Raw genomic sequence first — 230,686 nt, forward strand, 5'->3', positions numbered from 1 at the left:
GCACTCGCTTTAGGGCGAACAGGATTTTAAGTCCTGCGTGTCTACCAGTTCCACCACCTAGGCAGGTGAGCGAAAAACGAGATTCGAACTCGCGACCCCAACCTTGGCAAGGTTGTGCTCTACCAACTGAGCTATTTTCGCATTGGAATTCTTTATGTTTTCAATGAGCAGGAACTTCGCGTTCTGCTTATCTAGGTGGTGCCAGCTGGATTCGAACCAGCGACACAAGGATTTTCAGTCCTTTGCTCTACCAACTGAGCTATGGCACCTCAATGTTAGCCCTTTGCCTTATTGATGCTGCAAATATAGACGCTTTGAACCGAATTATGAAAAGCACACAGTCTTTTTTTTGTGTTTAATCGGCAATTGATTGATTCCTAATAGGAAAAAATAAAGGGCTATTCACGTCGAATAGCCCTTGGAAATAGTCTTCGTGATAATTATTAAGATAATTTACCGACTTCAAGTACCAAATCAACGATTTTGTTTGAATAACCCCACTCGTTGTCGTACCAAGATACTACTTTGACGAAGTTGTCATTCAACGAAATTCCAGCTTTAGCGTCGAAGATCGATGTACGGGAATCACCTAAGAAGTCCGTCGACACGACTTCGTCTTCAGTATATCCTAGAATGCCTTTCAATTCCCCTTCAGAAGCTTCCTTCATCGCAGCTTTGATTTCTTCGTAAGAAGCACCTTTATTTAAGCGAACAGTCAAGTCAACAACAGAAACGTCTGCAGTAGGAACACGTAAAGACATACCTGTTAATTTACCTTTGAGCTCAGGAAGAACCAAGCCTACGGCTTTCGCTGCACCGGTAGAAGAAGGGATGATGTTCTGATAAGCACCACGGCCACCTCTCCAGTCTTTTACTGAAGGTCCATCCACCGTTTTTTGGGTAGCTGTTACCGCATGTACTGTCGTCATTAAGCCTTCAACGATACCAAACTTGTCGTTCAAGACTTTGGCAATAGGAGCTAAACAGTTTGTTGTACAAGACGCATTTGAAACGATATGTTGATCAGCTTTCAGTTCTTTGTGGTTTACACCCATAACAAATGTCGGTGTATCATCTTTTGCAGGTGCCGACATAACCACTTTTTTTGCACCGGCATCGATGTGTTTTTGTGCTAATTCTTGTGTTAAGAAGAAACCTGTAGACTCAATGATAACCTCAGCGCCCACTTCATTCCATTTCAAGTTAGCGGGATCTTTCTCGGCAGTAACACGGATAGTCTTGCCGTTGACAACCAGGTGACCATCTTTTACCTCTACAGTACCATCAAATTTGCCATGTGTTGAATCGTATTTCAACATATATGCCATATAATCAGGCTCAACTAAGTCATTGATACCAACAATTTCAATTTCTGGGCGATTGATAGCAGCTCTGAATGCTAAACGACCAATGCGGCCAAATCCGTTAATTCCAATTTTCATATTCTTAATTTTTATTGATATAATATTTAATTAAATTGTGTATCGGCTCTTTTACTACAGTGCCAATACCGATATTAAACTCCTCTGTGGCAACCTCCCGCAGTATGTGCTCATAGTTAAACGCTACAGAACCTGTAAAGTTTACATCACTGTCCGGATACTCTTTCATTAAAGGTTTGATATACGTTTTCATAAATGTGCGCAATCCATTTTTTATCAGCTGATTGATAAAAAGATGATCTTTATTCGCAAGGACAAAATCCGTAAATGAATTCAAAAAATTAGTAGGCTGCGGAGCGATGTATACCTTTTCCAGTACCATCTTTTTGTCGAGTGTAAATTCCTTCTCTAATTTTTCTTTCAGATCCAACGGAAGCGTATCCGTCATATAATGTTTTAGCAGCTGCTGACTATTCCAGTTGGTTGCCCCTTCGTCGGCAAGGATATACCCCAAGCCATAGTTATTTTCGATTATTTTTTTTCCGGTGTAATAAGCCGCGTTTGAACCGCTGCCGATAATACCGATAATGCCTTTTTCATCACCAAAAGTTGAAATTGCCGAAGCAATCACATCATGCTCTACCTTAACTTTGGCATTGACAAAAAAACGCTCGAAAACATTTTTGACCTTATCTTTCCGTTCCTTTGATGAGGAACCAGCTCCGAAAAAATAAATCCGTTTTATTTTTTCGGCATTGTTGATCAAATTGGTATTTCTATTTAAATGCTGTAGTATGGACCGCTCATCCTGAAGGTAGGGGTTGATGCCGTTCATCCGGAATCCAGTGGTTATCCTGCCTTTGTCGGCCAGTCGCCAGTCCGAAAATCGAGAACCACTATATACTACTGCTATCATAACTGCTTTAATTGTGTATTATAAAATCTCAGCCATTTCCAACAGATCAGGGCTAAGCTTAATTTCCTTATTGCTGATTGCTTCTTCGATTGGAGTAGTCTTGATTTCATTGCCACGGAGGCCAACAGTAACCCGAGTATTGCCTGCCAGAATTTCATTGACTGCAGCAAAGCCCAATCGACTAGCTAGCACGCGGTCAAAGCTTGTTGGCGCTCCACCACGTTGCAGATGCCCTAATATACTAACTTTCGTGTCGTAATGATTAAATTTTTCTTTTACTTTTTTTGCGACATAATAGGCCCCGCCATTCTGATCACCTTCAGCAACAATTACAATTGATGAAGATTTCTTTTTGATGGCCCCATCTTCAAGGTGATGAATCAGATCATCGATGGCTGTTTCTTTCTCCGGAAGTAGAATGGCCTCAGCCCCCCCCGCAATTCCGGCGTTCAGTGCAATGCAGCCCGAATCTCTTCCCATGACTTCTACAAAGAAAAGGCGCTCGTGGGATGCCGCAGTATCTCTGATTTTGTCGATGGCTTCAATCACCGTATTATTGGCCGTGTCGTAGCCAATCGTATAATCCGATCCATATAAGTCGTTGTCAATCGTACCGGGGATACCTACAATAGGTACCTCAAACTCTTTGGAAAAGAAGTTGGCCCCAGTAAATGTTCCATCCCCTCCGATAACGATTAAAGCATCAATTCCGGCAGTCTTTAAATTGTCATACGCCTGTTTGCGTCCTTCAACTGTCTTAAACTCCAGACAGCGTGCGGTTTTTAATATTGTGCCTCCCCGTTGAATAATATTGCTAACAGAACGGGTGTCCATTTCCTTAAAGTTTGCATCGATAAGACCTTGATAACCATGATAAATACCGGTTACCTGAAGCCCTTTGTGAAGAGCAGTGCGGACAACTGCACGAATGCAGGCATTCATGCCGGGTGCGTCACCGCCAGATGTCAATACGCCTATTTTTTTTATTTCTTTTATCACACTCTATATTTTAGGTTTTACGAATATAGGATTTTTATAGTGTATATTCTACACTGTGAATAAATTTTTCATTATTTTTTTGCGCATCACGTTTAGGAAGCGTATAATTGTTACAGGTAACCCGATGATTAGTAGCCGATAAATTTAGCTCAAATAGTGCACATAAATAAATTTAGAAGTTTTGTATAGTAATTTTACAGTAGACTGCGTCATATTAGGCTTTCATGAAGGAGAACTCAAAGTTCTACTTACAGAAAGAAATGAATATCCTTTTAAGGATTGGTGGGCATTGCCAGGCTTTTTCGTTGACAATGATGAAGAGATGGAAGATGCTGTGAAGCGAATTTTGTATGAAAATACAGGTCTGAAGGATGTGTTTATGGACCAGCTGCATTCTTTTGCTGGATTGAAAAGACATCCGAAGGGTCGTATTCTGACCGTTGCATACTATGCCTTGATCCAACTGGACAATACGAAGCTGAAAACCAAGCCCGTTACAAACTATATGAAACAGGCCAAATGGTTTCCTGTGCGCAATGTGCCTGAGCTAGCCTTTGACCACAAGCAGATTTTGGATCTATGTCTGGAAAGATTGCAGCGTCGCCTGGCTTATAAACCAATTGCTTTTGAATTGCTTCCCGAGAAATTTACACTCACGCAATTGCAACTAGTTTATGAGAGTATCTTAAACAAAACTTTGGACAAACGTAATTTTAGGAAGAAAATGCAAAACTACGGGTTCTTAAAAGAATTGGACGAGGTGCAAACAGGAGTTGCCTACCGTGCGGCAAGGCTTTACAAACTGGATAAGCGGAAGTTCTTAAAACATTTTCAGAACAATGTAGCGTTTTAGCAGAATCCAAGTTTAATAGAATAAAGGCAAGCTTTTGAAGTTTGCCTTTTTTGTTGTCAGCTAAACATCAAATTAATAGGGATTTCAAAATATATTTTGCACTGGAGACTACTTTTTATATTTTTGAACAATTTCTGATAAAAGTCAGAAAGTAGAAAGGAGTTTTTTGTAGAATGGAAGATAGAAAAGATCAGATCATTGAGGCCGCGATACGACGCTTTATGCACTACGGTTTTAGTAAGACAACCATGAATGAGATTGCGGAGGACATAAAAATTACGAAAGCCAACTTGTATTATTATTACTCAGAGAAGAATGCGCTGATACGGGATGTTCTGATTCGCTTAACCGATGAATACCGTCAGGAGGAAGAGCAGATGGTGAGTGTACATGAGGGGTCGACCTATGAGTTGATCATGAAGATATTGGAATTGAGGGATGCATTTGTGCGCAAATACTATATGTTGCATATGAATGAGAATCTTGAATGGATCAAAGGTCTGTCGATGCAGGATTTCTTTCAGTGTCTGCATAATAGAGATGTGAAGGCACTTTACGAAATTTTTCAGGCTGGAGTAGAAAAGGGGGAACTCAATGACGAACATCTGTATGAGACAGCAGAGATTTATGTAGAGCTGATGAAAAGCCTTTCCTTGATGTGCAATATTTCGGATATCATTTCGGGGATTCCCAATCAAGATCGTTTTGATGAAGTATTACAGAAACAAAAGTTGGCTACAAAGCTGTTTTTTAATGGTATAAATAAAAAGTAGATATAAAATTAGGATAAATAATTTAGGAATGAAAACAATCAGAATACTAGCCAGCCTGTTATTGGGTACGATGGTTTTCCAGAGCCATGCACAGCAGCAGTTAAGCTTAAGTGATGCGATCAAGTTTGCGTTGCAAAACAAGGCGGACGCTAAGAAAGCAAGCCTCGATGTAGCCAACGCGGAACATAAGATTGCTGAGGTCAAATCAGGTGCGTTGCCACAGGTAAATTTCAATGGTGGAATAACGTATAATCCGTTGATCCAAAAAGTAGCGCTTCCCGGAGAACTCATCGGTCAGCCGGGTACAACCGTTATGGCTGCGTTTGGTCAGAAATGGCAATCGACCAATTCCATTAGTCTCAATCAGCAACTGTTTAATCAAACAGTTTTCACCGGACTAAAAGCGGCAAAGACCACCAGGGAATTTTATATTATTAATAAGGCCCTGACTGATGAACAGCTGATCGAAAAAGTTGCAAATAGTTATTACGATGTTTATCAATCCAAGCTGCAGCTTAAGACGGTTGAAAATAATCTTGAAAGCACTACCAAAACGAGGGATGTTATAGAGGGATTGTACAACAATGGCCTGGCCAAGAAGATCGATTTGGATCGTACGAATGTTGCCGTTACTAATCTAAAAGCATCTCGGCAACAGCTGATTAATGCGGTTGAACTAAAGGAGAATGCGCTCAAATTTGTGATTGGGATGCCAATGTCCGAGCAATTTGTTATGCCTAGTTCGACTTTCGAGACTGTAGCACTTAATGCAGTATATGATCCTATAGATGTTAATAACCGGACAGAAATACAGGTGCTAAGTAAGCAGAACGAGCTATTAGAACTAAATAAGAAAGCTGAAATTTCCAAATATTATCCAACGCTTTCATTCACTGCGAACTATGGACGTCAAGGGCTGGGTCCGGTTTTTCCATTGTTCTCAAAAGCAGAAGGCGTCAACTGGTCTAGTTTCTCGGGCATCGGTCTGAATTTAACAGTTCCAATTTTCAATGGCTTCCAGACCAGGTCGAAGGTTCGTCAGGCTCAGATTGATATCGACAAATTACAGGTTGATATTGCCGATACTAAATTGGCACTTAACCTCGCGGCTGAAAATTCGAGGGTTCAGATCAAAAATAGCTTATTGACTATCGAGTCAAATCGCAAAAATGTGGAGCTTGCTAAATCCGTATTGGAAGACACCAATAACAATTATAAAAATGGTTTGGCAACGTTGACTGATCTGTTGGATGCCGAAAAAGCTTATGCGGATGCGCAAAACAACCTGAATACCTCTTTGCTCGATTATAAAATTGCGGAAGTGCAGCTGATCAAAGCAAACGGAAATCTTAAATCTCTAATTAACGAATAATTGACTAATACAATATGAAACGCGGAATTATTACCCTACTTATTATTGCTGCCGGCTTGGCAGGAATATTTTTTGTGTTAAATAAGAATAAAAAGAAAAATGAAGCCGAGACAGCAGAAGTGGCTAAAACCAACGCAGCAATTGCGGTACGGATCGATACGGCAAAATTAAGTTCGATGGATTTGCGTTACACTGCAAATGGGACTTTTGCACCCAAACAGGAGGTGACAGTTTCTGCTGAGACGGCGGGTAGAGTTGTGAAGGTATTAGTTGATGAGGGGTCACATGTGAGCGCGGGTCAGACACTGGCGATCATTGAGGGAGACAAGTTAAATGTGAATGTTGCAAACGCACAGGCTGCTTTTACCAATGCGCAGGCGGATTTACAGCGCTTTGAAAGCGCCTATTCAACAGGTGGCGTTACCAAACAGCAGCTGGACCAGGTCAAATTACAGTATGAGAATGCAAAAAACAACTTAAGGGCATCCAAGTTGAACGCGGGCGACGTGACCATAAAGACCTCAGTTTCGGGCGTTGTAAATGCGCGTAAAATTGAGCCCGGTACCTATTTAAATGTCGGCGCGGCTGCTTTTGATATCGTCAATGTTGGCACGCTTAAGTTACGTGTAAATGTCGATGAGAAAAATGTGGCAACACTTAAAGTTGGTCAGTCTGTTGATGTCACAGCCAGCGTTTATCCTGATCAGCGATTTACCGGTAAGATTACATTTATTGCACCGAAATCTGATGGTAGTCTGAATTTTCCCGTTGAAATTGAAGTGAATAATTCCTCCAATCAGTTGCGGGCGGGGATGTATGGAACGGCAATATTCGGTGAAGGAGTTGCCAGCAATACCTTGATTGTGCCTCGTACGGCATTTGTGGGTAGTGTTAGCGACAACAAGATATTTGTGCTCAAAAATGGAAAGGCTGTAGAAACGAATGTGAAATCCGGAAGAAACTTTGGAGATTATATTGAGATCTTAGGCGGACTGCAAGACGGCGACCAGGTGATTATTTCTGGTCAGATCAATTTGTTTGATCAGAGCCCTGTTGAGATTATCAAGTAATGCCAGCTATATCATCGTATCAATGAATTTGTGGTTTCATTGCCATTAAAAACGAATAATTCTAATGAAAATTACCGAAATATCGATAAAACGTCCCAGTATAATCATCGTATTATTTATAATACTTACATTAGGTGGGTTGTTTTCTTATACCCAGCTGGGGTACGAGTTGGTCCCTAAGTTTGAGATCAACGTAATCACGGTGCAGACGGTCTATCCGGGGGCGTCTCCGGCGGAGGTTGAGAGTTCTGTTACCAAAAAAATTGAGGACGCCATCTCCTCTCTTGAAAGTATCAAAAAGGTTGAGTCCACATCGCTAGAGGGAGTGTCCATCGTTATGATTACCCTCAATAACGGTGCGGATGTCAATTTCTTGCTTACCGACGCCCAGCGAAAGATCAATGCGGTCATCAACGATCTTCCGGATGACGTAGAAACGCCTTCGCTGTCCAAATTCTCTTTGGATGATGTGGCCATCATGAGTTTGGCAGTAACGTCAAACTTGTCGGAAAAAGAGCTGTATGACCTATTGGACAACAAAATTCAGCCTGTATTTGCGCGTATCAATGGTGTTGCCAAAGTGGATATGGTGGGTGGTGAGGAACGGGAGATCCAGATTTCTGTTGATCCCAAGAAAATTGAGGGCTACGGTCTCTCCATTGCGCAGGTGCAACAGACTGTTGCAGCCTCCAACCTGGACTTTCCAACGGGAAATGTCAGTACACGCGACAATAGAACAACCATCCGCCTTGCAGGTAAGGTGACTTCTATTGAGGAATTACGTAACCTGCCGATCATGACACCTGCAGGTGTGCAGATCTATCTGCGCGATATTGCAGACGTTCAGGATGGTATCAAGGAGATTGAAAAGGTAGCGCGTTTAGACCGTCAGAACACCATCCTGTTACAGGTTTTCAAACAATCTGATGCAAATGCAGTGGCAGTGTCGGAAGCAGTCAAGAAAACGATCACGCAAGTAGAAAAGGACTATACCAACAATAATATCAAGATCTTGGTCGCGAATGATTCGACGGACTTTACGTTGAATGCTGCGGATAATGTAATCCACGACTTAATGATCGCTATTGCATTGGTTGGTTTCATTATGCTGTTTTTCTTGCAGAGTCTGCGTAATGCGGCGATCACGATGGTGGCGATCCCATTATCATTAATCGCAACGTTTATCGGCTTGTTGCTGATGGGGTATACTTTAAATCTGATGTCCTTATTGGGGCTATCACTCGTGGTCGGTATTTTAGTGGATGATGCGATCGTTGTGATCGAAAACATCCACCGCCATATGGAGATGGGCAAAAATAAAGTGCGGGCCGCTTATGACGGCGCATCGGAAATTGGGTTTACCGTAACGGCCATCACTCTGGTTATCGTCGTTGTATTTTTGCCGATAGCGATGTCCACAGGGCTTGTTGCAAACATCCTTGCCCAGTTCTGCGTCACGGTGATTATTTCCACGATGCTATCTCTATTGGTATCTTTTACAGTGGTTCCTTGGTTGTACTCGCGTTTTGGAAAACTGGAGCACTTAAGCAAATCTTCGCTCTTTGGCCGCATTATCCATGGTTTTGAAAGTGGTCTAACCAGTTTTACCCACTGGGTGGGTGGCCTGTTGGTCTGGGCACTAAAAACCCGTATGACCAAGCTGGCGACTCTGGGTATAGCGGTAGGCTTGCTTGTGGCGTCCTTTATGCTGATTGCCAAAGGCTATATCGGTTCGGATTTCTTCCCGGGGATAGACCGTAAAGAGTTCTTTATCCAGCTTGAACTGGAAAAAGATGCTTCGTTGGAAAAGACGAACTTGCTGACGCAGAAAGCAGAAGCATATATCAAGTCCAAGCCCGAAGTTAAAGAAATCATCACTACAGTAGGTCAGTCCTCGGATGGTATGGCTTCGACCACGGGATCGCGGTACAAATCCGAAATTCATGTCATCATGGATAAGGAAAACTTTGAAGGCAATTCGCAGGTCTACTCCGCAACTTTAAAGCGTGAGCTTGAAAATAAACTGATAGGAGCTAAAATCAAAACTGTCAATGTCGGTATTATGGGTGCGGAGCAAGCGCCTCTTAAATTGACTATTATCGGAGCATCGGTAGAAGATGCACAGGAGTTTGCAGAGAAAGCGGCAGATCAGCTCCGCAAGATTCCTGGAGCCGCAGGTGTGAAGCTGACTTCTGAATCCGGCAACCCTGAGATCAATGTGAAGATCGACCGGGATAAAATGACTTCCCTTGGGCTCAATGTCTCAACAGTCGGGATGACCATGCAGACGGCCTTTTCCGGAAATACAGATAATAAGTTCCGGGCCGGTGACAATGAATATGACATTAATATTCGATATAGCGAAAACGGGCGTGCCAATATTGATAATGTGCGCGATCTGAAATTTATTAATAATCAGGGGGCATCGATTTCTCTTGAGCAGTTTGCGGCAATAACGTACGGTTCAGGGCCGACCTTATTAGAACGGCGTGACAAGTCTCCGGCGGTATCTATACAGGGGCAGGTGATTGGTAGACCGATGGGAACGGTCGCGCAGGAATGGCAGGCACAGTTTGAAAAGCTTCCTCGCAAACCGGGAATCGTGTTTATCTGGGGTGGTAATATGGAAAACCAAACCGAAGGTTTCGGTACGCTGGGTATCGCCCTGTTGGCGTCCATCATCCTTGTTTACCTGGTGATGGTTGCATTATACGATAGTTTTATCACACCTTTTGTCGTATTGTTTTCCATCCCGTTGTCCTTTATTGGAGCATTGTTATTCCTTGCGCTGGGCAATCAGACACTTAACATCTTCACGATATTAGGTATTATCATGTTGATCGGTCTAGTGGCCAAAAACGCTATCATGCTAGTGGATTTTGCCAACCATCGGAAGGAAGCAGGTGACAATACGCACGATGCGCTCGTCGCCGCAAACCACGCACGTCTACGTCCGATTCTGATGACGACGATTGCCATGGTATTCGGTATGATTCCGATCGCAATTGCGACAGGGGACGGTGCGGATATGAACAGAGGACTGGCCATTGTGATCATTGGTGGTCTGCTCTCATCCCTGTTCCTGACATTGGTTGTAGTGCCTGTGGTGTATTCTATTTTTGATAGTTTGCAACGCCGTTTCGGTAAGAAGGAAAAGACTGATTATGAAGCGCTGATGGTGGAAGATTACGACCACGTTGATGTCGCCGAACATTAGACAAAGCATACCTGCATAAAAAAATTGGGGGAACAGCTCAGCTGTTCCCCCAATTTTTTTATGTTAATTTTGGGTTAAACAATCGATTGCGTGATTTTTTTTTATTAGATTGCGCCCGCATTAACAAAATATATACTTTAAAATTGAGACAAGCATGTGTGGAATTGTAGGATACACAGGTTACCGTCAGGCGTATGGTATCGTCATTGATGGATTAAAGAAATTAGAATACCGCGGTTACGATAGTGCCGGAGTTGCTCTGCACAAAGGTGAACAGATTGATGTTTACAAGAAAACAGGAAAAGTAGCGAATTTAGAGGAATTCGTATATGGTCAGGATCTCCAGTCCACGACCGGTATAGGCCATACCCGATGGGCTACACATGGAGAGCCATCGGACCGAAACGCTCACCCACATTATTCTAACAGCGGCCGCATTGCGATGATCCATAATGGCATTATCGAGAACTACGCGTCGTTAAAGGCTGAGCTCATCAACAAAGGTTATCATTTTAAGAGCGATACCGATACCGAAGTTCTGGTGAATTTTATTGAGGAAATCCAGTTACAGAACAACTGTACATTGGAGGAGGCCATCCGCATAGCTCTTAAAAGAGTAGTAGGTGCATATGTTATTCTTGTTCTTGAAGCGGGCTACCCGGACCGTATCATTGCAGCGAGAAAGGGGAGTCCATTGGTGATCGGAATAGGTAAAAATGAGCATTTTCTCGGTTCTGACGCTTCGCCGATGCTGGCTTATACCAAGGAGGTTGTTTATATTAATGACTACGAACTTGCGATTATTACACCGGATGAGTTAATTCTCAAAAATCTGGGAAATGAGCGGATTACACCTTATATCCAGAAGTTGGACATGGAACTGTCTGCAATCGAAAAGGGTGGTTACGATCACTTTATGCTCAAGGAAATTTTCGAACAGCCTCATACAATATATGATTCCATGCGCGGCCGTCTGGATTTGCAGTCCAATCAGATTATTTTGAGTGGCATAGAGAAGTATGCACAAGAGATAAGCAGTACCAACCGTATTGTCATTGTTGCTTGCGGCACGAGCTGGCATGCCGGACTTATTGCTGAATACATTATTGAAGAATTATGTCGTATCAATGTTGAAGTGGAGTATGCTTCGGAGTTCCGCTACCGGAATCCTGTGATTCATCCGGGAGATGTCATTTTGGCCATCTCACAGAGTGGTGAGACTGCTGATACATTGGTTGCTCTGGAAAATGCGAAAAAACAGGGGGCCATTATTCTTGGTGTTGTCAATGTGGTCGGATCTTCGATTGCAAGGTTGTCTGATGCTGGCGCTTATACCCATGCTGGACCAGAAATAGGAGTGGCCAGCACCAAAGCATTTACGGCGCAGCTGACCGTTCTGAATTTAATCGCATTAAAGATTGCAGCGTTAAAAGGCACGATTGATGAAAACCGTTTCAAGGAATTGTCTCAGGAACTGCATGATGTGCCACAAAAGGTAGAGTGGATATTGGATACGCAGATCGATAAAATTCAGCAAATAGCAAAAAAATACAAAAACGCTCGTGACTTTTTATTTCTCGGTAGAGGGTACAATTTCCCTGTTGCGTTGGAAGGAGCGCTTAAATTAAAAGAAATCTCCTATATTCATGCCGAAGGTTATCCCGCGGCTGAAATGAAACATGGTCCAATTGCTTTGGTAGATGAAAACCTGCCGGTGGTGTTTGTCGCCACCAAGGATGCCTACCATGAAAAGATCGTTTCCAATATACAGGAGATTAAGGCACGGAAAGGAAAGATTATTTCTGTTGTGACGAAAGGTGATGCTGTTTCTGAAAATTTATCGGACGATTTCATGGAGATCCCTGAGGCCGATGAGATCATTGCTCCATTAATCTCGGTAGTGCCATTGCAATTGCTTTCTTACTATATCGGGGTTGAGTTGGGACTAGACGTAGACAAACCACGAAATCTCGCTAAATCAGTAACCGTAGAGTAGGAGGCGCATGAGTGTATTAAAAAAGAGACCTTTGGAACAACTGGGATATGGGTTTATCCCAAGTGAGTTTCTTCGTGAGGGGCAGGACGAGTATACGTTGCGTTTTCAGCAAAATCCGCGCAGTGATTACAGAGATCTCACTGCAACAGAAATCGAGCAGCTTGTAGCCAATGGCAATTGGGCGAGCGACTGGTCTAAAATTAAAGTGTCAGCAATTTTTAACCCCAATCAAATTCAGAACTGTAAATTTTACGGCCTGGTGCGTATTGGCAACCTCAGTCCAAGTTATTTGGAATACCGTAACTTACAGCTTCCTATAGGGCTGTATCACTCGACCATTATTAGTTCGGACTTCGGTGATGACGTCGCTGTTCACCATGTAGGTTACCTGTCTTACTTCATTATCGGTAATGAAGTATTACTAAGCCAGATCAAGGAGATGGAAACTGGTAGTACTGCCAAGTTTGGAAACGGAATTTTGCGTGACGGTGAAGAACCCGAAAAACGGATACAGCTGGAGCTTTGCAATGAAAACGGAGCTCGGTCTGTTTACCCATTTGACGGGATGCAGGCAGCTGATGTTTATTTATGGACCCGCAATCGGCATGATGTTATACTGCAGAAACGATTTGAGAAACTGACCGATCAGAAATTTGGTACCCAGCGTGGTTATTACAGTCAGATCGGCGACCGCTGCGTGATCAAGAACACATTTACCATCAAAAACGTTAAGATCGGAACTGATGCATATATCAAAGGGGTCAATAAATTAAAAAATGTTACGGTCAACTCTTCGCAGGAATCCTATACACAGATCGGAGAAGGATGTGAGCTGGTCAACGGTATCATCGGTTACGGCTGCCGTATTTTTTATGGGGTCAAAGCGGTGCGTTTTATCCTGGCTTCCTATTCGCAGCTCAAGTACGGCGCCCGTTTGATTAATTCTTATCTGGGTGACAATTCGACCATCTCGTGCTGTGAGGTTTTAAATTCACTGATTTTTCCTGCGCATGAGCAGCATCACAATAACTCATTTTTGTGCGCTGCGCTGGTCATGGGGCAAAGCAATATGGCTGCTGGCGCAACAGTGGGATCCAATCACAATTCAAGGGCCGCAGATGGGGAGATTATAGCAGGTAGGGGCTTTTGGCCCGGGCTCTGTGTCAGTCTTAAGCATAATTCGCGATTTGCATCGTATTGTCTTATTGTAAAAGGGGATTTTCTATACGAACTTGATATTCAGTTGCCGTTTACATTAGTTAGCAACGATGTGCAGCATGATAGGCTGGTGTTGATCCCCGGTTATTGGTTTATGTACAATATGTACGCCTTGGTACGTAATGCGAATAAATATGAGGCGCGTGACAACAGGCATTTCAAAAATCAGTATTTCGAATATGATATGCTGGCTCCAGATACCGTCAATGAAATGTTTGCCGGACTCGATATCTTAGCTCTTGCCGTGGCCGATACCCTGAACCCGGGAGTACAGGGCACCCGGGCTGAACGGATTGAAGCAGGGCGTAAACTGCTCGCTAAACCGGCTGATCTAAAAGATAAAACGATTATTTGGACCGATGCTGAGAACTCCCGGCGGCCTACTGTCATTCAAAAAGTGGGGGAAGCGTACCAGCTCTACTGTTCTTTTATCAAGTACTATGGCACATTGCACCTGATGGATGCGCTGGAAGAGGGTCATTCGCTTAGTGCTATTCTAAAGGATCTTGCGGACGGCAAGCGTACAGAGTGGGAAAACATCGGTGGTCAGCTTATCGAAAGCGGCGCGCTGCAGCAGCTGCTTGAAGATATCAGATCCGAAAAGATGAGTACATGGGATGATATCCATGAATTGTACCACGAAAAAAGTAAAGAATATCCGTCTGATAAACGCAGACATGCACTCCTGTCTTTGGTTGAGATATTGACTCTTGAAGGTCTTGAATTATCTGAAGATAAAATCGTACATTTGTTGAATCAGGCTTTGGAACATCGTATTTGGATAGGCGAGCAGATTTATAAATCGCGGGCTAAGGATTATAAAAATCCGTTCAAAAATATGGTATATGCCAATGACGAGGAACGCGATATCGTCGTTGGAAAGCTGGAAGAGAATTCTTTTATCAAACAGCAGCAAAAGGAACTGGAGATATTTAAGATAAGGGTTGCTAATTTGAAAGGGCAATTTTAAAGAGAAAGGCTTCCTCCCGGAAGCCTTTTCTGTTTTTTGACGTTTGCCCGCTCGAATATCTTTCAGAATTCCGGATGGCTGTCCGAGCGAGCAGCTTAGTTATCCTGGGCCGTTGATTTTGTCCAGTGGTTTGCGTTTATTTTCCTTTATATGTTTAAAATGGCTTGGCGTCAGGCCGGTCACTTTTTTAAACTGATTGCTCAGGTACGCAACACTCGAGTAGTTGAGCTGATAAGCAATTTCACTCAGTGTGAGCTCATCGTATACGAGCAACTCTTTTACATACTCTATTTTTTGGCCAATAAAATACTTTTCAATTGTTAAGCCTTCCACTTCTGAAAATAAATTCGAAATATAATTGTAATCATGGTAGACCTGTTTGCTGATGATCTCCGACAAGTTCATGTTGGTATTATTATGCTGTTTTCTTACTAGATCCAGAACAAGGTGTTTTACCTGCTCGATCAGTACCATACGTCTGTCATCAATGAGTTCAAAGCCTAGGGCAGAAAAGCTGCCTGCCAGCTGATCGGTTTGATCCTTATTAAGTGTTTCTTCAATTTCAACTTGTCCTAAAGATATATGTTTAATATGGAGGCCCATTTTGGTAAGCTCATTTTCAACAACCATAATGCATCTATTGCAGACCATGTTCTTTATAGCAAGTTTCATCTGTTTTTTATTACAAGTTACAAATCTAAGTCCAAAAATCACAAATTAATCCCACATCGCTTTGTAAGATTTAAGGTATATGTTGTAGTATTTTGGATGTCGTATACTTCGCCTCTTCGTGGAGATATGACCGCTATTAGAGGTAGCTCAGTGTATATTGAATACGTGATTGACTCGGACTCACCACGGACTCATCATGGACTCACTTCGGATTCACTATGACGGAGTCTCGGCCGAATGTCGGGGGATTGCACATCCATTACTGAAGCGATCAGCAAATCAATCCACCTTTAATTTTTAAGCTTTTGATTTGCGAAAGATAAAATAGAGACCCACCAAAATAAAGGGTACACTCAAGAGCTGACCCATATTTAAAAACATGCTTTGCTCCCAAGGTTCCTGATCGATTTTAAAGTGCTCAAGCACCATGCGTGCACCAAACAACAAGACCATGAATACTCCGAACAGCCAGCCTTTTTTACGGTTGGCGTTTGACTTAAACAATGAGGTGATGATAAGAAATATAATGATATAGGCGACAGCCTCATAAAGCTGTCCGGGATGTCGTGGAATGTTGTCATGGCGTTCGAAAACGATTGCCCAGGGAAGATCTGAAGGAGTGCCTACCATTTCGGAATTGAAAAAGTTCCCAATACGTATTAAAGCGCCCGCAATCGGGACTACGACTACCAGTCGGTCTGCCAGCCATAAAAAATCTGTTTTGGTCTTACGGCAGAATAGATAAAGGGCCACAAGGATACCGATGGCGCCACCGTGGGATGCGAGTCCCGCAAATCCGGTCACGTGGAAACCTGTTTTATCCCATTTAAAGGGAAGGAAGATCTCTAAGATATGGTCTTTATAATAATCAAAATCATAAAACAGGCAATGTCCAAGGCGGGCGCCGATTAAAGTGCCCAGGAAGATATAGATAGAAAGCTGGTCCAGCTGTTCCTGCGTACGTCCTTCTTTTTTGAAAATGCGCAGCATAATTACATAGGAAATAAAGAACGCCAGGAGCCAGCATAAGGCATAATAACGCAGGGCGAATGCCCCGAAGTTGAACATCTCGGGATCAATATTCCAGTGTATGGCACTTGGTATAAAATTCATATGATATAAGTCTATTTAAAATTATCAGGGTAAAGATAAGGTTTAATCTTATTTTTCAATAAAATCAAATTGAATTGTCGGGATAATATTCTAAAAAACATTTTTACTTTTGCATTTCATCGAAATTTTCATATTTTGACGAAAGTAAACAGAAAGGAAAGATGGCTGAAAAGAATAAGAAAAAAGAACCCAAAACGGCTGCTGTCGTAACAAAAGATTCGCTTTTATTTTTCGAAAAATATATAAACAATGCTTCGCCCACAGGATTTGAGTGGGATGGACAGCGTGTGTGGCTGGATTATCTAAAGCCATATGTCGACGAGACGTTTGTAGACAATTATGGCACTGCTGTCGGTATAATCAATCCGAAAGCTGCTTATAAAGTGGTCATTGAGGCGCATGCGGATGAGATTTCTTGGTTTGTGAACTACATTACCAAAGACGGTTTGATTTACGTGGTGCGTAACGGAGGCTCAGATCATCAGATTGCACCGTCCAAGCGTGTCAACATCCATACTGATAGGGGTATTGTGAAGGCTGTGTTTGGCTGGCCTGCCATTCACACACGTGCTGGCGAGAAAGAAGAAAACCCTTCTTTGAAAAATATATTTTTGGACTGTGGCTGCAGCTCAAAGGAAGAAGTGGAGGCACTCGGGGTTCATGTGGGCTGTGTCATTACTTACGAGGACACATTCTCTATTCTGAATGATCGTTATTATGTCGGTCGGGCACTGGACAACCGCGCTGGCGGTTTTATGATCGCGGAGGTAGCCCGCCTGCTGAAAGAAAATAAAAAGAAATTGCCGTTTGGATTATATATCGTAAATTCGGTGCAGGAAGAGATCGGATTGCGGGGAGCTGAGATGATTGCCGACCGTATCAAACCTAATGTGGCTATTGTGACGGATGTAACGCACGATACGCAGACACCGATGATTAATAAAATCACACAGGGAGATTTATCTTCCGGAAAGGGGCCTGTATTGTCGTATGCGCCAGCGGTACAGGTTAATTTAAACAAATTGCTGGTCCAGGTGGCTGAGCAAAATAATATTCCTTTCCAGCGTCAGGCCTGTTCGCGGTATACGGGTACAGACACGGATGCCTTTGCATACAGCAACGGGGGGGTGCCTTCGGCGTTGATTTCGCTACCTCTACGATATATGCATACAACGGTAGAAATGGTGCATAAAGAGGATGTTGACAATGTGATCCGTCTGATTTATCAAACTTTACTGCATATCGAAGATGGACAGGACTTTAGAACTTTTACAAAATAAAAAATAGGATTATATTAACTTATCATTTAGAATTATTATGGAAAATAACCAAAATCAAAACGAATTGAGCATTGAACTGACAGAAGAAGTAGCGGAAGGAATCTACTCAAATCTTGCGATTATCACTCACTCTAATACTGAATTTGTGGTTGACTTTATCCGTGTGATGCCAGGAGTGCCAAAAGCAAAAGTGAAATCAAGAATCGTTTTGACTCCAGAGCACGCAAAACGTCTTTTGGGTGCATTGGTTGACAACGTGAACCGTTTTGAAGCATTGAACGGTCCAATCAAACTAGATGCAGGTGTTGCCGAGCAGCCACAGCAAGGTGGTGATCCTACGGTAGCATTTCCTTTCGGAACTCCTCAAGGTCAAGCATAATCAACAGAAAAAAATACGGATATTTTAGGCGGCGATGAAACATTCGGCGCCTTTTTTTGTCTCTGTATGTGGTTGTGAAACTACAGCTACGCTTGGTCTTGGGCCCAGCTTTTGCTAACTTTATGAAAAACTAAATACAAAAGGAGATTTATATGGATATTCAAGTGCGCAACTTGACGAAGAAAGATTATGTCGATCTGAAAAAATCAATGGAGAAAGCTTACGATGGTGTCGGGGATACTTGGTCAAAAGAGAATATTCAGGATCTTATCGACTTGTTCCCTGAGGGACAGTTTTGTGTGGAGATCGATGGGCATGTGGTCGCGTGTGCGCTGTCCATTATTCTTAACTCCAAGAAAAATAATATTTATGACAGTTACTATGAAATCATTGACGACGGTAAGTTCAGTAAACATAGCGATGATGGCGATACACTCTACGGTATTGAGGTATTCGTACATCCGGATCATCGGGCACTGAGGCTAGGGCGGCGGTTGTATGACGCCCGCAAGGAACTTTGTGAGCAGATGAATCTGAAATGTATTATTGCTGGTGGCAGGATTCCCAATTATCATAATTATGCGGACAAAATGAGCCCGAGGTTATATATTGAAAAAGTGAAGCGGAAGGAAATTTATGATCCTACGCTGACGTTTCAGCTTTCCAATGATTTCCATGTCAAAAAAATCTTGAAGCATTATCTGCCAGAGGATGCTGAGTCCATGGAATTTGCCACTCTTCTGGAATGGAATAATATCTATTATGAAGCAGATACCCGATCCATTTCGACCACAAAGCAGACGATTAGACTGGGACTTGTGCAGTGGCAGATGCGCCTTTTCGATAATATTGACGCTTTCTATGATCAGATTGAATTTTTCGTGGACACGGTCAGCGATTACGGGACGGATTTTATTATGTTCCCTGAGTTTTTTAATACACCGTTGATGAGCCCTTATAATGATCTTCCCGAGCGACTGGCAATGGAGCGGCTCGCGCAGCATACCGCCGAAATTATCGACCGGATCCAGCAGTTTGCTGTATCTTACAACGTGAATATTATAGCGGGGTCCATGCCGTTGGTGGAAAATAAAAAGCTTTATAATGTATCTTACCTTTGCCACCGTAATGGTAAACTTGATCAGTTCAAAAAAATCCATATTACGCCAAACGAATTTAAGTATTATGGTATGGTGGGGGGAAGCGAGGTAAAAGTGTTTGACACGGATTGCGGAAAGGTAGGATTGCTAATTTGTTATGACGTGGAGTTTCCGGAGTTGAGCCGCATTTTAGCTGATCAGGGGATGCAGATTCTTTTTGTGCCTTTTATGACTGATACACAGAATGGTTATATTCGGGTGCGAACTTGTGCACAGGCGCGCGCAATAGAAAATGAGTGTTATGTCGCCATTGCGGGTTCGGTGGGCAATCTGCCGCGTGTCAATAATATGGACATTCAGTATTCTCAGTCGGCAGTATTTACGCCCTCTGATTTTGCATTTCCAAACAACGCTATAAAGGCAGAAGCTACACCCAATGCAGAAATGGTGCTGATTGCAGACGTTGATCTGTATGCACTGCGTGATCTTCACGAATATGGTACGGTCAAAGTGAAGAAAGACAGAAGAAAAGACCTGTATGAAGTAAAACTTTTGAAATAAAAGAACCGTGTTTTTGGGAGGTTCTAAAATATGCTTAGCTTTAACTATATTCTTTAATCTAATAAAGTATGATACAAAAAATCAAATGGGGGACGCTTTCTCTGCTCTCAGTGATGATGTCGTGTCAGTCCCGCACGAGCAAAGAAAGCTCACAGGAGACCAGGACCAGCTTTTTTGATGTATCTGGCATGGATACAACGGTAAGCCCCGGCGATAATTTTTTCCAGTACGCAAATGGTAACTGGATGAAAAATACACAGATTCCAGCTTCTGAAACGGGCTGGGGCTCGTTTTATATTCTTGCAGATGAGAATTTGCAGAAGTTGAGGACTGTCCTGGAGAATGCGGCACAATCAAACAGCCAAGAGGGATCTGATCAGCAGAAAGCAGGAGATTTCTATACGAGTGGCATGGACACTATAACGATTGACAAACTTGGTGCTAAGCCGATAGAAGCTGCTATACAAAAGATTAACAATCTGAAGAGCACGGATGAACTGATCGCTTATGCAGCAGATGGTTTTAAAAACGGTGAAGGTGACCTTTTCACTTTCTATGTTGGCGCTGATGACCGAATCAGCAATAAGAATGCACTGCAGTTCTTCCAAGGCGGACTGAATCTGCCTGAGGCGAGTTATTATCTGGATCAAGATGATAAAGCAAAGAGAATCCGGCAGGCCTATGTTGTTTATCTGACTAAGTTGTTTGGCTTAATCGGAGAAGGAGCCAACGCCCAGAAGGCTGCTGAAGAAGTGCTGCGTCTTGAGACGGAAATTGCTAAATCACACCTCACTCCGGTTGAGTTGCGTGATCCGATCAAAAATTATAATAAGTTTGCCGTTGCCGAGTTCCAGAAACAGACACCAGATCTGAACTGGAAAGATATATTGGAACGTCTTCAGATCAAGACTGACACCATTTTGGTACAGCAACCAAAGTTTTATGTAGCTCTTAACCACTTGTTGAAATCAGCGTCTCTGGATGCATGGAAGACAAAGCTAAAAGCGGATCTGGCGAATGCATCAGCGAGTGCGCTCAGCAAAGAGTTCCGGGATGCCAAGTTCGATTTGTTTGGTAAGACCCTCAATGGACAAAAACAGCAAAAGGAGCGTTGGAAACTAATCGTGAGCGCTGCCGACGAGCATCTGGGAGAAATAGTCGGTAAATTGTACGTTGACGATTATTTTAAACCCGAAGCGAAACGTCGCATGCTTGAGCTGGTCGATAATCTACAAAAAGTGTATAAAAGCCGGATCGAAAAACTGGATTGGATGACTCCAGAAACAAAGAAAAAGGCTATCGAAAAATTAGAAGCTTTTGCCAAGAAAATCGGCTATCCCGAAAAGTGGAAAGATTACAGTGATGTGCAGATCGCTAAGGATACTTATTATGCCAATTTGCAGTCGGCCGCAAAGCACGCTTACAAAGAAATGGTTGGTAAGATCAGCAAGCCGGTGGACAAATCAGAATGGTTGATGACAACACCTACTGTAAATGCGTATTACAATCCTCCATACAATGAGATTGTATTCCCGGCAGGGATATTACAATTTCCGTTCTTTGACGCCAATGCGGACGACGCCATCAATTACGGTGCAATTGGTGCTGTGATCGGTCATGAAATGACGCATGGTTTTGATGATCAGGGAAGGCAATATGATAAGGCTGGTAATCTGAACGACTGGTGGACTGCGGTGGATGCCAAACAGTTTACTGAACGGGCAAATCAGGTCGCGAAATTGTACGGAAGTTTCACGCTATTGGATAATCAGCATGTGAATGGAGAACTTACTTTAGGAGAGAATCTAGCTGATATCGGGGGGCTAAATATTGCGTACGATGCGTTCAAGCTGACGAAGCAGGGGCAAAGCAGTGACAAAATTGACGGCTTCACGCCAGACCAACGGTTCTTTCTGAGCTTTGCACAAGTATGGCGGGTCAAAAACAGTGATGAACGTATGCGTTTGCGTCTCAAAGTAGATCCACATAGCCCAGAGCAATTCCGTGTCAACGGACCAGTGTACAATATGGAAGCATTCTATAAGGCTTTTGATGTACAGCCAACGTCAAAAATGTATGTTGCCCCGGAGAAGAGGATTCTGGTCTGGTAAGCGTTTATTGTTCGGTTTCCTGTTATTGGGACAAGGCAATACTTTTGTTAAAATGAAGGAAAAAGGTATATTTGTTTTGAATTGTGATAAAAACTCGTTACTTTTGCCCTTCATTTAATAACAATTTAATTAATTAACAATGTACGCAATAGTAAATATAGCAGGACAGCAATTTAAGGTTGCAAAAGACCAGTTCCTTTTTGTACACCGTTTACAAGGAGATGAAGGCGCTAGTATTGAATTTGACAATGTATTGTTAGCAGAAGACGGTGGTAAATTTACCATTGGTACACCTAGCGTTGCTGGTGCAAAAGTTTCAGCTAAAATTTTGTCTCATTTAAAAGGCGATAAAGTTATCGTTTTCAAGAAAAAACGTCGTAAAGGCTACAAAAAGAAAAACGGTCACCGTCAACAATTTTCTAAAATCCAGATCACTGGTATTACGTTATAATTGAATTTTTAATCAGACAATAGTCTTAAATTAAGATAAAGAAATGGCACACAAAAAAGGTGCGGGTAGTTCTAAGAACGGCCGTGAGTCACATAGCAAGCGTTTAGGTATCAAAATCTTCGGTGGTCAGCAAGCAATCGCAGGTAACATCATTGTTCGCCAACGCGGTACGCAGCACAATCCTGATGTTAACGTCGGTATTGGTAAAGATCACACATTGTTCGCTTTAGTAGACGGTAAAGTAGTTTTCCGTAAGAAAGCGAACAATAAATCTTATGTTTCTGTAATTCCTACAGAGCAAGCATAAGGTTTGTAACAATATTGGGAAAGGCATCAAGCAATTGATGCCTTTTTTTGTGCACAATCCGTAAAGCTGACATCTTATGTGTTATTTTCTGTTAAATGTAACTGCTTTGGTACAATTTTTATAAAGGATATGTGTTTTAAGATAAATACCGATTTATGAATTACAAGAAGTTTGGATATGTGCTGTGGGGCGGACTGTTTGCCGTTTCATGCTATTCATGCAGTTCGATGTACATGCCCAATGTTCCCTCGGCGCCGATGTTTACAGGCGCAGGTGAGGTCTACGTTTCCGGCAACATCAATACAAAGGCGAACGCGTCCGCAAATCTGGGGGTTGCTATTACGGACCACGTTGCCGTTATCGCCAACGGATCCTATATGGATAACCGGTCTAACACCAAGGATCATGCGCAGAAAATGGCTGAGGCGGGTCTTGGATATTTTACGCGTTTTGGACGGAAAAATAATCGGGTATTTGAAGTGTATGGTGGGTACGGCCTTGGTAATACGCACATCGTTGACAAACGGTCTTCCACCATTGGTCAGGCGGTCGTTGAGACGCGCGACATGGATTTTGACAAGGTGTTTGTGCAGGTCAACTTCTCTTCTGAAAAGAAGGATGCACTAAAATTGTTCGGCAACAGACATGATATCGACTACGGCACGATTATCAGGCTCAGCAATATGCGGATGAAAAATTTCGCTATTGATGGTATACCTGCGTCAAAGGAAGATAATATGCTTGTAGAACCGGTTTTTTATACCCGAATGGGCTTGGGTAAGGGGTGGAAATTGCAGTATACAAACGGTATGGTTTTTGGCTTCAAAAGTAACGAGTATTTAAAAGCAGGCTACCCGTTGTTTACACTGGGAGTTTTGTATAAATTTGGAGGAAAATAGAGCTTATGAGCAAGAAAATTTTATTTGGGTACCTGCTGTTATTGAGTTTGTTTGTTTCCGCATGCGGCGTCAACCGACAAAAGGCACAGATTGAAAACCTGGCGAAATGCAAATTTGATGTAGAGTCTGTGGATAGCATCCGCCTGGCGGGAACCTCCTTGGACCGGCTGATCAAAAACAATGAAATAGACCTTGGGGCGGCACCCGGTCTAGCATTGGCCTATTTACGGAAGGATATTCCGTTGGATGCTGTCATCCGGTTGAAAATTGATAACCCGACATTAAAAAAAGCATCTATCAACAAGTTTCAGTATATAATCCTCTACGGTAAGCAACAGCTTGTCGAGGGTATTGTCAATCAACCACTGCAGATTGACCCCGGGGCATCAACTGTCGCAAATGTCCGAATTGCGACTAACATATATGATCTGCTGATGAACTCAGACTTAAAGGATTTTTTAATGTCCAGTGATCAGAATAAAAAAGGAATTTTTACGTTAAAAATTAAACCTTCAATCAATATTGCCGGTCAATCGATATTTTATCCGGGGTATATCACGATAGATAAGACCGTGAGCCGAAAAATCCTTCTGTAAGGAAGTGGCATTGCGATAAAAAGGTTTTCCATCGGCTGGGAAACCTTTTTTGTTGGTGGTATACTTCGGGAATAGAACCATGCTTATAGTTCACACTCATGTTGCATAATACGATAGCACAGGTTTGTGTTAGTGAAGGATTGGCTGTTTTTAAACTGGTTGCTAAACCGTTATAAAAATAATTTATTTTATTAAAATAAAACTGTAATAAAAAAGTTATACTGCCTGAGTGTAAAGTGTACACCATATTTTATATTTTAGTCTTTAAATAGAAACCTAAATATGTTTAAAAAATTCATTATACCTGTTTTTCTGTTTGCTGGTGTGCAAGCCTTTGCCCAGACAAAATTTGATCATTATGAGCAGGCTATCGAGGGGACAAGTCTTTCCTTCAAAATGATGGCCATCCCCGGTGGAAGCTTCATGATGGGAACGGAGTCTGGAGGTAAGGACGATGAAAAACCTGCGCATCAGGTAAAACTGGATCCGTTCTGGATGGGGCAGTACGAGGTAACCTGGGATTTGTTCGAACCTTTCTTATACAAGGATTATGAAATTGCAAAAAGCAAAGATGGCAAAGTTTCGCCAGAAGTTGATGCTGTAACCAGACCGACCAAACCCTATTTAGATATGACTTTTGGTTTTGGCAAAGAGGGGCATCCTGCTTTGGCGATGACCAATTACAATGCGATCCAGTTCTGCAAATGGTTATACGTTCGTACAGGCGTTTTTTATCGCCTTCCAACGGAGGCGGAGTGGGAGTATGCTGCTCGTGCGGGATCAAAAACCGCTTATTTTTTCGGTGATGATGCCTCGAAGTTGAACGATTATGCCTGGTATCAGGAAAATGGGGAGCAGAAGACACATGCTGTGGGCCAAAAGAAGCCTAATCCTTGGGGTCTGTATGATATTTATGGAAATGTAGCGGAATGGACTTATGACCAATATAAAGCGGATGCTTATGGGGAAGGCAAAGGTAAGGTGCTGAACAATCCAGTTGTTGTGCCAACGAACCTATATCCACATGTAGTCCGTGGTGGAGCATTTGACAGTCAGGCGGCGGACCTTCGTTCGGCAGCCCGTGGCGCTTCGGATCCTGTCTGGAAACAGCTGGACCCTCAGGTTCCTAAAAGCAACTGGTGGTTTCCGGAAGCTCCTTTCGTTGGAATGCGCCTGGTGAGACCATTAAATCCACCTAGCCATGAGGAGATTATGGCGTACTATGATAAAAAACCAATCAAAGATTTTTAAAAATAAAATAATCAATATAAAACTGTTATGAAAAATCTAGAAAGAAGAGATTTTATTAAAACTTCCGCTGTGGTTGCAGGTGGTGCGATGCTAAGTTCACTCCCCTTGTCGGGAGCATATGCTGCCGGATCCGATGTGATAAAAGTTGCGTTAATAGGCTGTGGAGGCCGAGGTACCGGAGCGACGTTTGATGCGCTAAGTACAGGAGCAAATATAAAGGTGGTGGCGCTCGCTGATGCATTTAAAGACAATTTAGATGCCACATATAATACCCTTAAAGAGAAATGGCAGGATAAGATTGACGTGAGCGACAACCATAAATTTATCGGATTTGATGCGTACAAAGACGCAATCAAATTGGCCGATGTCGTTATCTTGGCGACGCCTCCGGGCTTCAGGCCTGCTCATTTCGAAGAGGCCGTGCGTCAGGGGAAACATGTCTTTATGGAAAAACCCGTCGCAGTGGATATCCCTGGAGTACAGCAGGTGATCCGTGCGGCAGCAGAAGCCAAACGAAAAAAATTGAATGTGGTTGTCGGGCTCCAACGTCGTTACCAGACCAACTATAGGGAGGCCATCAAGCGCATTCATGATGGCGCTATAGGTGATGTCACTTCAGGACAAGTGTATTGGAATTCGGGGGGTGTCTGGGTGCGTCCGCGTAAACCCGGGCAGACAGAAATGGAATATCAAATGCGCAATTGGTACTATTTCAACTGGCTTTGTGGTGACCATATTGTTGAACAGCACGTGCACAACATTGATATTGCCAACTGGGTGAAAGGTTCGTATCCGGTTTCCATACAGGGTACTGGAAGTAGGGCGCATCGAACTGGCAAGGAGTATGGTGAGATCTACGATAACTTTGCTCTGGAGCTCACCTATGCTGATAACAGCGTAGTATACAGCCAGTGCCGTCATTTTGAAGGAATACAGAACCGTGTCGACGAACAATTTCAGGCCACCAAAGGACGCGTATACCTATCGGCGGGAGGCCAGGCCATACTATATGACTGGAAGGGAAAAGAAATCTACCGTCATGATGCGAAAGGTAATCCAAACCCTTATCAACAGGAGCATAAGGAACTCTTTGATGCTATTGCAAAGGGCGAATATAAATTTGAAAATGCTGAGTATGGCGCTTACAGTACACTGACAGGCATCATTGGCCGCATTGCCTGCTATACGGGTAAGGTTATCAAATGGGATGAAGCGCTGAAATCAACCATCAAATTGGGGCCTGAGGTGCTTGCCTGGGATGCAAATCCGAAATTATTGCCAGATGCAAATGGTTTCTATGCTGTTGCAAATCCGGGTCAAAATACAAACCTGTATATATAAGCATAGCAAGGCAAGGTGATGGGGCTTAATAGCAAGTTTTGTTTAATTTTCTGTTTTTTGATGTGTGGACCTGGACTGAAGGCCCAGACAGTTTTGAGAGAATCGAACAGGATCCGCTTGGAAGGCCCCGCGCAGGGCACGCAGTTTCATATCACTTACTTCGCTGCTGATAGTGTTGTCAAACGAGCAGAAATAGACAGTATCCTGCAGGTGATTGACTTCTCCATGTCTATTTACAGGAAAGATTCAAACATTTCCATATTTAACAGGGACACTGTCAGGCATATTGAGATGGACCCACATATGGCGAAGGTCATTGCAGCCTCGTTCAGATACAATAAGCTATCCAAAGGCCAGTTTGATATTACCATAGCCCCATTGGTCGATCTCTGGGGCTTTGGTGTGAAAAAGCGCGTAGCGATACCGGATACAGCCGAAGTGCTTCAGACTAAACAATTGGTCGGCATGCGGCATGTAAAGGTTGTGGGTAAGCAGCTGATCAAAAAGAAACCGGGGATTAAAATCGACGTTAATGGAATTGCGCAGGGGTATACTGTCGATCTGCTTGCGGATTATCTGGAGCAGCGCGGAGTTACCAATTATATGGTCGAAGTTGGCGGTGAGATTAGAACACTGGGATCCCCGCCGGGACAGCAGGGATTTTCCATCGGCATTGTCCAACCGGACGAAAGTAAGGAAGCGGATATCATGACGGCAGTAGTGCAACTTAATAAAGGAGCGTTGACAACGGCAGGCAGTTTCGAAAAATACATTAGATATAAGGATAGAAAACTTGGGCACCACATTAATCCGCTGACCGGTTTTCCTTATACAACATGTGTGTTAAGCGTGACCGTGCATGCCAATACCGCCATGGATGCGGATGCGCTCGACAACTACCTGATGGGCATGGAACCGAAGGCAATCATCGCTGCCGTTCAGAAGATGAAAGATGTGGCTGTATTTGTCATCTATAAAGATAAAAATGAATCTATCTGTACCGTTTATTCGGATGGATTTACTAAATTGTTGAAGAAATAATCAATTATAAATAAAACATGAAGCGATCTGATTTTATTAAGAGTAGCCTTTTAGCCGCTGGCGCGGGGCTATCGGGGCATACCTTTGCGTCAGCCAGCCAAAATACAAGTAAAACCATGGACAAGGGAAAGACATTCAACCTCAATTATGCACCCCATCAGGGGATGTTTAAGCATCATGCCGGTGACAATTTTCTAGATGAAATACGCTATATGTATGATCTGGGGTTTCGGGGTATTGAAGACAACGGCTATCTGGGACGTACACTCGATGAGCAAAAGAAAATAGGTGAGTTATTGACCAAGTTGGGCATGACTATGGGTGTTTTTGTCGTGGATGGCGGACAAAACTGGATGCCGTCATTGGCTACGGGTAAGCAGGAATTCGTGGATAAATTTATCGAGACCTGTCACCGGTCTGTAGAGGCCGCAAAACGCTGTAATGCGAAATGGCTGACTGTGGTTCCTGGATTTTATGAACGTCGACTCCCTTGGGGAAATCAATTCAGCAATATTCTTGCCGCATTGCGCAAAGGCGCGGAGATCTTTGAACCGCACGGTCTTGTCATGGTATTGGAGACCTTGAGTGATACACCGGACTTGTTTTTGCAACAGACCCATGAGACCTACGCCATGTGCAAGGCTGTCAACAGCCCTTCTTGTAAAATTCTGTACGACATTTATCACATGCAACGTACAGAAGGTGACCTGATCGCTAATATGAACCGTTGCTGGGACGAGATTGCTTATATCCAGATCGGCGATAATCCAGGCCGCAAGGAGCCCACAACAGGGGAGATCAACTATAAAAATGTGTTCAAACATATCTACGACAAAGGGTATAAAGGTGTGATGGGAATGGAACATGGAAATTCCAGACCGGGGAAAGAAGGAGAGGACAGATTGGTGGCTGCTTACCGCGAGGTCGATAGCTTTTTGTAATATTTTAATAGTGTACTATTGACAATTAGATTTAATTTCTTAAATTGAGCTGGTAAAACCAATTAGTAGTATTGTAAAACACCATTTTTTTATGATTTCATCAACAATAAAATTTAAACTATCCTTCATGATGTTCCTCGAGTTTTTTATTTGGGGAGGATGGTTTGTCACATTAGGCACTTTTTTAAGCAAGAATCTTCAAGCGACGGATTTTGAGATGGCTAATGTCTTTTCGACCCAATCCCTGGGGGCAATTATCGCTCCTTTCATTGTGGGTATGATTGCGGATCGTTATTTTAATGCCGAGCGTATATTGGGTGTTTTGCACTTGGTCGGGGCGGTGTTGATGTATCAAATGTATTCCGCGGCTGATATGTCTACCTTTTATCCCTATGTACTGGCTTATATGATTTTATATATGCCAACATTGGCTTTGGCGAGTTCAGTATCTTTCCGGCAGCTGACGAACCCTGAAAAGCAGTTTTCCGCAATACGTATCTGGGGCACAATTGGTTGGATTGTTGCTGGTCTAGCAATTAGTTACATCTTCAGATGGGACGCTGCCGCGTCTGAGGGGGCGTTGAAAAACACCTTTTTGATGTCGGGTGTTGCTTCATTGGTCCTGGGTGTATTTTCATTTGTTTTGCCCAAAACGCCACCGGTCAAATTGGATGCCGGTGAAAAACCTTCCTTTGCCTCGATTATCGGACTGGATGCAATCAAATTGTTAAAGGACAAGAATTTCCTGATTTTTTTCATTTCGTCAGTATTGATCTGTATTCCTTTGGCCTTCTATTATTCCAACGCTAATTTATTTCTAACGGAGATCGGACTAGAAAATCCGACGGGTAAAATGACGATTGGTCAAGCATCTGAGGTGTTGTTTTTATTGGCACTTCCGATTTTCTTCACAAAATTTGGTTTTAAAAAGACCATCTTGGTAGGTATGTTGGCCTGGGTAATCCGTTATCTGCTGTTTGCATACGGTAATGCGGGTGAACTTTCCTTTATGCTACTGATCGGCATTGCGTTACACGGTATCTGTTACGACTTCTTTTTCGTTTCCGGACAGATTTATACCGATAGCAAAGCAGGTATAAAGTATAAATCCGCGGCGCAAGGACTGATTACTTTAGCGACCTATGGTGTCGGGCAGTTGATCGGATTTTGGGTAGCAAGTTACGTAGGCGACAAGTATAAAGAATTAAAAGCAACAGATTTAGCAGGTTTTTGGAATCATACATGGGTCGTTCCTGCAATCATCGCGGCAGTTGTATTTTTCATCTTTTTGGCCCTTTTCAAAGATGAAAAGGTGGAAAGTAGTCAAACTGCACATTAACGAGAAAAAATAACTATTTAAAAAACAAATAATTAGAAGAGAGATGGCAACAAATACTTATGACGCGATTGTAATCGGTTCTGGGATAAGTGGTGGATGGGCAGCGAAAGAGCTGACTGAAAAGGGTCTAAAGACAATTATGTTAGAGCGTGGTCGTAATATCGAACATATTAAGGATTATACTGCTCCAAACAAAAATCCCTGGGAATGGCCACATGCTGGCGGACGTACGCAGAAGATGATCGAAGATTATCCTGTACTGCGCAGAGATTATCCATTGAATGAAAAGAACCTGGATTTTTGGGTAAACGAGAAGGAGAGCCCATACACAGAGGTGAAACGTTTTGACTGGTACCGAGGATACCATGTTGGAGGCCGTTCCCTGATGTGGGGCCGACAGTCTTACCGCCTGGGGGATCTCGACTTTGAAGCAAACTTAAAAGATGGACATGGGGTCGACTGGCCTATCCGTTATAAAGATATTGCTCCTTGGTACAGCTATGCAGAAAAATTTGCCGGCATCTCCGGTAATAGAGACGGTGTGCCATCGCTTCCTGATGGTGATTACATGCCGCCAATGCCAATGAACATTGTTGAAAAAGATCTGGCGGAGCGGTTGAAGAAACAATACGGAGGTAAACGTCATTTCATCATGGGGCGTACAGCTAATATCACTGTGCCGCATGAGGGCCGCGTGAATTGTCAATATCAGAATCAATGTTGGTTAGGTTGTAATTTTGGTGCTTATTTTAGTACGCAATCTGCAACGCTGCCAGCGGCAACCAAAACTGGAAATCTGACATTACGTCCGTTTTCTATTGTAACAAAGATTATTTACGATAAAAACACCAAAAAAGCGAAGGGAGTTGAAATCATTGATGCCGAAACCAATAAGACATATGAATTTTTCGCTAAAGTGATCTTTGTCTGTGCATCGGCGTTGAATTCTACTTGGGTGTTGATGAACTCAGCCACGGATGTATGGGAAGGCGGTTTAGGCAGCAGCAGCGGCGAGCTTGGTCACAATCTAATGGATCATCATTTCCGTTGTGGCGCTGGAGGCCGTGTAGAGGGCTATTTGGACAGCTATGTATTTGGACGCCGGCCTACAGGTTTATATGTGCCTCGTTTTGTGAACGTTGAGGGTGATACCAAGAAACGCGATTACGTTCGTGGGTTTGGATATCAAGGGGCGGCAAGCCGTGGCCGCTGGTCGGGTGCCGTTGCCGAAATGGAAGTCGGCGGAGCATGGAAAGATGCCATCTGTGAGCCCGGTGACTGGAGTGTAGGCTTTACTGCTTTCGGAGAAACATTGCCTTATCATGAAAATAAAATTACCCTTGACAAAAACAAAAAAGATAAATGGGGGTTACCTGTACTCTCTTTTGATGCTGAAATTAAGGACAATGAATTGAAGATGCGTTCGGACATGCAGAACGAAATGAAGGAAATGCTGGAGAGCATCGGAGTGAAAGATACGTATACGTATGATAATGTCTATGGCTTTGGCCAAGGTATTCACGAGATGGGAACAGCTCGGATGGGGCGTGATCCAAAAACATCGGTGCTGAACGGTAATAATCAAGTTTGGGATGCATTGAATGTATTTGTAACAGATGGCGCATGTATGACTTCCGCCGGCTGTGTGAACCCATCGCTTACCTATATGGCACTTACTGCGCGTGCAGTCGATTTTGCGGTTAGTGAATTGAAAAAAGGTAATATCTAATTAGCTAAAGATTGATAACAATGGAAAATAACTCAAATAAGCCGAGCAGACGAGATTTTATAAAGACGGCAGCCACAGCGGCGGCAGCTTTTATGATCGTTCCGCGCCACGTATTAGGCGGGAACGGTTTTACAGCTCCTAGTGACAAATTACAAATTGCAGGTATAGGTGTTGGTGGTAAGGGATTCAGTGATATTAACGCCTTCCATGATTCGGGCAAAGCAGATTTGGCCTTTTTGTGTGATGTGGATGACAGACGTGCTGCCGGTGCTCTAAAACGGTATCCTAAGGCGAAATACTATAAAGATTATCGTGAAATGCTGGATAAGGAACATAAACGCATCGAAGCCGTTTCTGTTTCTACTCCAGACCATCAGCATGCCATTCAGGCCCTAGCAGCCATGCAATTGGGCAAGCACGTGTATGTTCAAAAACCATTGACACATGATGTTTGGGAAGCGAGAGCCCTGACACATGCTGCCAAAAAGTATAAGGTGGTTACACAAATGGGTAACCAGGGCGCTTCAAATGATGGCCCTCGTTTTGTCCGCGAATGGTACGAAGCTGGTCTAATCGGTGATGTACATACTGTATACTGCTGGACGGATCGTCCTGTATGGCCTTCAGGTATTCCATGGCCTACAGGCAAAGCAGAAATTCCTAAAGAGTTGGACTGGGACCTTTGGTTGGGTACAGCTCCTTATAAAGAGTACGTAGACAAATTGGTGCCTTTCAACTGGCGGGGCTGGTGGGACTATGGTACCGGCGCTTTGGGTGATATGGGCTGTCACTTGCTGGAAGTTCCTTTTAGCACCTTGGGGTTAACCTATGTACAGGACGTGCAGGCAACCGTTGGCTCAGTCTATGTGGATGAATTCAAACGTGGATATTTCCCTGAGAGCTGTCCGCCATCGAGCCATGCGACATTGACATTCCCTAAGACGCCACGTACAAATGGACCTGTGACTCTACACTGGATGGACGGCGGTATTCAGCCTGCACGTCCGGATGAGCTAGGACCGAATGAAATCTTTGGTGATGGCGGTAACGGTATTCTATTGGTTGGTACAAAAGGAAAGATTCTGGCAGATACTTATGGTCAGAATGCACGCCTATTGCCTACCTCCCGAAAAGACCAGGTTGCCCAGAAATATGCGCGTGTACCGGGACAGGAAAGCGGGCATTATGCACAATGGGTTGAGGCATGTCAAGCTGGTTACGGCAAAAAAGAGGTGAGTTCCCCGTTCGAGATTGCTGGACCGTTGACAGAAGCTTTGCTGATGGCAAATCTGGCTATCCGTGGTGCTGATTTGCGTATAGACGGAAAATATCCGGGGCGCAATCTAAAGCTGTTGTGGGATAACGACAATATGCGTGTGACCAATTTTGATCATGTTAATCAATTTGTAAAACGCAATTACAGACAGGGCTGGGAAGTGAAGTATAATTTCTAAAATTAAGATATTTTATAGTAGCATGAATAGAAGAGAAGCATTACAACGCGTTGCCTTGATTTTAGGAGGTACCGTTATTGGCGCCAATTTATTTCTGGAGGGCTGTACACGCTCTGCAACAAAAGACGTACAAGCTTTATTCGAAGCAAAAACGACTGACTTACTGGGTGATCTAGCGGAGGCTATTTTACCGAAGACAGCCACTCCGGGCGCCAAAGAAGCTGGGGTTGGAAGTTTTATTCCGGTCATGGTACGCGACTGTTATACAGAGAAGCAGCAGAAAGCATTTTTGGATGGCTTGGCTACTTTGGATGATAAAGCGAAAGAAGTTAAAGGAAAAGCGTTCCTCGAGCTTTCGCCTGAAGATAGGACAGCAGTTGCCGCTGCGCTCGATAAAGAAGCGAATGAGTTCAATAAAAAACAGGCTGAAGAGCAAAAGGATATTATCGAGAAGAATCGGGAGAAGCAAAATCAGTTGTACAATTATGTGGAAAACGATCCACCTCATTGGTTTACCATGTTCAAGCAGCTGACGTTGACAGGTTTCTTCAATTCTGAGCTCGGCTGTACGAAAGCGCTGCGCTTTGTGAAAATCCCCGGAAAATACGATGGCAATTTACCTTACAAGAAAGGTGACAAAGCGTTTGCATAGGGTATGCGAAATGCAGAAAAAAGGAGGCTATAGCCTCCTTTTTTTGTTGCCGGGGTCTATCTGTTCATCGGGTTTCTACTTCGAGGGCGAAATGGATGCGCTGCCGCTTTGTGACAGTCATAAAATAACCTGTATTTGTAGACTCACCATTAATTTCTACGGCATCGTTGTGCCGCAATTCCCGAAGATAATTCATTTCCAATGATTTGATCTGGTTGGTCAAAACGAGTTCAATGGGGAGCCGATCCATGCACCAGTCCAGATATTTGACGTTGTTCGCATGGTTCACTATGTCCAGATCGGATAGCTTAACGATATACTGATCCATATTTTTGACGCTCTGCGAGATATCCAGTTTGGAGAACGGTCTTTGGGTTGCGCGACGGTCGGGATAGGTGGTAAATTCTGCTGCTGAAATTGCTAAAGTCTCCGAGCTTCTTTTGACCGTGTTGATCACAGCCCAATAGCTCGTTGCCGTGGCATACAGCTGTCCGTTGACTGTAAGTTCGAAATTGCGTGTAGAGCGAGCACCCTCCAGCTCCTGTACCCAAGTTTTGACCTGAACGATATCCATCCATTTGGGCAATCTGTTGATTTCTATACGTATCCGGCTTAATACCCAAGTCTGGTTATGTTTAGCCATTTCGGTGAAGCCAAATCCAGCAAGCGTGGCGTGATCTCCAGCAGTCAGCTGAAGGATATTTGATAAGTCGGAGAAACGGATGCGGCCATTAGAGTAACACTGTGTAAAATTAATTTCCCAGGCTTTCTCAAAAACAGATTTTTCCATGTGCAGTTTATTTTACTCCAAAATTAGCAATATAGCTGGCTTATTGTCTACGTTCGAGATGGAAAATGACAGAACAGGGAAAAAAGTGCATATGATTTTTTGAGGTGAGGTTGTGCTGTATAGGATCGGCGACGAGTGGGCCCAGATCGTTTTTTTATTGTAAAATAAATGATAGTTTTCAGTTATTTAATTGATTCTTATCGAAGGATTAGGTAGATTTAAATAAGCCAATGGCACAAAATGATAAAATAAGATTGGCTTTGGCGCGTTATAGCTAGGTAGTGCGCTACATTTTGAATTTACACATTAAATGCTAAGTATTATGGTTGGAGAATTAATAGCTAAAGAGGATATTCCTCAATTTAAATTTATCCCTGCGAGTGAAGATAAGTCGGCGGTATTTATGGATAAATTGAAAGGTGCTGTGCGTCTGGGGAATGAGTTTAAATCCAAGACTGAAATAGCCTTTCAAACCGATTCTGGACCAAAGCGCATTGAGACCACTGTGTGGTCATTGACTGATCGATATATCCAGATCAAAAGCGGTGTTCTGATTCCTCTCAAGTCGATCATTGCAATTGATTATTAATAAAATGGCTCCTGTGCAAACAGGAGCCATTTTTATGAAGTAATGTTTAAGGATGATAGGCAGATCAATAGGTTTCCCCTGTTAATTCCTTCAGCCGTATCTCTGACAGTTTGGCTTCGTATTGGGCCGTGTAACTTCGGGTCATCGCATTGATATAATTGACCTGTGCCGTTCTGACCTCCAGTGTGGTGATTGTCCCGATCCGAAATTTGTCCATCGTAATGTTCAGGTTTTCTTTGGCAAGTTCTTCATTCTTTTTTTCCACATTTGCCAATTGCATGTTGGTGACATAGGTTTGGAAAAGTGTTCTGACTTGAGCCTGTATATCCTGTTTTTGCTGTTGGATCAAGAGTTCGCTGCTCTGTAGCTGAAATTTGGCTATACGTTCATTTCTGTTTTGTAGAAATCCGTTAAAGATATTGACTGAGGCACTGACGCCATAGGTGAGGCCCCGATTTTTGTTTTCCGTCGAGAAGCCGAGAGAAGAATGCGATTCATTCCAATTGTAACCTGTGTTGAGGCCTATTTTAGGATACCGTTCGGCTTTCACGGACTTTAGATTCAGTTCAGCGATTCGCTTATTGATAATTGCCAGTTGAATTTGCGGATTCTGTTGGTCCGCAAGTGTAAGCAAATCGCCAAGCTTGAGGTTCTGATCCAGCTCCATTTCATCTTCTACCCCGAAATCCAAGTCTAGGTCACGGGTCATCAGCTGGTTCAGGTAGGTCTTGGTGTTTTTGAAACTTTCCTGCTGCCGGAGCAAGTTGGTCTGATCAGTGTTCAAGTCTACTTTTGCATTTAATAGATCCAGCTTTGAACCTTTTCCGATTTCGAGCCTATTTTCGGCTAACGCTACCCGGTATTGGGAGAGGGTGATTGTTGTATCCAATGCATCCAACAGCCGTTTTTGTTGGACGAGATTATAGTAGGTTGCGATTACTTCGCTGAGCTGGCTGATGACTTCAAATTTGATTTCGGCTTCGCCCTGGCGCTGTATTTCCTTAAATCTATCCCGTCGTGCAAACATGCCGAAGCCATCAAATATCGTCCAGTTGAGATTGACTCCATAGGACATGTTGTCATTTTTTGCGTTGGAGACCTGTTGTATCTGGCCGTCAGCACGGACCTGTCGGGAATTTTGGACAGAGTTACTCCGGTTGAAGTTCCCTGTGACTGCTGGAAGCATGCCTGCACTCCCCAGGCTTGTGTTTTCCATATCGATCTTGCTGTCGTTTCTCGCCAGAAGAATATTGAAATTGTTGGCAAGGGTAGTGGTCAGCGCTTCTTCCAACGTCAGCGTCTGCTGGGCATGTGCCTGGAATAGTATAGTGCAAAACAGCAGCATGATGATGGTATATCTCTTCATATCTTATCTCTATTCGTAACTAGTAATTTGATCAAATTCGGGCCTATGCTTTTTTTGTCTGGACCACATGTAATAAATAGCAGGTATAATAAACAAAGTCAATATAAGGGAGAATATTGTACCGCCCACGATGACAACACCCATCCCAATGCGGCTGGTAGACGCTGCTCCCAAGGACATGGCAATAGGGAGAGCACCGAGGGCGATCGCTAAACTGGTCATCAAGATGGGTCTAAGGCGGGATTCAGCAGCATGCATGATGGCCTCGAATTTCTCCATGCCTTCTTCCCGCATCTGGTTGGCGAACTCGACGATCAGGATACCATTTTTGGTTACCAGTCCGATCAGCATGATCGTTCCGATCTGGCTAAATATATTCCAGGTCTGATCAAATAACCAGAGACTGATCAATGCGCCGGCCACAGCCATAGGCACGGTAAGAATGATAATAAATGGATCTAGAAAGCTTTCAAACTGAGCCGCTAAGATCAGATATATCAGTAGGAGTGCCAGTCCAAAGGCAAAAAGCGTATTGGAGCTACTTTCCACGAAATCGCGGGATTCGCCGCTAAGATCTGTTGTGAAGCTATGGTCGAGGACTTTCTCTTTTATACGATCCATTGCAGCAATCCCGTCACTCATACTCATGCCGGGAGCCAGGCCTGCAGAGACTGTAGCAGACATATAACGATTATTGTGATATAACTGCGGCGGACTGCTTTCCTCCCGCACGTTGACCAGGTTGTCCAGCTGGATGAGCTGTCCCATATTGTTCCGTACATAAATCGATGTCAGATCGGTGGGAGTGGCTCGCCTGTCGTTTTCCACCTGTCCAATGACCTGATATTGTTTGCCGTCGCGCATAAAATAAGCAAAACGCTGTCCGCTCAATAGCAGCTGAAGTGACTGGGAGACATCTAGTACAGATACACCCAGACTGAGTGCTTTCAGGCGGTCTATCTCTACGTGGAGTTCAGGCTTGTTGAATTTTAGATTGATATCCGTTGTTGAAAAAGTGGGATCGTTGTTGACCTCATTCATAAATTCAGGTATTTTTTCCTGAAGTTTTTCAAAGTTCTGCGCCTGGATAATATACTGAATAGGTAGCCCGCCGCGCCGGTTCATCGATATGGTTGGCGTCTGAGAAACATTGACACGGACACCGTCATATTTTTTCGTCCAGTTGGTCAGTTCTTTTGCGACATCGTCCTGAGATTTTGTACGTTCATCGGGATCTACGAGTGTCATGCGTATGCGCCCTGAATTGACCGAACTTGCACCAAACCCCGGGGATGTAATGTTGAGGCTGATTTTATTTTCAGGAATGGAATCGTAGACAAGCTTATCCAGCTCCTGCATATAGCGGTCCATATATTCGTAGGTGGCACCCTCGGGGCCAGTGACACTGACTAGAATGCTGCTCCGGTCGTCGTAGGGGGCTGTTTCTTTCTTTATGGTTGAGAAGATTATACCAATGATGGCAAAACAGACCAGCAAGATCGGAAAGCTGATCCATTTGAATTTCATAAATGTACTCAATGCGCCGGCGTAACCTGTGTTCATTTTCTCAAACATCGGTTCAGTCCATTCATAGAATTTCGTTTTTTTATGGCCGCCACCTTTGATCAGATAGGCGTTGAGCATCGGTGTGAGCGTGAGCGATACAAAGGCCGATACCAGCACCGCAGAAGCGATGACCACGCCGAATTCTCGAAACAGGCGTCCCACAAAGCCCTCTAAAAATATGACAGGCAAGAACACCGCGGCCAACGTAATGGAGATCGAGATGACAGCAAAGAAAATCTCCTTGGAGCCTTTGAGTGCCGCCTCAATCGGGGACATGCCTTCTTCCACTTTCTTGAAAATATTTTCCGTCACCACAATTCCATCATCGACCACCAGTCCTGTGGCCAATACGATCGCGAGTAAAGTCAGAACATTAATCGAAAAGCCGAATACGTACATGATGAAAAAGGTCGCGATGAGTGAAACGGGAATATCCAGTAATGGACGTAATGCGATTCCCCAGTCGCGGAAGAAGAAGTAGATGATCAGCGTTACCAGCACAATGGAAATGACAAGTGTTTCGGCCACTTCGACTACAGATTTTTTGATGAATTTGGTATTGTCAGATGCGATATTGATCATGATATCCTGCGGGATATCCTCTTTCATCTGATCCAGCATCTCATAAAAATTGTTGGCGATGTCGAGATAGTTAGTCCCCGGTTGCGGGATTATGGCCACTCCGACCAGCTGTTTGCCATTGCTGACCATCTTTGTTTCCAGGTTCTCAGCGTCGATTTCCGCTCTTCCAATATCGATAAGTCTGACCAAACGCGTACTATCGGCCTTCAGAACAATATTGTTGAATTGCTCGGGCGTGGACAGATTACCCACTGTTTTTACCGTTAGTTCGGTTGTCTTTCCAACGATCTTGCCAGATGGTAATTCAATGTTCTGGTTGTTCAAGGCAGTCCGTATATCCGAAGCTGTAATGCCATAGGCCGCCATCCGGTCAGGGTCTAGCCAAAGCCGCATGGCATAGCGTTTCTGTCCATAAATTTGTGTGCTACTGACGCCGGGTATCGTTTGTAACCGTTCGGAAATTACATTTTCTGCGTAGTCGCTCAAAGAAAGCTTATCCCTGCTTTCACTCTGTAACGTTAAGATAATGATGGGATCGGAGTCGGCATCCGCTTTTGAGACGACGGGAGGGGCGTCAATGTCCTGCGGTAAACTTCTTACCGCCTGAGAAACTTTATCCCGTACGTCATTGGCGGCCTCTTCCAGGTTTTTCTTTAAATCAAATTCGATGGTAATATTACTGGATCCCTGATTGCTGGAAGAAGATATATTCCTTATGCCGTCAATGGAATTGATGGCTTTTTCCAGGGGTTCGGTAATTTGCGATTCAATAATATCCGGATTGGCGCCGGCATAGTTGGTGCGTACCGACACGATCGCCGGGTCTATGGAAGGATATTCGCGGACCCCGAGAAAACTGAAACCAATATAGCCAAATAAAATGATCGTTATATTGACGACAATGGTTAAAACAGGGCGTTTAATGAAAATAGCAGACAAATTCATGTACAATTAGTTAACTAGTGATACCTTAACCTTTGCACCATCTTTCAGCGCAAGGACTCCCGTGGTCAGTACCGTATCTCCAGCACTTATGCCCGACAGAATGACAATTTCTTTATCTGTACGGGCGCCGGTTTCTACTTTCGCCTCTTTTGCCAGACCATTTTGGACTATAAACACCTTTTTGCCGTCCTGTATAGGCACGATCGCTTCTGTTGGTATGGCAATCGCGTCATTTTCTGTTTCTATGGGGACGATTACATTGACAAATGAGCCGGCTCTCAGTCTTCCCTGATCGTTAGATGCCCTTGCGCGAACGCTGAGTGTTCTTGTGTCAAGTGACACTTCAGGTTCTATGGCATAAACATTTGCTTTCATTACTGTTGGGTCATTGGCAACGGTAAATTCAATTGCCGAATTCAACTTGATTACATTGCTATATTTCTCTGGGATGGCAAAGGTGATCTTGACTGAATTGTCTTTTACCAGATTAGCGATAAGGGTGCTTGGGGAGACGATAGCACCGACAGAGATATTTCGCAGACCAATCACACCACTGAAGGGAGCGCGAACAGCAGTTTTTGATATTTGTGCCTGGATCAGTTGTATCTGTGCCAGTGATGTCTTTAGAGCAGCACTGGCCATATCAAATTCTTCCTGACTTATGGCGCCTTTTTGAAGCAGAAGCTTTGCACGACGCTCGTTTTCGGCATTCAGCTGATTAGTCGTCTGCGCTTGTTTGAGCTGCGCCTGCAGCTCGATATCGTCGATTTTGATCAACGGTTGCCCCTGCTGGACCCGTTGGCCTTCTGAAAAGTAGATTTTTGTAATTCGGCCACTTACCTCACTTCTGACTTCCACTTTTTCTTCAGCATCCAGACTGCCAGACAAATTGATGGAACGGTCCGCTACTGAAGACTTGGCTATGATAGCCTGTGCAGGTATGGGCATATCCTTTTTCGCCGATGGTTTGACACTATCTTTTTTATCTTTTTTGGAGTGTAGAATAAAATATCCTCCCCCAATGGCGGCGCAAGCTAAAAGTATATAAATGCTTGTTTTTTTGTTCATGCGGTGTAGTCCTTATTGTGGTTTTTGATTTGACGGATAAAGATAGGTTTATTCTGTAGATGAAACCGGTTGTCAAAAGGATTTTACAAATCGGTGTAGTGATAGGGGGGCGGTGAAAAACCGTTAGATCCTCGCCTTAGAAGAGGACAGTTCAGCATATATAAAAAAAGCTAGAACATGGTCTAGCTTATGTCTACTATTTTTTTGCTTTCGTTTTTTGCTCAGTCACCTCAGAGGCTTCATTGCTAACCTTTGGTTTAAGCGATGACTTAGATAAATGTGGCCTTCGTTTTCCAAAAGAACCGTTTGATATTTTTCCTCTTCTGGTTTTGATATCACCTTTTCCCATAGTGTAAAATATTTTGGTTTAAACAATCTTTTTGATAAACCTAAATATAGCACATTCTTTTGGTATTTACAATTTCTGCACGTTAAATGATGGGGAAGATCCTCTTTTGGGTTTCAATTCTGAAGTTTTGTTCGAGGGTTTCAAAAAATAGCGTATTGGCCGGTTTATTTTCCGCTACAAGGTAAGGGATTTCCAGGATATGGCTTTTCACCTTAATCCGATAATACCCATAAAGTAAACCTTTGGTTGTCTGTATGGATTCGATCTTTTGTATGGCCTGTATATCCTGAAAGATATTAAAGGTATAGTTTTCTCCTTTAATCTGTTCGACGAAAACATCATTCGTCGTCGGATTATGCCAGATCTGCTGGCTTTTTAACTTGCTAAAATGGTTGTTGAACAGAAATACGTAACCGACTAAAAAGAAAGCCGGCAACAACAAAAATAGCAGTATTTTAATTTTGACAAACAGTAATACGGTAACTAGTATCAAAAGAATCCCTGTCAGGCTAGCGGAGATTGTCTTTTTCAACGTCGATTGTATAATCGTCGATGGGGCATCGATAAGCTGAAATCCGAGTTGCAGCTGTCTGGAGTGATTATCTGATGATCCGCTGATATTAAATTTCTTCCGGATCATCAGGTAGGCTATCAGCAGTAGCAGTCCTATAATTAACAATTTCATCAGTTGCTGAGCTTAATACTGTTCGTCTGCATTGGGGTACTGTATGGATTTTACTTCGGCGATGTAGTTGCTCACAGCGGCAGTAATCTGTTCATGCAGGTTGGCAAAATGACGCATAAATTTGGGTTTAAAGTCCGCATTCATACCTAGCATATCATTGATAACGAGTACCTGACCATCACAGTCCGCACCTGCGCCTATGCCGATGGTTGGGATGAACAATTTTTCGGTTACGATTTTTGCCAATGCTGCGGGTATTTTTTCCAGTACGATGGCGAAGCATCCAGCCTCCTGCAGTGCCAATGCGTCCGCGACAAGTTTAGCTGCTTCCTGTTCCTCTTTTGCACGTACGCCAAAGTTTCCGAATTTATTAATCGATTGTGGAGTCAAGCCCAGGTGGCCGCAGACCGGGATTCCGCCGGCGATAATCTTTTTGATATTTTCGATAATTTCTACTCCGCCTTCCAATTTCAGGGCATGTGCTCCAGATTCTTTCATCATGCGGACAGCAGCATTAAAGGCGTCGTTTGGCGATCCTTGGTAGGTGCCGAAAGGTAGGTCGGCCAATACCATGGCCCGTTCGGTACCCCGGGCAACAGCGGCGGCGTGATAGATCATGTTGTCAAGCGTGATCGGTAGCGTGGTCTCGTAGCCCGCGAATACATTGGCGGCAGAATCCCCGATCAAAATGACATCGATACCAGCACTGTCGACGATTTTGGCCATGGAGTAATCATAGCTTGTCAGCATGGATATCTTCTCTTTGCGCGCTTTCATCGCTTGCAGCATCGCTGTGCTTACTCTTTTTATTTCTTTGTTTATAGACATCTTAACTTATATTGTAAGGTCAAAAGTAAGCTTTTTATCATACATAGACCAATATTCTGCTAAGCGTTTTGTATTTTTGTAGAATGATACAAAATGAGACCCGTCTATTTAAATTTCCCAAATTTTCAGAATTAATAATCCACGAGGATGAAAATTTGATCGTTATAAATAAACCACCTTTTGTCGCTTCCCTGGACGAAAGGGAGGGTGGGGAAGTCAATATCCTCCGTCTGGCGAAGAAATACCATGCAGATGCGCAGATCTGTCACCGTCTGGATAAGGAGACGTCCGGCATCTTGCTGATTGCAAAAAATCCGGAGACATATCGTTCTGTGTCGATTGCCTTTGAAAAAAGAAAAGTGCATAAGATTTATCATGCTATCATTGGTGGCACGCATACTTTTCAGGATCTGCTAGTCGACCTTCCTATTTTAAATCAGGGCAATAAGAATGTATCTATTGACCGTGCCAATGGAAAACCCGCAGAGACGGTTTTTAACTCGCTTAAATATTATAAAAACTATACACTTGTGGAGTGTAAGCCGATTACGGGCCGCATGCACCAGATTCGTATTCACCTGGCGACACAACACGCCGCAATTGTAGGAGATAGCATGTATCGTGGCAAACCGGTTTACCTTTCTCAGATCAAGAAACGAGGGTTTACCCTGTCAAAAGATGAGGAAGAACAACCTATCATGAAACGTTTTGCCTTGCATGCGAAACACATTGAGTTTGAACTCAATGGTGTTCAAATGGTTTTCGACGCACCTTATCCGAAAGATTTCGCTACGTTGTTGAAATTGTTGGATAAATTTGATGCTTAAGCGTTGTAATCTTTTCATTTTATGAATCCAAAGATAAAGAAGCTGGTAGGAAACTTCATATTTGTAGCGCTTATTGCTCTATTGCTCTGGCCGACAAGCCGAACGTATTTTCAGCAGCAGCTGATGAACATAGGTCTGTTCAGACCCAAACTAGAAGTTCCACCAAAAACAGACAGGGGCGGTACAGGAACCGCGGATCCGGCGGACCATGTTACATTTATCCGCCATTCGGGCGAGACCGTTCGTGTGACAGAGCTTAGAGGTAAGGTCGTTTTTATTAATTTTTGGGCGACCTGGTGCGGGCCGTGCAGAGCGGAAATGCCTTCCATCAACGTGCTTTATGACAAATTTAAGGATAATCCCCAAGTGGAGTTTCTGGTAGTGGAAATTGAAGGTGAGAAAGAAAAAGCCTCTGCTTTTATGAAAAAACAGAAATTAACACTTCCGGTCAGCTATCCCAACAGTGAAATTCCACAAGAGTGGCTTTCTGGATCAATTCCAAGCACCGTCATTCTAGATAAATCCGGCAATTTAGTGACGAGGCATGAAGGAATGGCAGACTATTCCGCGCCTGAGGTGACGGCATTTATCCAGGAGTTAATCGATAAATAAAATAATTCTTACGATTCATATATACGATTCATAATATTCGCATGACCAGAGCAGAACTTATTCGCCAGATCAAAGAGAAGCGTTCATTCTTATGTGTCGGCCTAGACACCGATCTTACAAAAATCCCCCAACATTTGTTGGATGACGAGGATCCCATTTACAGTTTTAATAAAGCTATTATTGAGGCTACTGCAGATTTGTGTGTCGCCTATAAGCCCAATATTGCTTTTTATGAGTGTTATGGGGTAAAAGGATGGGAGTCTTTGCAGAAGACCTGGGCGGCATTGCCAAAAGATTGTTTTAGTATTGCCGATGCCAAGCGTGGCGACATCGGAAATACCTCGGGTCGTTATGCTAAGGCATTCTTTGATGAGCAGGCATCGGGGCTGGGCTTTGACAGTATTACGATCGCACCTTATATGGGGAAGGACTCGGTCACACCATTTTTGGAATTTGGAGACAAATGGGCTATTGTGCTGGCATTGACATCCAATGCTGGAAGCTTGGATTTCCAGAATTTTGAAAATAATGCGGGTTTACAGCTTTTTGAACAGGTAATCGATAAAGTAAATACTTGGGGAACGCCTGATAATTTGATGTATGTTGTCGGGGCGACCAGGGGTGAGGCGTTCCTTAAAATCAGAGAACATGCTCCAGATCATTTTCTACTGGTACCGGGTGTAGGAGCCCAGGGGGGATCGCTCGAAGATGTCTGCCGTTACGGTATGAACAAAGACTGTGGTTTATTGGTCAATAGTACTCGGGCGATTATATATGCTTCCCAAGGACGCGATTTTGCGGAGCGTGCGCGTGCGGAGGCGCTGTCATTACAAAAGGAAATGGAAAAGGAACTATTGAAAGCGGGCATTATTTCCTGAAATGACATTTAATAATTCGTTCGTAATACTTACCTTTGCAGCATGCCAGAAAAAATTATCATTCTAGACTTCGGGTCTCAGTACACGCAATTAATAGCGAGACGTGTCAGAGAGCTAAATGTGTATTGTGAAATACACCCGTTTAATAAATTGCCAGATTTTGACGAATCTGTAAAAGGCGTTATATTCTCCGGAAGCCCTTATTCGGTACGGCAGGAGGACGCTCCGCAGATTGATTTTGTCAGCATTCAAGAACGTTTTCCGCTTTTGGGTGTTTGTTATGGAGCGCAGTACATTGCTCAAAAGTCGGGCGGTGAGGTGTTGCCATCCGAAATCCGTGAATATGGTCGCGCGAATCTGCAATTTGTCAATAGTGAAAATGAATTATTGGCAGGGGTACCGGTACAGTCGCAGGTGTGGATGTCTCACGGAGATACCATCAAAGAAGTGCCTGCGGATTTTGAGATCATAGCCAGTACCGATAAGGTGCGTGTCGCAGCTTATCAGGTAAGAGGTACACGTACTTACGGTATTCAGTTTCATCCCGAAGTTACCCATAGCACCGATGGTGCAATCTTACTGAAAAACTTTGTGGTAGGAATCTGCGGCTGCTCGCAGGATTGGACTCCGGACGCCTTTGTCGAGACCACTGTGGCTTCTTTAAAGGAGCAACTGGGGGATGATCATGTTATTATGGCCCTGTCAGGAGGCGTTGATTCTACGGTGGCGGCGGTACTGTTGCATCAGGCTATTGGACAAAATCTACACTGTATTTTCGTGGACCACGGTCTGCTCCGGAAGGATGAATATGAGCAGGTACTTGATTCGTACAAAAATATGGGGTTGAATATAAAAGGGATCAATGCGAAGGATCTATTCTATGGTAGATTGTCAGGAGTTTCTGAACCCGAGGAGAAGCGTAAGATCATTGGCAATTCCTTTATCGACGTTTTTGACGAGGCTGCAAAAGAAATTCAGAAAGAGCTTCCAGAAGGTGTTGAAGCAAAATGGCTTGGACAAGGCACGATCTATCCTGATATTATTGAGTCTGTTTCCGTAAAAGGACCGTCAGCGACAATCAAATCGCATCATAACGTGGGTGGTTTGCCCGACTTTATGAAACTTCAGGTAGTGGAACCTCTTAAAACTTTGTTTAAGGATGAAGTGAGGAGAGTCGGTAAGGCACTGGAAGTGGATCAAGCGATCTTGGGACGACATCCCTTTCCTGGACCTGGGCTAGCAATCCGTATTCTGGGCGATATTACTCCGGACAAAGTGAGAATCGTCCAGGAAGCGGATGCCATTTTTATCAGTAACTTAAAGGAATCGGGCTGGTATGATAAAGTCTGGCAAGCGGGTACCATCTTTTTACCGGTACGCTCAGTAGGTGTGATGGGCGATGAACGTACTTACGAGCACGTTGTCAGCTTGCGCGCCGTCGGTTCCTTGGATGGAATGACCGCCGATTGGATACATCTGCCGTATGACCTGTTAGCCAAAATTTCAAATGAAATTATCAACCATGTGAAAGGAATAAACAGAGTTGTATATGATATCAGTTCAAAACCGCCCGCTACGATTGAGTGGGAATAAAATATGGGTTACGGCACTTGCAGCATTATGCCTTGCAAGCTGCACAACCAAAAAAAGTACGGTATTGCGTTCGCCTTCCAGTCAGGGCGAACAGCATACCGCTGTAACCAAACCAGCTATAGAAAAAGAAAAGCCTGCAATCAAAGCCGGTGATGTGCAAAATGTAAATGGCCATATGGTCAAGAACAATAAAATTGCCCTATTGCTGCCCTTCGAATTAAATAGTATTGCCAACAGAGTGACGACGGAAGATGTCGAGCGTTCAGCTTTGGCGCTGGATTTTTACCAAGGTTTTCAGCTGGGACTGGACAAAATCGCCAAAGAGGGTGGTCTTTTCGATTTACAGGTCATAGACTCACGTGATAATGTTGCATATAACGCGAGCTTGGGAACAGCCGCCGATGTGAAAGATGCAGTAATTGTTGTCGGGCCCGTTTATCCAAGGGAAATCAAGAGCTTTGCGCAGACTTTTGCAAACAAAAATGTACTTCAGGTATCACCTTTGGCGGCGACCATGGCCTCAGAGTTTAGTGTTCCAAATCTGGTATCCATGACTCCGTCGATTCGTACGCACGCTGAAACGCTTGCCAAATACATCGCAGAGCAATTCTACACCGGAGACCAAATCTTGATTTACGATGCCGGCGATGACGATAGTAAGCAGTTTTTGGTGAATTTTGCTAATGAAATTACAAAAGTAAATCCTCAGGCAAAGGTAAAAACTGTACTTAGTATCAACGAGCTCAACAACAATATGGTTTTAACTGGGACAAATCATATCGTATCTGGTACTTCCAATAAGAATCTGGTGAAAGGTTTACTGGATGCGATGGACAGTAAATTTCTAAATCCGGGCAATCAATTTAAGCTGTATGGACATCCGAATTTTTCAAAACTTTCCTTCGAGAATTTTGAGAACATGGATTTTTACAATCTGATCATTACTTCTTCCAGCTTGGCTGATGAGTCAGATAGCGACACAAAGAAATTTATATCAAATTATAAATCGGCCTTTAAAGTAGATCCTTCGGAATTTTCGTATAAGGGCTACGATGCGGCGGTTTATTTTGGCCGCTTGATCCATAAATACGGCGTTGATTATGTAAGCCATGTGACACAGGAAAAATTTTCGGGACTCAATAGTGATTATAGGTTTGAATTTTTTCCGAAGTGGGGATATGCCAATAGGGCATTAGGCATCATGGTCTATCACAATAAGAAATTTGAGAAAAAATAAACCCTGAATGGCTGAATTGAATGCAAAGCGTATCCATCAACAGATACGTAATTTTGAGCGTGCAATGGACGATTTTGAATCGGATCAGCCATTTTCACGTTATTTAACCTCGTTTTTTAAACTGAATAAACAGATGGGGTCTTCGGACCGTAGATGGGCCTCCCGCCTCTGTTATAACTATTTCCGTCTGGGAGCCGCTGCTTTACAGCTGTCCCAGCAACGCCGCTTGGTGTTAGCTGAGTTTTTATGTGAATCCGAAAGTGCACTCGTGAGCTTGCTGGATCCCAGCCTGGCAGAAAAAATGACTCTGCCTTTAGGTGATAAACTTAGCTTTCTAGAAGCTGACGGGCTACTTAGTAGACAGGATCTGTTTCCTTTTACAGCCGCGCTGTCGCCTGAAATAGAGGCGAATGCTTTTTTGGAGAGCCAATTGATACAGCCACACCTATACATCCGTGTCAGACGTGGAAAGGACAAGCTTGTACGTGCGATCTTAGAAGAAAATAATATATCCTATGATCAGGTGGGGGAACAGTGCATCGCTATGCCCAATGGAACCTCATTGCAACGGCTTCCGGCTTTGGATGGTCTCGTCGAAGTTCAGGACCTTTCTTCGCAGCGTACACTTGATTGGATGAAACCAGAGCAGGGAGAGTCCTGGTGGGATGCGTGTGCTGCCTCTGGAGGCAAATCCCTTTTGCTATTGGACGCATGTCCAAGCATTGAATTGCTGGTATCTGATGTGCGTATGAGCATTTTGAGGAATCTTGATGAGCGATTTGACCGTGCGGGCATAAAGCATTACCGGAAGAAAGTCCTGGATCTAACCAAAGACCCCGAGATGATTTTAGGTAACGAGCAGTTCGACGGCATTGTTCTGGACGCGCCATGTTCGGGTTCGGGTACCTGGGGGCGTACCCCCGAAATGATAAGGCAGTTTAAGTTAGCTAAGATAAACGAGTACAGCAGGTTGCAGCAGACGATTGCAAGCCGTGTCGTTGAACATGTGAAAGTGGGCAAGCCACTGGTTTATATCACCTGTTCTGTATTTAAAGCAGAAAACGAAGATGTGGCTCAGTACATTATCGACCATCATGGATTTGAACTGGAAAGTATGGACTATCTGAAGGGATATCATGCAAGAGCAGACAGCATGTTTGTCGCCAGGTTGATCAAGAAGTGATTTTTGTAATAAATTGTTTGTACAGGAGCGCCTTTCATTTATCGAGTAGAAGGCGCTCTTTTGCGTTATTCTCAAGAATCCGATTATTGATCACATTTGCCGGGTACAACCAGGACGGGGCATGTGGCTTTACGGATGACAGATTCCGAAACCGAACCGGATATAAAGTGGTCGAATCCTGTCCTTCCATTGGACCCCATAATAATAAGATCTGCTGACCATTCCTGTGCAGCAGCGAGAATTTCCTCTTTAATCGAACCAATCCGGTTGAAAAGATATACTTCATTCGAATCTTTAAATTCCCGGCTTATTTTTTCCAGGTACTTCTGTGCATTTTCCTGTTCCATTTCAGATACCTCGGGTACGATGACCGGCTGCTGGCCGAGAAGGGGATCTGCACCAAAGTTAGTGGGTGAAGTTGGGGGGATTACCGTGACGAGAGCAACCGAAGCATGGAACGCATCAGCCATTTCTTTCGCATATAGAATGGCTTTCTCAGAACATGGAGCATCATCGACTGCAACGAGTATTCTTTTAAATTTTAAATTAGTATTCTCCATATCTATTATATTTAATTTATCTTCGTTTGTTTAATATATAATCAGCGTTTAGACAATTTTGTTTTTGTTTGCCCAATGAAATATGGTATTTGTACACTAGCCTTGGTTCCCTTGCGATCTGAACAGGCCCATCGGAGTGAAATGGTTTCCCAAGTATTGTTTGGTGAGCTATTCGAAATTTTGGATGAGCAATCCGACTGGAGCTCCATTCGGCTGCTGGATACGGGCTATACAGGCTGGATTCAGAATGGACAGTTTACTGAAATCAGTAATGTGGAATTAGCACGTTATACTGGTGGAGATGCACGTATGGTGGGAAGAGAGGGAGGTATCCTGACAGAAGGGAGCAGAAAACTTTACCTCTGTCATGGTACAAAATTATATTTCGACGAGCAGGGGGGCTTTGATCTAGAAGGTAACCGATGGCACTATCAAGGCACAATGAATACGCTGTCAAGAACAGATTTTAGTGCTAGTATCGCCGCCTTGGCACGCAGTTATCAGGACGCTCCTTATCTCTGGGGCGGACGTTCGCAGTGGGGAATCGATTGCTCGGGATTTTCGCAGCTGATCTACAGCTGTTTTGGTATTCAGCTGCCCAGAGATGCCTATCAGCAGGCAGAAATAGGGCAAACTGTAGACTTTGTTGCTGAGATCAAAGTGGGGGATCTTGCATTTTTTGACAATGAAGCCGGAAGGATTACACATGTGGGCATCATGCTGGATACAGATACTATTATCCATGCTTCGGCCAGAGTCCGTGTGGACCGCATGGATAATGAAGGCATATATAATCGGGAGCTGAACAAGTATTCGCATAAGCTGCGGATTGTGAAGCGGTACCTGTAAACGTATAAAAAAACGGCTATAAGTTACTTATAGCCGTTTTTTTCGTTTTGTGCCCCATTAAAAATGGAACTGTACACCTAGTGTTGGCGCTAATGAGTTCGCATCTAAGCCAAATGTATTTGTGGATATATCAGCCGTTTTATTTTTGTTATAGTTGTAATATAAACCTCTTACTTTCAATTCGATACCAATTTTGTTAGTTGGAAAGTATGCTAAACCAGGAGCTAGCTCCACACCGTAGTTTTCAAATTTTGATTCACTTTCCACATTAGCTTTTTCAACCGTGTTTTTACCCCATGACATAGGTACTGATAATTGAGCAAAGAATCTCAATGGGCCATTGGCAGAATATTTTCTAACAAAAGGCGCGACTTGGAAAGCATCTACCTTAACGCTATTCTCTTTATCAGATTCGTTTTTGCTCCAGTTGTAGCCAATTCCTGTACCTACTGCCCAGTTGTCACTTACAAAGTAACCCACAGTTGGGTTAATGGAGAATGAGTTGTTTTTATAATCAGTATCTTTGACTTTTGAAGTTTCGAAGCCAACTTGACCACCAACCATAATTTTTCCTTTTTCAGTCTGAGCGTTAGCTGCAATTGTTAAACCTGCAACGGCAGTTAATGTAAGTAAAACTTTTTTCATGTCTTTTTAATTTAATAGTTGTTTCTATTCGTCAGCAATTACTTTCTGACTTTTTAAATTTGATAGTCAAATATCCATAAATTTCTTTATTTTATTGTCACTATTTTGTCTGGATATTTTATGAAAATCGTAAAATAAAGTGTTTCAGTTGATTATTTTTTACGTATTTTGTCAAGCAGTATACATTATTTTTTCAATGTCATTTTAATGTTGACTTTTCGTAATAAATTGTCAGTTTATTGTGAATAAATAAAAAAAAAGCCATTTATCAAATAATGATAAATGGCTTTTGCGAATCCTACTATGTAAGTTATTCGAAATATTCCTTTATTCTTTCAAAGAATGATTTCTCACTTTTGCCGGGCTGGGGTTTAAAGTTCGGCGATTCTTTCAGCTTATTCAACAATTCCTTTTCTTCGGATGAAACTGCTTTTGGTGTCCAGATGTTAACATATACCAGTTCATCACCTTTATGATAGGAATTGACTTCGGGAATACCTTTCCCCTTTAAACGGAGTATTTTACCTCCTTGTGTACCGGGTTCAATTTTTATTTTAGCTTTTCCGTCAATAGTAGGTACTTCGACACTGGTACCGAGTGTTGCATCGACGAAATTGATGTATAAATCATAGATGACATTTAATCCATCGCGTTTTAAGGTTTCGTGCGGAACTTCTTCTATAAGGATGATCAGGTCTCCCGGTATGCCGCCACGCGGAGCTGCATTCCCCTTACCGCTCATGGACAGTTGCATACCTTCACTCACGCCAGCAGGAATATTTATGGAAATGGTTTCTTCACCCCGCTCTAATCCCTCACCTCTACAGGTTGTACATCTAGCGGTAATCTCGACGCCTTCGCCATTACAGGTAGGACAGGTGCTTGTCGTCTGCATTTGACCTAATATGGTGTTGGTCACTCTGCGTACCGATCCTGATCCGCCACATGTTTTACAGGTATGGACAGAAGATTTGTCTTTTGCACCGGTACCGTCACAGGTATGGCAGACTACCTGTTTGTTCACCTTTACTTTCTTTTCAACTCCCTTGGCAATTTCTTCGAGTGTCAGCTTTACTTTAATACGTAAGTTGCTTCCACGCGCTACTCTGCGGCCGCCGCGCTGGCTGCCTCCACCACCAAAGAAGCTTTCGAAGGGATGCCCTCCGCCAAAGATATCGCCAAACTGGCTGAATATATCCTCCATATTCATGCCTCCGCCACCAAATCCGCCACTGGCTGAGTTTCCAGCGTGGCCAAATTGATCATAGCGTTGGCGCTTCTGTGGATTGCTCAAGATATCGTAGGCCTCTGCAGCTTCCTTAAACTTTTCCTCAGCCTGATGATCACCGGGATTTTTGTCAGGGTGATATTTGATCGCCAGTTTGCGATAAGCTGATTTGATCTCCTTCTCGTCTGCGGACCGCGAGACCCCAAGTATATCGTAATAATCTCTTTTTGACATTGCCTTATTATTATTGACCTATAACTACTTTGGCATGACGTATGACTTTGTCACCCAGATAGTATCCTTTTTCGATTACGTCTACTACTTTATTCTTTAAATCTTCGGTAGGTGCTGGAATCGTTGTAATTGCTTCCTGTAATTCTGGATCAAAAGCCTGGCCGACGGCGTCCATTTCTTTTAATCCCAGTTGTGATAAAGTCTGTCTTAATTTATTGTTGACAATTTCCATTCCCGTTTTTACAGCTTCCACATCACTAGCTGTCAGCATTGCCTGCAGCGCACGGTCAAAATCATCCAACGTAGGTAATAATTTGGCAATTACATCCTTTCCGGCTGATTGAATCAATTCAACACGTTCTTTGCTTGTACGTTTTCTATAGTTGTCAAATTCAGCAGAAAGACGAATGTACTTATCCTTCGCCTCTGCCAATTCTGCAGTCAATTTCTCTTCGATCGTTAATTCTTCTGGGGAATCAGCTGTTTGTTCCTGCTGGTCAGAAGGGTTATTCTCTACTTGATTTTGACTCTCCTCATTATAATTATCTTGCTCATTCATATCTTCAATGCTAAATAGATTCAAAAATTACTATATTCTGGTTGGTCAAACTTTTTGCCAAACAGTAAAATTCCGACAGCTTGTCAGATATTCTTTAAAAAGCCTAACAATTTGTCGGAATCCAGGGGCTTACTGCTAAGTCCTGTCAGTTTTTCGTTTAGATGCTGACATTATCCTGTAGTACTCCATCGCCAGTCTTGATAATACGGGATGGCATATTGCGAATTATTGTGTAATCGTGTGTGGCCATCAGAATGGCTGTTCCTGAATTGGCGATGTCCCGCAGCAGCAGTACAATCTCCTCGGAAGTGGCTGGATCGAGATTACCTGTAGGTTCATCGGCCAGAATAATTTCCGGATTGTTCAATAAGGCACGCGCAATAACGATCCGCTGCTGCTCCCCACCAGAAAGTTCGTGTGGCATCTTCTTTAACTTGGAACGAAGTCCGACTTTTTCCAGCACATCCAATATCCGTCCGTCGATCATCTTCTTATCTTTCCATCCGGTCGCCTTGAGCGCAAATTCAAGATTTTTTTCTATCGTTCTATCCGATAGTAAATGGAAGTCCTGAAATACAATTCCTAATTTCCGACGTAGGAAGGGGACGTCATTTTCGTGGAGTTTTTTTAAGTCGAAGCCAGCGACCATTCCTTCGCCGCTACCGATATATAGATCGCCGTAAATGATTTTCAATAAACTACTTTTTCCGCTGCCGGACTGTCCGATTAAGTAGATAAATTCACCTTTGCCAATGCTTAAATTTACATTGGATAATACGAGGTGCTTCTGTTGGAAGATGTCGACGTTTTTTAATGTAATTACTTTATTTTCAATCATGAGAGCTCCAATTCTAATTTTTTAATCTGCCCAAAAGGCATTTCTCTGACCAGCTGCATGATATATTCAGCCTTTTCCCCCAATCCGATTTTATCGAGAGATTTGTCTGGCCGGTCCACTCTGAAATATGCCAGCAAGGTGAATGCATCGTCCCGCAGCTGCACATAGTCAGGGATTTTGGCTACGCCTTTTACTTTTATGATATACATGATTTCAAAGTTAGTATTTTTAATGCAATTTCTTGAATCCGATTTTAAGAGACTGTTTACTGATTTTCAAAAAGAAAATCCAGCGTATTTACGCCATCCGCGTAGTCGCTTAGGGCGGGGCACTGGCTTTCGCCGAAGCCGAAGACAGGCGACTCAAGGGACAGTGGGATTGCCGAGACCACACATTGGATCGCCTGTTGCTGCGTATTTAATTCGTTTTCGAGTTCAGATAGGCTGTTGTATTCCTCGTAATATAGCACGGCGAGGGGCGATGCTGTACGCGTGTCTTCCTTTAGCAATAAAAATCCATTGTCATAGTGTTTGTCGCCGTTGATCAGATAAATAGATTTGTTATAATCGTAATTATTGTTGTACTTAAAATGTTCGCTGATCGTTTTAAAATCAGCTATCCCTTCAAATAGCTGGGATACAGCATAATCTTTTGGGATGAAAATTTTAGATACGGAGCGACAACCTAGGCCAAAGTAATCAAAAATATCGTGCCCCAGATCACGTAATTGTTCAGGTGTTTCCTGACCAGTAATCACTCCGATGCTGTTCCTATTGCGGCGAATAATATGTGGTTTGGAACCGAAATAATAGTCAAAATACCTTGAGGTATTATCAGAGCCGGTGGCAATGACCAGATCAAAATCTTTAAGTTTGTCCACGATCTCGAATCGCGCGCGTACCTCTGGCTCAATGTCTGCCAGCAAAGCGAGCACACAAGTCGTTAAGCCTGCGTCGTCTGAGGAAACTTTTATTTTCGCTTTGAAGCCGCTGATCAATACGCAGAGAATATCATGAAATCCGACTAGCGGAATATTTCCGGCCAGAATGAGACCTACTGTTTTTTCGGACTGCATATCGGGATAATCGGATAGCCAGTGCTGTAATTTTTCATTAGTTAAGTTGGCGGCAATGGCTTGTATAGCCTTTTTGACGTAGCCAACCGTATACCATGGATTTTTATACTGTGCCTGTTCAATCACCTGTACAAGATCCTGGGGGTAGTTTTGCAGTAGCTGGCCGAGTTTTACAAATGCATTTATTCGTTGTTGCTTTGTCAAAATATTAAATTTTTAAAAGATGAATACACAAATTTGTATTATATTTGTGCTGTTAACATTAATCAACGTGAATCAACTAGCCTTATTGTAAAATCAGACTTTGTTTTCATATTGATAATGCAAAAATAGTTTATTTATCATAATTGTGAGGTTATAAATGGCGATTAAAATTACAGACGAATGCATTAACTGCGGTGCTTGCGAACCGGAGTGCCCAAATAATGCAATATACGATGCTGGTGTAACTTGGAAATTTTCGGATGGGACGGCTCTGAACGGAATTATCGATTTTGGCGACGGTGTTACGCTTGATGCCAACGAACCACAGGAGGCGATCTCAAATGAAGTCTATTATATTGTTTCAGATAAATGTACAGAGTGTGTGGGCTTCCATGACGAGCCGCAGTGCGCCGCAGTTTGTCCGGTTGACTGTTGTGTGGATGACGAGGATGTACGCGAGTCGAACGATGAGTTATTGGCGAAAAAGGCTTGGTTGCACGCGGAATAAAAACGCGTATTCCGTTAAGATATAGAGCAGGATAAGTTTATCCTGCTTTTTTTTTGCTTTATTTTCATTTCGCCGGAGCGACTGGCACTTCTCTCGCCTGTATTCCTGTTGCCCGCCGCGTTGCGGAGGCAATGTCCGTCCTGTTGAAGAGCTTGCTTGCGTTGTATTTCATTTTACGAAATCGGTATTTTGTTGCGGAACTAGGCCCTTTAGAATAATAATATTTGCGAAAGCACAGGATTTTTTTATTTTTGTTCTTTTGACCATTAAAATCTTTTAGATGTTAAAAACCAAAATAGGGTTGATTACCCTCATCACAGTCACATTAGCTTGTATCATTGCAGTATTATATGAATTTGATATTGTAGGCTTTTCACACACGTTTCTAATGGCTGTTCGTTGGATAGTGGCCGCCGTTTTGGTGGTGAATGCGCTGTATAAGAAAAATCTAACTACCTGGATCCTGACCTGCATGATTATGGGGATATTTGTGGGGCTGGATTTTCCAAATCTTGCGATTTCACTGCAACCATTAAGTAAAGGTTTTATAAAGTTGGTAAAGACCATAGTCGGTCCCATTCTTTTTGCGACGCTCGTGTACGGAATTGCAGGACATTCAGATCTTAAACAGGTAGGCCGCATGGCCTGGAAGTCTATGTTGTACTTTTTCTGCGCGACGACCTGTGCCATTTTTATTGGTCTGGCAGCGATCAACCTGACCCGCGCCGGAGTGGGGGTGGATGTGGCCCATATGCCACATGAAGAATTGCCTGCGCCTAAAGAGAGCCTCGATGAACATGTGCTAAAATCCCTGCCCGACCACGTTCATCCGGTGTATAAATTTACCTCATTTATCAGAGACCTCTTTCCCGAGAATATCGTAAAATCTGTGGCCGACAATCAGGTACTGCAGATCGTTGTCTTTTCCGTACTTTTTGGAATAGGATTGGCGATGGTGGACGAAAAAAAACGCAAACCGCTTGTTGACTTTACGGAAAGTATGTCCGAAACCATGTTCAAGTTTACCAACATCATCATGTATTTTGCTCCAATCGGGGTCGGGGCAGCAATGGCCTATACCGTCGGTCACCTAGGGGTAGATATTTTAAAAAACTTGTTCATGTTGCTGGCAACCCTGTATTTTGCGCTAATCTGTTTTCTGACGTTGGTGCTATTACCGGTCGCACTTTATCTCAAAGTACCGGTCAGGCGCTTTATCAATGCGATTAAGGAGCCGGTATCCATAGCTTTTGCTACGACGAGCTCAGATGCAGCATTGCCTAAAGCCATGAGCGCGATGGAAAAATTTGGTGTACCTCGCAAAATCGTTTCTTTTGTTATCCCGACCGGATACAGTTTCAACCTTGACGGCACATCCCTTTATTTGTCTTTAGCGGCAATTTTTGTTGCTCAGGCAGCGGGAATCCACTTATCTTTTGGTCATCAGCTGATGATCGCATTCACGCTGATGATCACGTCCAAAGGCGTGGCTGCTGTACCACGCGCTTCGCTGATTATTCTGATTGCTACTGCAGATCAATTTGGTCTGCCGACCTTTGTCATTGCCGCTATCCTGGGAATAGACGAGTTAATGGATATGGCGCGGACTTCTGTGAACGTCATTGGGAATTGCCTCGCCACAGTGGTGGTCGCCAAATGGGAAGGGGAGTTTGATGAGGAGGCACCTTACCGTGAATCTACGGAAGAGCTGTTGTAATCTTACACTGTCTGCCATAAGACCGAGCTCCATAAAAAAAGTCGGGCCTAACATCACAAAGTTAAGCCCGACTTTTTTATTTGTCACAAGCACTAGTGCCCGTCAACATAATACCACAATTCTCCCTGTTTCTTGAATGTTGATTTTTCATGGTGCACCTGTACCTCCATATTTGCGTCTAGGTAGTGTGCTTCAAATTCAACGGTGTGAATAGTTGATTTAAGAATAACCAGCTGCATCCACTTGTTTTCCATGGCCCACTGTTGAATGGAATTTTTATTTTGAAATCTCCTCGTGGTAGGGTGATATGTGTTGTATAGGAAGTCTATGTCCGCAGTCGCAAAAGCACTGTAGCGTGCGCGCATGAGAGCTTCGGCCGTCTGCGCTTTGGCTGGGGAAAGATGTATCAGCTGACAGCATTCACTAAATGCACTGCCAGAGCAGCAGGGGCATGCATCGTTTGCTTTTATCATGAATCGAGCCTTTTTACCAGCCTTTGATGGCACCGTTCTTAAACACTTTTTTCGCTGTGGCCTCAACTTCGGGAGACTGGTACGCCTGAATAAATTGCTGAACTTTCTCATCGTTTTTGTTGTCAGAACGTGCGACAATTAAATTGACATAAGGGGATTCTTTGTCTTCCGTAAATAAGCCCACTTTGTCGGGATCCAGTCCTGCCTGAGCGGCAAAACTATTGTTAATGATGGCAATTGTGACTTGCGGATCGTCGAGTACTCTTGGAAGCTGCGGTGCTTCCATTTCAATAATTTTGATCTGTTTGGGATTAGTGACAATATCTGTTACTTTAGGCTGTATACCCACATTTTCCTTTAGTCCAATAATTCCTTCCCGCTGCAGCAGCAATAGCGCCCGCCCCCCATTGGTCGGGTCATTGGGAATCGCTACTGTTGCTCCCGGCTGAAGCTCCGTGATTGTCCTGATTTTTTTTGAATAAGCTACGATAGGAAAAACAAATGTATTGCCCACGATTGTCAGCTTGGTAAATCCGCGCTGCCGTGATTGCTCCTGTAAATAAGGCTGATGCTGAAAGACATTGACGTCGATATCTCCTTGATTTAGTGCTTCGTTTGGGACAACGTAATCATTGAATGATACAAGTTCCACATTAAGATTGAACTTTTCTTTTGCGACTTTCTTAGCTGTTTCCGCAAGTTCCTTTTCGGGTCCTGTTACAACACCAACTCGCAGGGTATTTTCCTTCTTCTCCCGGTTATTGCAAGCTACTATAGTGATCAGACTAAAGGCTAAGACTGCAAATGCTAAGTTCAATTTTTTCATATGACACATTTAATGTTAACGATGGTTTACTTTTTTTGCTATATAATCACCTGTATACTGTAACAGGAATACAATTAAAATTAATAAAATAAGGACAGCGTTCATAATAAAGGTGTCGTATCCCACATACCCATATTGATAGCCGATCTGTCCCAATCCTCCGGCGCCTACCGCGCCCCCCATTGCTGAATAGCCTACCAGCGTGATCAGGGTTATGGTGGCATTGTTTATCAATGAGGGTAGTGCTTCCGGAAGCAATACCTTAACTATGACTTGTCTGCTGCTTGCTCCCATAGCTCTGGCGGCTTCGATGAGGCCACCTGGAATTTCCAGTAGACTGTTTTCTACTAATCTCGCAATGAAAGGGGCTGCGCCAATACTCAAAGGGACCAATGCTGCTGACATACCTATTGATGTTCCTACAATCTGACGCGTAAACGGAATCATCCATACAATAAGGATAATGAATGGAATAGACCGAAACACGTTGACTATGAGCGAAACAATCTGATGCATGCTTTTGTTTTCCAGCAACTGATGTTCACGGGTTAAAAATAGGTATATCCCGAGCGGAAGCCCGATCAGAAAGCCAAAAAATCCGGATAGGAACGTCATTAATAATGTTTCGCAGGTTCCTGCAAGGAGTAAATCAAATACCTGGTCAGACATAACCCAATACTTTAGTTTGTGGATGTTTATCGATTAAATAAGAAAGACTTTTGCCGATACCGTCGCCATGGCCCGAGAGTTCGACCAGCATAACGCCGAACTTCATGTTGCCGACATAATCTATCTGTGCCGTGATAATATTTGTCCTGACCTGAAAGTGTTGTTCGAGGTGCCGGATAAAAGCAATGGATTCGTCGTTAGACGTTACATAGATTTCGACGAGAGGATTTCCGTCGGATTTTAACCGTTCCTGGAAATTTAAAGGTATATCCACCTGTAAAGAAGAATGGATGAAATCCTGTGTGATTTTTTTCTGCGGATTTGCGAAAATAGTTTCAACGGTACCACTTTCAATCAATTGGCCCCTGTCGAGTACCGCTACCCTGTCACAGATGTTTTTAATGACCTCCATTTCATGGGTGATCAACAAAATGGTAAGACCAAATTGTTTGTTGATTTTTTTTAACAGCGCAAGGATGGATTTTGTTGTTGCGGGGTCAAGCGCGCTGGTTGCCTCATCACAGAGAAGGATAGCGGGATCATTGGCTAAGGCCCTGGCGATAGCAACACGTTGCTTTTGCCCGCCTGATAAATTTGCGGGATAGCTCTCTGCCTTATCTTCGAGTCCTACCAAACGTAATAATTCAGAAACCTTTTGGCGGATAATGGCCTTAGGTTTTCCCTCAAGTTGCAGGGGAAACGCGATGTTGTCAAAAACGGTTCGCGATGAGAGCAGGTTAAAGTGCTGGAAAATCATTCCGATTTTTCGGCGTTTCATCATCAAGTCACTGGATGACATGGACATCAGGTCTTCATTCTCAATTATTACCTGGCCTGTGTCGGGTCGCTCCAGAAGATTTACACATCGGATCAGCGTACTTTTTCCGGCGCCTGAAGCCCCTATGACGCCAAATATCTCACCTTTGCCGATTGACAAGGACAGCTCCTTTAACGCTTCGATCCGTTTGGATTTTACTTTGAATGATTTGGATATGTTGTTTAGTTGAATCATTGACCCTTCAGGGATTTACTTAGTTTATCTGATGATAGCGGATGCTGCTATAAATGTACATAAATGTACTTGATAAAATAAAATGAAATGACGAAAAACAGTACTTCGGGCGATCTTTCAGAACTGACGCTAAGTTCTGAAAGATTGCAAGACCGTCCTATAGCTGTCAGGATTGGGGGTAAGCCACAACTTTCTGGCGACCAGACCCTAAACCTTCGATACCATACTCGATAACATCGCCGTCGCGGAGAAACCGCTGCGGTGATTTGCCCATACCGGAGCCAGCCGGAGAGCCTGTAGAGATGATATCACCGGGAAGCAAAGACATAAACTGACTTAAATAGGATACCAGTTTGGGAACGCGGTAGATAAAATCTTTGGTGTTGCCATCCTGCATGATTTCGCCATTCAGCTTAAGCCATATCCTCAGATTGTTCACGTCTGTAATCTCATCTTTTGTAGCGATGAAAGGCCCCACGGGAGCAAATGTGTCACAGCCTTTTCCTTTATCCCAGGTGCCACCTCTTTCGATCTGGAATTCACGTTCCGTCACATCGTTGTGCAGTACGTAACCAAATACGTGGTCAAGGGCCTTGTCTTCGCTGACATACGAGGCTTTCTTGCCAATCACGATAGCAAGTTCGGTTTCCCAATCTGATTTTACCGAATTTTTTGGTAAAGTGATGCCGTCAAAGGGGCCATTGAAGGCAGACACCGATTTCATAAATACAATGGGTTCGGCAGCCTGCTGCAAGTTGGTTTCTTTTACATGATCATCAAAATTGAGGCCTACACACAGAATTTTGGAAGGTGTTTCCAACGGTGTGCCGATACGTTCATCTGGAGAAATCTCTTTCAGTGTTGTACTATTGTCGTTTACATACCGCTGAAGCCGTTCCAGACTTGCCGGATTAGCAAAGAAATCACGGTTATATTGAAAGTTTCCTGCTGAAACATCATATTTCTTTTCGTTTAAAATGACTCCCGCTTTTTCGGAGCCCTTTGCGCCATATCTAAAAATCTTCATAAGCCGCAAATATACGGATTTTGTCCAGAATGGAGGGGATGGTACCTTCTTTACAGTTAACCAATGTGTAAATTGTCTAAACAATTATTGTCCAATACGGGGTATTTAAAAGGAAATTTTTCGTTCAGTATTTTTCTGTTGCTTACCCAGGTGCTGTTGAGTACCATTTCCTGTCCTTTTTTTCCCAATAGTAATTTGATCAGCAGGGATGGGACGGGTAGGGGCAGGTAAAACAAACCGTATTTATGACGTGCTATACGTCTAGTAAATTCCCGCAACGGCAGTGGCTCTGAAGCACAGGCATTATATACACCAGCCATTGCGCTCTGCTGCAGCGAAAATAGCATCATGCGGGCGAGGTCTTCCATATGGATCCAGCTCAGCATTTGCTTTCCCGAACCGAGGATCGGATTGATACGGAATTGTAGCAGCCTGTTCATTTCTTTGAGTAGCCCTTGTTCTTTACTGATAACGACTCCAAAACGTAAAATAACAAGCCTTTTGTCTAGAGCTTCAATGGGTTTAATACTCCCTTCCCAAAGATTGCACACCCAGGATAGAAAGTCGCCTCCCTGCGGATCACCCTCTTCAAAGGGTTTTCTCTGATAACTGTCATCAGCACCATACCAACCAATGGCGGAGGCAGATATCACAGCCTTTACCTGATTAGGAATCTGTTTTAATGCCTGCGCGATGAGCTGCCCGCTTTCTACCCGGCTCGAAATAATCTCCTGCTGATAAGTTTTGGTCCATCGTGATGCATTCAGATTGGCTCCGGCAAGGTTAATTATATAATCCGCCTCCTGAACCGAATTGGTATCGATAATCTGTTGTCGGGGATCCCAATGTACATAACGGATATTAGGCTGAGGCGAATAGGCTTTTGGATTTCGTGTAAAAATAATGACCTCATAGAAGTTTGTGACCAACAATTGGGTCAAATGAAGGCCAATAGCACCTGTTCCACCGGTGATGATTACTTTTTCCATGAATTTGATCTTCTGTTGTATTCACGTCCTGAAGGCAGTTCTAATATACTACTTTGGTTTCATAAACGAGCTTTTATTTTTTAGGTTTGTCAATCGAGTCATCTTTTATTGTAACTGGCTCCCGGTTTCTTTGCTGTATCCCGGAAGCCAGTCATTTTTTAGTGTGTCTTAATACGTGTCGTATAGCGTTTTTGGTCAAACGCCAGTTTCCTTTGAAGATTCTCAGAATAAGTTGGACAGAAAACCGGGTTTCTTCCATGTGTTTTTATATTCATCGGCTAGAGGGGAGTGGTCTGCGTAGGCAAGCACCTCATTGAGTAAATGATGCGCTTTTTTCAGGTCGCCATTTTTATAATGGGCCAGTGCTTCAGCAAGTTTGACCGATTCCGAATCGTCGTCGTAACTCCAGTTATACTCCGTATATAAATTGTTAAATAGTGCGACGTACTTATGAAATTCCTGTAGGTTTCCCACTTCTGCGTTCAGCAGGATACCGAACTTTATCCAAAGCACATAATCATTAGGCTCCATGACCGTGGCTATCCAGCTATCGTATTGGCTGAATAGTTGCGCCCCCAGCTTAAATTCGCCCAGGCAGTAGTGGCTTTTAAGTATAAGGTATAGCGTTTTCGCCTTATCGAAATCATTAATGATGAACTGTCTTTTGTTTTTGAGGTAGTCTGTTCCGGCTGCAATAACGGATTTGTAATCCGATTTTTCATTGTGCAGTTGCATCAGTACAAAATAGGGTTGCGCTTCATGCGGATATCTTTTTGCCATACCCTCATAGTAATGGATGCGAGATTCCCTGTCGTCCGATTCGAGGATTTGATAGATAATATTTTCCACCTGATTTTTGGAAGCTTCGTAATCGCGGTAATGATAATCATTTATTTTCGGGTTGTTGCAGTAGAACTGGTAGAGATTCTCCAGAAGATATTGCGCTTGTTGTGCGATATCCTGTGATTGTCCGAGGTGATAATCTGCGATAAGACCGTGTACAAACATCAGGTAGGGCAGAGGAAATGTGGGCTCTCCATCTTCCATGGACTCTTCCTCATCCTCTTGTTTTACTGAAAGTTCTTCCAGATGTACTGAGTAAATATCAAAGTACTGTAGAGTAGCTTCCTTTAACCGGTCATAATCTCCAAGTTGTGACAAGACGCCGGCACGTGTCATGTGGAGTTCCTGGAAGTCCGAATAGGACAAACCTTCAGTCGCTATACGGTAACTTTCTTCAAGGCTGCCAACATTTTTTAGTGCGAGCGCTAGGTTGTTGCAATTCATTGCACGATTGTGCAGGCCGCCGAAATAGTCACTTTGATATTTTCCCTCTTCGAAATACAGGGCGAAGGCGTCATATGTTTGGCGGTACATTGCTACACAAAGTTGTCGCAAATCCAGCTCATCCTCCGGTTGTAAGGCATCCAGATTATCCACAAAATTGGTCAGGCAGACAGCCTCGTTATAGAGTTCGCGTGGCAGATCATCGAAATGTGGGATACTGTCGTGAATTTCGCCAGTAGACAAAAAAGTACATTCAACAAGACGTCGCCATGCTGTTGCGTTCCAACGCCTGTCGCCACATTGCTGAAGGTAAGGAATGGCTGCAGCATACTGGCCGTCATCATACAAATATGCCGCCGCGAAATGATAGCCTGAGGATACATTTGGGTGCTGGTCAATTACCTTTAACGCGTGTAAATAATAATAGTCGAACGGAATGCCGATTTCTTCAGAATAGTTACGTTCAATAATCAGCTGATAGTAGAATACATCCGGATTGTCATAGCCATCAGCAATTAGCTGCTCAAAACGGCTGTGCCATTTGACAAGCTCTTGATGGATGTGAGCAGCGGAATTCTCTCCTTTAATCAGTTTTAGCAATATCTTCAGAGCAAGATCTATGTTGTTATTTTCGTAGGCAATTTCAGCAAGATCGACAAAGTTCATTTCACTTCGGCTCACAAATCGGTCAACCTGCTCTGCGATCAATTTGGTCAACGCGTCTCCAGAAAGCTTTTTGTTGTGATCCAAAAGATAGATTTTCTTCATCCAGGAAATGGAAATGTTATGATCTGCGGTCTCACGCTCACCTTTAAAAGCTTCTTGAAAATAATTAATGCTTTCATCCAAGACGGCCAAGAGCGACTCCTCGTCCCTGAGCCCCTCGTATATGCTGGTCAGAAAACCGTAACCGTAGGGAGTCATAGCAGGCATGCTGATTAATTGCCGTGCATAAGCAATAAACTCCTGCTTGTTGGCCTCGTCGATATGCTTTTTGGGGCGGTTGATCTGCTCCAATACCGTCTGGTTGCTCAAGACATAATCCAGCATATGGTACAAAGCAGTCTCGTTGTCCGGTTCTATCGCCAGCGCTTTTCGGAAATAGGGGATCATCTTTTCCTCGATGATATCGAATACCGCTTCGTGGCCGTCATAGAATACCTGATCATGATAGGCTATGGCTAAGTGTGTCCATAGGGCAGCATCCCGACTGTCCTGTTTTAGCTGATTTTCACCTTCTATAATAAAAAGATCGAGTTGTCCGTTGTAGAACAGGTCGTATATATTTCTCTCTTCCATTCCTTGATTTTAATTTTTTTTTCTTTATTATTTTAGGCTGCGGCTTTTATTCTGATAAGGGTGTCTTTGTGAACTTGTAGCCGTCCCATTTAAATGCCTCCAGTCTTCTGGATACCTTATAGTTTCCGGTTTCTTCGTCTAGCACCTCGCCGTCCTCAATGTACTTATAAATGATGTTTTTGTTCTTTCTATGTTCGGAGGGGAACTGAATTTTTTCATCGTGGTAAAATACACCGGCATCGCCCACTGAGTACCTGTGCGGAAGGCAGATAAAATGCTGACCCGTCCAGGCAACATAATAATAGTCGCTGGGTACGCCACAGGCTTCCGACAAGAATTCCATGCGGAAGATGTGTTGGACATTTTCGAGTCCCATGCCAGATAACAATTTGCCTTGTGCGATAAGCTGGCCGGCAAATGGAAAGCAATACGAGTAGCTCGATACCAAACTTCTATCCGGGGCCAGCCGTTTAATAGATGTTAAAAAATGGTCCTGTTCCTCTATTGCTTTGGTCTGTACAAAGTGGTCAAAGCCAAATAGATATTGAAACCCCTGGCTATCCGTCTTTTTGTCGAGCGCCAGTAGCCCCAGCCAGATGAAGCCATGTTTTTTTTGGTGGTCATTTATGTATGTTATTTCGTACCAGGGTGCATAAAAATGACGGATATTTGCGCCTTTGTGTGGAGCACTTACAATAGTCACCTCCGTACCTGCCCGCAGGGAATCCGTAACTGCTGATGTGAGACTGGGACCGGATCGTATGTAAGCATTCTCGGCAAAGACAGTAGCCTGTTGACCGAGCTGTATATTCCAAAGGTTAACCTCATCGTCAAAAGTTACGTTCTGCGCTTTTAATACTACGGGAAGCGCGCTCACAAGGATTGCGGTATACCTAACTGCTTTCATATGCTGTTGAGCTTTTCTGCAAAAATAGACGAATTTCTGTTAACGCGAATCACTGGTTTCAGGTATTTTCTATAGACAATGCTGCATGATACAATTTTGCCGTGAAGTCTATTTTTGAATACGCGCTGGATGCCGCTACTGTGCTGTCGGGTAAATTATATTAATTCTTGTCCTATGTAAAGTTCCAGGCAAATTTAAGGTGTTAAATTTAATGAGCAATAAAACCGTCGTACTGATATGAGAAAAATAATTGCAGCATTCAATATGACACTTGATGGGATTTGTGATCATACAGCAGGTATTCCCGACCAGGAAATACATAGCCACTATACGGATCTGCTTAATCAGGCGGATGCTATTTTGTACGGTAGGATAACCTTTCATCTTATGGAATATTGGTTACCCTATGTCAGAAATCCTTCGGGTGAAAAATCGATGGATGACTTTGCGCGCGCAATTGATAAAATACCCAAGATTGTCTTTTCACACAGTCTGAAAGATATCGCCTGGAAGAGTGCGACGTTAGCAGTTGGAGAGTTGGGCAAGGAGGTTCAAAAATTAAAACAGCAACCCGGTAGAGATATTATTGTCGGCAGCCGGAGTCTCATTGTACAATTAATGAATCTTCAACTGATTGACGAATATCAGTTATGTGTCTACCCTGTCGTCGCCGGAAGAGGTCTGTCGTTATTTGAAAATATAAGCAATAGGATTATTCTTAAATTAACGGGAGTGAAGACCTTTAGTGGGGGAGCGGTTATTCTATACTATAAGACGGCAGCGACTGACTAAATACAGACCAACGCCGTTGTTGAAAAGGGTATAATTCTTTACCTATGTCGCTGTCAAAATATTCAATTGACCAGGTGAAATTTGCTTCCCCGTACCATGAGGTCTTTAACTATGGGAACAAATAACTATTGGGACAAAAAAAAACGCTATCCCTTGTAAGATGGGATAGCGTTGCTGTCGTGGCGGAGAGAGCGGGATTCGAACCCGCGGTACCGTTTCCAGTACGACAGTTTAGCAAACTGTTCCTTTCGGCCTCTCAGGCACCTCTCCGTGTTTTGACATTGCAAACATAAGGCAATTATTTGATTCTGCAAAGCCTGTATAGCAAAAAAGTATCAAAAAAAATGTAATGTCACAATAAGGGTTTGAAATTCAATTTGTTGTTTGGCGATTAAAATTATAATGTTTTTTTACTTAAATCATAATCGACACGCACGTGATAGATACTTTTCAGCATTGACTTGAAAATAACGGCGGATTCTGTAATATCTTTCAGTGTAATGTTACTATTGTTGAACTGTCCGCGCATTAATTTATGTTCGATGATTTTATCAACGAGGTTATTGATGGAGTCTTCTGAGGGTTCTTTCAATGCCCTGGAGGCGGCTTCTACCGAATCGGCCATCATCAGAACGGCAGTCTCTTTGGAGAAGGGGATAGGTCCTGGATAAGTAAAGAGTGACTCGTCAACCAGTTTGTCAGGGTTGTTTTTGACAAAAAGGTTATAAAAATAATCGACGCGTGTTGTACCATGGTGAGTGCGGATAAAATCAAGGATGACGTCAGGAAGTTGATGTTTCTTAGCAATATCCACGCCTTTGATCACATGAGAAATAATAATCTGAGCACTCTGTTCTGGGGACAGTTCGTCGTGTGGATTTTTTTCTGTTTTTTGATTTTCAATAAAGAACTGCGGATTAGTTAGTTTACCGATATCGTGGTAAAGTGCTCCTGCGCGTACCAGTAATGGATTGCCACCAATTTTATAGATCGCAGCTTCTGCAAGATTGGCCACCTGCAACGAATGCTGAAAGGTGCCCGGTGCTTTAAAAGAAAGTTCCCTTAACAATTTGGAATTGCTGTTGGTCAGCTCCATTAACGTTAAATCAGATACAATGCCAAACAGTTTCTCGAACGCATAAATCATCGGATAAGCCAGGAGAGTTATCATTACGCTAACCAGAAACGGAAGCAGATCAGACCAGTAAATGGTATCTATCGAACCATTGCGGGTGACCACCAGACCTATATACGCAATCCAGTAGGTGCCTAAAATAATTGCAGAAGAAATAAATAGCTGCTCTCGTTTGACCAGGGTCTTGATACTGTAGATAGCTACGATCCCCGCCATGAACTGCAAGAAAACGAACTCGAAGCTATTGGGGACGAATAGACCTGCCAGAAGGACCATAAGCAGGTGGATGTTGAGCGCTACCCTGGTATCAAATAAAATGCGGATAATAATCGGTACAGCACAAAACGGAATATAATATAAATTAGGGATTTTGATTTTTATTGCCCACGAGAGCACGGATAGCATCCCTATAATGACGATCATAATGATCATCAATAGCCGGTTGTTGAAATAAATGTCTTTACGGAAAAGGAAAAGAAATACCATCAATATGGAGAGGGCAAGCGAGATAATGAGAAACTGACCGAGGGCAACATAGCTTTGATTGCCACTTATTTTGCCTTCATCTTCGTATACTTTACGCAAAGATTCCAGTTTTTGATACGTTTCATTGGAGATGATTTTGTCTTTCTCCGCGATTAATTCGCCCTTTTGAACAACACCACGTGTAGCCGAAATACTGGCAATGGCATTTTGTTCGAGGGCTTCCGTTTGCTGATCATTATATATATAGTTAATGGTAATGTAGTTTTTAAGTGTCTCTTCTAGCCAGGCTTTTTGTTTAATCTTGGTTAGCTTTGGCATTAAATCTTTCATGTAGGCATAAGAGCTTTCGATCGTGTAGCAATCGGCTGTGTTTTTTTGCGTAGCCACCTTATCCTGAATAAGGGTGAAATTGTAATGTCTCGACGCCGGCGATCTGTCGTTGTTGCGGTTCTGAAAACGGTTATTCAGTGAGAGGATGCCTTTTCCATAAAGGTGATTCAATATAGCGTTACCCGCACTTCTGTAATCATTGATATTCTCATGTGTGGTATCAAGCTTACTACTTTGCCATTTCTCTGAAAGGTCCGTATTGAACTGGTCGATCTGCTCTTTGCTAGTTGTGGTATTGGCGTTATAGATCGGCTGGATTGTATTTAAAATACTTTTTTTGTCGGCATTCAGTTCCTCCTGTGTTTTTAAGATTGCAAAATTATAAGGAGATATCAGGTTCTCGTGGTTCCAAACTTTTCCCTTTTGGAATTCATAACGAAAACGCGGTTGTTTGGGAAGAAAAATACAAATCAATATGATCGTAATGACTATCAGTCCAATTTTTCGGATGAGGTTCTCGGTTGTATTTAGTTCTCTTTTGTACTTTATTTTTAATCTACCCACTGCAAACAATGTTTTTATGTAAAGTTAATATACAAATGTAGTTATAAATTTATTTTTTGTGACCTCTGTTACTTCGTCTTTGCACGAAAGTTTAACCGGCGGAATGCTGTGTCGAACAAAAAATACTTGCTATCTTTGCAGAAAAAATACAACATGTCAACAAAATCACATCTAATTGCACCTTCCGTTCTTGCCGCAGACTTTGCAAATTTACTGCATGATATTACCATGGTAAACAATAGTGAAGCGGATTGGTTTCATATCGATATTATGGACGGCGTTTTTGTGCCCAATATTTCCTTTGGTTTTCCGGTGATGCAAGCCATAGCCAAACATGCAAAAAAACCGTTAGATGTACATTTAATGATTGTTGACCCAGATAGATATCTTCAGGTATGTAAGGATTCGGGAGCAGAGATCATTACTGTTCATTATGAGGCCTGTACACATTTACATCGCACATTGGCTGCGATCAAAGAATTGGGCTGCAAAGCAGGCGTGGCATTAAATCCGCATACGTCCGTTGCACTTTTGAAAGATGTGATAGCGGACCTGGACTTAGTGTGTCTAATGTCAGTTAATCCCGGATTTGGTGGACAGAAGTTTATACCTAATACGTACGCGAAGGTTCAGGAGCTGAAAGCGATGGCTAAAGGGGTAAACGATGCACTGTTGATTGAAATTGACGGTGGGGTTACGACCGGCAATGCTGCACAGTTACTGAAGGCCGGCGCGAATGTACTGGTTGCGGGATCTTTTGTTTTTAATGCAGCAGACCCGTTGGAGACAATAAAATCGTTGAAAGATATCGATATAAGTGTTCATAGCATATAAAAATGAAGAGGTGGTTTTAATTGAATGAACCGCCTCTTTTTTTTATGGATGGATTAGGACAAAACGGCGTTGAAAAAAATATGGCAGGAATGCGCAAGTGTTTGTTTAGAACCATTCCAAATTGCTTGAAAAGAATGGAATGCGTGCGTTTAAAATTTGATTTTCACTATTTTTGTGTTTAGTCCTAATAGTTGATTTACGGTAAATAAATTGACGGAGTAAACGAGCTATAAAGAGCTAATGAAAGATTCAGGTGATTGCGCTATTATCCTATATTAGCTTAAATTTTCACAGACAACGCAGTGGGAGGATAGCGATGCTATTTTCCAGGCTGCCCTTAAAATAGAAAGACAGATATCTATGAGTATTTACAACGATTACGTACAAGAGGTTGTAGAACGAGCTGGCCAGGGATTACATCCCAAGCCAATTGACGGAGCAGAATTACTAAGTGAAGTAATTGCTCAGATTAAAGATTTAAACAATGAAAATAGAGAGGAATCTTTAAGATTGTTTATTTACAACACATTGCCGGGAACAACTCCTGCGGCGGGTGTTAAAGCAGAATTTTTGAAGGAAATTATTTTGGGGCAATCGGTTGTTGCCGAAATTACACCTGAGTTTGCTTTTGAATTACTGTCTCACATGAAGGGTGGCCCTTCTATTCGTGTGTTGCTGGATCTTGCTTTAGGTACAGATGTAGGGATAGCAACACAGGCTGCAGAAGTTCTTAAAACACAAGTTTTCTTATATGATGCTGATACAGCTCGTTTAAAAGCGGCTTTTGAACAAGGTAACGCAGTGGCTAAAGATATTTTAGAAAGTTATGCCAGAGCTGAATTCTTTACAAAGCTTCCCGAAGTGGCAGAGGAGATTCAGGTGGTTACGTTCATTGCGGGCGAGGGGGATATTTCAACAGATTTATTATCTCCGGGAAATCAGGCGCACTCGCGTTCTGACCGTGAATTGCACGGGAAATGTATGATCACACCGGAGGCTCAGCAGGAGATTCGCGCGTTGCAGACTCAGTATCCGGACAGAAGTGTGATGCTGATCGCCGAAAAAGGAACTATGGGAGTGGGATCATCGCGGATGTCGGGGGTGAACAATGTCGCTCTATGGACAGGTAAGCAAGCGAGTCCATACGTGCCATTTGTGAATATTGCTCCCATTGTAGGTGGTACAAACGGTATTTCTCCGATTTTCCTGACGACAGTAGACGTCACCGGTGGTATCGGTATTGATCTTAAAAACTGGGTCAAAAAAGTTGATGAAGATGGAAATGTTGTCCGCAATGAAAAAGGTGAGCCGGTTTTGGAAGAGGTGTACTCCGTGACGACAGGTACCTTGTTGACTATCAATACGAAGACAAAAAAATTATACCATGGAGATAGGGAGCTCATTGACATTTCAAAAGCACTGACACCTCAAAAGATGGAATTCATTCGAGCCGGTGGTTCTTATGCTATTGTATTCGGTAAGAAAATTCAGACCTTTGCGGCAGCGACTTTAGGTATTCAAGCGCCTGTTGTATTTGCTCCATCTAAGGAGATTACGATAGCGGGCCAGGGGTTGACTGCAGTCGAGAAGATATTCAACAAAAATGCTGTTGGCGTGGCACCGGGAAAAGTATTGCATGCAGGTTCTGATGTGCGTGTGAAAGTAAATATCGTTGGTTCACAGGATACTACTGGGTTAATGACTGCTCAGGAGCTTGAAGCCATGGCAGCTACGGTGATCGCGCCTACTGTTGACGGTGCTTACCAGTCTGGCTGTCACACCGCGTCGGTATGGGATAAGAAAGCGCAGGCGAATATTCCCAAACTCATGAAGTTTATGAATGATTTTGGATTGATCACCGCACGCGATCCGAAAGGCGTATATCATTCGATGACTGACGTAATCCACAAGGTATTGAACGATATCACTGTGGATGAATGGGCCATCATTATTGGCGGGGATTCCCATACACGTATGTCGAAAGGTGTGGCGTTCGGAGCTGACTCCGGCACTGTTGCTCTGGCTTTGGCGACAGGTGAGGCTTCTATGCCTATTCCCGAATCGGTAAAGGTGACTTTCAAAGGCAGCATGAAGCAGCATATGGATTTCCGTGATGTCGTACATGCGACCCAGGCGCAGATGTTGCAACAGTTTGGCGGTGAAAATGTATTTCAGGGGCGTATCATTGAAGTTCATATCGGTACATTACTTGCCGATCAGGCGTTTACCTTTACAGACTGGACTGCGGAGATGAAGGCAAAAGCCTCCATTTGTATCTCGCAGGACGATACGTTGATCGAATCATTGGAAATTGCCAAGAAACGTATCCAGATCATGATTGACAAAGGAATGGAAAACAGTAACAATGTCCTTCATGGTTTGATCGAAAAAGCAAATAGGCGTATCGAAGAGATTAAATCGGGTGTAAAACCAGCATTAAAACCAGATGATAATGCGAAATACTATGCAGAGGTTGTCATCGATCTGGATATCATTGAGGAGCCGATGATTGCGGACCCTGATGTCAACAACGAGGATGTATCCAAACGTTATACACACGATACGATAAGAGATCTTTCGTACTATGGTGGAAACAAAAAGGTAGATCTAGGTTTTGTGGGATCTTGTATGGTGCACAAAGATGATTTGAAGATCGTTTCAAAAATGCTCAAAAACATCGAACAACAGAAAGGTTATGTTAAGTTCGAAGCGCCATTGGTTGTTGCTGCTCCGACTTACAATATTATTGACGAGCTGAAGGAAGAGGGAGATTGGGAATTTTTGCAAAAATATTCCGGATTTGAGTTTAGTGATGCATTGCCGAAGAGTACTGCCCGCACGGAGTATGAAAATATTATGTACTTAGAGCGTCCCGGTTGTAACCTTTGTATGGGCAACCAGGAGAAAGCTGCCAAAGGCGATACCGTAATGGCTACTTCGACCCGTCTGTTTCAGGGCCGTGTTGTAGAAGATCGTGAGGGCAAGAAGGGTGAGTCTTTACTGGCTTCGACTCCGGTTGTTGTTCTCTCCGCTATCTTAGGTAGAATTCCTAATATTGACGAATATAAAGCGGCTGTGGAAGGCATTAACCTAACGAAGTTTGCCCCTATTCCGACAAAGTAGAAATAAGGATAGAGAATTTAGTAACTTGATTAAACAACATAAATTAGAGAGATATGGCATTTGATATAGACATGATAAAAAAGGTCTATAGCCGTTATGATGAACGCATAGCTGCGGCTCGTCAGGTGGTGAATAAACCTTTGACTTTATCCGAGAAAATTTTATATGCGCACCTTTGGGATGGTCTTGCGACCGAAGAATACAAACGTGGGGTTTCTTACGTTGATTTTGCTCCTGACCGTGTAGCGATGCAAGATGCTACGGCGCAGATGGCTTTGCTACAATTCATGCAGGCGGGGCGTCCAAAAGTCGCTGTTCCTTCCACTGTTCACTGCGATCACCTGATTCAGGCCAGGGAGGGAGCAGATAAAGATCTAGCTCGTGCCAAAAACGAGAGTTCAGAAGTGTTTAACTTTTTGAGTTCGGTATCCAATAAGTATGGTATTGGTTTCTGGAAGCCGGGCGCAGGTATTATCCATCAGGTAGTTCTGGAAAACTATGCGTTTCCGGGGGGAATGATGATCGGTACGGATTCGCATACTGTCAATGCTGGTGGTTTGGGGATGGTTGCTATTGGTGTTGGGGGAGCTGATGCCTGTGATGTGATGGCTGGTCTGCCATGGGAACTGAAATTTCCAAAATTGATTGGTGTTAAGTTGACCGGTAAACTGAGTGGATGGGCAGCTCCAAAAGATGTCATTCTGAAAGTCGCGGGTATCCTGACTGTAAAAGGTGGGACAGGTGCGATCGTTGAATATTTTGGCGAGGGAGCGGAATCCTTATCCTGTACCGGAAAAGGAACGATCTGTAATATGGGGGCTGAAATCGGAGCGACTACATCCACATTCGGATACGATGAGTCTATGGAACGGTATTTACGCGCCACTGGCCGTGCCGAGGTCGCAGACGCCGCGAATGCGATCAAACAGCACTTAACGGCTGATGCGGAGGTTTATGCCAACCCAGAGCATTATTTCGATCAGTTGATTGAGATCAATCTATCTGAACTCGAGCCTTCATTAAACGGCCCGTTTACACCAGATTTATATACACCTGTTTCACGCATGCGTGAAGAAGCTACAAAAAATGGCTGGCCTTTAAAAGTGGAGTGGGGACTGATCGGTTCATGTACCAACTCTTCGTACGAGGATCTTTCACGTGCGGCGTCCATTGCACGGCAGGCAGTTGACAAAGGTCTGATTACCAAAGCTGAATTTGGTATCAATCCGGGCTCCGAGCAGGTTCGTTTTACAGCTGATCGTGACGGATTATTAAAGACATTTGAGGATCTTAATGCAACCATATTTACAAATGCCTGCGGGCCATGTATCGGTATGTGGGATCGTGTCGGTGCCGAGAAACAGGAGAAAAACACGATTGTTCATTCCTTTAACCGAAACTTTGCCAAACGTGCTGATGGTAACCCAAATACGTATGCATTTGTGGCGTCGCCTGAACTAGTTGCGGCGATTGCTATCTCTGGCGACTTGGGTTTCAACCCCGTAACGGATACGTTGACCAATAGCAGGGGAGAGCAGGTAAAGTTGGATCCTCCTACAGGTGATGAGCTGCCAACGAGAGGCTTTGCTGTGGACGATCCGGGCTATCAGGCTCCGGCGGCAGACGGTAGCAACGTCGTGGTCGATGTATCACCTACTTCGGACCGCCTACAATTGCTTGAACCATTTGCAGCTTGGGAAGGTACAGACTTAAAAGGGCTCAAACTATTGATCAAGGCCAAAGGCAAATGCACCACCGACCATATTTCGATGGCCGGCCCATGGCTGAAATACCGTGGCCATCTCGACAATATTTCAAATAATATGTTGATCGGTGCTGTGAATTTCTTCAATGAGAAAACAGACAGCGTGAAAAATCAGCTGACAGGCGAATATGGACCGGTGCCGGCTACGCAGCGGGATTATAAGGCACGTGGAATTGGCTCCATAGTTGTTGGAGACGAAAACTACGGTGAAGGTTCTTCCCGCGAACATGCGGCTATGGAGCCTCGCCATTTAGGAGTACGTGCAGTTTTGGTGAAGTCTTTTGCACGTATTCATGAGACGAATCTCAAAAAGCAGGGAATGTTGGCATTGACTTTTGTCGACAAGGATGACTATAATAAGATCCAGGAGGACGATACCATCGATATTGTGGGGCTTACTGCATTCGCCCCAGGCCAGCCACTTACACTTGTCTTACATCACTCAGATGGAACACAAGAACAGATCTTGGTAAATCATACCTATAATGCACAACAGATCGAATGGTTTAAAGCGGGAGGCGCATTGAATATTATCCGTAAAAATCAGGCGGGACAATAAAAATCCAGCTAAAATGATAACCGGCTGCCTCCCTTAGGAAGGCAGCCTTTTTTATTTATTTTTGCGGGGGAAAGAATTCTGTGATCTTCGTCATATTTTGCCAATTTCGCCGTATTTTATTTGCTTCTAAATTAGAATGGGATTACTTTTGCCCAACGTTTTTAGCAGCGACATGAACAAAATATTTTTAACAATCGGAGCACTCGTACTGAGTGTTTCCGCACTATTTGCACAAGAAGTTCCCACAATCGGAAAAAGCATTTTTAAACCAAAAAATTTAAGAACTGAAAGCAATAAGGGGAAGTTTTTCTTCTTCTGGGGCTACAATTTCTCGTCCTATGCGAAATCGGACATTCATTTTAGAGGCCCTAACTACGACTTTACGCTCCATGATGTAAAAGCCGCCGATCGTCCTACTAAATTTGGTGCGACGTATTTTGATCCCGGGCGTTTGACAATTCCACAATTTAACTTGCATTTTGGATATTATATCAAAGATAATTATTCCATCTCCCTCGGCTGGGATCACATGAAATATGTAGTGGATATCCCACAACAAGTTAAGATTAGCGGTTATATAGGCGAGGAGATCTCCAACCCTGGCATCCCTACCGGAAATAGAGCCGGGCAGTACAATGGTGAACTTATTACTGTTGATTCAGCTATGCTGACTTTTGAGCATACTGATGGCTACAATTTTGCTTCCGTGGGTTTGGAACGTTATGATGATATCATTGTTAACCGTAAAGGTAAACAGGTACTAACTATGGAATCCGGAGTGGATCTTGGCCTGTTGATCCCCCGTTCAGACGTTCATCTCTTTGGGGAAGGCGGTAACCATTTTTGGAATATTGCCGGATATGGTGCTTCGGCCAAAGTCGGGTTACACTACCGTTTTTATAAGGGACTCTATTTACAGGGGAATTTTAAAACTGGTTGGACCGATTTGTATAATATCCGTACGACAGGTAGAAGAGGCGTGGATAAGGCTTCGCAGCAAATCTGGTTTTTCGAGAACTATTGGGCCTTAGGTTTCCGGTTCTAGACCATAAAAAAAGCAGGTTGATAGTAAAACAGCCTGCTTTTTTATTGTCTGACCATTTGATGGGCGATAGATGCCCCAGCTGGTTAAATATCGTTGAGTTTGAAAATATCTTTGACGCGGATTCCTTTCTCCGTATGCTGCAGGGTACAGCATTCATGAACAGGGTCATGTTCAAAAAATAAAACATATTCGTTGTCGACGATTTCATTCCAGTAGCTATTTCGTTCCTCCATCGTGACCAGCGGCCTGATATCATATCCCATGACGTATGGTATGGGAATATGACCGACCGAGGGCAGTAGGTCGGCCATGTACAGAACCGTTTTCCCTTTATATTTTATTTGTGGCAACATCATGGCCTCAGTATGACCATGTGCGTATCGGATGGAGATGTTTTCTCCGAATGGGTCCGTTACATTCTCGACAAATTTCAACCGGCCACTTTCCTGAATCGGTAGTATATTCTCTTTCAGGAATGATGCTTTTTCTCTTGGGTTAGGATTCGTGGCCCATGCCCAATGGTCACTATTGCTCCAGAAATCCGCATTTTTGAAAGCGGGTGACAGCCGCTCTCCATCGCGTATGATGGCTCCGCCACAATGGTCGAAATGTAGGTGCGTCAGGAAGACGTCGGTGATATCATTGCGGTCATAACCCAGACTTTTGAGTGATTTATCCAAGGTCGCGTCGCCATGTAGATAGTAGTGGCTGAAGAACTTCTCATTTTGTTTGTCGCCAAGGCCTGTATCGACCAGCATCAGTCTATTGCTCTCTTCAATGAGCAGGAGCCTATTGCCCCATGTACACATATTGTTGGAATCCGCTGGATTTGTTTTATTCCAGATACTTTTAGGTACCACTCCAAACATGGCGCCACCATCCAGCTTGAAGAATCCCGTTTCGATCGCATGTAATTTCATCTTATTAATATTTGTAAAGCTTGGAACAATTTACGAAAAATATAAAATATCCGAGCGGATTAGACCGTGACCTTGCTAAAAATATGTGCTAAAAATTTCATTTTTTTTTATTTGTATAAACTATTGTAAATGAGTTTATTGATTCTGTGTTTTTTTTACAATAAGCCTGATTTTAAGGTTTTTAAGTTTTGTTTTTAGCGAAATTTGCCTTTAAATTTGGGCACATTTTAAAACAAACAAAAAATATGAAAAAGGGTAACATTGGAAACGCGCCTGATTTGAAATATTTGAAAATTGATCATACAGGAAATGTATTTTATCAATTGCCTGTTTCAGAACTGGTCGAACATGCGCTGGCAAATCGCGAGGGGCAATTGTCTGATTCTGGAGCGCTCGCTGCTGACACCGGAAAATTTACGGGAAGATCGCCCAAGGATCGCTTTTTGGTGGAAGATTCTTTAACCAAGGATACAGTTTGGTGGGGAGAAATAAATCAGCCGATGACGCCTGCCAATTTTGAAGCATTATTTTCCATAGTTGCTAACCATCTCAGCCAACGTACAATTTATGTCAGAGACTGTGCAGCAGGGGCAGATCCGTTGTATCAGCTTTCCATCAGGGTTATTACTGAAACGGCTTACCAGAGTATATTTGCCAAAAATTTATTTTTAAGACAGGATGGCGATAGTACGCGCCAGCCAGAATGGTCTATATTGGCCGCCCCTGCATTGCTTATCAACAATCCTCAAAAATACGGTATCCACAATGAAAATTTTGTTGCTATTGATTTCACGAAGAAAATCGTATTAATTGCCGGTACAGGTTATACCGGTGAGATCAAGAAAAGCATCTTTTCTATATTGAATTTTATTCTTCCTTTTCAGCATAATGTATTGGCGATGCACTGTTCAGCCAATACTTCCAAAGATGGTAAGACAGCTTTGTTTTTTGGTCTTTCGGGTACCGGCAAGACGACGCTTTCGGCCGACAAAAATAGAAAGCTGATCGGCGATGATGAGCACGGCTGGAGTGACCGTGGTATTTTTAATTTTGAAGGTGGCTGTTATGCCAAATGTGTCGGTCTCACCGAAGAAAAGGAACCTGAGATTTATCATGCCATCCGGTTTGGATCCTTGCTTGAGAATGTTGTTCTGGATCAACTTGACCGACCTGATTACGATGACATCAGCAAGACGGAGAACACACGGGTGTCTTATCCAATAGATTATATGGAAAATGCGGAGATCGCAGGTATAGGAAATGTGCCGGAACATATCTTCTTTCTAACAGCGGATGCTTTCGGAGTACTACCGCCTATATCGCTATTAAACGTTGATCAGGCTGTATACCATTTTGTGAGCGGCTATACAGCGAAGGTCGCTGGAACAGAAGTAGGAGTGAAGGAACCCACGGCGGCTTTTTCTACTTGTTTCGGGCAGGCTTTTCTGCCACTGCACCCTTCTCGATATGCGTCTTTATTACGCGCGAAATTGGAACAGCACCCAACGATTAAAGTCTGGTTGGTTAATACCGGCTGGATTGCAGGGCCTTACGGCATAGGAAGACGTATTAAACTGAATTATACGCGGGCATTGATTCGTGCGGCAATGGACGGATCCCTGCTGGAATCACAATTTAGTAAGCACGAAATATTTGGTCTGGACTATCCAACCAGCTGCGGAGCGTATGTCCCCGAGCAAATTCTGGATGCGAGAGGACTATGGAACAACAATGAAGCTTATGATACGCAAGCCACACGTCTGGCAAAGCTCTTTATCAATAACTTCGAAAAATTTGGTCCTGACATGCCAGCTTCGGTGATAGCCGCAGGTCCACGGATAGCCAACTCGGTCCTTGCATAACAATTATTGGCTGGTAGGTTGAGAATGCCTCCAGATTGTTGTCACAATCGGAGGCATTTTCCTTACTCAATAAAAGGTTTATGAACTTGAAGCAGGTACTAGTGGTGTTTATCCACAAAGGAGTCCAGCTGCTGCTGTTCTTTGCCAACAATAGCATTTATGATCACGCGGAATGCCGCTAACCGCGCCTTCTTCTTGTTGTCTTTGCTGATTTCAAACCAGGGAGATTTTTTCGTCCCCGTTACTTTGAATAAATTTTCGATATACCTGCTGTATACATCCCATTTCTCCTGTGCTTGTTGATCCAGACTGCCGATTTTCCAGCGTTTGAGCACATCCTCCTGTCGTTCTTTAAGTCTTTCGGCCTGCTCTTCTTTGCTGATCGTCAAAAAGATTTTAATTAATATAATGCCGTCATCAATTAACTGCTTTTCAAATTCGGGAACCTGCTCCATAAATAGCTGGTGCTGTTTGTCGGTACAGAAACCAAACACAGGTTCGACGACAGCTCTGTTATAGTAGCTGCGGTCGAAGATCACGATCTCACCTGCATTTGGAAAATGTCTGATGTACCGTTGGAAGTACCATTGTCCAGTTTCCTCTTCCGTTGGTTTGGGAAGGGCGACAACGCGTACTTTCTTGGGGTTCAGATGCTCGGTGACGCGCCCGATTGTTCCACCTTTCCCCGCCGCATCTCTTCCTTCAAAGATGATAATGACACGTTTGCCTTTTTCAATGACATCATACTGGAGCTTTAGTAACTCCACCTGTAGATCATAGAGAGTCTTTTCGTAATCATAAATGTCATTGAATTTATCAATGTCAACGATGCCATGTTCATCAAGGTAAGCGAGCACATCCTTATTCTCACGAATTTTCTGAAGTTCTTTTAAATCATATTCTGCCATATGCCTGTGGGTTTAAATTTGCTTCCTAAAGTTACCCATCGAAACGTTAAAAAATGTCAAATTGCATAAAAATTCACCGTAACCTGTAATATTGCGTGAACGGAATGCGTTAGTAACATAAAGCATACAGCAGGTGTGCTCATCATAAGTCTTTTCATAAATTTAGGTTAATAATTGGTTAGGTAAGCCCGGAGTTCTCAGCTTCGGGCTTTTTTGTGATAGGATAGGTGGCAGTCGTTGTTAAGCAAATCTATATTAAATGTTAAAAAATGTTAAAGGCTGAAGCCGCGTATAATGAACTTCGAAAAGTGGCGTTTTACTTACAAATACTTTTCATAAAATAGGTTAATATATGGCTAACGAAAGCTCAGAGTTCCCCACTCTGGGCTTTTTATTTTCTACGGATATTAAGTGCGCAAAAAAAAGCCCGGGATCTTCATCACCGGGCTTAAGATGTTTTATTCGTTGCTAGGCGACTTCCCTTAAATCTACCGCGACAACGCGGGAGACACCCTGTTCGACCATAGTGACACCATAGATAATATCCGTACTTGCGATGGTCTTTTTATTGTGGGAGACCACAATAAATTGAGAGTTCTTTGAGAAATCACGGATAATATTATTGAATTTATCAATATTGGTGTCGTCCAGTGGGGCATCTACCTCGTCAAATATACAGAATGGGGCAGGCTTGGAAAGATACAGTGAGAAAAGCAATGCCGTCGAGGTAAGCGTTTTTTCGCCTCCAGAAAGCTGATTGATGGATAAAGGGCGTTTGCCTTTCGGTCTGGCAATAATATCAATGTCTGAATCGAGCGGATTATTAGGGTCGGTCAATATCAGGTCGCAGCTATCTTCTTCGTTGAAGAGTGAGCGGAACACTTTGACAAAATTGTCCCGTACGGCGTTGAAGGTAAACATAAACTGTACCTGCGCAGTATCATCGATTTCTTTTATTGTTGCCATCAGCGAACTTTTTGCTTCAATTAGATCTGCCTTCTCTTTGTTAATAAAGTCGTAGCGTTCGTTCATCTCGTCGAAGGCTTCTTTCGCCATTAAGTTAATAGTACCAAATTCGTCGAGCTGTTTTTTAAGCTTGTTACATTTGCTGGTCAGCGTCGTTTGATCTTCCGTCAATTCGGGCATATCCTCACGTTCGATCAAGTCTTTCAGTTCAATATTGAACTCCACTGAAAGGCGTTCCTTTAATGCGTTCAGGTCAATTTGTAGTGCTGTTTTCTTATCTTTGATTTCAGCAACAAGAAAATCGCTCTGTTCTTTCGAACGGCGTTGTTGTGTCAGCGAATCTTCTAGGTTATTGATTCTTTGTTTGTCACCATAATAGGCATCTTCGAGTTCCTTAAGAGCATCCTCCAGGGCAATTTTTTGTTCATACATGGCGATGAGATCCTGGTCCTCCTCATCTTCAAAAGGAATGGTTGTCCGCAACGCTTCCTGAACTTCCGTCAATTCAACGGTATTACGTTCTAATCGGGCTTCGTAGTCGTCTTTTTGGGTCTCTCTAAACTCGAGATCTTTGGTTATATTGGAAACCTTATTTAACTGTTGATGATAGCTGATGTTTTCCTGATTGAAGGTTGTGGACTTTTCGTTTAACACCTCAGATATCTCATGAAACTGGTCCTGCAGTTCTGCAAGTTCAGCTACACTTTGTTCCTTTTGCAGCCGCAGTTCCTGCAATTCGGGCTCTGCGATCCTTAGGTCGGCTTCTATGCCTTCGATTTTTTCCTGAATATCTTTTTTACGGGTTAGGGCATTACTGATGAATGCCTGATATTGCTCCTGTTTTGTTTTTACTGTGATCAGCTCATTGTTAAGTCTGTTCAGTTGGAAACGGAGTTCATCGATAAGCTCTTTCTGCGAATTACTCCGCAGGGTCTCGAGCCGTACTGACTCCGCAGTAATCTTATCTTCGAGCCGCGCAATTTCCTTGTTTAGGTCGTTGATTTCCTGGGCAAGGACTTCCAGGTTCTTCGCTCTGCCGATCCGCTTGCCTTCAAATAGCCCGACTGATCCACCGGAGAGTCCTAAATGATGTTTGGCATAACGACCATTTTTTTGCAAAATCACCTGACCTTCGGTCGGCAATTTTTGCATGAGCTCTTTTTCATCGTCATGCTTTAAAATATACACATGCTGGAGCAGCAGTGTGCAAAGTGCTTTATATTTGTCATCTACAGTAATCACATCCAGTGCAGACATAAGATTGTCGTTTGGTGGACGCTTCGGGCTCAGGACTGAATCAATGGCATCAAGAACAAAAAAGCTGGCCCTGCCTTTTGCGGCATCGCCCAAGAGCTGGATAGCCTGTACAGCATCCTGCTGCGTGTCGACCACATAATGGTTCATGACCGGCTCGAGGTAGTTTTCAATCGCTACCCGATAATCTTCCTGACAGAATAGGACATCAGAGAAAAGTGGCGGTTGTTTTTTCCATCCGGCATTCTTTTTTAGAAAACGAATAGAATCGGGAAATCCTTCCAGGTTGTCGATCAGGGATTTCGTGAGATTATACTCATTTTGCTTGGCATCTACCAGACGAAGAGCTTTGGCTAATTGTGCTTTTAATTCCTCCAGGTTGGCCTGAATTTGTCCGATCTGTGTCTGTAATTCCTGTTCCAGCTGGTTGGCCGTCTCAAACTGAATCTGTTGTGCCTCGACACGGCCTTCAAGTTCGGCTACAGCATGATTGAACTGCTGCAGTTCTATTTCTTTGGCTTCGGTATCTACAGTATTGCGGATTGCCTCCTGGAGCAATGCCTCTTTTTGTATGTTGAAGACGGCCAGATCTTTTTCCAGCTTGTATATACGGGCCTGTAACTCAGCGTTGCTCCTGTTGAAGATATCGAGTTTCCCTTTGGCGGACTGTTGCTGACCGCGTAGGGCATCTACTTCAGATTTATTTGTCTCCAGGTTATCTTTTAGAGACTCCAATTTATGCTGTTCGTCAAATAGCTCCTCATTCAAACGTTTGATGGTATAAAGCACATGATTGAGCTGTTGCTTATCGCTATTGATATCCAGGTTTAGGCGGTTTTCTTTATCCTGAAGGTTTTTAACCTTTTCATTTTTGATTTTTTTCTCAGACTCATAGCCACGGATCTTGTTAACAAATTCCTGTGTCGCTTTTTGTTGAACCGAGAGGTTTTTTTCCTGCTCTAGATTAGACTGTCGCAGGGCCTGCAAGTCAGCTTCGGCTTGGAGAATTGCTTGCTGTGCCGCATTGGCATCCTGTTGTACTTTAGACTCCTGGGTCTGTAGCCGCTCGAGTTCGGCCGAAAAATCAGCAATTCGATAATAAGCAAGATCGATACTACTCTGTTTATATTCTTCCTTAAGCTGCGTATATTTTTCAGCTTTTTTAGCTTGGTTTTCGAGCGATTTAAGATTTTTTGTGATTTCAAGCAGCAGGTCATCCACCCGGCTGAGATCTGCTTCGGTATCTCTTAATTTGGCCAACGTCTGCTTTTTACGTACTTTATACTTTGAGATTCCTGAAGCTTCTTCAAACAGGTTTCTGCGGGAATTATCTTTATTGTTGATGATTTCATCAATCATTTTCAATTCGATAATGGAATAGCTGTCGGCGCCAACTCCGGTATCCAAAAATAGGTCAGTGATATCTTTTAGACGACATTTTACATCGTTTAGACGGTATTCGCTGTCTCCGTTTCGAAATAATTTACGGGTGACCGTAACTGTCGTGAATTCTGTAGGCAGAATATTATTGTTATTATTGAAAGTCAGAGACACTTCAGCGAGGTTGGCTGGTTTGCGGTTTTTTGTCCCGTTGAAAATAATATTTTCCATCTTGTCGGAGCGTAGCATCTTGGTACTCTGTTCGCCCAATACCCAACGGATAGCATCAACTACATTGGATTTTCCACATCCATTTGGTCCCACGATTGCGGTGACACCGTCGTTAAAGTTGATCGTGATCTTGTCTCCGAAACTTTTAAATCCTTTTATTTCTAGTTTGGTTAATTGCATTTATACCAAATTTGTTTGTCGTTTATAAGCTTGCGAAAATAGTAAATTAAACTAAAACTTTTTTCTTTCTTTATTCACATTTTCCGGATTCTGGGTCGCAGGAAGCTCCTGTTTCGCCGCGCTGTTGAAGGGGCAGGGCTGCGGCCGCCTCGCAGTCTTTGATCGTGTTATGGAAGACCTCCAATGGCTGCGCTCCCGGAATGGCATATTTTCGGTCAAAAACAAAAAATGGAACACCACGAAGCCCCAGATTCACACCTTCCTGAATATCCTGAGTGACCTCGTAATCGTATGCTGTTGTATCCAGCAGGGTTTTGATGGCTTCAACCTGCAGCTCTTGTGCACGAGCGAGTTCAAGCAGTACCGCAGAATCGTTAACATCCAGACCATCTGTAAAATGAGCTTTAAACAATGCCTTTTTTAAAGCAGTTGCCTTGCCCTGTATTTGTGCAAAATGAAGCAGCCGATGCGCTTTTCTGGTGTTTACGACGATGGCTCTGTCAAAGTTCAGTTCGATACCCAGCTCTTTACCCTGTGCGCTTAACTGAGCCGTCATGGCGACGACATCATCCATACTCATGCCTTTGCTTCGGATAAGATAGTCGTACGTGGGCATTCCGGGCGCATCAGCAGGAAAATCAGGGTTAAGCTGATACGATTTCCAGCTAATTTCAGCTGGAACTTGATTTTCGGATTCCTGTAAAGCCATCTCCAGTTTGGTCAGGCCTATATAACAAAAAGGACAAATGATGTCCGACCAGATTTCTATTTTCATATTTCTTATTTTACTCCGTATATTGTAATCAAAAATACATATAATAACGATGATTATCGGAATACATTGTACTGTCGATGTCAACATCATTTATCATGCAGAGTTAAGTATATGCCAGATACAGATTTTTTAAACCGTAAGGTCACACTCGTCCTGGGTGGCGGTGGTGCAAGAGGATTGGTTCATATCGGTGTCATCCGGAAGCTTGAAGAACAGGGATTTGAGATCGATGAGGTCGTGGGTTGCTCTATAGGCGCTTTGGTCGGTGGTATTTATGCACAGGGGAAAATGGATGTCCTGGAAGAATGGATGCTCAACCTCACCAAGAAATCTGTTTTCAATATGATGGATTTCAGCTGGCGCGGTCTCGGAATGATGAAAGGCATCAAGGTGTTTAATGCGCTGAAGTCAGTAATCCCTGATGCGAATATCGAAACCTTTCCCATACTGTTTAAAGCTATCGCCACTGACCTAAACTACGAAAAGGATGTTGTCCTGGATTTTGGCAGCATGTATGATGCGATCCGTGCTTCCATTGCGATACCAGCTGTTTTCACAGCGGTTGAAGATGAAACACATGTTTATGTGGACGGTGGTGTACTTAATCCGCTGCCCATCAACCACGTCAGTAAAAAAGACAATTTAATAATTGCGGTCAATCTGGAGTCTAAACCCGATAAACAATATTCGCTGATCAAAAAGCTGGACACGAAAAACTCGAACTCACTAGATATCCTGCAGGCATCCTATTATGTGATGCGAAGAAAGATGAGCCGGATGATAATTGATTTGTACCGTCCCGATGTCGTAGTCAATATACCCTATAATATCTGCAATCTTTGGGATTACCACCGTGCGGCATTTTTGGTGCAGAAGGGACGAGAATATATGGAAAATGCACTAAAGAAGTCCCGCAGCATAAATTAGTGGTCTAAACGCTTATACTGCGGGATGATAGGATCAGTTCTGTGGTGGGGAGCGCCTAAAATAGATTGGGATAATCGCTGATGATTCCGTCAACTTTTAGGGCTTTTAATTTGTCGATTTCAGCCTTGCTGTTGACCGTCCACGGGATTACCCTGATATTCGCTTTATGATACTGTTTGACAAATTCGGCCGTGACCAGCTTCTGATGCGGGCTAATAATGAATGGCGTAAAACCCAGTGCTTCGATAGTCTCCTGAGGACTCTTTGTATAATTTGCATCGATCAGGAACGATACTTTAATCTGAGGGTAAGCTTTATGTAAATATTGAACGGCACGGATATCGAATGACTGTATCACAGTCCGTGGAGCAATTTTCTTCTCGGTGATCACTTGTATTATCAGGTCCACAAACTCTTCTACGCGTGGGTGGTAGATGCCATCTTTACCTTCCTTGCTTTTGACTTCAATATTATAAAACATGGGATCTTTTCTTTTTAACGCAGCGTAGGCTTCCGTACTGTCGATCAGATCGGCGAGTTTGGCAATCCGCGTAACCTGTTTTTTCTGTTCGGGAAATTCCTGATAAAACTTCGATCCGATATCATATTTTATGAGATCTTTGTACAGCATGTTGTAGATTTTCAGTGACTTATCTTTTTCCGGAATTTCACTGCCATCAGGCTTCAGTACAAATTTGGGGTTAAGATAATCGTCATGAAAAACTACTACCTTTCGGTCTTTGGTAATGTGGCAATCCATTTCCAATGTCGTTACCTTAGGGATATCGATTGCATTTTTCATCGCCGCAACGGATTCTTCGGGATATAGGCCGCGCCCTCCGCGGTGGGCTTCTAAGCTTAATTTCGGGAAACCACCGGTCGTTGATGCTGAATTTTTCATAACTGAGCAAGATGCTATTGGTAATAATAAGGCCCAGAAGGCTGCTTTCAAAAGACTTCTTTTCATCCGTATACATTTAAATCATACAGGGGATTCTCATTCGTCCCCAGCAAAAAAGCGAATATACGTATCCTAATTTACAATAAGACTCCAGAAATGTGATTTTACACATTTCATAATCCCGGCTGTATCCCCAATTTCATTGGCAACGTATTCATCGTTGGCTGCCCAGATCCAGTATAAAGGCTATGGAAGGTAACGCATATGTTGCCGGGGTGAGCTGCCAGAGTCAGTTGAGGTCGGACAAAATCTATTTTTTTTGTCTTTTTTGAAAGAAATTATTGTCATTCCTTTTAGAATTCCCTTTATTTGCACAAATCTCAAATTAAATGGCGAAAAATTTATTGATAGTTGAGTCTCCGGCGAAAGCAAAAACGATAGAAGGATATTTAGGCAAGGATTTTTTGGTGAAATCAAGTTACGGTCACATACGTGACCTGGTGAAAACCGATGATGCGATTAATACAGCAAAGAACTTCGAGCAGAAGTATGAAGTTCCGTCAGACAAAAAAGCTGTGGTAAGCGAATTGAAGAAATTGGCGAAGGCAGCGGAGACCGTTTGGCTTGCATCCGATGAAGACCGGGAGGGAGAGGCTATTTCATGGCATTTATTTGAGACCTTGGGTCTGAAGGAGGAGAGCACCAAGCGTATTGTTTTTCATGAGATTACAAAGCCTGCTATCCTCAGGGCGATTGAGAATCCACGTAAAATAGATTATAATCTTGTCAATGCGCAACAGGCGCGTCGGGTATTGGACCGTCTGGTGGGATTTGAGCTGTCGCCTGTTTTATGGAAAAAAGTAAAACCTTCCTTGTCTGCCGGCCGCGTGCAGTCAGTTGCGGTGAGGTTGATTGTTGACCGCGAGCGTGAAATCAATAAATTTGAGCCGGAAGCGGCTTTTAAGATTGTTGCGTTTTTTCATACCGGAAAAATTAAGGACAGTTTCAAGGCGGAGTTGCCGCAACGCTTTGCCACGGAAGCCGAAGCGACGCAATTTCTGGAAGATTGTAAGGCTGCTTTATTCTCTGTTAAAAATCTGGAGACCAAGCCGTCGAAACGTTCGCCTGCGGCGCCATTTACGACCTCGACATTGCAGCAGGAAGCCAGCAGAAAACTAGGCTTTTCAGTTGCCCGCACCATGCAGGTAGCACAGCGCTTATATGAATCGGGACGTATTACCTATATGCGTACCGACTCGGTCAATTTGAGTGATACAGCTATTGAAGCTGCTGAGAAAGAAATTAAATCTGCTTATGGTAATCAATATCATAAAGTAAGACGATATAAAACAAAGACATCGGGAGCCCAGGAGGCACACGAGGCCATTCGCCCGACTTATTTTTCTGCGCACACTATTGAAGGTGATTCGTCTGAAAAGCGTCTTTATGAACTGATCTGGAAGCGGGCTATTGCTTCGCAGATGAGTGAAGCGGAATTTGAACGCACATTGGCTAAAATTTCGATTTCAACGCGCGCGGAGGATTTAAATGCTGCTGGTGAGGTAATGAAATTCGACGGTTTCCTAAAAGTCTATATGGAATCTGTGGACGATGATCAGGAGAATGCTGTGGACGAAGATAGCGATAATGCTATCCTGCCACCGCTGGTTGTAGGCCAGCAGCTGACATTAAAAAGTATGTCGGCCACGGAGCGATTTACAAGACCGCCAGCACGTTATACAGAAGCCTCGTTAGTGAAAAAACTAGAGGAACTGGGGATTGGACGGCCTTCTACCTACGCGCCTACGATTTCGACGATTCAAAACAGAGGGTATGTGGTTAAGGAAGAGCGCGAAGGGAAGCAACGCGAGTACCGCGTTCTCACTTTAGAAAATGCAGAAGTAAAAGCCGTAACCCGGACGGAAATAACGGGTGCCGAAAAAGGCAAAATGTTTCCAACGGACATTGGTGTTGTTGTAAACGATTTTCTGGTAGAACACTTTAACGGAATTGTTGATTTCCACTTTACCGCCAACGTAGAGAAGGAGTTTGACGACATTGCACATGGCCTGACCGAATGGACAAAGATGCTGCACGATTTTTATGGTCCGTTCCATTCTGAGGTCGAAGATACATTGGAAAATGCCGACCGCGCAAATAATGAACGTGAGCTTGGGATTGATCCAGTTTCTGGGAAACCGGTCTCGGTTCGTATTGGTAAATTTGGACCATTGGTGCAGATCGGTTCGGCAGACGACGAAGAAAAGCCGCGCTTTGCTTCCTTACGGAAGGGACAGATGATTGAGACGATTACCTTTGAAGACGCTATGGAACTGTTTAAGCTTCCCAAGAAAGTAGGTATGTTCGAGGATAAGGAGATGACGGTGGCAGTTGGACGGTTTGGACCCTATATCCGCCATAATTCTGCTTTCTACTCCTTGCCGAAAGGGGTAGAGCCTTTGGACGTCACGGAAGAAGAAGCCATACAGATCATCAAAGACAAGCGCCAGAAAGACATCGAGAAAGTCATCCGTGTGTTTGATGAAAACCCCGAAGCGCAGATTGAGCAAGGGCGTTGGGGACCATTTATCCGTTTTGGTAAGCAGAATCTGAAAATCCCTAAGGGTACCGAAGTAGAAAAGATCACATACGAAGATGTGCTAAAGTGGGCTGAGCAGGATGCGCCTAAGGGTAAGGCAACTAAGACAAAAGCCGCGGAGAAAAAAACGGTTGCGAAAAAAGCGGCGACCAAAAAAGCTCCAGTTAAAAAAACAACAAAGTCTAAATAAAGCATGAAAGCAGATCTGCCGGAGAATATTGTTAAGGATATCCTGATCGCTGTCGTTCTAGAAGGAGAGACAGCAGAGACGAAGAACTGGACCGTATACGTCATCAACGACAAGAATGTCGCTATACAGAATGTGCTAATCAGTTCCAAAGGTTATGGCGATAAGGATGGGCGGCAAGTCACCACCACCACGCTGAGACATTTTATCGGCAATATTGAGGCTAAATCTTTTGACCGGGTGGAAGCGATTGATGAACAGGTATTTGGTCTGACAAATGAATATTGGGTGAGTTTTTATATCGATAACATCATTTACGATAAGAAATATATCTTTTTGCCGGAGAGTATTGTTGAAGGTAATCTGACGAAAGTGCCTTTGGTGAACAAACCGGGTGTCATTATAGGAGGAAACGAATAATGGGCACACGTCATAACTTCATCATTGCCATAGATGGTTTTTCCTCCTGTGGAAAGAGTACGCTGGCGAAGGCCCTGGCCAAAAAACTGAAATTTGCTTTTATTGACAGCGGAGCGATGTATCGGGCAGTTACACTGTATTTTCTAAGACACAACATTGAGCTGAATAATCAAGAAGCTGTCGAAAGCGCACTCCAGAATATACATATCGACTTTGTACCCAATGCTGTCCGGACCGAGATTCATCTCAATGACGAAGATGTCTCTGAAGAGATTAGGCAGATGTATATTTCGGATAAAGTGAGTGAGGTAAGTGCTCTCAAAGCTGTACGCAAGGCCATGGTGGCTCAGCAACAAAAACTTGGCAGCCGGAGAAATATCATCATGGATGGCCGCGACATCGGCACAACTGTCTTTCCGGATGCCGATCTGAAGATTTTTATGACAGCCGATCCAAAAGTCAGGGCTGCGAGACGATACTTGGAGTTAACAGAAAAAGGCGAGGACGTCACTTTGGATGAAGTAGTGGAGAACCTGGCCAACCGCGACCATATTGACAGCACACGGGCGGAAAGCCCTTTGCGTCAGGCAGAAGATGCGATTGTTTTGGACAACTCGAATATGACTCCCCAGCAGCAACTACAATTTGTCGAACAGGAATATGTGAAGGTAAAAGCCCTGCGTGCAGCGCAGGACTGAGCTCTTTAAAAAAAACGAAGAAGGCCGGTGTTGAACCGGCCTTCTTCGTTTTTTTTAGTAGATTGACGCTACTTTATGCTGTTGATCTGTTGCTGTTCGAGCAATTTACCAACGTTATTTTTCTCACCGAATTCGGCCGTCTGTTCCTGAAAAGACTCCAGAAGCGCTTTGATAGCGTCCGAATTATCAGCTGTACGCTGATAGATGTCAGGAATTGTCTTTTCGATATTCTTATCACCCAGCTCGATGTTATCCACTTCGATCTTGCCTATTTTTTCCAATACAGCTTGCTGGCTGTTTCTGACATCTTCCAATTCTCTAGCTATTTTTTCCATCAATTGGAATTTCTTCAATTTATCCATATGCAATATCTTTAGTTACACTATAGTTAAGAACAAGGTGCTTTCAAAATTTGTTTTGTTTTTTTGAAATCTTGTTGCTGATAGTGCACTGACTTGTCACTGCAAACGGAAAACGACCTCTGGTGGGGAAGACACTAATTTGTCCTTCCCGGATAGGCTTTCAACCCTTTTTCAAGACAGACCAGCGCCCTTTTCAGTTCATCTTGATTAAGCACATAGGCTAGACGTACCTCATTACGTCCTGCACCAGCAGTACTGTAAAAACCGGTAGCTGGAGCCATCATGACGGTTTCATTGTCATATGAAAACTCCTCCAGCATCCATTGGCAGAATTTGTCCGCATCGTCGATAGGAAGCTTTGCAACAACATAAAATGCGCCACCCGGATTCGGGGAATATACTCCATCTATAGCATTCAGTCCATTTACGAGTGTATTTCGCCTGGCAGTGTATTCACTGGAGACCGCTTCAAAATAGCTGTCAGGCGTGTCTACAGCTGCCTCTCCGGCGATCTGACCTTCCAGCGAGGGACTTAAACGAGCCTGCGCAAATTTCAGCGCCGTTTGATAGAGTTCCTTATTTTTCGTGATCAAACATCCAATCCGCGCACCACATGCTGAATAGCGCTTTGATACCGTGTCAAATATGACAACATTGTTTTCAAGGCCTTCGAGATGCATTGGTGAAATAAATTCCCGTCCATCGTAACAGAACTCACGGTAAGCCTCATCTGAGAATAAATAAAGATCATATTTCAAACAAAGTTCCCGTAGAGCCTCGAGTTCTTCTCTCGAGTATAGGTAGCCTGTCGGATTGTTGGGGTTACAGATGCATATTGCTTTGGTTTTTTCTGTAATGACCTTTTCGAATTCAGCGATAGAAGGCAACGCGAAACCATTTTCAATGTAAGACATGATCGGTTTGATGACAATGTCGGAGGAGCAGGCAAAGCCGTTATAATTTGCGTAAAAAGGCTCAGGAATAATGACTTCCTCGCCTTCGTTGAGGCAAGCCTGCATAGTGATGGTTATCGCTTCTGAGCCACCGTTGGTCACCAGGATATCTGTTGGTTCGATATTGTAATGAAGCTTGTTGTAATATTCTGCTAATTTTTTTCGATAGGACGCTGTTCCTTCAGAAGCTGTATACGCCCATACTTTGAAATCAATATTCTTCAAAGCATTTAGCATAATTTCAGGTGTTTGAATATCCGGTTGTCCGATATTGAGATGATAGATCTTCTTGCCGTCTCTTTTTGCTTGATCAGCATAAGGTGTCAGCTTTCTGATCGGTGATGCAGGCATATTAAGCCCTTTTTCTGATATTACTGGCATTATAGTTTTTTTAAATTAGTTGGTGCAAAGCTAACCAAAATTAAACGAAAAAAGCCACATCGTGATGTGGCTTTTTTCGATTTTCCCATAGGGATTGTCTTATTCAACAATACCTTTAATGTATAATGTTTTTACTGGCGTTTTGGTATTGGACTGCACGGTAAAACTCTTTGTGAAGGGTGCCTTGGCCGCAGCATTATATGTTACTTTGATGATACCCGTATCTCCCGGTTTGATCGGGGTTTTGGTAAATTCGGCAACTGAACAGCCACATGTGGGCACTACATTCGAAATGATAATGGGCTCACTGCCCGTATTCGTAAATTTAAAATTATAGGATACAGGAGTCCCAGCGGGGATTTTGCCGAAATCATGTGTTTCTTTCTCAAACTTGAATTCCCCTTGGCCTGCCTGCATCGAGGTGAAACCGATAAAGGAAATGATGACTGCTAATATTGCGATATACTTTTTCATGTTTCTAAGATTTTACTTTCTAATTAAAAATAGTACAACAGATATGCCAAATGTAATGTTTCTAATCAATTTATACTATACCTAACAACTTTATTACACTTAGATTATGCCTTCCTTGAGCAGATCCTGAATATGGATGACACCGTCATACTGACCATGGTCTGAGACCAGGAGTTGCGTAATATTGTTTTCCCGCATAATGTGAAGGGCATTTGCTGCGAGTTCTTTCTTGTCAATAATTTTCGGGGACCGTCCCATAATGTCAGCCGCCGTGATACTGGCCAGATCCGTATGCTTTTCGAGCATGCGGCGGATGTCGCCGTCGGTGATGATGCCCTGAATCTGTTCGCCCGCTAAGACGGCCACTGCACCGAGCCGGAAGTGTGTGATGGTAATGATGATATCCCTGACGCTGGCTTCCATCTGCACGCTAGGTTTGCCGTTTTGATCGGAGAGGTCGCCGACTCTAAGATATAGTTTTTTACCCAGTGCGCCGCCCGGATGGTATTTTGCAAAGTCTCTGTCCGTAAAATCACGGCATTCCTGTAAGGCTACTGCCAGCGCATCGCCCATGGCCAGCTGGGCCGTGGTGCTTGAAGTTGGCGCCAGATTGTTGGGGCAGGCTTCTTTTTCGACGGTCGTATTCAGTACATAGTCCGCATTTTTCGCTAGGAATGACCCGGTGTTTCCGACCATTGCAATCAGCACATTTTTGGTCTGTTTCAAAAAGGGGACAAGCACTTTGATTTCAGGAGTGTTGCCACTTTTTGATATCGCAATAATGAGATCATTCTGCTGTATAATGCCCAGGTCGCCATGGATCGCATCTGCGGCATGCATAAAGATCGATGGCGTTCCGGTAGAATTGAGTGTCGCGACAATTTTCTGCGCGATAATAGCGCTTTTTCCTATTCCGGTTACGACAACGCGTCCCCGGAGCTGGAGGATACTGTTGACTATGGTAACAAAATCATCATCAATATATTGGGTCAGAGCAGCTACTGCCTTAGCCTCTTCCTGGATAGCCTGAACAGCTATATTTTTTATTTCGTAGTTGTTTTTCACAAAAAATACTCTTACTTTTATATATTAGAATAGATTGCAAAAATAGATTATTTTTCAGGATTATTTCTTCATTATCTATCTTATTTTTGCCCAAGGCGCAATGGAAATAGAAAAATCACTTTTCGACAATTTACAGGATTTTTTTGGTTTTGATACTTTTAAAGGAGATCAAGAGGCTATAATAACCAGTATTCTTCAGAAGAAAGATACGTTTGTAATCATGCCCACAGGAGGTGGAAAATCAATTTGTTATCAGTTGCCTGCACTCATGAGTGAGGGAACAGCAATTGTCATTTCTCCGCTGATTGCTTTAATGAAAAACCAGGTGGATCAGCTTCGTGCATTCGGTGGCGAAGATAGTATCGCTCATTTTTTGAACTCTTCATTGAATAAGAGCGAAATTACACGTGTTAAGGACGATGTGCTGGCTGGAAAGACCAAGTTGCTCTATGTTGCTCCCGAGTCCCTGGCGAAGCAGGATAATCTGGAGTTTTTGCATCAGATCACAGTGTCTTTTGTAGCGGTGGATGAAGCGCATTGTATTTCAGAATGGGGCCATGATTTTAGACCCGAATACCGTAAGATACGGCAGGTGATCAATGAGGTTGGACAGAATATTCCCATTATCGCATTGACGGCGACGGCCACCCCCAAAGTACAGTCAGACATCCGTAAAAATTTGCAGATGAACGATGCTGTACTGTTTAAATCGTCTTTTAACCGGAGCAATTTATACTATGAGGTGCGTCCGAAAAAGGATGTGGTCAAGGAGATTGTGCGGTTTATTAAATCAAAGACGGGCAAGACGGGGATCGTATATTGCCTGAGCCGCAAAAAAGTAGAAGAAATTAGCGAAGTACTCAACCTAAATGGTATAAAAGCTTTACCTTACCATGCAGGGCTTGACGCCAAAACCAGGGCGGAGACTCAAGACAAATTCCTGATGGAAGATGTGGAAGTGATTGTGGCGACGATTGCTTTCGGTATGGGTATTGATAAACCGGATGTCCGCTATGTCATCCATCACGATATCCCCAAATCCATGGAAGGATATTACCAGGAAACGGGTCGGGCTGGGCGCGACGGGGGTGAAGGGCATTGTCTGGCGTTCTATTCGGAAAAGGACGTGGAAAAGCTCACGAAGTTTATGAAGGACAAGCCTGTAGCCGAACGCGAGATCGGGACACAGATACTAAAAGAAGTCATCGATTATTCCGAATCTGCAGTCTGCCGCCGAAAACAGATTCTTCACTATTTCGGTGAAAATTTTGATGAGCAGGGCTGCAATAATATGTGTGATAACTGCCGTTCGGAGAAAGAGTATTTTGACGCGGAGGAGTCCTTAAAGGATGTTCTGGGCTTTATCAAGGAGCAGGGAGAAAAATTTGATGACCATCATGTCATTAACGTTATGGTCGGTCAGAATAACCAGCCGGTATCTTCATATAAACATGATGAACACCGTTTATTCGGCTCTGGTAAAGATAAAGGCTCGTTATATTGGAAGTCGTTGCTGCGCCAGGCGGTCTTGGACAATTTTATCGAAAAAGATATTGACCACTACGGTCTATTGAAGCTGACAGATATCGGCCGTCGGTACCTGGATAATCCTTATGCGTTGAAGTTCGTGTTAAACCGTCCGATTGACGGAGGAGAGCAACATAATAGCGAGGAGTCTGGGCCCGGAACGGGAGCGCTGGACTCTACATTATTGGGAATGCTGAAGGATCTGCGTAAGAAAATTGCAAAAAGTAAGTCTTTGCCTCCATTTGTTATTTTTCAGGATCCTTCTTTGGAGGAAATGTGTATACATTATCCGGTCAGTATCGATGAACTAAAACAGATCCAGGGCGTGGGAAATGGTAAGGCCATCAAATTCGGTGCGCCATTTATCGCTTTGATCAAAGATTACGTCGAGGAAAATGAAATCGACCGGCCTGTGGATCTTGTCATCAAAAGTACAGCGAATAAATCCGCTCTGAAAGTTGCAATTATTCAAAATATAGACCGCAAAATCGCGTTGGATGATATCGCTGCGGCCAAGGGAATCACTTATGAAGAAATTCTGAAGGAGATTGAAACCATCGTGAATGCGGGTACGAAAATCAATATCAACTATTTTATTGATGAGATTATTGATGAAGATCGGCAGGATGAAGTTTATGATTATTTTAAGACTGCTGAGACCGACTCAATCAACGATGCACTTAAAGAGCTTGGGGGCGACGACTATACTTATGAAGATCTCCAGCTGATGCGTATCAAATTTTTATCCGAACTGGGCAACTAAATTTTATTGAATATTACTATGATCAACAACTACATTCCTGAAATAAAGAATGGTACCTCGCAGAATTTCTTTTTGATGGCCGGACCCTGTGCGATTGAAGGAGAAGATATCGCTTTACGGATTGCTGAAAAGATTGTTGCGATTACGGATAAATTAAATATTCCCTATATTTTTAAAGGATCCTACCGCAAAGCTAACCGCTCGCGTTTAGATTCTTTTATGGGAATAGGAGACGAAAAAGCACTCAAAATATTGGAGAAAGTAGGCCGTACTTTTGCTGTGCCAACGGTAACGGATATTCACGAGAGTCATGAGGCCGAAATGGCAGCGGCTTACGTGGATGTGTTGCAGATTCCGGCGTTTTTATGTCGTCAGACAGATCTGTTGGTAGCGGCTGCAAAAACAAATAAAGTCGTGAACGTCAAGAAAGGGCAATTTTTGAGCGCCGGATCAATGAAGTTTGCTGTTGACAAAATTGTTGAATCTGGCAATGATAAGGTACTTTTGACAGACCGGGGCAATACGTTCGGTTACCAGGATCTGATCGTTGATTATCGGGGTATTCCTGAAATGCGTTCGTTTAATGTCCCCACCATTATGGACTGCACCCACTCCCTTCAGCAGCCCAATCAGACTTCCGGTGTGACTGGAGGAAAGCCGGCATTGATCGAAACCATTGCAAAAGCTGCAATTGCTGTCGGAGCCGATGGTCTCTTTATCGAGACACATCCAGATCCGGCGAATGCAAAGTCGGATGGAGCCAATATGCTACATCTCGATCTGTTGGAAGGATTGATGGAGAAACTGGTCCGTATTAGACAAGCAATTTTATAGTATAATAATAAATCGCAATAGAAAGGAGCCAATTTGGCTCCTTTTTTACAAAACCTAAATGAGCTGTATATGTTTTCCAAAATGACTTTTGTGGTCTTGCTTTCGCTGGCGATATCGGTATTGAAAGGCCAGGAAAATTATCGCTGGTTTTCACCACTTGCAGTTAAACAGGTGCAAGGCCGTGTAAACAATCATAAAATATCCGGCTTCCAGCGGCTTCCAGAAGATTTGAAAGAACACGTACGGGGCCCAGTATGGTCATTGGGGCGGAATGCTGCCGGCCTCTATATTGACTTCCAGACCTCGGCCTCAGAGATTGTGGTTAAATATCAAGTTGAAGGCCCGCTCAATATGCCACATATGCCAACGACGGGAGTGAGCGGTTTGGACCTTTATGCCTATGATCCGGTGACCAAAACCTGGAAATGGGCTTACGGTCAGTACAACTTTGCAGATACAGTCACGTATTCCTGGAAAAATATCGGCGCTCATGATAACTTCAAGTACAGGTTATATCTTCCTTTATACAACACAGTTAAATGGCTTGAGATCGGCGTTCCCAATGGCCTGGAGATTCAATATCCTCCGGTCGCTAACAGCAAACCGATCGTAGTGTACGGTACTTCCATCGGGCAAGGGGCATGTGCCAGCCGTCCTGGACTTGCGTGGACAAACCAAGTTGGACGGGCCTTCGACAACGAGGTCATGAATCTTTGTTTTTCGGGTAATGGGCGGCTAGAGCAACCGATTTTAAATCTGATGAATGAAGTCAATGCAGCTTGTTATATCTTGGATTGCATTCCGAACCTGTCGGTTACCACTTCCCGAACGGAGAGGCAGTTGGACTCCTTATTGACGCATGCTGTCACATTTTTGCGAAAGCAGCATCCAAGGACACCCATCATTCTGACACAGCATAGTTCCGGGCATATTCCCGAAGTTTTTAATATGGATAAAATCGAAGAATATCAGCAGAGTAGCCGCGTATTAGTGGCAAGCTTCGAAAAACTGAAGTCATGGGGTGTCGAACAGATTTACCTCATACCGTCTAAAGATCTGAGCTTGGATTTAAATTCGACGGTAGACTATGCACATCCGAACGATCAAGGGATGGAACGCATTGCCCATGGATATATTCACTTGTTAAAGAGTATATTAAAATAGGATAGGGGAAGCTGAACTTCCCCTATGTCCTTTATTTTTTCTTCATTTTCATTTTTGCTTTTTCACCGCCGCCGTAATTGTAGTTTTTTGCATTACTTTCTTTTTTTTGATGGAAAGCACCACCCCGTGACTCGTCGTTTTCAGCTATGGAGTTCGTTTTTCTCTTCTTATTATCAGCAGAAGGATTGTAGATGACAAGGTCTTCAGGTAAATCAAGAATATCCATTCGTTTACCGATGACCTGTTCTATTTTTCGGACCATGGGAAGCTCGAGGTCCGTGGAAAAAGTCAGCACCACTGTTTCTGCATTGCTATTATCTTTGACGAGGTACTGCAAGAATTGTTCTTTCTCGTTGGGCAACTCAAACTGGAAAATAAACGGGATATCAGCCAGATCTACCTCGGGTGAATTTTCCCTGGCGATGATCAGTGCACGGGATGCGTCACTGGCTTTGAAATCCGCTACGCTGTCAAAGCCAAAATCATCATAGAAGAGAGGGTTTAATATGGCGATTTCTTCCTCGTTCTGATGAAATAGGCTTTTGGCTAATTTCTGCGCTGTCAATTTTGAATTGACAAAAACCACAACTTTTTGAAACACTTCCTTATCCTCCAGCAGTAGGTTGAGCAAGTTGATCTTTGTCGTAAAATTTGGTACATGGTACAATAGCAGATCCAAGGTGTCTACTGTTTCGTTTTCAAGCTCTTCCACTTCGACCACTGCATAGTTCTCATTCAGATGGTCATCAATCATATCATAAAGCTTTTGATGTTCAACCGTACTAAAAACCAGGTGCTGCACTTTGCCGCAGCTTTCTGCCAGTTCCCGAACAGCGGTCTGCATGCCTTGCTTGATGATTTCTTCGGCATCATCAATAATTAAGGCCTGGATACGATTGAGGTTCAATGCCAGTTTCAGGTAAATCGTCCGGGCCCGGTTTGGTGTTGCGACGACGATGTCTTTGCCTTCCACGAGCTCTTCGATCTCATCTTCCATACTTCCGCCGGCACGCAGGCCAATGATACGTAGTTGCTTATTTTTGCTGAGTTGGTAGAATTTTTCAACAATCTCGTCAATGCGCTCTTCGTTGGGTGCCAGGATCAAGAACTTGGGGGCCTCATCGTCCGTAAATTTTAATTTAGTCAAGGTCGATAATACGTAAGTTGTGGTCTTGCCAGCCCCTTCAGGTGCTATGGCGATCACATCCTGTCCACCAAGAATCCTGGAAATGCATCTACTCTGAATCTCTTTCGGAGCCAGATAACCGAGTTCGGTCATGGTAGCAGTTAGTCTCTTGCTTAATTTTAGTTTCTCTAACGACACGTATCCTTTTGATTTATGATTTAAAAAACAAAAGTACAAATTTAGTTCCGAGATCTCTCTGTGTATGTACATTTTTGAGGAAGGGCCTATGCAAATATGTCGACAGTCACGGGATTATGTCTATGATAGCAGGCGCGTCAGCAGTCCGTTTGAATGCGTCCTGCCGATCAGCCTAACAATGGTTTTGCCTGCTGTCGACCGGGTTACCTGTCCGCGCTCAATGGTGGTCAGCTTTACATCTCATTGGTAAGGCTGTCTACAATTATAGGATAATCATTGCGAATGCAGGTAAATTTATCTAAGTTTGGCAAATCCACCAGCGATAGCAATTGGCTTTATGGGATATCTTTATGCTGTTTTCAGATCGATAGCTGTATGCGTTGTTTCTCTATGCTGCTGTTGCCTACTTTTTGGACAGGAGCAATTGCAGGAGCTAAAAAAATCATATTATAATCTTCCTTTGGGAAGCAAGGAACGCTTTATTCTCACCGGAAAGTATGCGCAGGCCCTGTATTTCAACAATGAAAAAACACTCGCTAGCCAGCTGCTCAATGACAATATTCAATTGGCAAAAAGCTATCCAGATAAACAGTATTATGCTTATCTCAACTGTATTGCTGCGATGAACAGCTTTAATGATCACGCATTTGAAAAGTCGCGTTTTTATCTTGAGCATGCAAAATCTGTATTGCCGTTCATTCATGACAATGGCACGAGGGGATATGTTCACTACTGTGAAGGCTGGATTATGACCCGGCAAAACAAAGAGGATCAGGCAGTCCCTCAATTTCACAAAGCCCTCTCTTTTTTGGAGAAAGCCGTTCCAACTGAAAGCAACATGGCCCGGAAGCTTGCCATCTATAAAGAGCTGACGGCAATCTATGCGAATCAGCGGAATTACGAGTTTCAGGAAAAATATACTGGTCTTTTGCTGGAGACCGCCAAGGCTGGAAATAACGTTGCCAGCTTGTTTGATGCGTATATGCAGGCAGGGTATTTATTTGAGGAGGAATACCGATCCAATAAGAGTGACCGCAATCTGCTAAGGAAAGCCGAGCAGCATTATCTTGATGCCTACAGTCTGGTTCGAAGTAACCGGAAATCGCTGGTCAATCCAACAGATATTGCTTATGTGTCGGTAAATCTTGCCAATCTATACCACGAATTTTTCCCTGAAGATGATAAAAAAGCTTTAACTTTCGCAGAGCAGGCGCTGGATATTGCCGAGGAGGCAGGGCAGAACGTCATTGCAATCCCCGCTTACGGTATTTTGGCGGACGTTGCATTAAAGAATGGCCAAAGAGACAAAGGGAAGAAGTATCTGCAGCAGGCCCTCTTTATATTGGAAGGCGAGCCGCATTATGATCCCCAGCTCGGTTTAAGTCTTTATAGTAGACTAGCCGAAATCAACGTGGAAGAAGGCCGATATGAAGAAGCCTTTAAATATCAGAAAAAGTATATTAATGTCTTTGAAAAGGCATTCAATTCAGATAAACTGGATAAAACCAAGCAGTTAGAAATCAAGCTCGAACGAGAACTGCAAAACCAGAAACTGATGCGCCTTCGTCTGGAGGGAGAAAAGAAGGAGCAACAGATTAAGCTGATGAAAGCGCTGGCCGATAAGCAAAGCCAGCTGGTTGAGAACTTAAAGCTGAATGAACTCAACCGGACGCAACAGCTTAAGGTGGTACAGCTGGAACGTGACAAAAAAGAGCAGGATCTCCAACTGAGCCGGCTGGAAAACGAACAGCGCATGCAGGAGCTGGATGTGTCAAAAAAGGAAATTGCGTTTAAATCACGCATGAATTCCATTTATATCTGGCTGTTTGTCAGTTGTTTAGTTGCTGTTGTTCTACTGTTTTATGCTTACTGGCAACGATCGCGAACGCTCCGACAGAAAGAACACTTGCATGGTCTCGAGATTGAAAAAAACAATCAGCAAAATGAAATCAAGAATTTGACGGCTATGTTAGCTGGTGAGGAAAAGGAACGTACACGTCTTGCCCGCGATCTGCATGATGGGCTGGGCGGGCTGCTGTCGGGTGCAAAGCTCGGCCTTTCGTCATTGAGTGAAGGTCCATCAGAGGCATCATCGGTCAAAGATGGTATTTCGAAAAGCATAGCCCTCCTCGATAATGCGGTGGATGAGCTGCGCCGTCTGGCCCACAATCTTATGCCCGATCTGATTATTAAATATGGCCTGAAAGAGGCCTTGCAAGACTACGCTGCCCGCATGAGCCATGTTAAATGTCAGGTGGAATGTGAATTTCTGCAGTTTGAGTCGAAGCTGACTGCCGAGCAGGAAATATCTTTATATCGGATTATCCAGGAACTGGTCAACAATGCCCTGAAACACGCTCGTGCTTCAAATATCCTCATACAGCTTTCGTCTTATAATGAGCGTCTCCACCTCACCATCGAAGATGATGGCAGGGGCTTTGATACCAACACTGTCGATCTACAGCATTCCGCTGGTATGCACAATGTACGCTCGAGGCTTTCGTTTCTGCATGGCGACATGAAAATAACATCGGTCGTAGGAGAAGGCACGACAATAGAGATAGAAATAACCATGGTTTAACATGACAACATAACATGATAAAGATAGCAATCACAGATGACCATCCGCTATTGCTGGAGGGCCTAAAAAACATCATCAATGCCCATGAAGACTACGAAGTTGTGGGTATGTATACCAGTGCAGCCGATCTATTTAATCATATAGAGTCTGACCATCCACTGGTCTTATTGTTGGACATCAACCTTCCGGATGCCAATGGAATAGATCTGGTTAAGGGCCTGAAAGAGAACTACAAGGATCTAAAAATTGTGGCATTCAGCGTGCATAATGAGCTGGCCGTGATCAATAGCATTCTCAATGAGGGGGCTGACGCTTATCTGCAGAAAAATGCGCATGGTTATGAGATCATCGCTGCTATAACTCAAGTGCTGCTCGGTAATCGATATATCTGTGAGAAGACGCAGGCAATTTTAAACAAAAAAACAGATACAGGCCTTAAACAGGTGCCCAAGCTGACGCGGCGGGAGAAAGAGATTCTGTCATACGTCGCTAAAGGGTTGACCACAAATCAGATTGCAGATGCATTGTTTATCAGTTCGCATACTGTTGAAAGCCATAGGAAAAATCTAATGGAAAAGTTTCAGACCAAAAGTGTGACCGCCGCGGTAAAATCAGCCATCGAATACGGACTGATCCGTGAATCTTGAGCAGAGGGTTGAATTAGCTGAAATCAGGGAGGAGAAAAGCCCTGGACAATTGATACTTTTGATGCAGCGATTGTAACAAAGTATCCATATATGTTTAGTTTAACGTATTTATCTATTGGTAAGCAGTTATTGCCTTTATACATCGGGCTCATATTGTCTGTATGTTGTCCTATAAGTACGCTGAGTGCACAGGGTATAGCGCATCGGATACCTCGGAAAGCATATACGGTGACACTGGTGAATCTTGCTGAGTTTTCTGCACATACCGAGGCCGCTACCTTGAATAACTTGCTTGATAAGCTAGGTTTTTTTAGTCAGTTTGCAGATCGTACAGCTGTTGTGCCGAAGAATTTCTTCGATACAGCGATGGACGCCACAGGGGTTGTTCTGTATTACAGGGTGCATAAAGACAGCCTTGCCTATAGCGAGCTGATCATTCCTGTCAGGGACACGGCGCTTTTTAAAAAACTGTGGAGGATAAAGGGCACCCCTTATCCTGCTATGAACGGATATAGTCGGTTTAAGACGGCAGGTGGACGCCTTTTTGCATGGAATGATAAGGAATTGCGGATCTTAACAGGAGAAGTCGGGCATACCTACTTTTACAATGATTCCGTAGCGGCGAGATACGGTATTGATAACAGCGAGTACGCCATACCTGTGGTGTCAGCCCCGGTGGCCGATATGAATTCTGTATTGAAGGATTCGACAGAAGTAAGCTGGGAAGCGACAGATTTCGGTGAGGCTACGCAGGGCACGACACATACTGAAGGGTTATCCGATAAGGCGTATGGAACAGTGAGCGACAGTACAAGCTCGTACGCAGATCATACGGACTACGACTCGCTATCTACCGCTTTCGAGCAAAGCAATAGGCGCAATGATTCAATCAAACATGTATTACTGCACAAATGGTTACTCCAGGAGCAGGAGCTTTTGCTGAGCGGCAAGTACGATGGGATGGATGGGCGGCAGCAAAAGGCACTGTTCGACAAGCTGGGCCTGGCCCGGCTGTGGTACTCCAGAGTTAGTGATGTGTATGCCGAACTGCAACCACTTCATTCGCTGACCGACGCTTATTTACATACAAGCCGTTTCTCTGTGGAAGATGAATATCATGATCTCTTTGTTGATGCCCATCTGAAGCAAAATAAGATCAAACTCAGCGCCCGCATAAGCATGAGTCCAGAACTTTCGCAACTGTCGAAGAAGCTATATGCCAGAAAACCGAACCCAAAATTTGCGAAGTATCTGACAACTGAAACCGCGGGCTATTTGAACGTCAACCTCAATACTGCGGCTTATTTAAAAGAAATGCCCACCTTCCTTAGTAAAAATCTGAGGCGACACTTTGAGCCGGAGAATGAACTTCTGCCGCTGCTTGCGCTTGGATTTGGAATAGTGGTCGATGAGGAAGCGGTCGCCCGCATTATGCCGGGGGACCATATGGTGATCATGAACGGCATGATCAACCTGAGACTGGACTACATTGACTACGAGTACGATGATGATCTCAATCTCAAGGAAATTAAGAAAACAAAAGCGGAGATGGTGCCCTCATTTGTATGGATGTTTACGTCAGAAGATCAAAGAGTGATCAAGAAAACCCTTGATTTTGCTGTATCTGAGTCCAAGGCGAGTATAACATCAGGTCTTTACCAACTGCCGCGGGGCGGGGGCAGGGATTTTCCCTTATATCTGCTCTTTAAAGATAATTTGGTCATGATCAGCAATGACAGTACACAACTCCATAAAATTAAGCATCGAGGTGCTTATACAGCCAAAACCAACAAAACCTTTGTCAGGCTCATGAAAAGTAACAAACTATCCGCGGCTTTTCAGATCCCGCGGCTACCGAAAATGGTTAAAGATCTCCATATCGTGATCGATGACAAGTGGCGCAACACATTGGCAGAATTAAGTAATTATGGTAAATTTACGCTGTATTCCAAGGGTATCGTAAGCGACAGCTTAGTGGGGGAGTTGGAAATTGAGCTGCCGAAAACGGTGGAAAACGGGCTTCAGTTTGTACTCAGTCAGTTACTGGACGGGATAGCAGCAGATACAGCAAACAAAGTTGACAAGCACATCGATGAACATGAAAATGATTAAAAAAGGAACTATTTGGCTTTTAGGAATTGTTATGCTGTTTGTTATCACCGGATGGGGGATTTATGTCATTCGTCAACAGCAATCCTATAAATCCCTTGTCCACAAAAAGAGCAAAGCACTGCTGACAATTTCCCTCGATGACATTTTATTGAGCCAATTGTTTGATCGATGGCAGACTGCTCCGAAGGCAGGGCAGGACTACGCCAAAAAACTGCGTGAACTGAAGAATAATGGTATTGATATCAAAGCGAATGTATTTTTGTTTTCGCTGGAAGATACCGCCCGAAATTTTTACGCATTTTTTGATCTGAACGATAAAAAGCAGTTTTTGAGTTTTCTGAAAGACGGACTGGCAATTGACTCTATCCAACAGGACATTGCTCCTGGGATAAGCTACGCTTATCAGGAAAGAAATAAGATAGCTTTTATGTGGCGTGGCAAGGAGCTCTTGGTAGGGCTGGGTTTCGGTCTGGATCAGAAGCGGACCGAAATGTTGCATCTGATTCAGTCCAAGGATCAGCAGATCTCCATTGAGAACTTTATTAGCCGCCCCAGCACATTGACGCGTAAATCCATGCGCTATAGTGATATGTCGACACAGAACTTTATTGAGTTTGATTTGAAGGGTGGGCGTATGGAGATTTTCGGCGAGTTTACTTCGAAGCACTGGAACTTTCCAAAAACCTATACAGTGCGGAAGCTGGCGGCTAAGGACTATATTGGCAGAGGATGGATCAATTTTCCTGATGGCCGCCTAAAAAGACGAATAAAACATATTCTACGTGATTTGCCCATTTCAGCAGACTCCATTATGGCGCACACAACGGGTGAGTATATGGATATGGAAATACTGAACAGTCGGGTTGTGCAGGTCGATACCATCGTCAGCTATGCCGTCGATGATAATTTTGAGACCGTAGAAGAGAAGACACGCTACGAACATCAAGTACCAGACTTGAGGCTTGGCTTCAGGGGAGACAAAGAGTTGCACAAATATTTGCCGGCCAAACTTTTTTACCAGTGGTTTCAAAAGCAGGAAGGGTCGTTTAACATACTTTCCACTGCGTCAACAGCTGAAGGTCTCCAGACGGGTTATGGGGAGAGTGATGAACTGTTGCATGCGGACATTCAACTCGAAGATTGGCCGGATGCGCTGAAAGTGCCATCGGTTCTCTCGTTAAAGGCTATCGCAGCCAGTATCAACGTAAGTTTAAAAGTAACAGGGCCAGAGCGGCTTGTCCTGCAGGCTTCCATTCAGGATTACTCCAATTAAATCACTGACCACAGTCTCCTGCATAGTTTTAGGTGATATTCCAAAACTTTCTTTACCGAAAAGCGGTTTATTCTACACAAGCATCAGATTGATTATGAATATAAACACGAGAAGCGAAAGCAAGCTGAACACCTATTGGCAGATATTAAAAAATACGGGAGCTGGATTTCTGAATGAGGACTCGATGAAATATAGTGCTTCGTTATCTTACTATACCGTTTTTTCGATAGGTCCAATATTGGTTTTGATTATTGCATTGGCCGGAATATTCTATGGAGAAGATGCCATCGAAGGTAAGGTGTTCACAGAGTTACGTGGTCTGGTCGGCAATGGAGCAGCAAAGCAGATCCAGGAAGTAATTCAGAATCTGGAGCTGTCCGGTAAGTCTTCCATGGCGTTGATCATCAGCAGCGTCACCCTGATCCTTGGTGCGACCACGGTCTTTGGGGACATCCAGAATTCGATCAATAAAATCTGGCATGTGCGGGCAAAGCCCAAAAAAGGCTGGTTAAAACTTATTCAGGACAGGCTGTTATCATCTTCGTTGGTCATTGGACTAGGCTTTCTGCTTGTCGTCACGCTGATCATCAATGGAGTGATACTGGCACTGACCAGCCAGTTACAGCGGTATTTTCCAGATATGGCAGTCATGCTGGTGGATGCGGTTAACTTTGCGCTTTCTTTTGGTATTATCTTTTTGCTCTTCAGTGTTATATTCAAGGTGCTTCCTGATGTCAATATACAGTGGCGGACTGTGCGTGCGGGCGCATTGTTTACCTCCATATTGTTTGTTCTGGGCCGCTACCTGATCGGGATTTACCTTGAGCATTCGGCCACACAGGATACATACGGCGCAGCAGGATCCTTTGTATTAATTCTACTCTGGGTATATTACACGGCTGCAATTTTGTATTTCGGTGCGATCTATACAAGAGAATATGCAACGGTCATGGGTATCCCCATTGAGCCCTCGCAATTTGCAGTACACGTAGAAACGCAGGAGATAGAGCGTGATGTAGCCGAGATACCGCCGGCCCCCCTCAGTCCCGAGGAAAATACCAGCACTGCCGACAATCGATAGGCTGTTGAACGTGCGCTAATAGGTGGTTTACTGGCCCTCTTCTGTATCCTCAACATTCATTTCCCGGTATAACTTCCGGCCGATCATTCCCTTGTCGCCCAAAGCACGTCCTTTGATCAGCCAGGAAGTGCCAAAGAAGAAAAGAGCAATGGCCTCGAAGACCAGTGTGGCACGATCAAAGAGTTTAAACGGAATCAAAACGATACAAAGCAGTATCCCATAGCCACAGATCCGGTAAATATTATTTTCGTTAAATACACTGACCGGAATTTCTGTATTTCGTTCTTGACCTATTGTAAACACGTTGATCGAAAGTAGGGCAAAAATAAGAAACAGGACTGCTGCGAAGCCATAATGAAGTCCCTTTAAACCATATGTAATCAAGGTGCACTGTGTGCAGCTATGGCCTATGGGGTCGGTGGGTATAAATGCGATGCCAATCGCCATGCAGCCGGCCAGGTTGGTCAACAGGTTGTCGTTTTTCCAGATGACAGCGTTGCCGTTTCCTTTATAGCAGATAAGGAAAAGTCCCACAGCGCATAAAGTTCCGGTAAATATCTCCCTCAGGTTAGTGAAATAGTAATGGCTAATGGAGGGTTGAATAGCGGTATTGAAAACTCTGAAAAAAGACAGGAAAACCAGAATTATCGGAAGAAAAATGCCCAGATAGCCAATAGCCCTGCGCAGCCTTCTGTAGGCAAAAAGGTTATGGTTCTGTATTTTCTTTACTTGATTCTTAACTGCTTTTGCTTCCATAGGTTTTCTTTATTTTTAGGTCTTGATCTCGTGCCCGTTGTTTCGATGATGATATAGTGAACATAACGCTCCTTCAACGAAGCTAAAGAAAATTAATTTTTTAGGATAGGCAGAATCAGGTTACTTTCCGATACAGAACTTTGTTTATCAGTGTATAAAAATGGGAGACTAAGGGAAACACAGTAAGTTTAGTTCAAGTGGTTTGCCATTTCATCTCTTAATAATTTTTGTTAGGACTATCCATAAACTTTTCTTATTTGAGCGATAATATTTTGTTTAAAGTCTTTACTCGTGATATACGTCTGTTTAAATTTTTGATAATCTACTGCCTTTATTCCACTTGCAATAACTGCCTTGTCAAAAAGTTCCAGGGTTAATGTTTCCTTTTTGGCATATTCTAGCAATGATTGCATGACGCGATTTGTCTTTTCCCGTCCGAAAGTATCCTCAAAACACTTCAACATGAGGGGAGCCAGTATATAGCGGTAAGATTCATTAATTTGGGACATTTCTGTAATTTCGGAGAGTGGAATAAAACTTTGACCTTCTACATTTTTTGCTCCGGATAACAATGACTCTTTTAAAAATGAATTAAAACCAAAGTCTTCAGTCACGTTGAAGGAGAGATATTCAGCAAAAGATTCAACCCAAAACCAGGATAGTTTGCCAGATAGCATATGGGTTCCAAAATAATTATGGGCAAGTTCATGTCCCAGAAATTTACTGTACCAAGGCTCAAACTGGCCTTTGTCGTTCAGCATTCTGGCTGGATTTAAATCTGTAAAGGCAATTGCTGGGTAGTCATTAAAAGCCCAGCTGCTCCCAGGTTTTCTTCGATTGACAGCTTTGTGGTTAATAATATAAATTTTATCTGTGAATTTCGAACCTAGATTATTCGCAAGTTTTTGCTTTACGGCCTCAATATTCTTGAAAATATCCGCTACGCGTTTATTATCGGCATCTAAATTGAAAATATATCCAGCAGGTTGGGAAATGAAATCATAATTCCCTATAAAAATAAATAAGGACGATGGTTTGGTTGATATAAAATGTTTCGACAGCGTTTTTTGAGGAACATTGCCATTGATAAAGATGGTATTATTTTCCGAATTTGTAACTTTAATGGTCACATCATACGGATATTTATCAATCATTTTGTCATTATCCACATCATAAAGCACGGGATACCATTTTGACTGGTCGGCAGCACGCAGGGTTTTACCATTGAAAGCAATAACTCCTTTGTAATCGAAAGGTCCATAATCCTCGGTATTGTCAAAATATGTCGGGAATGCACCTTTATAGTCAACTTGAAAAGAGGTTGGTATTGTAAGCGTTTTGCCATTTTTGTCCAGTAAAGTATATTCGATTGCCTCTCCTTTAGTTTTACCATCATAGTGCCCGTCATAATCGACTAGACTTCCATTCGAATCCTTAAAATATTTAATATTCATCCCTTTGTTTAGGAGAATTTTGTAGTTTTTATTTTGCGGAATGTTATGAAGTTCAAAATTGCAGGTGAACAGTCCATCTTTCATATTAATTTCGACTGTGCCTTTGATAGTTTGTGCGAATAGAACAGGAAATGATAAAATGAATAAACTGGAAAAAATAATTTTCTTCATTAGCGGGGGAATTGTAGTTATCTGGCAAATATAATATTTCTGAGCTAATTATTAGTGATCGAACTATACATAAAATCTATTGAAAGGGACGTAAGGGATGATCTAGTCCCATCTACCAAAGATGGGTAGTAGATATAGAACATCGCTGATTATCAAGAGATTGGTCTAGATAATCTCTCCTTCGTTTCAAAAAATAAAATATTATCAATTTGAGGGACAAATGGGGGACAAAAAATAAAAAAACAAATCAAAATCACAACAACTAATACAAAACTAAAAGTAATGTAATTGGTTAATTATCAGATTATTGATTTGTTTAAGTTTGTTTTGTCTATATTTTTTACTTGCCAATGCAGAATTTTGAAAAAATATTGTCCAGTAAATCGTCTGTCGACACACTGCCCGTGATCTCACCGAGATGATACAATGCCTGTCTGATATCCATGGCCAGAAAGTCCGAAGTGACGGGATTATCAATTCCGAATAATACGCGTTCCAGAGAGTCGGAGGTCTTTTGTAGCGCCTCAACATGCCGGATGTTGGTCACCATAACATCATCGGTATTCAGATTGCCTAGTTGTACCCGGTTGATGAGTTCCTCTTTCAGTTCTTCAACGCCGATCTGTTTTTTCGCCGAAATATAAAGTGGCGCAAGTGCCTCATAGCTTGCTTTTTGATTTTCAGTGAGCAGATCACATTTGTTGATGATGGTAACAAACGGTATCTGAAGCTCACGGACTTCGGCCAGCTGAGACTGCACGTCTTCGATAGTATCCTGTATGGGGTCGAAAAGATAGATAATCAGCCGCGCCTGCTTCATTTTTTCACGTGTGCGTTCGACGCCTTTAGCTTCGATGATATCCGCGGTCTCGCGAATACCGGCAGTATCTATAAAGCGGAAGGTCACGCCGTGGATATTCATTTCATCTTCGATGGTATCACGGGTGGTACCAGCGATATCGGAGACAATTGCTCGTTCCTCATTTAAAAAGGCGTTGAGCAGGGTGGACTTGCCTACATTCGGTTTTCCGGCAATCACTACCGGCACACCATTTTTCAGTACGTTGCCTTGCTCAAAAGACTGGATTAACTTTTGAACGATCACCTGGATCCTGGTAATAAGATTCTTAAGCTGTTCTCTGTTAGCAAACTCGACATCTTCTTCGGAGAAGTCCAGTTCAAGTTCGATCAGCGAGGCGAAATGTATTAAATCCTCCCGAAGAGACTTGAGCTGGCCGGAGAAACCACCACGCATCTGCTGCATGGCTACCTGATGGGACGCTGCCGAATTGGAGGCAATCAAATCTGCAACGGCTTCTGCCTGGGAGAGGTCCATACCACCATTGAGGAATGCCCTAAGCGTAAATTCGCCCGGACGTGCCGCGCGTGCTCCCTTTTTGATCAGCAAACTGATGACGCGCTCAATAATATATTTGGAATTATGTGTGGATATTTCGACCGAGTTTTCCCTTGTATATGAGTTGGGGGCAACAAACAGGGAAACCAACACCTCGTCAATGATTTCATCGCCATCACGTATGGTGCCAAAATGAATGGTATGCGAAGGCTGTGCCGACAGATCTTTGCCCTTGAAAATGTCATTTGTGATCGTAATCGCCTGTTGGCCTGATACCCGGATAACTGCAATGGCGCCATTCGCGCCGGTGGATGTTGCTAATGCGACAATTGTATCTTCAGTGATATAACCTGTATTGGACATGTTGCAAAGATACGTTAAATTGGCCGGAATGGAAGTACAAATCACAGAACGGACAAAATTACGTTCAGTGATTAAACCTTTAGCAAGATCTTGGGGTCATACCTATAGAAACGCTTTTAAAAGCAAAAAAGAAAGAATAACAACGGAGTTCAAATTTAAAATACTGTGGCTATGAAAAAGATGATATACTTTGCATTGGCAATCGGGGGATTAACCCTCGCCGCTCCCAAAGACTCGGCCGCTCAGCATCGCGGGCACGAAAAGGAATGGAAACACGATAAAGAATACCGGAAGTATGAGGAAAAAAGAGACAAGGAATATCGGAAGTATTGGGAGAAACGTGAAAAGGAAGACCGTAAATACCACAAAAAGATAGCTAAGTATTACGAGAAAAGACACCGTCATGGCCCACCTGCATGGGCGAGAGCACATCGCTATGATAGTCGTCACCATGTATATTTCCGTGATTATAAGACATTTTATGATCCCTATCGTAATGGTTATGTCTATTTAAGAAATGGCAGTTGGAATTTTTCGGCCAGTATCCCTTCCTTTATGCTGAATGTCAATCTAGGGGCAGCCAACATCCGTATCGTGAAAGATGTGCCGATTAGCAGACATCCCGAAGATTTTTACAACGATTACCGTTGGGATTAATACATATACTTTATCTTGTTGTTTGAAGAAAAGCCTCAATCTTTTAAGTAAGATGAGGCTTTTTATCTGTTTTACTCTTCTTCGAAAGCTACCCTGTCGACTTTCAGTGATTTTATGCGGGCCAGGGACTCAATGCGAATGCCGGACAGTGCCCTTAGCCGCCGGCCACCCTCCTGAAAAGATTTTTCGATGATGAAACCCATACCCGATAAAGAGGCTCCCGATTGACTGATCAAGTCCATTATGCCAAAAGCGGCATTGCCATTCGCCAGAAAGTCATCGATAAAGAGTACCTTGTCATCTGCTTTAAGAAACTCTTTGCTCACACAGATATCGTATGTTCTGTTTTTTGTAAAAGAATGAACTGCACTGACGTACATGTCGCCCATGGTTTTTGGCTTTGCTTTTTTTACAAATACAACTGGTAGCTCGAGCAGGTAGCCCAGCATGATTGCCGGTGCTATGCCACTAGCTTCTATCGTGATGATCTTGTTGACCGGAAGATCTGCAAAGCGGCGGACAAACTCTACGGCAATAGATTTCATTAAGACCGGATCCATCTGGTGGTTAATAAAGCTGTCGACCTTCAGTATGCCTCCAGCGAGACTCTTGCCATCGTTCAAGATCCTATCCTTTAATAATTTCATATGATTTAATATAAATTGCTACTCTTCTTCCATTTGGTAGATGTGGTTGAACTCCGCCTGATGATGCTCAAGGATTACCTTACGTTTCATTTTCAGAGTCGGCGTGAGTTCGCCGTTTTCAATGGTGAATTCATCTTTTAGGATAACCGGCTTTTTTATCTGTTCCCAATTGCCAAAATGCTGATTTGCCCGACGGACTTCCTGATTGACCTTTTTGACGACCATCGGGCTTTCCAGAAACTCCTGCCTGCTCATAGTCGCAAGTTCCGGCGCATCTTGTTTCGCCCAGTCCAATAGATGTGCATAGTTCGGGACGATAAAGGCTGACGCAAACTTCATCCCGTCACCGATCACCATGGCCTGCTCGATAAATTTGGATTCCACAAGCTTCGTTTCGATCGGCTGCGGAATTACGTATTTACCACCCGATATTTTAAACATTTCCTTTTTGCGGTCGATGATTTTTAGAAATTTTTCGTCTTCCCATTTGCCGATATCGCCCGTGTGGAGCCAGCCGTCCACGATTGTTTTATCGGTTTCCGCCTGATTTTTATAATAGCCCATCATCACATTGGGACCCTTTACCAGTATTTCGCCATCTTCAGCAAGTTTGATTGCCACAAAGCGGACGGGGAGGCCCACGGTGCCCACGCGGATGCCCTTTAGGTAATGGTTTACCGAAATGAGCGGGGATGCCTCCGTCATACCGTAACCTTCATACAACGGGATACCTGCCGCTAAAAATGCACGGGTCAGCTTGTTGTGCAAAGAGGCTGAGCCGGAGGCCACCGTCTGCAGCTTTCCCCCCAGCGCTTCATACCACTTGTTGAGCACAAGCTGTTTGGCCAATTTGAGTTTCATATTGTAGGCGAAACTCCTTTTGGCCGGATTGGGATCATATTCTTCGGCGACAGCGACAGCCCAATCAAATATTTTTCTTTTAAGCCCCGTAAGCTCGTGGCCGGTTTTCATGATTTTCTCATAGACCTTTTCAAGAATACGGGGAACGACCGTCATGATATGAGGCTGTACTTCTTTGAGGTTGTCACCGATTTTATCAAATGATTCGGCGATATGGATTGTGAAGCCCAGATACATGTACGTATAGAGCACCATTCGTTCATACGCATGGCAGGGGGGAAGAAAGGTAAGTCCCCGGTCATAGGCCTTACAGGGTGTGATTTCTGCGGCCCCCAGCACATTGGCGAAAATATTACTATGGGAGAGCATTACACCCTTTGGCTTGCCCGTGGTACCCGACGTATAAATCAGGGTGGCCAGATCATCGGGCTGGATCTGGTCGCGCAGCTCCGTTAATTTATCTTCAGGACATCGGCTACCCAGATCAATGAGTTCGTTCCAGCTTCGCAAGGAGTCCTGTTCGGCGATGCAAAATATATATTTTAATGTATAGATTGATTCTGTAAGGTTCATCAGTCTGTCATAAAGCCCCTTGTTGCTGACAATACAGACTCTGATCTCGGCATCGTTGAAAATATATTGGTAATCGGCGTCGGTGATGTTGGGATAGATGGCCACGACCACAGCCCCGATCTGCTGAATGGCAAAATCTATCAGATGCCATTCGATGCTGCTGCCAGCGATGAGGCCGACTTTTTCGTCTGGTTTAACACCTAGTTCGATCAGGCCTTTGGACAGTTTATCCACTTTTTCAAGAAAATCTGCTGTTTTTATATAAATCCACTTGCCGTCCACTTTGTGGGCAAACATGTCAAGGTTAGGGTATTTGCTGACCTGTTGGCGTGCGAGATCAAATAATCTAAGTTTTTCTTCCATTTCAAATGTATATTCTTTTGTCCCATGGGAACCCCTTCCCCTATGAACTTTGTTTTAGCGGAAAAGTTTGCAAACTTAAATAATTGTTTCAATAATAAGGAATGATTTTCCATTTAGCTTCTACGAAGGAATGGATACAGTAGGGTGCTGAGCAGGGACACCGGGAGGATTGGCAAGCCCCATTACATGAAAAAAGCCAGCCTTTATCGACGGCTAGCTTTTCTTCTTTGTTTTTCTTTGATCAACAGTCCGAGTTCACGGCCCGTTGCTCCGGCGACGGAGGTATTTTCCTGTGCTCTTCTGAACAAGTAAGGCATGACTGCTTTTACAGGGCCATAGGGCATGTACTTCGCGACGTTGTAGCCATGAGCAGCCAAATTGAAGCTCAGGTTATCAGACATTCCCAGGAGCTGAGCAAAGTAGATCCGGTCGGTGGATCGGTCGATGCCACGTCTGTCAATTTCTTTGGCCAATAGCATACTGCTGTCCTCGTTGTGTGTACCGGCCATCAAACCGAAATTGTCCAGATGGTCCAAAATAAAAGCTATGGCTTCGTTGTAGTCACGGTCTGACGCTCCTTTGTTGGGTTGGATAGGGTCTGCATACCCTTTCTGGGCGGCACGTGCTCGTTCGATCTCCATATAGGCGCCGCGTACAATTTTGGCACCCATGTGAAAACCTCTAACTTTGGCATATTCAAAATCCGCTTTCAGCGAAGCCAGTTTGTCACTGCGGTACAATTGATAGGTGTTGTATACAATCGGTTTTTCCACATTGTACTTTTCCATCATCTCCCGCGCGATATCATCGATGGCATCCTGTATCCAGGAATGTTCGGCGTCGATCAGTACTTTGACACCAGCATCGTAACAGGCTCTGCAAATGCGGTCAGTACGGTCGAGCATACGCTGATATTCGGCTTGCTCGGCTTCATTCAGCGTCTCTTTTGCGTTGACTTTTTCAAATAGCTCAAAACGTCCGAGTCCCGTAGGCTTAAAGACCGAAAACGGAATATATTTATTTTTGCTGGCAGCCACTACCGTGCGGAGGACCTCGTTGCAGCAAGCATCAAAGGCACTTTCGGTCTCTTCCCCTTCGACAGAATAATCGAGTATTGTGCCGACGCCATTCTCACCCAATTCGTTGATGGCGGCTTCGCAACCCTCAATTGTTTCTCCGCCACAAAAATGCTTGAATATTGTATTGCGGATGATACCCTGGATCGGCAATCCGATATTCAGGGCAAAGTTGGTCATTGATGGACCTACTTTTGTCAGAAAGTTATTCGCAATTATTTTGAATAACCAATACGCTCTTTCCAGATCCTTATCGCTTTTGCTTTTAAAAGCGATCTCTGTATTATCAAAGGACAATGTTCTGGGCTCGGAATTCTCAATCATAATCTTTATTTGCAATAAGGCAAATGTAGCAATTTAGTGTGCATTAAAACGATGATATTTCTTGTATTCCTCCCCGAAACCGTTATTTTTGTGGAATGCAAGAATTTAAAATCGAGGGCGATTATATACAGCTTATACAGTTACTTAAAGCTTTAAATTGGGTGGAGCATGGCGCTATGGCACAGTTGGTTGTGTCGGAGGGATATGTCAAGTACAATGGACAGGTCGATTATCGGAAAAGACTCAAATTGCGGCCGGGAGATGTGGTGGAGTTTGACGGGATGGAAGTAAAATTGGTGTAATATTAAACAATATTGGTAAATAGAAAACTTAAACCTTAAAGAATCATAGAATGGAAGTCATAGAAAGTTTGGGCTATCAGGTATATTTTGATGACACGCTGGCCTCGCTAGAGACGTTTTTAGCTGCACGCAATTATTCCAAAATCATTGTTCTGGTCGATACGAATACGTTGGATAATTGCCTGCCTTTATTTCAGCAGGCCCTGCCCAGTTTATCCAACTATGATGTTATCGAAGTAGATCCCGGGGAAGAAAATAAAAACATCGACTTTTGTATCGGTGTTTGGCAAAATATGCTTGATTTTGGTGCTGATCGACATTCCCTGTTAATTAATCTGGGCGGCGGGGTCGTCACTGATATGGGCGGTTTTGCGGCTTCCACGTTTAAGAGAGGGATGGATTTTATCCAGATCCCAACGACACTACTTTCGCAGGTAGATGCTTCTGTGGGCGGCAAAACGGGCATAGATATGGGCAGTGTCAAGAATATTATCGGTACATTCGCACAGCCTCAGGCCGTGTTTATTTCCAGCCTTTTCCTAAAGACCCTGGATAAGAGACAGCTCATTTCAGGCTTTGCAGAAGTCATCAAACATGGGCTTATTTTCGACCAGGCATATTATAATCAAGTGAAAACACTGGGTATCGATCAGGTTGACAATGCCCTGATCAAGCATTCTGTTTCGATCAAAAATAGGGTCATTCTGGAAGACCCAAAAGAGAAGGGACTCCGCAAGATCCTGAACTTTGGGCATACGATCGGACATGCCATCGAAGGCTATTCCCTGCAGCATGACAAGCGACCGTTGCTGCATGGTGAGGCTATTGCTGTAGGCATGATCTGTGAGGGATTTCTTTCTCATAAGCTGAACGGACTTTCGCTGACGGATCTGGACGATCTGATAGCTACCTTTAGAAGATACTTTAATGACTATAGCTTCAGTTCGTCCATTGATACCACGCTTTTGGAACTTATGCGCAACGATAAAAAGAACCTGTCCAATCAGATCGGCTTCGCACTGCTTGACCGTATTGGCAGCTGCCAGTATGATATATTTGTATCCGAAGAAGATATCATTGAGAGCCTTGATTTCTACCGTGAACTGACTGCAGGATAAAATTTGATATAATAACCATTTATACCATGAACAGATTATTGATTTTACTATTTTTCATTTTGGCAACCGGTTTCGTTGCCAACGCGCAACGGCGTGTTCTGATATTCAGCAAAACAAAGGGATTTAGACACAGCAGCATCGAGAAGGGTGCAGAAGTCCTAAAATTGCTACTGGATAAAGAGAATATTGGGTCTGACCACTCGGAAGATGCCGCATTGTTTACCGACGGAGAGCTGCAAAAATATGGCGCTGTTATCTTTCTGAGCACGACAGGTGACATCCTGGACAGTGCACAACAAGCAGCGTTTGTCCGTTTTATTCAGTCCGGTAAAGGTTTTGTCGGTATCCACGCCGCGACAGATACCGAATTTGACTGGCCTTGGTACAACGGGCTGGTCGGAGCTTATTTTGCATCCCATCCCGCTGTACAGAAAGCGAAAATCGATGTGCTTGATCAAAAGCACCCTGCAACCGCACATCTCGACAAGGTTTGGTGGCACAAAGATGAATGGTACAATTTCAAGGATGTAAAAGACGGTCTGCACGTGCTGATGAATCTGGATGAAAAAAGCTACGAGGGGGGAAAGATGGGCGACCATCATCCGATTTCCTGGTCACATACTTACGATGGAGGGAAGGTGTTTTATACCGGATTGGGGCACACAGCCGAGTCCTATGACGAAGCTGAGTTTAGGCAGCACCTGATTGGTGGTATTTTGTCTGTACTTCCCAAAAAATAAACTTGGGGCCAACGGCCCCCTTGAAAATGTGAAAATGCCCCGATATGGCTGTCCATGTCGGGGCATTTTCACATTCAGGTATCGGCCGAACCTGGATTTCCTCTAATACTTCAACCTGCATTTCGCTCCCAGACTGAACCATCTCCCCGGCATGGGGACAGCGGCGGCCTCGACATAACTTTTGTCAAAAATGTTCTGGATGTCAGCAAAGATATCGACAGTCGTCCACTGGTAGGAAGCCCGAATATCCGCTATGAAGTAGCTTTTATAGCTGATGCGTTCATTGAAACGATTGGCCGTTGTCAGCGTCCAGTTGTTATGATTTATTGTAAAATTGAAAATGACCTGATGTCTGAGGCTTTCAATGGCGTATTTTGACAGTGTGCCGTCAGCGACAGTCACCTCAGGATGAAGGTAGTTGTAGCTGACTGTCGTATAATATTTTGTGGCTGCTTCCGGATCGTTGAGTTGGTAGCGGAAGGAGGCGTTCAGACCATTGACGGTATTTTTTCCGATATTGGCCGGCTTCCATGGGACAACTGTTCCTGTTTCTGTGTTTTCCGTTGATTTCTGCCAATCGATGAAATCGGTAATGTTGCGGTGGAAATAGTTGGCCTGCGCCACGATACGGTTTGATAAGTACTTGATTCCCCCTTCGATCTGATAAGCGTTTTCAGATAATAGATCAGGGTTTCCGATATTCGCTGTCTGATTGATGTAAAGATCGGTAAAGGAAGGTACTCTTTGCGCGGAGCCGGCGCTCAGGACCAGCTTCCAATGCTCATTGAGGTCATAGCCCAGATCAAGGCCGGGAAATACCTGCCATCCGAATTTAGAATTGTAATTCACATAGGCGCCCGTGCTGAGCATAAGCTTCTCCATTGCTTCTGTTTTAAACTCCAGGTATCCGCCATAGTTATTCCGGGTGTGGGCGCCAATCGCCGTGCTGTTGATCTTCTCGAAGCGGCTTTCCAGTCCCAGTCCAAATGTTCCATAATGTTGTTCCAATGACATATTGACTTCAGCGCCGAATACATTGCTGTAGTGCTTTGACCTACCTTTTGCTGTCGACCGCCCCAGATACCAATACTCATCTTCATTATAGCGGTTGCTCAGCCTCGGACTGATTGCAAAAGCTGGGCTCAGCTGGTGTTTGGACTGTATGGAGGAGAAAGCTGTTTTGACCTGCTCATAAGCATCGTTGTCGGTCGGGGCAGCATAGTATCCATTTGCGCCAAAACGGTTGTTGATATAGCCGAAATCGGCCTTTACCTGATTAGTGGCGTTTGGCTCGTAGGTTCCGTTGTAATAGAATTTGTCATTGTTTGAAGCGGTATTGTAACGTTGTCCGTTGGTATCCTCATGTCCAAAATATACCCCGTGGCTCATGCGCTCTGTCCGCAGCTCTGCGCCAATCTGCGCACCCTTACCATAGTATTTTCCGGAGCTGGTCTGTTCATTATCCTTGAAAGAAGTACCTCCATATACCTGTGCACTGATCAAGTTAGATTCCGCACGTTTGGTGACGATGTTAATGGCTCCTGTCAGGGCATTGATCCCAAAGATACGGGAAGCCGGTCCCCTGATGATTTCGATGCGCTCTATGGCTTCCAGTGGAACCGGCAGATTCATGTTGTGATGTGCACTCTGTGGATCTGTTATTTTGATTCCGTTCAGCAGGATGGCGGTTTGTTCAAATGATCCCCCGTCAATACTGACGTCGGCCTGCGAACCAAAGGGGCCACGCTGGCGGATATCCACGCCGGGGATATTGGACAACAATTCGTTGATGGACCGGTTTGGCAATCGCTGGATATCTTCCTGCGTTAATATCTGAATATTTTTGCTCTGCTTTGAAAATGGAATCTGAAGCCTGTTCTGGTTGATCATGACCTCATTTAATAAAGTTGTGTCCCTGGTCTGCGCATGTGCAGCGCTGATGGAAAGCACGACAGCAAGTTTTGTTAATGTAATTTTCTTCTTCAACATGATTGTGTTTGTTCAAGTAATATGCGACGCCATGTTATGCACAAGCTGTCAAGTTTCTGTGCAATTGCAGTTACGGCAACGACAGCGTCTTTCATAGAGTTTGACGGGACAAAACTAAGGAGTTGACCAAGAAATAAAATAGTCCGGTATTGATAATGTTGGTAGTCCGGAATGCTTTCCTTTTTATTACATCCATTCTTCCCGCCCGATAGGCTTTTTGCCCCATGTTGTCAGAGTATCCTGCTTGTTGTCTTCCATCATTTTGGGAGCCGCGGAAAGATCTGGCTGACCTGCTTCGATCCATGCTGAGTACCAGTAGGAAGCCACGCGGCTGATGGTCTTTCGCATTCTTCTTTCCACCATTCCGTTCAACGCGCTGTGGTAAGCTGTAGCGTAGGCGTCCGAATAGGTCCATATCAACTGGTTATTACGTTCTATAAAGGAGTTTTTCTGGGTGGATTTAAATTCTCTGTTGAGTGTGGCTTCAATAGTCAGTACCGAGTCGACCAGCAGGTTGCTTTCCCTGATGATATTCCAGGCCTCGCGCAGCGGATCTTCGATATACTGTGCTCTTCCCACCAGGAGATTGTAACGGCCCGCAAACATTTCGGGCAAGCGGCTCTCCCAGAAAGCGTGTATCCCTATCTGTCCCGTTAGCTGACCATTGTAATTTTTGGTTGTGTGCAGCGGTACATGGGCATCAGCGATATAGTGGCCCAGATCCGCCGAATGTTTGATAATCTGCGGATAATGCTTTGATTGAAAGGCCTTCACCAGCTTCAGGTAGGTGAAATTGATCTGCCAGGGAATGATCCCATTTTTTAATAATTCCCGTTCGCGAAATTTTTCTTTAACCTGTGACCAGTGTAGGGGGATGGAGTCGACGGCTCTGTCCGGACGGTAGTCTTCGATGTCTATAAAATGTCTCGGACCTTCGGCGCTGTCCACAAAACAGCGTTTGTCGGGATCGACAGCTTTTTCGGTAATCAGCTCAATGTTGGCTTTATAAAATACCGCCAGTTTTGACGGTAGAGCGAATACTGCATAATGATTGATTTTTTTGTGCGCAAAAAATCCCCAGGAGCATAATGTTGATATGACGACCAGGGATAATCCCCAGTAGAAAGGAGCCTTGAACATAGTAAATTGGTTATTAATTAATTGCTAACTTTAAATATACACAAATTCAAATTAAAAACATATTAACTTAAGCGGATGGCGCTGTTAATTTATGTTTTGTTAACATAACGAAACAATAAAATAACATTGATAGTCGTTTAAATTCATTAATTTGCCGACACAAATACAGTAATTATGAAGATATTGTATGCCGTACAGGGCACTGGCAACGGGCATTTAAGCCGCGCGATGGACATTGTTCCCTGTCTCAGGGCCCATGGTGAGGTAGACGTGCTGGTCAGTGGCATCCAGGCAGACCTGTCTCTGCCTTTTGAGGTGAAATACCGTTTTCACGGACTGAGTTTTATTTTCGGAAAGTCGGGCGGAGTCGATCTCTGGAAAACTTTTATGAGTTCTACGATACGTAAGTTTACCAGTGAGATCAAAAGTTTGCCGATTGAGGAGTATGATCTTGTGCTCAATGATTTCGAACCTATTTCTGCGTGGGCCTGCCATTCGAAGGACCTACAGTGCATCGGGTTGAGCCACCAGATCGGTGCGCTGGATCCAGCGAGCCCAAAACCTGAGGAAAGCGATATGCTGGGCAAGTTTATTATGAAGAACTATGCACCATCTACACATTCCTACGGATTTCATTTTAAACGATACGCCAGAAACATCTATCCACCGGTCATCCGTAATGCAGTCCGTGAACTGGAAGTGACGGACAACGGGCATTACACCGTTTACCTGCCGGCCTACGACGACGCGCACCTGCTTAAGCATCTGATGAAGTTTCCCGATGTGAAGTGGGATGTGTTCAGTAAACACAACTCACGGCCTTTCGAAATGAAGAATGTGACGATAAGACCGATCAATAACCGGTCGTTTATTGAAAGTATGGCATCGTCATCGGGAGTTTTGTGCGGTGCAGGTTTTGAAACACCGGCAGAAGCCTTATATTTGAACAAGAAATTGCTGGTCATCCCGATGAAAAATCAGTATGAGCAGCATCTCAATGCTGCTTCGTTGGAGGAAATGGGGATTCCCGTCATTTCGAGCTTGAAGCAGAAAAATATGCTGGCCATCGAAGCTTGGCTTAACAGCCGCTCGAGGGTAGAAGTTGATTATCCGAATATAACACAGGAAATTATAAATGAAATCGTGCAGAAGCACCGTTAAGTAACACATGAAATACATTGCATTAGCCCTATTATCATTGACTACAGTAGCTGGATTTGCCCAGCAAAAGAAAAAAGTCAGTGCTGTCAGAAAGAAGACAGTCAATACCTCCAGAACAGCAAATACGTTGGCGACTAAGGCCGATTCCGTATCCTATGCCTTTGGTATGGACATCGGAAGATCGTTAAAATCCACGGAGATCGACTATCTCAAAGCCGATGTCATTGGCAAAGCGATTGCCGCTGCTTTAAAGAATGAGCAGGCCTTGCTTGACGAAGGGCAGACGCGGGAAGTTATCCAGCAGGCGATTATGGATATGCGCACTAAGAAAGAGGCGGAGAGCCGGGCAAAGGAAGATAAGTTTTTTGCTGAAAACGCCAAAGTGGCCGGCATGAAAACGACCGCCGAAGGTATACAGTATCTCGTTCTGAAAGATGCCGATGGTGCCAAACCTGCAGCTACTGACGAGGTGACCGTACATTACAGGGGTACACTGCTCGATGGAAAGCAGTTTGACAGCTCCTATGATCGCAACGAACCGCTGAAACTGTCTCTACAACAGGTCATCAAAGGCTGGCAGATCGGTATACCGCTGATGTCTAAAGGCGCAAAATACAAGTTTTACATACCGAGCCGGCTGGCCTACGGAGCGCAGGCCAAGGGCAATGATATCCCTGCTCATAGTACACTGATCTTTGAGGTGGAACTGCTCGATTTTACTGCCAATGGAACAACGTAATTTAGGCAAGAGCTCCATTCAGGTTTCGGCAGTCGGTCTGGGCTGTATGTCGTTGAAGGCTAATCAGCCCAAACAGAGCAAAGATATCCTGCGCCGGGCTTTCGAGAATGGTATTACCTTTTTTGATACTGCCGATCTTTATGACAAGGGGCAGAATGAGACGATCGTGGGAGAGGCCCTACAGCCCTTTCGGAAAGACGTGGTACTGGCTAGCAAGGTGGGCAACGCCTGGCGGGCCGATGGCTCCGGATGGGACTGGACACCGTCAAAAACATACATCATCAAAGCCGTAGAAGGGTCTCTTTCGCGGCTCCGAACCGACTATATTGATCTGTATCAGTTGCACGGCGGGACTATCGACGATCCGGTAGAGGAGATCATTGAGGCCTTCGAGCTATTGCAAATGCAGGGCAAGATCCGGGCGTATGGTCTCTCATCGATACGGCCCAACGTCATCAAAACCTATATCTCCAGGGCGTCGATTGCGAGCGTCATGATGCAATACAGTCTTTTGGACAGAAGGCCAGAGGAAGAGATGGTTGAATTGTTGTCGAAGCACAACGTCAGTATTATAGCCAGGGGATCGTTGGCCAAAGGGATGTTGGTAAACAAACCTGCTGGAGCCTATCTGCAATATAGCTCTGGAGAGGTGGCACATATACTCCGCAATCTGGATCAGGCCATTAAACGGACTGGCAAAACGCGGGCGGCAGCAGCGCTGTCGTACGTGCTCAGCAGTGCGGCGGTGGCTACCGCAGCAGTGGGAGTAAGCACTCCGCTTCAGCTGGATGAACTGATCGAAACCAAGCAACAGATCGCTGCGCTCGATGAGCTGAGCAGGAAGGAGCTGCTCGAAGGTGTCCGGAATATGTATTATACCGAACACCGTTAGGCCGTTAAATTAGCTGTTAAAACAAGCTCAGTATCCTATCCAGATCCTCTGGCGTGTCCACAGCGATGGTCTCATGCGGCGTTATGGCCGTTTGGATGGCATAGCCGTTTTCCAGCCAGCGCAGTTGTTCGAGCGCTTCGGTTTTCTCCAGGTCAGAGACCGGGAGCTGTGTTAATTCGCGTAGTGTCGTGGTGGTATATGCATAAATGCCAATATGTTTGAAATACTGCTGATGCTGCAGCCACGCTGCAGGCGCTATGCCCCTTAAAAACGGAATGGTCTGTCTGCTGAAATAGAGCGCTTCGCCCTTTAAATTCCGTACCACTTTCGGAATATTGACATTGAATAGCTCCTCCTGTGCGGTGATCGCTTTGACCAAGGTGGCGATTTTCGTTTCGGGCGACTCAAAACAGCTGGCCAGGAGATCAATCTGTTCAGGGTTAATAAAGGGTTCGTCCCCCTGGATATTGATCACAACATCATATCCCTGTTCTTTCGCGATTACCTCAGCACAGCGGTCTGTGCCCGATTCATGCGTAGCTGCGGTCATGGCCACATGTCCACCAAAGGAGAGCACCTCCTGCTGTATCCGCAGATCATCGGTGGCGACGACAACTTTATCTATTTTTGCTGACTGCTGCACCTGTTCGTATACCCTACGGATCATGGTCTTACCCTTGATATCCACCAGAGGTTTGCCCGGAAACCTGCTCGAAGCATATCGTGCAGGAATAATACCTAAAAATTTCATTTACGCTAACGTTTTTAATGTCAAAAGCCTGTAAATATGGTAGTTTACAGGCCTTCTGTTCTTTCTGGTCTGTTTAATCAAACAGACCGAACAATTCAGCTTCTACTTTTTGGATGATGCTGCCCAGATCTTCGGGGTTTGTTGTAAAATCCAGATTATCCTTATCTAAAATCAGCACTTTACCCTCCTTGTAATTGTTGATCCACTTGTCGTATTTATCATTTAATTTGGATAAATAATCCAGACGGATTGCCGTCTCATAATCGCGGCCTCTTTTTTGGATGTTATTGACCAATGTCGGTACCGACGCCTTTAAGTAGATCAGCAGATCCGGAGGTTTGATGTAGTGGATGATGCTCTGAAAGATATTGCTATAATTTTCGAAGTCCCGCGCGCTCATCAGCCCCATATCGTACAGGTTTTCTGCAAAGATATACGCATCCTCATAGATGGTACGGTCCTGGATCATATCGATACCCGTCTCCTGCAGTTTGACGATATGACGAAAACGGCTGTTTAAAAAGAAAATCTGCAGATTGAATGCCCAGCGTTTCATATCCGAATAAAAGTCTTCGAGATAAGGGTTGTTGTCGACGGCTTCAAATTGCGGTTCGAATTTGAAGTGGCTTGCCAATAATTCGGTCAATGTAGTTTTTCCGGCACCTATATTTCCGACGATAGCTATATGCATATGTTTTAAGCTTAATAAAATCTTTTAATACCAATAATCTCGCGCACTTCTTTCAGTGTTTTTCGTGCAGACTCACCCGCTTTCTCGGCCCCCAGTCTAGCGACTTTGGCGATGTACGCATCGTCATTGGCGATATCTTCGATGCGCATGCGGACATCATTTGTTGCCAGCACCATATCTTCGGCCAGTTGTTTCTTGAAGTCTCCGTAACGGATTTCACATCGATTGTACAGATCGTCAAAGTGCTGTAATGTATCCGGGGCCGAAACGACTTTCATCAGATCAAAAAGATTCTGTATGGCTTCGGGCTTAGCTTGGTTCATTTCTGTCGGTCCCGAATCAGATACTGCGCGCATCACTTTTTTACGGATGACGTCGGCGCTGTCCGAAAGGTATATACAGTCTGCTTCACCATTCGATTTACCCATTTTTCCCTGTCCCGCCAGCCCCGGGATTTTCACGAGCTTATCTGAATAGGAGAATGCAAAAGCCTCTTTGAAATAATCGACATTATACAGGCGGTTAAAGCGGTTGCCAAACGTGCGTGTCATTTCCAGATGTTGTTCCTGATCTTTGCCTACCGGTACTTTGGTCCCATGGTGGATCAGAATATCGCAGGCCATCAATACCGGGTAGGTCAGCAGGCCGGCGTTGACGTTGTCCGGGTTGCTCCGTACTTTATCCTTAAATGCCGTTGCCCGTTCCAGTTCACCCAGATAAGCGTTCATATTCATGTACAGGTAGAGCTCGGCTACTTCGGGGACGTCAGACTGCACGTAAATGGTGGATTTCTCGGGGTCTATGCCCGCCGCGAGATATTCGACGATAACCTGCCGGACAGTTCCTTGTAAACCATGTGGGGTAGGGTGCGTGGTCAAGGAGTGTAAATCTGCAATGAAAAAAAAGCAATTATATTCATTTTGCATTTTCACGAAATTGCTCAATGCACCATAGTAATTTCCTAAATGTAATTTTCCGGTACTTCTGATACCGCTAACAACTGTTTCCATATTCCTGCGAATTTACGCATTAATTTGACAAAGTCGAATTAAAATGCCCATGTAGGGCCGCCTTTTGATCGGCTGCTGTCATTTTTTTAATGTTTTTGCTTCATTCCAGTATACGTCCATTTCTTCGAGGCTCATGTCCTGCAGGCGCTGTTTATTCTCGGCTGCTTTCTGCTCCAGGTACGTGAAGCGTTCGATAAACTTTTTATTGGTACGTTCCAGCGCATTTTCGGGGTTGATGCCGATATGCCGTGCATAGTTGATCAAGGAGAACAGCAGATCTCCAAATTCAGCTTCAGCACGGCTATGGTCTACCGTATCTGTCGATTCAATATTAAATTCGGCTTTGAATTCGGCCAGTTCCTCTTCCACTTTTTCCCATACCTGTTTTTTGTCCTCCCAGTCAAATCCGACCCCTCGGACTTTGTCCTGAATGCGGTAAGCCTTGACTAGAGCCGGCAGCCCTTTTGGTACACCCGAAAGTACTGAAGCGTTGCCCTCTTTAAGTTTGATTGTCTCCCAGTTGGATTTGACCTGTTCTTCGGTGTCCGCGTTGGCGTCTCCATAAATATGCGGATGGCGGCTGATCAGCTTGTCACAGATGGCGTTGAGCACATCCACGATCGAGAACCTGTTTTCTTCCTCAGCGATACGCGCATAAAACACCAGGTGCATCAGCACGTCACCGAGTTCCTTCTTGATTTCCGGATAGTCCTGATCCAGGATCGCGTCAGTCAGTTCGTACATTTCTTCCATCGTAAGATGGCGCAGCGATTCCATCGTCTGTTTCTTATCCCAGGGGCATTCCAGTCTTAATGTGTAGAGTACATCGAGCAAACGTTGGAATGCCAGCTGTGGGGTATGCTGATAAGCCGGAGCTATGAGATTTGCCATGTCAGATTGCGTTTTCTTTTCACAAAAATAGAAATATGATTCCGAATAAACTATTTGGAATTGGCGAAAACAAAAGCCGCGGGCTAATCGTTTTATAATAAAAATAGATTTACAACAGATTAAGACAATCAGCTATGGAAAGAATGCATGGATACTCTTCGGCCAGTGTTGCGCTGGAAAAATTAAGTGGTATGGGATATACGATAGATTATAATGTTGAATTTGATGAACTCCTGGCGCACGCAGATGAATATAAGATTGATTACCTATACCGTTATGAAGGGGCGTCAGATCCGGGGGATGAATCTACTGTATATGGTATAAGCCGTAACTCCGGTGAAAAAGGTGTTTTTGTAGCCGGTAACCTATCACTGATTGAAGGGAAAAAGCGTGACATCCTGCTGCAGCTGGAGCTTAAAGAAAGAGAACACTAACAGATAAGAAGAGCCCACGGGCAGATAATTTTATCACAATGGACTACAAAATGAGAGAAACAGCGCGGCTGGCGGAGCTCAAAGCCTGGGCGTTGGGCCGGGATGGAAAGCCTGCCGGCGGAACCTATTCGGAGCCTGCGACCGACCGTTTTTTACAGGTATACCGTAATGAGGCGCTAAATCTGATGAAAGCAGGATCCTATAATGAGGGCGCCGGACTGTTTGAAGCCTATGTGGAGCTCCATTATCCACAAGATCTGGAAAAGCTCGTCGGCAAACTGGAGCGTAGTTACGAAAGTCTGGAACGATTTAATGCTGATCTGCTCGAAGAAGGTTTCTATAACCTGGTCCTGAGCGATATTCCATTGCATATGGAGGGAGCTGTCATCGTGCTGCTGCGGGTCAAAGAAGCTGAGTTTCCGGCTATATACAATAATGATCAGGATGCTGACATGCGCAGTTCGCCACATTGGCTGCTCGAGCAGGCGTACAGCCATATATGGGTCGACATGCATCAGACTGCCTTAAACAACAAGCACTATCCGCACCGAATGTTGTAAGTTTTGGCAAAATTTTTGTTGTTTCTCATTCGTGTACGAGTGGGTATATTCTTTCTGAGGAACTCTCTCGGCCGTTTCTGAAATACTAACCATGAACTAAATTATGAATTAACTATGATCTTATATATCAGTATTTTTGTGGTCATTGTCGCTGCCTGTGTACTTCTTTCTGTCGTTATGATGAAAAAGCAAAAGGATACAGCCAAGAAGTATGAAGGGGAAGCCGGTCTGTCCATGGCCGTAGCCGTTAAAGATGATTTGCTGCAGCATGAATTCAGTGAACTGAGCAAACAGATGAACGGGGCTCCGATTGACGCGTTTACACAATGCGCCTATATTGCCACTGTCGGAGACAAGATTGCTTCGGCCGCCGCGACAGCGGCTAAGACAGCGGCATGGGCTGCTGTAGGTGTAAAGGCAAAGTATCAGGAACGCGACAATGCCTCCTATCTGATTCTCAGTAACCAGGAACTGCACTATATCTTTTTTGACGAGGGCGAAGCCCGGGATCACCTCGTCTTTGACCATGAGACCCTCCTGGATGCCCGTCCCGCGCAGATCAGTAGCTCTGAAAAGGTCACGCGTATGGGCTCCATTATGGGATTGAAGCCTAAAAAAATGCATCTTGATGTGAACGGTAATGGACTGGATCTCATCTATTACGGTACCGTGCAGCGCATGCCTGCCGGCCTGATTTCACCAGGGCCCGGCATGTTCGAAGCGCAGGCCAGGTTCCAGTTGATGGGCCGGTTTTTCCTGGACAGACTGTATCAAAAATATCCACAGCTGCAGGATTGATCGGCAGAATTCTACACGGCGCGGGCGGAGGAGAAGAGATTGTCATCTGAGTTTCGTTTTACAACGACCGCGGGGCAATTTCTGCCGGCTTCTGCGTTGATTTTCGTAAATTGTATAGGTAATAAAAATTATAAGATATGAATGCACTAGCAGATAAAGTAGCGTTGGTTACCGGCGCAGGTTCAGGCATCGGGCTTGCTGTTGCGCTGGCTTATAGTAGAGAAGGAGCGAAGGTGGTGGTTTCAGACATCAATGAGGCAGCAGGAGCTGCAGCGGTAAAACAGATTGAAGATCAGGGCGGGGCAGCTGTGTTTTTTAAAGCCGATAGTTCATCTGCGCCAGACAATAAAGCACTGGTAGATTTTGCGGTAGCCACCTACGGGCGTCTGGATATAGCATGCAATAATGCCGGAATAGGCGGTGAGGCCGCTCTGACGGGAGATTATAGTCTGGACGGGTGGAAAAAGGTAATTGACATTAATTTTAATGGCGTCTTTTATGGCTGTAAATATCAGCTTGAGGCCATGGAAAAAAACGGCGGAGGCGTCATCGTCAATATGGCATCTATCCACGGGACGGTCGCCGCTCCGCTGTCGAGTGCCTATACCGCTGCGAAGCACGCTGTTGTCGGGCTGACGAAAAATATAGGCGCCGAGTATGGTCAAAAAAATATCCGCTGCAATGCGGTCGGACCAGGCTATATCGATACACCATTGTTAGCCCAGCTTGACCAAGAACATATAGACACCCTGATCAGCAAACATCCGATTGGCCGGCTGGGGAAAGCCGAAGAAGTGGCCGAACTGGTCATTTTCTTAAGTTCGGACAAATCGTCTTTTATGACCGGGGGATACTATCTGGTGGACGGCGGCTATACGGCGGTATGATATTATGCGTCGTCCATGCCCTTTCCATCGAGGATCTGCTGATAATATTTTTCGATTCGTGATTCGCGGGTTTTTGCCTGCTTTGCCTGACTGAAATAAAAGAGATACGCCTTCTGCCGTCCCGGAGTCAGCGCTTGGAAGCTATCTTTGAATGCGATATCCTCGTTAAATGCCCTTTGTAGCTCTTCAGGTACGGGGTAGTCTTCGGTTCTCCGCATGCTAACCTTCTGTCCTGATTTTTCGACGTCGATGGCTTCGCGGATATAATCTGAGATACTGCTTCTGAGCGCTTCGATATCTGCAGCGTTGGTAAATCTGAGCTGTCTTGCAGCCTGAACATTCTCCGTCTGCTGGATTAAGATCTGCTGGGGATCTTTCAGCAGAGCCCCCTTATGGAAGAGCAGTGCGCAATATTCCTTGAATCCATGAATGAGGACGATATTTTTACCTTCATAGGTATAGCAGGGGTGCATCCATTTATACTCTTCTCTGAGCAAGGGGTTTTGCAGGACGATTTCCCTTAACAAATTGAATTCTTCATTCCATCTGTTGGAATTTTCAAAGAAATGGGCAGCTTCTACATTCATTTTACCTGAGTTTGTTTAATTAAATTGGTGAGCATGTCCTGCAGTCTGTTGTGAGCCATATTGATACCCTGAGCAAAAGGCATCATCAGCAGCTGGTCGCGGTGGTCGGCAGATTTGAAAACGATCTGCATGACCAGTCTGCTGCGCTGATCCCCGATTTTTTCAAATGTCAGGAATTCCAGCTGCACCGGAAGCGGTGAGTTTTCCATTTCGAATGTGCGCGTGATGTGTTCGTTGCGGACGATTTCGTGTATGGTGCCATTCGCTCTGAATACAGCCTTATTGTCGCGCATTGTTTCAAAAACATAAGAACCATGTTTGTGGTTTTCCCATTTCAGTACCTTTGTTCCCATCCATTGTTCAAACAGGGGCGCCTCATCGTAAGCTCTGAAGAGCAATTGCACAGGCAGATCAAACTCACGCGTGATGACGATTTCCTGTTTGCCTTCCTCGGCTTGTATTGTTGTTTTCTGTTCCATTTTAACTGTCCTTATAGTTCTTCATCAGGGTTTCGAGGGCATTGAAGCGGTCGTCCCACATCCTGCGGAACGGTTCGATGAAATCCGCTATTTCCTTCATTTTCGCCGGGTTGAGCTGGTAGTGGATCTCACGGCCGTTCTGCCTCGCCTGCAGGAGCTCGCACTCGGAGAGAATCTGAAGATGCTTGGAAACTGTCGGTCTGGCCGTATCGAAATTGGCTGCTATGGCGCCTGCAGTCATGGATTGCGAAGCTAGCAGCAGCAATATGGCCCTTCTGGTTGGATCAGCGATTGCCTGAAAAACATCCCGTCTCAAATTCATAGTGAAATCATTTGACTCAAATATATGTGTCGTTATTTAGCTACGCAAATTTTATTGAAAAAAGCGCGTGATCCAGCTCATGGTCGCCTGTTGTGAAGCGGGTGTGGTTTGCTCGCCGTAGTTAGGACGAAGCCTGATCTCGTCGAATCTGGTTTGGCGAGATGCCACAATGTTTTTTGAAGGCTACAGAAAAAGAAGACGGCGACGAATAGCCGGTACGAAACGCAATTTCCTTAATGGACAGGTTCGTTGTTTTTAATAGTGAGAGTGCTTCCTGAATATGTACCTTGGTGGCAAACTGAAAGAGTCCCATACCGAAGATGGCTTTAAAACCTTTTTTCAGTTTATATTCATTAATTCCAAACAATGCGGACAGTTGTTCGATGGTGTAGAACTGAGATGTGTTATTGACGATAAATTCCTGAACATCATGGTAGATACCGGTCGGTGTTTCCTTGAAGGTACATGTCGGCGCATCAGTATTTCCATGCAGGTCAATCCATTCAAACAAAAGCTGCAGTAGATTGAGTATTCTGCTTTTCATAAAGTACAGCCGCTGTAATCCTTTCTTGTCACAAGCTTTCATTTCTTTGAGTATGAGTTGCATCTGTGGACTGATGGGAATGCCTTGTTCGGCCAGCCGGACAAAAGCGTTGCTGTCTACCGCGCTGATGAATGAATCCAGTGCAGGGATCTGTGCTGCGAACTCATGAAAATAGTCTGATTCAACATATATGTCAAGGTTGCGGTACACTACGCCCTTTTTAAAATAAATATCGACCTCTGATCCACAAGGTGTGAAATAGATGTAGTTGTGCTGCGGCCGGTAAATGTTCTGTTGCCCATTGATGCGATCTATAAGCAGTTCGTCATTGAGGAAAAATGCAATCTGTATATAGTTTTTCGTTGCAGTTTGGTAGGACAGTGTGATATCGCTGGCATACGTATACACATAGTCTCTGACAATAAATTCGGGGCTATCAAAGATGTAGGTTGTTGAAAATTCTCCCAGTGCCGTGTTTAAATGGCTGACTGTGCCGTCCTGCTCATCACGCTCATAAAATTCCATCAGTTGACCTGTCAGTTCCTGCTGTGTGTTGGCTCCCATATTCTAATGTTTTTCTCCCGAATTCGAAATTCGAATAAGCAAATGTCCTCTACTTTTGCGGTGTAAATTTAATTATATTAATTCTAAATAAGTCATGTTTAAGAAAAGTATTCTCTGGAGCATATTGATTTTACCGGTAGCCACCATAGCACAGCAAACAGGTACAGCAAGGGAAAAAAGCGGCAAGAGCAGTTCTGCCGCTGATTCAGTCAAGATAGATACCACGAAAACCTATACATTGTCTACAGCCAATGTCGTTGCCAATAAGACGACGATTCCATCTTCCACATTGCGGTTGGGGGAAAACCTGCTGGTGACTCCGCAAAATATTCAGGTGATTGATCAGCGTCTGCTGAATGACCAGATGATACTGACTACGGCCGAGGGGCTGTCACGTAATGTCAGCGGTGTGCGTACGATCACCCATCAAGAAGAGGGGAGCGTTGGCATTGCCGTGCGTGGATTTCAGGCCTCCAACCTGCGAAATGGCATGGATGTCAGTGGGAGTTTTGGTCCGCTGCGGGAGGACATGGCTTTTGTGGAGCGTGTGGAGTTTGTCAAAGGTCCGGCAGGTTTTATGATGGGCAATACCCAGCCCGGTGGTTTTTATAATATTGTCACCAAAAAGCCTACGGGCATCAATCGAAGGACAGCGCAGATGACGCTGGGCAGTTACAGTCTGCTGCGGGCGGCTGTTGATATCGATCAGCAGCTGAGCAGTGACGGTAAGTTTCTCGGAAGATTCAACCTGATGGGCACCAAAAAGGGCAATTTCCAACAGTATGTCAATCATGAGCAGTATGTGATTAATCCTTCTTTTAAATATAATGCCAGTGAGCATACCAATGTGATTTTTGAGTATATTCTTTCTGAAAATAATTTTGAAGGTGGGTTCGCCAAATATGCCTATGGTATTGATGGCTTTAAGGAAGTGAAGAAAAACTTTTCATTCAGTGATCCGATTATGGATCCTACGAAGTCACGGGAGCATAACGTCTATGGGACCATTAACCACAATTTTGATGACGACTGGCTTTTGACGGCGCAGTTTGGCTATGTACGCTCGGAAATGGAAGGCGCATCTATCTATGCCAATTACAATAGTATTGTGCTGGCCGACGGATCCGAAGGATTGAAAAAAGGGGATGTGACCCGTAACGTCAGCATCAACGATGCACTCAACACTTCTACTGTAGGGCAGGTATTTACGCGGGGAAGGTTTAGCACGGGTGCTGTCAGCCATCACATTCTGGCTGGACTGGATATGGGCAAGAAATTTTACGTTGCAGATTGGAGCGTAGCCGGCAGTATAGTCGATAAGAGCAGGAGGCTACCCGTCAATGCCGCTGGCGAAGTGATTTTTAATATCTATAATCCTGTTTACGGAAATCTGACCAAGGATATGCTGCCTACTTATGACCGTACCCGGCCACTGCGTGAACGCGGAGCAAGTTCGCTGTCTGACTATTCGTACAGTTCGGTGCATGTACAGGATGAGGTTCGCCTGCTGCAGGATAAACTGCGTATTGCTGCAGGGCTCCGTTATACAGCGACGAAAAAAGTATCTGCTGCCAACAGTGGCAACGAGGTGAAAAACGAGGCCTTTACACCCCGCTTCAGCATTACCGGACTGCTTACACCTACACTGACGGTTTACGCGCTGTATGACGAGACCTTTCAGGAGCAGACCGGCCTGCTTGTGGACGGCGGCAGTCCGGATCCGTCGTACGGACGCAACAAGGAGATCGGTTTCAAGAAGACCTGGCTACAAAATAAACTTATGACCAATATAACGGCCTACCATCTGACAAAGACCAATATGCTTACTGCGGCGGGAGTAGACAATCCCGGCCGGTCCGAGCAGACGGGAGAGGCTACATCCAAAGGGATCGAACTCGACGTCAATGGCGCGGTCGGCAAAAACTGGAATGTTGTATTCAACTATGCCTTTACCGATGCCAAAGTAACCAAGGATAACGACCCCCAAAAGATCGGCGGCATGCTGTACGGCACAGCAAAGCATATCAGCAATGGCTGGATTAAGTACACAATCGCCGATGGCAATCTCGAAGGACTGGGGTTTTCTGCCGGCTATGAATATCAGGCCAAACGCGCGACCTGGCCTGTGGTACAGGACCACAAATACCTGCCAGATGATCTATTTTCGATAGACCTTGGAGCCTCTTATCAGAAGAACAACTATCATATTGCGCTGCTGGTCAACAACGTGACCAACCGATACAATTATGTCGGGTTCTATCCCGGTGCATGGCGCTATACCCATTATGGATGGCGGGTTGTCAACCCACAGGGATTTAGGCTCAATCTCGCTTATAAGTTTTAGAAAGCACCCGCATCAGCAATTAAATGTAATGGCCCGGCGATCTGCATACGCTGGGCCATTGTATTTCTATTTGGATCCCCAGGATACGCCATGCCGGTACAAGCGATAATAGAAGGAGATACATCGCTTTTTTAATCCAGTGCCTGCGAATTGTAAAAAGTCGGGATTTGAACCCATTAAGTCGCTATATTTGGTGAGCTAATATCATTTTGTACTCAAATGAACACGGCGCCTTCTTCTTGCCAGGGGACGCAGCTGGAAAAATGATAAAAATTATATCATAAGATATATGAAAGAGACGGTTATAAAATTTGACAAAAAGAAGCGGATTAAGAACTTGTTGGTTGGCTTTATCTTCACAATAGCCGCATTGTGCTTTTCCTATTACATTTTCTTTATCGCGGACAAAATAAGACTATACCACGGTCTTATGACGGCGATGCTAGGGGCGCTAGGGATCTATGTTGTGGTGAAGGCAGCGAAGGAACTGGGTAATGGCGACAGCATCGGACTGATATTGAATGCCGAAGGCATCACTTACAAGGCGACCCCCTTGGGTAAACAGGTTGGCCTGTTGCGGTGGAGTTCAATCGAATCTTTAAGGACCGAAAAGAAACACGGAATACAGTTTGTTTTTTTGAAATTGAGGGACGCCCGTCGTGATATTCCGGCACTTGGTCCCGCCCTATACCAAAATGTTGAGACAAACGGCATACCCGTGTCAGCAGATCAGCTCGCCATCGGATTTGAGGAACTTGCACAGCTGATTGCACAGTATCACCAGCGTTATCAGTATTAACAATTATATAAGCCAGAAAAAAGAGAGGGCAGCATCGAAGTCGCGGTCTATGCGAGCGGAATCAGAGCTTACATCTGTGAGTTAACAGATCAAATAAATTGGAATTGTATTTTGAAGTTCGAACAAAATGTCTTTACAATACTCTTCAAAAAATAATACAACTGGAAAGCAACAAAGCTTTTATGGCATAGCCTTGCCGTTTCAGTCTTATCAATTGTTTTATCTGACTCATGGGGCTTGATTTACCGGCCATTGGAATCACTCTTAAAAATCTTATCCCAAATAAATCAAAATAACCAAGGGGGTAAATTACTCCGGAATATGCATGACACGCCTTAAACCGTTATCTTACCCAAGTGCATACTGTCTGTATTACCGCCGCCATAACTCTCTACAAAAAAGATAAACACTTCATAGGTGACTTCCTTTGTACGTTTCGGGATGATGATATTTTGTTTGCCAGATATTAAGCTGTCTTTCGAGTCGTTCGTCAAAAGAGGGTATTCAGCCCCATCATCCTCTGCACTATACAGGATTAAGAACGAATTGTAATACCTCGTGCCAAACTTTTTCTCCAGATAGGCATCATATTCCCAAGTAACCCGAAGCACTTGGTTTTCCTGATCGAAATCCATCGTGTAGGAAGTGATGGGATTGGGACTTCCTTTGGCAACCATAAATTTCTGCCAGTCAACGACAAAACCGTTTTCTTCCTGAACAAGTGCTTCGTTCAAATTATAAGACATCGCAACATCATATGCCCGCTTAGGATAACTGTAAGCCTTATAACCAATATTGATGATGGGATTTAATATACTAATATGCGACCTCACAATTTTGAAGCGTGTTCTACTGAGCAGTTGTTCAGGTGTAGGCGCCCGTTTTTTAACGCGGGGGAGAGAACGCACATAATTACCTGTTTTCGTTAAGACAAACACAACAGAACCAGCTTTCCCGGAAACAGTCCCATTAACGCCATTTTTGATGATTGCCATAATTGCCTGATTAAGTTTATAAATAATAAAGATAAACATTAAAACGGAAACATCCTAGAATCAAGTTATAACTAAAGACAATTGTTAATCAATTTTCAGACAGTGTTCAGTCAATGTTTGTACAGTTTAGACTGAGTAATCACTGAGCAAGCACTGAACGAACACTGAACAAATAATGTTAAAAGGTATAATTTGATAACCATCTGATCTTCGTTTGCTGCACCTAAAATTAAACGAGAAGAACCTACGTTTGCGTAACAAAAATATTCTGGCTGGAACTCATTGCACTTGAGTTCAAAAGCTGCGAAATATTAAAGGTCGTCTTGCGGTATCTGGAAAATTTATAACGGATTCGGTGGGGACGTAAAGGAGGGGGCTGGAATGATTATTCCGACCTGTCATCCTGTTAAGTAAGATTATAAGCTATCATTAAAACAGCAACACCCAATCTGATAAAGATTGGGTGTTGCTGTTTTATACTTAAAATGACCAGCTACAAGACTTGGCGGCGAAGAAAAACACGACGAGCCAAACGAGCCCTTTGGCCAGAAAAAATAGGAATGCACCTATGCCGGCGCGTTTAAGCCATTTTGATTTATTGTCTTTTTGCTCCATCTGCAGGATTAAATCCTATTGCTGCTGATTTACTTTTCACTCGCAATAGGCGTGAATACTTCACCAAAGTTATAAAAAGTTTGGTTAGCAATCTCTACGGCGCGGTCATAAGTCGATGGATCTGATCCGTATTTGTTTAGCACAGCTGTGAAGCCCGCCCACATATCGTGGCTATTTTCACCGTAGCCTTCAAAAAATGATGTCCCCTTGCTGACCCCATATTTGTTCAGCATCTGTACGATATACGGACCACCCATGATGGAACCTTCAAGTACATAGAGGGACGCCAATGCTTCGAGCACATTGCCAACAGCAGGCGCGGTAGCCTCCGGAAGATCATCAACACGACCGCCCAATGCTTCGATATCACGCTTGATGTAAGCGGAATTGCGGCGCTCTGCCAGATCAGGTAATACCGCAGCGGTGATATATGGAGCGATGTTGTCTTCGACTGCACGAAAATAGGCATAGAAGCCTTTTAACACCTCCGCATAGTCTGCTTCAGAACGGATATTTTTCAATTGGCGCACGATCGTTCCTTCTACGTTTTGGTGAGCAGCGTGCGTATGCTCTTTGATATGTTGACTTAACATGTTTTTATTTTATTTATAACGATTCTATACAAAGATTCGTATTTATTTCCAATATTTTATGCTGTTTTCTGACTTATCATCTATGAAAAATGGTTTTAATTCTCTTCCGCAGGCAAGGGAAAGTAAGCTGATGATCAAATTGATCTGATACTTTCCTCTCTAGCAATATCCTTTAGCGCTGCGGCCAGCCACGGTTCTCTAGGGTCGCCCGGATGAAAGTCTGATTGTGCAGGGGCGGGTGAAAGATCTACCGGTATGCCGTCAAAATAATCTGACCAACCATCGGCATTGCGGATGAGAAATGAAGCCAGGTAGACATCGAAGTCTCCGATACGGACTGAAAAAAAGCCTACGGGTTTGCCAAAAGTCTGCTGACCGATGAGGCGCAGCGGAAGATAAGGTTTGAAGCTGCTGATCAAAAGCTCACTGGCCGAAGCTGTACGTTCAGATACGATACAGGACAACTGCTGCAAAGAATTGAAATGTCCCTTTTTGATAAAGTAATGCGTATTGGCTTTTTCACTATAATCCACATCTGCCATTGTTGCGGGGCGTCCTTTATACTGGACCACTTTGCCATTGGCATCCAGATAGGGTTGCTTACGTAGCAATGTCGCTTTGCCTTGCTGGACATTTGGATGAAATTGCTCGCTGAACATAACTTTTTTATCCAGTTTGGCTGGGCTAATGAGGTTGGCCAAATATTCTGCGGTCTCCACATACCCGCCACCGTTATGACGTAGATCAAGTATTAGATGAGTAACTTGCTTTTGAGCCAGTTCGGCTGCAAGTTGATCCAGTTCGGCCTTCACGGCATGAAGCTGGGGGAAGGTGGGGATGTAAACATAAGCAATCCGTTTGTATCCCGCGGACCAGTAGGACAGGTGGGTAGCATACCTGTATGCTGTTTCTATGCTGGCCATATGACCACTACTTTTCTTGCCGTCACGATGGTGTTCCAAATATGAATATTTGGGTTTATTGGGGATTGTCGACAATTCGTAAGGTCTATCTTTCTTGCGCAAAGCGTATTGGCTGAGTGCAAAAAGTGCCCGCTCATATGCCGTTTGCTCGGGTTCTATCTGTGCATATTTCGTCCGCGGATCAAAAGCCGTATATGAAGGAAGAGATGCCTGCCAGCGGTATAGCTGTTTGGCATAGAGGTAGATCGAGTCGAGCGTCAGTTCTTTTTTCGTTCCTGTTTTTGGACTAATAAGTTCATCGGGCAGTGTTGTTGTTCTGCTGCCATTCTGACAAGCTGTTATAGCAGCTGTTGTAACTAATAGACCAACTATTTGGCGGATTCGACTCATTATATGATGCGGATTTTGTTCGTTATGCTTGTAATTGATTCGCTACAATGGATAATTATCTGAAATTTTTAACTTTTTTTTTAAAATATAAAAACCTAATTTTGTGCCAATTTATTTAATTTTGATGCCTCCGCTACTGTGGAGTACTCAAATGTCCCAAAGGTTTCCCCTTTGGGATTTTTTTTTTCAGGGTAATATAGGTCGCTCTGTTTTGTTTGGTACACTGGATAAACTCTCCAAAAAAGCCAAGATATTTTCCTGTTCTCTACTACTTAATCGAATATTTTGGATATGTGGCGATAAAGTGCCATTGATCTGTTGCCCTGACTTTTGGGGCATGCCCTGGCTTAGGAGGTTTATCAGTTCACGTAAGCTTGCTATACTGCCGTTGTGCAGATAGGGCGCAGTATGGACCACATTCCGCAGACCCGGTGTACGAAATTTACCTTTGTCTGTTTCCAGGCCTGTCGCCTCAAAGCGACCATTATCCAAGGCACCTTTGCTGGTAACTGCGTAACCCAGGTTATGAAAATCGAGATCGGTAAAGAAGGGACCGTTATGGCAGTTGATACATTTTCCTTTGGTTCGAAACAGATGGAGGCCTTCAAGCTCTGCATCGTTTAACGCTTGATAATCCCCTTTGATAAAGCGATCAAAGGCGGTTTCACCACTGCTTATTGATCTTGAATAAGCTGCTATGGCATCCAGTAAACCTTCAATAGTCATCGTTTGCGTAGCATAAGCGGCCTCATATAAACGAAGATATCCGGGTATGGCTTGCAGCTTAGCGGGTAAAGTAGCTGTATTGCCGCCCATTTCGATGGGGGAGTTGATGGCCTCGGCAATCTGCTCACGATAAGTCTTTGCGCGGCCATCGTGGAAGAGCTTGCCTTCCAGATACCAGACATTTTCCATGGAAGGTGTATTGCGGTGATGCAGTGCAATGCCATCTGCCGTTGTTTTTTGGTCGATCCAGTAGGTGTCAGGATTATGACATGAAGCGCAAGTCCTCATGCCATTACCGGTACGGGGGTCGAAAAATAAGGCTTTGCCAAGTGCTATAAGCTCGGCCTTATCTTTTGATGGGTTTTCGGGTAAAGCGGCCAGTTCGCGTACCTTGATATTATCGTACCAAGCCGCGGCTGGCCATTGCGTTACCGATTTACTATATTGTTGCCGTAAGGTTTCTTCAGGTTGAGGGACAATCGTCGGCTCTTCTGGCGTAGACTTACCTTTGCGGCAGCTGTATACCATTATGGTTGCTAAAGCAAAAATGATAAATAGCTTTGTTTGATTAGTGATAATCACGGTTTAATAACTACTGAAGCATATTAATTAGTTAAGGTTAATCTGTTGTTCTCCCTCCGACAATAGCTTTCCATCTTTGTCCATCAATTTCAGTGTTTTAATCTGATTACCCTGAATAGTGGCTGGTATCGGTAAAGTAACTGTTTTTTTAGCGACATCGAATATTGCATTTGTTATCTTATACGAGTTATTAAGATTGTCAATTGCCATAAAATGATCGAAGTCAGCTTTGAAAAAAAGTTCATAAATCTCGGTGCTTCTAATTGGCATGACCAGATTTTCTCCTTTTTTTACAGTATAAGAACCTGAAGTAATTAAAAGATTAAGCTGCGGCAAGAATACGTCAAAAGAATCGGTGATAACCGTGTAGCGACCGGAAATCACCTTAATTTTGTAAGTGCCCGGCTTTAGGTCATCAGGGCGATTTAGCGTAATCGCAAATGCACTCAATTGTCCAAAAGATAATAAGGTCTCGTTATCGTCTTTATCCACAAGATATGCTTTTGTCTGAGTTTCATCAGGTATAATATTTTCCCCCTTTAAGGAAATAGGATTCGTGCCGGGTAAATAAAGATAATATTGGTTGTTGAGTAAGTTTAAGCTTACTTGTACTAAAGGTTGATTATACTGGAATACCAATGTATAATTTTTGCTGGAGCCATCTTGTGCCCGTACGGTATAGGTAATCGGTTTGTCCGATTGCAACTGTATTGCTGTACCCGATGCAGGTGTAATCGTTGCTAATTCCGAAACTTTAATCGTCGGTGTAATGCTTTCGGGTTGGTCCACTAATGGTGGCCAATATAAGATAATCTGGTCATTCACGATACTGGCCGACAAGGTTTTGCCGTCAGCATCCTGAATGCTAAAGGACTCAATGTCATTGTAGGGCAAGCTGGGGTATTCGGTCTTGCAAGACCAGCATGATAGTGCTAGCATAAAAATAGCTAGCCATTGATAAGTACGTATTGTTTTTTTAAATACTGAAAGTTGCATAATTTTTTTTGATTAAAAAATAGTTATGCGGATGATTAGGGTAAAGAGATCCGCAACCCATCCACTAGGTTGCGGGTCTATTAAGATAAATTATTGAAAATTATAATGCCTTAACTTCGATATTGACATCTGCTTTTACTTGTAATTGACCTGCCACAACTTGCTGGCCGACATTGCTGAAGCTAAGTAATTTTACTGCATATAATGCTCCAGATCCATCACCCACCAATACGGTCAATGGCTGGATGGCTTTATTTGTATGGTCAGTTATATCGTATTCATACCATTCGTTATTACCTTGTGATGATACTGGTGTCGCAGTCGTCCAATCTGATACTGTAACAGAAGAGATATCTTTTGCTACGGTTTTGAGTGAATAACCAGAATTTGCTCTTATGGATCCATTCACATGGCTAAAGAATGCGACCTGGCCTGAGCTGCTTAAGCTTTGTGCTCCTGTACCAAGATTTACATAAACAGCTGGCCAGTTGGCTGCGTCTGCCGGGCTCCACCATTGACCTACAACGGTGTAGTTGCTATTTGCTTTAGCTTGATTGAGCACCAATGGAGCTGTTGCAGATTCTGTTGTTGGGGTCGCTGCCCATACTGCTGCCGATAGCGCAGTCACGGCCATTGCCGATTTTAAGATGGTTTTGATGTTTAAGTTCATGATATTTTAATTTATTTAATTTTGATGCCACCATGGCATCTCGTGGATGTCTGTTTATGATTCCGTTATGGTACTTGGCATATACTGCGTAAATACCACATCCGCCCAGTCTTTAAACTGGAATGTGACTTTTACGTTATCAAAAGTTCCCGTTGGTAAGCTAGCTGGCAGGGTAACAGTCATTTCGGTACGGGTATACGATTTAATCGTTAAAGGATAATCCTTTCCATCCAATGTCATGATAACAGCCGTAGGATCCAGAATAACACTGCTTGAACCAGCGATAATGGTCCAATCCTTGTCTTTTGCCAGGGTTAAACCTGATGAATTGATATACACCTTCGGCTGGCGGTAGGTAATTGTGATGGGGTCTGGCAAGATAATGGTATGCCCAAGATTGGTCACCTCCACATCGTATACACCCGGTGTAATATCTGAAGGAATGCGATTTTCCCGCTCGGTACCGATATAACGTAATTGATAAGTTCCAGCCCCTATGGTCAGGCTATTGGGGGTAGGCATCGGTATGCGTTCCTTGGTTTCCTGATGAATTAATGTGATACCTACCAACGTGGGATTGGTATGCATAAAAGTTCCATTTATCACTGGAAGCGCCATCGCCGGTCCTAATGCCAACACAGAGGGTGAGTTAGCGTAAAAAGCAGCTTCAAACGATGGCGTACTTTGAAATTCAATCTTTAAACTATAAGTTCTTGTGGTACCTGTCGCGGATTTGACAGTATAGGTCTGATTCTTTTCATCTGTTTTGACAGGCAGAATTTCCTCTGCGATGCTGGCCCCGTTGGAAACTTTGATGGCCGGATCGATCACCAATAGGCCATAGTAGTAGGGGATATATACCGTAATGGTATTGGCTTCATTGTCGATGGCCCCATAAATGACTTCGTCATTTGGTAGGTTGGTGACCTTGTATTCGAGTATCTTATCTGCTGGAAGCAAGGCTAATTCTTCCGTTTTGGTGCAGCGGGTTAGTAGCAATCCAATCAAAAGGAAGCTTAAAATGCTGTATATTCTTTTCATGATAGTTTAGTGTCTAATAAGTACGCTAAGCTTATTTTTTTTAGTTAGCAATGGTAAATTTGGTACTGCCAGCTTTGGCAAGTACATATTGGAAAGTAAAATACGGGGCTGGCGATGTTCTATACCAGTCTTTTGGATCTAATAAATCTTTATAGATACTTTGAATTTTCACCTTAGCGTAGTTTCCGTTGGCTGTACGTACAATCAGCGTGTGCTCTTCTATGGGATAGCATACATGTTTTTTGTTTTCAGCGCCTCCGCCTTTATGGATAGCATTAAAATCATAGACGTACCAACCCAATCCAGTCCCCATATCCCCTGAATTATCAGGGCCATAGGGTTGTTCACCTTTGCGAAACTCCGCATCTGAGGGGATATCGATGACATCTTCAAATTTTTTCTCAACAATAAGAATACCGCCTTTACCAGGACCGCCTTTTCCAAAATCGTATGCGCTATTATTACAGTTGATAAAGCTGCGATAGATATTAGAGAAAGATATGTCCCAGCGCGCTGTACGTTGATAATCGGATGTAACGGCCTTATTCTGTTCTAAGCTGTAATAGATCGGAGACTGCTCTGTGGTAGGTGCACTACCTGCAGGTAAGTCTTCTCCAAAATTCTTGACAGTAATCAAGCGGTTGAACATCGTTTCCGGAGTTACGGGATCAGGCTCGGGCTCTACAGTCGGCTCACTTTTGCTACAGGCACCCAGCACAATTAAAAATGCCAGTACTGGCATAAATTTGAATAGATTGCTACTTTTCTTTATTTTCATTATGACTTGTTTTTATGTTAGTTTGATATGCTATCCGCTTTTTAATACATTTACACGATGTATTATATTTATTTAAATTTATTATAAATAATAGTAAAGGTAAAGAGTTTAGCCTATTACTTGTGTATGAAAATTGGTATTTAATATATTTTTTTCAGTTTTTGATTTTGGTAACGAAAGCAGCTGGAATTTTAACCAGCTGCTATGCTAGTAAGTTTCTTGAAGTATTCAACCTTTTATCGCAGTTTACTACTGTTTAATAAATCTTTTAAAATTGATGTTATAGGTTGCATTTCCACTCGCCGCAGTAATACTTCCTGCCTGAATTACATAAAGCTCATCTGCTTCGTTATTCAATTTCTCACCTTTGTACATCACGATGTAGCGATTGGCAGTAGGGTAGACAGCATGATTGTTTGCAAAATCATAGATAATCCACGTCGGGCCTGTCACTGGTCGTCCGGCACTTGAGGCGTCAATACCGAGTTTGTCAGTCAAAGTGATGTTGGCAGCTAATACCGATGCGAGCGTCAGCTTTTCAATACTCATGTTTTCCTGATCAAAGTACCCCATCTTATAATTATCTGATGAGGTGTTTTGCAGGGTAGATCCGTACATTCCCGAAAGATTGATCATACTCTTAGCTTCTTCCTGAACAGCATTTGTTTTAAAATCATAAAAAGTTTTTACGCCTGAAGGAACTTCGATCTTTGCGGTGGCTGAAACAGCTGTCTCATCACTAAGTTTTGGGTCCTCAGGCTTTTCTTCTGGTTGTTCCGTTGGCTCCTCTACCACTGATTCATCTTTGCTACAAGAAGTAAAACCTAAACTTAATGCACATAGCAGTGCTGCTGTTGTAAATAATCTGTTCATTTTTAATCTAATTGTGTAATTTTTCCTTATTATAATGTGTTGGTGTTTAAATCTTTGCTGCCGTCTTGCTGTACATAATATTTAAATGTATAGTACGGGGCGGGCCAATTCAGGTTGGTTACCGCCGCTGGATTTCCTTTGTAGGCATTGATCAGCTGCAATTTGGCATATTTGCCATCGGGCAGCCGAATGGCATAGGTACGATTCGGCAAAGCCTGCATGATATGGGTGCTCAAGCTATAGCGAAACCAGCCATCCGAACCATCGGTTGCTGCCCAGCCAATTTTGTTGACTTCACTTTTATTGAACTCTTCGTCGGAAGGGGCTACGTTTACGCTCTGGTACGCTTGCCGCAATAAAACCACGGCGGTATTGTTGGCTGGCCCACCATAACCGGGGTTATGCGCGTACCGGGCATTGTTGACAAAAACCTCCGAATTATAGGGGCCAGTAAATGCAATATCCCAATCTGTTGTTTTGAGCCACTGTGCAGAATCTGCCTGATTTTTGATCCAGATCTGCTTTTGATCCTTAAAGCGGAAAAGAAAGATAAAAAATGGGCGTTGCTCTTTTCCTTCGGCGCCTTCTCCCATGGCAGCATCGGTATCTCCGGCCAGATCTTTGATCACTATGCTTTTGCCGTCTTCCAATCCAATTGTATAGTCTTTGTCCTTCCCACAGGATAGGAGCATAAGTGCCAGAAAACCTGAAAAAATACAGCGGCCGATCTTGTGAAAGGAAAGCCAGAAGCTACATTCTCCAATAATCATATGAATCGTTCTCATCTTTTGTCCTGTACTTTGTGTGCTAATTTCTTGTTCATTAATCCTTATTATTCTTTTATCCACCGATAGCTGACCCCGCCCATGATAATCCGTCCGGGCTGTCCTAAGAGATAACGGCTGGTGAAATTAAATAGGTTATCGCCGATCAGACGGAGGGTTAATCTTCGGTTCATCAGACTCTTTTCTACCGTGATATTCACCAGTGTGTGGTAGGGAATAAAGATGTCGTATTTGTCGATAAACTGGTTGCCATTGTATTCCTGAAAAGGTGTGGCGCTTCTGAAATTGACCCGCGCATTGACATGGACAGCCCAAGGTTTATATTCGTATTGCGCTTTTGCGTTGAACATGTGTCTCGAACGGTCCTCAATACCCCAATAATCTGATTTTTTGCTCTGCCGATATTCGCCTGTAGCAGGATCGTTGATCTGGTTATAGGGATAACTGCCTTTCGCAATACTGTCCAGCACACTCAGGTCTTTGGCAATCAGATATTGATAGCCCATCGACAATTGCAGATCTTTGGTTGCCTGGTAAGTGAGGGAGACTTCAAATCCTTTGTTCATCGCTTTTGGCAGGTTTCGGTAGCTATAGATCTGAGCAATACTGGTACCATTACCTACACTGACTGTGTTGATCTGATTGTTGATCCGATGATAGAACAGGGAAAAATCTGCCTGAAATCTGCTTGAAGGATTCCAGGTAAGCCCAATATTGTTGGACAGGCTGGTTTCAGCCTTGAGGTTGCCTGCCACCAAATTGAGCATGTAGCTGTTCTTGTAGCTGAGCTCTCCGGCTTGATCCATCGCCGCAATGACGTCGGCGACACGTTCTGAACCGACGACAAGGTAATTGGCCGCGGGATTGAAGAAGACCTGATAACGCATCTTATAGTCGGGCGCCTTGAAACCTGCCCCAATACCGCCTTTGATCAACAGTGTAGGACTGAGATGGTATTGCAGGCCTAGACTTGGACTCAGGTGACCCTTGTAGACATTCGTCTGATCGTAGCGTAGACCGAGTGTCGTCAGCAAGCGGTCCACAGGTTTCCATTCGGTCTGTAAATAAGCAAACGCGCTATTTAATGAGCGTTTGCCATCCAGATCCTGATTGTCCATCAGCTCGAGACTACCGCCTATGCCTCCGGTGAGTTTTACCTGGTGTGCAGGACTATAAGCAAATTGCTGTTCGATGCGGTGTACGTTCTGTCCAAACTGCTCGGCACTTGCCACAATGCCCTGCTGTAACCACTGTGCGGCAATCTGCGAGTGGAAGCGTGAGAAATAATAGCGCGTCATGCTGCGCAGTCCCGATTGGAAATTATGGTCGTAGCTTGCGGAGAGGTTGATGTCCTGATCTTTTTGTTTGTCCTGTAAGGTGGCCGATTCGGACCAGGCATTGATCATTTCGGACGCTCGGGCTGCATAACGTCCGGTGATACCTACTGTTCCATTCTTACTGGTACGATAGCGTACACGGCCCTGAAAACTGTAATTGGTATAGGGTGGGAATGTCGTACTCTTCGAATCGAGGTACTGTTTGTCTGTATTGAAACCGTCGGTACGGTAGTAATTGCCCGAAAAGACGGCGCTCCCACGTTGATTGGCAAAAGGTGTTTCAGCCTCCAATGTGGCATCGACGGTATTGAGGCTGCCGTAGAGAAGAGATGCCTGCGCCTGTGGTGTAACAGCTCCGTGACGAGTGATAATATTGATGGCTCCGCCCAGCGCATCACTGCCGTATAAGCAGGAAGAGGCCCCCTTGATGATCTCGATGCGTTCGATATTGGTCACGGAAATACGGGATAGGTCAAAGTTGCCACTATTGCGGCCCAGCATAGGCTGGCCGTCTACGAGCACCATCACATAATTGCTGCTGAATCCCTGAATCTGTACGCCCACAGCTCTGGAACCGCCGGCAATATCATTGACAATGGCCATGCCGGTCTGCTCTTTCAGTACCTCATCCAGGCGGCGGCTGCCCATCAGTTCGATCTCCCGTTTGGTGATTACCTTGACAGGCATGGCCGCATTTTCTGCTTTAATGAGGTTGTCCACGGCCTCTGCCTTACGATTGACCTCGACGGTGCCGATCTGCCGGACTTCGGATTTCAGCGCAATCTGCAGCAGCTGGTTGTGTTCCTCCAGATCGACAACCTGCCGATGCTGCTGGTACCCCAGGGCCTGCACCAGGACTTCATAACGGCCGGCGTACAGCTGCTTAAAGTGAAACCTCCCGGCCGAATCGGTTTTAAAAACATACTTATCCGGATAGAGATAAACGGTGGCGTCGGCTATGGCTTTATTGGATTCGTTCTTCAATACGCCAGAGATCTTCCATTTTTCCTGTGCTTCTACATGGTGAAGCTGCCAGGTACATAGGGCAATCAAGGTACTCGTTCGAAAGGATAGAATGCTTTTAAACACTATTTTTATTTTTACTAATTCTAAATAATGTTACAAAAAACGGAATTCCTTCCGGAATTTTCTCTATGCAAAGTGTCAAAAATTCTATTTAATTCGATTTTTGTTGATAAAAGTGTATGCTGTTTTTATGTGTAATTATCTTGTTTTTAGTTTTTTATATGTTTCAATCCGCCCCGTTGCTTCATGAAAGGATATTGTATATAATTTGTATTTAGACTGATTATTGATTTGTTTTGTATTCAAATTGATAATCTACTGCAGGCCGCTTGACTGTTTCTTGCCGTAGGATCGCAAACAATAAAGATGAGTAGATTTTATAGGATTACACTATGCTGTCTGCTGCACATCGGAGGATGGGTGACGGCACAGGAAAGAATTATTACCTTGAATAGCTCGTTGACCGAAACGGTCTACGGACTGGGGGTCGGGGAACGGATGGTAGCTACTGATGTAACGAGTATATCTCCCAAAGCGGCGGCGGCACTGCCAAGGGTAAGCAAGAACCGATCGGTATCTGCTGAGGGCTTACTGTCCTTCAGACCCACGGTTGTGATCGCCAATGAAGGTGATCTGTCCAAAGCGGTTATTCAGCAGATCCGTGCTGCGGGGGTCCGCTATGTTTCGATTCGGCCCGACTATTCGGCACAGGGCGCGCTTCGGTATATCCAGGAAGTGGCGGATGCCGTAGGGGAATCTGCGGCTGGAAGAAATCTCGTGTCCCGCACTAAAATAAGCCTGGATCATACGCTAGAGCTGGTACGGAAGGAAAATAGGGGTAAAGAACCGCCAAAAGTATTGTTCATTTATGCCCGTGGTACTGGTACCATGAGCGTAGCGGGCAAGGGCAGCAGCCTGGATGCCATGATCAGCCTGGCGGGCGGAAAAAATGCGGTTCAGGAGTTCTCAGATTTTAAACCGTATACGACGGAAGCTTTAGTGCAGGCGAATCCGGACATCGTGCTGATGTTTGACTTTGGTGCCAGCAGTCTGGGCGGAAAAGAGGCTATTTTAAAGTTGCCGGGCATGCGTATCACCAACGCGGGCAAACATGGGCGAATCCTCGTGATGAATGCCTCCCTGCTGGTGAATTTCAGCAATCGCCTGCCGGACGCCATCCTGGAGTTGCACCGTGGTTTTAGAAATGTAATGGATTCAAAATAGAGCAGGTGCAAAGGAAACAGAAATTCATAGTACTGGCATTGAGCTTAGTATTATTATTTACTTGTGTTGTTGCTTTAGGTATGGGCGCATATCATATTCCAGCCGAAGATGTCCTCTCGCTTTTGGCGCAAAAGCTGGGGCTGCCCAGTGCCGGCCGGGATGCCATGCAGCAGAACGTAATATTTGAGATCCGCATGCCGCGTCTTTTGCTCGGACTGCTGGTCGGCGCCGCACTCGGAATCTCTGGAGCGGGTATTCAGGGCATCTTCCGTAATCCGCTTGCTGAACCGGGGTTGATCGGCATTTCCTCGGGAGCCTCCCTGTTTGCGGTGCTGATCATTGCTTTTGAGACCTTTCTCTTTACATCGCTATCGGCATGGATCGGCTACTATATGCTGGCTGCAGGAGCTTTTGTCGGGGCGGGACTCACAGCCTTTGTCGTTTACCGGATTGCCAGCAAAAATGGCAGGCCCAATGTCACCACGATGCTGCTCGCGGGAATTGCCATCAATGCCTTTGCGGGGGCGCTCACCGGACTGATGACTTATATGTCCACTGAACAGCAGCTCCGGACGATCACCTTCTGGATGCTGGGGAGTCTGGGGGGCGCTACCTGGGATAATGTGCTGGCTGTGGCTCCCTTCATTGTTATCCCCATACTGATTTTACCTTTTTTTGGCAAGTCACTGAATGCTTTTGCGCTGGGCGAACTGCAGGCTGATCTGCTGGGAATGCGCACAGACCGTGTCAAACGCTGGGTGGTGATTTTGTCCACCCTTGCTGTAGGTGCATCTGTTGCCGTATCAGGCATTATCGGTTTTGTGGGGCTCATCATCCCGCATACAGTTCGGCTCATGGGGGGGCCTGATCACCGTTTTGTGCTTCCGGCATCTTTACTCCTGGGCGCGCTGGTGCTGACGCTGGCTGATGTGATCGCACGTGTTTTGGTGGCACCGATCGAATTGCCGATCGGGGTGATCACTGCGCTCCTGGGGACCCCCATATTTTTGTACATTTTAATCAGGGATAAATGATCTGCCAGAAGTCTAAAAAATAATAGTTTATATGTTGCGTGTAGAAAAAATCAACTACGAGGTGAATGGCCGTAAGCTGCTCAGGGATATTACCTTTCAGGTACGCAAGGGGGAAATACTGGCCGTCCTTGGAGCCAATGGCGCAGGAAAATCAACTTTAATGGGTGTGCTCTGCGGAGATAAGAAACCGGATTCGGGAGCCGTCCATCTCAATGGTATTCCGCTGGCTGAGTATGATCCGGTGGCTCTTTCCCGATGTAGGGCATTGTTGAGCCAGCAACAGCAGATGACACTAAGTTTTAAAGTCGAGGAAATCGTGCTGATGGGCAGATATCCGCATTATAAAAATACGCCGGGACAACATGATCTTAAAGTCGTGGCCGAAACCATGGATCTTTGTGGTGTATCGGCTTTTGCGGGACGCGATTTCCTGAGCTTGTCGGGTGGTGAACAGCAACGTGTCCATCTGGCCCGTATCCTTGCACAGATCTGGGATAATCCTGATGCCCTGTTGCTACTGGACGAACCTATCGCCGCGCTGGATCTGCATTATCAGCAAAAAGTGCTCGCGATAGCCCGCGCACTGGCCCGAAAAGGCTTTATGGTCGTACTGATCGTGCACGATGTCAACTTTGCGGCCATGTATGCCGACCGTATTCTGATGCTCAAAAATGGACGTAAGCTATTTCACGGTACGCCGGTAGAGGTGCTGGCACAGAAGGAAATATATACTATTTTTTCGGTGGAATCGAATGTGATCATGAATCCGCGCACGTTAAAACCTTATGTGCAGCTGGAAGAAATGAATGTAGAACTTGATTAAGCTGTTATTTAGAAAGATTATAAATAATTTTTAAATACCGTCTTAATTGATTAATTTTAACCTCGTCAGGCTTATTTTGGATTGTATCATGGTGGTGAAAAGTAAAATAGTAGAGTTGGCTGAATGGCTTTTTGAAGAAGAGATTCCGGATAGCTATGTACCCGACAAGCCTCTTGTCGAAAAAAAAGTGTCTATCCACAGGGATCCGGTGCACATGGAAAATTTCCAGCTTTCGACTTCAGGCCTGTTTATCCTGCATGCCAAAATGCAGTTTGACCGTCCTGTACGGGTACTCACCGAGATCGAGGGGGAGACAATCACAAGCCAGTTTATTTTTTTTAAACCTACAGACAGTAAATTGCCGTACGGAATGAGCCGTCATAATATCCGATATATTCCCTCCGTCAAGTCTGTTCATGAAGTAGAACCGGGAATTGAATATACCTATTTTATTGCGGTCATTTCCAAGGAATATTACCTCAGTCTCATAAAGCGGGACTCGTTACTGCACCAGCAGTTTGTGCATGAAATAGAAAAGGGAGAATATGTTTCGTTCTCGGAGGAGGACCTGATGGCGACCTATGAAATGCAGCACACGATTACGGAACTCATTGAGTCGAAAAAGAAAGGTGAAATCCGCCGGCTGCATACGGAATCGCGTGTGGTGGAACTGCTGATGTACCAGTTTGAACAGTACAACGAGAGAAACGAAAATGCGGCACCGCTATTCCATGAAGAGGATGTACAGCGTCTGGAACTGGCTCGGCAGATCTTGGAACAGCGTGTTGCGAATCCGCCGACACAGAAGGAGCTTGCGGCAGAAGTACTTACCAGCGAAAGCAAACTGCGTAAAGACTTCAAGGAATATTTTTCTGTGACGATCCATGACTATCTGACCAGAATACGTATGGAGAAAGCCAGGAACTATCTGCTCCAGGATAAAATGACCGTCTATGAGGTGGCCCTTCTGACCGGCTATGGGCACCAGAATAACTTTAGCAGTGCGTTCAAGAAATATTACGGTATCTCGCCGGGCGAGCTGAAGATGTAGCTACCGTGTGTTTATGGGGAGCAGGGAGTCCTCGAGCACAGCGTAGCAACGGTACTCCCTGGGCATCTGGCGGCTGTCTAGCCCGGTGAATCTGCTGAAAGCTGGCAATATAATCTGATGTTCGGATATCCAGAAACAGGGCAGTCGCAGCTGTCGCCGGGGAGGGATGGTGATGCTTATGCCGGGGTGAAGATGACCTGAAATACGGAAAGAGGTTGCGCTGGGCCGGGGTTGGTGCTCAAAGCAAATCTGTTCGATTTCAAGAAGATCGTCGTGGCAGTGGATGCCGAACTGTTCGGCAAGGCCTGCGGACTGTCGGTCATGATTCCCTTTTACGAGCTGGATCTGAAGGTCGGGATAAGCTGCTCTAAGTTGTTGGAGGGCCTGCACTTCTTGATTGATCCCTGCATGGATAAGATCGCCCACGACGATGACTTGGGCTGCGCGGTAATGTGCAATCAGCGCGGCCAGTCTGTGAAGATCGGCGGTTGAGGCCTCGGCAGGAATGGCAATCCCATGCTTCCTAAAATGGGCTGCTTTGCCCAGATGAAGGTCGGAAAGGATCAGGCTGTTCTGGTCTCTCCAGAATATAGTTCGTTGATTGTTAAGAATTAGCTGTTGTTTATTAAATGTAATACTTTGCTCCTGAATGTTCATTTTTTTCTCCTGCTTTTTGGGCTGCGGGTATTTTCCATACGCTGAATCCGCTCTAATAAGGCCTCGCTCGAAAGCGACTGACGTAAACTGTCGACCTTGATCGGGAAGCTCAAAGGTGTATACTCCGTTGCAAAGGTATAGATGATCTTGCTATTATTGATCCTTTCAAAAGCTTTTATTAGCCGCGGCTCTTCCAGTTGCTGATTGAAGACTTCGCTGAAGGCCTGTTTGAGCAGTAGATTATTGGGGTCGTGGTCCATCAGTACCCGAAATATAATGCCGGAGGAAGCCTGCAGTGATTTGTTGTTCTGCTGCGTGCCCGGATAATTCTGAATGACGAGTCCGGAGATAACGGCAATATCCCGAAATTTTCGGCTGGCCATTTCTGCGGAATTGATGCTGCTGATGACATCCGCCATGAGATTGTCGCGGTTCAGAATTTCGCGCAACTGTGTTTCATCCAGTGGAATTTCCTTGTCGGAAAACAGTTCAAAGCCATAGTCGTTCATGGCCATCGAGAAACTGATGGGGTAACGCAAGCTGATCCGGTAAGCAACCAGAGCAGCCATGACCTCGTGGATCAAGCGGCCTTCCAAAGGATAAAAGAACAGATGATGACCTTCGCGGGTACTGATGTGCTCGACAAGAAACTCGGATTCGCCGGGAACGGCAGACAGATTTTCCTGTCTCTGGATCATCGGCGCAAGGAAGCGGAGTTCAGGCTCTCCGGTGGCCGGGTCTTTGGCCTCTGCGAGCTTCTTTCTCAAAAAATGGCTGAGGTTGGTGGACAACGGAAGCCTGCCGCCCAGCCAGCTTGGGGTGATCGCCTTGCCGGATGAACCCCTTACATATACCGTCATTTCCTTGACCATCACCAGCTCTAGAATACGCCCTGCCAGAACAAAACGTTCGCCTTTCTTCAGTTTGCTAATAAAGTACTCTTCGATCATGCCGATGTATCCGCCGGATAGAAATTTGACCCGCATCATGGCATCGCCCACGATGGTACCTATATTGAGACGATGAAGCAAAGCAATGCGGCGGTTTCTGATGATCCATTTGCCTTCTTCATTTTGCACGACCTTATGGAATTCTTCATAGCGCTTGCCTATTTTGCCGCCGGAAGTAATGAAATAAAGGCACCATTCCCATTCTTCATCATTCATATACTGGAAGGCATGGGTGCCAGCTACAATCTGTTGTAACTGTTTCTGGTCAAATCCGCCGCCCAACGCAATGGTGACCATAAATTGCACCAGCACATCGAAGGTCTGTACCATTGGATCCCGGTTTTCAATGGTCTGCGTCCTGACAGCTTCCTTGAGCGCAGCGACTTCGATGAGCTCAAGGGAATGTGTTGGGACAAAATAAATGACAGAGGTTTCAAAAGGGCTATGTCCGCTTCTGCCAGCACGTTGCATAAATCTGGCTACACCTTTGCTTGATCCGATCTGCACGGCGGTGTCCACAGGCTTAAAGTCTACACCAAGATCCAACGAGGAGGTCGATACCACTGCTTTGAGCTTTCCGTTGCTCAGGTTTTCTTCAATCCATTCGCGGATATGCGCATCAATGGAGCTGTGGTGCAGCGCAATCTGTCCGGCAAAATCGGGGTGAGCCTGTAGCAGTAGCTGGTACCACATCTCGCTCTGGCTACGGGTATTGGTAAACAGAATCGTGCTCCTGCTCTTCAGAATGACCGGAACGACCCGGTCGACCAGACTGCCTCCGAGATGTCCCGCCCAGGGCAGTAGCTCAACTTTTTCAGGATAAATGGGCTTAATGGCCATTTTCTTTTTTTCTCTGGCCACGATCTTTACTCTTTTTTCTGCAGTCGGCAGCAGTACCTGCAAGGCCTCGTCCAGATTGCCGATCGTGGCGGTTATACCCCAGACAAGAAGCGACTGCTGAAGTGACCGCAGAAAAGAAATCGCCAGTTCGACCATGACGCCACGCTTGCTCCCAAGTAGCTCATGCCATTCGTCGACCGTCACACAGCGGAGGTTTTTGAAGAACTTGTCGCGCTGCTTCTGGGCGAGCAGCAGGTGTAAGCTCTCGGGTGTCACCAGCAGGATATCGGGCATGGCGCGGGTCTGCTGGGCCCTGAGCTTAGGGGCTGTATCGCCATTGCGCACCTGCACGATCCAGTCTAGGCCGATATCATCTATGGCCTCCTGCATCGCGCGGGCCAGATCCTTGGCCAGCGATCGGAGGGGTGTGATCCAAAGGAGCTTCAATCCCTTTTGGTATTGTTCGGGATGGTTCATGTAGTCGATCAGCACTGCCATAAAGACGGAAAAGGTTTTTCCGAAACCTGTCGGTGCAATAACAAGTCCGCTATAGTCCAGGCTGTAACTTTCCCAGGTCTTGCGCTGAAAACCGAATGGACTGCGGCCCTGAGACTCAAAATAACGGTTGACGATCTGAAAACCTTCGCTATGGATGCTCTTATTTTTCAACTTATGGTATCAATTTTTTGACGTTTTCCAATGTATCAATATCGGTCGCTTTTTTATCTCTTCGCCAACGCAGGATTCTGGGAAAGCGCAGGGCCACACCGGACTTGTGTCTTTTGCTGTATCCTATGCCTTCAAAGGCAATTTCAAACACAAGTTCGGGTCGGACGGTACGCACCGGTCCGAATTTTTCCAGTGAATTCTGTTTGACATAGCGGCTCACTTCGAGTATTTCCTTATCTGTGAGTCCTGAGTAGGCCTTGGCTATGCTCACTAGATGATCACCATCCCGCACCGCGAACGTGTAGTCGGTATAATGCGCACTACGTCGACCACTGCCTTTCTGCGCGTAGATCAGCACGGCATCGATGCTCATGGGGTCAACTTTCCATTTCCACCAACCGCCTTTTTTTCGGCCCGCATAGTAAACGGAGTCTTTCCGTTTAAGCATGAGGCCTTCACTATTAATCGTCCGGGAGGCCGATTGTACCGATCGTAATTCCGTCCAGTCTGTACTGCTAATTGTAGGTGATAACTGTATGGATGTGTTATGATTGCGATGGTATACCTCTTCCAGTAGTTTACGTCTGTAGGCCAAGGTTTCATGGCGCAGATCGGTGCCATTTAATTCCAATAAATCGTAAAGATACACAACGACGGGCACTTCCTGACGCAATATCTTAGTGACCGCTTTTCTATTGATCCGTTTCTGAAGTTCGGAGAAATTGAGCACTTGTCCTTCTTTGAACGCCAGGATCTCACCGTCCAGCACGGCGCTGTCGGTCCATTGCTGAAGGGCCTCACTGATTTCGGGGAACTGTGCAGTGACGAGTTCTTCGCCCCGCGACCAGATAAAGGTGTCGTCCCCGCGTCTGATCAGCTGACCGCGTATTCCGTCCCACTTATATTCTGCCTGCCAGGCGCTGATATCACCCAGGTCTTCCAGCTCTTTTTCGATCGGATAGGCAAGGCAGAATGGATAGGGCTTGGATAAATTGGTATCACTATAAACGCCACCGATCAGTTTGTCAAATTCTACATCATCAGGATGCCATTCACCCATAATACTGTGTGCCACAACGCTGGCTTCAACGGCAAAATGCTGCGCAATAGTGTTGATCAGGCCCTTAGCCGAAACGCCCAGCCGGAAACTGCCCCCGAGCAGCTTATTGAAAATGAATCGTTCGACCGTATTCAATGCATTCCATGAATCGAGTACAAAGGACTTTTTCTCCGCAGGAGTGGCTTGTTGTAATCTGGTAATGGCGTCCATCCATTCGCTTAGACTGCGGTCGCTGGCCGCCGTAGGCGGAGGTAAAAGGAGCGCCAGGGTTTCGGCAAGATCGCCAACAGCAGCGTAGGACTCGATGAATAACCACTCCGGGATGTCCGTGATCTCCAGTGCCCAGGTTCTCAGATCTTTGGTAGATACCGGTCGCTTTGGCCGCTTGCCGGTCATCAGTGCCAAAAACCAGAGCTTGTCCTTGTCTGGGGCTTCGTTAAGAAACGCGATGATTGCTTCTTTTTTTACGTTGGTTTTATTGCTGCTGTCGAGAGCATGAATCAATGTTGCAAATTCTTTCATGTGGCGGATTCCTGTGTAAGGGTTTGTGGATCTTCTTCATCGCCATATTGGGTTTTGACTTCTTCAGCTTCAATGCCGATCTCATTAAGGTATTTGGCAAAGATGGCTGTCTGCCCATGGGTCACATAGACCTTCTCGGCGCTACTGGCACGGACGGCCTGGAGCAGACCGTGCCAGTCGGCGTGATCACTGATCGCGAAACCGGCATCTGCGCTTCGCCAGCGTCGGGCACCACGGATCTGCATCCAGCCGGAGCAGATGGCGTAGGCAACGTGAGGTATTTTATGTAAAAGCTGGCTGTCAAGCAGTGCCGGCGGGAGTAATATAATCTGTCCGTCGAGTTGTTTGGAATTAAGCTTAAGATCTGCAATCTGATAAGGCGGTAGCTTTATACCTGCTTCGGTATAAGCTTCGTTCAGTCGGGCAATGCTGTAATGCACGTATACGGGCCCCATCTCCTGCACGGCATTCAGAATCCGCTGTGATTTGCCGAGCGAGTAACCAATAAAAACCGAAGACTTTTTGGCGGCCTGGTTGTTGGCTATCCAGGTTTTTAGACGCTGATTCTGTATGGTTATCGTTTCCCAGTGGTACACAGGCAGCCCAAAGGTGCTTTCTGTGATGAGCTGATGGCATTTGACGGGTTCAAAGGGCGTGGATAGACCATCATCCTGTAGCTTATAGTCGCCCGTGAAGACAACAACCTGGCCTTTGTATTCTAAGCGGATCTGTGCCGAACCGATGATATGCCCCGCAGGATGTAAGGAAACTTTTACACCGTTGATATGTACAGGCTCATTGTAAGCGATACCCTGGATCTGTATATCGGGGCCAATACGGCTTCGGAGAATTCCTACCGTGAAATGGTGACAAAGGTATTTTTTCATTCCCCAGCGGGCATGGTCAGCATGTCCATGTGAAATAACAGCCAGGTCAACAGGTTGCCAGGGATCAAGATAAAACCTTCCCGGAATGCAATATATACCCTTGGATGTAAACTGAATCATACGCAGCTGTGTTTGTCTTCTGATGTATTGATGTTGATCTTTATTTATTCAAACAGGTAATCATAAGTTAATGTTTTGTTTATTTGTTGCATAGCTTGTCCAGAGTGCTTAAATTGCGGGGTGAACGTTATTTTACCGTGGACAAGACGAAGGTGGATTCAGTTAATTTTTTTACATTTGTTTACTTTTGATTCTAAGTTTTAGCTCTCTATGATATTAATAGTCGATGACAACCCAGATAATATTTATTCGTTACAAAAGTTATTGGAATCCAAAAATTTTAAGGTTGATACCGCACAGTCGGGCGAGGAGGCCTTGAAGAAGATTTTAAAATACAACTATGCGCTGATTATACTGGATGTCCAGATGCCGGACATGGACGGTTTTGAAGTGGCTGAAAATATTGCGGGGTTCAGTAAGACGAAGGAGACGCCCATTATTTTTCTTTCCGCTGTCAATACCGACAAGCGTTTTATCACCCGTGGGTATGACTCGGGTGGACTGGATTATGTCACCAAACCGGTAGACCCTGATATCCTGATGCTGAAGGTAAAGACATTTTATCGGCTGCACGAACAGACACAGGCTCTCAAGGATATACAACAGACTCTGGAAATGGAGGTTGAGCGGCGGAAGCAGGCACAAAAAGAATTGCGTTCAAAGGTGGATTATCTGCATACGCTGCTGGAATCGCTGCCACAGATCGCGTTTACCTGTGACAACCGTGGAAATATTGGATTTGTCAACGGACGCTGGTTTCAGTTTTCGGAACATGAATCGACATTCCCGCAGACGCATCCAGACGACAGACCAATCATGGATGACCTTCGGGAAAGTCTCAAATCAGGACGGCCACTGGAAACCGAAGTGCGCCTCAAAAAGCGGGACGAAACCGGCTATTCATATCAGCTGCTGCGTGTATGGCCCATACTGGAAAACGGTGAAAAAAATAACTGGGTGGGTACATTCACGGATATTGACGGGCAGAAAAAAGCCGAAAAAGAAAAAGATGAGTTTTTAAGTATTGCAAGCCACGAACTCAAGACACCGTTAACGAGCATCAAGGCGTATATGCAATTGCTGGACCGTAAGTTAAAGCTCGAGAAGGACTGTGCTGAAGCCAAATATGTCTCCCGTGTGCAGGATCAGGTAGAGAAGCTCAACAGCTTGGTCACCGATCTTCTGGACCTGTCCAAAATCGACAACGGGAAGCTGGGAATAAACAAAAAGCTGTTTTCATTGGAACGGATGGTACAGAATGCTGTGGATTCAATTGTTCAGACGCATGACCAAAGTACTATGAAACTCTGTAGGAGCGGGGATATCAAGGGGCTAATGGTGTACGGCGACGAAATACGGCTGGAGCAGGTACTGGTCAATTTTTTGACGAATGCGTATAAATATGCCGCGGGAACAGAAAAGGTAATCGTTGACTGTTCAATATACGGCGACTTTGTCAAGATCAGTGTCGTTGATTTTGGTATAGGCATACCGGCAGATAAACAAAAAGAGGTCTTCAATAAGTTTTACCGTGTGGAGGAAACTTCTTTCGATTTTCAGGGGCTCGGAATAGGGCTTTATATCTGTTCGGAAATCATACGCAGTCATCAGGGCACAATCGGTGTCGAAAGCTCGGCTGGGCAGGGTGCAACATTCTATTTTACATTACCGCTAAACTTACCTATAGATGCCAAATAAAACACTACGTAATTTAACCGTCGGAATCGGCCTCTCCCTTGCTGTGCTATTGATCAGTTCGACCGTTTCTTATCTAGGGATCCAGGAGCAGAACAAGCACCGGCAGGAGCTTTCGGTCACACGGAAGATCATTAGCTTGTCCAATATTATTCTGAACTCGCTACAGGGCGCCGAAACTGGTAACAGAGGTTACCTCCTGACGGGCAGAGAAAATTACCTGGAGCCATTCAATATGGCCCTCAAAAGCCTCCCCAACGAACTTCGGGAAATAAAGGAGCTGACGGCTGATGATCCTGCGCAGAAGGATCGTGTTGACAGCCTGTATAATGCAGCCCAGCTGCGTCTTGATGTACTAAAGGAATCGGTGGATACGAAAAGAAAAGGTGGGGTGGTAACATTGGACCAGCTGGAAGAAAGTAAGTTGGCGATGGACAGGTGCAGGGATATCCTGAAAGAAATCATCCGGTATGAAGACGATAATATCGACCAAAAGTCCACTAATCTCGACAATTCTTCTTTGATAACAACCTTATTCATTATTATCAGCGCAATACTGTCGGTCATCATCACAGGGTATTTTTACATACGTCTGCGGGCTGATTTCATTAAACGCGCCGAACTCGAACAGACACTCCGGGAAAAGGACGAGGGCATCCGACGCAGACTCAACATGGTGCAGGCAATCACCAGCCGGATCGCCTCGGGGGATTATGACGTGCGGGCCGAAGATATTGAAGAGGATGATCTGGGCGCCATTGCCAAAGCGGTCAACCGCATGTCCAAAGCACTCAAAAAGTCCTTTGACCAACTCAAGGACAACGACTGGCTCCATACCGGATATGCGAATTTATATACCGGACTGGTGGGCAATAAAACGGAGAAAGCCATCGCTGCAGACTCCATTAGGGGACTCGTTAGCTATGTGGACGGCCTGACCGGTGCGATTTACCTCTTTAATGAGGAGCGTCTGGAGCGTTCCGCTGCCTATGGTCTGGACCATGGAGCGCGGGAGTTCTTTGCCCCCGGTGAGGGGTATGTGGGACAGGTGTTCGCAGACAAGGAAACAAAGCTGATTAATGATATAAGTTCTGGAGATTACGTGGTTAGTTTTGCAAGTGGCAAAATCACTGTTTCCCATTTGATCTTTGTACCGATGGTATACGAGGATCAGGTACTGGGGGTTCTGGAAATCGGACAGAGTGACGCTTTCACCCCGATTGAAGTTAAATTTTTGGAGGAATGTGCCCGTCAGCTCGCCATAGCCTTGGTGTCGGCAAAGAGCAGAGCCCGCATACAGACGCTCCTGGAAGAGACCCAGGTACAGTCCGAAGAACTTCTTTCGCAGCATGCGGAGCTGGAAAATCTGAATACGGAACTGGAAGCTCAGACCCTTAGATTACAGGCCTCGGAGGAAGAACTGCGAGTACAACATGAAGAACTGCTGCAGTCCAACCAAGAGCTGGAAGAGCGTTCGAAACTACTGGAGGATAAAAACCTGCTGATTGCCGAACGCAATCTTGAAATTCAGCAAAAAGCCGAAGAACTGGCATTGAGTACCAAATATAAGTCGGAGTTTTTGGCCAATATGTCGCATGAGCTGCGTACTCCACTAAATTCAATCCTGCTCTTGTCCCGTCTGCTTTCTGAAAACAACGAGCAGAACCTCAGTGTGGATCAGATTGAATCGGCAAAAGTTATTCAGAGTTCCGGTACCAGTTTATTGACATTGATCGATGAAATATTGGATCTGTCAAAGATTGAATCCGGCAAGATGACGCTGGAATATACGCCACTCAATCTCAACGATATCGCGGCGGATTTAAACAATCTTTTTTTGCCGATTGTCAACGAAAAAGGACTTTCCTTTACGATCCGTATCCGTTCTGGATTGAATCCAGCGTTCAGAGGTGACCGCCTGCGTATTGATCAGGTATTACGCAACCTGATCTCTAACGCAATCAAGTTTACGGCTAAGGGTGAGGTCAGACTCGATGTGTATGAGGATGAATCGCGTGAAAAACTCGTGTTTGCGGTGGTGGATTCTGGTATAGGTATACCATTGGACAAACAAAAGATTATTTTTGAAGCTTTCCAGCAGGCGGACGGTTCTACACGTAGGAAATTTGGAGGCACCGGCCTCGGCTTATCCATCAGCCGGGAAATCGCACGCCTGCTTGGTGGTGAGATCAAGCTGGAGAGCGAGGAAGGAAAAGGAAGCACATTCCTGTTCATTATTCCAAAACAGGAAGTGGAAACCGGCGACATGCGGACAAAGGAACAGCAATTGGTCGAGGAAATTCAATCCGAAATCGAAGAGGTCAAAGAGCTGGTTACCGATGATGCTTACAATCCGGCAACGATCCGTATTCCGGAAGAACTGCCTGATGACCGGGACCACATTGTGGAGGGAGACAAAGTGATATTGATCGTCGAAGACGACGTTAACTTTGCAAAAGCTCTATTGCAATATACCCATAGCCAGCACTATAAGGCAGTCGTCGTCGTGCGTGGTGACCATGCCTTACCTGCGGCCAAGAAATATCATCCGCAGGCTGTGCTACTGGATATACAGTTGCCGGTGATGGACGGATGGGCTGTAATGGACCAGCTCAAGGGCGATAACAGTACCCGCCATATTCCAGTGCATATCATGTCATCGCTGGAAGTCAAAAAAGAAAGCCTGCTGAAGGGAGCTATCGATTTTATCAACAAGCCAGTCGCTCTGGAGCAGATGACTTCGGTATTCCAAAAGATTGAATCGGCACTGAGCAAGTCGCCAAAAAAGGTGCTTATTGTCGAGGAAAATCCTAAGCATGCCAATGCATTGGCTTATTTCTTAAGTAGTTTTAATATTGCACTTGAAGTAAAAGATAATGTAGAGGATAGCATCAAAGCATTGGGTACAGCGGAGGTGGATTGCGTGATTTTGGACATGGGCGTTCCAGATGAAATGGGATACAATACACTGGAGGCTATCAAGCAGCATGAAGGTCTCGAAAATTTACCGATCATTATATTTACCGGAAAGAATCTGTCGAAATCGGAGGAACTCAAAATCAAGAAATACGCCGACTCTGTCGTTGTGAAAACAGCGCATTCGTATCAGCGTATTCTGGACGAGGTGGGCCTCTTCTTACACCTGATAGAGGTGAATAATAGCGATGAGGTCAGGAGAAGAAGCAACGGGCTGGGGGCGCTGACGGATGTGCTACGGGATAAAAAGGTGCTGGTAGCTGATGATGATGTACGTAATATATTTTCAATGACAAAGGCGCTGGAGAAGTTTCAGGTGCAGGTCATTCCGGCTATGGATGGTAAGGAAGCGCTTGAATTGCTGAAAGAGGACGAGTCCATAGATATTGTGCTGATGGATATGATGATGCCTGAAATGGATGGTTATGAGACGATCAGAAATATTCGGCAGATACCGAAGTTCTCGGCCCTTCCTATTATTGCTGTCACAGCTAAGTCCATGATCGGAGATCGTGAGAAATGTATTCAGGCGGGCGCATCGGATTACATATCCAAGCCTGTGGATATCGATCAGCTGCTGTCTCTGCTGCGTGTATGGTTATATGAAAATTAAGCTAAGAAATTGATGAATCAAAATAAAATACTCATCGTGGACGATGACAACCGGAATATTTTTGCCTTGGGGCTGACCTTAAAAGCCAAAGGCTATCCTGTTGCCAGTTGTCTGGCGGCAGGGGAAGCAGTCAAGTTATTGGAGCAGGAAAACGATATTGCATTGGTGTTGATGGATATGATGATGCCCGAGATTGATGGTTACGAAGCTATTCGTCTGATCCGTCAATCAGCGTATCGGCCCGATCTCCCCATTATCGCAGTGACCGCTCAAGCGATGGCCGGCGACCGGGAGAAATGTCTGGCTGCGGGAGCACAGGCCTATGTCTCCAAACCGATTGACGTAGACAAACTGTTGGTGGAAATCGAACGCTTTATATAAATGTTAGGTCAGAGCATTATTAAGGACGAGGAGATAGATATTTTACTGGAAGATATCTACCAGCGTTATGGTTATGATTTTATGCAGTACAGCCGAGCTTCGATCAAACGCCGGATCAACCGTATCATGAGCAACGATCGGCTGGCTAGCTTTGCGGAACTGCGTTTTGCACTGAAGGATGATCCGGAGTTTCTGCAGCATTTTGTCGAGGAAATTACTGTAAACCTGACCGAAATGTTCCGGGACCCCTTGTTCTTCCGTCAGCTGCGTGAAGAAATATTGCCGCAGCTGGGTACTTATCCGCTGATCCGGATATGGATAGCGGGCTGCTCCAGCGGTGAGGAAGCCTACTCGCTGGCGATCCTGCTGAAAGAAGCCAACCTTCATCATAAAGCGTTGATCTATGCGACGGATATTAACCCGCGGGTACTTGAAATTGCTCAAAAGGGTGTATATCCGCTGAGTCAGATTAAATCGTTCTCCGAAAATTATATAGAATCTGGAGGGAAACAGGATTTTTCGAATTATTATACTGCAAACTATGAATGGGCAAAGTTTGATGCAGATCTCAGGCGTAAGATGATCTTATCGACCCACAATCTCGTATCGGATACGTCTTTTAATAGCTTTCAGCTGATCATGTGCCGAAATGTGCTGATCTATTTTAATAAGGAACTCCAAGACCGTGTCTTTAGGCTGTTTGATGCGAGCCTCGAAAACCTTGGATACCTCGCTTTGGGCAGTAAAGAAACAATTCGTTTTTCCAGTATTCAACATCATTTCACTGCTGTCGGTGATCAAAAGATCTGGAAAAAAATTTCGCCATTGTAGGATGTTTGCTTCCGGCAAGAATAGCTTAAAGCGTAGCAGGCAACCTGCCATGGCATGATAAAATAGTGCGTATGAATAAAAGAAAAACTGTACTGATATTTGAAGATGATAAGATCATTTTGGAGGTCATCACTGTTGTGCTGACTGATCTGGGGCTCGAGGTCAAAGTGTCAGAGACCTCTCATGATATTATTGACAAGGTAGAATCGTATGCACCGGATCTGATCTTAATGGACAACTGGATACCGAATATTGGCGGGGTGGAAGCTACGCGTCTCCTCAAAGGGGATGAGCGGTTCAAGCAGATCCCGGTTATTTATGTTTCGGCTAATAATGACATCGAAATGCTGGCCGAACGCGCCGGCGCGGATGCCTTCCTGCCCAAACCATTTGATCTGGAAGAGTTGGAGGCCATCGTCAATAGCTATATTTGATGCTGGTTTACGCGGCTGCCAGCTTTGACCGGCCAATTTGTTTCATCCCTATTTTCAAAAATAGGGATGAAACCGAATTTAAAAATCTCGCGATTTAATTTTGTAGCGAATTACAATTTGCATAAACCCCACTTTAAATTCGCCTGGAGGACAGCAAAATTTAATGTTGAAGTAATTGGAGACTTATAAAATTGATAGGATGTCTGCAAAAGTTTATAAACGATAAAACCCGACTATGTCGGGCTTTGTTTTTGCTGGCGGAGAGTGAGGGATTCGAACCCCCGAACCTGTGACAGTTAACGGTTTTCAAGACCGCCGCATTCGACCACTCTGCCAACTCTCCGCGACAAAAGTACGACTTTTTGTGCTTCTGCCAAATTTTATTTTATATATCTCGCTTATTTTGCTTTTATAAACTGAATATCAGCACTAAATTTTACTTCGTCGCTAACCATTACACCGCCAGTCTCTAAAGCCGCATTCCAGTTGAGGCCAAAGTCTGAACGTTTAATTTTTCCTTCCACAATAAATCCTGCTTTTGTATTGCCCCAAGGGTCTTTCTGAATACCGGCAAACTCAAGATCAAATACCACAGGCCGCGTTACATCTCGAATTGTCAGATCTCCTTTGATCTGATCGTTTTCCAAGCTGGTTGCGTCAAAAGTAATTGCGGGATATTTCTCTACATCAAAGAAATCAGCGCTTTTAAGGTGTGCATCGCGTTGTTCGTTACGTGTATTGATCGATGCGGTATCGATGGTCACCTTGGCCAAAGCGTTTTCAAAACCTTCGCCTTCGGTATCTACATCTATTTTAAAATTGTCGAAGTTACCTTTGACATTGGTGATCATCATGTGTTTTACTTTGAATTCTATTTCGCTGTGCGCAGCGTCTAATTCCCATTTTCCTTGTGCCATAATTTTGTGTTTTTCTATTTGTTTAACAACACAAAGTTAACAGCAGTTTTGCGGAATTTGTTTGACCTAGGTCAATAAAATAATCGTATTGAAACGCAATCACTTATTGAAAAACCACAAAAAAAAGTAAATGATATTTTGGAATTCTTGTGCAAATGTCTACTTTTGCATTACCGAAAGCGACGCGCCAATAGCTCAGCTGGATAGAGCATCGGTTTTCTAAACCGACGGTCTCAGGTTCGAATCCTGATTGGCGTACGGAAAGGCCCTCATAGTAAAAGAGGGCCTTTTTTAATGCAACAATGATCCCTGAGAAATTATTGCTATAAATCCTGCCACCACCTATTTTAGTGGCTCCATAACCCAAAGTAGACACTTTCACCCTCTGATTTCGCATCGTATAAGCTGATTTTTCTTATCTTTAATACAATTGCTGCAACGACAGCCGTAACCGGCCGGATACAGCTATTTAACGCGCCAACGTCAGGCGATATTCGACATCATACCGAACATATAACAATGGAGGAGGATTTTAAAAAACAAGTATACGAAGTGACCCGCCTTATACCCAAAGGGCGTGTCTCAACTTACGGCGCGATTGCTAAAGCACTGGGTTATCCCAACCATTCCCGGCATGTCGGTAAAGCCATGGGCGGATGTCCCAAGGATGTGCCTGCACATCGGGTGGTGTCCAGCGGCGGGTTGCTGTCGGTACCTGAATTTCAATCAAAGCTTGAAGCCGAAGGCATTACTGTGAAGGGATCGAGAATCAAGGATTTCAAGAGGATCTTTTGGAACCCAATGGAAGAACTAACCGATGAATAATATGAAATATTGTGCTTTTCTTCGTGGAGTGAACGTCAAAGGAACAAATATGAAGATGGTGGATGTATGTCAGGTATTCAGAAATGCGGGCGTGGAAGATGTCAGCGCCGTACTGGCGTCCGGTAATATCGTTTTTTCAGCTGATCAGCAGGCGGATGAACTGAAAAGCATGCTGGAGAAGGCGATGAGCCTCCATTTCTCTTATGAAGCTTATCTATTTGTCAGATCACAAGAGGAAACTGCAGCGTTTTGGGATCAAATTCCTTTCGAAAAGCATTCCGGATACCATATTTATGCTTTTATAGGTGCTCCGGGAGTGGAGGAGACGCTTATGGAGGAGTTTGACCGCGCCAGTAAAGCCGATGGTGAGAGGGGCACGATTGTCAATAATACATTTTACTGGCGGGTGCCTAAAGGAAATACGCTGGATTCAACTTTTGGAAAAGTACTGGGAAAGAGAAATCTAAAAGATAAGTTTACCAGCAGAAATGTCAATACATTCGAAAAAATATTAAAAAAGATGAGTTAGGGCTATCCGGTTTGGATAGCCCTGTTCCTTCTGCATACTTTTATGTCTTGCGCCTCGTTTTCTAATCGACATACGGAGAATAGTCTGAACAGCCGAGAATGCTCGTTTATCAATCCTTGCTTAATTCCGCGGACTGTGCCCATATATTGATGTGACCATCTTTGGCATAGAGATCTATCTCCCGCAGCTCTGCTTCGGTAAAAGAAAGATTTTTGAGCGACCCCACACAGTCAATGACCTGCTGTGGTCTGGAGGCACCGATCAGGGCCGAGGTAACTTGTTGCTTTCGCAATACCCATGCAATGGCCATTTGAGCCAAAGACTGCCCACGGCGCTCTGCAATAGCATGCAGCGCCTGTATATTCTTTCGGTTCTCCTCGTTTAAAAATCTCGTCTGTAGTGATTTGGACTGGGAGGCGCGACTGTCGTGAGGAATGTCTTTTAGATACTTGTCTGTGAGCATTCCTTGCGCTAATGGAGAGAAAACGATTGAACCGAGGCCGAGCTCATCCAGATTGTCCAAAAGCCCGTCGGATTCAACCCAGCGATTGAGCATGGAATAACTCGGCTGATGAATGATAAAGGGTGTGCCTAGTGATTTTAGAATCGCATAGGCTTCTCGGGTACGTTGCGAATTATAGGAGGAAATACCAACATACAAAGCTTTGCCGCTTCGCACTAGCTGGTCAAGTGCCATCATCGTTTCTTCCAGAGGGGTATTGGGATCGAAACGATGTGAATAAAAAATATCCACATAATCCAGCCCCAGACGTTTCAGAGACTGGTCACAGCTAGAGATTAGGTATTTTCTGCTGCCCCATTCTCCATAGGGGCCATCCCACATATGGTAGCCTGCCTTGGTGGATATGATGAGTTCGTCGCGCAGGCCCGCAAACTGTTGTTTCAATATTTGTCCGAAAGCTTTTTCAGCACTTCCGGGAGGCGGGCCGTAATTGTTAGCCAGATCAAAATGGGTGATCCCCAGATCAAAAGCTGTGGTGCAGATGTCAACTTTGGTCTGATGGGGCTTGTCATCGCCAAAGTTGTGCCAGAGTCCCAAAGAAATGGCGGGCAGCTGCAGCCCAGACTGACCACAGCGCTTGTAAATCATCTTCTGGTAGCGTTCAGGTTGAGGAATATACTGCATAAAATGTCATTTTGTGTTATCCAAACTTAGACAAATTGATTTTTATATGCAATTTAATCGATACAAACTGTGCATTTTATCCCTTGCGTGGGTGGAGGTTGGTCTTAGGGACGGACCGTCATTGTTGCGGCAGCATTGTGACTATCGGAAATTAATGTATTTTTATAACAACTTTTTGAAAACACAGATTTATGCGCATGAAAAAGATCTTATTTATAGCTGGGCTTTTGATGATATGGACAACTTACAGTTATTGTCAGACAAAGCGCCTCTTGTTCAGTACTGATTTTGGAAATTTTAAGGTGCTGCTATATGATTTTACCCCTAAACACCGCGATCTGATACTCCGGTCAATCAGAGATAGTGTTTATCAGGAGGCTTTGTTCAATCGCATTATCAACAATTTTGTGGTTCAGGGCGGCGAGCATGATATCGACATTGAGAAAAGGGAAGCTGCGGATCCGCAGCAGCTGAAACCTCGGTTGTCGGCCGAATTCGACCCGCGGGCATTCCACAAATTAGGAGCGTTGGGGGCAGGCCGTGACAACAATCCGGACAAGGCGTCTTTTTTGAACCAGATCTACTTTGTGGTGGGCAAGAAGATCACTGAAGCAGAGCTGGACAGCCTGGAAATCAAAAAAGGAATGAAATACACTTCGGCGCAACGAAAAGAGTACCTCGAACGCGGAGGGCAGCCAAGGCTCGATCATGACTTTACCGTTTTTGGTGAAATCTATCAGGGACTCGACGTAATCATGAATATAAGTCGTGTAAAAACCGATAAGCAGGATTTTCCGCTCAGTAAAGTTCCTTTCCGTGTCACCGAGATCACCGAATAATTGCTTAATACCTTTTCTCTTTTCTTATCGGCGGTGCTGTTCAAATTCTTCTCTCAGCCGTTGATACCGTTCTCGCCACTCTGGCGGCAGATTTCCGTGAATGTCTTTCAGGTTCCTCAGCTGGAAAGCGAAAACGCAGGCGGCAAAACCAGCTGTGCTGATCGCCATTCCTGTCCAAATCACCAGAGAGAATCCCGCGAATACAGGATTCCAGAGCAATACAAAACTGAAAATAATAGCCAATACGGCAAACAATGTAATCCAACCCCAGGATCTACTGCCATAATGTTTAAGGTCAAATGAAAAGGACAGTAGCTGGATGGACTTAAACAGCGCATAGAAACCTACCATAAACGCCATTGTCCCTGCGGACAGTAAAGGATTCAGAAAAAGCAGCAGGCCGACAAGTGTATAAAGTATACCTCCGGTAAGATACCATCCCCAGGCATCCACCTCATCTCTATTTTGGACTGCAAAAATGATCTCTAAGATTCCGGAAATCATAAATGACCAAGAAAATAGATAGGCGAGAGTAAGAAAAGAAACCACCGGTGTCGTTATGGTGTAAAAACCCAGAACGATGAAAAGTATGCCGACGATTAGCGGTATATACCAGTGTTTAATGGATGACCTGACCGTTTTGAAAAATGAATTTGCCATAATCTGTGTTAAAATATGTGTAAAAAAGCCCCATTAATTACTCAATGAGGCTTTACATATATAAAACTGATTAAAATTAGGCAACAGGAACGGATTAAATCTTTCCGGTTTCTTTCAGAAGTTTATAATATGCATACACAATATTGATTTCAGCATTTGTATATTTTAGTTCTGCCTCGAGCTTCGAATTTGATGCGTCCATAATGTCAACTATTAAGGCTAGCTGGTTCAAATACTTTTTCTCAATAATGCGGTAATTCTCATCGGCAAGCGCTTTGTTATAGGCCAAAGTCTTGCGCTGTGAGCATGCCTCATTGTACTTAATGTATGCACTATTAACAGCTATGGTAGTCTTTTGTTTCAGGGCATTTTTATATTTTTCGTTTTTCTCAATTTCCAGGTCATTTAATTTCAGTTTCTTGTTTGTCGTGTATAAGGACGCAATGTTATAATTGAGTGAGATTCCTGCATTCCAGGTGTTCATGTATTTATCTATTACGGGCATGACGTTGGTGATGGGTTTCACCAGTTCGTTTCCGGCGAACAAGCTGATGGCAGGAGCTTTTTCGGACTTGGTGATGTCTTTTTCTGTTTGGAGCAGTTCGGTTTCTTTTGCGGCAAGCTGGAGAGTTGGATTTGATGCATAGGCATCTTGCTGCAGTGCTGTCAGATCCTGGGCCCGGAAATTTTGATGCAGGATCGTGGTGTCGGGTACTATCAGGGTGCCGACGGGCATGCCTAATGCTACGTCCAGCTCGTCGCTGAGTACTTTGATGTTGTTCTGAATGGTCTCGCTGGCTAGCTCCAGTTCCGAAATTTGCAGTTGATTCCGAATGATGTCGTTTTTGGTGATCATCCCTTGTTTGTAGAGTTTTTCGGTGAGATCAAGTCGCTTGCGGGCCAGTTCAATGTTTTGCCAGTAGACCTGTTTCTGATTATAGAGTTTAAATAAATCGAGATAATAGCCCAGCACTAATATTTTGACATTTTGTTGTTCGTTTTTATGATTCAGAGCAGCGAGTTCTTCGCCTAAGCCTGAGACTTTGATGGAATTTTTGATCAGCCCGCCTTTCCAGATCAGTTCTTTTGCTTCCAGCGCATAGCTGTTGCCAAAATGGGGTAGCGGAACCCGTTCCGAACCAGACAAGTTTTTGTCGATCAGCGCGGCATCACCCAAATAAAATGCGCTGGCTGAGGCCGTGACTTCGGGCAATTTTTTCTGTTTTGCAATCGCTGTATTCTGTCTGGCTATCGCTACGCTGGCTTCGGATACAGCGAGGCTGGGATGGTTATGCACAGCAAGGTCAAATAGGGTTTGTATATTCATCTTCTGTACAGGTATGCTGTCCTGTCCATAAGTGGTATTATTGAACAGTGAGATGAGACAGACGATCAGGTATAAACCTGTGTTTCGTATGCTTGATATAATTTGCATGATGAATTCCTAATTCTTATATATGTCCTACAAAGGTAGGGCTCGAAATGCGCTTAGGAAATGTTTGATTTATGCTTTATGATGTTCAATTGGTAACAGTCGTAGACTGCCGCTCCCGAAAAAGACTCGGCGTGACGCCCACATGTTTTTTAAAAAACTTGCTGAATGCGTACTGGTCAGAGAAATGAAATTCCTGAGCCAGCTGATTGATAGTTTTATTGGACACGATCAGTTGGGCACGTGCTTCCGTAATCAGCCAGTTACTCAGAATACCTGAAGGTGAATCGTTGGTTATTTCCTTGACACTGACTGAAAGGTATTTAATCGATATATTGAGGGCCGTTGCATAGAAAGCCAGGTCTCTGCGGACCTTGTAATGATCGGCTACGAGCTGTAAAAACTGAACCGTAATTTCCTCTTTTCTTTTATTGCGCACAGTTCCGGAGCTTTCTCCGGTATCGTAAATGACGGCAGCCAATAAATAAATGATCGCCATAAAGATATTGGTATTTGCCCTCGCGAAGAAATCTTTTTGCTGTTCAACTAAGCGTTTGCAGTTTACGTGCAAGGTGCTTGTTAATGTCCATATCGTTTCAAAGTCACCAGCCGCGGGGGAGAAAGGAACGGCGTTGTTGATGTTGATCAAACGGTACGCGTCGTACTTGCTGACGGACAATCGAATTCGGCTGGAAAAATTTTTATCATAGTTGAGTATTTTAAAGCTTGCATCATCACTGATTTTCAGAAAGCTGTAGTATTTGCCATAACCGATAAAGAATATATTACCTGCGTGCAGGTGCACCGTACTGCCATTGCAGTTTACCATCGCGTGCCCGCTCCTTAGAAGGATGCATGCTGTTGTGAGCGGATGGTAATAATACTCTTCGTCTGCCAACGGGAGCTCGGACTGATCGACGATCTGTATGCTATTCATCATGGTGTTACAAGCAGAATCTGAACCCCGAAACTGGCCGGGGTTCAGGTTTGTTCTTTAAAAAGTCACTTTCTTTGGATCCGAACCCGAAAAGCCCATTGCAGGAAGTTTGCTAATCGTATCCAGATCTTCAGCACTGAGCTCGAAGCTGTCCATGTCCAGGTTTCGTTTGATGTTTTCGGGATTTGTCGATTTGGGCAGAGGGAGAATGCCTTGCGCCAACGCAAATTGAATACAGATTTGTCCCACGCTGGTATGCTTACTTGTTGCCAAAGCTCTTAAAGTCTCGTCCTGCAGGATCCTTCCTGAACCGAGTGGTGACCAAGCCTGGACGAGAATATCGTGAGCTTTGCAAAGTTCAACCGTCTCTTCCTGAAGGTGGCCGGGATGGAATTCAATCTGGTTGACTGCCGGAATGACTTCTGCTGTTTCCAGCAGCTTTTCAAGATAGGGCTTCGGGAAATTGCTGACTCCGATTGCTTTGACTTTGCCTTGCTTATAGAGATGCTCCAGCGCCTTCCAGGTGTCTGCATTTATGGCTGCCCAGTCCTCAAATTGTGTTTCGTTGGCGGGCCAATGGATCAGATAAAGGTCCAGATAGTCGAGCCCTAAAGTGGCCAGTGACTTATCGAAAGCGGCAAGAGCTTTATCGTATCCACGTTCTGTGTTCCAGAGCTTGGTCGTTATGAACAGATGGCTGCGGTCAATTCCGCTGTCTTTGATCGCCTTACCTACGCTGTTTTCATTACCATAAACGGCAGCCGTATCGATATGGGTATATCCCGCCGACAGCGCTTCTTTGACGGCTCGGTAGGCTTCGTCGCCCTCCGGAATCTGCCAGGTTCCAAATCCAATTGCCGGAATGTCAATTCCATTGTTCAGTTTGAAAGATTTCATGTGTTGTTCTCGTTTTAAGTGACTAAAATAGCGTTTAGTGCGCATAGTCCCGTCACTGAAATGTCAAGACGGCAATGACAATTTTATTGTCAAAAACGCTAGGATTTATGGAGGTTTATTGCATTTATTCTTATCTTTAGGCGAAATTTTGAGAATTTTAAAATTTTCAATGATTTCGGTTGCATATAAAATTAAACATATTTCTAATAGATTACTATGTCAAACAAAGCAAAAATTGTTTGGACAAAAACTGATGAAGCTCCATTACTGGCGACTTATTCGTTTTTGCCTATCGTTAAGGCGATTACAGCCACGGCTGATATCGATGTTGAATTAAGAGATATCTCTTTAGCGGGCCGTATCCTTGCTAACTTTCCAGAGTTTTTAAAAGAAGATCAAAAAGTTGCTGATGCATTGGCAGAGTTGGGACAGTTGGCGACAACTCCTGAGGCAAACATTATTAAATTACCTAATATCTCCGCTTCGATTCCCCAGTTGAAAGGTGCTATTGCCGAGTTGCAAAAAGCCGGTTATGCGGTTCCGAATTATCCGGATGAAGCCGGTACAGAAGAAGAAAAGTCAGTTAAAGCAAAATATGCAAAAGTACTAGGGTCAGCAGTAAATCCTGTTTTACGTGAAGGTAATTCAGACCGCCGTGCACCTAAAGCGGTAAAGAATTATGCAAAAGCAAACCCACACAAGATGGGCGCGTGGTCAAAAGATTCAAAAACAAAAGTGGCCTCCATGGCTTCTGGTGATTTCTATGGCTCCGAGCAATCTTTGACAGTTGAGCAGGCAGGTCAGTTCAAAATTGAGTTTGTTGATGCGCAGGGCTCGGTGACCGAATTAAAAGGCCTTTCGCCACTAAAAGCAGGTGAAGTCATCGACTCCTCAACACTAAGTCTGAAAGCACTTAAAGGTTTTGTGGCCGATACCATTGCAGAAGCTAAGGCAGCTGGTGTATTATTGTCCGCTCACCTTAAAGCTACAATGATGAAGGTGTCTGACCCGATCATCTTCGGTGCAGTGGTGGAGACCTATTTTGCGGATGTGTTTGCAAAGTACGGTGATTTATTTAAGGAACTCGGGATCAATAAAAATAACGGTCTGGGCGAAGTGTACACCAAAATTGCAGGTCATGCACAGGAATCGGAAGTAAAAGCGGCTATCGACGCTGCTATCCAGGCAGGTCCTGATCTGGCAATGGTCAATTCGGATAAGGGCATTACCAACCTGCATGTTCCTTCGGACGTCATTATCGATGCTTCTATGCCAGCGATGATCCGTATCGGTGGCAAAATGTGGAATAAAGATGGCCAGGAAGCGGATACTATTGCGATGGTTCCGGACCGCTGTTATGCAGGGGTATATGAGGCGACCATTGAAGACTGCAAGGCACATGGTGCTTTGGATCCGAAGACCATGGGTTCGGTTCCAAATGTGGGTCTTATGGCACAGAAAGCCGAGGAGTATGGTTCTCATGATAAAACTTTCCAAGCAGCCGGCGATGGCGTAATCCGTGTCGTGGATGCCGAAGGCAATGTACTGATGGAGCAGAAAGTGGAAGAAGGAGATATTTTCCGGATGTGTCAGACCAAGGATGCACCTATCCAGGACTGGGTAAAACTTGCGGTAAACCGCGCACGTCTGTCAAATACTCCAGCGGTATTCTGGTTGGATAAAAACCGTGCGCACGATAGAGAGATTATCAAGAAAGTTGAAAAATACCTGCCAGATTTCGATACAACGGGCTTGGATATCCGGATCTTGTCGCCGGTGGAAGCAACCAAATTCTCATTGGAACGCATCCGTAGGGGTGAAGATACCATCTCCGTGACGGGTAACGTCTTACGTGATTATCTAACAGATTTATTCCCAATTCTGGAAGTAGGCACTTCTGCGAAGATGCTGTCTATTGTTCCTTTGATGAACGGCGGTGGTCTGTTCGAAACCGGTGCAGGTGGTTCGGCACCGAAGCACGTTGAACAGTTTGTACAGGAGGGCTATTTACGCTGGGATTCATTGGGCGAGTTCTTGGCACTGGGAGCCTCTTTGGAGCATTTATCCCAAACGCAAAACAATCCCAAAGCGTTGGTGCTGGCAGAAACGTTGGATGAAGCTACGGAGAAATTCCTGGCTAACGACAAATCACCTGCACGTCGTGTAGGTCAGATCGACAATCGTGGATCTCATTTCTACCTGACGTTATATTGGACACAAGCTCTGGCTGCACAGACAAAAGATGCGGATTTGGCGGACAGATTCGCCACTGTGGCCAAAGAATTGACCGACAACGAGGCGAAGATCAATGAAGAGCTGATCGGCGCACAAGGTCATGCGCAGAATATCGGGGGGTACTATTTCCCTAATGATGATTTAGCAGCTAAAGCTATGCGCCCTTCTGCCACATTAAACGATGTAATCGGCCGTATTTAATCCCTTTGGTCAGCAATAATAATAAAGGCCCGGTAGTTTGCCGGGCCTTTATTATTTTATGTATGAATTGAATGTGCTATTTGCATCTATAAAAGTTATTTTAACGGGTACTTGACGCCTTCGAATGTCATTTTGATGGGAATGATATGTCCCTGTGCGTCAAATTTCATTTCTTCTATACAGGTGACCCGCTCGTTGGCGCCGTCTTTGCCCAATGGTCTGCGATGATAGACAATGAAATATTTGTCCTTGTTTGGTACTTTTATGACTGAATGATGTCCCGCACCCACGGCAACGGCAGGATCCCGTTCGAGAATAGTCCCGATACGCTCAAATGGCCCAAAAGGAGAGTCGGCAATTGCGTACGCCACTTTGTAATCCGGGCCTGTCCAGCCACCTTCGGACCACATAAAATAGTATTTGCCGTTCTTCATAAACATAAATGGGCCTTCGACATAATCCTTGGGGGTCACCTCCTTGTAGTAGCTGCCATCATCGAAAGGAAGAAGACCCGTAAAATCTGGTTTGAGTTTGACTACGTTGCAATGTTTCCAGCCGCCGTAATACATATAAAATGAACCATCTTTATCTTTGAATACAAACTGGTCTATCGGTTGAGCCCCATTGATGATGCTGTTGATGAGCGGTTTGCCCAACAGGTCGGTGTAGGGGCCTTCCGGTTTATCGGATACGGCTACGCCGATGCCTCCGATTTCTCCCTCATGTACATCGTTGGCACTGAAGAACAGATAGTATTTTCCTTTATTTTCCAGTACGGCAGGGGCCCACATCGCTTTTTTTGCCCAAGTGACGCGACTGTTGTCCAGCACACGTGGATGTTTGGTCCAGGTGGCCAGGTCGGGAGATGAAAATGCATCGAAAAATAGCTGCTGTTCATAGGGAGCAGAATAGGTTGGGAAGATCCAATACGTATCGTTGTATATGATACCTTCCGGATCGGCGTAGTTACCTGTAATAACCGGATTTTTCTGCGCCGAGAGCGCAGTCGCTATAAATAATGTGGTTGCTGTGAAAATTGTTCTGATCATTGCTTTGATTTAAAATGATTAAGATAATCAAAAAGACGAATGTGCAACCGCTAAAAATTTATCATTTATGTGCCGATTTGTCTCATGATTTTCAAATGTTAAAATTATGTTAAAATCAGGTGAAGGTTTCGATTCTTTCCGATTTATTTCACATATTTGTGTATGTCATTTCCAAAATGGCATAAATACTTTTCATAAAATAGGTTAATAATATGGCTAAGATACCCGGAGTTCCCCAAACTTCGGGTGTTTTTTTATCCGCGCTCCAGACCAAATATCATCACCAGTTTTCCGTCCAGGTATAAGTTTAAGGTTTGTTCGGCAATGTCGAATTGGATCTGTCTTTGTTCGACAACCGCAAAAAAGTCGTTTTCAATGCTAGCGCCGCTGCATGCCCGCATTGTGCTGGCAAGATGCGAAAAGCTAATCCTATCGCCCATAATGGTAAAATCTCCCCAAAATTTATTACAGCCTGTGCTGCCCGCAACGGTGCCGTTTTTTGCGTCAAATCCGATGCTTGCTCTGCTTGATGAGACATCTTTGCCGTTTAACTGCAGTAGATTCCATTTAAATCGTGCTAAAAAAGAAGCAACACTAGGGAGTGCGGTGACGCGTTTTTTGGATATGATGTCGAGCAATTCATACTGTGTACTGTCTGCATTTTTTGCTTTCGTTTGCTTCACTTTAATTGTATATGTATAGCCCTCCTCATAATCGAAACCCAAGATAGGTGCGGTGATATAATCCCAGCGTTCTTTTTTCGCTGATTTTACTTGCAGACACTTCAGCCTGCCAAGCACCTGTCCGTTAACATAGGTGTCGCCGACTTGCCAGATGACAGTGTCCTGCACTCGAATGAAATAGTCGGATTTAGGCCTATGATCAAAGCGCCGGCTCTCAATATCAAAATTTTCCCAGTTGTTGCTGTTATAACATTTCCCCCGGTAAGCTGGTGTGACCGCGTACGCTGTTCCGACTTTTATTCTAAACGAGTTACTCAGCGCCAACAGCTTGTCCGACGACAGAAAAAACAGTAGTAAAGGAAGGTAAAACGAACGCAACTTCTTCATATGAGGAATTAAATATTAATAAAAACGTATCTTTAAACATGAATATTGCACACATGATAGTAAGCTTTCTGCTTGTACTTTATCTATCGAACTTGCATTTATTTGCTCAAAATAACAAGGAATATTTTAAATCGCAAATGCTGCAGGGTGAATTGACCGCCCCAGAGCTCAGGGAAGTGTCGGGGATTATCCCAGCTCACACGAAAGGCATGTTTTGGGTACACAATGACAGTGGCGATGGCCCAAATGTTTATCTGCTGGATGCTCAGGCCAAATTGGTCAAAACATTTACCCTAGCAGAAACGGAAGTGGTCGACTGTGAGGATATTGACCGGGTGACTATTGGTGGCAAATCTCATTTAGTACTGGCCGATATTGGAAATAATCTGCAGAAAAGAACATGGATTACCTTATATATATTTCCGGAACCCTCTTTAAAGGACTCAGCCCTGATCCCCAGATCCAGCATAAGAACCGTGCATGTTAAGTTTCCGGGGCGAAAACGTCTGGATGCGGAAGCTATCATGGTTGACCCCACAGACAATATGCTGTATGTGGTATCAAAACGTGAGTTTCGCTCCACTGTATATAGCGCTCCGGTCTTCAAAAATCCCCGGCTGCACTATTATACCCTCGATAAAATTGTGGAACTTCCGTTTACTTTCGCGACAGCAGCAGCGATTGACCCTAAGGGCAGAGAAATGCTGATTAAAAATATTACCCATATTTTTTATTGGAAAAGAAATCCGAAAATCCCATGGTCGGCAGCGTTACGGGAGGCTCCTATACAGATTCCTTATGTCGTAGAGCCGCAAGGCGAGGCGATAGCTTTCGATAATCAGGGTAACGGATTTTATACAATTAGTGAACGTCCATTTGGCTTAAAGTCTTATCTTTACTACTTTGAGAAAATTCAATAAACGATAAAGCAGCGTGTCGGCTACGATTTTACAAGGACTGCACCATTGCGCTGTATTGTTCAAGTGAATATAAAACCTAACATATAATATGATGATTTTTAGACAATTTCTATGCATTTCCATTGCCTTGATGAGCTTTATCCAAGTAAGCAGAGCGGCAAAAGTTGACACCTTATCCATCCTCAGCCCAAGTATGGGAAAAACAATCAAGACAGTTGTTATTCTGCCCGATGGTTATTCAGAGCACGAGAAGTATCCGGTACTTTACTTATTGCACGGCTATTCGGGTAATTATAGCAACTGGGTGAAAAACTCTCCCGTGTCCTCCTTGGCTGATCAATATGGTTATATGGTGATCTGTCCAGATGGCGGTTTTGGAAGCTGGTATTGGGATATTGCGAATGATAAAAGCTATCAATATGAGACGTTTGTGTCCAAGGAGCTGATCAGTTACGTCGATCAGCATTATTCGACGGTCAGGGACCGCAAAGGACGCGCCATCACGGGACTTAGCATGGGGGGGCATGGCGCGCTCTCTCTGGCGATCAAGCATCAGGACCTCTATGGTGCCGCCGGTAGTACCGCTGGGGGTGTCGATTTCAGACCCTTCCCCCTGAATTGGGAAATTAAGGACCGTATAGGGAATTATGCCGACGATCCCCAGGCATGGGACAACCGCGTGGTCATCAACATGGTGCCCAAGCTGATCAACAACAAACTTCGTCTGATCATCGACTGTGGAACCGATGATTTTTTCTATCCCGTGAATATGGCGCTGCACGATAAGTTAACCTATCACAACATCAACCATACTTTTGTTACAAGTGAGGGCGGACACAACTGGGCTTATTGGGCACGCTCTATAGTTTATCAAATGGCTTTTTTCAAAGGTTTTTTTGAGGAGACCGAAAAAAATCAGCCGAAAAAATAGATAAATATTTGGCGTAAATGAATAAATTGCTATTTTTGTTTATAGAAGATCTTGACTAACAAATTATAAACTTATCATAGAGCCTTACAATTTGTAAGGCTTTTTTATTATTTTCAACAAAATTTTTGATTTCAATCGCTATGCTTAAACCTATAAAGGTTGTTTTTTGCTTTTCTTCTATTGTCTTTGGTCTACAGCATACCTATGCTCAGCAACCTAAATCTGTTTCCGGCTTTGTCAGAGATAGCATCAGTGGTGAGAATATCATTGGTGCGCTAATCCGGAATGACAACGAAAAAAAATCCACAGCTTCGAACAAATATGGTTTCTTTAGTCTGTCCCTTCGCGGCGAGCAAGCTTTTTTGGAGGTCACCTCCATCGGTTACCGGGCCAAGCTGGTTCCTGTCGAGCTGAGCAAAGACTCAACCTATATTATTCAGCTGGCACCTGAGGAAAATCAGCTTGCCGAGGTTGTCGTCACTGGAAACAGGAGAAAATCAATCAAAGACCTGACGCCAGGACTTACGCAGTTTAGCCCAAAAGAGATTGAGAAGGTTCCTGTACTGTTTGGAGAAAAGGATATTCTCAAGACGATACAGCTATTTCCGGGTGTCACCAGCGGCGGCGAGGGAAGCAGCAACTTCTATGTACGTGGCGGGGGCGGAGATCAAAATCTTATCCTGCTAGACGAAGCTCCGGTATATAATAGCTCGCATTTATTCGGTTTTTTTTCAACCTTTAATTCGGATGCGATCAAAGATGTCAATTTTTACAAAGGCGGAGTTCCCGCCCAATATGGGGGCAAGATTTCCTCGGTTATGGAGATCACTACACTGGACGGAAACAATCAGCATTACAATGTGGAAGGTGGACTGGGGCTCATCGCGTCGAGACTCAAAGTAGAAGGACCCATTCAGAAGGGAAAAAGCTCTTTTATGATCTCCGGTAGGCGTACTTACGCTGATTTGTTCCTGAAGCTTTCAAATGATGAAAACATCAAAAAAAGTGCGCTGTTTTTCTACGATCTGAATGCTAAGGTCAACTATCGAATAAACGACAAAAATACGGTTTATCTTTCAGGGTATTTTGGCAAGGACGCTATGGCCTATCACGACCTCTTTGATTTCAATTGGGGGAATGCAACAGGAACCATGCGCTGGAACCACGTGTGGAGCAGCCGCTTGTTTAGTAATACAACTTTAATCTTCAGTAAGTTCAATTATCAGGTAAAGATAGAGGACGACAACAATTTCAAAATCCGCTCGGATATCTTCAATTATAATTTTAAACAGGACTTTCAGTACAGCTTGTCAGATCGCCACAATGTAAAGTTTGGTGTACAGGCTGCGTTACAAGAAATACGTCCAGCGAGCATCGAGGCAGGTGAAGACTCCAAGGTCAATTCACTCAAAATACAGCATAGAAAAGGAGCGGATCTGGCTGTTTATATGGCGGACGACTGGTCGATAAATGAGAAGCTTAAAGTAAACTACGGTGTGCGGGCAACTGCCTATGCGACTTTGGGACCGGGAATGTTCTACCGTTATGATGAGATGGGGGAGGCTGTAGACTCCACGTATGTCAAAGCTGGAGAGTTGGGGAAAAAATACCTGTATTTAGAACCGCGCATTGCACTCAACTACGCGTTAAACGAGTCGACCACAGTCAAGGCATCTTTTAATCAGAATGTTCAATATCTGCACCAATTAAGCAACACCACAAGCAGCCTGCCGACAGACCAATATGTGTTGAGCAACAATACCATCAAGCCGCAGCTATCGACACAGTATTCTCTGGGCTATTTTCGGAACTTTATGTCCAATCGCTATGAATTTTCCGTCGAAAGCTATTACAGGGACTTAAAGAACCAAATCGATTATAGAAATGGAGCTGATCTGCAGGCTAACGAACTGTTGGACGGCGAATTGCTTTTTGGCAAGGGGAGAGCTTATGGTATCGAATGGTTTATTAAAAAGCGGCAGGGACGTCTTAATGGCTGGATCAGCTATACACTTTCAAAAAGCGAGAGGCGGTTTGATCAGATCAATGGCGGTGAATGGTTTAACGCCCGGCAGGATAAAACGCATAACATCGCCATCGTGGCACAATATCAGCTGAACCCAAAATGGAATCTGAGCGCCAACTTTGTTTATTATACCGGCGATGCTGTGACAATGCCTGCCGGTAAATATTTTGTCGATGACAGAACAATCTTTTATTATGATAAACGCAATGGTCAGCGGATGCCAGCCTACCATCGTTTGGACCTTGCGGCGACTTATGATATCCGACGTACAAAAAACAGGTATTCGAGTTTATCCTTTGGATTGTATAACGCCTATAACCGAAAAAATGCCTATCTGATCGATTTTCGGGAAAAAGAAGGACAGTCGAATGTAACTGAAATCTATAGAATAGCTCTTTTTGGTGCAATCCCTTCGATTACTTGGAATTTTAAATTTTAAAGCTACATGAAAAAGATATTAGGACTGCTCGCATGCGCCATGATTACATTGTTAGGCTGTGAAGATAAAATTGATCTGGATCTGCCCGAAAACACCGGACAGCTGGTAATCACCGCCGACCTGATGGTTTCGGACCAGCAGCACCAAATCAGTATTCAGAAAGTGGTCAGCTTAAAGGAGTCGATGCTGGCGCCAATCACAGATGCGGAGGTGATTGTCAGAAATATGCAGAACAATCGCACTTATGCCTTTTCGCCGGGACCTGATGGAGTGTATACCAACAAAACCCTGCGGCTGCAGGAAAAAATAAAATACCAGCTTTACGTGCGTACAGCAGATGGCCGGGAAATAGAAGGTACTTCAACCGTTCCTTCCTATATTGATATCGATTCCATCGGTCTTTCGGAGCGCGTGATATTTACAGATACGATCTATTATCCGACATTGGTGTTTAATGACCCGCCCGAAAATGGCAACTACTATAAGTACAAAATGTCTGTGAATGGTGGTGATCTACGATTTATTGATGTATTCAGCGATAAATACAACAACGGGCTGGAGGTACAGCACGATATCATTGATCGTGACCGTGACCTCAAGATCGGAGATCATGTCCGGATCTTGCGCCAGTGCATCGATATAGGTGCCTATAACTACTGGAATAGTTTCCAGATGATCAACCCCGGAGCTGCGTCGCCTGCGAATCCCATCTCCAATTTATCCAACAATGCCTTGGGTTATTTTAGTGTGAGCACAGGCAAATACTACGAATCTGAGATTGTCCTGACAAGGAGTAGGCCATAGGCGATCAGTCCAGTCTGGCAAGCTGATAGCCCCTAGACAGTATAAATTCGATGGTTCTGGGCAGTGCATATTCTACGCGTGGGATGGCCTTTAAATTGTCATGGAAGATAATCACAGAGCCATTCTGGATGTTGGGCAGTACATTTTGAAGGCATTTCTCAGGACTCAGTGTTTGGTCAAAATCGCCGGACATGATATCCCACATGATCACCCGGTGGCTTTTGTAGAGGCTTCGTAGCTGTGATTTTGTCGCTTTTGCATATGGAGGGCGGAACAGATCTGTCTGGGTGAGCTGCTGGCATTGTGCCACATTTTCAAGATAGACTTCGTCCGTCGTGTCCCAGCCTTTGAGGTGATTATAGGTGTGGTTGCCTACCTGATGCCCTTCTTGTAAAATTCGTTGGAACAAATGTGGATTTTTTTTAATATTTTCACCAACACAAAAAAATGTTGCCTTGACCTGATATTTTTTTAGGATATCGAGTATAAAAGGTGTAATTTCAGGAATTGGACCATCGTCAAAAGTGAGATAGACTTTTTTTTCCGTGCGAGACATATGCCAGATCGATTTTGGGTATAGCCAGCGTAGGAAGAACGGGGATTTGACAAAATACATAACCGATAAATGAAGTTCAAATCTATAAAAATTGTATGGTTCTACATATGAACATGAAAAGATTTTATTATTCTGCAGTACTATTTACTGGCTTTTTTCTTGCAGCACACACGGAAACCCGGGCGCAGCAGGTGGTCAGCGTTGCTGATGCCATACAGATGACACTGGAGCGTAACGTACAGATCAAACAGGCCGAACTTAGCAAGGACATCGCCGCCCAGGACCTGTTTCAGGCCAAGTCCAATTTATATCCGAGTCTGGAGGCTGGAGTGACCCAACGGTTCAACTATGGTTTCTTTTTTGACCAGGTTGCCGGACAGCCAATCAGTGGAAACCAATGGACAAATTCCGCCGGTGGCGCTATCAGTTCAAATGTCAATTTGTTTAAAGGATTTCGTCAGATCAATCAAATCAAGGCAAACAAGACGCAGCTTGAATCCTCTGCAACTCAGGTCGACAAGATTAAAAATGATCTGATACTTAATGTACTTGTAACATATCTGGAAGCCATCACAAACTATGAGATGTACACGGCCAGCGGGGACCAATTAAAGCTTTCCCAGCAACAGTATAAACTAGATTCGATACAGTTTGCCGTAGGAAATAAGACTGTCGCAGATATCGCTAAGTCCAAAAATCAGGTGGCTTCGGATGAGTTTAACAGGGTCAATCTTCGAAATTCGTATGAGCTCTCGTTATTGACGCTGAAACAGTTGATGGAAATGCCACCTCAAACCGACATTTCATTGGTTAAACCCAGTGTTGATTTTTCGATGCTGACTCCAGGAACGTCTTCTGCTATTGAAGTGTATGATATGGCCTTACGCAATCAGCCTGATATTAAGAAAGCTGCACTCGACAAAGAAGCGGCGGCGCGGCAGATCGACATTGCAAAGGGCGGATTTTATCCTTCTCTGGACCTGGGGGTGAGTTATGGAACTAATTTTTCATCCGAGCGCAAGGATTATCTGACTGGGGAAAAGCTCCCATTTGTGGATCAGCTCGGTCAAAACAAGGCCTTCGGGACTACCTTGAGCTTGAGTGTCCCCATATTTACCAACAACCAAAATAAAGTCAACCTGGCAAAAGCCAAGATCGGCCTTAAACAGGCCGAAGCTGCCGAACAGCTGGCAAAAAACAATCTAAATAAAGCCGTTAACCAGGCTGTTCTGGATGTTACGGCTGCCAAACAAAAATTTGTTTCTGCAACGACGGCTTTTGAGAGCGCCGAAACTGCTTATAAGGCAACTAAAGAGCGTTATGACATCGGTATGGCCAATTCACTGGAATTATTTACAGCACAGACTGAACGGAATAAAGCTGAATTTGACCTGATTCAGGCAAAATATAATGTGATATTTAAATCCAAGATCATTGACTATTACTTGGGAAATCCAATTCAATTTGATAACAATTAACCTATTTGATTAACAAAAGCAATGGCAAAGAAAAAACGTAGTGTAATAAAGATTATATTCATCACTTTAGCCCTCCTGGCAATAGTTGTTTTTATAGGCTTTAAAGCCGGCTGGTTTGGAAATGGGGAGGTTACCAAAGTCGCCGTGGATGTTGTGAAAGAAATGGAAGTTGACGAACTGGTATCAGCCAGTGGAAAAATACAACCTGAAATAGAGGTAAAATTAAGTTCGGAAGTCTCAGGAGAGGTCGTTGAGTTGACTATCAAGGAAGGCGATTTTGTAAAGAAAGGACAGGTGCTCTGCCGCATCAAACCGGATATCTTACAGTCAGGTTATGACCGCTCGGTAGCGGCGCTCAACTCACAGCGAGCCAATCTTGCTGCAGCACAGCAACAGCTGAAGCAACAGGAGGAAAACTTCAAGAATATCGAAGCGACATTTAAGCGCAATCAGGAACTCTTTCAGAAAAGAGTAATATCGGCTGCCGAAATGGATAAGAGTTCGTCGGAATATTACTCGACCTTGGCTGCAATCCAGGCGCAGAGAGAAACTGTCCGGTCGACCAGATATGGTATCGAACAATCGCAGGCCTCCGTCAAAGAAGCACAGGACAACCTCAATAGGACAACAATATATGCACCTACCGATGGTATTATTTCTCTCCTGTCCATTGAGCAAGGGGAACGTGTGGTCGGAACGGCACAGATGGCAGGTACCGAAATTATGCGGATAGCCAACATGTCTTCAATGGAGGTAAATGTGGATGTCAATGAAAATGATATCAACAATGTGAGGGTTGGTAATCAGGCAGAAATAGAGGTTGATGCTTTCCAGGACCGGAAATTCAAAGGCGTGGTAACGGAGATTGCAAGTTCATCAAAAAATATTGCGACAACAACAGCTGCAACTTCGTCTACGGATCAAGTGACAAATTTTAATGTGAAAGTACGCATCAGTCCGGAGTCGTATCAGGATCTGATGAAGGAAAACATCGCTTCGCCTTTTAAGCCCGGACTGTCGGCAACGGTGCAGATTTTTACCAAACACGATAAAGGCATGGTCGTGCCAATTCAGTCGGTTACTGTCCGTTCGGATGACAAGGATTCCACCACTGTCAATAAGAAAATTCAAGAATTTGTGTTTGTTCTGAAAGGCGATACGGTCAAACAGACACTTGTAAAAACCGGCATTCAGGACGACAAGAATATTATTGTCCTTTCAGGACTCAAGAAAGGGGATGAGGTCGTCTCTAGACCGTTTGACGCCATATCCAAAACGCTAAAAAATGGTAGTAAAGTTCAAAAAGTCGATAAGTCAGTACTTTAATAGCGTTGTGCACAGAAATAATATACAAATAACAAGGGTGTTTTTTTTAACACCCTTTTTTATTTTCTTTTTAATTTATTAAATTTAAGCGACCCAATTATTGACAGCTTATGAGCAGGCTATGGCGTTATTTCAAATTTAATAAAACAGAACAAAATGGTTTCTTCGTCATTTTGGTGATTATCATCGTGTCTACGGTAGTCTACTCGCTGTTGACAAGGCGGGATTCGGCAGATCCTATTCCGCATGAGGTCAAAGTTTTTGAGCAATCCTTTCACGATTCGCTGGATATTCCAGATTATCCAAATAAGAAATATGTTTCCGATACTGATGCTGGGGATAACGCACGACAGATTGCAGAGAAGTTAGCAGCAACGAAGCCTGCTCAGCCGCTTCTGTTTTATTTTGATCCCAATAATTTATCTCTGGCGGACTGGCGCAAACTTGGACTTTCGGACAAACAGATCGCTGTCATTAAAAATTATGAACGGAAAGGAGGACGGTTTAAAAACAAAGACGATCTAAAAAAAATCTATTCGATCAATGAGCAGCTGTATGAGCGTCTCGAACCTTATATTCGAATAAAGCCCTCGAGCGACGCAGCGGCCAAAGTGCAAAACACCCCCATGTTATATGATAAGTTTGAAACAAATGGGGCGGAGCTGATCGATATCAACAACTGCGATACAACGGGGCTGATGAGCCTTAAAGGAATCGGTAGCATACTTTCAAAGCGTATTTTGAAATATAGGGAGGTCCTCGGCGGATTTTACAGAATTGAACAGCTCAAAGAAGTATATGGGGTTACTGCTGAGACCTATGACATGATCAAAGACAATGTCGTCGTGTCCAGTTTAGAAAGAATCAAAAAAATCAATATTAACGAGATTGATGCGCATTCATTGGCCAAACATCCGTATCTTAGCCCAAAGGATGCGAAATTAATTGTCAATTATCGACTCCAGCACGGTAGCTACACAAATATAGAGGATCTAGCAAAAATAGGTACTCTTTCTGATCTCGCTATTGCTAAAATCGCTCCGTATTTAATATTTGAGAATGATTCAAGATAAATTGAAACTGGAAATCCGGGATATAGTGGATTTTCCAAAACCGGGTATCATATTCAAGGATATTACACCCTTATTGAAAGATGCCGAACGTTGCAACGAGATGATCGAGACGATTATTGATCAGCTACAGGGCATTGAAATAGACGCTATTGCAGGAATTGAGAGCCGCGGATTTCTTTTTGGCTTTCTTTTGGCAAACAGAATGGGATTGCCTTTTATTCCTATCCGCAAACAAGGTAAGTTGCCCTATAAGACAATTGCCGAATCCTATGCCTTGGAGTACGGCCAAGCAACGATAGAAATTCACGAAGATGCCTTCGAGTCGGGGAGCAGGATACTGATCCATGATGATCTCCTGGCTACTGGAGGGACTGTAGTCGCCGCCAGTAAACTTGTGGAGAAATTAGGTGGCACCGTCGCTGCATATAGCTTTATTATCTCTTTGGATTTTCTAAAAGCAAAGGGAAGATTGTCACGGTTTAGTGAACATGTTTTTTCTTTGGTGAGTTATTAAGTTTTTAAATGAAATAGTGCAACAGAAGGTATGATCATATCCGCAAATGCAAAGATAAATATCGGACTGCAGGTCGTGGCTAGGCGTGCTGATGGCTATCATGAGCTAAATAGTGTGTTCTATCCTCTGCACATCTATGATATCATCGAACTAACGGAAAGTACGGAAAACGAAACCGTTCTTCACATACAGGGGCAGCATATACCCGGAGATCCAAGTGACAATCTGTGTATCAAGGCGTATCATTTGCTGAAAAAAGAATATGAAATGCCGGCCGTATCGATTGACATGATCAAGCAAATTCCTATAGGAGCGGGATTAGGCGGGGGATCGGCTGACGCTTCCTTCGTGCTGAAAGGCCTTAATACCTTGTTTAACCTACATCTGACCAATGCGCAACTGGAAGAATATGCCGCGAAGCTTGGGGCAGACTGTCCGTTTTTTATCGAAAATACACCTGTCTATGCGACTGGGATCGGAACCAGTTTCAAACGAATATCACTCGACCTGTCTGCTTATTTTATAGCGGTAGTGATGCCAGATATACATATTTCGACAGCTGAAGCGTACGCTTCCGTAGTACCCCGAGCTGCCACCGTCAATCTGGAAACTGCCATACGTCTGCCGGTTCAGGAATGGAAATTCCATATCCGGAATGATTTTGAGGATGGAATTTTTGAAACTTATCCTGTGCTGAAAGAAATAAAAGAAGCACTATATCAAAAAGGCGCTGTCTATGCGTCCATGACCGGCTCGGGGGCGGCTATTTATGGCATATTCTGGGAAAAAATAGATCTAACTGAATTTGAAAAGTACGGCAGGATCTTCTATCCTTCGCTGATATAGGTCAAACTCATACAAATTGCAATAGCCTTATCCGTCCATGATCAGGCTATCGCGTTTTTTTGTCGTAACGTTCAATATTCTTCTTCGACCTTGTAATCGACCAGCTCGCGCGCTTCATTGAGTACGATTTCTTTTTTTTCTTTACTAAGTCCGAGGAAGTCTAGTTTGTTGGGTTCCCCAACAATATCTTTAACCAAAATGACCTGGTTTTTTAATAACTGCTGCTCTTCGAGGTCTGACAAGGTTGTCAGACATGTAACAGGATAAAGAACAGCCTTGTCAACCCTTCTTTTGATACTGCTCTCCTTAGGGTAATCCCACGAAAGCAAATTGATCTTATAATATTCAGCAAAATTGATCGAATCAAGCGTAAAGTATGCGTTGGTAATAAGCCAGCCTTCTTGAAACTGTAACCGCTTGCCGAAAAATGGATAGTCGATGCCACTGATGTCTTTGAACCTTGACAGGTAATACATAGGTGTCGTCACCGAGATCTTTGCATCGATATCATTTCTGAATTTGCATTCAGCTGTGACTAGTTTACCATTTTTATAGGCTACCACATCCAATTCATGGCTGACGGCATGCCCCTGTACCGTCTGGCCTGTGGTACTTTCGTAACCAGCCTCCCGTAGGAGATGGGCTATATATTTTTCAAAATAAAATCCTTCAGGTCCCAATTCCCGTAGCGCTTTTTTTAAACTATAACGAGCAGCATAGGAGGTGCGTACGGTCTTTAAGGTATCAAAAGCCAGCTGATAGAGCTCCCGCGTGGAAATACCGTCATATAATTTATTGATAACGCGCTCGTAGACCTGATTGACCTGATCGCTGTTGGCGCCTGAGCGTGACAATGAGCCCCGTAGCGCATCGCCATTGAACGGAACTAACTCACCGGAATATTTCTTGACTTGCATGAGTATTTAAATTGATAAATACGAATATAAGAGATGTCATGAAAGAAACCGCATAAACAATATGCTAAATTAAACTTTTTTGGATCATAATTTGTTTAAATATGAAACAGGACTTAAATTCAGATTATTATGAGTAACCTTTTGACATTTGCATTCGACAAGATTAAATCGAAGATAGAAGACGATTGTATTGAAGAGAACATCGGTACCTCTGAGCGGGTACTGTCCGTCATTGCCGGCGGATTTATTTTAGGTATGGGAGTGAAAAAGTTATTTAAATCTCCACTGACCGGATTTTCGGGACTGACACTGGGCGGAGCATTGATTTACCGGGGAGTAACGGGACATTGCGATGTCAAGAAGGCGCTGGAAGGAAACGACGTAAAGAAAGTTGAAGTCATTGAACACCGCTATTTTGTGAAATAGGTAGTGTCATCTTCTATACATGTTGGGGCAATTTACCATACATAGCCGCGGCAGCCAAGATTGGCATTTGAAAAGCTTCATCCTATAAAAGGCCGAAAGTAAATTTATCGGCCTTTTATAGTATAAAAGCTTGACAGCCATTTATACATTAAAACGGAAGTGCATAATATCGCCATCCTGTACGATGTAGGTCTTTCCTTCTACAGCTAATTTTCCTGCTTCTTTTACAGCACTTTCCGAACCGAAATGAACGAAGTCGTCGTACTTGATTACTTCGGCACGGATAAATCCTTTTTCGAAATCAGTATGGATTACACCAGCAGCCTGCGGTGCTGTAAATCCTTTTTCAATGGTCCATGCCCGTACCTCCTGCACTCCGGCAGTAAAGTAAGTCGCCAGATTGAGTAACGAATAGGCCGCACGAATCAGTTTGTTGACACCGGATTCTTCCAGCCCCAGATCATCCAAAAACATTTTGCGTTCTTCGTAGCTTTCCAGTTGCGCAATTTCAGATTCGATCTGCGCAGAGATGACCAGTACTTCGGCTTTTTCATCTTTCACAGCCTCTTTAACTCGCTCAACATAGGCGTTCCCCGAATTTACCGAAGCTTCGTCCACGTTACAGACGTACAGTACCGGTTTGGCTGTTAATAGCGCCAGATCTTGAATAAATTCAAAATCTTCAGCTTCAATAGGTGCGGTTCGCGCCGATTTTCCCGCTTCTAAGTGCGCTTTGATGACCGATAAGATATCAAATGTTTTTTTAGCTTCTTTATCACCACCGGTTTTAGCCATCTTCTCGACTTTCTGGATACGTTTTACCACCGTGTCGAGATCTTTCAGCTGTAATTCGGTATCGATGATCTCTTTGTCACGGATAGGATCCACCGAACCGTCTACGTGGATAACGTTACCATCGTCGAAGCATCTCAGTACGTGGATAATGGCATTTGTTGTACGGATGTTTCCTAAAAACTGATTGCCTAAGCCTTCTCCTTTCGAAGCCCCTTTTACGAGCCCCGCAATATCGACTATTTCAATCGTATTGGGCACGATACGTTGTGGGTTAACTAATTCAGCTAATTTATTTAGACGGGCATCCGGTACGGTAATTACCCCAACATTTGGTTCGATTGTACAAAATGGAAAGTTTGCCGCCTGTGCTTTCGCATTCGACAGACAGTTAAATAATGTTGATTTACCTACGTTTGGTAAACCGACGATACCGCATTGTAAAGCCATATATAGTGCAAATTTTTGAAATTGCACAAAGATAGAAAATTCACTGTAATTTTTAACTATCTTGGACTATGCTTCGCTGGTACAAAATTGATCGAGCCTTGGATTTAAAAGACAAAGGCATTGTAGAGTACAAAACTGGGAGGAAAACCATCTGCCTCACCTGGTATGAAGAGCAGCTATATGCCTTTTCCAGAAAGTGTCCCCATGCTGGCGCACCGCTAAAAAATGGCTGGTGCGAAGACGGCAAAGTGATCTGTCCTTTTCATCGGCACGAGTTTGATCTTTTGTCAGGCAAAGGTAGCCCCGGACAGCACAATTTTATCCATATATACCCTGTGAAGCACGAGGCAAACGCATATTATATTGGGATAGAGACGAGTTTTTGGCAAAGCTTGTTCGGCTAAAAAGTAACTAAAGTATCATATCTCGTTATCCGGTCTCGTATCTCAGTCCGAAATAAGTATATTTGCTCTCGAAAACAAATTAAAGACATGCAGGGGAAAAAGATTGGTATCATTGGGAGCGGGAGCTGGGCGACGGCGATGGTTAAGATGCTATGTGAAAATGACCAGGATAAACATATTTTTTGGTGGATCAGGAAACAGGAAGATGCGGATTATATTCAGCAATTCAAACATAACCCAACATACCTGAGCAGCGTACCGGTAGATTTAAGCATCACGACAATTGACACGGATGCCAAAAATGTAATTGCTTATGCGGATATCGTCATCTTGAACACTCCTGCAGCTTATCTGAAGGATGCCTTGGCAGGAGTGACAAAAGACGATTTTAAAGACAAGATTATCGTTTCGGCCATCAAGGGGATTATCCCGAAAGATAATCTCATTATCGGAGAGTTTCTGGAACAACGTTATGAGGTCGATATTAATCAGGTCTGCGTTATCGGCGGACCCTGCCACGCGGAAGAAGTAGCCTTAGGCAAGTTGTCTTACTTGACATTCGGCTGCAAAAATTTGGAAAGTGCGGCATTGGTGGCTTCATTTTTGTCTTCAAGAGTGATCAAAACCATTTTGTCGGACGATGTCCTTGGGATTGAGTTTGGCGCTGTGCTCAAAAATATTTACGCACTGGCCGGAGGCATCTGTCATGGGCTCGGGTACGGTGACAACTTTCAGGCGGTACTTGTCTCCAACGCCATCCGTGAGATGCGTAGATTTGTCGCCAAAGTGGATGGGGATACTTCACGCGATGTGAATACTTCGGCCTATTTGGGGGATTTGCTGGTGACAGCCTATTCGCAGTTTAGCCGCAATAGAACCTTTGGTAATATGATCGGAAAGGGATACAGTGTACAATCTGCTCAATTGGAGATGAACATGGTTGCCGAAGGCTATTATGCCTCTGCGTGTATTCAGCAATATGCTGAGAAATATGAGGTAGATCTGCCGATCTGCGATGCTGTATATCAAATTCTGTATCAGCATCAACCGGCCTCAAAAATTATACAGGCGTTAAGCGAAAAACTAACATAATACATGATAACAAAAGAAGCAATTGCTTTAGCATATAAGGACATACAAAACGAAATTTGTCTGGCGCTCGAACAGTTGGACGGCTCCGCAAAGTTTGAAGAGGAGCTTTGGGAACGCGAAGGTGGGGGTGGGGGCCGGACAAGGATTATTCAAAATGGGCAAATTCTGGAGAAAGGCGGTGTCAACTTTTCGGCTGTGCATGGCAAGCTGCCAGAGTCTATAAAAAAAGCGTTTGGTGTGGATGAAGATGATTTTTTTGCTACAGGGGTTTCAATTGTTATTCACCCGAATAACCCCTGGGTACCCATTATTCATATGAACATCCGCTATTTTGAACTGAATGAACATATTCGTTGGTTCGGAGGAGGAATAGATCTCACACCACATTACGTGAATGAGGAAGATGCACGGTATTTTCACCAGCAATTAAAAGCTGTCTGCGATAAACATAATCCGGATTTTTACGAAGAATTTAAAAAGTGGGCAGACGATTACTTCTATATCCGGCATCGTGGGGAAACGCGTGGTATCGGAGGCGTATTCTATGATAAGTTAAATACCCAGAAGACGGGGATGAATCTGCAGGATATTTTTGCATTCTCGTGTGATCTGGGACGCAGCTTTGCACCCATCTATTCCGTGCTAGTTGAAAAAAGCCGAAATAAAACTTACACCGATGCGGAGAAGAACTGGCAACTGATTCGCCGGGGGCGTTATGTCGAATTCAATCTGGTCTGGGACTCGGGAACTAAATTTGGCCTCGAAACCAATGGTCGCATTGAATCTATTTTGATGAGTTTGCCATCTCAGGCCAGCTGGGTCTATGATCATCAGCCCGAAGAAGGTTCGGAAGAAGCCAAGACCTTGTCTATGTTACGAAAAGGTATTAACTGGATTTAAAAATCGAAAAAGTATTAGATGGTTTCCTATCAGAAATTTACGTTAGATAACGGACTTCGTGTTTTGGTACATGAAGATCATAACACAGCTATGGCCTGTGTTAATATATTATATGATGTCGGCGCGCGCGACGAATCGCCCGAGCAGACCGGCTTTGCTCACCTGTTTGAACATTTAATGTTCGGTGGCAGTATTAACATTCCCAATTTTGATACCGAACTTCAGAAAGTCGGTGGCGAAAATAACGCTTTCACCAGTAACGATATCACAAACTATTATATCACTTTGCCCTCCTCCAATCTCGAAACAGCACTTTGGCTCGAATCTGACCGTATGCTGAGTTTGGCGTTTTCACCGCAAAGCCTTGAAGTGCAGCGTAATGTGGTGTGTGAGGAGTTTAAACAGCGTTATCTCAACCAACCTTATGGGGATGTATGGCTAAAGCTGCGGCCGCTCGCTTATAAGGTACACCCTTATCGTTGGGCTACAATTGGCAAGGAACTGAAGCATATCGAGGATGCAACGATGGAAGATGTAAAGGCATTCTTTGCGTTGCATTACAATCCACAAAGTGCGATTTTGGTGATTGCCGGTGATGTGTGGTTTGATGAAGTCAAAAAATTGGTTCAAAAATGGTTTGGTGACATTCCACGCGGGCGACAATATCATCGCCAGTTGCCAACAGAACCTAAGCAGACTGAACTGAGACGTGAGACAGCCTATGCACCTGTGCCGCTTGATGCGCTTTATATGGCCTTTCATGGGCCTGCCCGCCTTGATGAGGGATACTTTGCCATGGATCTCTTATCGGATATCCTGTCGCGGGGTTCTTCTTCCCGTCTATACCGCAGATTGGTGAAAGAGGAACAGTTATTTAGCGAAATAAACGCATATGTGATGGGTAGTATTGATAGCAATCTATTCGTCATCGAAGGAAAACCATCTGCCGGGATTTCTTTAGAGGAAGCGGAACGTGCGGTATGGGCCGAATTGGAACTGTTGAAACGAGAACTCGTTCCGAACGTCGAATTGGAAAAAGTCAAAAACAAAATTGAATCTACCAATGTGTTTGCTGAACTATCGATTCTGGACAAAGCAATGAACTTGGCGTTCCATGAACTACTTGGCGATGCCAACGGGATCAATACCGAAGTTTCCAGATATCTGGCCGTGACCGCAGAAGAAGTACAACAGCAGGCAAAATTAATTTTTAATCCTGAAAACGTATCCATATTAATGTATAAAGCACAAGAGGAGGTATTAAATGCTGGATAGAACGAAAGCTCCCCAATTCCGTGAAATTGGAAAAATTAGTTTAAAAGAACCGGTCAAGAAGCAATTCTCGAACGGGATGCCGGTATATGTCTTTCACTCCCCCGATCAGGAACTTGTGCGTATCGAATGGATTTTTGAAAATAAATATCTAGACAGCCAAGATGAAAACCCATTGCTGAACAGCACGTTGAGCGCGCTGCTTAAAGAAGGCACAATGACCATGTCCAGTGCCGAAATCGCAGATAAAGTTGATTTTTATGGAGCATTTTTGGTGCCGGAATATTCTTTTGATGTGACGTCCTTATCGCTTTATACCTTAAATCGGCACAGTCAGATATTATTACCATTAGTAAAAGATATTTTAACGGAAGCCTCGATACCACAGGAAGAGCTCGATACTTATATCCGTAATAACAAACAGAAGTTTCAGGTGTCGGTCCAAAAAAACGATTATCTGGCCCGTCGTAAATTTTATAATTTGATCTTCGGCGAAAATAACCGCTATGGCCGGACGCCAAAGTTGGAAGATTATGACATGATTACCCGCGAACAACTGACCGAGCTTTATCGGCGGGAGATCCTGCCGGACAATTGTACCTTGATCGTCTCGGGCAACGTGTCGGACAGCCTATTAAAGGAGCTGGAACAGATTTTCGGAGATGAATGGCCGGTAAACAGGGCAGTGGCAACTACGGGTAGGCCCCTGCTTATTCAGGGAACAGCAGACCTGGCTTATGAAGAGAAAGAGAATGCTTTGCAGTCGGCTGTTCGGCTTGGAGCACAGACCATCTCAAGAGAGCATCCGGATTATCCCGCACTACAGTTTGTAAATACTTTACTGGGTGGTTTTTTTGGATCGAGGCTGATGCGCAACATTCGTGAGGAAAAAGGATATACCTATAGTGTTGGTTCGGCAGTAGCGACTCTGAAACACAGTGGCTTTATTACGATTGCCACAGAAGTCGGTGTGGACACTACCCAAGCGACATTGAGGGAGATTCAGAAAGAAATCGACCTGCTAAAATCTACGTTGGCTTCGGATGCAGAAATTGAGTTGGTGAAAACCTATATGGAGGGATCCATGCTGGGATCATTGGAGAGCATTTTTTCTCATGCCGATAAATTTAAGAGCGTATTGCTGAATGGTATGACGCTCGAATATTACTCCTACTACATGGAAGAAGTTAAGAGCATGACGGCTTCGAAGGTGAGGGATATTGCCAACAAATACCTCGACTTTGATCGGATGGTTAAGGTCGTCGTGGGGAAATTCAACCAGGTGGAGCCGATTCATCAAGTGGTTGTAAATTAAATTTCACAAAGTACAAAAATCAAATCCTACTTTGTATTTTTGGTTTTTGTTTTAAAACGCATAAATCCAGCATGGAATTAAAATTAAAAAGACCATTGGTGTTTTTCGATCTGGAGACTACAGGTGTTAATGTAGCCACGGATCGTATTGTAGAAGTTTCTTTTCTCAAGGTAATGCCCAATGGTGAAGAGACAGTATATACGAAAAGGATTAATCCAGAGCGACCAATTCCTCCGGAATCATCTTTTTTTCATGGCATTTACGATGAGGATATCAAAGATGCACCAACCTTTAAGGCAATAGCTACAGAGCTGGCCGCCTTTATCGGCGACGGCGATCTGGCAGGGTACAATTCGAACAAGTTTGATGTTCCAATGCTGATGGAGGAGTTTTTGCGGGCTGGAGTCGATTTTTCACTGGAAGGACGTTCCTTTGTTGATGTACAGAATATTTTCCATCAGATGGAGCAACGAACATTGAAAGCTGCTTATAAATTTTATTGCAATGCAGAGTTGGAGAATGCCCATACGGCCGAAGCGGATGTGCGTGCAACCTACGAGGTGCTGAAAGCGCAGCTGACAAAGTATGAGGGCGCTGCGTTTGAGGACCGTCATGGTACTGTTACCTATCCTGTAGTCAACGATGTCGATGCCCTGCACGAGTTTACAAACCTGAGCAAACCTGTGGATTTTGCCGGACGTATTGTTTACAATGAAGACGGCTTGGAAACTATCAATTTTGGTAAGCATAAAGGCAGACCGATTATTGAAGTATTTGAACAGGAGCCCAGTTATTATGCATGGATGCAAAATGGAGATTTTCCGCTGTATACAAAGAAAGTACTCGAAAATATCTGGATCAGATACAAGAAGGAGAAGAATGAGCAGAAAGCGAAAGTTGCTACAAGTCAGTCTTCAGAGGAGAAAAAGTTGGCAAGAAATGAGTATAATCGGCAAAAAGAGGAAGTACCGCAACCCATTTCTCTGGATATGCTCAAAGAATTGCAGGATAAATTTAAAAAATAACTTATTAATAGCTTAGAAAAGGATTATGGAATTTAAACAAGAAGTGGAGCATGTGCAATGTCTGATTATTGGTTCGGGCCCTGCTGGTTATACGGCTGCAATCTACGCCGCCCGTGCGGACATGAAACCAGTAGTATATACGGGTATTGTACCGGGGGGACAGTTAACTCAAACAACAGAAGTAGATAATTTTCCCGGGTATCCGAAAGGAATCACTGGCCCAGTGATGATGGAAGAGTTGCGCGAACAGGCTGAACGCTTCGGTACTTCAGTACGTTTCGGATATGTGACGAAAGTAGATTTTACAGGTGACGTGCACCGTGTCGAAATAGATGGTACGGTACAGGTGACCGCCGATACAGTCATCATCGCGACTGGTGCGACAGCCAAATGGCTAGGCCTTGAATCGGAGCAGAAATATAATGGTTTTGGGGTGTCGGCATGCGCCGTCTGTGACGGTTTTTTCTTCAAAAATCAGGAAGTCGCGATCGTCGGCGCAGGTGATACCGCAGCTGAGGAAGCGACCTACCTCGCCAAATTATGTTCTAAAGTGCATATGTTGGTACGCCGTGACGAATTCAGAGCTTCGAAAGCAATGGTACACCGCGTCATGAATACGCCAAATATTGAAGTACATTACAATACGGAAGCGAAAGAAATTTTAGGTGATGGACAGGTCGTCACCGGCGTACGTGTCCTCAATAATAAAGATCAATCCGAAAAAGATCTGGAGGTAACTGGCTTCTTTGTAGCAATTGGTCATAAACCAAATACTGAGCTGTTTACAGGCATCTTAGATATGGATGAAACAGGCTATTTGATTACAAAACCTGATAGCACAGCTACAAATATACCCGGTGTTTTTGCCTGCGGCGATGTGCAGGACAATGTGTTCCGCCAGGCTATTACAGCAGCTGGAACCGGCTGTATGGCTGCTCTCGAAGCCGAGCGATACCTAGCGGCTAAAGAAAGTGGTGAATAGAATAATTCATGTAGGTCATCAGCTGGCAGTCATTGCCGGATGAATACCGTTTGTACAAGAGCCCAGTAGATCAATGGGCTCTTGTACTTTAGTCATAAATACTGCTTTTTTACTAGATCCAATATTCGGAAGCGGTATCCTTTTAAATGCATTCCTCCAGCTCAAATACCGAATCGATTTTCCAATTTGCTTTATCTTTTGCGGCTGCTACTGCCAGTCGGTCACAACGTTCGTTTAGCGGATGCCCCGCATGCCCTTTTACCCATACCAACTTGACCTGATGCAATTTATAGACATTCATCAGCCGAATCCACAAATCTTTGTTCTTTTTACCGGCAAAACCTTTTTGCATCCAGCCATATACCCATTTTTTGTCGATAGCATCGATTACGTATTTGGAGTCTGAGTACACGGTAACCATTTGGTTTAAGTTTTTCAATGCCTCAAGGCCCACGATGACCGCCATGAGTTCCATCCGGTTGTTAGTTGTTTTCCGGTATCCACCTGAAAATTCTTTTTCAATCAGCTTCCCCCTAAACGCTTCGTTATCCCCAGTATACACTGTCCTGAGTATTGTACCATAGCCGCCGGGGCCGGGATTGCCACTCGACGCTCCGTCTGTATATAATTCAATCATACCACCCAAACTTAGATAAATTTGTGCTGATATACAATTTAATTGTAGCCAGCAATTGGCGGTCGTCAGGATCACGGGCAGCAGCCCGCAATGCTATAGTCGCAAATTTTTACTCGTAGACTGGGATTCTGAGCATTTATATGTATTTTGCGGGCTTAAACTCGTTATGTACTCGATTAAATTAGCTTTATGAAGTTTCGAAAGATCTCACTATTGGCACTGTTGGCTTCGGCGTGCTTAAAGGTTTCAGCTCAAGAGGTAGCATCAGCGCAAAAAATGGATTGGTTTGAGGATGCCAAACTAGGGATTTTTATCCATTGGGGTATTTACTCGGTGGACGGGATATCCGAATCTTGGTCATTTTTCAATAATTACATCAGTCATGACAATTACATGAAGCAACTCAATGGGTTTACGGCGCAGAACTATAAGCCAAAAGAATGGGCAAGCCTGATCAGGCAGGCGGGAGCAAAATACGCCGTCATCACAACAAAACATCATGATGGTATTTCTCTATGGAATACGGAAGCGGACAAAGCGATCAGTACCTTGAAGAATGCGGCAGCAAAACAGGATGTCCTCAGTCCCTTTGTAAAGGCCATAAAAGATGAGGGTCTGCATACGGGCCTTTATTATTCGCTGCCCGACTGGAGCCATCCCTATTACGATGTATTTACACGCAACCGCAAACGTTATCAATTAAGTGCCGAACCCAACCGTTGGAACCGCTATGTTCAATATTATCAGAAGCAGTTGAGCGAATTGTCCGAACAATATAAACCCGAACTGATTTGGTTTGACGGAGATTGGGAGCATAGTGCCGACGAATGGAAAGCGCAGGAGACGCTGGCGCTTCTGCGGAAATACAACCCTGATATTATCATTAATTCGCGTCTTAACCATCATGGCGACTATGAGACGCCTGAGCAGGGAATCCCTGTGACACGTCCTGAATCCAAGTTTTGGGAACTGTGTTACACGATGAACGACTCATGGGGATATCAACCATTCGACAAAAAGTATAAATCACCAAATATGATCATCAGAACTTTGGTCGACTGCATTGCCATGGGTGGAAATCTGCTCCTCGATATCGGTCCTAAAGCGGATGGCAGTATCCCGGACAAGCAGCTCCATATACTTAAACAACTGGGACGATGGACCAACAAACATGCACGGGCTATCTATGGCACCAGGGCTGGCATTCCTGCTGAGAACTATTTAGGAAAATCAGCATTGTCAAAGGACGGTAAGACCCTATATCTTTATTTATACGAACAAAAGCCACATGTATGGCTCCGTGGAATTAAGAATCCGAAGGCGCCGGAGGTCACCGTCGTCGGCGACAGCAACGCGAGCGTGAATACCAGACGAGATGGCGAAAATTTGCAACTGGATCTATCCCGCATCAATTTTGATCAAGACGTTACGGTGCTGGCGCTTGATTTTAATGAAGCTGTTGAATGGAGCACGCCCAAGGAAGACAGCACCGATCTTTTATCCGTCTTGGACAGCAAGCAAACCGTGCCGGCATTGAACCAGATTGCAAGTAGCTTACATTCCGGAAGGAATATTTTTGACAATTCGGGTTTAACGGTTGATGGTATGGAAACTAAGATGCCAGCAGGGAAGACAACAAATAAAGAGGTGTTCTCCTGGATCGAGAAACATGCCGAGGCCCTATATGAGACAGGTAAAGGGCTTCCAGACGGACATTATGAAGGGCATAGTGCACTTTCCAAGGACCGTCAGACCCTTTACCTGTTTGTCGAAGGTATACCGACAGGGCCAGTAGCCCTGAAAGGTATAAAGAATGGGATAGCACGCGTCCGGATTGTTGGAGAGGGGTCCATGATAAGCCACGATGTATTTAATAAACTCTACTGGAGCAATATCCCAGGTATTATCTATATCGATGTGCCCAAAGAACGTCTGGATAAAAACATGACTGTAATTGCAATATTGTTGGATTCACCGCTTGCGCTATATCGTCAAAAAGTAGGTGCTATAGAAAATAATCTATAATGAGCTTTTGGAAATTTGTTTCTGGAATCGTTATAAGCGGTGCCTTCTACATATCATGCCATGGGGGCGATGGAAGCGATTTGGAACGTTTGCGGGCAGATTCGCTGGTAAGTGAAGTGATCAAAGGGAGATTGAGCCTCGATTCTTTAGCTAAATCGCAAGAGTTTATGTATTTTAATGAAAAGTACTTCCACGAACCTGCCAATTTAAAGGAGATGTCTGCTTTTGACAGGATTCAGGTCCAAGTGGTGACTTACCGGATCTACAGTCATGTTAAACTCGTGAAAAATCGCTATCAATTTGGTGTTAAACAGGCTAAGGACCTCCATATTCCCAACAGAGCATTTGTGTATTATCAACGTTCGTTTGAGGAAATGAATAGGAGAGCGGCGGCCAGCCGTGATTCAGTTCAGCTCGAACTACCGGAAGATTATGCCATTATGCTCCTTAAACAGGAGTTGTGATCCTGGTACACAAATTATTCGGTCGGTTATGGTGGGGATTCATTGGAAATCACTATTTTTAGATGTGATAAAATGGCAATGAAATGAAGAATATTGTTGTACTCACTGGAGCAGGTATCTCCGCTGAAAGTGGCATCCCCACGTTTCGGGACGCCAATGGTCTGTGGGAGGGACACGACGTGATGGAGGTGGCATCCATTGAAGGCTGGACTAAAAATCCGGTTTTGGTGCAGGAATTCTATAATTTAAGACGGAAGGTGGCGCTGGCGGCTAGACCAAATGTAGCCCATCTGGCATTGCAGCGCCTCGAGTCCGCATATAATGTCACCATTATAACGCAAAATGTGGATCTACTGCACGAACAGGCAGGGTCAACCGCAATCATTCATTTGCATGGACGATTGGATCAATCGAGATCATCAATAGATGAACGGTTGGTATATCCTGTCGAAGGAACCGAAATCAAAATGGGAGATCTTTGTGAAAAGGGAAGCCAGTTGCGTCCCAATATTGTCTGGTTTGGAGAGGCGGTTCCGGAGATCGAACGCGCGATCGCGCATGTTGAAGCAGCAGACATATTGTTGATTATTGGGACTTCCTTGCAAGTTTATCCGGCCGCGGGACTAAAGGAATTTGCTTCGTCGCAGTGTAGGATCTATGTGATCGATAAGCACATTCCATATGGAGTATCGGGAACTAAAATTCAGTGTTTTGAGGAAAGTGCAAGTATAGCCGTTCCTGGTCTCGTTCAGCAGTTACTTGACGAGTCTGATTACCGTGAATAAAATAAAAGTTTACTGGCCTCTACATAAAAATATGTCATTTTATCCGCATTAGGCGTCTTAGACCAGATGGAGCGTTCGCCAAGCGATAAAAGAAATTAAATAGCAGATGAAAAAAATAGTAGGATTATTTTGCAGTACATTTTTGGCTGTCGCATGCCAGAATAGTTCCAAGGTTAACGTGCGTACAAGTAGAGAGGAAGCTCCTTTGCAACTTGATAGCGCACAGGCGAGGCAGCTACTCGCCCTGCCATTGCACTGCATCGAAGTCGAGTATCCCAACAAGCTAGGCCAAGTATTGGGGAGTGGAGAAGACTTGAAAGGCCCGCGTGTGCTGCACCCCATTTTCTATGGTTGTTTTGATTGGCATTCTTCCGTTCACGGCTACTGGTCTATCATCCGTATTCTAAAACAGTTTCCTGATCTGGATAAGGCTGGAAGCATACGGAAACAGCTGAATCAGATCATCACCGACGAACATGTAGCTGCCGAACTGGCGTTTTTCCAAACTAAAAATAATAGAAACTTTGAGCGTACCTACGGCTGGGCATGGCTGCTGCAACTACAGAAGGAACTGCTGACTTGGAAAGATAGCGACGCCCAGCGTTGGGCAGGCGCTTTGTCGCCATTGTCGAAGCATATTGTAAAAGCTTATCAAGATTACTTACCCAAGCTGGTCTATCCGATCCGTACCGGTTACCATGATAATACGGCGTTTGGACTATCGCTAGCACTGGATTATGCACGGGCGACGAACAATACGGTTTTTGAAAAGTCTTTAATGACCAATGCGACAAGGTTGTACGACCATGATAAAAATTGTAATATCAGCTTCGAGCCCAGTGGAAGTGATTTCCTTTCGCCCTGCCTTGAGGAAGCGCTATGCATGAGCACGGTCATGCGTCAGGAGGAATACCGCAAATGGCTGCGAGAATTTCTTCCCGAACTGTTCGAGCCAGAATTTAATCTGGAACCGGGGATTGTGAAAGATCGCAGTGATGGACATTTGGTACATCTCGATGGGTTGAATTTTAGCCGCGCGACCTGTTTAAATGGCATAGCCAAGGCGCTCCCAGAACTAAATCATCTGCACGCTCTGGCCAATAAACATCTAAACTATTCATTGCCCAATATCACTACGCAGGATGATTATATGGGATCGCACTGGCTGGGGACTTTTGCGCTCTATGCGTTATCGCACAATGAATCAATCAACGAAGTGCGTTAGGATAAAGAGGCGGGGCATAAAGATCCGGCGAGGGAATAAAATGTATCCCCTCGCCGGATCTTTATGCAGCCCCCCGTATAACGCGCAACAAGACAACGATGATTGCAATAACCAGCAACACGTGTATAATATTCCCCGTTGCATAACCTCCGAAAAAACTGATTGCCCATATAATGACTAAAATGACGGCAATGATGTATAATAAATTTCCCATAATATTGATGTGTTTTTCATTAGAACAACAACAGTCAAGCGAAGGTTTTAGCATAAAAGAAGTTTTGTTCTCTAATGCTATAAATGACCAGTTGCGTACACATAAATATATTTCTTTCAAACCATCCACTGTTGACAGCTGTTCGCCATCCGAAGACAAGCATGACGACTGAGTCTGAAGTCAGTTTCAAGTAGTCTACATCACAGATATATGATTTCAGTAATTTATTCATACAAATATGGACAAGACAGTAAAAGCATATTTACAGATTACCTTAAGGATCAATGCAGCGGATAAAGGTGCTGCTTCGAGTGTTTACGATAAGTTTCAAGCGTCCTTCCTTGACCAGATTAAAGGGGCGATATCTGCAGAATTATTGATAGGTGAGGAGTATATCCAACTGTTACATGGATTTGAGACTGCCGAAGATGCCAAAGCTTTTCTTTCTACTGAGCTGTATAACAATAGTGTTCTCGTTGCGCTCAAACCATTGATTCTGGATAATCCCGAGATCAGGATTTTTAATGTCGCTTAGTTTATGGATGGTAGGTTGATAACATCTGAATGCTGTCCATCCGATAAGAGTTTTCATAAACGGTAAAAGATATCGAGTTATATGGCTAAAATAGAATTTTCCGAACGATTGCTGAAGGAGATTAAAAACGGTCTTTGCCAATCTCATACACGGTTGGCGGTAGCAGAAAGTGTGACAGCAGGCTTTTTGCAGTTGGCATGCTCACAGATGGAAAATGCAACTGCAGTGTTTGCCGGTGGCATAACTACTTACGCGATGGACGAAAAAATACGGATCTTACAAGTTGATGCGGAAGAAGCCAAGCGCTGCAATTGTGTATCAGCCTCCATTACTGATCAGATGGCTGTTGCAGTAGCGGCGTTGTTCCATGCGGATTGGGGAATAGCGACAACGGGTTATGCCACAGTGGTGCCCGAGTCGCGGGGTGAACTATTTGCGTTTATTTCGGTCGTACATCAGGGAAAGCTTGTCGATCGAAAAAAGATCGAACTACAGCTACCTATGGACGCTGTAGATGCCCAATACGCGTATACTATTGCAGCATTGGAGAACATGGCTGATGCGCTTAAAAACAGATAGCGGTTTGAATTGAGGACAAATGCCGTTCGGCGACCTAAAAGGCATTTGTCCTCGGTTACACTACTGCTAACAGCGAATCTCACGTCTCATAAACAGATAATAAGACCATGCAAAGCAAACCACTGTCGCCGCGGTAAGACCACTTATCTGTGGCCAAACCATAAGAATACTCTCTCTCACCGAAAGTGGAGCTGGGATGGCGCCTACCATCTGTTCCATTGCGATTGGGCCAAGGCTTCGGACAGACGGCATCAACAGGGTTGTCGACGCATCTGTGTAAAGTTGGCTTGGCGACAATCTCAATATATTCAATATAAGCTCATTATAACTTAAGTACTCTTGTTCTGAGATATAGTTTGGATTCGGCAAAAACGGACGTATCGCCAGATTAACCAAAATAGGAAAGAATACGGTGAAAAAAAGCCAGATCCCGATGGCTGTCAGTGCCGAGGTAGCTGGCTGACGAAAAGAGATCGATAATAAAATGGAAAGGCTGAGCCAAAATGCCACGTAGATGATACTAATGAATGTGAAACCCAGTATCCGCAGCAATTCTTGTGGTTCTATACGTACACCTGTTCCCAATAATCCACCACCGATCATAAGTAATACCAAAGCAACAAACAATGTACCTACGACAATGAGCGGCGCCAAAAATTTGGCAAACAGCAGATTATCCCTATATAGCGGTTGTGCCATCAGCCGGGTAAGTGTTCCATTATTATACTCAGCATTGATCGCGTCAAAACCCAGTGCAATGCCGAGCAAAGGCGCCAGGAAATTCAAAAACACATGAAACGGAGGTATCGAATTGTCAGTGAGCGTCAACAATTTGAGGTATAAGAATGATTTATCTGGATCCTGTACATTATTGACAGCATCTTTTAGTCCGGAAGAGGAAATATAGAGTGAGGCCCCAAATGTCAATAGAATCAATATGATTAAGGTGACAAACCGCCAACTCCTGATCTGAGATGCAGCTTCCTTGTTTAACAATACCATCAAAGGGCTGCCTGTTTCTGTTCTTCCCGAAGTCACATTAGCGTTTAAACTTCCCGAAAAGAGACTTCCCGAAGAAACGGTTGGATTTTTCATATTCAGTATTGTTTATTTTACTATGCTCGAAATACGTATTATAAATGTTATCCAATGCGTAGTCGTTACGCTGAACGGAAACGACGTTCGCCCCATGGTGCACCAGCAGACGTACAGCTTCAGCTGTGACATCGCCGTCGCTTTTAAGTTCAATAGTGTTTGCCTGGATGGTTAACTGCCGCAGGCCGGGTAGGTTTTTCAGCTGCTTTTCGAAGCCTATCATATCATTATCCGCTTCGATCGCGATACGTGTTGTTACGCCTTCCTGTTGCTGGAGATTTTGCGCTAATTGGTCTATGGATCCTTCTACAAGAAGTTTTCCGTCGACAAAGATGCCGACCCTGTCACATACACGCTGTACCTGATGCAAGTGGTGTGATGACAGAAGAACAGTTAAATGTTGCTCTTTGCTCAATTTTTTGATAAGCTCAAGGAATTCATTGACACCGCTTGGATCGATTCCTAGCGTAGGTTCGTCCAATATAGCTACTTCTGGATTTTTGATAAGTACCTCTGCCAGTCCAAGTCGCTGCTTCATTCCTCTGGAAAATACACCCGCTTTCTTATTTATTGCCTGTTCTAATCCGACGATGCTCAACATCTCTTTCGCCCGGTCGTAGGCCTGTGAAGTCGACAGACCATTTAATCTAGCGATAAAACTAAGGTTCTCCAAGGCAGTCATCTCGGGATAGAAGCCTACATTGTCAGGGAGATAGCCTACTTTCTTCTTGACTGCGATTGGGCTCCTGGTGGCATTGTAGCCGCACACCATGGCGGTACCAGAAGATGGCTCGGTCAACCCCAGCATCATTAAGATGCTGGTTGTTTTTCCGGCACCGTTGGGGCCAAGCAGGCCAAATATCTCGCCTTTATAGATATTTAAATCAAGTTTGTCAACAGCGACTGCTGTACCGTAATTTTTGGTCAGGCCAGTCAGTTGAATAATAGGGTCCTTCATGATAATCTTTTCTATCTTCTTCCGTATTTGCGAATGAGATAATACACTAAGCCGATAGCCAATAGAATAATCAGTATGCCGATCCATCCGGAGAGTAAAGAGGTCTTTACAATGATTCGGAAGGAGACATCCGCGGAGTTACTGGCAGATTTTACATCAAATTTGGCCACATAATCGCCAGCAATGGTTTTGTCCGGCACCCTTAGACTAACCTTAACTTCCTGGGACTTCCCAGCCTCGAGTTGTTTGATAGTGGACGGTGTGAATGTGGCTTCCCATCGTGTCGGTAACTGCGAACTAAATTCAAGGGCATTTAACGGAAGGGTACCCGTATTCTTGACCTGAAGTGTGATTTCTTTTGTACCGCCGGAGACCACTTCATCACTCAGCCTACCCGAAGGTGTACTCAGTTCGATTGCGTATGACCCTTTGACAGCGGCCTCGAGATCTAACTTTAACGTATCTAGCGTCGATATGGCCTTGATGGGAATTTTATATTTGTCGGGCTTGGCAGTCAACGGGCAGCTGATTTCGATGCTGATTTCCTGCGATTTGTTTCCCTGCATCTGTAGTGAAGTGACTTGAGAACCCTCTACTCTATAGGTGATCTGCCACCCGGGAGGTAATTGTGCGTCAAGGTTATAGGTGACGGTTTGCGACGAACCATTCGTCAATGTCGTACTATAGCGAAAAGGTTCATTACTCGGTGCCTCGATATTGATTAACCTAGCCTCGAAGCCTGATTTCTGGGATGCAGCATTTGTCTGACCCAAAGAGCTGCCATGTACGGACAGGGCCAAAGCTGTAATAATAAATAGCTTTAATGATAAACGTTGTCTTTTTTTTGTAGATAGTAGTTCTGTTAACATGATCCAATAACTAAAATTTATATTTAAATAGAATATTAGCTTTTAAAAAATGTCATTTTGGACTTTACGTCGCCCCTTTCGGAAAATCGTACCCAAATTATAAATCATTTTCATAAAAGTCAATACCTACGCAGAAGATCATACGTAAAAAAAATATAGTGATTATTTACAGCTTCGGCTTTTCAGTCATCGTCTACCGGTAGGGGATACCGGCCGATAAGGTAATAGTGTCTTCCCATCAAGGGAAGACACCAATATCTGCTAGGCTTCTCTTTTTAAATCAAAGGAAACATATTTTTTGTAATCCACCAGCGACCTCACTGGGGTGACTAAATCGGATAAAAGTGACAGATAGTCTTTGGCTACCATTTTCCAAGTGGTTTGCTCGCCATAGCTGCGTGCTTTAAACCTGTGCCATGCCAGCAAACGTTTGGATTGATAAAGCAGCTTAATGTTGGCTGCCATCGTTTCAGTGTCATTGAACGGGGTGAGAATACCGCGGTCATCTATCAGCAGGTCCTTAGCGTGCCAGTATGGTGTTGAGATGACCGCTGCCCCGGCGCCGACGGCAAATGATAGTGTGCCGCTACTGATCTGCTGTTCATGCTGATAAGGTGATAAATAGATATCACAGGCGGTTAAATACTCTTTCAGTTGTTCGTCGCTCAGAAATTCATCGACAAACACTACATTTTCCTGTAAATTCAACTTCTCCACAAGTCCCTTTAATTCAAATCGATAAGATTCGCCTTCATGGGCGAGTACATTGGGATGTGTCTTACCGACAATCAGGTATTTGAAGTTGGGAAGATCGAGTCCCGCAAGTGAGCGTATGGCATACTCCAGCCCTTTGCTACGTCCGATCAGGCCAAAAGTCAACATCACAAACTGATTCTGAAGTCCAAGTCTATATTTTGCCAATCCCTGATTGTAATCGAACTGCGGTACGCCATGCGGGATGACTTTAACTTTACGCTGTTCAGTCTTAGGAAACAGCTTGTGCAATAATGTTGAACCTGTAGCGGAAAGGGAAACAACAGCTTGGGATTTCTCCAGAAGGAATCCCATGATTTCCTTTTGTCGCAAAGATGGTGTCTGTAAGATAGTATGGAATATAGTCAATAACGGAATATCGATCTTGTCAGCCAAGTGATTCACGAAAATGCCATCGGCTCCACCGAATATACCGTATTCATGTTGTACAATACAATAGTCGTATTCCTTATTAATAATTCTGCTCGCCTGAATATAGCTGTCCAGTCTTTCCCTGTCAATGACGAATCGAACGGATTGGTCATACTGTTCCTTCCCTAATTTGGAAACAGCGATCACATCGACGGATACATTGGGATCGAGTTCCATTCCTTGTTTCAGATCTTTTGTAAATGTCGCCAGTCCGCATTCCTGGGGCGGATAAGTGCTGATGATAACGATTCTTTTCATAGCCTTAGCCCTCCTTAGCTTCACTGCTTTCGTTCTCAATCGGAATATCTAAAATAGCCATCAACAATAAATAATATCCTTTTTCTAAACCCATTTTGGCTGCTTTTTGCTGTATATTTTCCATATCAAGTATTATGATTAATAAGGTTGTACATTATTTTACCGTGGATGGATCAAAAGCTGTACCCAAATGCCTTCATCTGACACTTAAAGGTAGTTTTTGAGTAGATATCACGTAGTATCATACGCGATATACCGATAAAAATGCTGAACTATACGTAGTTTTTTCCTGAATCTGGGAAAATCGCATTTTCGAAACACGATTCTATGTTCAGTTTTCGCTACATGTGACTTTACGTGTGTGCTGCGACCGAATGCTTGGGCAGCGTAATTTATACAGTTTTGCTGGTGTAGAGTACCCAATTACAAGATTTTCTTACTTCATTATTTTTGATCTTTATGGTATAAATATGTTGAAAATCCGGTGTAAAATGCTGTTTAAACCGGCAAATAGTGTAAAAACGTATTTTTACTTATCTTCCTAGAACAAACTTTTCGAACTGTTCTGCGCTTGAAACCTAGCATTTTTCTTGTGCCGTCTATACTGATAATAACAACAAGAAAGAGGTTAGCTATGAACAATCACAATTTAAACGTACTTATCAATGAGAAAAGAAGTTTGTTGAATCACTTTGCAGCAAAGTTTACTACAGACCCAGATGAAAAGGAAGATCTGATTCAGGAAACATGGATCCGTGCATTAAAATCGATTGACGATTTTGTGCAACATCCTAAGTTGATGAGCTGGCTCTATGTGATAATGAAACATACCTATATCAATAAATATAGGAAAGCAAAACGCGTAAACGAGATACAGGATTCTTATGTCGAATTGGAAAGCACCAATACGATCGAACTAAATAAGGGGGTGGATAAATTTATTGCCGATGATATAGAACGCGCGATGTCTAGCCTTAGCGCTGAAAATTATGAGATTTTCCGTCTGTTTTTGGACGGCCACAAATACCATGAGATCGCGAGCTATTTCAACATGCCGGAAGGCACCATCAAAACGAGGATACATATGACTCGAAAAAAATTGCAGCGGCAGCTAAAGGTCTACCGGGTAAATTAAACTCAGGCGAAGCATGCGTATTGCGATGCCCATAGCCAATAATTCTAAATCGTTAAAAAAGACAACTCGAAATCATGTGCAATGCTAGCGTTTCCAGCGTTGCACATGATCTTGCGTTGTTCATCCTCCTGACCGATTAATTACTTAACCTCTACATTAAAGTCCGCTGTGTGAACAGTGTCATCCGTTTTGAACTGTACCCACAATACATAATGTCCCGACTTTGTAATATGAGCTTCGGCGTAAATTGGAAACTCACTGTTGGTCATCGGATGAATATGAAGAAAGTCTTTGTCTTTATTACTAATCATAACGATATGCGCTGCGGCGCCAAGGTAATTTTGAATTTCTTTTGCAGGAACGGTTCTGCCATCTTTTTCTATTGCAAATTGCAAACCTTGTGTGGTATCAGTGGATAACTGATTACCATTCACCAAGGTTATTTTATAACCATCCACATAGGAAACCAGTTTTGTCTGTCCGTTTGCTTCGGACACAGGTGTAGACCCTTCTATATCGATAACTTGCTTGTTCACCGATGCCGGATAACCTGTCGGTTTATAGTCTGTAAACAACAGGTATCTACCTGGCGAAGGAAAGGTTGTTGTGACTTGGAATGTTCCATCCAGTTGTTCTTCGGGATGAATGTGGGTAAACCAGCTTAGCTGTTCATTGACGATCAAAAGATGTATTTTCATCTCGTGTACAACATCAAGAGGAAGATGTTGCCCTTTATCTTGTATTGAAATGGTTAGCATAACAGATTTTCCAGCCTCTATGTTAGAAGGTATGGAGATGATTTCTACCTTTGCTGCTTCTTTGTGCAGGTGATGATGTTGGTGATGCGTGTCCATAGTTATTGTTATTATGAATTTTCTAAATGTTGAACATGAAGTTTAGCTATTTAATGCTTAAAATGCTGGTTACCAAACTTACTATACAAAATTGTGGAAACTAGTTTATGATTTACTTGCGCAATTTTAGAAATGATTTGTAATATTTGGGAGCCACGTACAGTAGCTCCTCTCTATACCATGACTGGGCTAATTGCATAAGAAAGCTAATGGTTTATGGTCTTGAGTTTATGGTTTTGATAGAAAATGCGGTTAGCACCAGAGCAATTAAGCAAATGATGCCTGCTGAGAAAAATGCTGTACGGAACCCCTCATTTAAAGCTTCTGTGTTGTCAATCCCTGCTAAAGCCAGTTTTTTAGTTTTCATTGTTGATAAAGCCACGATAATTGCTAGCCCCAATGCCGAACCTACCTGATAACTCGTGTTAACCAGACCTGATGCAAGTCCCGTTTCGTTAGGCCCCGCCCCTGATAGAGAAGCCATTGTTCCCGGGATATAGGTCAGAGACATACCTATTGCCGCAAGGAGTGAAGCGGGCAGTACATCTGTTAAAAAAGAGCCTGAGATGGAGACCGTACTAAATAAAAATAAAGACGCAGCGAGGATCGTCAGGCCTGCCAGAATATTATACTTAAATCCAAAACGGGTAACGAGTTTTCCAGTAAAACCTACCATCAGAAACATAATAGCTGCGGTCATTGGAAGCAAGGCAAGGCCACTGTAAAACGCAGAATAGCCGAGTACCTGCTGTAAATAAAGATTGAGGAAGAACCATAAGGGAATCCATGCAGCAGCCAGTAATGCAATCATCAGGTTGCCAGAACTGAGGTTAGGAACCTTAAAAATCGTTAAGGGAACTAGAGGTTCGTTTTTGTTCCGCTGCACGAAATGGAAGATGATAAGGAGTAGGATTGACAGGCTCAAGAGACCTATTGTCTGCAGTGATATCCAACCCGCGTGTTCTGCCGATACGATGGAATAAACCATGAGAACAAGCGCTGTAGTGGCCAAAAGGGCTCCTCCGACGTCTATTTTCCCCGCTCTGGTGTTGCCTTTGAACAATAGACTTGGGCTAAAAAATAAGACTAAAAGACCTGCGGGAATATTTATCAGAAATATCCAGTGCCAAGAAAGCCACTGGGTAATTACTCCACCTAGAAATACCCCAGCAGAGCCTCCGGCTGCTGCAGACGCACCCCAAAAACCGAAGGCCTTGTTGAGCTCTTTGGGATCGGTGAATTTCGACATGACTAGTGTCAGTGCAGCGGGTGTAATTAGTGCAGATCCGAGGCCCTGTAAACCTCTGCCGATATTTAAGGCGGCTTCAGACCATGCAGTGCCCGCTAGTAGGGACGCTGCGGTCAAAATACCAAAGCCCCACATAAAAACTTTTCGTGCACCAAAGAGATCTGAAAGTCGGCCGCCGAGCAGCAAGAAACCACCGAAAAGGATTACATAGGCATTGAAGATCCATTGAAGAGCCGACTGCGAATAACCTAAATCTTCTTTAATCGCAGGTAGTGCCACACCGATAATCGAAGTGTCCATTATGACGATAAATTGGGCTGTGCAAAGCAGAAAAAGGGCTGCCCAGCGTTTTGGATAGGCCACTGCCTTATCCGCATCTATAGGATATGTTTTCATTTTTACTTATATTATAACCATAGTTTATTGTAAATTCAATAGGCCAAGCGCATGCTGCATTTCTGTGTACAATATCCGCAGGTTGTAAGTAGCGCGTAGACAGTTTATTCGTGCTTGAGTAAGTGCAAGTTCGGCGTCCGTGAGTTCTAGCCTTGACCCGAGACCATTTTTAAAACGGTCCTCATTCATTTGGTAGTTTAGGGTTGCTGAGTGAACGGTTGTTTTCTGTATCTCCAATTGGGAATTTGCCTCTTTCCACTTGCTGATGATAGACGCCAGTTTCATTTTAATCTCCTGCCGGAAATCGTCTAACCGAATTTGCTCTTGTCGCCATCTTATCTTCGCTTGGTTGATCTGAGACCTGTTTCGATGACCATTAAATACGGGGGCGGATAGTTGTAAGCCTATGAAAGATGTTCTGGGCCACGCATAGTTTCCAATTCGTAAGTCGTCTGCCTGGGCCTGGACTTGGTATTGGCCGATAAATGCCAGCTTCGGCAATAACGCCGCTTGCTTCACGGCAACTCTTTTCTCTTCGAGATCGATCTGAATGTGCTGGATCAGCAAATCCTTACGATTTTGTTCCGCTATTTTCAATGCTTCATCAAGTGAATAAAATTCATTTTGTATCGTTCCCATAGGAGAAGCCAGCTTATCACTCAATTCGAGAGTTTCAGTGTCGTCCATGCCGATTATCCGCTTTAATTCAATGAGCGACACTTTGATGCTGTTTTTCAGATATGATGACGATGAGCGTATGTTTTCGACTTCGATAAAACTTCGTAACGTGTCTGACTTTAGGGCTCTGCCCTGATTAAAAAGTGAGCGGGCATCATCCAGTGCTTTTATATTGCGCTGTAGACTTTGTTCGAGTAAGCCCAGCTGCTCAGTCATCATCAGTATGCTGAGATAGTGTGTCGAAACCTGGAGCGCAATCCTGCTTTTGAGATCGGCTGTTTTTTGCTGTTCCAGCTGCTGGTTGATAGCAGCTGTTTTTCGTTGTCTGCTAAGAGCAGGCGAAAATACAGGTTGATACAGGGCAACCATTCCATTCCATGCATTTTTCCCCCCGACGGCAACTTCCTGTACCGGTTTTGCCGTACCGGCGAAAGAGCCGGGGAGAAAGATTGTCTGCCTGTCAAAATAACGGCTGTAAGCCAGATCTGCCGAAATGGTCGGTAGCATCGCTCCTGTTGTTTCCTTTGTGAGCTCAGCAGCATATATTTCTTCCAGAATTTGAGCCTGAAGGGCCTTGTTTCCCTTCTCCGCCATTTCCAACGCCGAAGCTAAAGAAAGCACCCGTGTTTGCGCATTGAGCTGCTTCGCGACCGATGAAAAGTATAGTAGTATTGTGATTAGATAGGATATTTTATTCATGGTATAGTTCTTTAAAAACCTTGTTCATGTGCCAGCTCCTTGCCAGTCTCTGTGGCCTCTTCATCGACGACTAGCCTACGTTTACTACTTGAGAGATAAGAGTAGACCGCTGGGATGATGAATAATGTGAGAATTCCGGAAAATACTAGACCGCCAGCGATGACAATACCTAGCGATTGCCGACTGTTGGCTGTAAGAGCAATCGGTAATGCTCCAAATATCATGGCGAGCGAAGTCATCAATATTGGTCGGAAACGTTGTTCGGCAGCGCTGATTGCAGCCTGATATTTAGATACTCCGGTCTCTTTAAGATGATTGGCGAATTCTACAATCAAGATCCCGTTTTTAGTAATGAGCCCAACCAATGTAATAATTCCTATTTGGCTAAATACGTTTAGACTCTGACCAAACCAGTGTAAACTCAGCACCGCCCCAGTTACTGCCATTGGTACAGTGAGCATAATAGTCAGCGGATCCCTTAAACTTTCAAATTGGGCTGCTAAAATCATGTATATCAGTATAAGTGCCAGAACAAGTGTAAATGTTATATTGCCTTGACTCTCTGTGTAATCTCTCGATTGGCCGGCAAGGGAAGATTTAAAATTCCCACCGAGTACCTCAACCTTTATTTTCTCAATCTCCTGTATAGCCTCGGCGAGACTTACCCCCGGTGCGGGCGCAGCAGAGATCGTGGCGGAAGTGTATTGATCATAACGGTATATCGCTGCTGGACTTACGGCTTCTTCAAAAGTGATCAGATTATTGAGCGGAATCATCTTACCTTTCGTGGAGTGGACATATATACCGTTTAGGTCTTTGATGTCATTCCGATAGGGGCGTGACAGCTGTCCGATCACTTCGTATTGGCGGTCGTCGCGGAGAAAGTAACCATAGCGCTGGCCTGATAGAGAAAGCTGCAGCGTGCGTGCAACTTCTTCAATGGAAACTCCCATCAGTGCTGCCTTTTGTCGGTCAATAGTTATTTTCACTTCGGGCTTGTTTATTTTTAAGTCCGAATCCGCAAACATCAGCTTCTTGCTTTGCCGTACTGCTCCCAGAAATTTAGGAAGTGCAGCCGTCAGAGTATCCAGATTTTGGGCCTGTAATACAAATTGGACTGGCATGCCGCCGCCATATCGCGTTCCGATGGTAGGCGGGAGGTAGGGGAATAGTAAAAAACCTCTAAAATTACCCGATGCAGCGGCATATTGGTTGTATAAGTCCTGAATAGACTTTTTCCTTTCCTTTGGATCTTTGAGATAAATACTCTGTACAGCGACATTGACCGGTGCGGGGGCAGGAATAAAGGAAATTGCAACCATCGAATAGGTCTGATAGAGACCATCTGTAGAATCGTTGACATACTTGCCGACTTCGATCATCTTTTTCTTCATGTAATCGAATGAAACACCTTCAGGTGCAATGGCAATCAGATTCATATTCGAACGATCTTCTATTGGAGCAAGTTCTGAAGGCAGCTGTCTGCCGACATAATAAATCAATCCAGTAGTGGCGATTAAAAATATCCATGCAAGCCAGCGCACTTTCATGAAAGCAATCAGTAAGTAGGCATAACCATTGTTTAATCGGACGAAAAATGGTTCCGTAACCCGGTAGAACCAGCTTGGTCCTTCTTTCTTCTTGAGGAAATATGCACTGAGCATCGGCGTGAGCGTTAGTGCAACAAAAGCGGATACCAGTACTGATCCCGACACGACAATCGCAAATTCCAAGAAAAGCTGGCCGCTGATTCCGCCCATAAAAACGATGGGAAGGAATACCGCTGCAAGCGTAATAGTTGTTGAAATTACAGCGAAATAAATTTCCTTTGAACCTTTAAATGCAGCCTGAATAGGGGGCATACCCTCTTCAATCTTTTTATAAATATTTTCGAGTACGACTATGGCGTCGTCGACGACCAGTCCGATAGCAAGTACCAACCCCAGCAATGTGAGTACATTGATGGAAAATCCGGCGATATACATAATAAAAAAGGCGGACAGGATGGAGACGGGAATGGCCAGTACCGGAATAATAGTTGACCGCCAATCTCGGAGGAAAAGGAAAATTATCAGTACAACCAGACCAAACGCGATAAAGAGCGTCTCTTCAACCTCTTTGATGGACTCACGGACCGAACGTGTGAAATCAAAGCCCACAATAAGTCGATAATCGGTAGGGATATCTTTCTTTAACTGCTCTAAACGCCTGTAGAACTCATCAACCACTTCAATAGCATTGGCATCTCGTTGAATCTGAATAGCCACACCTATGCCCACACGGTTCAGATTTCCGGTTTCGTTGATAATTGCGGTACGCTCATTCATTTCCCCCAACTGTGCTATGCCAATATCTTTTAATTTAATAATAGTATGACCGGTTTGCTTGATTAACATCTCGTTAAAGTCATCTTCCGTCGTCAGCCGACCTAATGTCCTAATGCTCAATTCGCTACTTTCACCCTCTATCCGTCCCGAAGGAAGATCAATGTTTTCCCTGAGGAGCGCAGCTCTGATATCTTCCGGAGTCAGTTGATACGATGCCAATTTAACTGGATCAAATCTGAGACGCATGGCATACTTGTGTTCGCCAACGATTGCAACATTGTTGATTCCGGGAATAGACTGCATTCTGTCTTTTATGACAGTAGACGCGATGTGGCTGACTTCTTTAATATCTTTTGTATCGCTTTCCACTTCGAGAAATGCAACGAGATTGTCCGCAGAAGTAGCTTTCTGTACAATTGGAGGATCGACGTCGGCGGGAAGCTGCTTACGGGATTTGGCGACCTTGTCTCTGACATCATTTAATGCATCTTCGATGTCAGTCTCCCGGTTGAATTCAATGGAGATCACACTGACCTGTTCGCGAGACTCAGAGGATATTGTTCGTATACCACTTGCTTCAGCGATAGACTCTTCCATCGGTCTGGTAAGCTTGGATGCGATGACGTCTGGACTTGCTCCGGGATAGAAGGTGATAACGGATATGACGGGAGGCTCAGTTAGTGGGAACTCCCGTACGCCGAGTTGTTTCCAGCCAACAATTCCCAAGATAACTAGCAGAAGTGAAAATACTGCTGCCAGCACTGGTTTTTTTATGCTTAATGATGATATACTCATGATCTATTGGTTTGTTTGAGTAACCGCTTTTACCGGTGTATCTGCTGCTAAACGCAGTAAATTGGAGATGATGACGCTATCGCCGCTGGTTAAACCGGAGGTGACAATAGCCTCTGTTTCAGTTCGATTAGTAATGTTTACTGGGACCGGTTTTGCCTTTCCATTTTTGATAATGAAGGCATGGTAGCCATTTCCGTCCGGCATAAGTGCTTCTGTCGGGACCTTAATGCCTTTCGCTCCATGATCGCTTGTACCAAAGTAGATTTTAGCAGATAGGCCGGGACGCAATTTCCCATTGACGTTGCTCACAAGGGCCTGGGCTTGCAGGCTTCTACCTTCGGTATTCAGCCCTGGTTCGGTTGCAACTACTTTTGCTTCAAGTGGTTGATCGGAGAGTTCGGTGGTAAAATGTACTTTCGTTCCCTTGTTGATCAGCTGAAAGTAGCGCTCCGGAATGGAGAAGTCCAGTTTCAGATTTGTTTGGTCCTGTAAATCTACAAGTGCTGTACCGGGGATGACGTAGGCTCCGGTATGCACTTTTGAAATACCGATTCTTCCCGAAAATGGCGCTTTAATGACTGTCTTTGCGAGTTCTGCACGTAGCAGATCCTGCTGTGCAGCCAGCGACCGAAAACGCATAAGTGCTTCATCGTACTCTTGCTGGTTTACCGTTTCATTGTTTAGAAGATTATGTAGACGATCCTTGTTGATCTGCGCCAGTTCGAGCTCGGCGCCGACCTGTTTGAGACGTGCGCGGATTTCGGTATCGTTGAGTGTGTAAAGTGTAGCGCCGCGATCAACATATGCGCCATCTTTGAAAGCCACATATGTAATCCGCTGAGCAATTTCACTAACTATCGAGACTTCTTGATAGGGCATCAGCGAACCTACAGCGGTTTCGTGCTGCTGCAGCTCTTCTTCCTGTGCTGTTATTATATCAACAGGTAATTGTGCGGCTGCGGCATTTGGCGCAGGAGTGTCTCCCGACTTGTTGTCTGGTCTGCGCTGGCAGGTAACTAATAACATACCAAGGAGGGGAATCAGAAGCCTCGACTTGGATTTTGTCAATTCATATATCATAAACTCACTTTTTGATTTTCGTAATGGACGATTAAACGCCGTTATTTTTATAGCTAGCCTCCTTTGGAGGCGGTTCTTTTCGCATAGTTTATAGCACCAAAATTGCTAATTCCCTAGGCACAGCAAGTATGCAACTCCGGTCAGCATTTGTAATATTTAATGGCGTGCGCGATCTCAAGACAGCTATGGACACTGTTGTCGGTGCCCTAAATAACTACCCTAATACTGGGTAACGGTGGCTGTTTTAGCAATTTAAAATGACTGGACGTAAGACCAGTATACTTTTTCAGCTGATTGGATAAGTACGCCTGGCTGCTATACCCCATGGTATATGCAATTTGCGTCAAAGACATATCCGTGTATATGAGTAGTTCTTTCACTTTTTCGATTTTGCGATGAATGATATATTTCTCCAGTGTGATTTTTTCAACGGAAGAAAATAACGCGCTCAGACTGTCGTAATTCTTGTGAAATGTGTCACTGATCAGTTTGGTGAATTTAGTCGGAGTTCCACTCGCTACCTGTAAATTGATGCCTTCCTCTACAAGTTCTTTTATGCGATTGACCATCCGCTGTCGCTTGTCGTAAATGAGGCCAAAACCATTGCTTTGCAGCATGTTTTTTAGCTTGTCCATATTTTTCTGCACATTTTCGATGTCGTTTATAACAACCTGTCCCAATCTGATTTCCAACACTTCGAATCCCATGGCCACCATTTCTCCCTCAAGAACATAGGTACATCTGTCGCACACCATTCCTTTTATTAATAGAGTCGTAGTTCTCATAATGACTTATATAATTTTATAGGTTAAAATTCTGCATTTGAGCGAGATATGACATTATGATATTCCGGGTTAGATTTATGATATTCCTTATATCCTTTTGTTCAAGACAACTTTAAATATTATAAAAACGCAGCGGAAAAGCGCATAATTCCTACCGGTGATAGAACGAACTTTGTAAGAGATAAGACAACAAAATATGAGAAATAAGACAAATAAGGAACACCAGATCTGTAAGGTGCTACAGGACTACCATGCTGGGAAAAGCGGAGTGGAGCTCTTCGAAGAATACGGTATTTATGGTACCACTATTTTTGAGCTTAAAGAAAAGTATAAGGATGTGGCCATTGATATTCTGGCTGTTTTAGTTAATCTAAGCGAGGAAAATAGAAGATTAAAGTCCATGTATGCGGAGCTCTGCGTGCAACATCGCCGGTTAAAAGAGCTCCTTAAAGAAGAATGCTGACAAAATATGTGTTACTGTAAAGTAACGCATACTTTGTCGTTGATAGGATAGCTTTGACAGAGCAGTACAACTCCTGAGTTCAGGTCTAGGGGCGTTAGGGCGTCATGGCGTAACATATGCACCTCGCCTTCGGTCCTAACGGCCCAACAGGAGCCGCAGGTTCCGTTGTTGCAGGTACTGGATACCTTGATGTTATTTGCCCGAAGAGCATCTAATAGCGACTCCCCGGGTTTTACGGAAATGAGTGAAGTACATTCAAAAGTGACTATTTTATCATTATGACAGACTTGGTCATAATATCGTACAAGTACATCTTTGATCGTGTCGCCTGTTTGTTGTAAGGCCGCATTTTGAGGGGCTGGATGGAAGTGCTCAAAATGGATATTTTTCTCAGGAATTCTGAGGTTTTTGAGCACATTCTGGTATAACTCCATTAAAGCCATTGGGCCGCATATATAGAAATGTGCTTTAAGTGTTGGCACAAATTGTTTGATGAGTGATTGCAGAATGGGTACCGAAAATCTACCGCCAAGCTGATTGTTTTTTTGGGGAACATATTCCGGCGCTGTAAAAGAGTAATAGGTTTGTAGTTTTCGCGCCTCCTCCAAATCCGTAAGCTCATTGAAAAAAATGGTATCCTCCGGCGTTTTATTGCTGTAAAACAGTAGCGGAATGCTCGTTTTAGTATATGCGCTGCGCAACATGGCAAATAGGGGGGAAATACCACTTCCACCCGCTAACAGAACGATAGGCTGCTGATCGGCAGCATGGTCATCTAAAACGAAATTTCCAAATGGTCCTTCGATGGCCCAATATTCAATGATGGAGGCATTATCTACAATGTAGTTGCTCATGACGCCACCTTCAACCCGTTTGACAGTAATGGCGGGGTAGGGATCTGATGGAACTGAGCAAAAAGAATATGGTCGGGTGATGCTTTCACCTTTTATAACAAGTTTAATGTTCAGATATTGCCCCGGCAGATAAGTCATCTGATGTTGTCCGGCATCAAAGTAGATGGTAAGCGCATCTTTTGTCTGTCTGATGAGCTTATGCGTGTGCCAGATATATTTTTTCATACATATTTAATTCTTCACAGCCACAGTTATCAACGAAGGAATGCCTACAAGCATCGCAAGCCATGGTACGTCACTGTTTTTGCTGCCTGTTTATCATGGCAAGTTTGGCTTTTCGTATCCTCCTGAAGTGGCCGGATGGTAATCCTGTATAATTAAGCAGGAGCTTCGAGAGTTCGGTTGCTTTATTATAGCCCAATGCTTTTGCGATCTGCACTGTGGAATGCCCAGTGTACACAAGCAATTCTTTGGCTTTTTCGACATTATTTCGAATTTTAACAACCTCGAAATCTGTTTGATCTTTGTCGGGAAAAAATGGACGTAGATCTGCACAACTGGTCTTGAGCCCATCTGATGACTGTACGGTGCATCTAATGCGCTTTTTAGGGTCAAGCCGGTTTTCCATCATTCTATCCGCTGTACGATATATTTTTGTCATGACATCCAAGATTATTTACGGGCTTATTCTCCGTTTAGTTTGGTTTATATTCCTTTTTGCCGGAGATGGGTAAAGCCTTGTCGAGTTCCGTCTCCGGCAAAAATTATCCGCAGCAGCCGGTTGAACAGGTAGATGTTTTTGAACTGTTTCCACCATCAACTTTGTACCCAGCTTCTTCTATTGCAGCTATGACTTCGGCTTCGATCTCGTCGTTTTCAGCTGAAAAAGTAAGGAGGCCCGCTTCTAGCTTTTCGATCCTGACGTTCTGAAGTTGTTGGATTACATTGCTGACTCTGGTCTGGCAATGTGTGCTTTGCATATCTGGTATGCTTAAAACTATATTTTTCATGTTAAATTTATTTTGTTATGCAAATATGTCTCTTTAATAGGATTGTGGTATTACGACATTCCGGTTAAATTTTGCAAAATTTCTATTTAGACAACCCCTCATCGATGAACGACCAGCTTGCCTCGCATGTATAGATAATGGCCGGGAAATGAGCAAAGGAAATCATACGTACCTGTTGGCGGAGCCACAAATTCCATTACTGTTGTCTCTCCGCCACCGATCATGGCTGTCTTGGCGATCACGGTGTGTTCCATGGCCTTGGGGATATAATTATTGTCTTGCGCGTCTATTGCTGCATTTGCGAATGCATTAAAGTCGGTTCCGCTTGCGAGAATGACTAGGTTATGCCCCATTGCGTCGACTGTAGCTTTCCCTACGTGCTTAAGAATAACCTTCACATGCTGCCCTTCTTCTACATCGATTTCCGTTTTGTCAAAACGCATGTTGTCATCAGCATGAATCATGATTTCCACTTCTTTATTGTTTGAAGCCTGCTTTACTGGATCTTCCATTTGGCCGGTGATTTTTTTGACTTTTTCCGTATCTGGAGAATAGTTACAGGCGGTAAAGACTATTGCCGGTAGCAGGAATAACAAGTTCTTCATTGGATAAACTGGTTTGATTTGCTTGAAAGGATTAATTAGTGCTTTGCAAAGCCTTTAGAAATATTCAGCCGTTTATTATCTGGAATTTCAGGTCGTTTTATAAAGCCGCGATCTTGATGGTTATGATATTTTCCCAGCAATGCATTATAGAGTTGTTTGTCTTTTACGCTGATTGAATCTATCAACGATTTGTATCTCGGTGGCAGCGATTGAATACAGCTATAGTAATTGTTTAATATAAGATTCTTCCTGAAATAGATGATTCGAAGCAGATTGATCTCGGCCAGTGCATAGTTTTTATTTACATCTGGGGAAAGACTATTTGCCATTAAGTCATAACTTTTTTCTAATTCCTCGGAGACCACAAGCTCCAAAATCGTGTTTATTGTACCGAAAAAGCGAAAGAACCTGCTCTTCGAAAGCTTAGTCGCTATCAGGATATCGGAGACTTTTAGATGTTGAAGTCTTATTGACAATAGCATACATCTCGTTGCCTGCATAGACTTCCGCACAAGATTAGCATTTTTATTATCGTTTTTATTCATAATTTACCTATTCTAATTATTAGAAAACCGGATTGCTTGTCCTCTTATCGATACTTAAGAAAGGCATACTGCGACCGACGCGATAAAACAAGTGATCCGGAAGCACCGATTCGTGTTTATTGGAGAATTAACGCGCTTTACGTTTGTCTCCGGGCGGATTATAGTCGAGTAAGCTGGTCACGCGTACTGTATCAACGCCAGTAATATCCCATGTAATTGGAATCATAGTCATATATCCGCATTTTGGACACATATCGCCCTTTGTGCCTATCATTTCTTTATGGGAGGGACAGCCCATGATAAGGTTACCGGCCGCATCTATTAATTCGCCCTTGTCGTTTCTTTGAGCATTCTTTTTTGAGCTTATCTGGTGTGCATGATCATGTGTGTGCGCATGGACGTCTGGACTAGTGTCTGTTTTCGTTGATGTCTGTTGTTCCTGATTTTTGTGGGATTCGGAACTGTTGGTGCAGGAACTGGCGATAAGGGCCAGACAACCAAGTAAAGAAATAGATTTGTTTGCTTTCATTCCTTTGATCATATTTGTTGAAAATCTATTGATGCAATGTGATATCCAAAGTTCGTTGAAGCTGGAGGAATGACAGTGTATAATTATCGCTGAAAGTTGTAATATTTTATAGAGTGATATAATAAAAGTAGGCTTGGGGCAAATGGTTTTGGCATCTTCGCGAGAAATTGCTAACTTTAGACAAGCGCTTTATAGCTCATCTGGAAAATGGCAGCAGTGTGCCTGGGCTAAGGTGTAAAGCCAAGCCATTCTTGAATAAGTGAAAAATATAGTTAAATATTACCTTGTCTTAACTGCATTCTTATATGTGCTATTGACCTCTTGTGACAACACAAGGTCAGATAAGTTGGCTGTTGAACAGACGTTTCAGCAGCAAGCTGTACCGATGGTAACAAAATCATATTTTCTGCATCATGAGATAAGGGACGTTGATTACAAAATATTTGTCAATGACGTGCTGATTGGACAATCGCATGAGAATAGAGGAATACCTGGCCCCTATAAATTGACTCCTTATCTTAAGCCTCAGGACATCCAAACGGTCAAAATCGTACTTGCCGCCAATACGATCCAGCCTGAACTGACAAATGCCGTGCTGCAAGAAATTAGCAAAAATGCAGGGGTGTATATGTTGCAAAACGATGATTACGCGAATATTACTGCTGTTGCAAGGTTTTTGTTTCCCAGCATTAAAAAACCAGTGACAACCTATGAGACGCAGTGGGAATTTAACACTGGATACAAGACTAGCCCTAGACCATCAGCTGATTAATGCCCAGCTTTCCGTTTGAATACTTTTAAATCAGAAAAACTTCCATCCTTAATATTCCATACATATTCGAATGCTATCGAGTAACTCTTGGATTGAACTCGCCAGCAGTACTTGCCTGCCTTGCCCATACTATAGTTAAAGAAGCCCAGCATAGCATTTTTTCCTATTTCCTGATAATCGCTGTTAAAAAGAGGCATTGCGTTAGCGCTGGAGAACAGGTGAAAGGCAACTTCATTAGGATGGATAATATAGGGCATCAGGGCGCGCTTTGTCGCTGGGTACTCGTGCAGCATCGTATCTTTACATTGCTGCCATGTAGAATCCAATGGAACAGCAGTTTCCAGATCGTCGAGTAGCTCACGTTGTACCTTTAGGAAGCGGAACTGATTTTTTTGATAAAAATCGGCCAAGCTTTGTGCTACTGAATCTTGCGAAATATAGTATGGGAATCGTACGGGAAAATGTTCGGCATAGCTGTTCCAGCGGATCCTATCCATTTCCTGATAAAGTTTATCCAATTCGTATTTGCGCTTTTGGATAATATAAGGAAGCTTCAGAGGTAAATGTCCCGATCTGCTGGGTTTACTATATGCAATAGATCCCACCTGCATAGTGTTGAGATCTAAGTTGAACCGTAGACCGTATAACCTATTTATCGCCCAAATTTCCCAGACGTTTTTGCCGAGGTCATTTACAAATACTTGACTGCCAAAAGTATGTACGATCCCAGCTTGGCTTATTTCTACATTGTTCTGCTGATAAATCAAAGGCTGTGTTAAACCCATGATTACGCTGGTTATTTCCATCGGCTGGTAACATTGTAATAAGTATATCGTCGTGAACTTCCTGTCCTGTAACATGGCTGTTACCTCATTTTTTGCTAATGTGTCAAAGTTTAGGTTATGAATGAAAGCTGGAGGGCTAGCTATATTCTGAAAATATGCCCTTCTAAGTCGTGTAAACTCTGCTTTTTCCCGATCAGCGTAGTCAATTATAGGGTCGAGTAAACTATAATGCTTTTCTACGGTTAATGTGGTATCGGTCAATTGATTTGACACCTCGGACAACAGGCGGAGGAAAGCGATCTTTGTATTTTTCCTATGCATTTCTAAAGCCTGATCGTAAATCTGTGCTTTCACATGTAGGGTAATAAAGAGCAGTAGGAGAACGAAGCTTGCGGCCGCTTTGCAATTATTCATAACACATTGCTAACAAAAATTGGGCCCATTCAGGTGGTTTTTCCATCATGCCAAAACAATTATCCGCCTGTCGGGGTTTTGTACAAAGACATCCTTATCGAAAACTTGAATGTATAGGCTTCATGAAAATTGCAACGTATAATATCAACGGCATAGGTAGCCGCCTCCCTGTATTGCTGCGCTGGCTCGAGGAAGAATCGCCAGATGTCGTTTGCCTTCAGGAACTGAAGGCACCACAACAGCGTTTCCCACTGGCAGAGATCAATAAGGCAGGATATCATGCGGTCTGGCATGGCCAGAAGAGCTGGAACGGCGTGGCCGTCTTGTCAAAAAGTGCCATTACGGAAGTATCACGGGAGCTACCAGGGGATCCTGAGGACAGCCATAGCCGCTATCTGGAGGTCATGGTCGCAGGGGTTGTTGTCTGCTGCCTGTATCTTCCTAATGGGAATCCTTATCCGGGGCCTAAATTTGATTACAAGATGGCGTGGATAAAGCGTTTAACCGATCGGGCAAAAGTACTGCTTGAAATGGAAGCTCCTGCTATACTCATAGGCGACTTTAATATTATCCCGACGGCATTGGATACCTATAAACCCGAGAAATATGTGAATGATGCATTGTATAGGGTAGAGGTTAGGGAAGCCTTCGAGCAGCTTTTGGCGCAGGGCTGGCTGGATGCAATCCGGAAGCTCTTTCCCGGACAGGATGTCTATACATTTTGGGACTACTTCAGGCAGGCTTATAGCCGCAATGCGGGGCTGCGCATCGATCATATTTTACTAAGCCCTTTGTTGCAGCATAGATTAGCTGAAGGGGGAATTGACCGCAATGTGCGTAGTTGGGAGAAAACCAGTGATCATGCTCCTGTTTGGGTCCGGTTGACGAACTAAATCCTAGATAAATACTATAATTCCTTCGGGTAGCGTCCGGGAGAAGTTTCAACACGGTTCGAGACAGTTCCGAGACTGCAGAAGCTGTCTCGAAGCTGTCTCGAAGAGCGCTCGAAGGCGCAATTTTAAATATTAGTTTTTTACAAGAGCCGTTCAGGAACGAATAAGTGGAAGGGACTTTACGATCTATCATCCCACCTTATCCGGATGGTACCAGACCCTTTCACGATGAACTCCCCAGGAGACGTTGCCTTCACTTTTTGATAACTTGATGCAGTTTTCTGCTCAACTTGCAGGTTCCTTTTTCGCGCCGATAATTGGATTACTTTTATGTTGGAAGTCAGGCGGGGATCACCTTCGATGCGAAATGTTATCGTATTTTTACCATTTCTGATGGTACTGACCGGGTAATCAACAAATAGGATAAGGTCAGAGTTCTTGGTCCGGATATACTGCCTTGGAATAATTCCAAAAGCGAGGCCTGCACCATATACTTCCTGCCCCACCTCGCCGCTCTTTTCCCATCCATCGTGTATATCCTCCAACGGAATCCACAGGTCTTTTTGGACTTCTCCCGTTTTAGCCTTTTCAGCAATCATTTCTTTGGGGAGAAGTGCTGGGTAGTAGTATGCCAGCCGACCTAGGGCATATTTGATAAATTCAGGGATTAGAACTTTTAAAGAAGCTGGGATCTCCATATCTTTTGTGACTTCAAGGTAATGATGGAGGGCAGCGAACACCTCCAGCTCTTCATAAGCAGCTGTATACGGAGCATCATTTAGTGGAAATACAGAAAAAAAGTAGGGGAAATGATGACCATATCCATAATTGCAGTCCCATAGCTGACAATTTTTGAAAATGCCGGCAAGGCAGCGGTAACTAAGGTCTAGGTAATGTTGTTCATTGGTTTCTTTGTAAAGTTCTGCCAGGGCACCTGCGGCAAAAGCGGTATTATTGGCTTGATAGAAGATGTCAAAAACAAGTCCATCCAGGCTTTTCAGTGCTTTCTTTGCTTCATTTAGATACTGTTTCTCACGAGTAAGCTGCCATGCCATTAACATTACATGTGCATAGGATCCGGGTACGTCTTTTTCACCGCCCTCGCCGGGAGAAGTTTCCGCTTTGAGGACTTCGAGGGTTGTCATTTTATAGAAGACAGGCCAATGATAATCGAAGTGCTGAGCCACTTTAATCGCATAATCTATAGAATTGAGAAAAAGATCTTTTGCTGTGCTGTCGCCCCGCAATGCGAGACGGGCAAGGTTCAACAAAGGGTGGTGCAAATACCAGGAGTCCATGACCATTTCACGCTTCTGCTCCTCGGATTTGTCGAGCTGATCTTCCAACGCCGGCAACCAACGGACTATACTCTTAACTGTCTTGTCATAAAACGCGCTTAAACCCCGGTTGAGGTCATTATATAGGTGGTGCTCTCTGTCCGCCCAGATAAGATACTCCTGGAGGGGCAATAATACGGCAAGTTGTACCATGATTTCTGAAGGAGTCGCGTAATCGGCAACATAAGCATTGAGATACGGCACGCCGTCGGTCTGCGTCCAGCAGCCTTTGTTCGTGTATAGGTCTTCTAGTACTTTTTCTGCCGTTGGAAGCCAGTCGTGTTGCGCTGGAGCAGGTTTGGGAATTAGCAGGTATATGGTAGCTAAGAAGTCTAAAAAATTAGCGGTAATCTGCTCCTCGCTATCTGGTATATCGGCGTCGAGCAAAACGAAGGCGTCAGAGATAATAAATTCTTTATCCTCGGGGAGCGCCGTCTGGGCATTGACAGGGAACTGGAACCCTATTTCGGGCCACTTACCGCCTACGGTCTCGCGAAGGGAAACCTCCGTTGCCTCGCAATAAGGCGACATCGCCGTAAGATTTTGTAAGTAAAAAACAGAACCCGTACGCGGCTTTGTCATACTGAAATAAAGCTGTCCGGATCTCGAACCTATTTGTTTGGCGTAAATGGTGCCACTTGTGTTTTCTACCCGACCGCCTTTGGTTAGGGGGACAATATCCCGGGGCCAAAAAGGAATCAGCATTGGAAATTTGGCCCGAAATGAGGTTGTATAACGAAAGACTGTTTCTGTGCTTTCCGGTAGAAAGAGTACAACACGGTAAGCGCCTAACCTGGTTGAGACGGTCAGCAGCGTCTCGCGCCCCGCCTCGGTAACAGAGACCTTTCCAAACTGGCTATTCATGCCGAAAGCGAGTCGGAACGCTATTTGGTCCCCATCGGGCCATTCAGCTACCAGCCATAGCGAATCACCTGTGTTGTATAGTTTGAGCACATAAGCATTTAGCCTTATCATAAAAAACGGTTCGCTGGAAGCGATATCCTCTTGGACAGTTGTTGTCCACGGTGTGACTGTGGTTATCATGGTTTTGTGACTGAAATATTGTTATACAATGAATGACTGTGTCGGGTTGTTGGTTTTAAATTTTTAAGGGATTTGTCATTAGTACGGTGAGATCAAGTATTAATCCTTAATATATCTGATACAAGGTTTAATCAAACTTTTCAAAAACAGGTTTTGTTCTCCCATCAGTAGAGCTGATATACACTGGTATATAAGTTATTTGTGAATAAAATAGAGTTTTGACTATGAATTTAATAAGTAAAAACATGCTTGGCGGACTCGTCGGCGCCGCTGCACTCAATCTTATACATTCAGTTGCAAAGAGGCTGGACCCGCAAGCACCTGAGGTTGATAAAGTCGGAGAAGAGGCAATGGTGAAAACCGTTCGTGCTGCCGGTTACGTTGCTCCAAAAGGAAATGCACTTATTGCTGCTACCTTTGGTGCCGATGTAGCGTCAAATGCAATGCTTTATACGCTGATTGGCTATGGCGGGGAAAGGCATATTTTACTGCGGGGAGCTCTTTTGGGGGCTGTCGTTGGCCTGGCTACATTAACTGTTCCCGGGCAAGCGGGGTTGGACGATCATCCAATTAAAAAGAGTCCACGCACAAGATTTATGACGGTGGCCTGGTACGTCATGGGTGGACTTGCTGCAGCGGGTGCTATCAAAGTGCTGAAAAATAGATAAATCGAATTGCCGTTATGATCCAAAAAATTCAAGGGATATATTATTGCCTCACGGGAATATGGCCAGTGATTCATATCAGTAGTTTTATGGCAGTTACAGGCCCTAAAACGGATCTATGGCTTGTGAAGATGGTGGGCCTGTTATCGTTAGCTATCGGTCTTAGCCTGCTGTTTGGAGAGAAGAGGCATGATACAAGAATATTATCCATTGCAAGTATTCTAGCTTTTATGGCCATTGATATTTATTATAGTTTATCGCAGATTATTTCAAATATTTATCTGCTCGATGCAGGTTTGCAATTTGGGATTTTGTTAGGTATATTATTTCAAAAGTTCGGGAGGGAAGTAAACCGTGATCATCACTAAATTAATTTAAGCTTCACTTTCCATAGAAACTACGGATTATCAAATAAGTGAATACACAAAAATGCCCGGCAGGCCGGGCATTTTTGTTTAAGATGCGGACTCGTTCACGCCTGACATAGCGATTTCCGTCAATAAGGTATCGGTTTGTTTTTCTTCGTCCAGTGTTTGCTGTAGCAGCTGTTCAGCTTCGGTATGTTCCATCAGCTTCGCGTAGGTGACTAAGCAGCCATAGCTTGCTATTTCGTAGTGTTCTACTTTCTGTGCAGCAGAGATAAGCGCAGCATCCAATGCAGGGTCGCCCTCGAAGCTCTCGATAATCTCGTCCGCTTCACTTAATAAGCCTTCCATCGCTTTACATTTTTTACCTCGAGCTGTCATGCCTAAGGACTGAAACACCTCTTTTAGGCGGTCGATCTGTCCTTCAGTTTGAGCGAGATGCTCCTGGAAAGCCTGTTTAAGTTCGTCGGTTTCCGCAGCTTTGCTCATTTTCTTTAGCCCTTGCAGTAGCTGTTTTTCGGCACCAAGGATATCTTTTAGTTCGTCCACGAATAACTCATGTAGATGCGCATTAGGCATCTCTTGGTTGTTTTGATTTGATGTTGCCATAACTTTGATTTTTCTAAAAGAACAGTGCTGAAAAGTCGATCGTTTGAACTTTATGAAATTAAAAATACGACAGGGAAAGAGATCAAATAGAAAAGGCAGACCGTTCTTTGATCTGCCTTTTCGGGTAAGTAATCGGGCTCGAACCGACGACCCCTAGAACCACAATCTAGTGCTCTAACCAACTGAGCTATACCTACCGTGATTTTGATGTCACAAAAGTAGTATTATACGCCATATGTTCCAAATGTTTTTTAAACTTTTTAACTAAACGATTGTCTATCAAATGGTATATTTTTTGTCAGTGTAGGCAAGGAGGGGGGCATTTGGATCTTACGTAATATTTGTAAGACTAAAACTGCTGAAACCTGACCTTGGTCTACAATTTGTATCGTATTGTTTATGGGAAAATTTTTAAAATTTGTAATCGTTGTGGCCATTTTGGCAGTAGGTGGTTGGTTTGTATATCAAAAATATGCGAGTGGGCCACGGGTAGAAAGTAAACATCAGCTACTTGTTGACCGCATTGAGGCCATGGGAAAGCTGGAATTGGTTAAGTATCGGTATAGTGATGTAGTGGAGCATAAAAATATCAGCACGTTTCTGCCCGAAGCAAGCGTGTTACTGATTGTCAAAGCGGACGCAGTCGGCTGTATTAATTTGAGCAAGGTAGCTCCGGAAGACATACAGGTAACAGGGGATTCGGTTTCCATTAAATTACCTGCTCCGGAGATTTGTTACATCAAAATAGACCATGAAGCCTCCAAAGTTTACGACACGAAAATGGCATTTCTTAGGGAAGCTGAACTGGTAGATGAAGCGTATAAAGCTGCCGAGAAAGCAGTGGCTGATGATGTTAAAAAGTCCGATATCTTGTCTCAGACCAGAGCTAATGCAATTACTGTATTTCGTCCGCTTTTACAGGGGCTTGGCTTT

The 230,686-nt window shown here is 44.0% G+C and carries 208 protein-coding genes and 6 tRNA genes (1 of these 214 cut by a window edge); 108 read left to right on the forward strand and 106 right to left on the reverse strand.

All coding sequences use genetic code 11. The features are described from left to right. Nucleotides 1-68 precede the first annotated feature (68 nt). The 5 genes from K7A41_RS10545 to pfkA all read right to left on the reverse strand — a co-directional run bounded on the left by K7A41_RS10545 (nucleotide 69) and on the right by pfkA (nucleotide 3,294). Nucleotides 69-141: transfer RNA gene (locus tag K7A41_RS10545), tRNA-Gly, on the reverse strand. Nucleotides 142-196: 55 nt separating this feature from the next. After that, nucleotides 197-269: transfer RNA gene (locus tag K7A41_RS10550), tRNA-Phe, on the reverse strand. A gap of 174 nt (nucleotides 270-443) precedes the next feature. Beyond that, a complete protein-coding gene (gene gap / locus K7A41_RS10555) occupies nucleotides 444-1,442 on the reverse strand; it encodes a type I glyceraldehyde-3-phosphate dehydrogenase (RefSeq protein ID WP_028068297.1) in 999 nt (332 codons plus the stop codon). Between the two features lie 4 nt (nucleotides 1,443-1,446). Beyond that, nucleotides 1,447-2,298: a hypothetical protein gene (locus tag K7A41_RS10560; RefSeq protein ID WP_028068296.1), complete on the reverse strand. Its 852-nt coding sequence runs from the start codon at nucleotides 2,296-2,298 to the stop codon at nucleotides 1,447-1,449. Nucleotides 2,299-2,316: 18 nt separating this feature from the next. Beyond that, nucleotides 2,317-3,294: a 6-phosphofructokinase gene (gene pfkA, locus K7A41_RS10565; RefSeq protein WP_028068295.1), complete on the reverse strand. Its 978-nt coding sequence runs from the start codon at nucleotides 3,292-3,294 to the stop codon at nucleotides 2,317-2,319. 184 nt (nucleotides 3,295-3,478) lie between these two features. Between pfkA and K7A41_RS10570 the strand changes: the two genes are divergently transcribed. The 7 genes from K7A41_RS10570 to K7A41_RS10600 all read left to right on the forward strand — a co-directional run bounded on the left by K7A41_RS10570 (nucleotide 3,479) and on the right by K7A41_RS10600 (nucleotide 14,766). Further along, on the forward strand, nucleotides 3,479-4,150 hold the full coding sequence (locus tag K7A41_RS10570; RefSeq protein ID WP_081817764.1) for an NUDIX hydrolase: 672 nt from the start codon (nucleotides 3,479-3,481) through the stop codon (nucleotides 4,148-4,150). A 173-nt stretch (nucleotides 4,151-4,323) separates the two neighbouring features. After that, nucleotides 4,324-4,923: a TetR/AcrR family transcriptional regulator gene (locus K7A41_RS10575; RefSeq protein WP_028068293.1), complete on the forward strand. Its 600-nt coding sequence runs from the start codon at nucleotides 4,324-4,326 to the stop codon at nucleotides 4,921-4,923. Between the two features lie 28 nt (nucleotides 4,924-4,951). After that, entirely contained in the window at nucleotides 4,952-6,295 is a 1,344-nt protein-coding gene (locus tag K7A41_RS10580; protein ID WP_028068292.1) for a TolC family protein, read from the forward strand. Nucleotides 6,296-6,309: 14 nt separating this feature from the next. Further along, a complete protein-coding gene (locus K7A41_RS10585; RefSeq protein ID WP_028068291.1) occupies nucleotides 6,310-7,365 on the forward strand; it encodes an efflux RND transporter periplasmic adaptor subunit in 1,056 nt (351 codons plus the stop codon). 64 nt (nucleotides 7,366-7,429) lie between these two features. Continuing rightward, nucleotides 7,430-10,582, forward strand: coding sequence for an efflux RND transporter permease subunit (locus K7A41_RS10590; protein WP_265713689.1), 3,153 nt, complete (start codon nucleotides 7,430-7,432; stop codon nucleotides 10,580-10,582). Nucleotides 10,583-10,736: 154 nt separating this feature from the next. Beyond that, nucleotides 10,737-12,578, forward strand: a complete 1,842-nt coding sequence (gene glmS, locus K7A41_RS10595; RefSeq protein ID WP_028068289.1) for a glutamine--fructose-6-phosphate transaminase (isomerizing) — start codon at nucleotides 10,737-10,739, stop codon at nucleotides 12,576-12,578. Nucleotides 12,579-12,585: 7 nt separating this feature from the next. Then, on the forward strand, nucleotides 12,586-14,766 hold the full coding sequence (locus K7A41_RS10600) for a DUF4954 family protein (RefSeq protein WP_265713690.1): 2,181 nt from the start codon (nucleotides 12,586-12,588) through the stop codon (nucleotides 14,764-14,766). Nucleotides 14,767-14,865: 99 nt separating this feature from the next. Here K7A41_RS10600 and K7A41_RS10605 read toward each other — a convergent pair whose 3' ends face one another. After that, nucleotides 14,866-15,438 carry a helix-turn-helix domain-containing protein gene (locus K7A41_RS10605; protein WP_028068287.1) on the reverse strand — a complete coding sequence of 191 codons (573 nt, stop codon included), beginning with the start codon at nucleotides 15,436-15,438 and terminating at the stop codon, nucleotides 14,866-14,868. Between the two features lie 297 nt (nucleotides 15,439-15,735). Next, the gene (gene lgt, locus K7A41_RS10610; protein WP_265713691.1) at nucleotides 15,736-16,551 is read right to left on the reverse strand and encodes a prolipoprotein diacylglyceryl transferase; all 816 of its coding nucleotides are present in this window, start codon (nucleotides 16,549-16,551) and stop codon (nucleotides 15,736-15,738) included. Nucleotides 16,552-16,712: 161 nt separating this feature from the next. On the opposite strand from lgt, the gene K7A41_RS10615 reads away from it, so the two are divergent. The 16 genes from K7A41_RS10615 (at nucleotide 16,713) to K7A41_RS10690 (ending at nucleotide 33,983) form a co-directional block, all read left to right on the forward strand. Beyond that, nucleotides 16,713-17,831: a M42 family metallopeptidase gene (locus tag K7A41_RS10615; RefSeq protein WP_028068285.1), complete on the forward strand. Its 1,119-nt coding sequence runs from the start codon at nucleotides 16,713-16,715 to the stop codon at nucleotides 17,829-17,831. Nucleotides 17,832-17,868: 37 nt separating this feature from the next. Beyond that, entirely contained in the window at nucleotides 17,869-18,210 is a 342-nt protein-coding gene (locus K7A41_RS10620; RefSeq protein ID WP_028068284.1) for a DUF3467 domain-containing protein, read from the forward strand. A 152-nt stretch (nucleotides 18,211-18,362) separates the two neighbouring features. After that, nucleotides 18,363-19,871, forward strand: coding sequence for a carbon-nitrogen hydrolase family protein (locus K7A41_RS10625; RefSeq protein ID WP_028068283.1), 1,509 nt, complete (start codon nucleotides 18,363-18,365; stop codon nucleotides 19,869-19,871). Between the two features lie 68 nt (nucleotides 19,872-19,939). Then, the gene (locus K7A41_RS10630) at nucleotides 19,940-21,982 is read left to right on the forward strand and encodes a M13 family metallopeptidase (protein ID WP_265713692.1); all 2,043 of its coding nucleotides are present in this window, start codon (nucleotides 19,940-19,942) and stop codon (nucleotides 21,980-21,982) included. 139 nt (nucleotides 21,983-22,121) lie between these two features. After that, entirely contained in the window at nucleotides 22,122-22,433 is a 312-nt protein-coding gene (rplU, locus tag K7A41_RS10635; RefSeq protein WP_028068281.1) for a 50S ribosomal protein L21, read from the forward strand. Between the two features lie 43 nt (nucleotides 22,434-22,476). Further along, nucleotides 22,477-22,740 (forward strand): 50S ribosomal protein L27, encoded by a 264-nt coding sequence (gene rpmA, locus K7A41_RS10640; protein WP_028068280.1) that lies wholly within the window; start codon nucleotides 22,477-22,479, stop codon nucleotides 22,738-22,740. Nucleotides 22,741-22,895: 155 nt separating this feature from the next. Continuing rightward, nucleotides 22,896-23,639: a hypothetical protein gene (locus tag K7A41_RS10645; protein ID WP_265713698.1), complete on the forward strand. Its 744-nt coding sequence runs from the start codon at nucleotides 22,896-22,898 to the stop codon at nucleotides 23,637-23,639. 5 nt (nucleotides 23,640-23,644) lie between these two features. Then, complete coding sequence (locus K7A41_RS10650; protein WP_265713699.1) at nucleotides 23,645-24,235, forward strand: hypothetical protein; 591 nt, start codon at nucleotides 23,645-23,647, stop codon at nucleotides 24,233-24,235. 282 nt (nucleotides 24,236-24,517) lie between these two features. Next, the gene (locus K7A41_RS10655) at nucleotides 24,518-25,486 is read left to right on the forward strand and encodes a formylglycine-generating enzyme family protein (protein WP_028068277.1); all 969 of its coding nucleotides are present in this window, start codon (nucleotides 24,518-24,520) and stop codon (nucleotides 25,484-25,486) included. Nucleotides 25,487-25,513: 27 nt separating this feature from the next. After that, nucleotides 25,514-26,827: a Gfo/Idh/MocA family oxidoreductase gene (locus K7A41_RS10660; RefSeq protein ID WP_265713700.1), complete on the forward strand. Its 1,314-nt coding sequence runs from the start codon at nucleotides 25,514-25,516 to the stop codon at nucleotides 26,825-26,827. Between the two features lie 60 nt (nucleotides 26,828-26,887). Then, nucleotides 26,888-27,868: an FAD:protein FMN transferase gene (locus K7A41_RS10665; RefSeq protein ID WP_051606440.1), complete on the forward strand. Its 981-nt coding sequence runs from the start codon at nucleotides 26,888-26,890 to the stop codon at nucleotides 27,866-27,868. Nucleotides 27,869-27,885: 17 nt separating this feature from the next. Next, nucleotides 27,886-28,809: a hydroxypyruvate isomerase family protein gene (locus K7A41_RS10670; RefSeq protein WP_028068275.1), complete on the forward strand. Its 924-nt coding sequence runs from the start codon at nucleotides 27,886-27,888 to the stop codon at nucleotides 28,807-28,809. Between the two features lie 94 nt (nucleotides 28,810-28,903). Next, entirely contained in the window at nucleotides 28,904-30,148 is a 1,245-nt protein-coding gene (locus K7A41_RS10675) for an MFS transporter (protein ID WP_028068274.1), read from the forward strand. Between the two features lie 43 nt (nucleotides 30,149-30,191). After that, on the forward strand, nucleotides 30,192-31,877 hold the full coding sequence (locus tag K7A41_RS10680) for a GMC oxidoreductase (protein ID WP_028068273.1): 1,686 nt from the start codon (nucleotides 30,192-30,194) through the stop codon (nucleotides 31,875-31,877). A 20-nt stretch (nucleotides 31,878-31,897) separates the two neighbouring features. Beyond that, entirely contained in the window at nucleotides 31,898-33,331 is a 1,434-nt protein-coding gene (locus K7A41_RS10685) for a Gfo/Idh/MocA family protein (RefSeq protein WP_028068272.1), read from the forward strand. Between the two features lie 22 nt (nucleotides 33,332-33,353). Beyond that, the gene (locus tag K7A41_RS10690; protein WP_028068271.1) at nucleotides 33,354-33,983 is read left to right on the forward strand and encodes a gluconate 2-dehydrogenase subunit 3 family protein; all 630 of its coding nucleotides are present in this window, start codon (nucleotides 33,354-33,356) and stop codon (nucleotides 33,981-33,983) included. A gap of 64 nt (nucleotides 33,984-34,047) precedes the next feature. Here the strand turns inward: K7A41_RS10690 and K7A41_RS10695 are convergent, their stop codons facing one another. Next, nucleotides 34,048-34,773 (reverse strand): acyl-[acyl-carrier-protein] thioesterase, encoded by a 726-nt coding sequence (locus tag K7A41_RS10695; protein ID WP_037532067.1) that lies wholly within the window; start codon nucleotides 34,771-34,773, stop codon nucleotides 34,048-34,050. 322 nt (nucleotides 34,774-35,095) lie between these two features. Here K7A41_RS10695 and K7A41_RS10700 point away from each other — a divergent pair, with 322 nt between their 5' ends. Then, the gene (locus K7A41_RS10700) at nucleotides 35,096-35,362 is read left to right on the forward strand and encodes a hypothetical protein (RefSeq protein WP_028068269.1); all 267 of its coding nucleotides are present in this window, start codon (nucleotides 35,096-35,098) and stop codon (nucleotides 35,360-35,362) included. A gap of 64 nt (nucleotides 35,363-35,426) precedes the next feature. On the opposite strand, the gene K7A41_RS10705 is transcribed toward K7A41_RS10700, so the two are convergent. The 6 genes from K7A41_RS10705 to panB form a co-directional block, all read right to left on the reverse strand. Beyond that, the gene (locus K7A41_RS10705) at nucleotides 35,427-36,728 is read right to left on the reverse strand and encodes a TolC family protein (protein ID WP_028068268.1); all 1,302 of its coding nucleotides are present in this window, start codon (nucleotides 36,726-36,728) and stop codon (nucleotides 35,427-35,429) included. Between the two features lie 9 nt (nucleotides 36,729-36,737). Next, the gene (locus K7A41_RS10710) at nucleotides 36,738-39,821 is read right to left on the reverse strand and encodes an efflux RND transporter permease subunit (protein ID WP_028068267.1); all 3,084 of its coding nucleotides are present in this window, start codon (nucleotides 39,819-39,821) and stop codon (nucleotides 36,738-36,740) included. Nucleotides 39,822-39,827: 6 nt separating this feature from the next. Next, nucleotides 39,828-40,889 carry an efflux RND transporter periplasmic adaptor subunit gene (locus K7A41_RS10715; RefSeq protein ID WP_028068266.1) on the reverse strand — a complete coding sequence of 354 codons (1,062 nt, stop codon included), beginning with the start codon at nucleotides 40,887-40,889 and terminating at the stop codon, nucleotides 39,828-39,830. 196 nt (nucleotides 40,890-41,085) lie between these two features. Then, the gene (locus tag K7A41_RS10720) at nucleotides 41,086-41,238 is read right to left on the reverse strand and encodes a 30S ribosomal protein THX (protein WP_081817763.1); all 153 of its coding nucleotides are present in this window, start codon (nucleotides 41,236-41,238) and stop codon (nucleotides 41,086-41,088) included. 82 nt (nucleotides 41,239-41,320) lie between these two features. Continuing rightward, nucleotides 41,321-41,923, reverse strand: coding sequence for a hypothetical protein (locus K7A41_RS10725; RefSeq protein ID WP_028068265.1), 603 nt, complete (start codon nucleotides 41,921-41,923; stop codon nucleotides 41,321-41,323). Between the two features lie 12 nt (nucleotides 41,924-41,935). Then, a complete protein-coding gene (gene panB, locus K7A41_RS10730) occupies nucleotides 41,936-42,751 on the reverse strand; it encodes a 3-methyl-2-oxobutanoate hydroxymethyltransferase (protein ID WP_028068264.1) in 816 nt (271 codons plus the stop codon). A gap of 83 nt (nucleotides 42,752-42,834) precedes the next feature. On the opposite strand from panB, the gene K7A41_RS10735 reads away from it, so the two are divergent. From K7A41_RS10735 to K7A41_RS10760, 6 genes are read left to right on the forward strand one after another with little or no spacing between them, the layout of a single operon-like run. Beyond that, nucleotides 42,835-43,578, forward strand: coding sequence for an RluA family pseudouridine synthase (locus K7A41_RS10735; RefSeq protein ID WP_028068263.1), 744 nt, complete (start codon nucleotides 42,835-42,837; stop codon nucleotides 43,576-43,578). 21 nt (nucleotides 43,579-43,599) lie between these two features. After that, the gene (locus K7A41_RS10740) at nucleotides 43,600-44,190 is read left to right on the forward strand and encodes a TlpA family protein disulfide reductase (RefSeq protein WP_265713701.1); all 591 of its coding nucleotides are present in this window, start codon (nucleotides 43,600-43,602) and stop codon (nucleotides 44,188-44,190) included. Between the two features lie 41 nt (nucleotides 44,191-44,231). After that, entirely contained in the window at nucleotides 44,232-45,068 is an 837-nt protein-coding gene (gene pyrF / locus K7A41_RS10745; protein WP_028068261.1) for an orotidine-5'-phosphate decarboxylase, read from the forward strand. A 42-nt stretch (nucleotides 45,069-45,110) separates the two neighbouring features. Then, nucleotides 45,111-46,661, forward strand: coding sequence for a glutamine-hydrolyzing GMP synthase (gene guaA / locus K7A41_RS10750; protein ID WP_028068260.1), 1,551 nt, complete (start codon nucleotides 45,111-45,113; stop codon nucleotides 46,659-46,661). Next, nucleotides 46,618-47,898 (forward strand): ABC transporter substrate-binding protein, encoded by a 1,281-nt coding sequence (locus K7A41_RS10755; protein ID WP_265713703.1) that lies wholly within the window; start codon nucleotides 46,618-46,620, stop codon nucleotides 47,896-47,898. Before guaA ends, K7A41_RS10755 begins: the two co-directional genes overlap by 44 nt. 7 nt (nucleotides 47,899-47,905) lie before the next feature. After that, entirely contained in the window at nucleotides 47,906-49,081 is a 1,176-nt protein-coding gene (locus K7A41_RS10760) for an RsmB/NOP family class I SAM-dependent RNA methyltransferase (protein WP_037532065.1), read from the forward strand. A gap of 83 nt (nucleotides 49,082-49,164) precedes the next feature. Here the strand turns inward: K7A41_RS10760 and K7A41_RS10765 are convergent, their stop codons facing one another. Further along, entirely contained in the window at nucleotides 49,165-49,641 is a 477-nt protein-coding gene (locus K7A41_RS10765) for a universal stress protein (RefSeq protein ID WP_028068257.1), read from the reverse strand. A gap of 75 nt (nucleotides 49,642-49,716) precedes the next feature. Here K7A41_RS10765 and K7A41_RS10770 point away from each other — a divergent pair, with 75 nt between their 5' ends. Further along, a complete protein-coding gene (locus K7A41_RS10770; RefSeq protein WP_028068256.1) occupies nucleotides 49,717-50,490 on the forward strand; it encodes a C40 family peptidase in 774 nt (257 codons plus the stop codon). Nucleotides 50,491-50,547: 57 nt separating this feature from the next. Here K7A41_RS10770 and K7A41_RS10775 read toward each other — a convergent pair whose 3' ends face one another. The 6 genes from K7A41_RS10775 to K7A41_RS10800 all read right to left on the reverse strand — a co-directional run bounded on the left by K7A41_RS10775 (nucleotide 50,548) and on the right by K7A41_RS10800 (nucleotide 55,273). After that, on the reverse strand, nucleotides 50,548-51,135 hold the full coding sequence (locus K7A41_RS10775; protein ID WP_028068255.1) for an outer membrane beta-barrel protein: 588 nt from the start codon (nucleotides 51,133-51,135) through the stop codon (nucleotides 50,548-50,550). A gap of 310 nt (nucleotides 51,136-51,445) precedes the next feature. Further along, nucleotides 51,446-52,597 carry a molecular chaperone DnaJ gene (dnaJ, locus tag K7A41_RS10780; protein WP_028068254.1) on the reverse strand — a complete coding sequence of 384 codons (1,152 nt, stop codon included), beginning with the start codon at nucleotides 52,595-52,597 and terminating at the stop codon, nucleotides 51,446-51,448. Nucleotides 52,598-52,607: 10 nt separating this feature from the next. After that, a complete protein-coding gene (locus tag K7A41_RS10785; RefSeq protein WP_028068253.1) occupies nucleotides 52,608-53,156 on the reverse strand; it encodes a nucleotide exchange factor GrpE in 549 nt (182 codons plus the stop codon). 157 nt (nucleotides 53,157-53,313) lie between these two features. Then, the gene (locus K7A41_RS10790; RefSeq protein WP_028068252.1) at nucleotides 53,314-53,994 is read right to left on the reverse strand and encodes a cell division ATP-binding protein FtsE; all 681 of its coding nucleotides are present in this window, start codon (nucleotides 53,992-53,994) and stop codon (nucleotides 53,314-53,316) included. Beyond that, a complete protein-coding gene (locus tag K7A41_RS10795) occupies nucleotides 53,991-54,203 on the reverse strand; it encodes a hypothetical protein (protein ID WP_028068251.1) in 213 nt (70 codons plus the stop codon). The genes K7A41_RS10790 and K7A41_RS10795 overlap by 4 nt, the downstream gene beginning before the upstream one ends. 56 nt (nucleotides 54,204-54,259) lie before the next feature. Further along, nucleotides 54,260-55,273 carry an acyl-CoA reductase gene (locus tag K7A41_RS10800; RefSeq protein WP_028068250.1) on the reverse strand — a complete coding sequence of 338 codons (1,014 nt, stop codon included), beginning with the start codon at nucleotides 55,271-55,273 and terminating at the stop codon, nucleotides 54,260-54,262. 157 nt (nucleotides 55,274-55,430) lie between these two features. Between K7A41_RS10800 and K7A41_RS10805 the strand changes: the two genes are divergently transcribed. Together K7A41_RS10805 and K7A41_RS10810 are read left to right on the forward strand one after the other, a co-directional pair. Then, the gene (locus tag K7A41_RS10805) at nucleotides 55,431-55,781 is read left to right on the forward strand and encodes a 4Fe-4S dicluster domain-containing protein (protein WP_028068249.1); all 351 of its coding nucleotides are present in this window, start codon (nucleotides 55,431-55,433) and stop codon (nucleotides 55,779-55,781) included. 280 nt (nucleotides 55,782-56,061) lie between these two features. Then, nucleotides 56,062-57,498 (forward strand): dicarboxylate/amino acid:cation symporter, encoded by a 1,437-nt coding sequence (locus K7A41_RS10810; RefSeq protein ID WP_028068248.1) that lies wholly within the window; start codon nucleotides 56,062-56,064, stop codon nucleotides 57,496-57,498. A gap of 92 nt (nucleotides 57,499-57,590) precedes the next feature. Here the strand turns inward: K7A41_RS10810 and K7A41_RS10815 are convergent, their stop codons facing one another. The 8 genes from K7A41_RS10815 to K7A41_RS10850 form a co-directional block, all read right to left on the reverse strand. Continuing rightward, entirely contained in the window at nucleotides 57,591-57,971 is a 381-nt protein-coding gene (locus K7A41_RS10815; RefSeq protein ID WP_265713704.1) for a YchJ family protein, read from the reverse strand. A gap of 13 nt (nucleotides 57,972-57,984) precedes the next feature. Beyond that, nucleotides 57,985-58,797: a methionine ABC transporter substrate-binding lipoprotein MetQ gene (metQ, locus tag K7A41_RS10820; protein ID WP_028068246.1), complete on the reverse strand. Its 813-nt coding sequence runs from the start codon at nucleotides 58,795-58,797 to the stop codon at nucleotides 57,985-57,987. Nucleotides 58,798-58,812: 15 nt separating this feature from the next. Next, nucleotides 58,813-59,466, reverse strand: coding sequence for a methionine ABC transporter permease MetI (gene metI / locus K7A41_RS10825; RefSeq protein WP_028068245.1), 654 nt, complete (start codon nucleotides 59,464-59,466; stop codon nucleotides 58,813-58,815). Then, nucleotides 59,459-60,478, reverse strand: a complete 1,020-nt coding sequence (locus K7A41_RS10830; protein WP_265713707.1) for a methionine ABC transporter ATP-binding protein — start codon at nucleotides 60,476-60,478, stop codon at nucleotides 59,459-59,461. The genes metI and K7A41_RS10830 overlap by 8 nt, the downstream gene beginning before the upstream one ends. A 166-nt stretch (nucleotides 60,479-60,644) precedes the next feature. Then, complete coding sequence (locus K7A41_RS10835) at nucleotides 60,645-61,505, reverse strand: fumarylacetoacetate hydrolase family protein (RefSeq protein WP_028068243.1); 861 nt, start codon at nucleotides 61,503-61,505, stop codon at nucleotides 60,645-60,647. 56 nt (nucleotides 61,506-61,561) lie between these two features. Next, the gene (locus tag K7A41_RS10840; protein ID WP_265713710.1) at nucleotides 61,562-62,494 is read right to left on the reverse strand and encodes a TIGR01777 family oxidoreductase; all 933 of its coding nucleotides are present in this window, start codon (nucleotides 62,492-62,494) and stop codon (nucleotides 61,562-61,564) included. Between the two features lie 222 nt (nucleotides 62,495-62,716). Beyond that, a complete protein-coding gene (locus K7A41_RS10845; RefSeq protein WP_265713711.1) occupies nucleotides 62,717-65,080 on the reverse strand; it encodes a hypothetical protein in 2,364 nt (787 codons plus the stop codon). A 46-nt stretch (nucleotides 65,081-65,126) separates the two neighbouring features. Next, nucleotides 65,127-65,987: an SH3 domain-containing protein gene (locus tag K7A41_RS10850; protein WP_265713713.1), complete on the reverse strand. Its 861-nt coding sequence runs from the start codon at nucleotides 65,985-65,987 to the stop codon at nucleotides 65,127-65,129. 237 nt (nucleotides 65,988-66,224) lie between these two features. Here K7A41_RS10850 and K7A41_RS10855 point away from each other — a divergent pair, with 237 nt between their 5' ends. Continuing rightward, a complete protein-coding gene (locus K7A41_RS10855) occupies nucleotides 66,225-66,779 on the forward strand; it encodes a dihydrofolate reductase family protein (RefSeq protein ID WP_265713714.1) in 555 nt (184 codons plus the stop codon). Between the two features lie 180 nt (nucleotides 66,780-66,959). Here K7A41_RS10855 and K7A41_RS10860 read toward each other — a convergent pair. Continuing rightward, nucleotides 66,960-67,049: transfer RNA gene (locus K7A41_RS10860), tRNA-Ser, on the reverse strand. 127 nt (nucleotides 67,050-67,176) lie between these two features. After that, nucleotides 67,177-69,294: an HD family phosphohydrolase gene (locus K7A41_RS10865; protein WP_028068238.1), complete on the reverse strand. Its 2,118-nt coding sequence runs from the start codon at nucleotides 69,292-69,294 to the stop codon at nucleotides 67,177-67,179. Nucleotides 69,295-69,447: 153 nt separating this feature from the next. On the opposite strand from K7A41_RS10865, the gene rpe reads away from it, so the two are divergent. The 4 genes from rpe to K7A41_RS10885 all read left to right on the forward strand — a co-directional run bounded on the left by rpe (nucleotide 69,448) and on the right by K7A41_RS10885 (nucleotide 76,620). Further along, a complete protein-coding gene (gene rpe / locus K7A41_RS10870; protein WP_265713715.1) occupies nucleotides 69,448-70,128 on the forward strand; it encodes a ribulose-phosphate 3-epimerase in 681 nt (226 codons plus the stop codon). Nucleotides 70,129-70,488: 360 nt separating this feature from the next. Further along, nucleotides 70,489-73,251 carry a bifunctional aconitate hydratase 2/2-methylisocitrate dehydratase gene (locus K7A41_RS10875; protein ID WP_265713716.1) on the forward strand — a complete coding sequence of 921 codons (2,763 nt, stop codon included), beginning with the start codon at nucleotides 70,489-70,491 and terminating at the stop codon, nucleotides 73,249-73,251. Nucleotides 73,252-73,304: 53 nt separating this feature from the next. Beyond that, complete coding sequence (locus K7A41_RS10880) at nucleotides 73,305-75,575, forward strand: aconitate hydratase (protein ID WP_028068235.1); 2,271 nt, start codon at nucleotides 73,305-73,307, stop codon at nucleotides 75,573-75,575. Between the two features lie 172 nt (nucleotides 75,576-75,747). Beyond that, nucleotides 75,748-76,620 carry a hypothetical protein gene (locus tag K7A41_RS10885; protein ID WP_265713717.1) on the forward strand — a complete coding sequence of 291 codons (873 nt, stop codon included), beginning with the start codon at nucleotides 75,748-75,750 and terminating at the stop codon, nucleotides 76,618-76,620. An 83-nt stretch (nucleotides 76,621-76,703) separates the two neighbouring features. Here K7A41_RS10885 and K7A41_RS10890 read toward each other — a convergent pair whose 3' ends face one another. Then, a complete protein-coding gene (locus K7A41_RS10890) occupies nucleotides 76,704-77,540 on the reverse strand; it encodes an MBL fold metallo-hydrolase (protein ID WP_028068233.1) in 837 nt (278 codons plus the stop codon). A gap of 245 nt (nucleotides 77,541-77,785) precedes the next feature. Between K7A41_RS10890 and pckA the strand changes: the two genes are divergently transcribed. Continuing rightward, nucleotides 77,786-79,402 (forward strand): phosphoenolpyruvate carboxykinase (ATP), encoded by a 1,617-nt coding sequence (gene pckA, locus K7A41_RS10895; protein WP_265713718.1) that lies wholly within the window; start codon nucleotides 77,786-77,788, stop codon nucleotides 79,400-79,402. 98 nt (nucleotides 79,403-79,500) lie between these two features. Here pckA and ppk2 read toward each other — a convergent pair whose 3' ends face one another. The 3 genes from ppk2 to K7A41_RS10910 form a co-directional block, all read right to left on the reverse strand. Then, nucleotides 79,501-80,310 carry a polyphosphate kinase 2 gene (ppk2, locus tag K7A41_RS10900; protein WP_265713719.1) on the reverse strand — a complete coding sequence of 270 codons (810 nt, stop codon included), beginning with the start codon at nucleotides 80,308-80,310 and terminating at the stop codon, nucleotides 79,501-79,503. A gap of 468 nt (nucleotides 80,311-80,778) precedes the next feature. Continuing rightward, nucleotides 80,779-84,321: a chromosome segregation protein SMC gene (gene smc / locus K7A41_RS10905; protein ID WP_028068231.1), complete on the reverse strand. Its 3,543-nt coding sequence runs from the start codon at nucleotides 84,319-84,321 to the stop codon at nucleotides 80,779-80,781. A gap of 70 nt (nucleotides 84,322-84,391) precedes the next feature. Next, nucleotides 84,392-85,096 carry a DsbA family oxidoreductase gene (locus K7A41_RS10910; protein ID WP_265713720.1) on the reverse strand — a complete coding sequence of 235 codons (705 nt, stop codon included), beginning with the start codon at nucleotides 85,094-85,096 and terminating at the stop codon, nucleotides 84,392-84,394. A 111-nt stretch (nucleotides 85,097-85,207) separates the two neighbouring features. Here K7A41_RS10910 and K7A41_RS10915 point away from each other — a divergent pair, with 111 nt between their 5' ends. Further along, entirely contained in the window at nucleotides 85,208-86,023 is an 816-nt protein-coding gene (locus tag K7A41_RS10915; protein ID WP_028068229.1) for a patatin-like phospholipase family protein, read from the forward strand. A gap of 55 nt (nucleotides 86,024-86,078) precedes the next feature. Here K7A41_RS10915 and K7A41_RS10920 read toward each other — a convergent pair whose 3' ends face one another. After that, nucleotides 86,079-86,990, reverse strand: coding sequence for a glycerophosphodiester phosphodiesterase family protein (locus tag K7A41_RS10920; protein WP_265713722.1), 912 nt, complete (start codon nucleotides 86,988-86,990; stop codon nucleotides 86,079-86,081). Between the two features lie 323 nt (nucleotides 86,991-87,313). Between K7A41_RS10920 and topA the strand changes: the two genes are divergently transcribed. Genes topA through cmk form a run of 3 tightly spaced genes read left to right on the forward strand, consistent with a single transcriptional unit; the run spans nucleotide 87,314 to nucleotide 90,828 of the window. Beyond that, nucleotides 87,314-89,713 (forward strand): type I DNA topoisomerase, encoded by a 2,400-nt coding sequence (topA, locus tag K7A41_RS10925; RefSeq protein ID WP_265713723.1) that lies wholly within the window; start codon nucleotides 87,314-87,316, stop codon nucleotides 89,711-89,713. A 3-nt stretch (nucleotides 89,714-89,716) separates the two neighbouring features. Further along, nucleotides 89,717-90,130: a hypothetical protein gene (locus K7A41_RS10930; RefSeq protein ID WP_028068226.1), complete on the forward strand. Its 414-nt coding sequence runs from the start codon at nucleotides 89,717-89,719 to the stop codon at nucleotides 90,128-90,130. Beyond that, nucleotides 90,130-90,828 carry a (d)CMP kinase gene (gene cmk / locus K7A41_RS10935; RefSeq protein WP_028068225.1) on the forward strand — a complete coding sequence of 233 codons (699 nt, stop codon included), beginning with the start codon at nucleotides 90,130-90,132 and terminating at the stop codon, nucleotides 90,826-90,828. Before K7A41_RS10930 ends, cmk begins: the two co-directional genes overlap by 1 nt. 68 nt (nucleotides 90,829-90,896) lie before the next feature. On the opposite strand, the gene K7A41_RS10940 is transcribed toward cmk, so the two are convergent. From K7A41_RS10940 to K7A41_RS10955, 4 genes are all read right to left on the reverse strand, one after another. After that, nucleotides 90,897-91,190, reverse strand: a complete 294-nt coding sequence (locus tag K7A41_RS10940; protein WP_028068224.1) for a hypothetical protein — start codon at nucleotides 91,188-91,190, stop codon at nucleotides 90,897-90,899. A gap of 134 nt (nucleotides 91,191-91,324) precedes the next feature. Beyond that, on the reverse strand, nucleotides 91,325-92,524 hold the full coding sequence (locus K7A41_RS10945) for a pyridoxal phosphate-dependent aminotransferase (RefSeq protein WP_265713724.1): 1,200 nt from the start codon (nucleotides 92,522-92,524) through the stop codon (nucleotides 91,325-91,327). A gap of 99 nt (nucleotides 92,525-92,623) precedes the next feature. Next, entirely contained in the window at nucleotides 92,624-92,998 is a 375-nt protein-coding gene (locus tag K7A41_RS10950) for a DUF1573 domain-containing protein (RefSeq protein ID WP_028068222.1), read from the reverse strand. 99 nt (nucleotides 92,999-93,097) lie between these two features. Next, nucleotides 93,098-94,063 carry a KpsF/GutQ family sugar-phosphate isomerase gene (locus K7A41_RS10955; RefSeq protein ID WP_028068221.1) on the reverse strand — a complete coding sequence of 322 codons (966 nt, stop codon included), beginning with the start codon at nucleotides 94,061-94,063 and terminating at the stop codon, nucleotides 93,098-93,100. A 100-nt stretch (nucleotides 94,064-94,163) separates the two neighbouring features. Here K7A41_RS10955 and recQ point away from each other — a divergent pair, with 100 nt between their 5' ends. The 3 genes from recQ (at nucleotide 94,164) to K7A41_RS10970 (ending at nucleotide 98,351) form a co-directional block, all read left to right on the forward strand. Next, a complete protein-coding gene (gene recQ / locus K7A41_RS10960) occupies nucleotides 94,164-96,353 on the forward strand; it encodes a DNA helicase RecQ (RefSeq protein WP_028068220.1) in 2,190 nt (729 codons plus the stop codon). A gap of 18 nt (nucleotides 96,354-96,371) precedes the next feature. Then, on the forward strand, nucleotides 96,372-97,187 hold the full coding sequence (gene kdsA, locus K7A41_RS10965) for a 3-deoxy-8-phosphooctulonate synthase (protein WP_028068219.1): 816 nt from the start codon (nucleotides 96,372-96,374) through the stop codon (nucleotides 97,185-97,187). A gap of 69 nt (nucleotides 97,188-97,256) precedes the next feature. Then, on the forward strand, nucleotides 97,257-98,351 hold the full coding sequence (locus K7A41_RS10970) for an SGNH/GDSL hydrolase family protein (protein WP_265713725.1): 1,095 nt from the start codon (nucleotides 97,257-97,259) through the stop codon (nucleotides 98,349-98,351). Between the two features lie 31 nt (nucleotides 98,352-98,382). On the opposite strand, the gene K7A41_RS10975 is transcribed toward K7A41_RS10970, so the two are convergent. After that, nucleotides 98,383-99,675, reverse strand: coding sequence for a DEAD/DEAH box helicase (locus K7A41_RS10975; RefSeq protein WP_265713726.1), 1,293 nt, complete (start codon nucleotides 99,673-99,675; stop codon nucleotides 98,383-98,385). A gap of 304 nt (nucleotides 99,676-99,979) precedes the next feature. Between K7A41_RS10975 and K7A41_RS10980 the strand changes: the two genes are divergently transcribed. The 5 genes from K7A41_RS10980 (at nucleotide 99,980) to K7A41_RS11000 (ending at nucleotide 107,369) form a co-directional block, all read left to right on the forward strand. After that, the gene (locus tag K7A41_RS10980; protein ID WP_265713727.1) at nucleotides 99,980-102,256 is read left to right on the forward strand and encodes an ATP-binding protein; all 2,277 of its coding nucleotides are present in this window, start codon (nucleotides 99,980-99,982) and stop codon (nucleotides 102,254-102,256) included. A gap of 14 nt (nucleotides 102,257-102,270) precedes the next feature. Then, nucleotides 102,271-102,903 (forward strand): response regulator transcription factor, encoded by a 633-nt coding sequence (locus K7A41_RS10985; protein WP_265713728.1) that lies wholly within the window; start codon nucleotides 102,271-102,273, stop codon nucleotides 102,901-102,903. A 90-nt stretch (nucleotides 102,904-102,993) separates the two neighbouring features. Beyond that, a complete protein-coding gene (locus tag K7A41_RS10990) occupies nucleotides 102,994-105,015 on the forward strand; it encodes a hypothetical protein (RefSeq protein ID WP_265713729.1) in 2,022 nt (673 codons plus the stop codon). Beyond that, on the forward strand, nucleotides 105,002-106,288 hold the full coding sequence (locus K7A41_RS10995; RefSeq protein WP_265713730.1) for a hypothetical protein: 1,287 nt from the start codon (nucleotides 105,002-105,004) through the stop codon (nucleotides 106,286-106,288). The genes K7A41_RS10990 and K7A41_RS10995 overlap by 14 nt, the downstream gene beginning before the upstream one ends. A 94-nt stretch (nucleotides 106,289-106,382) precedes the next feature. Beyond that, nucleotides 106,383-107,369 (forward strand): YihY/virulence factor BrkB family protein, encoded by a 987-nt coding sequence (locus K7A41_RS11000; RefSeq protein WP_265713731.1) that lies wholly within the window; start codon nucleotides 106,383-106,385, stop codon nucleotides 107,367-107,369. A gap of 27 nt (nucleotides 107,370-107,396) precedes the next feature. Here the strand turns inward: K7A41_RS11000 and K7A41_RS11005 are convergent, their stop codons facing one another. The 3 genes from K7A41_RS11005 to mnmE all read right to left on the reverse strand — a co-directional run bounded on the left by K7A41_RS11005 (nucleotide 107,397) and on the right by mnmE (nucleotide 111,470). Continuing rightward, entirely contained in the window at nucleotides 107,397-108,125 is a 729-nt protein-coding gene (locus tag K7A41_RS11005; protein WP_265713732.1) for a hypothetical protein, read from the reverse strand. Nucleotides 108,126-108,361: 236 nt separating this feature from the next. After that, the gene (locus tag K7A41_RS11010; protein WP_265713733.1) at nucleotides 108,362-109,750 is read right to left on the reverse strand and encodes a hypothetical protein; all 1,389 of its coding nucleotides are present in this window, start codon (nucleotides 109,748-109,750) and stop codon (nucleotides 108,362-108,364) included. Nucleotides 109,751-110,090: 340 nt separating this feature from the next. Then, nucleotides 110,091-111,470 (reverse strand): tRNA uridine-5-carboxymethylaminomethyl(34) synthesis GTPase MnmE, encoded by a 1,380-nt coding sequence (mnmE, locus tag K7A41_RS11015; protein ID WP_265713734.1) that lies wholly within the window; start codon nucleotides 111,468-111,470, stop codon nucleotides 110,091-110,093. Nucleotides 111,471-111,641: 171 nt separating this feature from the next. Here mnmE and K7A41_RS11020 point away from each other — a divergent pair, with 171 nt between their 5' ends. Continuing rightward, nucleotides 111,642-112,127 carry a hypothetical protein gene (locus tag K7A41_RS11020; RefSeq protein WP_028068209.1) on the forward strand — a complete coding sequence of 162 codons (486 nt, stop codon included), beginning with the start codon at nucleotides 111,642-111,644 and terminating at the stop codon, nucleotides 112,125-112,127. 71 nt (nucleotides 112,128-112,198) lie between these two features. Here K7A41_RS11020 and xpt read toward each other — a convergent pair whose 3' ends face one another. From xpt to K7A41_RS11035, 3 genes are all read right to left on the reverse strand, one after another. Then, entirely contained in the window at nucleotides 112,199-112,774 is a 576-nt protein-coding gene (gene xpt, locus K7A41_RS11025) for a xanthine phosphoribosyltransferase (RefSeq protein WP_265713735.1), read from the reverse strand. An 18-nt stretch (nucleotides 112,775-112,792) separates the two neighbouring features. Further along, nucleotides 112,793-114,571: an AMP-dependent synthetase/ligase gene (locus tag K7A41_RS11030; RefSeq protein WP_265713736.1), complete on the reverse strand. Its 1,779-nt coding sequence runs from the start codon at nucleotides 114,569-114,571 to the stop codon at nucleotides 112,793-112,795. Nucleotides 114,572-114,774: 203 nt separating this feature from the next. After that, nucleotides 114,775-115,971, reverse strand: coding sequence for a proline dehydrogenase family protein (locus K7A41_RS11035; protein ID WP_028068206.1), 1,197 nt, complete (start codon nucleotides 115,969-115,971; stop codon nucleotides 114,775-114,777). A gap of 95 nt (nucleotides 115,972-116,066) precedes the next feature. Here K7A41_RS11035 and K7A41_RS11040 point away from each other — a divergent pair, with 95 nt between their 5' ends. From K7A41_RS11040 to K7A41_RS11050, 3 genes are read left to right on the forward strand one after another with little or no spacing between them, the layout of a single operon-like run. Next, nucleotides 116,067-116,273, forward strand: coding sequence for an RNA-binding S4 domain-containing protein (locus K7A41_RS11040; RefSeq protein WP_028068205.1), 207 nt, complete (start codon nucleotides 116,067-116,069; stop codon nucleotides 116,271-116,273). Between the two features lie 50 nt (nucleotides 116,274-116,323). Then, entirely contained in the window at nucleotides 116,324-117,391 is a 1,068-nt protein-coding gene (gene aroB / locus K7A41_RS11045; RefSeq protein WP_028068204.1) for a 3-dehydroquinate synthase, read from the forward strand. Nucleotides 117,392-117,417: 26 nt separating this feature from the next. Continuing rightward, entirely contained in the window at nucleotides 117,418-118,131 is a 714-nt protein-coding gene (locus tag K7A41_RS11050) for a ThuA domain-containing protein (RefSeq protein WP_028068203.1), read from the forward strand. Nucleotides 118,132-118,233: 102 nt separating this feature from the next. Here the strand turns inward: K7A41_RS11050 and K7A41_RS11055 are convergent, their stop codons facing one another. After that, nucleotides 118,234-120,120 (reverse strand): TonB-dependent receptor plug domain-containing protein, encoded by a 1,887-nt coding sequence (locus tag K7A41_RS11055; protein WP_265713737.1) that lies wholly within the window; start codon nucleotides 120,118-120,120, stop codon nucleotides 118,234-118,236. 186 nt (nucleotides 120,121-120,306) lie between these two features. Beyond that, on the reverse strand, nucleotides 120,307-121,260 hold the full coding sequence (locus K7A41_RS11060) for a zinc dependent phospholipase C family protein (protein WP_265713738.1): 954 nt from the start codon (nucleotides 121,258-121,260) through the stop codon (nucleotides 120,307-120,309). A gap of 174 nt (nucleotides 121,261-121,434) precedes the next feature. On the opposite strand from K7A41_RS11060, the gene K7A41_RS11065 reads away from it, so the two are divergent. The 3 genes from K7A41_RS11065 to K7A41_RS11075 are packed head-to-tail and all read left to right on the forward strand — an operon-like array spanning nucleotide 121,435 to nucleotide 124,052. Beyond that, nucleotides 121,435-122,421: a glycosyltransferase family protein gene (locus K7A41_RS11065; RefSeq protein WP_028068201.1), complete on the forward strand. Its 987-nt coding sequence runs from the start codon at nucleotides 121,435-121,437 to the stop codon at nucleotides 122,419-122,421. Between the two features lie 7 nt (nucleotides 122,422-122,428). Beyond that, nucleotides 122,429-123,160: an FKBP-type peptidyl-prolyl cis-trans isomerase gene (locus K7A41_RS11070; RefSeq protein WP_265713739.1), complete on the forward strand. Its 732-nt coding sequence runs from the start codon at nucleotides 122,429-122,431 to the stop codon at nucleotides 123,158-123,160. Then, nucleotides 123,147-124,052 (forward strand): aldo/keto reductase, encoded by a 906-nt coding sequence (locus tag K7A41_RS11075; protein ID WP_028068199.1) that lies wholly within the window; start codon nucleotides 123,147-123,149, stop codon nucleotides 124,050-124,052. The genes K7A41_RS11070 and K7A41_RS11075 overlap by 14 nt, the downstream gene beginning before the upstream one ends. 16 nt (nucleotides 124,053-124,068) lie before the next feature. Here K7A41_RS11075 and kdsB read toward each other — a convergent pair whose 3' ends face one another. The 4 genes from kdsB to mazG all read right to left on the reverse strand — a co-directional run bounded on the left by kdsB (nucleotide 124,069) and on the right by mazG (nucleotide 127,395). Further along, nucleotides 124,069-124,803, reverse strand: coding sequence for a 3-deoxy-manno-octulosonate cytidylyltransferase (kdsB, locus tag K7A41_RS11080; RefSeq protein WP_265713740.1), 735 nt, complete (start codon nucleotides 124,801-124,803; stop codon nucleotides 124,069-124,071). Between the two features lie 73 nt (nucleotides 124,804-124,876). Next, a complete protein-coding gene (locus K7A41_RS11085) occupies nucleotides 124,877-125,494 on the reverse strand; it encodes a deoxynucleoside kinase (protein WP_028068197.1) in 618 nt (205 codons plus the stop codon). An 11-nt stretch (nucleotides 125,495-125,505) separates the two neighbouring features. Beyond that, a complete protein-coding gene (gene trpS / locus K7A41_RS11090) occupies nucleotides 125,506-126,504 on the reverse strand; it encodes a tryptophan--tRNA ligase (RefSeq protein ID WP_028068196.1) in 999 nt (332 codons plus the stop codon). 78 nt (nucleotides 126,505-126,582) lie between these two features. After that, the gene (mazG, locus tag K7A41_RS11095; protein ID WP_265713741.1) at nucleotides 126,583-127,395 is read right to left on the reverse strand and encodes a nucleoside triphosphate pyrophosphohydrolase; all 813 of its coding nucleotides are present in this window, start codon (nucleotides 127,393-127,395) and stop codon (nucleotides 126,583-126,585) included. A 134-nt stretch (nucleotides 127,396-127,529) separates the two neighbouring features. Between mazG and K7A41_RS11100 the strand changes: the two genes are divergently transcribed. From K7A41_RS11100 to K7A41_RS11115, 4 genes are all read left to right on the forward strand, one after another. Then, on the forward strand, nucleotides 127,530-127,829 hold the full coding sequence (locus K7A41_RS11100) for a hypothetical protein (RefSeq protein WP_028068194.1): 300 nt from the start codon (nucleotides 127,530-127,532) through the stop codon (nucleotides 127,827-127,829). Between the two features lie 38 nt (nucleotides 127,830-127,867). Then, entirely contained in the window at nucleotides 127,868-128,389 is a 522-nt protein-coding gene (locus K7A41_RS11105) for a hypothetical protein (RefSeq protein ID WP_265713742.1), read from the forward strand. A gap of 114 nt (nucleotides 128,390-128,503) precedes the next feature. Further along, on the forward strand, nucleotides 128,504-129,187 hold the full coding sequence (locus K7A41_RS11110) for a hypothetical protein (protein WP_265713743.1): 684 nt from the start codon (nucleotides 128,504-128,506) through the stop codon (nucleotides 129,185-129,187). A 137-nt stretch (nucleotides 129,188-129,324) separates the two neighbouring features. Next, the gene (locus K7A41_RS11115) at nucleotides 129,325-130,074 is read left to right on the forward strand and encodes an SDR family NAD(P)-dependent oxidoreductase (protein WP_265713744.1); all 750 of its coding nucleotides are present in this window, start codon (nucleotides 129,325-129,327) and stop codon (nucleotides 130,072-130,074) included. A gap of 2 nt (nucleotides 130,075-130,076) precedes the next feature. Here the strand turns inward: K7A41_RS11115 and K7A41_RS11120 are convergent, their stop codons facing one another. From K7A41_RS11120 to K7A41_RS11135, 4 genes are all read right to left on the reverse strand, one after another. Next, nucleotides 130,077-130,661: a YdeI/OmpD-associated family protein gene (locus K7A41_RS11120; protein ID WP_265713745.1), complete on the reverse strand. Its 585-nt coding sequence runs from the start codon at nucleotides 130,659-130,661 to the stop codon at nucleotides 130,077-130,079. Next, nucleotides 130,658-131,140 carry an SRPBCC domain-containing protein gene (locus tag K7A41_RS11125; protein WP_028068189.1) on the reverse strand — a complete coding sequence of 161 codons (483 nt, stop codon included), beginning with the start codon at nucleotides 131,138-131,140 and terminating at the stop codon, nucleotides 130,658-130,660. The genes K7A41_RS11120 and K7A41_RS11125 overlap by 4 nt, the downstream gene beginning before the upstream one ends. A gap of 1 nt (nucleotide 131,141) precedes the next feature. Next, nucleotides 131,142-131,462, reverse strand: coding sequence for an ArsR/SmtB family transcription factor (locus K7A41_RS11130; RefSeq protein ID WP_028068188.1), 321 nt, complete (start codon nucleotides 131,460-131,462; stop codon nucleotides 131,142-131,144). A gap of 121 nt (nucleotides 131,463-131,583) precedes the next feature. After that, nucleotides 131,584-132,570: a helix-turn-helix domain-containing protein gene (locus K7A41_RS11135; protein ID WP_265713746.1), complete on the reverse strand. Its 987-nt coding sequence runs from the start codon at nucleotides 132,568-132,570 to the stop codon at nucleotides 131,584-131,586. Between the two features lie 94 nt (nucleotides 132,571-132,664). Here K7A41_RS11135 and K7A41_RS11140 point away from each other — a divergent pair, with 94 nt between their 5' ends. Both K7A41_RS11140 and K7A41_RS11145 read left to right on the forward strand, forming a co-directional pair. Further along, entirely contained in the window at nucleotides 132,665-134,914 is a 2,250-nt protein-coding gene (locus K7A41_RS11140; protein ID WP_265713748.1) for a TonB-dependent siderophore receptor, read from the forward strand. 289 nt (nucleotides 134,915-135,203) lie between these two features. Further along, nucleotides 135,204-135,713: a hypothetical protein gene (locus K7A41_RS11145; protein ID WP_265713749.1), complete on the forward strand. Its 510-nt coding sequence runs from the start codon at nucleotides 135,204-135,206 to the stop codon at nucleotides 135,711-135,713. A gap of 335 nt (nucleotides 135,714-136,048) precedes the next feature. Here the strand turns inward: K7A41_RS11145 and K7A41_RS11150 are convergent, their stop codons facing one another. The 11 genes from K7A41_RS11150 to K7A41_RS11200 form a co-directional block, all read right to left on the reverse strand. Continuing rightward, on the reverse strand, nucleotides 136,049-136,708 hold the full coding sequence (locus K7A41_RS11150) for a DUF6266 family protein (RefSeq protein WP_265713750.1): 660 nt from the start codon (nucleotides 136,706-136,708) through the stop codon (nucleotides 136,049-136,051). Between the two features lie 644 nt (nucleotides 136,709-137,352). Next, on the reverse strand, nucleotides 137,353-137,916 hold the full coding sequence (locus K7A41_RS11155; RefSeq protein WP_265713751.1) for a biliverdin-producing heme oxygenase: 564 nt from the start codon (nucleotides 137,914-137,916) through the stop codon (nucleotides 137,353-137,355). 134 nt (nucleotides 137,917-138,050) lie between these two features. Further along, entirely contained in the window at nucleotides 138,051-139,229 is a 1,179-nt protein-coding gene (locus tag K7A41_RS11160; RefSeq protein ID WP_265713752.1) for a S41 family peptidase, read from the reverse strand. Between the two features lie 186 nt (nucleotides 139,230-139,415). Beyond that, nucleotides 139,416-140,537 carry a cytochrome-c peroxidase gene (locus tag K7A41_RS11165; RefSeq protein ID WP_265713753.1) on the reverse strand — a complete coding sequence of 374 codons (1,122 nt, stop codon included), beginning with the start codon at nucleotides 140,535-140,537 and terminating at the stop codon, nucleotides 139,416-139,418. A gap of 27 nt (nucleotides 140,538-140,564) precedes the next feature. Further along, nucleotides 140,565-141,533 (reverse strand): hypothetical protein, encoded by a 969-nt coding sequence (locus K7A41_RS11170; protein ID WP_265713755.1) that lies wholly within the window; start codon nucleotides 141,531-141,533, stop codon nucleotides 140,565-140,567. 100 nt (nucleotides 141,534-141,633) lie between these two features. Next, a complete protein-coding gene (locus tag K7A41_RS11175) occupies nucleotides 141,634-142,203 on the reverse strand; it encodes a hypothetical protein (RefSeq protein ID WP_265713756.1) in 570 nt (189 codons plus the stop codon). Between the two features lie 54 nt (nucleotides 142,204-142,257). Then, the gene (locus K7A41_RS11180) at nucleotides 142,258-143,244 is read right to left on the reverse strand and encodes a hypothetical protein (protein WP_265713757.1); all 987 of its coding nucleotides are present in this window, start codon (nucleotides 143,242-143,244) and stop codon (nucleotides 142,258-142,260) included. A gap of 40 nt (nucleotides 143,245-143,284) precedes the next feature. Then, nucleotides 143,285-144,022: an HmuY family protein gene (locus K7A41_RS11185; protein WP_028070188.1), complete on the reverse strand. Its 738-nt coding sequence runs from the start codon at nucleotides 144,020-144,022 to the stop codon at nucleotides 143,285-143,287. 249 nt (nucleotides 144,023-144,271) lie between these two features. Beyond that, nucleotides 144,272-144,895, reverse strand: coding sequence for a hypothetical protein (locus tag K7A41_RS11190; RefSeq protein ID WP_265713758.1), 624 nt, complete (start codon nucleotides 144,893-144,895; stop codon nucleotides 144,272-144,274). A gap of 29 nt (nucleotides 144,896-144,924) precedes the next feature. After that, nucleotides 144,925-145,680, reverse strand: a complete 756-nt coding sequence (locus K7A41_RS11195; protein WP_265713759.1) for an HmuY family protein — start codon at nucleotides 145,678-145,680, stop codon at nucleotides 144,925-144,927. A 47-nt stretch (nucleotides 145,681-145,727) separates the two neighbouring features. Beyond that, nucleotides 145,728-148,106 (reverse strand): TonB-dependent receptor, encoded by a 2,379-nt coding sequence (locus tag K7A41_RS11200; RefSeq protein ID WP_265713760.1) that lies wholly within the window; start codon nucleotides 148,104-148,106, stop codon nucleotides 145,728-145,730. 303 nt (nucleotides 148,107-148,409) lie between these two features. On the opposite strand from K7A41_RS11200, the gene K7A41_RS11205 reads away from it, so the two are divergent. From K7A41_RS11205 to K7A41_RS11220, 4 genes are read left to right on the forward strand one after another with little or no spacing between them, the layout of a single operon-like run. Then, the gene (locus tag K7A41_RS11205; RefSeq protein WP_265713761.1) at nucleotides 148,410-149,267 is read left to right on the forward strand and encodes a heme/hemin ABC transporter substrate-binding protein; all 858 of its coding nucleotides are present in this window, start codon (nucleotides 148,410-148,412) and stop codon (nucleotides 149,265-149,267) included. A gap of 5 nt (nucleotides 149,268-149,272) precedes the next feature. Next, nucleotides 149,273-150,301 (forward strand): FecCD family ABC transporter permease, encoded by a 1,029-nt coding sequence (locus K7A41_RS11210; protein ID WP_265713762.1) that lies wholly within the window; start codon nucleotides 149,273-149,275, stop codon nucleotides 150,299-150,301. Nucleotides 150,302-150,332: 31 nt separating this feature from the next. After that, nucleotides 150,333-151,124 carry a heme ABC transporter ATP-binding protein gene (locus tag K7A41_RS11215; RefSeq protein ID WP_037533479.1) on the forward strand — a complete coding sequence of 264 codons (792 nt, stop codon included), beginning with the start codon at nucleotides 150,333-150,335 and terminating at the stop codon, nucleotides 151,122-151,124. A gap of 46 nt (nucleotides 151,125-151,170) precedes the next feature. After that, nucleotides 151,171-152,175, forward strand: a complete 1,005-nt coding sequence (locus K7A41_RS11220; protein WP_265713763.1) for a helix-turn-helix transcriptional regulator — start codon at nucleotides 151,171-151,173, stop codon at nucleotides 152,173-152,175. Here K7A41_RS11220 and pdeM read toward each other — a convergent pair whose 3' ends face one another. The 4 genes from pdeM to K7A41_RS11240 are packed head-to-tail and all read right to left on the reverse strand — an operon-like array spanning nucleotide 152,176 to nucleotide 157,880. Continuing rightward, on the reverse strand, nucleotides 152,176-152,832 hold the full coding sequence (pdeM, locus tag K7A41_RS11225; RefSeq protein ID WP_265713764.1) for a ligase-associated DNA damage response endonuclease PdeM: 657 nt from the start codon (nucleotides 152,830-152,832) through the stop codon (nucleotides 152,176-152,178). It abuts the gene before it with no gap. Then, the gene (locus tag K7A41_RS11230; RefSeq protein ID WP_265713765.1) at nucleotides 152,829-155,291 is read right to left on the reverse strand and encodes a ligase-associated DNA damage response DEXH box helicase; all 2,463 of its coding nucleotides are present in this window, start codon (nucleotides 155,289-155,291) and stop codon (nucleotides 152,829-152,831) included. The genes pdeM and K7A41_RS11230 overlap by 4 nt, the downstream gene beginning before the upstream one ends. A gap of 1 nt (nucleotide 155,292) precedes the next feature. After that, the gene (locus K7A41_RS11235; protein WP_265713766.1) at nucleotides 155,293-156,873 is read right to left on the reverse strand and encodes an ATP-dependent DNA ligase; all 1,581 of its coding nucleotides are present in this window, start codon (nucleotides 156,871-156,873) and stop codon (nucleotides 155,293-155,295) included. Further along, entirely contained in the window at nucleotides 156,870-157,880 is a 1,011-nt protein-coding gene (locus tag K7A41_RS11240) for a ligase-associated DNA damage response exonuclease (protein ID WP_265713767.1), read from the reverse strand. Before K7A41_RS11240 ends, K7A41_RS11235 begins: the two co-directional genes overlap by 4 nt. Before the next feature lie 210 nt (nucleotides 157,881-158,090). On the opposite strand from K7A41_RS11240, the gene K7A41_RS11245 reads away from it, so the two are divergent. From K7A41_RS11245 to K7A41_RS11265, 5 genes are all read left to right on the forward strand, one after another. Beyond that, entirely contained in the window at nucleotides 158,091-159,578 is a 1,488-nt protein-coding gene (locus K7A41_RS11245; protein ID WP_028070199.1) for an ATP-binding protein, read from the forward strand. Next, entirely contained in the window at nucleotides 159,568-163,164 is a 3,597-nt protein-coding gene (locus K7A41_RS11250; protein WP_265713768.1) for a response regulator, read from the forward strand. Before K7A41_RS11245 ends, K7A41_RS11250 begins: the two co-directional genes overlap by 11 nt. A 12-nt stretch (nucleotides 163,165-163,176) precedes the next feature. Beyond that, the gene (locus K7A41_RS11255) at nucleotides 163,177-163,545 is read left to right on the forward strand and encodes a response regulator (protein ID WP_028070201.1); all 369 of its coding nucleotides are present in this window, start codon (nucleotides 163,177-163,179) and stop codon (nucleotides 163,543-163,545) included. Beyond that, nucleotides 163,546-164,376, forward strand: a complete 831-nt coding sequence (locus K7A41_RS11260; RefSeq protein WP_265713769.1) for a CheR family methyltransferase — start codon at nucleotides 163,546-163,548, stop codon at nucleotides 164,374-164,376. It begins immediately after the preceding gene. Nucleotides 164,377-164,447: 71 nt separating this feature from the next. Beyond that, nucleotides 164,448-164,810, forward strand: coding sequence for a response regulator (locus tag K7A41_RS11265; protein WP_265713770.1), 363 nt, complete (start codon nucleotides 164,448-164,450; stop codon nucleotides 164,808-164,810). Between the two features lie 255 nt (nucleotides 164,811-165,065). On the opposite strand, the gene K7A41_RS11270 is transcribed toward K7A41_RS11265, so the two are convergent. After that, nucleotides 165,066-165,153 (reverse strand) — tRNA-Ser (locus tag K7A41_RS11270). A gap of 55 nt (nucleotides 165,154-165,208) precedes the next feature. Beyond that, nucleotides 165,209-165,727 carry a YceI family protein gene (locus tag K7A41_RS11275; RefSeq protein ID WP_028070204.1) on the reverse strand — a complete coding sequence of 173 codons (519 nt, stop codon included), beginning with the start codon at nucleotides 165,725-165,727 and terminating at the stop codon, nucleotides 165,209-165,211. A gap of 184 nt (nucleotides 165,728-165,911) precedes the next feature. Here K7A41_RS11275 and K7A41_RS11280 point away from each other — a divergent pair. The 3 genes from K7A41_RS11280 (at nucleotide 165,912) to K7A41_RS11290 (ending at nucleotide 167,081) form a co-directional block, all read left to right on the forward strand. Then, nucleotides 165,912-165,985, forward strand: a tRNA-Arg gene (locus tag K7A41_RS11280). Nucleotides 165,986-166,246: 261 nt separating this feature from the next. Further along, nucleotides 166,247-166,552, forward strand: a complete 306-nt coding sequence (locus K7A41_RS11285) for an MGMT family protein (protein WP_265713771.1) — start codon at nucleotides 166,247-166,249, stop codon at nucleotides 166,550-166,552. Continuing rightward, nucleotides 166,545-167,081 carry a DUF1697 domain-containing protein gene (locus K7A41_RS11290; protein WP_265713772.1) on the forward strand — a complete coding sequence of 179 codons (537 nt, stop codon included), beginning with the start codon at nucleotides 166,545-166,547 and terminating at the stop codon, nucleotides 167,079-167,081. The genes K7A41_RS11285 and K7A41_RS11290 overlap by 8 nt, the downstream gene beginning before the upstream one ends. A gap of 109 nt (nucleotides 167,082-167,190) precedes the next feature. Here K7A41_RS11290 and mgrA read toward each other — a convergent pair whose 3' ends face one another. Further along, nucleotides 167,191-168,228: an L-glyceraldehyde 3-phosphate reductase gene (mgrA, locus tag K7A41_RS11295; RefSeq protein ID WP_028070207.1), complete on the reverse strand. Its 1,038-nt coding sequence runs from the start codon at nucleotides 168,226-168,228 to the stop codon at nucleotides 167,191-167,193. A 197-nt stretch (nucleotides 168,229-168,425) separates the two neighbouring features. On the opposite strand from mgrA, the gene K7A41_RS11300 reads away from it, so the two are divergent. Then, entirely contained in the window at nucleotides 168,426-169,067 is a 642-nt protein-coding gene (locus K7A41_RS11300; RefSeq protein ID WP_265713775.1) for a peptidylprolyl isomerase, read from the forward strand. 24 nt (nucleotides 169,068-169,091) lie between these two features. On the opposite strand, the gene K7A41_RS11305 is transcribed toward K7A41_RS11300, so the two are convergent. The 4 genes from K7A41_RS11305 to K7A41_RS11320 form a co-directional block, all read right to left on the reverse strand. Then, nucleotides 169,092-169,727: an HdeD family acid-resistance protein gene (locus K7A41_RS11305; protein WP_028070209.1), complete on the reverse strand. Its 636-nt coding sequence runs from the start codon at nucleotides 169,725-169,727 to the stop codon at nucleotides 169,092-169,094. A 94-nt stretch (nucleotides 169,728-169,821) separates the two neighbouring features. Then, on the reverse strand, nucleotides 169,822-171,162 hold the full coding sequence (locus tag K7A41_RS11310; protein ID WP_265713776.1) for a TolC family protein: 1,341 nt from the start codon (nucleotides 171,160-171,162) through the stop codon (nucleotides 169,822-169,824). 85 nt (nucleotides 171,163-171,247) lie between these two features. Continuing rightward, the gene (locus K7A41_RS11315) at nucleotides 171,248-172,099 is read right to left on the reverse strand and encodes a helix-turn-helix domain-containing protein (protein WP_265713777.1); all 852 of its coding nucleotides are present in this window, start codon (nucleotides 172,097-172,099) and stop codon (nucleotides 171,248-171,250) included. Between the two features lie 54 nt (nucleotides 172,100-172,153). Next, nucleotides 172,154-172,993, reverse strand: coding sequence for an aldo/keto reductase (locus K7A41_RS11320; RefSeq protein WP_265713778.1), 840 nt, complete (start codon nucleotides 172,991-172,993; stop codon nucleotides 172,154-172,156). 216 nt (nucleotides 172,994-173,209) lie between these two features. Between K7A41_RS11320 and K7A41_RS11325 the strand changes: the two genes are divergently transcribed. Further along, nucleotides 173,210-175,429, forward strand: coding sequence for an NADP-dependent isocitrate dehydrogenase (locus K7A41_RS11325; RefSeq protein ID WP_028070213.1), 2,220 nt, complete (start codon nucleotides 173,210-173,212; stop codon nucleotides 175,427-175,429). Nucleotides 175,430-175,524: 95 nt separating this feature from the next. Here K7A41_RS11325 and K7A41_RS11330 read toward each other — a convergent pair whose 3' ends face one another. Beyond that, complete coding sequence (locus K7A41_RS11330; protein WP_028070214.1) at nucleotides 175,525-176,478, reverse strand: glycoside hydrolase family 43 protein; 954 nt, start codon at nucleotides 176,476-176,478, stop codon at nucleotides 175,525-175,527. Nucleotides 176,479-176,732: 254 nt separating this feature from the next. Next, a complete protein-coding gene (locus K7A41_RS11335) occupies nucleotides 176,733-177,548 on the reverse strand; it encodes an META domain-containing protein (RefSeq protein WP_265713780.1) in 816 nt (271 codons plus the stop codon). A gap of 38 nt (nucleotides 177,549-177,586) precedes the next feature. Here K7A41_RS11335 and K7A41_RS11340 point away from each other — a divergent pair, with 38 nt between their 5' ends. The 4 genes from K7A41_RS11340 (at nucleotide 177,587) to K7A41_RS11355 (ending at nucleotide 182,668) form a co-directional block, all read left to right on the forward strand. Continuing rightward, entirely contained in the window at nucleotides 177,587-178,468 is an 882-nt protein-coding gene (locus K7A41_RS11340) for a hypothetical protein (protein ID WP_265713781.1), read from the forward strand. An 88-nt stretch (nucleotides 178,469-178,556) separates the two neighbouring features. Then, nucleotides 178,557-179,399: an alpha/beta hydrolase gene (locus K7A41_RS11345; protein ID WP_265713783.1), complete on the forward strand. Its 843-nt coding sequence runs from the start codon at nucleotides 178,557-178,559 to the stop codon at nucleotides 179,397-179,399. Nucleotides 179,400-179,539: 140 nt separating this feature from the next. Then, entirely contained in the window at nucleotides 179,540-181,864 is a 2,325-nt protein-coding gene (locus tag K7A41_RS11350) for a TonB-dependent receptor (protein WP_265713785.1), read from the forward strand. A 6-nt stretch (nucleotides 181,865-181,870) separates the two neighbouring features. Then, nucleotides 181,871-182,668 carry a DUF4249 domain-containing protein gene (locus K7A41_RS11355; protein ID WP_265713786.1) on the forward strand — a complete coding sequence of 266 codons (798 nt, stop codon included), beginning with the start codon at nucleotides 181,871-181,873 and terminating at the stop codon, nucleotides 182,666-182,668. Nucleotides 182,669-182,672: 4 nt separating this feature from the next. On the opposite strand, the gene K7A41_RS11360 is transcribed toward K7A41_RS11355, so the two are convergent. Next, nucleotides 182,673-183,224, reverse strand: coding sequence for a polysaccharide deacetylase family protein (locus K7A41_RS11360; RefSeq protein ID WP_317132248.1), 552 nt, complete (start codon nucleotides 183,222-183,224; stop codon nucleotides 182,673-182,675). A 113-nt stretch (nucleotides 183,225-183,337) separates the two neighbouring features. On the opposite strand from K7A41_RS11360, the gene K7A41_RS11365 reads away from it, so the two are divergent. From K7A41_RS11365 to ispE, 5 genes are all read left to right on the forward strand, one after another. Continuing rightward, entirely contained in the window at nucleotides 183,338-184,702 is a 1,365-nt protein-coding gene (locus K7A41_RS11365) for a TolC family protein (protein ID WP_051606949.1), read from the forward strand. Between the two features lie 21 nt (nucleotides 184,703-184,723). After that, complete coding sequence (locus K7A41_RS11370) at nucleotides 184,724-186,028, forward strand: efflux RND transporter periplasmic adaptor subunit (RefSeq protein WP_028070221.1); 1,305 nt, start codon at nucleotides 184,724-184,726, stop codon at nucleotides 186,026-186,028. Between the two features lie 110 nt (nucleotides 186,029-186,138). Beyond that, nucleotides 186,139-187,101 (forward strand): ComEA family DNA-binding protein, encoded by a 963-nt coding sequence (locus K7A41_RS11375; RefSeq protein ID WP_051606951.1) that lies wholly within the window; start codon nucleotides 186,139-186,141, stop codon nucleotides 187,099-187,101. Beyond that, on the forward strand, nucleotides 187,088-187,615 hold the full coding sequence (locus tag K7A41_RS11380) for an adenine phosphoribosyltransferase (protein ID WP_028070222.1): 528 nt from the start codon (nucleotides 187,088-187,090) through the stop codon (nucleotides 187,613-187,615). Before K7A41_RS11375 ends, K7A41_RS11380 begins: the two co-directional genes overlap by 14 nt. Before the next feature lie 30 nt (nucleotides 187,616-187,645). Next, nucleotides 187,646-188,461, forward strand: coding sequence for a 4-(cytidine 5'-diphospho)-2-C-methyl-D-erythritol kinase (gene ispE / locus K7A41_RS11385; protein ID WP_028070223.1), 816 nt, complete (start codon nucleotides 187,646-187,648; stop codon nucleotides 188,459-188,461). 71 nt (nucleotides 188,462-188,532) lie between these two features. Here the strand turns inward: ispE and K7A41_RS11390 are convergent, their stop codons facing one another. Then, on the reverse strand, nucleotides 188,533-189,378 hold the full coding sequence (locus K7A41_RS11390) for an ATP cone domain-containing protein (RefSeq protein WP_028070224.1): 846 nt from the start codon (nucleotides 189,376-189,378) through the stop codon (nucleotides 188,533-188,535). 129 nt (nucleotides 189,379-189,507) lie between these two features. Between K7A41_RS11390 and K7A41_RS11395 the strand changes: the two genes are divergently transcribed. After that, nucleotides 189,508-189,804, forward strand: a complete 297-nt coding sequence (locus K7A41_RS11395; RefSeq protein ID WP_028070225.1) for a DUF2892 domain-containing protein — start codon at nucleotides 189,508-189,510, stop codon at nucleotides 189,802-189,804. A 141-nt stretch (nucleotides 189,805-189,945) separates the two neighbouring features. Here K7A41_RS11395 and ychF read toward each other — a convergent pair whose 3' ends face one another. After that, complete coding sequence (gene ychF / locus K7A41_RS11400) at nucleotides 189,946-191,046, reverse strand: redox-regulated ATPase YchF (RefSeq protein ID WP_028070226.1); 1,101 nt, start codon at nucleotides 191,044-191,046, stop codon at nucleotides 189,946-189,948. Nucleotides 191,047-191,114: 68 nt separating this feature from the next. Between ychF and K7A41_RS11405 the strand changes: the two genes are divergently transcribed. The 7 genes from K7A41_RS11405 (at nucleotide 191,115) to trxB (ending at nucleotide 198,036) form a co-directional block, all read left to right on the forward strand. Continuing rightward, nucleotides 191,115-191,450: a Rieske (2Fe-2S) protein gene (locus K7A41_RS11405; protein ID WP_028070227.1), complete on the forward strand. Its 336-nt coding sequence runs from the start codon at nucleotides 191,115-191,117 to the stop codon at nucleotides 191,448-191,450. An 87-nt stretch (nucleotides 191,451-191,537) separates the two neighbouring features. Then, complete coding sequence (locus K7A41_RS11410) at nucleotides 191,538-192,542, forward strand: NAD(P)H-dependent glycerol-3-phosphate dehydrogenase (protein WP_028070228.1); 1,005 nt, start codon at nucleotides 191,538-191,540, stop codon at nucleotides 192,540-192,542. A gap of 3 nt (nucleotides 192,543-192,545) precedes the next feature. Further along, a complete protein-coding gene (hemF, locus tag K7A41_RS11415; protein ID WP_265713789.1) occupies nucleotides 192,546-193,442 on the forward strand; it encodes an oxygen-dependent coproporphyrinogen oxidase in 897 nt (298 codons plus the stop codon). A gap of 18 nt (nucleotides 193,443-193,460) precedes the next feature. Then, a complete protein-coding gene (locus K7A41_RS11420) occupies nucleotides 193,461-194,717 on the forward strand; it encodes a M16 family metallopeptidase (protein WP_265713790.1) in 1,257 nt (418 codons plus the stop codon). After that, entirely contained in the window at nucleotides 194,707-196,029 is a 1,323-nt protein-coding gene (locus K7A41_RS11425) for a M16 family metallopeptidase (protein WP_265713791.1), read from the forward strand. Before K7A41_RS11420 ends, K7A41_RS11425 begins: the two co-directional genes overlap by 11 nt. Before the next feature lie 71 nt (nucleotides 196,030-196,100). After that, the gene (locus K7A41_RS11430) at nucleotides 196,101-197,054 is read left to right on the forward strand and encodes a 3'-5' exonuclease (RefSeq protein ID WP_028070231.1); all 954 of its coding nucleotides are present in this window, start codon (nucleotides 196,101-196,103) and stop codon (nucleotides 197,052-197,054) included. A 25-nt stretch (nucleotides 197,055-197,079) separates the two neighbouring features. Then, complete coding sequence (gene trxB, locus K7A41_RS11435; RefSeq protein ID WP_037533490.1) at nucleotides 197,080-198,036, forward strand: thioredoxin-disulfide reductase; 957 nt, start codon at nucleotides 197,080-197,082, stop codon at nucleotides 198,034-198,036. 142 nt (nucleotides 198,037-198,178) lie between these two features. Here the strand turns inward: trxB and rnhA are convergent, their stop codons facing one another. Further along, nucleotides 198,179-198,673, reverse strand: coding sequence for a ribonuclease HI (gene rnhA / locus K7A41_RS11440; protein WP_028070233.1), 495 nt, complete (start codon nucleotides 198,671-198,673; stop codon nucleotides 198,179-198,181). 189 nt (nucleotides 198,674-198,862) lie between these two features. Between rnhA and K7A41_RS11445 the strand changes: the two genes are divergently transcribed. The 4 genes from K7A41_RS11445 (at nucleotide 198,863) to K7A41_RS11460 (ending at nucleotide 203,172) form a co-directional block, all read left to right on the forward strand. After that, on the forward strand, nucleotides 198,863-200,698 hold the full coding sequence (locus K7A41_RS11445) for an alpha-L-fucosidase (RefSeq protein WP_265713792.1): 1,836 nt from the start codon (nucleotides 198,863-198,865) through the stop codon (nucleotides 200,696-200,698). Continuing rightward, nucleotides 200,698-201,162 (forward strand): hypothetical protein, encoded by a 465-nt coding sequence (locus tag K7A41_RS11450; protein WP_028070235.1) that lies wholly within the window; start codon nucleotides 200,698-200,700, stop codon nucleotides 201,160-201,162. Before K7A41_RS11445 ends, K7A41_RS11450 begins: the two co-directional genes overlap by 1 nt. Before the next feature lie 83 nt (nucleotides 201,163-201,245). Further along, nucleotides 201,246-201,947 (forward strand): SIR2 family NAD-dependent protein deacylase, encoded by a 702-nt coding sequence (locus K7A41_RS11455; RefSeq protein WP_028070236.1) that lies wholly within the window; start codon nucleotides 201,246-201,248, stop codon nucleotides 201,945-201,947. Between the two features lie 106 nt (nucleotides 201,948-202,053). Beyond that, nucleotides 202,054-203,172 (forward strand): DUF2891 domain-containing protein, encoded by a 1,119-nt coding sequence (locus tag K7A41_RS11460; protein WP_265713793.1) that lies wholly within the window; start codon nucleotides 202,054-202,056, stop codon nucleotides 203,170-203,172. Between the two features lie 61 nt (nucleotides 203,173-203,233). Here the strand turns inward: K7A41_RS11460 and K7A41_RS11465 are convergent, their stop codons facing one another. Next, on the reverse strand, nucleotides 203,234-203,386 hold the full coding sequence (locus K7A41_RS11465; protein ID WP_115048587.1) for a lmo0937 family membrane protein: 153 nt from the start codon (nucleotides 203,384-203,386) through the stop codon (nucleotides 203,234-203,236). A gap of 238 nt (nucleotides 203,387-203,624) precedes the next feature. On the opposite strand from K7A41_RS11465, the gene K7A41_RS11470 reads away from it, so the two are divergent. Both K7A41_RS11470 and K7A41_RS11475 read left to right on the forward strand, forming a co-directional pair. Beyond that, on the forward strand, nucleotides 203,625-203,921 hold the full coding sequence (locus K7A41_RS11470; protein ID WP_037533498.1) for a hypothetical protein: 297 nt from the start codon (nucleotides 203,625-203,627) through the stop codon (nucleotides 203,919-203,921). An 81-nt stretch (nucleotides 203,922-204,002) separates the two neighbouring features. After that, the gene (locus K7A41_RS11475) at nucleotides 204,003-204,500 is read left to right on the forward strand and encodes a CinA family protein (protein ID WP_265713795.1); all 498 of its coding nucleotides are present in this window, start codon (nucleotides 204,003-204,005) and stop codon (nucleotides 204,498-204,500) included. A gap of 66 nt (nucleotides 204,501-204,566) precedes the next feature. Here K7A41_RS11475 and K7A41_RS11480 read toward each other — a convergent pair whose 3' ends face one another. The 4 genes from K7A41_RS11480 to K7A41_RS11495 form a co-directional block, all read right to left on the reverse strand. Continuing rightward, on the reverse strand, nucleotides 204,567-205,595 hold the full coding sequence (locus K7A41_RS11480) for an ABC transporter permease (RefSeq protein ID WP_265713796.1): 1,029 nt from the start codon (nucleotides 205,593-205,595) through the stop codon (nucleotides 204,567-204,569). After that, complete coding sequence (locus tag K7A41_RS11485) at nucleotides 205,540-206,553, reverse strand: ABC transporter ATP-binding protein (protein WP_028070240.1); 1,014 nt, start codon at nucleotides 206,551-206,553, stop codon at nucleotides 205,540-205,542. The genes K7A41_RS11480 and K7A41_RS11485 overlap by 56 nt, the downstream gene beginning before the upstream one ends. An 11-nt stretch (nucleotides 206,554-206,564) precedes the next feature. Continuing rightward, entirely contained in the window at nucleotides 206,565-207,422 is an 858-nt protein-coding gene (locus K7A41_RS11490; RefSeq protein ID WP_265713797.1) for an NEW3 domain-containing protein, read from the reverse strand. Nucleotides 207,423-207,683: 261 nt separating this feature from the next. Continuing rightward, complete coding sequence (locus tag K7A41_RS11495; protein ID WP_051606957.1) at nucleotides 207,684-208,865, reverse strand: glycosyltransferase; 1,182 nt, start codon at nucleotides 208,863-208,865, stop codon at nucleotides 207,684-207,686. Between the two features lie 634 nt (nucleotides 208,866-209,499). Between K7A41_RS11495 and K7A41_RS11500 the strand changes: the two genes are divergently transcribed. Continuing rightward, nucleotides 209,500-210,000 (forward strand): RNA polymerase sigma factor, encoded by a 501-nt coding sequence (locus K7A41_RS11500; protein WP_051606959.1) that lies wholly within the window; start codon nucleotides 209,500-209,502, stop codon nucleotides 209,998-210,000. 140 nt (nucleotides 210,001-210,140) lie between these two features. Here the strand turns inward: K7A41_RS11500 and K7A41_RS11505 are convergent, their stop codons facing one another. The 6 genes from K7A41_RS11505 to K7A41_RS11530 all read right to left on the reverse strand — a co-directional run bounded on the left by K7A41_RS11505 (nucleotide 210,141) and on the right by K7A41_RS11530 (nucleotide 218,863). Continuing rightward, nucleotides 210,141-210,854 carry a hypothetical protein gene (locus tag K7A41_RS11505; RefSeq protein WP_265713798.1) on the reverse strand — a complete coding sequence of 238 codons (714 nt, stop codon included), beginning with the start codon at nucleotides 210,852-210,854 and terminating at the stop codon, nucleotides 210,141-210,143. 214 nt (nucleotides 210,855-211,068) lie between these two features. Then, nucleotides 211,069-212,499: an MFS transporter gene (locus K7A41_RS11510; protein ID WP_265713799.1), complete on the reverse strand. Its 1,431-nt coding sequence runs from the start codon at nucleotides 212,497-212,499 to the stop codon at nucleotides 211,069-211,071. Nucleotides 212,500-212,523: 24 nt separating this feature from the next. Beyond that, nucleotides 212,524-213,876, reverse strand: a complete 1,353-nt coding sequence (locus K7A41_RS11515) for a TolC family protein (RefSeq protein WP_265713800.1) — start codon at nucleotides 213,874-213,876, stop codon at nucleotides 212,524-212,526. Nucleotides 213,877-213,887: 11 nt separating this feature from the next. Beyond that, entirely contained in the window at nucleotides 213,888-216,998 is a 3,111-nt protein-coding gene (locus K7A41_RS11520) for an efflux RND transporter permease subunit (RefSeq protein ID WP_265713801.1), read from the reverse strand. A gap of 3 nt (nucleotides 216,999-217,001) precedes the next feature. Next, nucleotides 217,002-218,078, reverse strand: coding sequence for an efflux RND transporter periplasmic adaptor subunit (locus K7A41_RS11525; protein WP_265713802.1), 1,077 nt, complete (start codon nucleotides 218,076-218,078; stop codon nucleotides 217,002-217,004). 206 nt (nucleotides 218,079-218,284) lie between these two features. Next, nucleotides 218,285-218,863: a helix-turn-helix domain-containing protein gene (locus K7A41_RS11530; protein ID WP_265713803.1), complete on the reverse strand. Its 579-nt coding sequence runs from the start codon at nucleotides 218,861-218,863 to the stop codon at nucleotides 218,285-218,287. Between the two features lie 196 nt (nucleotides 218,864-219,059). On the opposite strand from K7A41_RS11530, the gene K7A41_RS11535 reads away from it, so the two are divergent. Next, nucleotides 219,060-219,326, forward strand: coding sequence for a hypothetical protein (locus K7A41_RS11535; RefSeq protein ID WP_265713805.1), 267 nt, complete (start codon nucleotides 219,060-219,062; stop codon nucleotides 219,324-219,326). Between the two features lie 11 nt (nucleotides 219,327-219,337). Here K7A41_RS11535 and K7A41_RS11540 read toward each other — a convergent pair whose 3' ends face one another. From K7A41_RS11540 to K7A41_RS11565, 6 genes are all read right to left on the reverse strand, one after another. Further along, nucleotides 219,338-220,405, reverse strand: coding sequence for a flavin reductase family protein (locus tag K7A41_RS11540; protein ID WP_265713806.1), 1,068 nt, complete (start codon nucleotides 220,403-220,405; stop codon nucleotides 219,338-219,340). A 70-nt stretch (nucleotides 220,406-220,475) separates the two neighbouring features. Beyond that, nucleotides 220,476-220,841, reverse strand: a complete 366-nt coding sequence (locus K7A41_RS11545) for a hypothetical protein (protein WP_265713808.1) — start codon at nucleotides 220,839-220,841, stop codon at nucleotides 220,476-220,478. A 103-nt stretch (nucleotides 220,842-220,944) separates the two neighbouring features. Next, entirely contained in the window at nucleotides 220,945-221,190 is a 246-nt protein-coding gene (locus tag K7A41_RS11550) for a heavy-metal-associated domain-containing protein (protein WP_265713809.1), read from the reverse strand. A gap of 98 nt (nucleotides 221,191-221,288) precedes the next feature. Further along, entirely contained in the window at nucleotides 221,289-221,795 is a 507-nt protein-coding gene (locus K7A41_RS11555) for a plastocyanin/azurin family copper-binding protein (protein ID WP_265713810.1), read from the reverse strand. A 35-nt stretch (nucleotides 221,796-221,830) separates the two neighbouring features. Further along, complete coding sequence (locus tag K7A41_RS11560) at nucleotides 221,831-222,340, reverse strand: hypothetical protein (protein WP_265713811.1); 510 nt, start codon at nucleotides 222,338-222,340, stop codon at nucleotides 221,831-221,833. A 127-nt stretch (nucleotides 222,341-222,467) separates the two neighbouring features. Continuing rightward, nucleotides 222,468-222,869 (reverse strand): hypothetical protein, encoded by a 402-nt coding sequence (locus K7A41_RS11565; protein WP_265713812.1) that lies wholly within the window; start codon nucleotides 222,867-222,869, stop codon nucleotides 222,468-222,470. 259 nt (nucleotides 222,870-223,128) lie between these two features. Here K7A41_RS11565 and K7A41_RS11570 point away from each other — a divergent pair, with 259 nt between their 5' ends. Next, nucleotides 223,129-223,641 (forward strand): hypothetical protein, encoded by a 513-nt coding sequence (locus K7A41_RS11570; protein ID WP_265713813.1) that lies wholly within the window; start codon nucleotides 223,129-223,131, stop codon nucleotides 223,639-223,641. Here the strand turns inward: K7A41_RS11570 and K7A41_RS11575 are convergent. Beyond that, complete coding sequence (locus K7A41_RS11575; RefSeq protein WP_265713814.1) at nucleotides 223,638-224,840, reverse strand: hypothetical protein; 1,203 nt, start codon at nucleotides 224,838-224,840, stop codon at nucleotides 223,638-223,640. The genes K7A41_RS11570 and K7A41_RS11575 overlap by 4 nt on opposite strands. A 122-nt stretch (nucleotides 224,841-224,962) precedes the next feature. Between K7A41_RS11575 and xth the strand changes: the two genes are divergently transcribed. Continuing rightward, a complete protein-coding gene (xth, locus tag K7A41_RS11580; protein WP_265713815.1) occupies nucleotides 224,963-225,733 on the forward strand; it encodes an exodeoxyribonuclease III in 771 nt (256 codons plus the stop codon). 179 nt (nucleotides 225,734-225,912) lie between these two features. Here the strand turns inward: xth and K7A41_RS11585 are convergent, their stop codons facing one another. After that, nucleotides 225,913-228,114: a hypothetical protein gene (locus tag K7A41_RS11585; RefSeq protein WP_265713816.1), complete on the reverse strand. Its 2,202-nt coding sequence runs from the start codon at nucleotides 228,112-228,114 to the stop codon at nucleotides 225,913-225,915. Between the two features lie 224 nt (nucleotides 228,115-228,338). Here K7A41_RS11585 and K7A41_RS11590 point away from each other — a divergent pair, with 224 nt between their 5' ends. Beyond that, nucleotides 228,339-228,782, forward strand: a complete 444-nt coding sequence (locus tag K7A41_RS11590) for a hypothetical protein (protein ID WP_037533511.1) — start codon at nucleotides 228,339-228,341, stop codon at nucleotides 228,780-228,782. A gap of 14 nt (nucleotides 228,783-228,796) precedes the next feature. Continuing rightward, nucleotides 228,797-229,147, forward strand: coding sequence for a hypothetical protein (locus tag K7A41_RS11595; RefSeq protein WP_265713817.1), 351 nt, complete (start codon nucleotides 228,797-228,799; stop codon nucleotides 229,145-229,147). Between the two features lie 87 nt (nucleotides 229,148-229,234). On the opposite strand, the gene K7A41_RS11600 is transcribed toward K7A41_RS11595, so the two are convergent. Then, the gene (locus K7A41_RS11600; protein WP_081817886.1) at nucleotides 229,235-229,753 is read right to left on the reverse strand and encodes a ferritin-like domain-containing protein; all 519 of its coding nucleotides are present in this window, start codon (nucleotides 229,751-229,753) and stop codon (nucleotides 229,235-229,237) included. Between the two features lie 123 nt (nucleotides 229,754-229,876). Further along, nucleotides 229,877-229,950, reverse strand: a tRNA-His gene (locus tag K7A41_RS11605). 202 nt (nucleotides 229,951-230,152) lie between these two features. Here K7A41_RS11605 and K7A41_RS11610 point away from each other — a divergent pair. Further along, a protein-coding gene (locus tag K7A41_RS11610) for a DUF4230 domain-containing protein (RefSeq protein WP_028070257.1) crosses the window boundary here: on the forward strand, nucleotides 230,153-230,686 show its 5' portion. It continues 27 nt past the right edge of the window; 534 of the gene's 561 nt are visible here — the first part of the coding sequence; it begins with the start codon at nucleotides 230,153-230,155; the stop codon falls past the right edge of the window.

Source organism: Sphingobacterium sp. InxBP1, from assembly GCF_026191775.1.
Classification (GTDB): domain Bacteria; phylum Bacteroidota; class Bacteroidia; order Sphingobacteriales; family Sphingobacteriaceae; genus Sphingobacterium; species Sphingobacterium thalpophilum.

Excerpts from the sequence above, each read along its gene's own strand:
- K7A41_RS10880 (WP_028068235.1), top strand. The coding sequence starts at position 73,305 with ATGGCATTTGATATAGACATGATAAAAAAGGTCTATAGCCGTTATGAT.
- K7A41_RS11475 (WP_265713795.1), top strand. The coding sequence starts at position 204,003 with ATGGCTAAAATAGAATTTTCCGAACGATTGCTGAAGGAGATTAAAAAC.
- K7A41_RS11350 (WP_265713785.1), top strand. The coding sequence starts at position 179,540 with ATGCTTAAACCTATAAAGGTTGTTTTTTGCTTTTCTTCTATTGTCTTT.
- K7A41_RS11360 (WP_317132248.1), bottom strand. The coding sequence starts at position 183,224 with ATGTCTCGCACGGAAAAAAAAGTCTATCTCACTTTTGACGATGGTCCA.
- K7A41_RS10620 (WP_028068284.1), top strand. The coding sequence starts at position 17,869 with ATGGAAAATAACCAAAATCAAAACGAATTGAGCATTGAACTGACAGAA.
- K7A41_RS11060 (WP_265713738.1), bottom strand. The coding sequence starts at position 121,260 with ATGTTCAAGGCTCCTTTCTACTGGGGATTATCCCTGGTCGTCATATCA.
- K7A41_RS10790 (WP_028068252.1), bottom strand. The coding sequence starts at position 53,994 with ATGATTGAAAATAAAGTAATTACATTAAAAAACGTCGACATCTTCCAA.
- K7A41_RS10910 (WP_265713720.1), bottom strand. The coding sequence starts at position 85,096 with ATGAAAATAGAAATCTGGTCGGACATCATTTGTCCTTTTTGTTATATA.
- rpmA (WP_028068280.1), top strand. The coding sequence starts at position 22,477 with ATGGCACACAAAAAAGGTGCGGGTAGTTCTAAGAACGGCCGTGAGTCA.
- K7A41_RS11380 (WP_028070222.1), top strand. The coding sequence starts at position 187,088 with ATGATTCAAGATAAATTGAAACTGGAAATCCGGGATATAGTGGATTTT.
- K7A41_RS11355 (WP_265713786.1), top strand. The coding sequence starts at position 181,871 with ATGAAAAAGATATTAGGACTGCTCGCATGCGCCATGATTACATTGTTA.
- K7A41_RS11405 (WP_028070227.1), top strand. The coding sequence starts at position 191,115 with ATGCTTCGCTGGTACAAAATTGATCGAGCCTTGGATTTAAAAGACAAA.
- K7A41_RS10765 (WP_028068257.1), bottom strand. The coding sequence starts at position 49,641 with ATGGAGAATACTAATTTAAAATTTAAAAGAATACTCGTTGCAGTCGAT.
- K7A41_RS11390 (WP_028070224.1), bottom strand. The coding sequence starts at position 189,378 with ATGCAAGTCAAGAAATATTCCGGTGAGTTAGTTCCGTTCAATGGCGAT.
- K7A41_RS10560 (WP_028068296.1), bottom strand. The coding sequence starts at position 2,298 with ATGATAGCAGTAGTATATAGTGGTTCTCGATTTTCGGACTGGCGACTG.
- K7A41_RS10855 (WP_265713714.1), top strand. The coding sequence starts at position 66,225 with ATGAGAAAAATAATTGCAGCATTCAATATGACACTTGATGGGATTTGT.
- K7A41_RS10720 (WP_081817763.1), bottom strand. The coding sequence starts at position 41,238 with ATGGGAAAAGGTGATATCAAAACCAGAAGAGGAAAAATATCAAACGGT.
- K7A41_RS11490 (WP_265713797.1), bottom strand. The coding sequence starts at position 207,422 with ATGTTAACAGAACTACTATCTACAAAAAAAAGACAACGTTTATCATTA.
- lgt (WP_265713691.1), bottom strand. The coding sequence starts at position 16,551 with ATGAATTTTATACCAAGTGCCATACACTGGAATATTGATCCCGAGATG.
- K7A41_RS11260 (WP_265713769.1), top strand. The coding sequence starts at position 163,546 with ATGTTAGGTCAGAGCATTATTAAGGACGAGGAGATAGATATTTTACTG.
- K7A41_RS10655 (WP_028068277.1), top strand. The coding sequence starts at position 24,518 with ATGTTTAAAAAATTCATTATACCTGTTTTTCTGTTTGCTGGTGTGCAA.
- hemF (WP_265713789.1), top strand. The coding sequence starts at position 192,546 with ATGATAACAAAAGAAGCAATTGCTTTAGCATATAAGGACATACAAAAC.
- K7A41_RS10695 (WP_037532067.1), bottom strand. The coding sequence starts at position 34,773 with ATGGAAAAATCTGTTTTTGAGAAAGCCTGGGAAATTAATTTTACACAG.
- aroB (WP_028068204.1), top strand. The coding sequence starts at position 116,324 with ATGGAAGTCATAGAAAGTTTGGGCTATCAGGTATATTTTGATGACACG.
- kdsA (WP_028068219.1), top strand. The coding sequence starts at position 96,372 with ATGATCAACAACTACATTCCTGAAATAAAGAATGGTACCTCGCAGAAT.
- K7A41_RS11540 (WP_265713806.1), bottom strand. The coding sequence starts at position 220,405 with ATGAAAAAATATATCTGGCACACGCATAAGCTCATCAGACAGACAAAA.
- K7A41_RS11180 (WP_265713757.1), bottom strand. The coding sequence starts at position 143,244 with ATGAAAAGAATATACAGCATTTTAAGCTTCCTTTTGATTGGATTGCTA.
- K7A41_RS11115 (WP_265713744.1), top strand. The coding sequence starts at position 129,325 with ATGAATGCACTAGCAGATAAAGTAGCGTTGGTTACCGGCGCAGGTTCA.
- K7A41_RS11495 (WP_051606957.1), bottom strand. The coding sequence starts at position 208,865 with ATGAAAAGAATCGTTATCATCAGCACTTATCCGCCCCAGGAATGCGGA.
- K7A41_RS11250 (WP_265713768.1), top strand. The coding sequence starts at position 159,568 with ATGCCAAATAAAACACTACGTAATTTAACCGTCGGAATCGGCCTCTCC.
- K7A41_RS11505 (WP_265713798.1), bottom strand. The coding sequence starts at position 210,854 with ATGGACACGCATCACCAACATCATCACCTGCACAAAGAAGCAGCAAAG.
- K7A41_RS11425 (WP_265713791.1), top strand. The coding sequence starts at position 194,707 with ATGCTGGATAGAACGAAAGCTCCCCAATTCCGTGAAATTGGAAAAATT.
- K7A41_RS10700 (WP_028068269.1), top strand. The coding sequence starts at position 35,096 with ATGGTTGGAGAATTAATAGCTAAAGAGGATATTCCTCAATTTAAATTT.
- K7A41_RS11110 (WP_265713743.1), top strand. The coding sequence starts at position 128,504 with ATGATCTTATATATCAGTATTTTTGTGGTCATTGTCGCTGCCTGTGTA.
- K7A41_RS11085 (WP_028068197.1), bottom strand. The coding sequence starts at position 125,494 with ATGCATATAGCTATCGTCGGAAATATAGGTGCCGGAAAAACTACATTG.
- K7A41_RS11205 (WP_265713761.1), top strand. The coding sequence starts at position 148,410 with ATGAGTAGATTTTATAGGATTACACTATGCTGTCTGCTGCACATCGGA.
- dnaJ (WP_028068254.1), bottom strand. The coding sequence starts at position 52,597 with ATGTCAAAAAGAGATTATTACGATATACTTGGGGTCTCGCGGTCCGCA.
- K7A41_RS11370 (WP_028070221.1), top strand. The coding sequence starts at position 184,724 with ATGGCAAAGAAAAAACGTAGTGTAATAAAGATTATATTCATCACTTTA.
- K7A41_RS11485 (WP_028070240.1), bottom strand. The coding sequence starts at position 206,553 with ATGAAGGACCCTATTATTCAACTGACTGGCCTGACCAAAAATTACGGT.
- K7A41_RS10930 (WP_028068226.1), top strand. The coding sequence starts at position 89,717 with ATGAAAGCAGATCTGCCGGAGAATATTGTTAAGGATATCCTGATCGCT.
- K7A41_RS10680 (WP_028068273.1), top strand. The coding sequence starts at position 30,192 with ATGGCAACAAATACTTATGACGCGATTGTAATCGGTTCTGGGATAAGT.
- K7A41_RS10605 (WP_028068287.1), bottom strand. The coding sequence starts at position 15,438 with ATGAAACTTGCTATAAAGAACATGGTCTGCAATAGATGCATTATGGTT.
- K7A41_RS10630 (WP_265713692.1), top strand. The coding sequence starts at position 19,940 with ATGATACAAAAAATCAAATGGGGGACGCTTTCTCTGCTCTCAGTGATG.
- K7A41_RS10990 (WP_265713729.1), top strand. The coding sequence starts at position 102,994 with ATGTTTAGTTTAACGTATTTATCTATTGGTAAGCAGTTATTGCCTTTA.
- K7A41_RS11525 (WP_265713802.1), bottom strand. The coding sequence starts at position 218,078 with ATGATATATGAATTGACAAAATCCAAGTCGAGGCTTCTGATTCCCCTC.
- K7A41_RS11310 (WP_265713776.1), bottom strand. The coding sequence starts at position 171,162 with ATGCAAATTATATCAAGCATACGAAACACAGGTTTATACCTGATCGTC.
- K7A41_RS10845 (WP_265713711.1), bottom strand. The coding sequence starts at position 65,080 with ATGGAAGAGAGAAATATATACGACCTGTTCTACAACGGACAACTCGAT.
- K7A41_RS10740 (WP_265713701.1), top strand. The coding sequence starts at position 43,600 with ATGAATCCAAAGATAAAGAAGCTGGTAGGAAACTTCATATTTGTAGCG.
- K7A41_RS11315 (WP_265713777.1), bottom strand. The coding sequence starts at position 172,099 with ATGATGAATAGCATACAGATCGTCGATCAGTCCGAGCTCCCGTTGGCA.
- rpe (WP_265713715.1), top strand. The coding sequence starts at position 69,448 with ATGTCAACAAAATCACATCTAATTGCACCTTCCGTTCTTGCCGCAGAC.
- K7A41_RS10665 (WP_051606440.1), top strand. The coding sequence starts at position 26,888 with ATGTGTGGACCTGGACTGAAGGCCCAGACAGTTTTGAGAGAATCGAAC.
- K7A41_RS11320 (WP_265713778.1), bottom strand. The coding sequence starts at position 172,993 with ATGAAATCTTTCAAACTGAACAATGGAATTGACATTCCGGCAATTGGA.
- K7A41_RS11470 (WP_037533498.1), top strand. The coding sequence starts at position 203,625 with ATGGACAAGACAGTAAAAGCATATTTACAGATTACCTTAAGGATCAAT.
- K7A41_RS11345 (WP_265713783.1), top strand. The coding sequence starts at position 178,557 with ATGATGATTTTTAGACAATTTCTATGCATTTCCATTGCCTTGATGAGC.
- K7A41_RS11455 (WP_028070236.1), top strand. The coding sequence starts at position 201,246 with ATGAAGAATATTGTTGTACTCACTGGAGCAGGTATCTCCGCTGAAAGT.
- K7A41_RS11465 (WP_115048587.1), bottom strand. The coding sequence starts at position 203,386 with ATGGGAAATTTATTATACATCATTGCCGTCATTTTAGTCATTATATGG.
- K7A41_RS11245 (WP_028070199.1), top strand. The coding sequence starts at position 158,091 with ATGATATTAATAGTCGATGACAACCCAGATAATATTTATTCGTTACAA.
- K7A41_RS10945 (WP_265713724.1), bottom strand. The coding sequence starts at position 92,524 with ATGCCAGTAATATCAGAAAAAGGGCTTAATATGCCTGCATCACCGATC.
- K7A41_RS11065 (WP_028068201.1), top strand. The coding sequence starts at position 121,435 with ATGAAGATATTGTATGCCGTACAGGGCACTGGCAACGGGCATTTAAGC.
- K7A41_RS10805 (WP_028068249.1), top strand. The coding sequence starts at position 55,431 with ATGGCGATTAAAATTACAGACGAATGCATTAACTGCGGTGCTTGCGAA.
- K7A41_RS10650 (WP_265713699.1), top strand. The coding sequence starts at position 23,645 with ATGAGCAAGAAAATTTTATTTGGGTACCTGCTGTTATTGAGTTTGTTT.
- K7A41_RS11255 (WP_028070201.1), top strand. The coding sequence starts at position 163,177 with ATGAATCAAAATAAAATACTCATCGTGGACGATGACAACCGGAATATT.
- rnhA (WP_028070233.1), bottom strand. The coding sequence starts at position 198,673 with ATGATTGAATTATATACAGACGGAGCGTCGAGTGGCAATCCCGGCCCC.
- K7A41_RS10580 (WP_028068292.1), top strand. The coding sequence starts at position 4,952 with ATGAAAACAATCAGAATACTAGCCAGCCTGTTATTGGGTACGATGGTT.
- K7A41_RS10950 (WP_028068222.1), bottom strand. The coding sequence starts at position 92,998 with ATGAAAAAGTATATCGCAATATTAGCAGTCATCATTTCCTTTATCGGT.
- K7A41_RS10590 (WP_265713689.1), top strand. The coding sequence starts at position 7,430 with ATGAAAATTACCGAAATATCGATAAAACGTCCCAGTATAATCATCGTA.
- guaA (WP_028068260.1), top strand. The coding sequence starts at position 45,111 with ATGCCAGAAAAAATTATCATTCTAGACTTCGGGTCTCAGTACACGCAA.
- K7A41_RS11215 (WP_037533479.1), top strand. The coding sequence starts at position 150,333 with ATGTTGCGTGTAGAAAAAATCAACTACGAGGTGAATGGCCGTAAGCTG.
- K7A41_RS11130 (WP_028068188.1), bottom strand. The coding sequence starts at position 131,462 with ATGAATTTGAGACGGGATGTTTTTCAGGCAATCGCTGATCCAACCAGA.
- trpS (WP_028068196.1), bottom strand. The coding sequence starts at position 126,504 with ATGGAAACAGTTGTTAGCGGTATCAGAAGTACCGGAAAATTACATTTA.
- K7A41_RS10995 (WP_265713730.1), top strand. The coding sequence starts at position 105,002 with ATGAAAATGATTAAAAAAGGAACTATTTGGCTTTTAGGAATTGTTATG.
- K7A41_RS11035 (WP_028068206.1), bottom strand. The coding sequence starts at position 115,971 with ATGATTGAGAATTCCGAGCCCAGAACATTGTCCTTTGATAATACAGAG.
- K7A41_RS11140 (WP_265713748.1), top strand. The coding sequence starts at position 132,665 with ATGTTTAAGAAAAGTATTCTCTGGAGCATATTGATTTTACCGGTAGCC.
- K7A41_RS11175 (WP_265713756.1), bottom strand. The coding sequence starts at position 142,203 with ATGAACTTAAACATCAAAACCATCTTAAAATCGGCAATGGCCGTGACT.
- K7A41_RS10795 (WP_028068251.1), bottom strand. The coding sequence starts at position 54,203 with ATGTATATCATAAAAGTAAAAGGCGTAGCCAAAATCCCTGACTATGTG.
- K7A41_RS11120 (WP_265713745.1), bottom strand. The coding sequence starts at position 130,661 with ATGAATGTAGAAGCTGCCCATTTCTTTGAAAATTCCAACAGATGGAAT.
- K7A41_RS11235 (WP_265713766.1), bottom strand. The coding sequence starts at position 156,873 with ATGAAAGAATTTGCAACATTGATTCATGCTCTCGACAGCAGCAATAAA.
- K7A41_RS11515 (WP_265713800.1), bottom strand. The coding sequence starts at position 213,876 with ATGAATAAAATATCCTATCTAATCACAATACTACTATACTTTTCATCG.
- K7A41_RS10775 (WP_028068255.1), bottom strand. The coding sequence starts at position 51,135 with ATGAAAAAAGTTTTACTTACATTAACTGCCGTTGCAGGTTTAACAATT.
- rplU (WP_028068281.1), top strand. The coding sequence starts at position 22,122 with ATGTACGCAATAGTAAATATAGCAGGACAGCAATTTAAGGTTGCAAAA.
- K7A41_RS11155 (WP_265713751.1), bottom strand. The coding sequence starts at position 137,916 with ATGTTAAGTCAACATATCAAAGAGCATACGCACGCTGCTCACCAAAAC.
- panB (WP_028068264.1), bottom strand. The coding sequence starts at position 42,751 with ATGTCTATAAACAAAGAAATAAAAAGAGTAAGCACAGCGATGCTGCAA.
- K7A41_RS11075 (WP_028068199.1), top strand. The coding sequence starts at position 123,147 with ATGGAACAACGTAATTTAGGCAAGAGCTCCATTCAGGTTTCGGCAGTC.
- K7A41_RS11010 (WP_265713733.1), bottom strand. The coding sequence starts at position 109,750 with ATGAAGAAAATTATTTTTTCCAGTTTATTCATTTTATCATTTCCTGTT.
- K7A41_RS10760 (WP_037532065.1), top strand. The coding sequence starts at position 47,906 with ATGGCTGAATTGAATGCAAAGCGTATCCATCAACAGATACGTAATTTT.
- K7A41_RS11325 (WP_028070213.1), top strand. The coding sequence starts at position 173,210 with ATGTCAAACAAAGCAAAAATTGTTTGGACAAAAACTGATGAAGCTCCA.
- K7A41_RS11125 (WP_028068189.1), bottom strand. The coding sequence starts at position 131,140 with ATGGAACAGAAAACAACAATACAAGCCGAGGAAGGCAAACAGGAAATC.
- K7A41_RS11160 (WP_265713752.1), bottom strand. The coding sequence starts at position 139,229 with ATGAGTCGAATCCGCCAAATAGTTGGTCTATTAGTTACAACAGCTGCT.
- mnmE (WP_265713734.1), bottom strand. The coding sequence starts at position 111,470 with ATGTCCAATACAGGTTATATCACTGAAGATACAATTGTCGCATTAGCA.
- K7A41_RS11190 (WP_265713758.1), bottom strand. The coding sequence starts at position 144,895 with ATGAACAGATTATTTACAACAGCAGCACTGCTATGTGCATTAAGTTTA.
- K7A41_RS10875 (WP_265713716.1), top strand. The coding sequence starts at position 70,489 with ATGAGTATTTACAACGATTACGTACAAGAGGTTGTAGAACGAGCTGGC.
- K7A41_RS10810 (WP_028068248.1), top strand. The coding sequence starts at position 56,062 with ATGTTAAAAACCAAAATAGGGTTGATTACCCTCATCACAGTCACATTA.
- K7A41_RS11265 (WP_265713770.1), top strand. The coding sequence starts at position 164,448 with ATGAATAAAAGAAAAACTGTACTGATATTTGAAGATGATAAGATCATT.
- K7A41_RS10850 (WP_265713713.1), bottom strand. The coding sequence starts at position 65,987 with ATGAAAGCAGTTAGGTATACCGCAATCCTTGTGAGCGCGCTTCCCGTA.
- K7A41_RS11285 (WP_265713771.1), top strand. The coding sequence starts at position 166,247 with ATGGAGGAGGATTTTAAAAAACAAGTATACGAAGTGACCCGCCTTATA.
- glmS (WP_028068289.1), top strand. The coding sequence starts at position 10,737 with ATGTGTGGAATTGTAGGATACACAGGTTACCGTCAGGCGTATGGTATC.
- K7A41_RS10830 (WP_265713707.1), bottom strand. The coding sequence starts at position 60,478 with ATGATTCAACTAAACAACATATCCAAATCATTCAAAGTAAAATCCAAA.
- K7A41_RS11430 (WP_028070231.1), top strand. The coding sequence starts at position 196,101 with ATGGAATTAAAATTAAAAAGACCATTGGTGTTTTTCGATCTGGAGACT.
- K7A41_RS11105 (WP_265713742.1), top strand. The coding sequence starts at position 127,868 with ATGGACTACAAAATGAGAGAAACAGCGCGGCTGGCGGAGCTCAAAGCC.
- cmk (WP_028068225.1), top strand. The coding sequence starts at position 90,130 with ATGGGCACACGTCATAACTTCATCATTGCCATAGATGGTTTTTCCTCC.
- K7A41_RS11040 (WP_028068205.1), top strand. The coding sequence starts at position 116,067 with ATGCAAGAATTTAAAATCGAGGGCGATTATATACAGCTTATACAGTTA.
- K7A41_RS10890 (WP_028068233.1), bottom strand. The coding sequence starts at position 77,540 with ATGAAATTACATGCGATCGAAACGGGATTCTTCAAGCTGGATGGTGGC.
- K7A41_RS11005 (WP_265713732.1), bottom strand. The coding sequence starts at position 108,125 with ATGGAAGCAAAAGCAGTTAAGAATCAAGTAAAGAAAATACAGAACCAT.
- K7A41_RS11150 (WP_265713750.1), bottom strand. The coding sequence starts at position 136,708 with ATGGCAATCATCAAAAATGGCGTTAATGGGACTGTTTCCGGGAAAGCT.
- K7A41_RS11195 (WP_265713759.1), bottom strand. The coding sequence starts at position 145,680 with ATGAGAACGATTCATATGATTATTGGAGAATGTAGCTTCTGGCTTTCC.
- K7A41_RS10670 (WP_028068275.1), top strand. The coding sequence starts at position 27,886 with ATGAAGCGATCTGATTTTATTAAGAGTAGCCTTTTAGCCGCTGGCGCG.
- ychF (WP_028070226.1), bottom strand. The coding sequence starts at position 191,046 with ATGGCTTTACAATGCGGTATCGTCGGTTTACCAAACGTAGGTAAATCA.
- K7A41_RS10710 (WP_028068267.1), bottom strand. The coding sequence starts at position 39,821 with ATGAATTTGTCTGCTATTTTCATTAAACGCCCTGTTTTAACCATTGTC.
- K7A41_RS11275 (WP_028070204.1), bottom strand. The coding sequence starts at position 165,727 with ATGGCACAAGGAAAATGGGAATTAGACGCTGCGCACAGCGAAATAGAA.
- K7A41_RS11565 (WP_265713812.1), bottom strand. The coding sequence starts at position 222,869 with ATGAAAGCAAACAAATCTATTTCTTTACTTGGTTGTCTGGCCCTTATC.
- K7A41_RS11460 (WP_265713793.1), top strand. The coding sequence starts at position 202,054 with ATGAAAAAAATAGTAGGATTATTTTGCAGTACATTTTTGGCTGTCGCA.
- K7A41_RS11535 (WP_265713805.1), top strand. The coding sequence starts at position 219,060 with ATGAGAAATAAGACAAATAAGGAACACCAGATCTGTAAGGTGCTACAG.
- K7A41_RS10835 (WP_028068243.1), bottom strand. The coding sequence starts at position 61,505 with ATGAAGATTTTTAGATATGGCGCAAAGGGCTCCGAAAAAGCGGGAGTC.
- K7A41_RS10600 (WP_265713690.1), top strand. The coding sequence starts at position 12,586 with ATGAGTGTATTAAAAAAGAGACCTTTGGAACAACTGGGATATGGGTTT.
- K7A41_RS11030 (WP_265713736.1), bottom strand. The coding sequence starts at position 114,571 with ATGGAAGAAAAACTTAGATTATTTGATCTCGCACGCCAACAGGTCAGC.
- K7A41_RS10755 (WP_265713703.1), top strand. The coding sequence starts at position 46,618 with ATGATATCAGTTCAAAACCGCCCGCTACGATTGAGTGGGAATAAAATA.
- metI (WP_028068245.1), bottom strand. The coding sequence starts at position 59,466 with ATGTCTGACCAGGTATTTGATTTACTCCTTGCAGGAACCTGCGAAACA.
- K7A41_RS11185 (WP_028070188.1), bottom strand. The coding sequence starts at position 144,022 with ATGAAAATAAAGAAAAGTAGCAATCTATTCAAATTTATGCCAGTACTG.
- K7A41_RS11240 (WP_265713767.1), bottom strand. The coding sequence starts at position 157,880 with ATGATTCAGTTTACATCCAAGGGTATATATTGCATTCCGGGAAGGTTT.
- K7A41_RS10575 (WP_028068293.1), top strand. The coding sequence starts at position 4,324 with ATGGAAGATAGAAAAGATCAGATCATTGAGGCCGCGATACGACGCTTT.
- K7A41_RS11600 (WP_081817886.1), bottom strand. The coding sequence starts at position 229,753 with ATGGCAACATCAAATCAAAACAACCAAGAGATGCCTAATGCGCATCTA.
- pyrF (WP_028068261.1), top strand. The coding sequence starts at position 44,232 with ATGACCAGAGCAGAACTTATTCGCCAGATCAAAGAGAAGCGTTCATTC.
- K7A41_RS10660 (WP_265713700.1), top strand. The coding sequence starts at position 25,514 with ATGAAAAATCTAGAAAGAAGAGATTTTATTAAAACTTCCGCTGTGGTT.
- K7A41_RS11335 (WP_265713780.1), bottom strand. The coding sequence starts at position 177,548 with ATGAAGAAGTTGCGTTCGTTTTACCTTCCTTTACTACTGTTTTTTCTG.
- K7A41_RS11545 (WP_265713808.1), bottom strand. The coding sequence starts at position 220,841 with ATGACAAAAATATATCGTACAGCGGATAGAATGATGGAAAACCGGCTT.
- smc (WP_028068231.1), bottom strand. The coding sequence starts at position 84,321 with ATGCAATTAACCAAACTAGAAATAAAAGGATTTAAAAGTTTCGGAGAC.
- K7A41_RS10735 (WP_028068263.1), top strand. The coding sequence starts at position 42,835 with ATGATACAAAATGAGACCCGTCTATTTAAATTTCCCAAATTTTCAGAA.
- K7A41_RS11330 (WP_028070214.1), bottom strand. The coding sequence starts at position 176,478 with ATGATCAGAACAATTTTCACAGCAACCACATTATTTATAGCGACTGCG.
- K7A41_RS11305 (WP_028070209.1), bottom strand. The coding sequence starts at position 169,727 with ATGGCAAATTCATTTTTCAAAACGGTCAGGTCATCCATTAAACACTGG.
- K7A41_RS11375 (WP_051606951.1), top strand. The coding sequence starts at position 186,139 with ATGAGCAGGCTATGGCGTTATTTCAAATTTAATAAAACAGAACAAAAT.
- K7A41_RS11595 (WP_265713817.1), top strand. The coding sequence starts at position 228,797 with ATGATCCAAAAAATTCAAGGGATATATTATTGCCTCACGGGAATATGG.
- K7A41_RS11560 (WP_265713811.1), bottom strand. The coding sequence starts at position 222,340 with ATGAATAAAAACGATAATAAAAATGCTAATCTTGTGCGGAAGTCTATG.
- K7A41_RS11170 (WP_265713755.1), bottom strand. The coding sequence starts at position 141,533 with ATGCAACTTTCAGTATTTAAAAAAACAATACGTACTTATCAATGGCTA.
- K7A41_RS11420 (WP_265713790.1), top strand. The coding sequence starts at position 193,461 with ATGGTTTCCTATCAGAAATTTACGTTAGATAACGGACTTCGTGTTTTG.
- gap (WP_028068297.1), bottom strand. The coding sequence starts at position 1,442 with ATGAAAATTGGAATTAACGGATTTGGCCGCATTGGTCGTTTAGCATTC.
- K7A41_RS10715 (WP_028068266.1), bottom strand. The coding sequence starts at position 40,889 with ATGAACAAAAAAACAAGCATTTATATACTTTTAGCTTGCGCCGCCATT.
- K7A41_RS10970 (WP_265713725.1), top strand. The coding sequence starts at position 97,257 with ATGTTTTCCAAAATGACTTTTGTGGTCTTGCTTTCGCTGGCGATATCG.
- K7A41_RS10840 (WP_265713710.1), bottom strand. The coding sequence starts at position 62,494 with ATGGAAAAAGTAATCATCACCGGTGGAACAGGTGCTATTGGCCTTCAT.
- K7A41_RS11135 (WP_265713746.1), bottom strand. The coding sequence starts at position 132,570 with ATGGGAGCCAACACACAGCAGGAACTGACAGGTCAACTGATGGAATTT.
- xpt (WP_265713735.1), bottom strand. The coding sequence starts at position 112,774 with ATGAAATTATTAAAGGATAGGATCTTGAACGATGGCAAGAGTCTCGCT.
- pdeM (WP_265713764.1), bottom strand. The coding sequence starts at position 152,832 with ATGAACATTCAGGAGCAAAGTATTACATTTAATAAACAACAGCTAATT.
- topA (WP_265713723.1), top strand. The coding sequence starts at position 87,314 with ATGGCGAAAAATTTATTGATAGTTGAGTCTCCGGCGAAAGCAAAAACG.
- K7A41_RS11555 (WP_265713810.1), bottom strand. The coding sequence starts at position 221,795 with ATGAAGAACTTGTTATTCCTGCTACCGGCAATAGTCTTTACCGCCTGT.
- K7A41_RS11445 (WP_265713792.1), top strand. The coding sequence starts at position 198,863 with ATGAAGTTTCGAAAGATCTCACTATTGGCACTGTTGGCTTCGGCGTGC.
- K7A41_RS10920 (WP_265713722.1), bottom strand. The coding sequence starts at position 86,990 with ATGAAAAGAAGTCTTTTGAAAGCAGCCTTCTGGGCCTTATTATTACCA.
- K7A41_RS11300 (WP_265713775.1), top strand. The coding sequence starts at position 168,426 with ATGAAAAAGATCTTATTTATAGCTGGGCTTTTGATGATATGGACAACT.
- ispE (WP_028070223.1), top strand. The coding sequence starts at position 187,646 with ATGATCATATCCGCAAATGCAAAGATAAATATCGGACTGCAGGTCGTG.
- K7A41_RS11070 (WP_265713739.1), top strand. The coding sequence starts at position 122,429 with ATGAAATACATTGCATTAGCCCTATTATCATTGACTACAGTAGCTGGA.
- K7A41_RS10770 (WP_028068256.1), top strand. The coding sequence starts at position 49,717 with ATGAAATATGGTATTTGTACACTAGCCTTGGTTCCCTTGCGATCTGAA.
- kdsB (WP_265713740.1), bottom strand. The coding sequence starts at position 124,803 with ATGAAATTTTTAGGTATTATTCCTGCACGATATGCTTCGAGCAGGTTT.
- K7A41_RS11550 (WP_265713809.1), bottom strand. The coding sequence starts at position 221,190 with ATGAAAAATATAGTTTTAAGCATACCAGATATGCAAAGCACACATTGC.
- K7A41_RS11290 (WP_265713772.1), top strand. The coding sequence starts at position 166,545 with ATGAATAATATGAAATATTGTGCTTTTCTTCGTGGAGTGAACGTCAAA.
- mgrA (WP_028070207.1), bottom strand. The coding sequence starts at position 168,228 with ATGCAGTATATTCCTCAACCTGAACGCTACCAGAAGATGATTTACAAG.
- K7A41_RS10885 (WP_265713717.1), top strand. The coding sequence starts at position 75,748 with ATGAACAAAATATTTTTAACAATCGGAGCACTCGTACTGAGTGTTTCC.
- K7A41_RS10615 (WP_028068285.1), top strand. The coding sequence starts at position 16,713 with ATGGCTGAAAAGAATAAGAAAAAAGAACCCAAAACGGCTGCTGTCGTA.
- pckA (WP_265713718.1), top strand. The coding sequence starts at position 77,786 with ATGAAAAAGGGTAACATTGGAAACGCGCCTGATTTGAAATATTTGAAA.
- mazG (WP_265713741.1), bottom strand. The coding sequence starts at position 127,395 with ATGGCAAATCTCATAGCTCCGGCTTATCAGCATACCCCACAGCTGGCA.
- K7A41_RS10815 (WP_265713704.1), bottom strand. The coding sequence starts at position 57,971 with ATGATAAAAGCAAACGATGCATGCCCCTGCTGCTCTGGCAGTGCATTT.
- K7A41_RS11575 (WP_265713814.1), bottom strand. The coding sequence starts at position 224,840 with ATGAATAATTGCAAAGCGGCCGCAAGCTTCGTTCTCCTACTGCTCTTT.
- recQ (WP_028068220.1), top strand. The coding sequence starts at position 94,164 with ATGGAAATAGAAAAATCACTTTTCGACAATTTACAGGATTTTTTTGGT.
- K7A41_RS11410 (WP_028070228.1), top strand. The coding sequence starts at position 191,538 with ATGCAGGGGAAAAAGATTGGTATCATTGGGAGCGGGAGCTGGGCGACG.
- K7A41_RS10690 (WP_028068271.1), top strand. The coding sequence starts at position 33,354 with ATGAATAGAAGAGAAGCATTACAACGCGTTGCCTTGATTTTAGGAGGT.
- K7A41_RS11395 (WP_028070225.1), top strand. The coding sequence starts at position 189,508 with ATGAGTAACCTTTTGACATTTGCATTCGACAAGATTAAATCGAAGATA.
- K7A41_RS11000 (WP_265713731.1), top strand. The coding sequence starts at position 106,383 with ATGAATATAAACACGAGAAGCGAAAGCAAGCTGAACACCTATTGGCAG.
- K7A41_RS10585 (WP_028068291.1), top strand. The coding sequence starts at position 6,310 with ATGAAACGCGGAATTATTACCCTACTTATTATTGCTGCCGGCTTGGCA.
- trxB (WP_037533490.1), top strand. The coding sequence starts at position 197,080 with ATGGAATTTAAACAAGAAGTGGAGCATGTGCAATGTCTGATTATTGGT.
- K7A41_RS11585 (WP_265713816.1), bottom strand. The coding sequence starts at position 228,114 with ATGATAACCACAGTCACACCGTGGACAACAACTGTCCAAGAGGATATC.
- K7A41_RS10725 (WP_028068265.1), bottom strand. The coding sequence starts at position 41,923 with ATGAAATTGTTAATTATAGGACTGCTACTGCTGATAGCCTACCTGATG.
- K7A41_RS10985 (WP_265713728.1), top strand. The coding sequence starts at position 102,271 with ATGATAAAGATAGCAATCACAGATGACCATCCGCTATTGCTGGAGGGC.
- K7A41_RS11590 (WP_037533511.1), top strand. The coding sequence starts at position 228,339 with ATGAATTTAATAAGTAAAAACATGCTTGGCGGACTCGTCGGCGCCGCT.
- K7A41_RS10940 (WP_028068224.1), bottom strand. The coding sequence starts at position 91,190 with ATGGATAAATTGAAGAAATTCCAATTGATGGAAAAAATAGCTAGAGAA.
- K7A41_RS11500 (WP_051606959.1), top strand. The coding sequence starts at position 209,500 with ATGAACAATCACAATTTAAACGTACTTATCAATGAGAAAAGAAGTTTG.
- K7A41_RS11050 (WP_028068203.1), top strand. The coding sequence starts at position 117,418 with ATGAACAGATTATTGATTTTACTATTTTTCATTTTGGCAACCGGTTTC.
- K7A41_RS11510 (WP_265713799.1), bottom strand. The coding sequence starts at position 212,499 with ATGAAAACATATCCTATAGATGCGGATAAGGCAGTGGCCTATCCAAAA.
- K7A41_RS11100 (WP_028068194.1), top strand. The coding sequence starts at position 127,530 with ATGGAAAGAATGCATGGATACTCTTCGGCCAGTGTTGCGCTGGAAAAA.
- K7A41_RS10645 (WP_265713698.1), top strand. The coding sequence starts at position 22,896 with ATGAATTACAAGAAGTTTGGATATGTGCTGTGGGGCGGACTGTTTGCC.
- K7A41_RS11530 (WP_265713803.1), bottom strand. The coding sequence starts at position 218,863 with ATGAGAACTACGACTCTATTAATAAAAGGAATGGTGTGCGACAGATGT.
- xth (WP_265713815.1), top strand. The coding sequence starts at position 224,963 with ATGAAAATTGCAACGTATAATATCAACGGCATAGGTAGCCGCCTCCCT.
- K7A41_RS11450 (WP_028070235.1), top strand. The coding sequence starts at position 200,698 with ATGAGCTTTTGGAAATTTGTTTCTGGAATCGTTATAAGCGGTGCCTTC.
- K7A41_RS10685 (WP_028068272.1), top strand. The coding sequence starts at position 31,898 with ATGGAAAATAACTCAAATAAGCCGAGCAGACGAGATTTTATAAAGACG.
- K7A41_RS11365 (WP_051606949.1), top strand. The coding sequence starts at position 183,338 with ATGAAAAGATTTTATTATTCTGCAGTACTATTTACTGGCTTTTTTCTT.
- K7A41_RS10705 (WP_028068268.1), bottom strand. The coding sequence starts at position 36,728 with ATGAAGAGATATACCATCATCATGCTGCTGTTTTGCACTATACTATTC.
- ppk2 (WP_265713719.1), bottom strand. The coding sequence starts at position 80,310 with ATGGCAGAATATGATTTAAAAGAACTTCAGAAAATTCGTGAGAATAAG.
- K7A41_RS11145 (WP_265713749.1), top strand. The coding sequence starts at position 135,204 with ATGAAAGAGACGGTTATAAAATTTGACAAAAAGAAGCGGATTAAGAAC.
- K7A41_RS11480 (WP_265713796.1), bottom strand. The coding sequence starts at position 205,595 with ATGAAAAATCCAACCGTTTCTTCGGGAAGTCTCTTTTCGGGAAGTTTA.
- metQ (WP_028068246.1), bottom strand. The coding sequence starts at position 58,797 with ATGAAAAAATTGAACTTAGCATTTGCAGTCTTAGCCTTTAGTCTGATC.
- K7A41_RS10625 (WP_028068283.1), top strand. The coding sequence starts at position 18,363 with ATGGATATTCAAGTGCGCAACTTGACGAAGAAAGATTATGTCGATCTG.
- K7A41_RS11520 (WP_265713801.1), bottom strand. The coding sequence starts at position 216,998 with ATGAGTATATCATCATTAAGCATAAAAAAACCAGTGCTGGCAGCAGTA.
- K7A41_RS11340 (WP_265713781.1), top strand. The coding sequence starts at position 177,587 with ATGAATATTGCACACATGATAGTAAGCTTTCTGCTTGTACTTTATCTA.
- K7A41_RS10915 (WP_028068229.1), top strand. The coding sequence starts at position 85,208 with ATGCCAGATACAGATTTTTTAAACCGTAAGGTCACACTCGTCCTGGGT.
- K7A41_RS11055 (WP_265713737.1), bottom strand. The coding sequence starts at position 120,120 with ATGTTGAAGAAGAAAATTACATTAACAAAACTTGCTGTCGTGCTTTCC.
- K7A41_RS10785 (WP_028068253.1), bottom strand. The coding sequence starts at position 53,156 with ATGAATGAGCAAGATAATTATAATGAGGAGAGTCAAAATCAAGTAGAG.
- K7A41_RS11020 (WP_028068209.1), top strand. The coding sequence starts at position 111,642 with ATGAAAAAGATGATATACTTTGCATTGGCAATCGGGGGATTAACCCTC.